The following is a 194,437-nucleotide window of genomic DNA, read 5'->3' as shown; positions in this document are numbered from 1 at the left end:
GTGTGCTCTTGTCCTCAAACTTCATTGCAAAGATCACACCGCGCTCTTCGGCGCTCAGCTGTTTATAGTTCTTTCCCATGCAACATATCCTAACCGGAAGTGTTGCGCTTGCATCTTGAGACCGCCCCTACTTTTCTTTGCCGCGGCAAAGAAAAGTAGGTGCCGCCCCGCACAGGGGCGACGCTTGAAGCAGGCAAGACAAAACGCGGATGCCAGCGACAACGAGAGCAGACCACTCCAGCATCGCGCAGACAAACCAAAAACCGAACCTTTACCCCCCTGCATGCCGCGCAGCGGCCATCACCTCCCGCTTGGTATCGAGAATATGCCGCTCGATCAGAGCAACAACCTCCTCGACATCACGCCGCTTGCACGCATCCACAATCTCATAGTGATCGCGCTGCACATCGCCCTTCTCCGTATCAAGCGACATCCTCAGATGCGGATACCGGTTCGTCGTACTCAAACAGTACTCCTCGATCATCTTCCGCAACCGCGCATTATTCGCCGGCGCGCACAGCGCAAGATGGAACTGCCGGTTGCATTCCGCCCACTCGGCGGGTGACGTCGCATCGTCATACGAAGCAAGGATGCGCTTCATCGCGTCGATATCCGCAGCGACCATGTTCGGCACCGCGAGCTTCGCCGCGTACGTCTCCAGCGCAGCGCGAATGTCGAGCAACTCGCAGATCTCCGTGGTCGACATCGCAATCACTACCGCGCCGCGATTCACCTGATAGCTGACGAGACCCTCCGCCTCCAGTTGCCGCAATGCCTCTCGCACGGGAATCCGGCTCGCGCCGAACCGCTCGGCAAGGTTCTCCTGGCGCAACTGCGCGCCGGGCGGCAACACGCCGCGCAGGATGTCGTCGCGCAACTGGTCGCGGATGGTCTGGGGCAGCGAACGCGTGTCCGCCTTGGCCTGCTCTGTGGTCATAAGTCAAAAAGGCCGGTCGCGCGCCGGCCGACGAAAAAGGTTGTCGTCAGAATTGTGGGCTGCTAGGATTGGATCCAATATTTATAAATTGGATCCAATCTGGGTCGCTAGGTATACGTTTTATCTTAACCAGAGGTCAGCATGGCAGTCGTCGCAGCGCCGAAAAATGAACCGATATTAGCCTATTCGCCCGACTCGCCAGAACGGGCGGCGCTTGCCGCCGCGCTCGCGGAGCAGTCGGCTCAGTCTGTACACGTGCCTGTCGTCGCCGGCGGCAGGCGCATCGAGGGCGGTCAGGCGCGGCCGCTCGTCAGCCCGCACGAGCATCGGCGGGTGCTGGCGCAGGTGCATCAGGCCAGCGCGGACGACGTCGCCGCCGCGATCCGTGCCGCGTCGGATGCGCAGCGCGACTGGGCGCACTGGTCGTTCGAAGACCGCGCCGCTGTGTTCCTGAAGGCCGCCGATCTCCTGAGCGGCCCATGGCGCGCGAAGCTGAACGCCGCGACCATGCTCGGCCAGAGCAAGACCGTGTATCAGGCGGAAATCGACTCGGCATGCGAGTTGATCGACTTCCTGCGCTGGAACGTCGCGTTTGCGCGCAGCGTGCAGGAGATGCAGCCCGTTTCGCCGGACGGTGTGCGCAATGCGCTCGACTACCGGCCGCTCGAAGGCTTCGTCTATGCAGTGACGCCGTTCAACTTCACGGCAATCGGCGGCAACCTCGCGTGCGCGCCCGCGCTGATGGGCAATAGCGTGCTCTGGAAGCCGGCGGCGACGGCCGCACTCAGCAACTACTACGTGCTGCAATTGCTGGAGGAAGCCGGTCTGCCGCCAGGCGTGATCAACTTCCTGCCGGGCGATGCATCGACGGTGTCTTCCGTTGTGCTCGCGTCGGATCAGTTCGCGGGCCTGCACTTCACCGGCTCGACGGGTGTGTTCGACGGCCTGTGGCGCGCGGCGTCGGAGCGGCTCGCCACGTATCGCAACTATCCGCGGCTGGTCGGGGAAACAGGCGGCAAGGACTTCGTGCTCGCGCATCCGTCGGCAGATGTCCCTGCGCTCGCCACCGCGCTGTTGCGCGGCGCGTTCGAGTATCAAGGGCAAAAGTGCAGTGCGGCGTCGCGTGCCTATATCCCTGCGTCGCTGTGGCCTGCCGTCAAGGAACAGTTGCTCGACCAGATTGCGAGCATCGCGATGGGCGACGTGAGCGACTTTTCCACCTTCATGGGCGCGGTGATCGACCGCAACGCATTCGACCGCATCGCGGGACACATTGGCCGCGCGCTCGACTCGAACGATGCACACGTGATCGCAGGCGGCCGTTGCGACGATCGCATCGGCTATTTCATCGAGCCTACCGTGATTCAGGTCGACGATCCGCACTACGTGACGATGCGCGAAGAAATCTTCGGACCCGTGCTGTCCGTCTATGTGTATCGCGACGAAGCATGGGCCGACGTGCTGAAACTCGTCGATGAAACGAGTCCGTATGCGTTGACGGGCGCCGTGTTCGCACAGGACCGCGCAGCCATCGTCGAGGCCAGCCGCGCGCTGCGCTTCGCGGCGGGCAACTTCTATGTGAACGACAAGCCGACGGGCGCCGTCGTCGGCCAGCAGCCGTTTGGCGGTGCGCGTCGCAGCGGCACGAACGACAAGGCGGGCTCCGCGCTGAACCTGCTGCGCTGGGTGTCGCCGCGCACCGTCAAGGAAACGTGGGTGCCGCCCACCCGCTACCGCTACGCGCATATGGCCTAGCGCCAGACGACTTCAACCGTAGCACCCCTTGCGGGACGAACGCCGCGCGATACGCGCGCGGCGCGGACCGTCCTGCGCCTATTAAAACGTGAGGAGAAAGACCAGATGTCCCAACGCATCGACGCAGTCAGCCGCACACGCCTTAACCCCCGCCGCAGCGCACTTGCCATCGGCGCGGCCGCACTCGCACTGTGGGGCGCCTCGGCGCTCGCGCAGGACGCGCAGGAAGTGAAGATCGGTTTCGCCGCGCCGCTGACGGGCGGCCAGGCGCACTATGGCGCGGACTTCCGCAGCGGCGTGCAGCTTGCGATCGAAGACGTCAACGCGACGAATCCTGTGATCGGCGGGAAACCTGTCAAGTTCGTGCTCGACGCCGCCGACGACCAGGCCGACCCGCGTCAGGGCACGACGGTCGCACAAAAGCTCGTCGATGACGGCGTGGTCGCCGTGCTCGGACACTTCAACTCGGGCACCAGCATTCCCGCTGCACCGATCTACGCACGCGCGGGCATTCCTGAACTCGCGACGGCGACGGCGCCCGCCTTCACGCGCCAGAATCTGCCGACCACATTCCGCCTCGTCACCTCCGACTCACAGCAAGGCAGCGTGCTCGGCGCCTACGTGGTGAAGGATCTGAAGCTGCGCAAGATCGCGATCGTCGATGACCGCACTGCTTACGGCCAGGGCGTTGCCGAAGAATTCGCGAAGGCTGCCAAGGCTGCGGGCGCAACCATCGTCACGCAGGAATTCACCAACGACAAGGCGGTCGATTTCCGCTCGATCCTCACGCACATCAAGTCATCGGATGCCGATGCGATCTTCTACGGCGGCGCCGATACGCAAGCCGCGCCGATGCTCAAGCAGATGCGCTCGCTCGCGATGAAGGCGACCTTGATCGGACCGGACATGATTCATTCGGATGAACTGCTGAAGATTGCGGGTGCTTCGGCGGAAGGTGCGCTGGCGTCGTCGGGTGGCAGTCCGCTTGAACAGATGCCTGGCGGCAAGTCGTATGTCGAGCGATACAAGAAGCGCTTCAACAAGGATGTCGAGTTGTATTCGCCGTATGCGTATGACGGCGCGATGGCTGTGTTTGCTGCGATGAAGAAGGCGGATTCGACCGATCCGAAGCAATATCTGAGTGCGTTGAAGGCGACTAATGCGAAAGGCGTGACGACGAATGAACTTGCTTATGACCAGTATGGTGATCTGAAGTATGGCGGGGTGACTGTTTATAAGGTCGTTAATGGGAAGTGGGTGCCGTTGCAGACTGTTGGAACCAGGTAAGCGCTTGCGCAGCGCGGGCGGTTTTTGGTTTGGTCTCGCGTTGCCCCTTTGGCGGGGCGGCAGTTGGTTTGGCTTGTCTTGCGACGCTGGTGTGGTTTGGTTTTGTTGTCGCTTTTGCTGGCATCCGCGTTTTGTTTTGCCTCCTTCAAGCGTCGCCCCTGTGCGGGGCAGCACCTACTTTTCTTTGCCGCGGCAAAGAAAAGTAGGCAAAAGAAAGCCGCTGAACACCGCTAGTTCTTGTTTCCGCCTGAGGGCCCCCGACGGGTCCTCTCCTTCATGCGGCGCCGCTCTTCTCGACGCCCGTTGCCAACGCTCTTATTGAGCGCCTCACCCGCTTCACACTCCCGCGTCACCACATACGCGATCAAATCGCTCCCGTTCTATAGCGGCAAACTGTGTGTCGGCTTTCGCGCCGTACGCGCTTCACTCCGGACTGAAAAACACGATCGGTGTCGTAGGGGCGCTGAGGTGTGAAGCACTACGACCTACACACAGTTTGCCACCTGGGCGGCCGTAACCAATCGCTACCGTTCACTGTGCTACGGGTGCTTGAAGTGGGTGAGGCGCCAGTTCAAAGCACTGGCAACGGGCGGTGACTGAGAAGTTGCCATGTGAAGGAGAGGAACCGTTGGGGGCCCTCAGGCAGTGGTCAAGAACGGGCGGTGTTAGCCCGCTTTCTTTGCTTACTTTCTTTGCGGCGGCAAAGAAAGTAAGTGCCGCCCCGCACAGGGGCGACGCATGAAGCAGGCAAAACAAACCGCGGACGCCAGCGACAACAAAAGCAAACCACACTATCGTCGCAAGACAAGACAAAACCAAACCAAACCAAACCTCATTGAACCCCAGTCGCCCTCAACCCCGCATTCAACCGCCGCCGATACATCGAATTCCGCGTCGCCAGCCAATAGTAGAGGGGCGAAGTCAGCAAAAGCCCGATCACCCATGAAAGATCCGCCCCATCCAGATAGCTGGGCACAGGACCGGCATACATCGGCGTATTCATGAACGGAATCTGCACCGCAATCCCGACAGCGTAAGCAATCAGCGCTTGCGGATTAAAGCGTCCATAGACCCCGCCGTCAGCGTGAAAGATCGACTCGATATCGTACTTCCCTTTATGGATGACATAAAAATCGATCAGATTGATAGCCGTCCACGGCACGAGCACAACGAGCAGCGCAAGCACGAGATCAACCAGATTGCCCACGAAGTTCGTCGATGCACCAATCGCCGCGTAGCAGCAAGCTGCCAGAATGACGACCGAGAACACTGCACGCGTCTTGGCAGTGGGAATCCAGCGATACGCAAAAGTCTGCACTGAAGTAATCGTCGCAAGCACCGCCCCATAAAGATTCAGCGCGTTATGGCTAATCACGCTAAGCAGAAACAGCACGAGCATCGGCAAACCAAGCGGCCCTGTCGCGAGCTTGACAGCATCCATTGCATCGACACCCGGCGGCACCGCCAGCACGGCTACTGCGCCAAATACAAAGGCAAGCGTCGAGCCAATCGTGCAACCCAGATAGGTCGCCCAGAATGTCGACGCGACACTGACGTTCTCCGGCAGGTAGCGCGAATAGTCCGACACATACGGCGCAAATGCGATCTGCCAGAGAGCAGACAGCGAAACCGTCGCGAGCCATCCAGCAATATTGAAACCGCCACGCGTCAGAAAGTCCGCCGTCGATACATGCGTGAGGATATAACCGAAGCCAACAAAGATACCGATGCCCAGCACCCACGTCCCGATACGATTCAGGATGTGAATGAAGCGATACCCGATGATGCCAATCAGCCCCGATCCCAGCGCACCAATCACAATGCCCACCGGAACCGGCACGCTCGACTCAATGCCGTGCAACGATTTCCCCGCCAGCACGATATTCGAAGCGAAGAAGCCCACATACATCACGCCTGCAATCACCGTAACGAGCAGCGCGCCCCACGATCCGAATTGCGCGCGGCTCTGGATCATCTGCGGAATGCCCATCTGCGGGCCTTGCGCGGAGTGCAGCGCCATCAGCACGCCACCTACCGCCTGCCCCACGACGATCGCGACAATGCCCCACAACAGGTTCAAATGAAATAGCTGGACGCCAAGCGCGCCCGTCACGATCGGCAACGGCGCGATATTGCCGCCGAACCACAGCGTGAACAGATCGCGCACCTTGCCGTGCCGGTCTTCAGGCGGCACGTAGCCGATCGTGTGTTGTTCGATCAATTGCGAAGCTTTGCCATTCGTGGTCGCCACGTTGCTGTCTCCTGTCTCGCGCAGCAATGCTGCGATATTCAGCGGCTCAGGCGTTGCCCGAGCGCGCGCGTTGCTTGTGTCCGTGCATTCGAATCACGCACCGGACTTCATTGAAAGGTGATCCGCCAGTCGCGACAACATCGCGTCGCAGCCTTCGAGCTGCTCGATGGTCACGAATTCATCCGGCTTGTGTCCCTGATCCATGCTGCCCGGTCCGCAGACCACGGCGGGAATGCCAGCCTGATTGAAGAGTCCGCCTTCGGTGCCGAACGCTACCGTGCCGAATTCGCGTGAACCGCACAACGATGCGAGCAATTGCGCCGCGTCGCTTTCGGGCGATGTCGCAAGTCCTGGATACGCCGATAGCGATTCGAGGCGTATATCGGTCTCGGCATTCACTGCACGCATCTTCGGCAGCAGTTGTTGTTGCGCGTAAGCCTGCAGTTCGTTGACGACATGCGTCGCGTCGTAGCCCGGCAACGCACGTACTTCGAAATCGAACTCGCATTCGGCGGGCACGATGTTGAGTGCGCGGCCACCTTTGATCACGCCCGTCTGCACCGTCGAATAGGGCGGATCGAATCGTTCATCGTGATGCTCAGGCAACGAGAGCTGTTCGCCGATCACTTCCAGATGATTGATCAGACGCGCCGCATATTGAATCGCGTTGACGCCATAAGGCGCATACGCAGAATGACACGGCGCGCCTTTCACCTGGCAGCGCATTGCCAGCTTGCCTTTATGACCGAGCACCGGCTTCAATTCAGTCGGCTCGCCGATCAGGCAAACCGCGGGCTTGTGCGCGCGTTTCGCGAGCTCCGCGAGCATCGGCCGCACGCCGAGACATCCCACTTCTTCGTCATACGAGAACGCGAGATGCACGGGCACTTTCAGATCACGCGCGACAAACGCAGGCACTGCCGCCAGCACCGATGCGATATAGCCTTTCATGTCGGCCGTACCGCGCCCATACAGACGCCCTTCTTTCTCGCTCAGACGGAACGGCTCGACTGTCCATGGTTGTCCGTCGACAGGCACGACATCCGTATGCCCCGACAACACGATGCCGCCATCGACACCAGGTCCGATCGTCGCGAACAGATTCGCCTTCGTGCGCTCTGCGTTGTAGAACAGTTCACTTCGAACGCCCAGATCGCCGAGGTAATGGCGAATGAAATCGATCATCTCCAGATTGGAGTCGCGGCTCACGGTGGGAAACGCAATCAGCCGTTCGAGCAGCGCGCGGCTCGATCTGTCACTCATCGCCCGGCACTCCATAGCTCGGCGCAGCTGTCGGGTTCAGCGCACGGGTCACGTAGTCCTGCATTTGCGGCTTGTACGCTTGCCACAGGCCATCGAGCTTGCCGATAGGATCGTCGTCAGCCCAATCGACACGCAGATCGACGATCGGCCAGCTCAGATCGCTGACGACCTTCAGCGCTGCCGAATGCACCGGGCCCGCTTCGCCGCCCGCCGCGATAGCCGCATGCATGGCCGCGAGCAGACGATCGGCAAGCATGCCCTTCGTGCTTTCGAATGCAGGCGCCATCGCCTCAATCACATGAACGCCCGAAAGCATGTTCCCCGCCGCAACGCACTGCGCGCCCGCAACCGCGTGATACGTACCCAACGCTTCCTTGCCGCTGAAAAACGCAGTGCGTCCGCGCGCATCGATCACCGTCACCTGTCGATACTCGCTCCACTCGTTCGCACTGAGCGCGCGATCAAGCGCCGCAGACGGCTCGAGCAACGTGTTCTCAAGCAGATCGAGAATCTGCGGACCGAGCGCGGGCAGCGTCACATTTTGCGTCGCCACTGCACCTACGCCCGCGCGCAGCCATGGGCAACGCGCGCCGACTGCAATGCTAGAAGAACTGATTGCAATGCCGAGTTGCCCCGTTTCAGTACATCGTCCGACGATAGAAAATGTCATGCTCCGCTCCTCAGGCCTGAGCCGGCGTCCAACCATCCGGAATGACGGCAATCACGTCGATTTCCATCAGCCACGTCGGCTGTCCGAGTGCCACCACGACGAGACCCGTCGAAATCGGGAACACACCCTTGAGCCATTTGCCGACTTCCTGATACACCGGTTCGCGATACCGCACGTCCGTCAGAAAGGTCGTCGTCTTGACGATGTGCGACATGTCGCTGCCCGCTTCTTCCAGCAACTGCTTGACGTTCTTCATCGCCTGCTCGGCCTGCGCGCGCGGATCGCCGAGACCGACGAGCTTCCCGTCGAAATCGGTCCCAACCTGCCCGCGCACATAGACGGTATTGCCGGCACGCACGGCCTGGCAGAGATCGTTGTCGAGCGTCTGGTTCGGATACGTGTCCTTCGTGTTGAACATGCGGATGCGGGTATGCGTCGGTTGGCTCATCAATGCACCTTGATACGAATGAAATGGAATGGGTTCGCGCGCGTTTTCAGCTCAGATCGAGTTCACTGACCTTGTGTACGTCTGTCGCGCTGTCGACTTTCGGCTGTTCAGTGTGGCTATCCGGCGCGTCGTAATACGCGAGATATTTGCGCTGTGTAGCAATGTGATCGGCAATATGCTTCGCGTCGTGCCACACGCCCCAGATGAATGCAGAGCCGCGCCGCGACAGCCACGGAAGCCCGAGGAAATAGACGCCCGGTTCTTTCGACACACCACGTTGATGTTTCGGTTTGCCCTTCTCGTCGAAGGCATCGACTTGAAGCCAGCCGAAATCGACGGCATAGCCCGTTGCCCAGATGATCGACGTGACGCCGGCCTTGGCCAGATCGAGTTCGAGAATCGGGTTGATCACGCAATCGGGGTCTGCGGGAATCACACGCGCTTCCGGTTCTTCCGGCAGATCGAGACCATTGCGGGCCGCGTAGGCATCCGCTGCATCGAGCAGCGACAGATAGTTTTCGTCACCGCGCGCGATGTTTTCCGCGAGATCGGAGTCGAACGTGACGACCGTGTCATCGAACGCTTTCGTCAGGCCGACGAGCGTCACGCCCTGATGCGCAAGTCGGCGAAAATCCACCGTGTGTCCGCCGCGCGCGCCGCTGACTGCAATCGTCACGTGTTCCTTGCCGGGGCGCATCACTTCGGCATCCCATTCGCCGAGCACGCCAAGCCACCAGCAGAAGTCACGCCCGCGATATCCGCGCGGCGGACGATCATGCGGTCCAACCGACAGATACACCTGCCTGCCCGCGCGCTGCAATTCATCCGCGATCTGTACGCCCGACGAACCCGCTCCGACGACCAGCACGCCGCCTTCGGGTAATTGCTGAGGGTTGTGATAGTCGGCGGAGTGAATCTGCGTGAGGCGCTCTGATTTCGGCGCCACGGCGGGGATCAAAGGGCGCTGGAACGGTCCCGTCGCAACGACCACACGGTTCGCTTCGTACGTGCCGTCCGACGTCTCGACGGTGAAACCCTGGCGGCCCGCATTGCGCACCACCTTCCTGACTTCGACGCCCGTGCGGATCGGTGCATCGAACTTCTTCGCATACTCGACGAAGTACTCGGCTACCTGATCCTTCGACGCAAAGCCGTCAGGATTGACATCGGCAAACTCGAGATTGGGGAAACGGTCGTGCCACGCGGGACCATTGGCAACGAGCGAATCCCAACGGCCCGTGCGCCACCGCTCGGCGATGCGCGCGCGTTCCAGCACGATATGCGGCACGCCGGTTTTGCTCAGATGTTCGCTCATCGCGACGCCGGCCTGACCGGCGCCGACCACGAGCGTGTCGATTGACGTTGTTTTCATTGCCATGGCTAAGTCCTTCTGAAAGGCGATTTGATCCGAGCCGTCATGGCCTTGCATTCAATGAATGCAAACCACTCGGCGCGCTGCGCCGTGAATCAGCTGTCGTGGTCCAGAATCTACGCGCGCCCTCCGAATCTGAAAAATATATTTAAAAAATGCATCGCATCGGATTTACCTATGCAGCGATTTTTGAACGCCTCACAATGGTGCTCACGAACGCCCGAATATGGAGCATTGCCGATGGAAAGCCATCCCCTGCGTTACTCGCTGCGTCAGTTGCGTTACTTCGTCGTCACGGCGGAAGCGCTGTCGTTCACGGCCGCCGCGCGGCGTCTGCATATTTCCCAGCCATCCATTTCGACGGCGCTCGCGGACCTCGAATCATCGTTCGGCGTGCAGCTTTTCATCCGTCATCACGCAAGCGGACTGTCGCTGACGCAGGCGGGCCGCGATCTGCTTGGACAGGCGCGCAATCTGCTGAAGATTGCGGAAGAATTGCAGACGTCCGCCAAGGAAATGGACGGCGGCATGACGGGTTCGATTGCGCTCGGCTGCCTCGTCTCGCTTGCGCCGCCGTTGATGCCGCGGCTCATCAGCCGCTTTGCCAGCGAGCATGCGGGCATTTCGTTTCGAACCGTCGAAGCGCATCAGGACGGTCTGTTAAGCGGCCTGCACGACGGTTCGCTCGACATAGCTTTGACCTATAGCCTCGATCTGAGCGAGGACATCGTCTTCACGCCGCTGCTGTCATTACCGCCGTATGTGATCCTGCCGACCTCTCACCGGCTTGCACGCGCGCGCAAAGTGTCGCTGGCGGATCTGCTGCACGAGCCTTATGTGATGCTGGATTTGCCGCATAGCCGCGAGTATTTCGCGGCGCTGTTCGATACCGTCGGCAGCCGCCCCGTACCGGCATTCCGCTCGTCGCAACCGGAAGTCGTACGCGGCATGGTGGCCAATGGACTCGGCTACAGCATCCTCAACTTTCCGCTCAAATCGAACCGCACCGTCGACGGCGAAGACTTCGTCGTGAAGCGCTTCAAGGACAACGTCAACGCGACCACGCTCGGCATCGCGCAATCGCGCACGATGCGGCCACGGCAAGTCGTGCAACGGTTCGCGTCGTATTGCGAGACCTATATCCGGCGGCTGCATCTGGACTCTTGAACACGGTTTAAAACGTGCGTCAAAAGCACCTCATGGCAGTGTGTCGGCTGTATAGGTAAAACCTTTGTTTTGCATCCAAAAACAATATTTTGGCTGGGAATTTGGCTTGATAGATTGATGTCCATGTCGAGCGCAATGCCGCGCAATCCAGCGTAGGCGCGCTCTCGCAAGCTCGATACAAGGAGGGCGGCATGGCAAACCCGGCCAGGACGATCACAGTGCAAGCGCTTGTCGATGAACTGCAGACCGGTTGCGAACGGCCATTCAGCGACGCGCACGCAATGCCGCCCGGCGTCTACACGTCCCCCGAGTTTCTTGCGCTGGAAGAGCGCGACATCTTTGCGCGCGAATGGCAGTGCGTCGGCCGCGCGAGCACGCTTAAAGAGGCCGGCGACTATCTGACTACACGTATCGGCGATCAGCCTGTCGTCGTGTTGCGCGACGAACAGATGCAGCTAAAGGCGATGTCGAATGTGTGCCTGCATCGCATGTCGGTGCTGCTCGAAGGGCGCGGCAATGTGCGCCGCATCGTGTGTCCGTATCACGCGTGGAATTACTCGCTCGATGGCGCGCTGAAGGGCGCGCCACTGATGGATCGTCAGGAAGGCTTCTGCAAGGAAAGCTATCGTCTGCCTGCCATTCGGTGTGAGGAATGGCAAGGCTGGATCTACGTGACGCTCGATGAGCATGCCCTGCCCGTTCACAAGCGGCTTGCCGAATTGAGCGAACTGATCGGCGCATACGGCATGACGGACTACATCGAAACTTTCTATGAAGAACACGTGTGGGACACGAACTGGAAGATCCTCGCGGAAAACTTCATGGAGAGCTATCACCTGCCGATGCTGCATCGCGCGACGGTAGGCCCGCATTCGCGGCTCGAAGAAATGGAATGTCCGCCGGGACTTCCCGCCTTCAACTATCACTGGATCACGAAGGAAGCTTCTTTGCCGATCGGCAATGCGCATCCCGACAACACGCGTCTCACGGGTCACTGGCGCAAGACGACGGCGTTGCTCGCGATCTATCCGACGCATCTCGTGACGCTGACGCCCGGCTACTTCTGGTATCTCGTGCTGCAACCGGAAGGCGTGGGCCGCGTCCATATCCGCTTCGGCGGCGGCCTCGCGCCTGAGTTCATCGCCGATCCACAAGCGCACGAGTACATGGCGACGCTCAAAAAGCTGCTCGACGATGTGAACGCGGAAGACCGGCGCGGCGTAGAAGCCGTGTTTCGCGGCGTGCATGCGCCGCTTGCGAAGCCCGGCAATCTGAGTCATCTCGAACGCCCCAATTACGACTTCGCGCGCTATCTCGCCGCGAAGATCGGCACGCACTGATTTCGACGCAACACCGACAGGACGCAAGCACGATGTCAAACCCTTCCTACATATCATTTTCGGGCGTGAGCAAATCGTATGACGGCGCGCATTACGTCGTCGACGATCTGAACCTCGACGTGCGCAAGGGCGAATTCCTGTCGCTGCTCGGACCGTCCGGGTCAGGCAAGACCACGACGCTGATGATGCTCGCCGGTTTCGAAACGCCCACGCAAGGCGAGATTCGTCTCGATGGTAAACGGCTCGACGACAAGCCGCCGCATCAGCGCGACATCGGCATGGTGTTCCAGAACTACGCGCTCTTTCCGCATCTGACGATTGCCGAGAACGTGGCGTTTCCGCTTTCTGTTCGTCACGTGAGCCGTGCCGAACAGAAGACGCGTGTGAAGCGCGCGCTCGAGATGATCGAGTTGCCGCATCTGGCGAACCGGCGTCCTTCGCAACTCTCCGGTGGACAGCAGCAGCGTGTCGCGCTGGCGCGCGCACTGGTGTTCGAGCCGAGTGTCGTGCTGATGGACGAACCGCTCGGCGCACTCGACAAGCGTCTGCGCGAGACGATGCAATACGAAATCATGCGGCTGCATCGCGAACTGTCACTGACCATCGTCTATGTGACGCACGATCAGGCGGAAGCGCTGACCATGTCGGACCGCGTTGCCGTGTTTTCCGATGGTCGCATCCAGCAGGCAGCGACGCCCAGCGAACTCTATGAGAATGCGCAAAACGCGTTCGTTGCGAACTTCGTCGGCGAGAACAATGGACTGACGGGCCGCGTGGTGAACGTGAGCGGCGATCAGGCCACGCTTGCACTCGCCGACGGCAGCATCATCCGTGGCCGTTGCGAAAGCGGCTTGCGTGAAGGCGATGACGCGATGCTCGCGCTGCGCCCCGAGCGCGCGCATATCCCGAGCGCGGAAGGCACGCAGATCGATGCGGATAGCAACGTCGTGCAGGCGCGTGTCGAAGAACTCGTGTACTGCGGCGATCATCATCGCGTGCATCTGAAGCTCGGCTCGCGCGACAGCATCGTCGTCAAGGTGCCGAATACGCAGCGCCATGCGCTGCCTGCATCGGGCGACATGGTCGAAGTGGCATGGCGCCACGACGACTGCAAGATTCTCGCAGCAACCGCCAGCGCGCAGCGTAATGCGCCCGCCAATTACTCAACGCCGTCCCTGTCACCTTCCATTATTACAACCGCACCCGCAGGAGCCAACTGACATGCGCACTCATCTCAAGGCACAACTTGCCGCCCTTTCCGTATTTGCTTTCGCGACTGCCAGTACGTGGGCCGCAGAAACGCTTTCCGTCGTGACCTTCGGCGGCGCTTATGAAGCCGCTGCAAAGAAGGCTTATTTCGAGCCGTTCACGCAGGCAACGGGCGTGGGCTTCTCGACGGAATCGTACGACGGCGGCCTCGCCAAGCTCTCCGCAATGGAACAGGCGAAGAACACGACGTGGGATCTGATCGACCTCGAAACCAACGATGCCATCACCGCCTGCGACGAAGGTCTCTTGCAGAAGTTCGACAAGAAGACGCTCGGCAAGACGAGCGATTTCATTCCCGGTTCGATCAGCGATTGCGCGGTTGCGAGCATGGTGTGGTCGACCGTCTTTGCCTACGATGCGAGCAAGCTGAAGACAGCGCCGACTACCGTCGCCGACTTCTTCGATCTGCAGAAATTCCCGGGCAAGCGCGGTCTGCGCAAGTCGCCGAAGGTGTCGATGGAATGGGCACTGATTGCCGACGGTGTCGATCCGAAAGATGTCTACAAGGTACTCGCCACGCCCGCTGGCGTCGATCGCGCGTTCAAGAAGCTCGATACGATCAAGAAGAACATCGTCTGGTGGGAATCGGGCGCGCAGGCGCCGCAGCTGCTGGCTGACGGTGCGGTGGTGATGACACAAGCCTACAACGGCCGTATCGACGATGCCGCGAAGAAGGACAACAAGCCCTTCAAGGCCGTCTGGGACGCGCAGGTCTATGACTTCGACTGGTGGGGCATCCCGACCGGCGCGAAGCACGCGGACGCAGCGGCGAAGTTCATCGTCTCGGCCTCGCAGCCGAAGGCGTACGCGGATCTGTCGAAGTACATCGCCTATGCGCCGCCGCGCAAGGACGCAATCGCACTCGTCGACAAGCAACGTCTGAGCGATCTGCCGACTTCGCCGCAGAACTTCAAGCGTGCATTGCAGATCAACGCGAACTTCTGGGCCGACAACGCAGACCAGATCAACAAGCGTTTCCAGACCTGGCTGACGCAGTAAAGCATTGTTTAAACCGAGCAAAGAGAGCCCGACGTGAATCCAAGCATGCCCGTATCGGCCCAAGCCACGGCTTCGGGCTCTCCGTCGAGAGCCGGCGGCCGCGCGTCTTTCCAGAAGGCGCGCCGCCGCGCATCGACTCAGGCGCTGCTGCTCGCGCTGCCGTTGATCCTGTTCCTGCTGTCAACGTTCATCGCACCGATCGCATTGCTGCTCGCCCGCAGCGTGCAGAATCACGAAGTGCCTGACAGCATGCCTGCGCTCACGCGGGCCCTCAATGCGTGGGATGGACGCGGCGTACCGGACGAGCATACATTCGCCCTGCTCGCGGCCGGACTGAAATCCGCACAGGCAAGCGGACAACTGGGCACGGTTGCGCGCCGTTTGAACTTCGCGCAGCCGGAGTTCCGCAGTCTGTTGATGCGCACCGCGCGCAACATTCCCGCCGACGCGCCATCCGCATGGAAACCCGCACTCGTCGATCTCGACGAGCGCTGGAATTCCCCTGAAACATGGCGCCTGCTGAAACGCGCCGCCGCATCGCCGACACCGGACTATCTGCTCGCCGCCGTCGATGCGCAAGTCACGCCGCAAGGCTCAATCGAGTCCCTGCCTGCCAATGCATCCGTCTACCGGCAAGCGTTTTTGCGCACGATCTCGATCAGCGCAACGGTCACGCTGCTTTGCCTGCTGCTCGGCTATCCCGTCGCGTGGATGCTCGCCAATCTGCCCGACAAAAGCAGCAACCGTCTGATGCTGCTCGTGATCGTGCCGTTCTGGACATCGCTGCTGGTGCGCACGACGGCGTGGTACGTGCTGCTGCAACCGGGTGGTGTCATCAACAGTCTGCTGATGGGACTCGGCCTCGCTTCGCATCCGTTGCCGCTCATTTTCAATCGCACGGGTGTGCTGATCGGCATGACGCATGTGCTGCTGCCTTACATGATTCTCGCGATCTATTCGGTGATGAAGAGCGTGTCGCCCATCTATGTGCGCGCAGCGCAATCGCTCGGCGCCCATCCGTTCACGGCATTCGTGCGCGTGTATGTGCCGCAAACGCTGCCAGGTGTCGGTGCAGGCTGCTTCCTCGTGTTCGTGCTCGCGCTTGGTTACTACATCACGCCCGCGCTGCTCGGCGGCGCCGGTGACGAGATGATCAGCCAGCTCATCGCGATGCAGACGAATACGCAGCTCAACTGGGGACTTGCAGGCGCGCTCTCGGCGTATCTGGTGATCTTCACTGCGATCTTCTATTTTCTGTTCAACCGCATCGTCGGCATCGACCGTTTGCGCTTCGGTTGAGTCACACGTGCACGACGACGAGGAACCGACATGCAAAACCAACGGAAGAAAGTACTGACCGAGCGCATCGCGGGACATTGGGTACGCGCGCACACAGCCATCGTGCTGTTCTTTCTGATCGCGCCGATTCTCGCGATCATTCCGCTCTCGTTCAATTCAGGCTCGTACTTCTCGTACCCGTTGCAAGGCTTTTCGCTGCGCTGGTACGAGCAGGCACTCACGAGTTCCGACTGGCAGCGCGCGTTGCTGAACAGTCTGGGCATCGGCGCGGCATCGACGCTGATCGCAACCTGCCTGGGCACGCTCGCCGCGCTCGGCTTGAGCCGTACGCAATTTCCGCTGCGCTCGCTCATCATGCCGATCATCATTTCCCCGATGATCGTGCCCATCGTCGTCGTTGCGGCCGGGTTCTATCTGATCTTTGCGCCGCTGGGCCTTGTTAACTCGTATCCGGGCGTCGTGCTGGCGCATGCGGCGCTCGGCACGCCGTTCGTGGTGATCACCGTGACGGCATCGCTGCTGTCGTTCGATCAAAGCCTGCTGCGTGCCGCATCGGGTCTTGGCGCAAAGCCGTGGGTCGCATTCAGGCGCGTCACCTTGCCGCTGATCACGCCCGCCGTTGCGACGGGCAGCGTGTTCGCGTTCGCGACCTCATTCGATGAAGTGATCGTGATCCTGTTCATCGGCGGACCGGATCAGACCACAGTGCCGCGCCAGATGTGGAGCGGCATCCGCGATTCGATCGATCCGTCTATCCTCGCCGTCGCGACGATGCTGATCGTTTTCGCTGTGCTGCTGTTCGCAAGCATCAACTGGCTGCGCGGCCGTGCTGCGGCCGCGAGCCGGGCTTTGGCCTGAGACTTTACCGCTGCCCGGGCGTGATGCCGGGCAGCGCAGCCAGCGCACGCGTCCAGATCTGGCGCGTGCGCGTCCACACCAGTTCGCGCCAGTCGGTGTCGGCGGGCATGAACGATTCGAACAGCGCGCGGCTGATTGCGCGGCCACGCACATCGAACGGATCGCCGTAGAGATGCAGCCAGTGGTCGTCACGCAAGGCGGTATGCATCGGCGCTTCGGGATACGTGCCGCATTCGATCACCAGTTGCATCAGATGCGTATCGGGCAGTGCGTCCAGCATTGCTTGCGACGTGTAGCCTGTGGCACGCGCGACCACGCCCGTCTCGCTCGCGGCTGCATCGGCATGCGTGATCAGCGTATAGAGCCACGGGCCAAAGAGACGCTGCGCATCCGGGAGCGCCGGATACGCGGACTGCGTGATCGACATCAGCATCGGATGACCGAATGCGCCTGCGCCCGTGTGCAGATCGAACGCAATCGCGACCTGAGCCGGTTTGAGAAAACGTGCTGCGATGTCGCGCAGCGTGCGGTTCGACCACGTAGCCTGCTGCCCGCCGTAGAAAAGCCCGTCCGCATGACGATACTGGCCCGCGCCGACAATCGACTGCACGCCCGACCAGCCTAATGCCTCGATCTGCTTCGCCAGCAGCGCATCGGCATGTTGACGTTGAGGGCCGTCGATGTCGCGACACGCGTAGATTTCATGTAGCTCTTCATAACGCGGATTCGCAGGCGGCCCGGCCGTGAAGTCGATAAAGTTGCGATTCAGGTCGATGTTGTCTTCGTTCACGCGCCTGACCCACGCTGTGCCCCACGGATTAATCAGATGAACCATCAACACGGCGACATCGTCCGGCAACGTCTGCGTTCCAAGTTCGCGCAGCCATGCTGACTGACACGTCGAGCCGTAATAGCCTTCCACGCCATGCGTGCCCGACAGCGTCATCAGCACGCGCGAAGCATCCGGCTTGCCGAGCCACGCGACGTCGGTCGCGAGCGCTTCGCCCTTCGGTCCTTTCAGAGGATGGGCATACGACGTCACGGTGGCACCGGCCGACTTCGCGGCGGAGAGAAACTGATTGCGCTGCGTGTCGAAATCGGGTTCGACGGGAAAGCTGATCGTCATAAAGCCTCTGGATGAATCAAACGTTTTCTGCTGCTTCGGAAAGCGCCAACGTAACGCATCCTGCGGGCTTTGCGCAACACAACAATACGGTGCCTTCCAATGGAGGCTCCAGCGGTTCTTCCGTGTACGCCACGTCGCCGTCGATCAAACCCGTCACGCAGGTATTGCAGATGCCCGTCCGGCAACTGAATGCGGGCGCGTAGCCGTGCTTTTCCGCGAAATCGAGCAGCGACGCGCAAGCGGGATCCCATGCGACGGGTTCGGTTCGCGGATGAAAACGGACAGTCGAACGTGACGCGGCGCGGTCTGGCTTCGCTGCTTGCACGATTGCGGCCTTCCCTGACGCTGCAGGCACAGGCTCTTCCTCGAGTACCGTCGCAGGCCCGAAGAACTCGTAATGAATGCGTTCACGTGCAATGCCAAGGCTGCGCAGGAGCCGCCAGTTTGTCTGCATGAATGCGGGTGGACCGCATAAATAGACTTCGTAATCGTCGAGTGGCAACAGGCTCTGCAACGTGTCTTTTGAAATCAGCCCTTCACTGTCGAAATGCTTTAACTCGCGATCTTCAACCGACGGAAGCCGGTAACAGAAGTGCACCTGGACGTGCGGATGCGCGGCAGCCATGGCACGGACCTCATCACGGAACGCATGCACGGCGCCGTTTTCACAGGCGTGAATGAAATGCACCCGCCGTTCTTGCCCGCCGTCCATCGCACGCAAGCGATGCAACATGCTGACGAGCGGCGTCAACCCGACTCCGCCGCTCATCAGCACAACGGGCCGTTCGATGTCGTTGCCGCACACGAATGCGCCCGACGGTCCCGCCAGTTCCAGTTCGTCGCCGGCATGAACGCACGCGTGCAACCAGGAAGAGCCGCGTCCCTCGGGCACATCGTCGCCGCCAGGCTCGCGCTTGACGGAGATTCGCCAGCGCGTGGTATCGGCCGGATCGCCCGACAGGCTGTACGTACGCAACAACCGCTCGCCGGATGGCAACGGCAGGCGCAGCGTCACGAACTGCCCTGCAACGAACGGCGGCAGCGCTGCGTTATCGGCGGGTACGAGTTCGAACGACACAATTGACGCGCTTTCCTGCGTGCGCCGCACTACGCGAAAGCGCCTGAATCTCGAAGGTGCATCCGGCACAGTCGGCAATGTCGTGTCGGCGGCAACATTCATGTCAGTGCTCCGCGCGCTGGCGGCTGACCACATACACAGGCGCGGGTGCAACGTTAGTCTGCTGTTCGCGTTCGATCATCTGCGCGAGTGCGCGCCTGAAACGCAGCGGTCCTGCATCGATTGCCAGATCGATGTTCGGCGTGCGGGCGTTTTGCATTCCGCGATGAACAGCCGTCAACACGACGCGATCTTCTTCGAACGCGTGGCGCACGTCTTCATCGAATTGCCGCGACACCTGCTCGTCATTCGGTGCGAAGTTACGCGTCTGGAACCAGTAGTAACGCGTGTGCGACTCGTCGACGGGCGTCATGAAGTTGTACGAGTTCATCAGGAACACGTCGGGATGGAGCGGCGCATCATCGGCGCCCGTTCCTGCCGGCGTAAAAATGGCCTTGATGATCGCGTGCGACGGAAAGCGCACTTCATAGTGCTGCTTGCGGTCGCATCGCCCTTCGAAGCTGACGAACTGCGCGTAGAACGGCGCCACGTCTACATCCCGCATCCAGCGGGAAACCGTCACACCACGTGCAGCAACCTCGGTCTTCAGCGGCTCAGCCTCACACGCTGCATTGCCAAACGACGACGGATGCACCCACGCAACATGCGACGGATCGAGCAGATTGTCGGTGACGTACAGATAGTGGCAATCCACCGTCATCGCATCGCCGCGATTCACGCCCCAGTTGGGATCGCCCCATTCGTCGATCTGCACGATATTGTCGGCGTCCGCGTGTTCGGCATCACCCATCCAGATCCACAGCAAGCCATAGCGCTCCGCCAGCGGATAGCTGCGCACCTTCGCACCGGGCGGAATGCGCGCGCTGCCGGGCGCGCGCACGCATGCACCTTCGCAGTCGAACGTGAGGCCGTGATAACCGCATTCGACCTGATCGCCGATCAGCCTTCCCATTGACAGAGGCAGCTTGCGATGCGGACATGCATCTTCGAGCGCGACGGGCACGCCATCTTCGCGCCGATACAGCACGACAGGCTCGCCGAGGATCGTCACGGGCATGAGTGTGTGCGTCACTTCCGCGTCCCACGCAGCGACGTACCATGCATTCCTCAGAAACATTGCGCGGCCTCCGTTATCCAGTTTCGTTGCCGGACAGAATAAAAAGCCAAAACATAAAAGAACAGATGTCAAACTCTGGCTGTTCGTTTAGAGTTTCTAAACCGTCGAACCTATCCTCACTCACACAATGACGACGAACAGCTTTCCTCCATTGCGCGCGCTGCAGGTGTTCGAAGCGGTGGGCCGATGTGGCGGCGTGACGGAGGCGGCGAAGCGCCTCGGCATTTCGGCGGGCGCAGTCAGCCAGCAGATCAAGCTGCTCGAAGACACACTCGGACTGCATCTCACGGAGAAGGACGGCAAGCGGCTGCGCCTCACGACCATCGGGCGCCAGTATCACGAGAGTTGCGCGGCTGCGTTTGAAAGCCTGCGTGTCGCGCATGCGGAGATAGAGCGTGCGAAGAACACGCGCAATCTCAGCGTCAGCGCATTGCCGTCGCTGCTATCGAAATGGCTTGCGCCGCGCATGCTCGAATGGCAAAGCCAGCACGCGGGTCTGAGCGTATATCTCGACGGCACGCACACGGAGCCGTCGCCGGATGGATACGACATCGACTTTCGCATCAGCTATGGCGAGCGTATAGTGAACGTCGACAATTCCGTCGAACTGTTCCGCGACTACGTCGTACCTGTTTGCAGCCCGCGACTGCTTGCGACGGGCGCACCGCTCTCGACGCCCGCGGAGCTTTTGAGCTATCCATTGATATCGGTGGACTGGCGGCCCAAGTTCGCGTCGCCGCCGTCGTGGGGCGAGTGGTTCATTGCCAACGATGTCGATTGCAGTGAACTGAACGAGAACCGCCAGGTGTTTTCGCTATCGAGCGTCGCGATACAGGCGGCAATCGACGGCTATGGCTTCGTGCTCGCGCAAAGCTCGATGGTCTGCGACGACCTGGCCGCAGGCCGGCTCGTCATGCCGTTTGCGCTGGGACTGTCACTACCGTGGCCGTATTTCCTGACGTGGAAACCGAACGCATTCGACAGACCACATTGCCGCAGCTTCCACCGGTGGCTAGTGATGCGCGGCAAGGAACAACAACAAATCAACGACAGCATGCTGAGCGCAAAGGCGTAAAAAGGCGCGCTGAAATGCGAGCGAAGCACCACGACCTACACACAGTTTGCCACCTGGGCGGCATTAACCATTCGCTGCCGCACGCGGTGCCACGGGTGATTGAAGTGGGTGAGGCGCAGGTTCGAGGCGTTGGCAACGGGCCTCGAACGGAGTGATTGCCGCGTGAAGGATAAGAACTGTTGGGGGCCCTCAGGCGGAAACAAGGGCTGGCGGTGTTAGCGGCTTTCTTTTGCCTACTTTTCTTTGCCGCGGCAAAGAAAAGTAGGTGCCGCCCCGCACAGGGGCAACGCATGAAGAACCGATAACAACTCGCGGATGCCAGCAAAGACAAAAACAAAAGCAAACCAAACCAGCGTCGCAAGACAAAACCAACCTTCAACCCATTCGCCACACCACAGGAAACAAAGGATGCTCCATCACCGCGCCGTCAGGCAACTGAGCATCAAGCCCAGGAAAATCAGGTGAAGTACGCCAACGACGCGGCGCATGCCGAACATCATCCCCGATGAACCGAACCGAAAACGCACGCCGCCGCGTGTTACCGCTGACACCGCCTGAAGCATGCAAGGTCAGCATATTGAAGCACACCATATCGCCCGGCTCGAGCGCCCATCCAACAATCGGATACGCCGCCCGATCGGCCTCGATATCCGGAAGATCCGCGAGACTACCTTCAGGAAACCATTTCGCCTGATTGTCCATAAAGGTACGCGGCATCAGCCATGGCCCAAGATGCGAACCAGCCACAAACTCCAGCGTCGATTCACGCGTAACAGGATCGACAGGAATCCACATACTGACGTTCTGCGAACCTTCGATGTTGTAGTACGGCTGATCCTGATGCCACGGCGTGCGCTGCCGCGTATTCGGCTCCTTGACGAGCAGATGGTCGTGATACAGCCGCACGCTCTCACCGCCGATCAATGCGCCCGCAGCAGCCGGTGCCGCCGACTCGTAAATAAAGCGCCGATACGCATCGTTGTCTTGCCAGTTGCAGAAGTCTTCGAAGAACCAGCCGGGATCGTCGGGACGGCTCGCGACCTTTGCGCGCGGACTCGGCTGCGCAAGATTGCGTTCGATACCTTCGCGCAGCAGTGCAATTTCATCGGCGGTGAAAATATTGCGGATACACACTGCGCCATCGCGGCGAAAGTCTGCGATCAGTTCCGGCGTCACCGCGCGTTCGAGGCGCGCGTCGATCTCTTGCAGCATGGTGTCTCCATATAAGGCGCGATCGAATCGCTTTAGCCGTTCAGTATGTCGAAATCGAAGTAGCGGCGTTCGATCTTCTGATAGGTTCCGTCCTTGATCATATCGGCAATTGCCTGATTGATCATCTCGCGCAATTGCGCATCGTCCTTGCGAAGACCGATGGCTGCGCCCTTGCCCAGCGTCTTGGGGTCATTCACGGGCGCGCCGAGGAATGCATAGCCCTTGCCTTGCGCCGTCTTCAGAAAACCCTCGTTACCGGAGATCATATCCGTCAGCGTCGCATCGAGGCGTCCCGAGCGCAGATCCGTGTAGACCAGTTCCTGATTCGCGTACGACACGACATTGATGCCGGCAGGCGCCCAATATGCCTTCGCGTAGGCCTCTTGCGTCGAGCCCTGCGCGACGCCCACGTTCTTGCCCTTCAGCGATTCAACGGTCGGGTGCAGGCTGGCGCCTGCGCGTCCGATCAGGCCGCTCGGCGTGTTGAACAGGGTCGTAGAGAATGCAACCTGTGTTTCGCGTTTCGGCGTGATCGACAAGGCGGACAGGATCGCGTCGAACTTGCGTCCCTGCAGCGCGGGAATGATGCCGTCGAATGCCGTTTCGACCCACACGCATTTCGCGTGCAGGCGCCGGCAGATCTCATTGCCAAGATCGATCTCGAAGCCGACGAGCTTGCCGTCAGGTGCCTTCGATTCGAACGGCGCGTAAGTCGGATCGACGCCGAACTTCAACTCCGTCAGTTCCTTTGCGTGCACAGACAATGCGGCGAGCAAGAGTGCAAGACAAACCAGCGGCTTCTTCATGAGCAACCCCGTTCCAGACAGCAACCGTTGAGAAAACGGACAGTCCGCTTGTCCGTCGATTACGGATGAGCATAGGAACTCAAAAAAACGAAGAATAGAGGCCCACAGATCGCAGATGATTTAGATTTTCTAAAGTCTGGATCGGGACACATTCAAGGCGAAGCGAACATATCGACCAACTGGTCGCGCAGCCAGCGGTGCGCCGGCACCGTCTCGTTGCGTTGATGCCAGAACAGGCTGATGACACGCTCCGGTGCTTCGAGCGGTGCGCGCACGCTGACGAGATCGCCCGCCATCGCACCGCGCTCGCACAGATCGCGCGGCAATACGGCGATCAGATCGCTCGAGCGAATGATCTCGCAGGCCACCGTGTAATGGTTGACCGTCGCGACCACATTGCGCTTCAGGCCACGCGACGCAAGATAGATATCGAACGAAGGCTGCGTCTGTCCCGCTAGGCTGATGTCGACATGACGTGCGTTCAGAAAGCGTTTGCTCGTCATCCGGCCGGGCGCGGCGAGCGGATGGCCGCGCCGCATCACGCACGCGTACTCTACCGTCCACAAAGAACGCGAACGGATGTGCGCAGGCGGCAGTGTCTCGTTCACATACACGCCGATCAGGCAATCGACGCGGTTGCCTTCGAGCAGCGCAGGCGCGTCGAGCAGGATGTTCGGCACCGTGTGCCATTGCAGACGCGGCGCACTTTCTCCAAACCGCTCGATAAGGCGCGGCATCACGATACCCGCCACGTAGTCCGACATCGACAGACTGAAGCTGGCCTCGGCACTGCCGGGAGTAAACGTTTCTTCATCGAGCGCCGCGCGAATGCGGCTCAACGAATCGCCGACCGGGCCCCACAGTGCCATCGCCCGTTGCGTCGGCGTGACCCCCGCGCCGTTGCGGATGAAAAGCGGATCGTCGAACGCTTCGCGCAAGCGGCTCAGCGCGTTGCTGACAGCGGGCTGCGTGAGCGACAGCTTGCTCGCGGCACGCGTCACGGCGCCCTCCGTCATCAGGGCTTCGAATACCTTCAGCAGATTCAGATCGAGTGACCGGAAGCTCATGACCGTTCATTCACCGTATCAATGTACGGGATCAAGAATATAAATATTTATGACGTTCGACAAGCCATAGAATCGGCCTCACATCAAGGTTCATGGGCCGCAAGCCGAGCCGCCGGACCTTCTGAATGTCGAGATTCATCGAGACTCGAGGAGCGCAACGTGTCAAATGTTTCCGCACGCATCGAGCGTCTGCCGTTTGGACGCTTTCACGGGCATCTGCTGTTGATGGGCGGTCTTGGCTACGCATTCGACGCGATGGACGCCGCCGCCGTCGCCTTCGTCCTGCCCGTACTGCGTCACGACTGGAGCCTGTCCAGCGTGCAGACGGGCGTGCTGGGCAGCGGTAACTTCATCGGCTTTTTCTTCGGCGCGCTGCTCGCGGGCACGCTCGGCGATCTGATCGGCCGCCGCAAGGTGATGATGACGGCGCTGCTAATCTATTGCGCGGCGTCCGTCGTCAGCGCGATGACCGATTCGTGGCCGACCTTTCTGGCCTCGCGCATCATCGCCGGAATGGGAACGGGCGCGGAGAGCGCGATCATCGCGCCGTACCTGGCCGAATTCGTCGCCAAGCGGTATCGCGGCATTTTTACGGGCGCCCTGGCGGGGTTCTTTTCGTTCGGCTTCGTCGCCGCCGCGTTGCTCGGCTACTTCATCGTGCCTGCGTCGAACAACGGCTGGCGCATCGTGCTGCTCATTACCGCAGTGCCGATCCTGATGCTGCTGTGGTGGCGCCGTTCGCTGCCTGAGTCGCCGCGCTGGCTGGAAAGCCGTGGACGCACGGATGAAGCGAACCGCGTTCTCGATAGCATCGAAGCGAGCTTCGCGGCGCGCGGCATTGCACTGCCCGATCCGGAACGCGTCGGCCCGAGCGCCGCGCCGCTGGCGCAAACCGGCACGCTGGCCGCGAATTTTCGCGCACTGTGGATGGGCCGTCAGGCGCGCATCACGACGATGACGTGGCTGATGTGGCTGTCCATCACCTTCAGCTACTACGCGTTCTTCACGTGGATTCCGGGCCTGCTCGTGCAGCACGGCATGAGCATCATGCGCAGCTTCGGCTATTCGGTTGCGATGTATGTCGCGCAGGTGCCGGGTTATTTCAGCGCGTCGTGGTTCAACGAGCGCATCGGCCGGCAGGCAACGATCGCCACCTACATGCTGCTCGGCTGCGTGTGCGCGTTGGGCATGGCGTTCGCCCGCACGAACGAGGAAATCATGGCCGCGGGCATCGGGCTGTCGTTCTTCATGAACGGCACGTATGCCGGCGTGTACGCATACACGGCAGAGGTCTTTCCCACAGCGGTGCGCACGACGGGCGCGGGCACGGCATCGGCGATTGGACGCATCGGCGCAATCGTGTCGCCGATTCTCGTCGGCTACCTGTATCCGAACTTCGGATTCGCGGGCGTGTTCGGTGTGACGACGGTCGTGTTGCTGCTCGGCGCGATCGCCGTCGTCGTGATGGGCGTGCCCACACGCGGACGCTCGCTCGAAGATATCGCTGCGGGAGAAGCAGCATGAACGCGCCCTACGAACCGGCACTGGAAGCGTTTGTCGCGCTGGCTCACGCGCATGCGGAAGAAGACCAGCCGTCGGCGCTCTATCACGCGCTCGACAAGGTACTCGCCGATACCATCGGCCATACGCTCTTCACGATCCTGCGTTACGACGACGCGACGAACGAATCGGCGCGTATCTACAGCAACAAACCGGCCGAGTATCCGACGGCCGCGAAGAAGGCACTGTCGGGCGGAAACTGGGCCGACATCGTGCTGACGCGCGGCGAAGCGTTTATCGGCAAGACGCGGGACGATCTGCGCGCCGTGTTCGCGGATCACGAACTGATTGCATCGCTTGGTTGCGAGAGCGTGCTGAACGTGCCCGTGCGCTGGAAAGGACGCACGCTGGCGTCGCTGAATCTGTTGCATACGCGCGCCTGGTATCGCGACGATCACGTCCCGCTCGCGCAGTCGCTCGCGCAATACGCCCTGCCAGCGCTGCTCGACGAAGCCTGAAAACGGCCAGCAGCGGATCGCATCATTGAACGAACCTTTTGGGGAAACGCGTGGACAGCATTCTTTTCACCAACGCAGGATTGCTCGATGTCGAGCGCGGCGAAGTGCGCGAAGCACATCACGTGCTCGTCGAAAACGGTCTGATCAAGGAAGTGTCCGATAGGCCGTTGAAAAGCACCGCCGCGCGCGAAATCGATTTGCGCGGCAAAACGCTGATGCCGGGTTTGATCGACTTGCATGTGCACGTCGTGGCCGTGCAACTGAATCTTTCTCAGCAAGTGCATATGCCGAACGTGCTCGTCACGCTGCGCTCGGTGCCGATCATGCGCGACATGCTGCGGCGTGGCTTCACCACCGTGCGCGATGCGGGCGGCGCGGGTTATCCGCACAAACAGGCAGTCGAAAGCGGGCTGGCCGTCGGACCGCGCCTGTTCGTCGCGGGACGCGCGCTTAGCCAGACGGGCGGACACGGCGACATGCGCGCGCGTTCTGATTACCTCGGCAACAGCGCGCCTTGCGGCTGCTGTGTGCGGGTCGGCGCGCTGGCGCGCGTCGCCGATGGCGTCGATGAAGTGCGCCGCGCAGCGCGCGAAGAATTGCAGATGGGCGCGGACCATCTGAAGATCATGGCGTCGGGCGGTGTCGCATCGCCGACCGATCCCGTCGGCGCATACGGCTATGCGGAAGACGAAGTACGGGCAATCGTCGAAGAAGCGCGGGCGCGTCATACCTACGTGATGGCGCATGCGTACACGGCCGATGCGATTGCGCGCGTCGTGCGTTGGGGCGTGCGCACGATCGAGCATGGCAACCTGATCGATGCGCCGACCGCGAAACTGATGGCCGAAATGGGCGCGTACGTCGTGCCGACGCTCATCACCTACGAAGCGCTGGCTTCCGAAGGCGCGCAGTATGGTCTGGGCGAAGAAAGCGTGGCGAAGATCGCCGATGTGCGCGAAGCGGGATTGCGCTCGCTCGAAATCTATCGCGATGCGGGCGTGAAGATGGGTTACGGCTCCGATCTGCTGGGGCCTTCGCAGCGCTTGCAGAGCGAAGAATTCCGCATTCGCGCGGAAGTGCTGGGCAACGCGGCAACGCTTGCCAGCGCGACCACGACGGCGGCCGAAGTACTCGGCCTGCCGGACAAGCTCGGACGCATCGCGTCGGGCGCATGGGCGGATCTGATCGTTGTCGACGGCAATCCGTTGCGCGATATCTCGTGTCTGCTGGGTCAGGGAGAACGCATTCCGCTCGTGATGAAAGGCGGTGCGATCCAGTTCGAGGAGTTGTGAGCGGGCTGGGCCGAAACGGCCCGACCCGAGCGAACGGGTCGCGGCCTTGCAGAACCTGAACCTGAGAGCGTCCGGTCGATGCCCGGACAGGCTCTCACTTGCGCCCGGCAAGTGAGAGCCTTCGTGTTTACTGCCCGCCTTCGCGGATGGTCAGCGCGTTCTTGACCGACGTGACGCCAGAAACACCCTTCGCGATCGACGTCGCCTTGTCGACCTGCGTCGGATCGGTGACGCCGCCCGCGAGCGTGACCGCGCCGCCCGGCTTCACCAGCACATTGATGCCCGAGGTGTCGATGCCGCCTTTCGACAGCGCGGACTGCACTTTCCTGCTCAGTGCGCGATCCGCCTTTCTAACAGCTTTCTTCGATGTCGTTTGCGGTGCGGAAGCCGCCGTCCCGCTGTCCTGCGCCCATACGGTGACGGAGGCGAAAACGGTCAATGCAGCGCCAGCCAGCTTGAGTGTTCTGATTACGTTCATTACATCTCCTGTTGTCGAAGGGAACCCCGCCATATGATGCCTGCCATCGTGGGAAGCTGCAGATCAGGTCCTAAAAAAATAAAAAGGCGTGGCTTTTTTAAAGACTTGTTGATAATCATTCTCATTCACGATAGGATCGGCGCCCTTGCATAACCATTAAGCCGCGCTTCAAAAAGCCTTACCGCGTTCACACGCAGCCGGCGCCATTCCTGATCAATGCGTATTCGGAAACCTACTCCCTGCGCGGCCTTGCCGCGCCGGCTGGGCCTCGTTTTGCCCTTCGCCTTGCTGATGAGTGCCGCGGCCCACGCCGCAACGGGCACCGACACCACCGATGCCGCGGCCGAGCCGGCGCCCAGCGCCAGCGAGCTGCCCGCCGTCGCCGTTCACAGTGCGGCGATCGCCGATCCGACTGTCGGCTACCAGCCGCGCTCCAGCTCGATTGCCGGCGATGGCGAACGCAAGCTGATCGACATTCCGCAGTCCGTGCAGGTGGTCAGTTCCACCGTGATGCAGGACCAGCAGGCGCGCAGTCTCGACGACGTGCTCGGCAACATCAGCGGCGTCACGCAGACCAACACGCTGGGCGGCACGCGCGATGCGTTCATCAAGCGCGGGTTCGGCTCGAACGACGACGGCTCGATTCTCGTCGACGGCATCCGTTCGCCGTTCCTGCACAACTATCTGGCCAATATCGATCGCGTCGAGGTGTTGAAAGGGCCGGCGTCGCTGCTGTACGGTATCCAGGAACCGGGCGGCGTGATCAATCTCGTCACGCTCAAACCGGAAGACACGTTCAGCGGTTCGGTGTCCGGCACCTGGACCAGCCGTCGCGGCAGCGGCACCAGCTTCGATCTCACGGGACCGATCGGCACGCCCGGCCAGGTCGCGGGCGGCACGCTGGCGTTTCGTATCGACGGCGAATACAACACGTCGCAATACTGGCGCACGTTCGGCCGTCAGCGCGACGCGATGATCGCGCCGTCGCTGTCGTGGCACGACGCCGACACCAGCATCGATCTGAGCTATCAATACACCGATTACACGACGCCTTTCGATCGCGGCACGGTGCTCGTCAACGGTCATCTCGACGATGCGCTGCGCTACACGCGCTATGAAGAACCGTGGGCGCAAAGCAGCGGCGAGCAGGAAGCGTTTCGTGCGCGCGTCGAGCACCGGCTCAACGACACATGGCGTTTGCGCGCAACCTATGGCTGGAGCCGCGACACCTACAACCAGTATCTGACGCGCGCGACGGCGTTCAACAGCACCACGGGCATCATGACGCGTTCGTCGGATGCAAATCTTGGCCGCAACGATTCGGACGAAGTCGCCACCTTCGGCGCGCTCGGAAATCTGAAGCTCGCGGGCATGCAGCACGAGGTGTATTTCGGCGGCGAATACGAACGTCAGCGCGAATTCCGCGGCGACACGATTCGCGGCAAAGGCGTGACGGGATTCGATCTGTTCGATCCCGTGTACGGCACGCTCGCGAGCGGCGGAACGGCGAGCGCCACGCAAAGCGATAGTCTGTCCAAGGTCCACAGTTACTCGCTGATCGCGCAGGACACCGTGCATCTGACCGACCGACTGATCGCATCGGCCGGTTTGCGCTGGGAAGACTGGCAGCAGTTGTCGGGCGTCGGGCGTCCGTTCGTCGTGCAGGACAACTCGCATGGTCATGTGTGGTTGCCGCAGTTCGGGCTTGTGTACAAGCTGACGCCGCAATTGTCCGCGTATGCGAACTTCAGCAAATCGTTCGTGCCGAACGTCGCCACCGAAGTCGCCGAGCCACTCGCGCCGGAGACCGGCCGCGTGATCGAAGCGGGTCTGAAGTTCGATGTGAATCCGGGTATCACCGGCACGCTCGCCGTCTATCAGATCGACAAGCGCAACGTGGCCGTTACCGTCGGCGATCTGACTTCGACGATCGGCAGCGCCCGTTCGCGCGGCGTCGAACTCGACGTGGCAGGACGCGTGACGCGGCATCTGAGTCTGATCGGCAGCTATGCGTACACGGATGCCGTCGATCGCGACGACAACACCTTCCTCGTCAATGCAGCGCGCCATATGGGCAGTCTGTTCGCCGTGTACGACACGACGCTGCCGTATCTGCCGGGACAATGGCGCTTCGGCGGCGGTGCGCGTCTGGTCGGCGCGCGGCCCGGCGATAGCGCGAACAGCTTCTCGTTGCCGGGCTACGTGGTCGCGGATCTGTTCGCCGCTTACGAAACAAAGATCGGCAAAATTCCGACGCGTATCCAGCTCAATGTGAAGAACGTGTTCGACAAAACGTACTATCCGTCGAGCAACAGCAATCTGATCATTGCGGTCGGCGAGCCGCGCCTGGTGATGTTGAAGACGACGTTTTCGTTCTAACCCCGATATAGGGCATCGCACCTTCATAAGCGTCGCCGCGACATGAAGGTGCGAACATATACACGATATCCAATCGCTTATAAGGCCCGTATTACAAGGCTTCGCACGCGCACCGCACTGCCCGCTCGATTGACGCGCGAAATATCGACACGTATACATCGTTAAAGCAAAGCAACGATGGCGGTCTGCATGTCCAAACGTGTTATTGATTCACATCTTCTGAAGATTCTTCATACGCTCATTACGGAATCGAGCGTGTCGCGCACAGCCATTCTTCTCGGTCAATCGCAGCCGACCATCAGCGTCGCGTTGCGCAGGCTGCGCGCCATTACGGGCGACCCATTGCTGGTCAGAAGCGGCAGCCGCATGGTGCCGACCAGTCACGCGATGACGCTCGTCGAGCCGCTCAGCCAGGCGCTTGCTGGCATTACGGCCGTGCTGAATCCCGCCAGTACATTCGATCCCGCCACGACACGCCGCACGTTTCGTATCGGCTCGCCGGACTATCTGGACGTGTTCTTTCTTCCCGCTATCGTCGATGCGTTTAAACACGAAGCGCCCGGCGCGCGTATCGAGTTCCAGCATCTGATGAATGTGGATGGCGGTTACGAACACGCGCTGGAAAGCGGCACGCTCGATCTGGTTGTCGGCAACTGGAGCAAGCCGCCCGAGCAGCTTCATTTGCAGCCTTTGTGCAAGGACGATCTGGTCTGTCTGATGCGCGAGCAGCATCCCGTCAAGCCCGGCAAGCTGACGCGAGACGTGTATCAGGAAGCGGATCATCTCGGCGTGACCACGCATCAGGCAACGGGACTTGGCACGATAGACAGCGAACTCGCGCGCGGCGGGCTCTCCAGAACCGTCACGACGACAATGCCTTACTTCGGCATGGCGCCCTACGTACTGATGCGATCGAACCTTTTGTTCACGACGACACGCGCGCTCGCCACGCACTTTTGCAGCCTGCTTCCGCTGCGTATCGAGCCGATTCCGTGCGAACCGCAAGCGCTGACCTATTACCAGTTGTGGCATGACCGCACGCATCGAAGCGCAGCCGCTGCGTGGTTGCGTCGCCTCGTTGCCGGCGTTGCAAAGAGCCTTGCGCCGCAAAGCTCGCAACCGCTGCGTTGAAACGCAAAAAGCCGCGAGCAAAGCGCTCGCGGCGATAAACGGCCCTCACCCAGCTCTCGACGACAGGAAGTGCATCGCGAGCAGGCGGACCGCAACAGGAGTCGGTCAGCGAGAAGCTGCCTGTTGAAGGGTGCGCCCGTCAGGCGCCCCGTTTATGGCCCACGGAATGACGCGCCGTTATGCTTCGCTCGCCATTGCTTTCAGCAGCGCGGCCTTCTCCGTCGTCGCCGCATCGAGCAATGCGAAACCTCTCACGCGGCCCGTATGCGGGTCTTCATAAAGCGCACGCGTCGCGTGAGGCGCATCGCCGATACCGGTCTCGGTCTTCCAGTGACCGTGACCATCGGGCGTCACGACGACGGCAGGCACGGCAGGCGTCTTGATGACGACGGGCATCACAGGAAAATCCACGCGTGTGAGATTGCCGCTCAAACACTGCGCCAATGCGCGTGCCGCGTGCATGATCGGCAATACATAGGGCCGCACACGGCCTTCGATCGCCGCGCAATCGCCCAGCGCGTAGATGTCGGGCGCGCTGGTGCGGCACCATGCATCGGTCACGATGCCGTCTGCGACGTCGAGTCCGGCGTCTCTAGCAAGCGTCGTTCGCGAAGCGAGTCCGATTGCCGACACGACGATATCGGCGTCCAGCTGCGACCCGTCCGATAGCAACAGCCGATAGCCCTGCTCGTGACGCGCAACCGAGCACACACTCACACCAAGCCGAAGATCAATGCGCGCAGCCTTCAATGCAAGGCCGAAAACCTTTCCCGCTTCCGGCGGCAACAGTCGCGAAAGCGGCGCATCGGCGGGATCGATCAGACTGACTGCGTGGCCCGCGCTGACGAGATCATTGGCGAACTCACAGCCGATCAGCCCTGCGCCCAGCATCGCGACCGAGTGGCAATCGCGAAGCCGCTCGCGAAAGCGCTCGTAGTCGGCGAGATCGTTCACCGAGAGCACATCGTTCGCGCCGTCGCCGTCCATCGGCACACGTCGTGCATCCGCGCCTGTTGCCAGCACGAGCGCACGATAGCGCAGCACCTGTCCATCGTCGAGAACGATCGAATGTTCATCCGGCACGATTCGCTGCACATGACGATGCGTCAGGATATCCGCGCGCAGTTGCGCTGCCATCGCTTGCGCATCGAAGCTCGCCAACTGGGCGGGCGCTTTCTTCAACGCCAGAGCATTCGACAACGCAGGCTTCGAATAAAAGCGACCATCGTCGCGGCTGATCAATACGAGCGGCGTATCCGCATCGAGCTTGCGCCACTCTCGCGCTACCGTGTAACCCGCGAGTCCCGTGCCGATGATCACCACGGGATCGGAAGATGTCTGCAACGTTTCTTGCGCGCTCATACCGGCACCACCTGCATGTCGAAATCATGCTTGCCCGTCGCACAGTCCGGACATACCCAGTCTTCGGGCACATCTTCCCAGCGCGTGCCGGGCGCGATGCCTTCATGCGGCAAACCCTCAGCTTCGTCGTAGCGAAATCCGCAGATCACGCATTCCCAGATCTTCATTGCGTCTCTCCTGCGTTGCGCTCAACGAACGTACTTCTGGCCGAGTCCGATCTCGCCCAGTGCGCGCCGATACGCACCCGACGAGCGATCGGCAAGAACCGGCGCTTCGAGCGCGCGGTCGATCGGCAACTCTTCCGGGCACTGCAACTCGACGATCGCGCGGTCTTCCTCGAATACCTGGCGATTGAATTCGTAGACGTCTTCGAGCGGCAGATCATGATCGAAGTTGCGCGCAATCGGCACGAACAGACGCGTCAATTTTGCGGAGACGGGGCTTGCCGCATTGAGAATCGCAAGACGGCCCTGCTCGGGAAAGTGCACAGTGAGACGCGCAAAGAACGGCACATCCACTTCGAACACGCGGCGCCACGGGAAACCTTCCGGCGCGCGATGCTGCATCGACTTGGGAAAATTGCTGACCGTGCTGATGTATTCCGCGCGCAAGCCATTCTCGCGACGCTCAACCGAGTACTGCGGCACGACGGGATTGCGGCGATCGGCGAAACTGTCGTGATGGATCCACGCAAAATGCGCGACATCGATAAAGCCTTCCGTCTGCCTGCCGGCCGACGCGCGAATGTCGATGGACGGCGGCAGGATCTGTTGAAACCCTTCCGTATTCCACGCAGGAAAATCGGGCAACGGTTCTTCGCCGCCGCCAAGCGACACCCACACCAGTCCATACGCTTCCTGCGCGGCGTAGTTCGTCAGGCACAGACGCTCGGGAATCGGGCCATCGGGTTGCGAAGGAATATGCGTGCATTTCCCGCTCGCCGCATATTCGAGCCCGTGATACGGGCATACGAGCTGATCGTTGATCACCCAGCCCTGGCTGAGCGGCGCGCCGCGATGCGGACACACATCGCGTGCCGCGATGATCTGACCGTTCGCGCGAAAGATCACGAGTTTCTCGTCGAGCAGCGTGACGCCGAGCGGCTTGTCTTTCACGTCGTGCGCGAATGCAACGGGATGCCAGTAGCGGCTGAGAATTTCCCAGTCGTGCGCATCGAGCGTGCAGTTGCGAGGCATGACGGGCGACTGCGCCCGGACCAGAGGCGTAATGTGGGTGGAAGGCATGCGTGTCTCCAAGGGGAACATATCGATTCGTCGACGCGGCGCAAGCTGCGTAGTGCGTGGGGCGTGCTGCATGCGCCTCACCGCGTGGAAACAACGATATCGATTCGCGAGCGGCCTTCCCATCGCCCGGTCGCCATGAAGTCTATGTTCGTGCCGGCATGGATCGTTAGGCGTGTTCCATGTTCCTGCACTCCGCGCTCAGTTGCTCGATAAACGCCTGCTGCATCGGCGTGCCGAGCCAGTCGGTTCTGAGCGTGTAGCCGACTACGCGGCTTTCTTCCGGCGTCTCGAGTTCCAGCGCCACCATTTCGCTGCCTGGATACGCCTCACGAATCTGCGAGCGCGATAACAGCGTGATGCAATCGCTTTCCACCAGCATCGCCATCATCATCGCGAGCGAACTGGTCTCGACAACGAGCGGCGGCTTGCCGGGCAGGCGCGCGAGAATCGAATCGATCACCGCGCGCCGCGGCACGTTGCGCTGCGGTACCACCCAGTCGAACGAAGCAAGGTCGCGTGCGGCAATGCGCGCTTTACCCGCGAGCCGATGCCCCTTTCTGACCGCCACCACATACGGGTCCGCAAACAGCTCGATCTCCTGCTCCGATCCCGTCAGGCGCGGCTCACGCAGCGCGCCGATGATCACATCGATATTGCCAAAGCGCAGCTCCCGCAACAGTTGCGAATGCGAGCCCTCGTCCACGGTCACCTTGGCGTTGGGATACTCACGCCGCAACCGCTCGATCGCGCGCGCGACCAGACGCGGCGCCAGCATCGGCAGCACGCCGAGCGAGATCTTGCCCGTCAACTGTCCGCGCGCGTGAGCCAGATCTTCGCGAGCCTGCGCGATTTCATACAGCGCGAGACTCAGGCAGCGCGCAAGCTCGACGCCCGCCGCATTCGCCGACACGCTGTGTACGCGCCGCCGGTAAAGCGTTGCGCCCACCGTCTGCTCGATCTGGCGCGCCGCGCGATGCACGGCCGGTTGCGAGATGCCGAGTTGTAGCGCGGCCTCGGCAGCCGATCCGCAATGCGCAATCGCGATATGGCAGCGCACCTGCGAATCCGTGAAATGGCGGCAAATCGTACCGACGTTCGCGCGCGGCCCGTCCCCGCCGGTCAGATCGGCCACCGCACGCTCCATCTGATCGAGCATGCGCCGCACGCGCCTGTGCAGGAGCACGCCCTCTGCCGTCAGTTCACTGCCGCCGTAGCCGCGCTCGAACAGCGCGCCGCCAAAGCTCGCTTCGAGCTTGCTGATGGCGAGACTGACAGCCGGTTGGGTGCGCCCGGCCCGCGCCGCCGCAAGACCGATCCCGCCCGTCTCGCAGACGGCATCGAACAGAAACAGGCGCCGCAAACGCGCCAGATCGTCGTCCTTCTCCAGACCTTCAAGGGTCGACATAAGCGATCGGCATACGCTGTGGAAAACCCCTAGCTTAACCAAAATTTATGTCAGAGGGTGCAGTTCATATTGCGGGATGCGTTTCGACTCCGCTTACAGTTATGTCAATCCGATCAAGATGTTTTCAGCCAGGAGTCAGTTCATGTCTGTCGTTGTCGACACACACACCCACGCAATTTCCCCGGATAAACAGCGTTATCCGCTCGCGCCTGTCGGCGGTCATCAATCGGAATGGTCGGCGAAGCGGCCTGTCAGCTTTGAAGGGCTACTCGCTGCCATGGATGACGCAGGCATTGGCCGCGCCGTCGTCGTGCAGGCATCGACGGTATATGGCAACGACAATAGTTATGTGGTCGAGGCGGTGCGCAATCATCCGGACCGCTTCGCCGGCGTGTTCTCGATCGACGTACTGGCCGCCGACGCCGTCTCGCAGATGCAGCGCTGGCTGGACGCGGGCCTGAGCGGCCTGCGCCTCTTCACGACGGGCAGCACGATGCCGGGCCAGGCGGGCTGGCTGGACGACGAGCGTTCGTTCCCCGTCTGGGAATACGCGCAGAAGCATGATGTGTCGATCTGTCTGCAGATGACAGCGCAAGGCATTCCCGCGCTGCTGAACATGCTCGCGCGCTTTCCGGACATCCGCGTGCTGCTCGATCACCTGGCGCGCCCGGAGCTTGCTGGCGGCCCGCCCTACGAAGCGGCCGCGCCGCTCTTCAGCCTCGCTGCGCATCGCGGCGTGTATCTGAAGCTGACCAATCGCACCATTGCCGAAGCATCGCGCGGCGCATCGACGCCTGCGGCGTTCTTCCCGCGCGTGCTCGACGCATTCGGCGCGGATCGCATTGCATGGGGCTCCAACTTCCCGGCCGCCGAAGGCTCGCTGCCGCAACTGCTCGCCGATGCGCGCGAAAGTCTCGCGACGCTGCCCGCCGACGCACGCAACGCGATCTTCGGCGATACGGCGCGCGCGCTCTATCCCGTGCTGGCCTCGTGAGCACCGGGCAACAGAAAAACTGGAGACGTGAGCAACATGGCTACCCAACCGCTGCGCCTGAAAACCGCGCTGAAAACCTATCCGCACACACGCGCGCTGAAATCGGGCGAATTGACCGACCCCGCCGTCGAACTGGTGTTCGAGGACATCGAGCCGATCCATCGCGCCTTCGCGCCGATGGCGCGCACTCAGGCATTCGACGTCAGCGAACTGGCGATCGTCACGTATCTGCAGGCGAAAGCGTACGGCAAGCCGGTCGTGCTGCTGCCCGCAGTCGTCGCCGGGCGCTTCCAGCAAAAGTGCATTATTTATAATGCGCAACGTGGAGCGTTGAAGGTCGGCGATCTCGAAGGCAAGCGCATTGGCGTGCGCGCCTATTCGCAGACCACGGGCATGTGGGTGCGGGCGATCCTCGCGCAAACGTATGACGTACCCATCGACAGGATCGACTGGGTCACGTTCGAAGGCGCGCATCTGGAGGAATACGAAGAGCCGTCCTTCGTGCGTCGCGCAGCGCCGGGCCAGCAGCTATTGCCGATGCTGCGCGCAGGAGAACTCGACGCGGCGATTCTCGGCAACGACCTGCCGGACGAACCGGGCCTGCTGCCGCTGATCGACAACGCTGCGGCGGCGGATCGCGAATGGTACGACGTGCATCACTACGTTCCGATCAATCATGTGGTCGTCGTGAAGAAGTCGCTGGTCGACGAGCATCCCGACGCCGTGCGCGCCGTCTACGATCTGTTGGGGCGTGGGAAGCAGTCCGCAGCGAACGCAAAGGACACGGGCAAGCCCGATCCGTTGCTGTTCGGTATCGATGCGTTGCGCGGTCCGCTCGAAGAAACGCTCTCGTTCTGCGAGCGCCAGCAACTGTTGCCGCGCAAGCTGAGTGTCGACGAGATTTTTGCCGACTGCATCGACGTGCTCGGCGACGCCGCCCGCTAATGCGGCAGACACGGCATTAACCATTCCAAGCGAAGACGAATTCGCCGCTGTCCAGAAGGAGACATCATGAGCTTGCCCGGCAAGGCCGCATCCAAACCCCGGGGACGCCAGCCGTTCTATCGCGATCTGTCTTTCCAGGTGCTCGCCGGCATGGCGCTCGGCGTCGCTGTCGGCTACGGGTTCCCGAAGCTCGGCATCAACCTGCAGCCGGTGGGCGACGCGTTTATCCGCGTGATCCAGATGCTGATCGGGCCCATCATCTTCTGCACCGTGTGCAGCGGCATTGCCGGTGTGAACGACTTCAAGAAAGTGGGCCGCGTCGCCATCAAGGCGCTGTTCTACTTCGAAGTAGTGACGTCGCTGGCACTCGTGATCGGACTCGTTGTGATCAACGTGCTGAAGCCCGGCGTCGGCATGAACGTGGACATGAGCACCGTGCATTCGTCGGCGGTCGATGCGTATGTCGCAAAAGCCCATCATGTCGTCACCACGAGCGAGTTCCTGCTGAACGTGATTCCGCATACGGCAATCAGTGCGTTTGCGGGCGGCGATGTGTTGCAGGTGTTGTTCTTTTCCGTGCTGTTTGCGTTCGGTCTCGCGGCAATCGGCGAGCGTGCGCGTCCGGCAATGGATCTGATCGATTCGGTATCGAGCGCGCTCTTCTGGATCATCGGCCTGACGATGAAGATCGCCCCGCTCGCGGCGTTCGGTGCGATCGCGTTCACGGTGAGCAAGTTCGGCTTCGGCACGCTGATCTCGCTCGGCAAGCTGATTCTCGAGTTCTATCTGACGTGTGCCCTTTTCATCGTGCTGATTCTCTGGCCGATTGCGAAGGTGAACGGCTTCAGCCTGTTGCGACTGATGCGCTACATCGGCGCTGAACTGCTGCTCGTGATCGGCACGAGTTCGTCGGAGACGGTGTTCCCGCAACTGATCGACAAACTTGAACGGCTCGGTTGCGAAAAGTCGGTCGTGGGCCTCGTCTTGCCAACTGCGTACACGTTCAATCATGACGGCACATGCCTCTATTTCGCCGCTGCCGCCGTGTTTCTCGCGCAGGCCACTAACACGCCAATGACGTGGCACGACCAGCTGGTTCTGCTCGCAGTATTGCTGTTGACTTCGAAGGGCGCAGCGGGCGTCTCCGGCGCTGCGATTGCCGTACTCGCTGCGACGCTGGCTGCATCGAACACGATTCCCGTCGAATCGATCGCACTGATTCTCGGCATTCACAAAGCGCTGTCGAGTGCCTTCGTGTTCACGAACATCGTCGGCAATAGTGTCGCGACGATCGTGGTCGCGAACTGGGAGAAGGCGCTGAATCGCACGGCGCTGCGTAACGAGCTCAAAACGGGATTCAAGCCAATAGAAACGCCAATTGGCGCGCTGAAGCAGTCGGGAGGCAGTTCAGCCGGAAATTGATGTCGCGGGACGGAAACAATTTCATTCCGTCCCAAAGCAAAGTATTTAAGTTGAGCACCACACATAATAATTAGACATACGAATTAAATAGATGTAGCAGCACGACAAAACATCATAAAACAGGAGACAGTTGTGAAAGGAAAGTGGACGAACCGCATTGGTCTGGGACTTGGCGTATCGACGGCACTCGGCTTTCTCGCCGCCATGCCCGCGCATGCGCAGTCGAGCGTGCAGCTCTTTGGCACCGTGGATGGCGGCATACGGCATCAGACCAATGCAGCGGCGGGTGGTGGATCGGTAACGACAATGAATTCAAACGGCTATTACAGTTCCAACAAGCTCGATTTCCGTGCACGGGAAGATCTCGGCGGCGGCTGGAATGCGCACTTTCTGCTCGAAAGCGGCTTCAATCTGGGTAACGGCCAGTTCGACAATACGACGGGCCTGATATTCAACCGGCAATCGTTCGTCGGTATCGGGCACAAGCAATACGGTTCGCTCGATCTCGGCCGGCAATACACGATCGCGCACGACATCATCAGCTTCTACGATCCGTACGGCTTTCACTTCACACCGATCATTCCATTGACGGTTGCCTCCGACGGCACACGCAACAATAACGACGTCAAGTACAAGAACACCTTCGGCCCCGTGCTCGTCGAGGTCGACAATTCCTTCGGCGGTGTCGCGGGCGACTTCAGCAGCGGCGCCGCACGCGCCGTCGGCATCAACTATACGAGCGGGCCAATCGGCATCGGTGGCCTGTATGGCCATCGCAATCTGCTGAACGGCAAGACCTATGTCGGCGACAGCTATTACATGGTCGGCGCCAGCTATCAACTCGGCCCGGTGCGCTTTTCGGGCGGTTTCATGTCCGAAGATCAGCAGAACCAGGGCGCGCCGCATATGGTCACCAATAACGGCTTCGGCGGCATTGCCTGGACGATGACGCCGTACCTCGTGTTTCGCGGCGCGTATTACCAGACCCAGGTGTCGACGGATAAATCGGGGCGACGCGGCATGTCCGTGCTGTCGCTCGGTTATCTGCTGTCCAAGCGCACCACCGTTTATGCAGAAGCCGATTACACGTCGTACCGGCATGCCGTTGTCAGCACGCTGAACCCGGCTGGCGCGTCGAGCCAGACAGCGGTCACAGTCGGTATCGACCATCTGTTCTAGAACTGGCGCAAGCACGCCGCAGCACTTCACGCAGGAGCACGCACTTGATCATCGACATACACGGTCACTATACGACCGCCCCTAAAACGCTCGAAACCTGGCGCAACCGTCAGATTGCCGCGATTGGCAATCCGGTGGAAATGCCGAAGGTATCGGAACTGCGCATCAGCGACGACGAACTGCGCGAGTCGATCGAAACCAACCAGTTGCGCCTGATGCGCGAGCGCGGCCTCGATCTCACCGTCTTCAGTCCGCGCGCGAGTTTCATGGCGCATCACATCGGCGACTTCGAGGTGTCGAGCACATGGGCGGCGATCTGCAACGAGTTGTGTTACCGCGTGAGTCAGCTCTTTCCGCAACATTTCATTCCCGCTGCGATGTTGCCGCAGAGTCCGGGTGTCGATATCGCGACATGCATTCCTGAACTCGTGAAATGCGTCGAGCAATACGGCAACGTGGCCATCAATCTGAACCCCGATCCGTCGGGCGGTCACTGGACGAGCCCGCCGCTTTCGGATCGCGCGTGGTATCCGGTCTACGAGAAGATGGTCGAATACGACATTCCTGCGATGATCCACGTCAGCACGAGTTGCAATGCGTGCTTTCACACAACCGGCGCGCATTACCTGAATGCCGATACGACGGCTTTCATGCAGTGCCTGACGTCCGATCTTTTCCGCGACTTTCCGTCCCTGCGTTTCGTCATTCCTCATGGCGGCGGCGCCGTGCCGTATCACTGGGGACGCTTCCGCGGTCTCGCGCAGGAAATGAAGAAGCCGCCGTTGCAGGAACATCTGCTAGACAACATCTTTTTCGACACCTGTGTCTATCACCAGCCCGGCATCGATCTGCTGACACGCGTGATACCCGTCGACAACATCCTGTTCGCAAGCGAGATGATTGGTGCAGTGCGCGGCCTGGACCCACAAACAGGCCATTATTTCGACGACACGAAACGCTATGTCGAAGCCGCCGATATCGAGCCGGAACATCGCGACAAGATCTACGAAGGCAATGCGCGCCGCGTCTACCCGCGCCTGCATGCTGCGCTTCAGGCACAGGGAAGGTGAACATGATGTATGAACTCGGAGTCGTTTATCGCAACATCGCGCGTGCGGATAGCCACGTCGTACAGGCACTCGGCGCGCTCGGCAGCGCAACCGTTCATGAAGCGATGCACCGCACGGGACTGCTGCAACCTTATATGCGTCCCATCTACGCTGGTGCACACGCATGCGGAACGGCCGTCACGGTCCTCCTGCACCCGGGCGACAACTGGATGCTGCATGTCGCCGCGGAACAGATCCAGCCTGGCGATATCGTCGTGGCAGCCGTCACGGCCGAATGCACGGATGGTTATTTCGGCGATCTGCTCGCGACCAGCTTCAAGGCGCGCGGTGCCAGCGCGCTGATTATCGATGCCGGGGTACGCGACGTGAGCGTGCTCGCGGAGATGGCCTTCCCGGTCTGGAGCAAGGCGGTCTCCGCCAAGGGCACGGTCAAGGCGACACTCGGCTCGGTCAACATCCCCGTCATTTGCGCGGGCGCGCTCGTCACTCCCGGCGATGTGATCGTCGCGGATCAGGATGGTGTGGTGGTCGTGCCTTCCGCGAAGGCGCACGCGACGCTCGACATTGCCAGCGCCCGCGAATCGAACGAAACGCAAAAGCGCGAACGGCTTGCTTCGGGCGTTCTGGGCCTCGACATGTATGGCATGCGCGAGCCGCTGGCGAAGCTCGGCTTGCGTTATATCGACTGAGATAGCGGTTGAAATGCGCGCGGCCTATGCCGCGCACCGCCCCGCGACGAGTATTGCCGCAACGGCAAGCATGATTCACCCGATCCCAACTGGCGATCGGGTGAAACAGGCCTGGAAATATCAGTGCAACGTGTTGATGCTACTGACGAACTCGTCATCGTCTTCATTGGACGACGCCTGCTCGAGGATCGCGCACCGGAAGTCCAGTTTGACGCGAAGAATGGCTGATTCGATACGTGCATCGCCGCGATGGGCACTCAGGCGGGTATTGATCGCCTCCTCGACGGCGAGAATGGCCTGCTCGATACTTTCCGGATCGTCGCTATCGAACCCGACCTCAACCTCGATGCTCTCCAGCAGGTTCAATGCTGTTGCAATGTCCTCGGAAGCGACGAATAGCGTCTCGGCGTTTTCTCTCATGTACCCCCCCGTTGGGTTATCCAGAGTCTTCAGACAGGTGCGAGTTGCATGGCTATCGTTGCACATCCAACGCAACTCTGCCGGGCGACGAACACAAGTGTTGGGTTCAAAACAACGGAAGGCTTGCCGTACGGTTTGAAGCGAATAGAATTGAAGGTTCCAGCTTGATCCAATCCATGCCGGCCGGCAGCGTGGTACTACCGATACCGGTATGACATGACCACTGCCACGCGCACCGGGTTCGACGTAGGATCGTATGCACTCGCATCTGCTACGCCCCGCGCATGGAAAGAACCATGGACCAAGCCGTCAAAAAGACCGATCCCACACCTCCTGACACGGAATCGTTTGCGCACTGGCGCCGCAACCTGTTCGTCTGCGTCTGCGGCTCCTTCACGACCATCGTGGCGATGACCTTGCTGCTGCCCATCTTGCCGCTCTACGTCGAGCAGCTCGGTGTCAGCGATCCCGCCGCGATCGTCCAGTGGTCCGGCATCGCGTTCGGCGCGACGTTCTTCACGGCGGCACTGACGGCACCGCTCTGGGGCAAGCTGGCCGACCGTTACGGCCGCAAGCTCATGCTCGTGCGCGCGAGCCTCGGCATGGCAATCGTCATGTCGCTGATGGGATCGGCGCACAACGTCTGGGGACTCGTGGGCCTGAGGCTGCTCACGGGTCTGCTCGGCGGCTACGCGTCCGGTTCGATGGTCCTCGTCGCCACCCAAACGCCGAAAGCACGTTGCGGCTGGGCGCTCGGCGTGCTCTCCTCCGGCATCATGGCGGGCAACGTGGCGGGGCCGCTGATCGGCGGCACACTGCCTTCGCTGATCGGCATCCGCGCGACGTTTCATGCCGCGGCGGCCGTGATCTTCCTGACCTTCCTCGCCACGGTCTTTTTCATCAAGCGCGATCCGCCGGCCGCTGCCCGCTCTTCCGCGCACGACGGCTGGAGCGCGATTGCCGACGTGCGGCCCGTGTTCGCGATGCTGGTCACCGGCATGCTGCTGATGCTGGCCAACATGTCGATCGAACCGATCATTACCGTTTATGTCGCGCAACTCGTGCCTGCGCACAGCGTCGCCTTCATATCGGGTGTCGTGATGTCCGGCGCGGCGCTCGGCAGCATTCTGTCCGCATCGCGGCTCGGCAAGCTGGCCGACGGTATCGGGCATTGGAAAGTCATTATCGCGAGCCTCGCCGCGTGCGCCGTGCTGCTCGTGCCTCAGGCATTCGTTACACAGGGCTGGCAGCTGATCGTGCTTCGCTTCCTGATGGGACTTGCGCTCGGCGGCCTGTTGCCGTGCATCGCGAGTGTGATTCGCCATTCGGTTCCGCCGCGCATGGCGGGCGTCATGCTCGGCTATTCCACGTCGTCACAATACGCGGGGCAGGTGATCGGGCCGCTGCTGGGTGGCTTCGTCGGAGGTCATGTCGGCATGCGCTCCGTATTCCTTGCCACGGCGCTGCTGATGGCCGCAGGTGCGATCGGCAATAACGTGGTGCGCACACGGGCCAAGGCGCCGCGGGCGGGCGCTGTGAGTGAGTCGACTCATAGTTGAGGATCGACGTCAGATGGCGTGTCACCGCGTGAGCGGAAGCGAACGCGAAAGCACATGCGATTCTCATCGCTAAATCCGGTAACCGTTACCGAACATTCTTACGCCTCCTTTCACGAAACAGGGCTTTACGAAACGCACGTAAAGTTTTGGGCGTAAACCGCCGATAAGTCAGTAAACGGTTGATATTTTCCGCGTGTCCGACGGCTATCAATCGCCTCGCCGGCACTCGATCACGCTTTTGTGAACTGAGCTTGCCTGATCGGCTCAAGTAACAGAAACCCAGTCATGAATGACATCGACATATCCGTCGCCATGATCGGACTCGATGAGAACAGGCGTCTCATCGTCACCGCGTGCAATCACCCGTTCTTCCAGTTGACGCGTGGGCCGGTCGCCGATGCGCCGACGTTTCCACTTCCATTCGACGCAGTGGTGGCGGATTCCGCGCCGCGCCAGTTTCGCGAGGCCTTGCTTGCGTGCTTTGAATCCGGCCAGACGCAGGCGCCGCAGCACACCCACGACTTCCGCGAAGGCAGCGTCTGGTGGCGCCTTACGCTTAAACCGGTGAGACAGGCGAGCGGAAGCGTGAGCGCAGTGCTTGTGACCGGCGTCGACATGAACGCGAGGATGAGCCTGACACGGGAGCCGGACGTCAATGTCTCGCGATATCGCGCCCTTGTCGACCTGGCTTACGACGCGATCGTGACCATGGACGAGCAACACAACATCACATTGTTCAATCGCGCAGCGGAGAATCTCTTTGGCTATTCATCGGCCGAGATAATCGGACGGCCCATCGTCACGCTTTTGCCTGAAAAATTTCGCGCCGGGCATCCGCGGAAAGTAACGCAGTTCGCGGACTCGTATCAGCCGACACTCCGTCACGCGACGCCCCCACGTATGGATGAAACCAACAGTGTGTACGGGCAGCATCGCGACGGCTCGATCATTCCGGTCGAAATCGCCGTCTCGAAGATCAGCCTGGACGGCGGGATTGAATTCATGGCGGTGGTTCGCGATATCACCGATCGTGCGCGGCTGATGGATCTGCTGAAAAAACAGGCCACCACTGACGCACTCACAGGTTTGCCGAATCGCCGCGAGTTTCTGCAATACATAGAGACGCTGCTCGGCAGTACCGAAGTTTTTTCCGTGTTTATTCTCGACATTGATTTCTTCAAGGACATCAACGATCAGCACGGACACGATGCCGGAGATGAAGTCTTATGCGCGCTCGCAAAGGTGGGCGCGTCAATGACGAATCAACCGTGTCTCTTTGCCCGATGGGGCGGTGAGGAATTTGTCGCCGCCCTGCCCGGAGCCGACGCCCGTCTCGCGCATCGCATTGCGGATGAACTGCGCCAGCGTTACGAACGGGAAGAGTTCGAGCACGTGTGGCGCTTCGCGCCCATTCCGTTCACAGTGAGTATCGGCGTGGTCACGCGCGACGCAACCGAGGTCGATGTCGACACGTTGATGAAGCGCGCAGATCGCGCGCTATATCGCGCCAAGAAATCCGGCCGCAATCGTGTAGAGGCTGGATAGCTTCATTTCCTCTACCTTCACCCGAAGCGCACGCACTTCAGCCCTTCACCAATCCTCCGTCGACAACCAGGTTCTGCCCCGTCACCGCGCGTGCCCACGGCGAGAGGAAAAACAGTACTGCGTCGGCGAATTCAGCGGGTGTGGTGACGCGGCGCAGCGGTGTGAATCCCGCGACCATGTCGAACACGGCTTCGGGCGTCGCGCTGCTGGCATCGGTGGTGCGCAGCAGGCCGCCCGAGACCATGTTCACCGTAATGCCATCCGGTCCGAGATCGTTCGAAGCCGTTCTCGTTAGCGCAAGCAAGGCTGCTTTTGCTGCCGTGTAATCGTGGTAAGGCACAACAGGGTTCTGAAACAGATTGGTGCCGACATTCACGATGCGGCCAAAGCCAGCGGCGCGCATCGCGGGCAAGGCGGCCTGAATCGTGTTCAGCGCGCCCTTGAGCGCACCCTCGATCTGCTGCTGAAAACGCGCCCATTCGATATCGCCGAGCTTCGGACGCGCGTCGCCGTCGAAACTGAAATCGGCGAGTGCGTTGTTCACGACCGCATTCACCGGCCGGCCACTTTTCGCGCGAGCCTCGTCAAACAGACGCGCGACCGACGCCGGATCGGTGATATCGGCCTGGACCGCGACGACGCGCGGCCCGAGCCGCTCGACGAGCGCGTTCGCCTGTGTTTCGCTGCGCCGATAGTTAATGACGACGCCAGCGCCTTCGCGTGCGAGCGCTTCCGTGATCGCCGCACCCAGCCCGCGTGCGCCACCCGTCACGAGTACGTTTTGTTCAGATAGCAGCATGGATTTCTCCGTGGTTCGATTTGAATTCGTCGGCGCATTATGCCGCAGTGACTGCGCGAGACCGCCCTTCACCACGCTGCTCAGGTGAGTTTTCGCGAACGGAGCGATCTGAATATGTCACTTGTCGCTCCGTTTGTGGCTACTTACGATCGTTTTGACTAGTCGCGGTGGGACTGCCCGGCATTGCCGACGCGGACCCGGTTTTCTCTCTATCGGCGGATGCCCACATGTTCGACCCCAATAAAAGCAGGCGTGCCAGCCTTGCGGTATTCGTGCTGCTCTACCTCGGCTATTGCCTCTCGTACATCGATCGCTCGGCGATCGCGCTGTCGCTCGTTGCCATCGGCAAGGAGTTCCATGTCGGCTCTGCGGCGCTCGGCGTCGTCATGAGCACGTTCTATATCAGCTACGCGGCCATGCAGATTCCAGGCGGCTGGATCGCGGACCGCTGGGGCAGCAAGAAGGTCATCGTCGTATCGGTCGCGTTCTGGTCCGTGTTCACGTTGATGACGGGTCTCGCCTGGTCGCTTGCATCGCTGATCGCGATCCGCTTCATCTTCGGTCTCGGCGAAGGCGGCTATCCCGGCGCGGCGGTGAAAGGCGTTACCGAATCGTGTGCACGTGCGGACCGCCCGAAGATGTCGGCGCTCCTGATGTCCTCGAACTATGTCGGCAGCTTCATTGCACCGCTTGCCATCGCGCCGCTCATCCTTTATTTCGGCTGGCGTCATGCTTTCGTCGTCGCTGGTGCGGTGGGTCTCGTATTCGCGCTGTTCTATCTGATCGCGGTGAAGGACACGCATCAGAAGCGCGATTCGGCCGGCCGCTCCGCGCGCATCGATGGCGCGGCAACACGCGCGCTGCTGAAGATGCCGCTGATGTGGAAGATTCTGCTCACCTGGTTCGGCATGGGCATCGTCAACAAGGGACTCGATGCGTGGATGCCTGCGTATCTGCTGACCGAACGTCATCTCGACCTCAAGGCAGTCGGCATGCTCACGCCGCTGCCGTTCGTGGCGGCGAGCATATCGACAGCGCTGGGCGGGTGGATTCTCACGCGCTGGTTCGATGGCCGCGAAAAATGGCTGATGGCTGTGTGCTGTGCGATCTCCGGCTTCTTTCTCTACGAGATGTACACCGCGCAAACGGTGACGGGCGTAATCGCGTATCAATCGATCGTCTACTTCTTCAAGTCGTTCGTGTTCGCGGGTGTGTTCGCGCTTCCGGCCAAATTCCTGCCGCAAAAGCTCATCGGCACGGGTGCAGGGATGGTCAATTTCGGCGGACAGGTAGCAGGATTCGTCGCGCCCGCCGTCATTGGTCTGCTGGTGTCGATCACGGGCAACTACGATGCGGTATTCGGCTTCCTGATCGTGGCGACAGCGTTCGCGCTCGTCACCAGTCTGTCGATACGTCTGTCGCCCGAGGCGCATGCACGCCTTGGCGCCGCCGAGGAGGCCTGATCGCCTGAGCGCGTTACCAGCCGGACAGGCGCTATGATGGAGGGCCTCGCGTCCTCCCGTCGATCCATCATGAGCGCCCGCATTCTTCAGGAAGCCGCTGTCCGTTACTTCCTCGAAGTCGTCAACACCGGTTCCATTGCCGATGCCGCCAACCGGCTGAACGTCGTGCCATCCGCCGTGAGCCGGCAGATCGCGCGACTCGAGGGCGAACTCGGCGCGCAGCTATTCGTGCGGCAATCGCGCGGCATGGTGCCGAGCAAAGCGGGCGAAATGCTCGCCGCGTATGCGCGTCGCTCGCAACTCGACGCCGAACAGATTTCACTCGAAATCGATGCGCTTCGCGGCGAAGCGGAACGCACGATCCGTATCGCCTGCACAGAAGGATTCGCCGCGACCTTCCTGCCGCGCGCGATGGCGGACTTCCGTCGCACGGTCGCGCCCGCATCGTTCGAAGTCGTCGTCGACACGGCCGCCGATGTCACGCAGCGCGTACGCGAAGCCGAATGTGATATCGGCCTCACGTTCAGCTTCGGTCCGGCGAAGGACATTCAGGTCGTGTTCTCCGCGCCTTCGCCCGTGTTCGCGATCGTCGCCTCATCGCATCCGCTCGCGCAGTCAACGCAGGTTTCGTTTCGCGAACTGCTTGCGTATCCGCTCGCATTGCCGGGTGTGCATTCGACACTGCACAAGCTGATCGATATCTATTGCAGCCGCGAAGGCGTCGCGTGCAAGAGCGTGCTGCGCAGCGCGACGCTCGAAACGCTGCTCGGGTTCACGCTCGTAAGCGATGCCGTGACGTTCAGCGGCGAACTCTTCGTGCGCCCGCGTCTGGCATCAGGCGAACTCGTCGCCTTGCCCGTGCCGGAACTCGCCACCGGCGAGCGCACCATCGAAATCCAGACGCTCGCGCGACGCGCGTTGCCACCTCTGCTGCAATCGTTTGTCGAACGGCTGAGCGGCGAACTTTCACCGCCCGCGCGCGTTGAGCAAAAGTGATGTGACCGTTCGATAAACATCACTAGCGATCGTTTTTCGCGTCGTCTACATTGAGCGGACTCTTGCGTTGCCGCTTAAAGGACTGCCCGATGAACGACCGTTACGAACTCACACGACACAGTGCCGTTGCATTGCGCGCGCTATTGCAGGCGCGCGAAATCTCCGCCGTCGAATTGCTGGAAGCCTGCATCGCGCGGATCGAGGCACTCAATCCGTATGTCAACGCCATCACCGCGACGAGCTTCGAACGCGCGCGCATCGAAGCCCGTGCTGCCGATATCGCGCTCGCTCGCGGTGACGCCGTCGGTGCGTTGCACGGCTTGCCCATCGGTATCAAGGATCTGGAAGAGACGGAAGGCCTGCTGACCACGTATGGCTCGCCGATCTATCGCGCGAACGTGCCCGCCCACGACAACACGCTGGTGCGTCGTCTGCGCGGCGCCGGTGCGATCGTGGTCGGCAAGACCAACGTGCCGGAAATGGGTGCGGGCGCGAACAGCTTCAACCCCGTGTGGGGCGCGACGGGCAATCCGTTCGATCCGCGTCTGAATGCGGGCGGCTCGTCGGGTGGCTCGGCGGCGGCGCTCGCGCTCGACATGGTGCCGCTCGCCAGCGGCTCCGACACCGGCGGCTCGCTGCGCATTCCCGCGGCGAAGTGCGGCGTGGTCGGATTGCGCACCTCGCCGGGACTCGTGCCGAGCGATCGCAAACCGCTCGGCTGGACGCCGATTGCCGTGGTCGGGCCAATGGGACGCACCGTCGAAGACACATGGCTGCAACTCGCGGCAAGCGTTGGCCAGTCGAACAGCGACCCGCTCGGCTATCCGTTCGCGATGAATCCGACGATGGAAGGCCGCGCGCTCACGAACCTGTCGAAACTGCGTATCGGTTACACGGAAGATTTCGGCGTGTGCGAAGTGGACGACGATATCCGCGCCGTGTTCCGCCGCAAGATTGAATTTCTGCGCCGCGAGGTGGCCGTATGTGAACCGGTCGAAGTGGACTTCGACGGCGCCCATCGCTGCTTCGACGTACTGCGTGCGGAAGCCTTCGTCGCTGGCCTGCAAAAGGCGTATGAGGCCAATCCCGATTCACTCGGCCCAAATCCGCGCGCGAACTACGAAATGGGTATCGGCCTCGGTCTCGCGGATTGCGTGCGTGCGCACAGCGACCAGACGCGCCTGTTCCGCCGTTTCCAGACGCTGTTCGACCGTTACGACGTGATTCTTTCGCCGACGACGCCCGTCTCGCCATTCCCGTGGACGCAGCCGTATCTGAAGTCGGTGAATGGCGTCGAACTGGAGAACTACTATCGCTGGCTGTCGCTCACGTACGTGGTGACGCTTGCGACGAATCCGGCACTGTCGCTGCCGTGCGGTGTCGATCATCGGGGCATGCCGTTCGGCTTGCAGATGATCGGCGCGTTCCGTGGCGATCTCGCGCTGCTCGATGCGGCGCGCGCATTTGAAACGCTGTTCGCGTCGTCAGACGAAACGCGCCGCCCGATTCCCGATGCCGCGACATTGCGCGCATCGGACGTCGACCTGAAGTCCATCGTCACGCATCCGCCCGTGCTCGATGCCGTGTCGTCTTCCTCTGCTTCCGCTTCCGCAGTCTGACCCGAACATGATCGATTCCATTTACGGCAAGCCGCTCGATACGTGGCTGCAAGACTTCCCGCTCCTGCGTGAGCTGATGGCGCTTGAGCCTGTCGAGTGGTTCAATCCGTCAATCGCGCCGCTGGCCGACGCTCTGCACGATATTCCACTCGACGCATCGCATGTCGCCGATGCGAGCGCGCGTCTGCAACGCTTCGCGCCGCTGCTCGCGCAAGCCTTCGCCGATGTGCGCGAGGCAGGCGGCATCATCGAGTCGCCGTTGACGGAAGTGCCCGCGTTCGCGCAGGCATTGAGCCAGCGTTACGACGTCGAGGCGCCCCGCCGCCTGCTGCTGAAACAGGACAGCCATCTGCCGATCTCCGGTTCGATCAAGGCGCGCGGCGGCATCTATGAAGTGCTGTTTCAAGCCGAGCAACTCGCCATGCGCCACGGGTTGCTCAAGGAAGGCGACGATTATCGTGTGCTCGCTGGCGACGCATGCCGCGCGCTCTTTCGCGAGCACAGCATCGCGGTGGGATCGACGGGCAATCTCGGCATGTCGATCGGCATTGCGAGCGCGACGCTCGGCTTCACGACGACCGTGCACATGTCCGCCGACGCGCGCCAGTGGAAGAAGGACCGTTTGCGCGCGCATGGCGTGACGGTTGTGGAGTATGCGGGCGACTATGGCGAAGCGATCGAAAGCGGGCGGCGTCTCGCGTCGAACGATCCGATGTGCCACTTCGTCGACGATGAAAACTCGACGACGCTCTTCCTCGGCTATGCGGTGGCGGGCGAGCGCCTGAAGCAGCAACTCGATGCGGCAAATGTGCGTGTGGATGCAGCGCATCCGCTCTTCGTCTATCTGCCGTGCGGCGTGGGCGGCGGACCTGGCGGCGTCGCGTTCGGGCTGAAGCTCGCGTTCGGCGATGCGGCGCATTGCGTGTTTGCGGAGCCGATCCACTCGCCCTGCATGTTGATGGGCGTGATGACGGGACTGCACGAACAGCTCGCGGTCCAGGACTTCGGCATCGACAATGTGACGGCGGCCGACGGACTCGCGGTCGGGCGTCCGTCCGGTTTCGTGGGCCGCGCGATGCAGCGGATGATCGACGGCTATTACACCGTCGAAGACGAGGAAATTTACGCGTTGCTCGCGCTGATGGACGCAACGGAGGGCATCCGGCTGGAGCCGTCTGCGCTCGCGGGCGCGCCGGGCTTCGCGCGTGTATCGAACGAGCAGCAGGGTTATCGCACTCGCCTGAAGCTGGACGAAGCGGCCATGCGAAACGCGACACACATCATCTGGGCAACGGGCGGCGGCATGGTCCCGGAAGCGGAAATGCGTGCCTATCTCGAGACTGGACGCAACGCACTCGCTGTCGCCTGATTGCGGCCTTGGCGAGAGCCAGATCGGGGCGCTGATGCGCGATCTGCGGACCGCGCGCCCCGTCATGCCATTGCCGCGATTTCGGACGCGCATGTCCGAAGTGTTGGGAACGCCGGAATATTGATGTCCAGTGTCGAGCGCTCCAGAATCGGGCAACGCTCGACTCTCGCCGCTTGAGGCATCGCATGAATTCCGCAGACACATCCTCGTCCCTTCCCGCCCCCGTGTACTGGCTGGCGCTCGGCGCCTTCGCGATCGGCACGGAAGGCTTCATGATCTCGCCGCTTCTGCCCGGACTCGCGAGCGACCTTTCCGTATCGATCGAAACAGCCGGGCAACTGGTGACAGTATTCGCGCTCGCCTACGGCCTCAGCTCCCCCGTTCTGACGGCATTGAGCGGCGGCATGAACCGGCGCAAGCTGCTGCTTGCCAGCATGGTCGCTTTCGCGCTTTCCAATCTGCTCGCCTTTGCCGCACCGTCCTTCTGGGCGCTGATGGGCGCACGGGTATTGCTGGCGCTGTCCGCCGGTCTGTACGTACCTGGCGCGAACGCGCTGGCGAGCGTCATCGTGCCGCCTAACCGTCGCGGGCGCGCCATCGCGGTGGTGAACGGCGGCATTACCGTCGCGATTGCGCTCGGCGTTCCGCTTGGCGCGGTTATCGGCCATGCGCTCGGCTGGCGCATGACTTTCGCGGGTGTCGCAGGCCTCGCGGCGCTTGCGACAGCAGGTCTGCTTATCGGTCTGCCGCACGATATCGGCGCCAGCGTTCCCGTTGCATCGCTGCGCGAGCGCATCGCGGTGGCGCGCCAACCGGTCGTGCTCGCGACGCTGCTCACGACGACGCTCTGGGCCATGGGCGCCTACACCGTCTACACCTATCTCTCGCCCTTCCTCGCCGGCGTCGCGGGACTGGCGGGCGCACAGATTGGCATGGTGATGTTCATGTGGGGACTGGCGGCTGCCATTGGCGTCGTCACGGGCGGTGCAGCAAACGATCGCCTGGGGCCGCTCGCCGTCATCGTTCCCACCATCGCGCTGTCCGGCCTCGCCTTCGCCACCCTGTCGATCAGCGCGCGTCTGCTGTCTCCCGCCAGCGCGCTCGTGCCGGTGATCGCGGCTATCGCGCTGTGGGGCGTCGCTCACTGGGCGTTTTATCCGGCGCAGCAGGCACGGCTGATCGATATCGCCGGCGTGAAGGTCGCGTCGATCGTGCTGTCGCTCAACGCATCGTTCATGTACATCGGCTTCTCGATGGGTGCTGCACTCGGTGCGCTTACCATGGCGCATGCCAGTGTCCGTAGCCTCGGATGGGTTGCCGCACTGTGTGAACTGGCCGCGTTGTTGCTGACCGCCGCGATCAACGCACGGCCTCTTGCAGCGAACGTGCCGTGCGCTGTCGAACGCGACGTCGCTTCGCGGTGACGGGACGCGCTATCGGATTGCATGGCGTAAACGATGCCAAAGTTGTCGTTTGCGCCAGTACCGGCAAATAACCTCCGACACTAGACTCATCTCCGTTGTACGTCACCACGATCATTCACCGGAGAGGTCTTCATGAAAGTGTTTGCCATTGGTTCGATCAGCCAGCCGTTCACGCCTGAACAACGCCAGCGCATCATGCCGAAAGAGGTTCCCGATACACTCAAGCTCTATCTCGACGGCACCATCGAGCAGTTCTGGTTCCGTGCTCACGAGAGCACACCCGGCGTCATTTTTCTGATGAACGTCGAATCGGTCGATCACGCAAAAGCCGCTGTCGATGCTTTGCCGCTCACGGCCGAAGGCCTGATGACCTTCGAGTTGATGCCCGTCGGACCGCTCGCTCCGCTCGGCCTGCTGCTTCAGTAAGCGTACATGTGTCGCCGCCGGGCATGCGGCGGCGACACGACATCATCGCGCGGCGTCGCTATCCGGCGAGAAACGTTGCGCGTACTCTCGCGGGCTCACGCCCATGCGCCGCGTAAAAGCCTTTCTCAGCACGTCGCTGCTGCCGTAGCCGCATCGGCGCGCTATTTCGTCTATCGATCTTTCGCCGAGTTCCAGCGCACGGCGAACGGCTTCGAGCCGGACATCCTCGACATACCTTGCAGGCGTTGTTTTCAGTTCGCGCTGGAACATGCGTATCAAGGTTCTGACGCTCGTCGATGCTTTATCCGCCAGCATTTCCGTCGTCAGATTTGCATGCAGGTGCTCGTTGATCCAGTGGCACAGATCGTCCATGCTCGAGCCCGACGTGCGCTGCGATTGAAGCGCGACACTGAATTGGGCCTGCCCGCCGGGACGTCGCAGGAACAGCACCAGGTTCTTCGCGATCTCCAGCGCGACGTCGTTGCCCTGGTCTTCGCCGACGAGCGCAAGTGCGAGATCGATTCCCGCCGACACACCCGCCGACGTGTACAGGTTGCCGTCCTTGACCCAGATCGGAACGGGGTCGACCTGTACGTCGGGATAACGCTCGGCAAGCCGCTGCGTCATCCGCCAGTGCGTCGTGGCCTTGCGGCCATTGAGCAGCCCCGCTTCGGCCAGCGCAAACGCGCCGACACAGATCGAACACACGCGGCGCGCTGTTTGCGAACGCTTTCGTATCCACGCTATCGCGCTCTTGTCGAAACGCTCCGTCGATCCAAAGCCGGTGGTCACGATCAGCGTGTCGATCGGCCTGTTTGCGCGACGCTCCGTTTCAAGCGTTCTGTGGCCCTTGAGTCCGATGCCTGACTCGCTTTCCAGCGTGACATCGGGCCCCGCGCAAACCAGTTCGATCGAGTAGGGAGCGGGCCTTTCCCCACACGCCAGATTCGCAGCGGCGAAAACTTCCACGGGGCCGATTACGTCGAGCGCGTCGACAGGCGGCAAGCCGAGAATGACGACACGCCTTTGCTTCATGGCCGGAATCGACCCCGCTGCTTTGCCCGATCCCTTCATAGCAAGCTCCCATCACAAACCGTGATTTTCATTTTGGCACAAATCGTCCAAAAACAGTCATTTGTGACACGCGGCGAATTTCTACACTGATGCTCAATTCATCCCCTGTCTGCGGAGATCGCATGAGCACCCTTGTTAACATCGGAGGAATCACCGCGCCTGATTCCGGGTTCACCCGTCAGGCCCGTTCCGTGGTCGAACGGGTCCATTCACCTGCGCTTCTAAACCACGTCCACCGCACGTGGTGGTTTGCCGAATTTCTCGGTCGCACACGCGGTTTGAAATACGACCGCGAGGTCGTGTATCTGGCGGCCCTGTTTCATGATCTGGGTCTGACCGACGAATTCTCCGCCGACCAGCGCTTCGAAGTGGATGGCGCGGATGCTGCGAGCGGGATTCTGCTCGCGCACGGCTACCCCGAGTCGAAAGCCGAACTCGTGTGGGATGCGATCGCGCTGCATTCGAGCGCAGGCATCGCCGATCGCAAGCAGCCGGAAATCGCGCTGATCTATATGGGCGCCCACGTTGACGTCTTCGGAATGCGGCTGGACGAGATCACGCCCGCTCTCGTCGACGACACGCTCGCCCTTTATCCGCGCATCGGGTTCAAGGCCGCCTTTACCGAAGCCCTGGCTGAAGTGGTCAGGAAGAAGCCATACACGGCGCCCGGCACAGGTCTCGCCGATATCGGACGTCGGCACGTGCATGGCTTCGAATGCGCAAATGTCTGCGACCTGATCAACCACGCGCCGTTCGAAAGTTGAAACGCAGTGTTGCAGCAAAGACCCCGTTGACTCTTTTTTAGATGATGACTATCATCCAAAACATGCAGTCACGGAGCGCAACAGTCATGAGGAAGTCCAGGGTTGAAACAGCCGACACACGCCGGCGCATCGTCGAGGTGGCGGCCCGCGAATTCAGGGCCAACGGGATCCAGGCAACCGGACTCGCCGACCTGATGTCGGAGGCGGGACTCTCGCATGGCGGCTTTTACCGGCATTTCGACTCCAAAGATCAACTGGTGGCGCAAGCGTGCGAAGAAGGACTGACGGCGATCATCGGCAGGCTTGAGACCGCCGCGAACGAATGCGAGGGCAAGGACGGTTTCAAGGCCATTGTCGATGCGTACGTATCACCGTCGCACCGCGACGCGCCCGAGGACGGTTGCCCGCTCGCCGCCATGGGCAGCGAGCTGGCTCGCGCGGATGAACAGACGCGCGCCGCAGCATCACGCGGTTTCGCCGGGCTCGTCGACGTATTGGCGAAGCGCAGCGGACGGCGACGGCATGAAGCGGCAAGATCGGAAGCGGTCTTTGCGTTATCGGCGATGATCGGCGCCATCACGATGGCGCGCATCGTCGAAGACCCTGACGCGGCCGCGTCGATCCTGCAGGACGTCCGGCAGCACCTCAAAGCGCTGTAGCACGACAGACAAGGTTTGAATTGCAACGTCCATATGCACATAAAAATGTGCATATGCACTTATAAGATATCGAAGTGAATTCACAGTCGCGGCGATATCGAGTTGTTCCCCTGCACTCTCGAAGAGTGCTCACACCGTTAGATTGGAGAGTTCATCATGCAACAACGCAAATACCTCATTACAGGCGCAACGGGTAAAACGGGTGCTCATACCGTTCGTCATCTTCTGCAGGATGGTCACGCCGTGCGAGCGTTCGTGCACCGCGAAGATGAGCGCAGTGAAGCGCTGCGCAAACAGGGCGCCGAAATCGTGGTCGGCGAGTTGCTCGAACATGACGACGTGATCCGCGCGATGGACGGCGTGACGGGTGCATATCTCTGCTATCCCGTGCGCCCGGGTTTCATTCAGGCCACTGCATACTTTGCGGATGCAGCACGTCGTGCGGGCGTCGAAGTGGTCGTCGAGATGTCGCAGATCTCGGCACGCGAAGATTCGAAGAGTCATGCCGCACGCGATCACTGGATTGCGGAACGCGTGGTCGACTGGTCCGGTGTGCCGGCTGTGCATATTCGCCCGACGTTCTTCTCGGAATGGATGGTCTTTCCGTGGGTGCGCGATCAGATCGTGCAGGAAGGCAAGATCACGTTGCCGTATGGCGATGGACGTCACGCACCGATTGCAGGCGAGGATCAGGCCCGGCTGATCGCAGCCGTTCTTGCGAATCCGTCTGAGCATATCGGCAAGACGTATCCGCTGTTTGGACCCGTCGAACTCAACCAGCAGCAGATTGCCGATGAAATCGGCGAAGTGCTCGGCCGCAAGATCACCTACAGCCCCTCGACGCTCGAACAATACCGCACGCATCTCGAGCAATACCAGTTGCCGGAATTCATGATCCAGCACTTTCTCGCAATCGCTATCGATTACCAGAACGGCATTTTCTCGGGCAAAGACGGCGTGATCCGCGAAATCACGGGGCAAGCGCCTCAAACCGTCGGCGAATTCATCAAAGCGCATCGTCACGTTTTCGAGCAGTAACGCGCAATGGACACCCGTCACCCAGCAGAGGAGTACTCGCGATGAAACTCACCGGCAACACCATCTTCATTACGGGCGCAACCTCCGGCATTGGCCGGGGACTCGCCGAGGCATTTCACAAGAACGGAAACAAGGTAATCATCGGCGGCCGCCGGAAAGCATTGCTGGATGAAGTGACGAAGGTCAATCCCGGCATGGATTCCGTTGAAATCGACGTGACCGACGCTGCACAAATCAAGAGCGTGGCCGAACAGCTGATTCAGAAGTATCCGTCATTGAACGTGCTCATCAACAATGCAGGCATCATGCCGTTTGATGATGTAACGGGTCCGTTCGACGACGCGCAAGCGGTCCATCTCGTGAATACGAATCTGCTCGGCCCTGCACGGATCAGCGGCGCGTTCATCGAGCATCTGAAGACACAGCCCGACGCTTATATCATCAACAACAGTTCGGTTGTCGCTTACATTCCGATGGCCATGACCGCGCTGTATTCGGCGACGAAAGCCGCGATTCACTCGTACTCGCTGTCGCAGCGCTTCGCGTTGCGCGACACGTCCGTGCGGGTTCTGGAAATCGCGCCGCCGTGGGTCGATACCGATCTCGTCTACAAGAGCGGCGATTCGCGCGCGATGCAACTGGAACCGTTCATTGCAGAGACATTTGCGCTGCTCGAGCATGCGACCACGGAAGTCGTGGTCGACGCTGCCAAGCAGTTGCGAAACAGCGCCGGGCCGGGCGAGCATGACATCGTCAACTACTTCAACCAGATGTTGATCGACAATCCGCTTCCTATGCCCTGATTGCCCGCTATGCATTCGCTTCCAGCAACTGGAGATGGCGCGCTTGCGTCGCGTCATCTATTGGAAACATGCACTCCAGTCGCAGTTCCTGCGCGGCGATGTTTTGCGGCGCGCCCACGCTCGTGACCATCGAGAAGTAACGAAGCACATCGACACCACTGACGAACCCGATTGGAATGACAGGCATCGCCGGCGAAGCCGACAGAAGATGCGCCGTCTTCCAGTCGCGTGGCACATCGGGATAGGCGAGCAGTTCATCGATCAGACGCGCGGTGCCGTCATCGATCACCCTGCCCACCGATTCACGATGCACCCGCTGCAACAGGCTCCGTGCGACGTTGTCCCAATCGGCGACGTAAGGACGTATCCCTTGCGGATCGAACATCAGATGCAACATATTGCGCGGGCCCTGGCGCGATGTCATATCGAAGAAGCAGTTGAAAAAACGCGGCGCGGCGTCGTTGGTCATCAGCACGTTCCAGTGCCGGTCCATCACGATGGCCGGAAACGGTTCGTGCTGGCGAACGACCCGCTCCAGCGCACGAATGACGCCATGCATCTCCTGCGCATTCCACGGCGCCTCCGAGTACATGGGTGCGTATCCGGCCGCGAGCAGCAGCGCATTGCGTTCACGCAGCGGCACGTCGAGCGCCTGGGCAAGCGTCAACAATGTCTCGCGGCCCGGCACGCTGCGCCCGCTTTCGATAAAGCTGATCTGCCGCTGCGAAATACCTGCGTCGAGCGACAGATCGAGCTGGCTCACGCCACGCGCGTCACGCCAGTATCGAAGCAGATTGCCCAGTTCGCCCGACGGCGCTTTCGGATCGTGGCTTCTGACGTTCATCGGATTTCCTCTGATCGAGGCGAGTCACTATAGCGAACTCAGACTTTGCCTGCACGCCACGCGAATGCGTCGAATTGCGCTTCGAGTTCCGGTTCCGTCACGCTGCTCGTGTAGTTCGTGATGGTCGACGCAGCAACGACTGCAATGACTTCGAGCAACTGCTCGGCGCTGAATCCGGCCTCGACGAAACGCTGCTGGTCCGACGCGTCAAGACGCCCACGTTTCTCGATCAGCGTGCGCGCCAGCGTGGAAAGCGCGGCGAGTTGCGCATCCGAAGGCACGCCACCGTAACGGATCGCATCGACATCGGCGGATGATACGCCTTGCTTCAATGCGAGCGCGCTATGAAACGCGACAGGCCATTCGCTGGCGTTCGCGACTGCGTTGGTCAAGAGTAGTGTCTGAATCTGCGGCTCGGTCAGACTGCTCGCGTGCACGCGCTCGAACAATCCGATGAACCCATTGGTCAGCACCGGCGACAACGCCATCTTTGCGGCGATGTTCGGGATCAGCCCGAATGTCTGCTGAAGTTGTCGCAACACGGGCTGCGATTGCAGCGGTGCCGATTCGAGCGTGTGAGTGGGATAGCGGGACATGGCCTCTCCTTGGTCGAAAGCGTCATCCGATTGATGACGCGACAGCCGAAGAGTAGATCCCGCGCAACGTCTGGCCAATTACATCGCGTGTAATCGATTTGCCGTATTCACGCGCAGTGAGATCACTCCGTCACGCCGAGCAGATGCTCGATATGTTTTTCAACGCGCGCACGCGCTTCCGTGACGGCCTGATCCGTAGTCCGCGAAACCAGCGGGAAGTCGAGACCGTTTCCTTTGAAAGCACCCGCATAGTGCACCCACGACCTGTAGGCAAAGACACCCGAGTCGCGCCGCACGAGATTGATCGTGACGTCATACGTCCTCTGCATGCCCGCCGACCGCGTATACGGAAACTTATGGATTTCCGATTGAATCATGACTGCGCTCCTCTGCTCCAGATGCCTGAATCCCGCTTCGTTCGCTTTCCGCAAACGGTTCGACGCGAAGCGGCGTGTGTCTTGCGGACATCAGCTTTGCCGGATGTTGCAGGGCGGCAGCGGCATGGGTTCATCGTCGACGAATGCTGTGCCGCAGCGCACCGCAAATGCGAAGGCGGACTCGCGGTTCGCAAAGTGGCCGAGATTGCCGAGCGACGTCGCATCGCCATCCTCCTCAAGAATCGAAACGCGCGCGACGAAGGTATTGCCGCTCCTTGCTACGGACGGTTGTATCGCTACACCGTGGTGATAGAAGTGCATAACGTCTCCTTTGGCCAGTTATCGAAACTTCACGACCGACACAGCGCACTCATGCTTTCCGAGTGACTTCCGGCGTAGTGTAAGGCATTTGTCAGGAATGGCCAAGGTGTCAATCGGACAGGCAGTCGGGCGTTTTGCCGCATGCCTGTTTAAAGAAAAACTCACACCACCGGCATAGGAGGGCATCCATTTTGCCCTTGAATTGGGCAGCATCGCGTGTCGATGCACCAGTCTGGTTTGTCCTCAATTTTTCCCGTCGCTAACAGACACAAAAATGCTGCGCCACGAAAAATGTTGGGCGATACTAGGCGCGCCGCTTCGCCTCATCGCGGGATCTTCAATCTGGACCACCGCAGCGGGCTTGATTTTTTGTTGTGATCGAGCGCCGCAGTCAGCTATGAGGAAACTGAATGGACAATTGCACTGTATGCACAAGTCTTCAGGGGCGTCCCGCCGAAATCGTCCGCACGGACGGCATGACGCTCATCGGCATTGGTGAATGCGAAGGCGTGACTGCAATCGAACATTACCGTTGCGAGCAATGCGGCACGGTGATGATGCGTCAGTTGTGCGGCTGTTCATCCGAACAGGTGTGGACAGCGCTCGCGTAGCGTGTGCAAGGCGGCAACAGCGCTTCGCTCAGGCATGCACCCCGGTGTATTCACTGACCTTGTCGAGATCGGACAGATGCTCGCGCGGTATTTCATCGCCGATCTGTCCGCGACGGATCACCAGCACGCGCTGCGATACCGCGGCGATGAAATCGAGGTTCTGCTCAACGAGTACGATCGTCAGGCCGCGCTTTTCGCGCAGTGAAACGAGCGTCTCGGCAATCTCTTCGATGATCGACGGCTGAATGCCTTCCGTCGGCTCGTCGAGCAGCAGCATCGACGGCTCTCCGGCGAGTGCGCGCGCCAGTGCAAGCAGTTGCTGTTCACCGCCTGAGAGCGCGCCGCCCGCCCGATCGAGCAAAGGCTGTAGACGCGGGAAATCCTCCAGCAGCGCATCAATGGCCTCTTCTGGTTTGCGTCCTGTCTTCACGAGGCCGAGCCGCAAATTGTCGTAAGCGGATAACGCCGGGAAAATCTCGCGCCCTTGCGGCACGTAGGCCATGCCGCGTTTCGCACGAGCGTGCGGTGGCAATGTCGTCACGTCATCGCCGTCGAAGCGGATCGCGCCCGCCGTCGCGGGCAACGCGCCGATCAGCGTGCGCAGCAACGTGGTCTTGCCCATGCCGTTGTGCCCGAGTATGCCGATCGCTTCACCGCTTCGCACCGACAGCGCCACGTCATACAGGACGGGAATCGCGCCATAACCCGCACACAAGCCTTTTGCTTCGAGCATCGCGCGTCCCCTCAATGCGGTTTCTTGCCGAGATAGATCTGCTGGATGAAGGGATCGCTCATGATGCGCTCGGGCGCATCCTCGCGAATGATCGCGCCTTGATGCAGCACGGTGACCTTCTTCGCGATACGCCTGATGAAACTCATGTCATGCTCCACCACGACGAGCGCGTGACGCCGGTTGATCTCCAGAATCAGTTCAGCCGTACGAGCCACTTCCGTATCGCTCATACCGGCAGCGGGTTCATCGAGCAGTATTAGCGGCGGATCCGCTGCGATAACGACCGCCAGTTCCACCCATTGACGTTCACCGTGTGCAAGCAAGCCGGTAATCGCATCGCGATGAGAAAGCATGCCGACACGCTCCAGCACGTCGCGCGTCACGCGTTCGGTCTGCATCGGTGTATTCACGCGACGCGCCGCCAGCCACACGTTGTCCCACACTGAGAGGCCGTTAAAAAGGCTCGGCACCTGCGTCTTGATGCCGATGCCAAGACGCGCAGGCTCATGCGGCTGCATCGACGTGATGTCCTTGCCGCGAAACAGGATCTCGCCCGATGTCGGCTTGACCTGCCCCGTGAGAAGCTTGAAAAACGTACTCTTGCCCGCGCCGTTTGGACCGATCACGCAACGCAACTCCGCTTCGGCAAGCGTGAAATCGACATCACGGGTTGCATGAACGCCGCCGAAACGAACATTCAGCTTGCGTGTTTCGAGTAGCGGCGCCGTCATGCGGCCTCCTTGCGAGAGGCATTGGCCGAGTCGCCATGCGAGACGCGACGTGCGTCGTCGGATAAGCGGTGTTTGCGTCTGGATGCGCCCGAAAGCATCAGCCCGAGCTGGCCGATACCCGGCACGATGCCTTTCGGCACCATCAGCACGAAGACGATGAGAATCGCGCCGAGCACAAGATTGGAATTGATGGTCTGTTGCGTGCCGATCTGCGTCGTGAGCCACTGGATCGCCACGCAGCCGATCACAGGCCCGACGAGCGTGCCGAGTCCGCCTACAATCACCCATATGATGATCTGCGCCGATTGCGCGAGGCCGAACACGGTTGGGCTGGTAAATGCACCCCAGTTTGCGAAGAGACATCCCGACAACCCCGCGATGGCGGCACCAAGCACGAACGTGAAGAGCTTGTAGACGCGAGAGTCGTAACCGAGCAATAGCAGACGTTGTTCGTTCTCTTTGCTCGCGACGATGACGCGCCCGACTTTCAATGCGAGCAACACGCGCAATAGCAAATAGACGATCAGCAACGCGCCAAGCGACAACTCAAATAAGCCACGCGGGCTGATCACATCGTCGATATTGCCCGGCGTATTGAGTGGCGCGATATTCGGAATACCGTTAAACCCGCCCAGTGGCGCATTGCCGATCTTCCATTCCGGCCCGGCCGTGGAATTGACCACATTGAAAAGGATCAGCGTCACCGTAAGTGTAATGACGCCCATATACACATCCGACAATCGTCCATAGAAGATCAGATAGCCGAGCACGGCCGAAAACGCGGCAGGCACCACAATAGAGAGAACAAAAGGCACAGTACTGTCGCCCATATTCGACACGGCAATCGCATACGTGTACGCGCCGAGTCCGAAGAACGCCGATTGCCCGAAACACAGAATCCCGCCGAATCCCCACACGAATCCGAGACTCAGCGCGAGTATCGCCATGACCGCATACACGGTTGCCTGCACGAGCGCGAAGTCGTCCAGCACGCGCGGCAACACGAGCAGCATCGCGATACCCGCGGCCAGCGACAGTGCCGCACTTTTCCATGAGCGCGAGAAACGCGCGAGCGCGTCGGCAACGGGAATCGTGCGGTTCGCCTTGAGTGGCGTCATCACAATGCTCCCTTGAAAAAGCGGCCGGTGATACCGCGCGGCAGCAACCGCAGCATCACGATCGCACCGACCAGTAGCGCAACTTCACCGAACACGGGTGTCGAAGCGAACGTGGCGATCTGGTTGATCGCGCCGAACAGCATCGACGAACTGACCAGTCCCGCGACGATGGCCGGCCCGCCGCCGATCACAGTGATAAACGCCTTCGCGATGAATGCGCCGCCCATCGTCGGCACCACGCCCGTCATCGGTGCGAGTAACGCGCCTGCGAGCCCGGACAACGCCGCACCGATCGCAAACGTCGCCGAATACACGCGACCAGGCGCGATGCCCAGCGCGTCCGCCATTTGCGGATTCTGCATCGTGCCGCGCGCGATCAAACCTAGCGACGTGTGCAGCAACACCCAGCGCAGCGCAAAGCCAAGTACTATCGCGACCGCAATGACCACGAGCGTGTAACTGCTGACCGAATAACCGCCGATCGCGAAGTTGCCGAGCGGCGCGGAAATGCCCGCCGTGGTGTTGCCCGCAATCGACGTCACGATACCGATCAGCAGCAGCGACAATCCCCACGTTGCGAGCATCGTATCGATCATGCGGCCATACAGACGTCGAATGAAAATCCGCTCCAGCACGACGCCGATCAGCGCAACGACGAGCGGCGCAACCACGAGAATCGCCACCCACAGGTTCACGCCGAAGCGGATCGCCTCGATGGCTGCATACGCGCCGAGCATCATGAATTCGCCGTGCGCGAGATTGATGACCTTCATCATGCCGAAGATGACCGCAAGCCCAGACGAAATCACGACAAGACTCGCTATGGCGTACAGCACCTGAATCAGGACGATCGCAGCAAGATCCATCGCAGTTCCTCGTTGTAAAGACACGCGCTGCGCGTCTCAAAGCTTGATCACGTATTGCTGGTTGTCGCGCGGATTCTTGATGAGATTGCACACCGCGCTCGTATCGACAGGCGGCTGGTTCTGGAACGTCTGCACGATATCGAGCTTGTGATTCTTCACCTGCGCGATGCTCACGTTGAGTACGCAGTGATGTGTAGCGGGATCGACCGATACCTTGCCGCTCGGTGCGTCGATGCTGATGCCCGACTCCAGCGCCTCGATCACCTTCATACGATCCAGCGTGCCCGCCTTCTTCACACCTTGCGCCCAGAGGTTGAAACCCTGATAGGTTCCCATCGCCAGCTCGGTAATGTTCGGGTAATTCGCGCCGAAGCGTTTGTGAAAGCGATCCTTGAATGCCTTGTTCACCGGGTTATCCAGGTTCTCGAAGTAGTTGTACGAGACGAGAAAGCCGTCGCACTCTTCGGGCGAAAGAACAATCTGTTCATTGCCGCCTGCAAACGTGGTGGACGCCAGCGGAATCTTCTTGTGCAAGCCCGCTGCCGCCCATTGCCGGTAAAACGACATATGCGATCCACCAACTAGCGCCGACACGAGCATGTCCGGTTTCGCCGCCTCGATCTTCGAGATCGTCGAGCCGAAATTGGTGACATCGAGCGGAAAGAAGTCGATCGATACCACCGATCCGCCGTTGTCCTGCACGAACTTCTTCACCCACTGCGATGTGATCTGGCCGTAGTTGTAGTCGGCGGCAACCACGTACACTTTCTTGCCCCATTGCTTCATTGCGTAAGGCACCAGCTTGGCAACCGTCTGCCCCGGCGTCACACCCGTGCAGAACGTATTGCGATCGCACACGCCGCCTTCGTATTGCGTGTTGTAGAAATAGAGTGTGCGGTAACGGTCCAGAACGGGCCGCATGACTTCACGCGATGCAGACGTGATGCCGCCGTGCACCACCGCAACCTTGTCCTTCAACGCCGACTGCTGCGCGAATTGCGTATAGAGTTGCATGCTCGATTGCGGATCGTAATTGAGCAGCTTGATCTGCTTGCCGAGCAAGCCACCCTGCGCATTCCATTCTTCAACGGCGATCGTCAGGCAGTCCGCCATCGGCTTGCCATAGATGTCGAGTCCGCCCGATAGATCAGTGATGCCGCCGACGAGAATCTCGTCGGCAGCTTCCGCGATAAAGGGAAACGAGCCCGCCACGCCAGCCGCAACAGATGCCGCAGACGATTTCAGAAACGAACGTCGGTCCATAGAGGGGTTCCGAAAAGAGACTGCCGAAAGAGACACCAGGGAAAGAGCAAAAAGGTCAGAGCTTCATCCAGTCGACAGACTGTTCGAACGCATAGGCGCCGCGATAAATAGTCGCTTCGTCCCAGTGTTTGCCGATCAGCATCATGCCCACGGGCAAGCCATCCACCGTGCCGCATGGCACGCTCATCGCGGGGTGACCGGTGCAATCGAATGGACAGGTATTCGGCAGCATTTCAAACGCGCGTGTAACGATTTCCTCGACACTCGCGCCGGACTGCGGCAAAGGCGTCGCCGTCAGCGGCAGCGTGGGCATTAACAGAAGATCGTAGTCGGCGAATGCGGCGTCGTAAGCGGCTGTGAGTTGACGCGACAGGTTCTGCGCCTTCGCATAGAAATGACCGCGATAGTGGCGAATAAAGTACTCGCCCAGCACCATCGTGATCTTCAGCGTTTCCGAGAGTTCGTCGGCGCGCTCGTGCCAGCCGGCGTGATAATCGACCATGCCCGTCACGTAGAGGCCCTTCCAGTTGAAGCCGTGACCGTTGTCCTTCATCATCTGCTGCGTCGCGCCTTCAGCGGCGATCGGCAACCAGATCGACGGGCCGATGCGATGCATCGGAATCGATACCTCACTGACCTTCGCGCCCAGTTCGGCAAAATGATTAGCCGCCGCGCGCACCTTCGCATCCGATTGCTCCAGCGATTGGGGCCATCCAAAACCTTCCTTGACGACGCCGATTCTCAGTCCACGCACGCCTTCTTTCATCAGGTCCGAATAGGGCTTCGCGGTTTGAGCCGCATACTGTCGCGGATCCAGGCCGTCGGGTCCGGCGAGTACTTCGAGCATCAATGCGTTGTCGGTGACATTGGCCGTCATCGGGCCCGTATGGTCGATCGTCAGTTCGATCGGCATCACGCCCGTGTAGGGCACGAGTCCATGCGTCGGCTTCATGCCATAGATGCCGCAATACGAGGCGGGCATGCGGATCGATCCACCCTGATCGCCGCCAATGGCAAGATCGACTTCACCTGCGGCCACGAGCGCCGCACTGCCCGACGACGATCCACCTGCCGAATAGCCCATTTTGCGCGGATTGTGAACAGGTGCAGGTGCACTCGTATGCGAGCCTCCAGAAAAACAGAAGTACTCGCAGGTCGCCTTGCCGACGATCGTTGCGCCCGCATCGAGCAGACGCGTGACGATGGTTGCATCGACATCGGGCACATAGCCTTCGAGCGTCGACGCACCGTTCATCATCGGCACACCCGCGAGGCATACGTTGTCCTTCAGCGCGACCGTCTTGCCTGCAAGCTTTCCCGTCTGTGCGCCCTTCACTTCCGCCTTCACATACCACGCGCCGTAGCGGTTTTCTTCCGCCGAGGGACGATAACCGGGCGTGCGCGGATAAGTCACGCGCGGCACGTAGTCGGGCATGGCGTCGATGACGTCGTACGCATCGAAATTGGGCTGCAACAGCGTGTGATAGGCGGCAAGCTGTTCTTCGGACAGATGCATGCCGAGACTGGTGGCGACTTCGTCAAGCTGGGCGGGCGTGGGACGTTTCACTGCCATGGCTTTCCTCACTCGAACGGATGCGTGACGGATTGCAGCCTGCTGTCGTGCCTTCATGCAGGCGCGTGGAGATGACCGGGACGTATCGGCGTGCCGGGTCCTGATCTTCGAACCATGGTATGGACACATATTTTCCACGTCAACAATTTATTTTCCGTGGAAAGTAAATTGATAAAGCCAGACGTGCGGTCAATAGCATGCCGATCAAAGCGGCGAGATCACCTCGAAATGATGGCCATCCGCGCGCGCGAGATAAATCGGCACGCGGTTCACGCGTCCGCCTGCGTACGCGGCGTCGCGAGCGCTTCGATAAGAAAGCGGCGCAATGCCGAGTTGCGCGAGCCCTGCTTCGCGAGGCAGATCGCGGCGCTGTGCATCGTCGAATAGCGCGGCGAGAAAATGAATGCCTTCGTAAGTGGACTGGCCGAAGGTGTCGAGCGTCGGCGCCCGGGCGCCGTATCGTCCGCGATAGCGTTCCTTGAACGCAAGATTCGCATCCGTGCGCAGCGAGGCAAAATAGCCCGAGGCCACGTACAGGTCGGCCGTATTGCGAGCACCGATGCCCAGCAGTTCGTTCTCGCCGAGCGCGCACGACAGGCGCACGACGCTCGACGCAAGTCCTGCTTCACCGAATGCGCGATTGAAGTCGATGGTGTCCTGACCGATCAGCGAGAGCAGAATCGCGTCCGCGCGCCGCTTGCGGATCGCGTCGAGCACCTCGCCGTAATCCCCCGTGCCGAACGGTACATACATGTCGCCGACCACCTGCGCGCCCGTTTCGGTGACAAAGCGATGTGCGAGACGATGCGTCGCGTGCGGCCACACGTAATCGTTGCCGACGAAGAACCAGCGCTTCGGATGGCGTTGCATGCTGAGCCACTGGATCGCAGGCTGCAGTTGCCGGCGCGTCGTCTCGCCAATTGCGAATACGCCGGGCGTGCGCTCGCCGCCTTCATAGAGCGGCGTGTAGATAAACGGAATATGGCCGCCGACGGCTTTGAGCAGATCATGGCGGACGGCACTGGTGTGCATGCCGACGAGCGCATCGATGGCACCGTCGTCGATGAGACCGCTCAGCGCGGATTCGAGTTCTCGTGCATCATCGGCCGCATTGACGGTTAGAAGACGGCACGGGCGGCCGGTGATGCCCGATGCGGCATTCAGTTCGTCCACGGCGAGCTGAGCCGCGGCGAGCGCGCAAGGCCCCCAGAGCCCGGCCGCGCCACCGAGCGGCACGCACAACGCGATTGTCAAATCCTGCCTGTCGCGGCAGAAACGGGAGCGCTGCTTCATCAACGGTCGACGCGGCGGTTTCGAACGATTCAGAATGCACCGGCGGATGGCGTGCGCGCACCATCACGCACCGGCGCCAAGGGACACTTGCACCGATACTTTCCGTAGAAAATTTATTTGCGTAAGATTCTGCTATCCGTGTTCCATCAAGCATCTACCATGCCGGAAACAGACCTCTCCTCCTACCTCGCCTTTCTCATCGCGTCCGCGCACCGGCAAATGAAAGCCGGGCTCGCGCAACTGACAGCCGAAGAAGGCGTGAACGAAGACCACTGGCGGATTCTCCACGCCGTCTCGGACGAAGCTGGCCACCCGATGAGCGAACTCGCCGCTCAGGTGCTGCTCAACCTGCCGGCCTTGACGAAGAACATCGACAAGCTCGTGAGCCGTGGTCTCGTACAGCGTTCCGCCGACGACTACGATAGCCGCAAGGTGCTGATCTTCATCACCGACCGTGGCATCAAGCTACTCGCCCGCCTGCAGCCGGGCGTAGACGCGCATCATGCCGCCATCGAAGAAGCGCTCGGCAGCCGCAACGCAAAGCAGTTGAAGCGGCTGCTCGAACGGTTTATCGAGGAAACGGGACCACGGTAACGTGTTTCGTCATCATCAAAGCTGAACGCCGCGCGTGAGCGCACCATCCACCACGAAGTTCGCGCCGCTCACAAAGCTTGCTGCAGGACTCGCGATAAACGCCACGGCATTCGCGATTTCCTGCGGCTTCGCCATGCGTCCCGTCGGGTTCAATGCAAGCGCCCGCGCGAACAACGCCGGATCGTTATGCTCGATCCAGTCCCACACGCCACCTTCGAAATACACGTTGCCCGGCGAAACCGTGTTCGCACGAATGCCTTTCGAAGCGAGCTGATTCGCGAGTCCCTGCATGTAGTGAACGAGCGCCGCCTTGAATACGCCATACGGGCCGGCGGCAAAATCGATCTCGCGCCCCGACACGCTCGATATCGCGACGATCGATGCCGCCTTGCTCGCTTCCAGCGAAGGCATTGCCGCATCCACGAGATTGACGGTGCCAAGCAGATCGGTCTCGAACTCTTTGCGCCACGATTCGAGATCGTTGCCGATGGCGAGCGCGCTGACGTTGGCCACCACGATGTCCAGCCCGCCCCAGTTCTGCGCGACATCTTGCACCCACGCCTTGAGCGCGGGACCGTCCGATACATCCACCGCAGCGCCAGTCGCGCGCGCGCCGCTGAGCTTTGCAAGCTCGCTGGCCGTCGCCGTCACGCTCGCTTCGTCGCGTGCGCAGATGGCCACGTCGGCGCCTTCCTGCGCGAGCGTGCGAGCAATGGCGAGACCAATTCCCTTGGTCCCGCCCGTCACGATTGCCTTCAGTCCCTTCAGTTGCAAGTCCATGTTGGTCGCCCCTTTTGAACCTACGGTTGAACTCAGTCCTCGCTTCGCACATCGCCAGGTGTGATCGCGCGCCTGATCTGCAACACTTCGCCCGCCTGGATCACCGAATGACAGATGTCGTCGATCGATACGCGCTTCTCCATCGCCTGTGCGCGCAGCATGTCGTAAGCCTCGTTCTCGTTCACGCTGTGCATCGTCATCAGAATGCCCTTTGCTTCCTGCAAGTGGCGGCTGTCGAGCAGCTTCTGTTCCAGCTTCGCGATCCGTTGCAGATGCTGCCGCGAGCGGCGCGAGTGATACAGCGCCATCACCACGGTCGACAGCAAACCCGATGCGCGAATCGGCGTCGTCACAATGCCGTCCGAACCCATCTTGATCGCCTGATCGATGAAGGTCGGGTTTTCATAGGCGACGACGCAGATCACGGGCGGCGCATCCGGCCCGGACCATTCATCTTTCGGCGCGCGTTCCTCGGGCAGCAGCGCGCGAAACACCAGGTCCGTTCTGTCGGGCAGCGTATCGAGCGGCGGCCAGCAACGCTCGACATGAAAACCCATGCGCCTGAGATGGTTCGTGAGCGTCTGGCCGTCGTCGTCGTCGGGATGAAACACGACCACCCGTGCATGACGCTCCAGAATCGAACCGGTGAGGCTGCGTTGGCCTCTGCTCATGGGCGCGCTCACGTCAGTAGTCCCGTGTGCTCAGTTTCGTGACCCAGTCCCCGAGCGTCTGTCGCGTCATGTACGGGTCCGGCCCAACGGCGAACTTCGATTCGCGCAGCACCGTGAACTGGCCATCCGCATTCGCGCGGCCAATGCGCGGATACAGTGCCATGTGATGATTGACGGGATCGATGCGGACACGGCCTTGCGGGGCCGCAAATTCGGAGCCGAGCAGATGCGGCATGATCGTGCCGATATCGTCCGAGCCGGCGCGCGCAAACGCTTCAGCGTACATGTGCATCTGATAGTACGCGGCCTCCCAGTTCATGTCGGTGGGTGTATCCACACCGAAGCGCGCCTGATGCTGCCGCACTGCGCGGATGTTCTCCGGCGTATCGATGCTCTGAAAATAAGGCGCTGCCGTGTAATGTCCCGCGGCGATGCCGCGTTCCATCGCATGAATCTCGGTCTCCGACGTATTGAGGCTGCCGATCGGCATGCGCGCCGGATCGAAGCCCGCATGCGCGTACGCTTCGTAAAGGTACGGCACCGTCGCACCGATCACCGTGCAGAAGATCCAGTCAGGCGACTTGCGCTTGATATCCGCGACGACCTGCGCAAACTGCTCGCGCTCCGCATCGAGCGGCAAATAACGCTCGCCGAGTATCGCTCCTTCAGGATGCTGCAGTAGCAGTTCCTGCATCGTGCGGTTGCATTCGTACGGGTACACGTAACGCGAGCCAACAAAGTACACGCGCGCACCAAATGTCTGCGTCATGAAGTCGGCGAGTTGCACGCCATTCTGGTTCGGCGACGCACCGCTATAGATGATGTTGTCCGAGTATTCGAAGCCCTCGTATTGCTGCGAATAGATCAGCAGCCGGTTGTGTTTCTCGACGACGGGCAGCATCGCCTTGCGGCTGGTCGACGTATAGCCGCCAAAGATCACGTTCACACCGTCTTTCACGATCAGCCGCTCGGCCAGTTCGCGAAACACGGCAGGATCGGAGCCAGGGTCATAGTGAACGGCAAGCAGCTCGCGCCCGTCGATGCCGCCGCGCGCGTTGATTTCGTCCATCGCAAGGCACGCGCCGCGCCATTGGGACTGTTCCAGAAGCGCTGTCGAGCCGCTGGTGGAGCAAAGCAAACCGACTCTGATGGGATCCGACAATGCCATTTCGTGACACGCTCTCCGGGAGGTTGCGTGCGGGACAGTGCCCGCACGGCAGATCGTCTTACTTCAGGTAGCGCTTCGCGACCATTGCGCCGACCGTGTATTTTGGATCGACAAAATTGCCGAGCCGCACTTTACCGACCTGGCTCAGCATCATATACGCGTCCCACTTGTCGAAGCCGTATTCGGCCGCCATCCACAGTACCAGTTCGCGATACGCGATACGTGTCGCGTCTTCGAGCGGCCGCGCGCTGCCGATGCTCATCAGCGCGTCCTCGTTTTCCAGGCGCGGCCAGTCGATCTTCCAGTGCTTGATCAGATCGACGCGTACCGTGGTCGTGCTTTGATATTCGACGGCCGTACCGCACACTTCACCGTCGCCCTGACACGCATGCGCGTCGCCGATAAAGAGCCTTCCGCCTGGCGAACGCACGGGCAGATACGTGATGCTGCCCGGCCCCATGTCGGGGACGTCCATGTTACCGCCATGCGAATCGGGCGTGAGCGAATTGATCGAATCGATTTCGGGCGAAAGACTCAGCGTGCCGATATGCGGCTTGTACGGCAGCGTATTGCGCTTGCTCCAGTACACATTCTCTTCATCGATCTTGATCTTGCGCACGATCTCCGGCAACGGTTCATTGAGCAGCGCCGTGTAATCGGTGCCCGTCAATCCGCCGAAGTTCGGAATCATGCAGCAGAAGCCATGCGGATCGTCACCGCGCGGCGACATCGTTTCGATGTGCACCGCAATCACGTCGCCCTTCTCCGCGCCCTCGATCATGATCGGACCGTTCTGCGGATTCAGGAACGGCACCGTCAACACCTGCGAAGGCTTATCGGTTTCCTCCTTGATCTTGCCTTCGAACGCATCGCGCGTTTCCACCACTACGCGATCGCCGGGCTTGATGTGCAAAACCGGCTGTGAGTACGGCCCGATCGTGTAGTGAAAAGTCTTCTGCAATTCCTCGGTCAGATGATGCTCCACCGGCTCTCGGTCCGCGCCGACGCCGCGTTTCATCATGATCGATTCTTCTAGCCATTTCATGTTCTGTCTCCGTCACAGTGCCAGGTACTGGCGAATCAGTTGTTCATCCCCGAGTTGCGCCGGGCTCAATGTATCGACGATACGGCCTTTGTCCATCACGCAGCAGCGCGTGGCGATGCGCTCGACCATGCCCATGTCCTGTTCGACCAGCACCACGCCGATGCCCGTTTCACGCGCAATCTGCATCAACGTCTCGCCGATCAGATCGACGATGGAAGGCTGAATGCCTTCGGATGGTTCATCGAGCAGCAGAACCTGCGGCGAGCTGATGAGCGCACGCGCAATCGCGAGTTGCTGCTGTTCGCCGCCGCTCATCGTCCCCGCCTTCTGTTGATAGCGTGTCTTGAGAATCGGGAAGTAGCCGACCACCTTGTCGCGCATCAGCGCGGCCTTCTCGCGGTTTGCCTGCGCGCCGACCTGAAGGTTCTCCGCGACGGTCAGCGCACCGAAGATTTCTCGTCCTTGCGGCACGTAGCCGATGCCTTTGCGTGCGCGCGAATACGGCTTTTCATCGCCGATAGACGTACCGTCGAGCACGATGCTGCCCGCGTCGAGTTTGACGAGACCAATGAGCGTGCGCATCAGCGTTGTCTTGCCGACACCGTTACGTCCGATCAACGCCAGCACTTCGCCGCGTCCAATGCCGAACGACACACCATTGAGCACACGTCCGCCGCCATAACCCGATGCGACATCCTTGACTTCGAGTAGCGCGCTCATGCCTTCTTCCCCAGATAGACTTCCGCGACATCGTCGCGGGCGAGGATTTCATCCAGCGGTCCATCGGCGAGCAGTCGACCGCCATGCAGCACCGTCACGCGCGTCGCGATCTGCTTGACGAAGGTCATGTCGTGCTCGACTACCATCATTGTCAGGCCGGATGTGGACAGCCGCTTGATGAGTTCGCCCGTTGCGTGCGTTTCTTCTACTGACATGCCTGCAACGGGCTCATCGAGAAACAGCAACTTCGGTCGCAGCGAGACGGCCATCGCGATCTCGAGCCATTGCTTCTTGCCGTGCGACAGATTGCGCGCAAGCACATGTTCTTCACGTTGCAGCAGAAAGCGCTGCAAAAGCTCGTCGATACTTCCAGGCCGGTCGTCCTTCGCGCGATGCAGCGACAGTTGCAGATGCTGCCGCACGCTCAGATCAGGGAACACGCCCGGTATCTGGAACTTGATGCTCATGCCCATGCGGATGCGTTCGTGCGGCAGCACATGGCTCATGTCTTCGCCAAGAAAATGCACGCTGCCTTCGGAAGGCCGATGCTCGCCCGTAATGAGCTTGAAGAATGTGCTCTTGCCCGCACCGTTCGGCCCAATCACGCAGCGGATTTCGCCCGCATCGATGCGGAAGTCGATACCGTTGATCACATGCACGCCGCCGAAGTGCTTCTTGAGCGCGCGCGTTTCGAGCAGCACGGTCACGATTTGCCCTCCTCTTGCTTGAGCGTTTCGTCGAAACAGGGGCGGCCATGATTGCGCTCGCGCTCGAACCGCCGCAGCTGTTTCGCCGCGAACGGCAGCAAGCCTTCAGGCGCTGCGAGCACGATGATGAGCAGGATCGCGCCCATCAGGATCAGCGCGTACTGACTGCCATACACGGCAAGACTCTGCGACAGCCACACCAGCAACGCCGTGCCGATGATCGCGCCGCCAATGCTCGTTCTGCCCGACGTCGCGACCCAGATCACAGGCATCGCCGCGGCGGTGAGGCCCATCGTCGATGGCGTGATGTACGAGCCCCAGATCGTGTAGAGCGCGCCCGACAACCCGCCTAGCGTACATCCAAGCACGAAAACCAGCAGTTGATGGCGCCGGATATCGACACCGAGCATTTCAGCGCGCTGCGGGTTCTCGCGGATCGCGATCAGCGTGAGACCGAACGGACCATCGAGCAATCTGCGCATGAACGCGTAGACGGCAATCAGCAGAACCAGCACCAGATAATAGAAACTCGTGTTCTCCAGCGTGAGCGGTCCGCCCGGCCAGGGAATCGTTAATGGTGACATGCCGCCCATGCCGTTGTAGCCGTTCAGGCGCGCTTCGCCGATCGCCCATTGCGGCCCGGCCGTCTGCGCCATGAAGGTTTCGAGCACAAGTGTCACCGACAAGGTCACGATGCCGATGAACACGCCCTTGATGCGCCCGAAGAAAATCATGTAGCCGATCAGCGCCGCGACGATCACGCTGATTACGAGACCCGCGCCGAGACCGAGCCAGGAATCGAACCAGTTATCCGCGAAGTTCAGCGTGAAGATGCCGTAGCTATAGCCGGCAAGACCGAAAAATGCCGTCTGGCCGAACGACAGGATGCCGCCATAACCCCACATTGCCGCGAGCCCGACAGCGCTGAAGGCCCATAGAAGACAGTAGGCAAGGTTGCCGCTCGTGGTCGCATCGACGAAGAGGGGCAGGCACAGCGCCACGATCCATGGCGCGCACTGCAACGCGCGCGATGCCGGTTGTAATTGCTTCATGCTTCCCCCCGGCGCAAGCGCGTGAACAGATTGCCGAGCCCTTGCGGCATCAGCCTGATCACGACGATCACTGTCACAAGCAGGCCAATCTGCCCGAACAGCTGACCATACGATGCCGTGAGCGCCGTCTGGATGATCGCAAGCACGCCGGCAGCAGGCGTCGTTCCCGCAATCACATTCGCGCCGCCCACCACCACCGAAACGAACGCTTGCACGATGAAGTTGCTGCCCATCGTCGGCACGGCTGTCATCGTCGGTGCGTAGAGTGCGCCTGTGAGTCCCGCGAGACCCGCACCCAGCGCGAACGTCAGCGTATAGAGCCGGTCCGTGCGCAAACCAAGACATTGCGCGATGCTGGCGTTCTGGATCGTCGCGCGTGCACAGACGCCGTAATTCGTCTTGAAGAACAGCAGATACAGCGCGAACAGAATGCACAGCGCGATCACAGGCAATACCGCGCGATACGTCGAAAACGAATAGTCGCCGAGCGAGAATGACCCGAACGGAGTGCCGATGCCTTCGAGCGACGGACCGGCAACGAGCAGCATCGTCTGCTGGACGATCAGGCTGATGGCCCATGTCGCCACGACGGAATCGAACAGTCTGTCGTAGAGATGGCGTATCACCAGTTGCTCGATCACGACGCCCGCAACGGCAGCAGCAAACGCGCCCAGCAGCATCGCGAACGGCAGCGGCACGCCATGTTTCGCGGCGATGATCGTCACATACGCACCGCACATGATGAACTCGCCATGCGCGAGATTGATGACGCCCATCATGCCGAAGATCACTGCAAGGCCGAGGGCGGCCAGCACGAGATACGCGAAGCTGTCGCCGAACTGATAGACCAGCGAGTAAAGAACCGACAAGGTGGCCATGCTTGCTCCACTTTCAGTGAACGGGCGCGCTTCGCTACGACCGGGCGCGCCCGTTCGGATCACGACTTCTTCGGCAGATTCGACGGCGTGTACTGACGATGATCCGGCTTGTTCGGCAGGTCGCAGCCCACCTTGCCGAGCCAGTACGGCTGCACGTCGTCCCAGACCTTCGGGATCTCGACGGAGTGATCGTCCTTCACGTGCACGAGGAAAATCGTGTGGCTCGCGTGATGGCTCTTCGGGTCGATACAGACCTTGCCCTGCGCGCCTTCCGTGCAAATGCCGCCGCTCTCCAGCGCCTTGCGCACGGCGTCCTGGTTGGTGGATTTCGCTTTCTCTGCGGCGGCCTTGTACAGATAGATCGCGTCGTACGCGTTCGCTGCTTCCTGATTGATGTACGGCTCGTTCGGGAACTTCGCATGAAAGCGTTTCTTGAAGTCGTTGCTCGCGGGCGTGTCGACTTCCTCGACATAATTCGCCGTCACGTACATGTCCTTCAATGCAGGCGGTTTGAAGCGCTTGTGCTCATACGCCTGGCCGACATTCACGGAACTCGCCATCGGCAGATTCAGATGCGCGGAAGCCTGCTGCTCGTAGTACGACGCCTGATTCGCGCCGACCAGCAGCGTCACAACGAAATCGGGCTTGGCTTTCTGAATGTTCTGAATGGTCTGCCCGAATTGGGACACCGACAGCGGAATGAATTCCTCGCCGACCATCGTGCCGCCATTTTCCTTGACGATATTGCGCACCCATTCGGCGGAGATCTGGCCGAAGTTGTAGTCGGCGGCGATGGTGTACACCTTCTTGCCGAACTTCTGCATCATCCACGGGATCAGCGTCGAGAACTGCTGCTCGGGCACGGCACCTGTGACGAAGGTATTGGTGTCGCACACACCGCCTTCGTATTGATTGTCGTACCAGTAGAGCTGATGCGCGCGATCCATGATCGGGCGGATCGCTTCACGCGATGCGCTGGAAAACGCGCCGAATACGACATCCGGTTTGTCCGTTTGCACCAGCCGGCGTGCGAGTTCCTGGAACTTGGTGTTATCGGACTGCGTGTCGTACGCGATGAGCTTGATCGGACGGCCAAGTATGCCGCCCTTCGCATTGATTTCATCGACGGCGAGTTCCGTCGCGTGAATCTTCGGGATGGTCGCGAGCGCAAAATTGCCCGATGCGTCTTCGAGCAGGCCGATTTTCACGGGATCGGCGGCATTCGCTGCTAGCGACGTGACTGCAAGTCCTGCAATGAAGGCCAGACGCATCCAGCCCGACGGCTTTAGCAACATGCGGATTCTCCAGAAGTAGTCTCGAACTTCGCGAAAAAATGGACAAAAAAAAGCCCCCTGACGAACGCACTGTTCGTCAGGGGGCTTCTGTGCCGGATCCTCCGGCGGACATCTTTGTCAGGCCGCGAGGAATGGATGGAGTCTAAAGCGCCGAATTTTCCGTTGTCAACGGTAATCAAAAATCCGCTGCCCCGATAAGAAGCATCGGGCGGGCTGCTTAACTGTGTTCGCCGAGCGTCAAACCATGCTGTCCTTTGTACGCAGCGACCGGCGGTGTCGACCAGCCTTCGAGCACTGCCGGCGCAAGCCGATAGATTTCGATGCCCAGCGGTCGGCACACTTCGAGCGGGTCTCGCGCATCCGGTCCCCACATCGGCAGCGAAAGATCGCCGCCGGGGCAAGTGGATAGCGCGCACAACAAATCGATCTCCGCGAAGAACTCCAGATAGTCGCCCTTCTTCGCCGGGCATGCCTTCATGAAGTACTTGTCTTCGAGATTGAGACCCGTGCATTGAAACACGTTGAGCACGTCATGCACGTCGTACTCGGTCAGACCATACGGCGCGACCGCACGCGTGAGATTCGAATGGCAATGGAAGTGGAAATCTTCGCCCGTCAGCATGCGGTTTACGTACGGATCGCAGCGTGTGCCAAGCAGATCGTGCACGCGGCCGCCGTGTTCATCGATGCCATAGTCCGCGAGCGTGTCGTCGGTGATCGTCACCATCGGGCGCAGGAACGGCAGTGTCGACCAGATGCGGTCGAACGTGCTCACGTGCGCAGCCTGCAACTGGCGCGTGCGCGACGCCCACATCCGCTCGCGTGGATTGTGCAGATTCCACATGTTGAAGTCCGCCACCTGCGGCCCTTCTATCGTCACGATACGGAAGACGTGTCCCGCAGGCACGGTCCACGCCTGCCCCGAACGGATCGGAACCACGATCGATTCGATCAGTTCGCGGCTATCGCGCTCTTCCGCAATGCGTCGATAGAAAGCCTTGTCGACGTCGAGCGCCGAGCCCTTGGTCGATTGATAGGCGGCGGGGTAGTTCAACATGAGTCGCTCCTTGATGATGCGGCCGGCGTGTCCACGCTCTCGTGGCGCCATTCGATACGGCCGGCCGCGAGATGGTCTACAGATAGTCGAGCATTGCGTGCTCGGACTCGGTCAGATAGTCGGCAAGCGCCGCTTGCGCCTTGTCCAGATTGCCGCGTTCGATCAGCGCGAAAATCTTCTGATCCTTCATGACCCACGGCTTCTGAAAACGCTTCTCGTCGGGTGCGGATGCAAACACCAGACGTAGCTGCGCGAGGATCGTCGTAAAGAACGCGTCGAACAATGCGCTATCCAGCAGGCGCACGATATGCCTGTGAAACAGCAGGCTATACGTGCCGACGGCGCGCCAGTCTTCGCGTTCGACAGCTTCCTGCGCGCAGCGGATCGCTTCGCGCATCAACGCGAGATCGTCGTCTTCTATCGGTGCTTCGCGCGCCAGCGCCTGCAGTTCGAGTGTGCGCCGCACACGGTAGATGTCGCGCACGTCGTGACGCGTAAGCGTGCGCACGATCACGCCGCGATGCCGGTAATGCACGGCGAGCCCTTCACGGCACAACAGCCGCAATGCTTCGCGCAACGTGTTGCGCGACACATCGTGCAGTTGCGTCAGATCGTTTTCGACCAGCGCCGTGCCGGGCAGCAGCTTGCCTTCGATGATCTCGTCGCGAATCGTCGTCAGGATACGGTCGGTCACGGACTGATCGGCCTCGGCAGCGGGCGAGGCCGGCTTGGATTCGGCGGACGTGCGTACTGTTGTCATTCGTTAGCTCAGGCGATATGAACGTCTTGTAGAAAACTGGCGATGCGCGAAGTCTTCTGCTTCGCCAGTTCCAGTGGAGGACCATCGCTGAGTATCGTACCGCCTTCCATGAAAATCACGCGATCGGAGATACGGAACGCGAATTTGATTTCGTGCGTGACGATGATCATCGTCATGCCGTCGCGCGCCAGCTGCTCGATCACTTTCAGCACTTCCTGCACGAGTTCGGGGTCGAGCGCCGAAGTCGGCTCGTCGAACAGCACGATGGAAGGCTGCATCGCAAGCGCACGCGCAATCGCCACACGCTGCTGCTGTCCGCCCGACAACTGGTGCGGATACTTGTGCGCATGCGCTGCCATGCCAACCTTTGCAAGAATGCGCATGCCGGATTCGTCGAGTTCGCTGCCCTTCAGACGGTTGTGATAACGCGGCGCGAGCGTCACGTTTTGCAGCACTGTCTTGTGCGGAAACAGATTGAAGCTCTGGAACACCATGCCGATGTCGAGAATGCCGCGCATGTAATCGCTGTGCCGCGCATTGCCATGGCCGCGATGCGCCGCGTGCAGGAACGCATTGCCATGCAGCCGCACGACGCCATCGTCGAGTGTTTCGAGACCGTTCAGCGTGCGGATCAGCGACGTCTTGCCCGACCCGGACGGTCCGATGATCGACACGACTTCGCCCGCTTTCACGGTCAGGTCGATACCCTTGAGCACTTCATGCTGCCCATAGCGCTTGCGAATACCGACGGCTTCCAGCGCGCGCCCATCACCGCGTGCTGCGGCAGTCGACACGGCGCTATCCGATGCATCCGCTTGCACAGCAACGTCGATCATCACCGCATGCTTGCGGCGCGTCACATCGAGCCGCTTTTCGAGCATCTTCAGCAGATGGCCGAACACCGTGACGATCAGCACGTAATAGAACGACACGGCGAGCATCGTCTCCAGCACCTTGAAGTTCTGCGTGTAGAGCCGCTCGCCCACCAGCAGAATCTCCGCCAGCGAGATCACCGACACCAGCGAAGTCAGCTTGACGATCGTGATGTACTCGTTGATCAACGAAGGCAGCGCAACGCGAAATGCCTGCGGCAGCACGATCAGACGTTGCAGCCCGACAAAGCCGATACCAAGCGCGCGGCCCGCTTCGAGTTGTCCCTTGTTAAGCCCAAGCAGCCCGCCACGATGAATCTCCGCGATATACGCGCTTTCGCTGATCGACAGCGCGATCAGCCCGGCCCAAAACGGATCGGACAGCACGCCGCCCGACCACGGCAACACTTGCGGCAGGTTGTAGACGAAGATCAGCAGCACCAGCAGCGGCAAGCTGCGAAAGAGCCAGATATACGCGCCGCAAGCCGCGCGCAACGGCATCATCGTCGATTGCTTGCCGAGCGCCAGCGCGAAGCCGGCGACGATACCGATCAGCCACGTCGCCACACTCAGTTCGACGACGAGCCATGCAGCCTTCCAGAATGCGGCGTCGACGAGTAGCGACGCCGCGTAGTGCCAATCGAACAACATGGTGTTCCCCTTCCCGTTCGCCGCGATGCAAGGCGCGCGTGGCAATGACAATGCGAAGACGCTGGGTTACTTCTGCGCGCTTCCCAGCGCGAGCGCGATATCGCTGCCGGTCGGCTCGGCGACGTTGTATTGCTTGAGCAGCGCCGCGTACTCGCCCGACGTTTTCATCGATGCCAACGCCGTCTTCAGTTGCGACAGCAACGCGTCGTTGCCCTTCTTCACGCCAAGACCGATCACCACGGGATACAGCTGCGCCGTCGATGTAATCGCCACGCGGCCGCCGAGTTTGTCCGCCGTCATCTGCGCGACGGCGGAATCTTCGAATTGCGCATCGACGGCATGCGACAGCACCGCTTGCGCCGCTTCCGGCGAAGTCTCGAACTCGCGCACATCGATTGCGCCGCGACCGGCCGGCGCGCAGACCTTACTGGATACATCGTTGAGCTTCGGAATCCACGATGCGCCCTTGATCGAACTCACGCGCTTGCCGCACAGGTCTTCCGGCGTCTTCGGCGCGAAACCCGTGCCGCTCAGTGCGAGCAGCGATCCGCCCGTCTTCAGATACGGCAGAAAGTCGATCTGCTTCGCGCGCTCGGGCGTCACGTACAGCGCCGACGCAATCACGTCGAAGCGGTTCGCATTGACGCCGAGAATCAGATTCGCGAAACGCGTGTCGACAAACGACGGCTTGAGCTTCAGATGCGTGGCGAGCTTGCCCATGAAAGCGGGATCGAAGCCGGCGGGCGCGCCGTTGTCGAGAAAGTCGTATGGCGGATACGTCAGGTCCGCGCCGATCTGCAGACGCTCGGGCGTAACAGTGCCGGCCGCAGCGGCGAGATCCGCGTGCGTCGCGGCAAATAGCGGCGCGATCGCGGCGGCGATTTTGATCATGCGCGACAGGCCCGAGAGGGCCGACTTCGGGAAAAGGTGGGCTTTCATTAGGTCTCGCTCGTCGGGGTGGTCGGTTAAATTGTTCAACAATGTACAAACTATTGTTGAACAATAAAACGAATGCAAGCGTTTTTTCTATGCGCGATGTTTGTGCAGATACCCACATACGAATCCGCGCCGATACGGAAAAATTATCGAGTGAGCGCGTCGTCGACATATCGCCTATAGAACGGACGGCATCGCGCAACGCGCCGAGGTGGCGTCGATCACCTGGCGGTCAATCAGAAGAACGCACGGCGCCTGCCTTCGCGCGGGACGGGGAGACGGGATATGGGCATCGATGACAAGCGGCCGTTGACGTCGCGCGAGCCACTCGACATCGCGAACGACGACGCGGCGCAGCAGGACACGCCGGAGCAGCCGCTCGATGAGCGCGCTTCGACCAGCCCTGCTACGCCCGAAGCGGACGATGCGGCGGATGTGTCGCATGCGCCTGAAAAACCCTCGAAACGGTCGAAGCGGAAAGCGGATGTCACCCGTCCCCTGACTCTCGTGCGCGTGCAATCGAGGCCAAAGCAACTCGGTTCCGTCAGCGAAGGTGGCACGCCCGACTGGAGTCTCAGCGCAGGTGTGGCGACCGTTCTGTTCGGCTTCGTGATCGCGTTCGGGACGTATGCGACGCTGACGCAGCGGGAAGCGGTGCAAAGCCGGCTGCGTCATTTCGTGAGCGCGGACAAGCCGCATGTGGAGAAGCAAGAGCATGCTCCGGCGGTGCCCAGCCAGCCTGCGGTGGACATTGCGCAGGTGCCGCCCGCGCCGGTCGATAACCCGCCGGTTTCTGTTGCGGTACCCGAGACAGCGGCGCTAGCCACGCCTGCCAGCGATGTCGCGAGCCCGAGCACGACGATTGCCCGGAACGCGCCCGCTCAGCCGCCTGTAGCACGGCCGAATGCGAATCCATCGCCCGCGCTGCCGAAGGCCGTTGCCAGACGCGCCGAAGCAACGACAACGACAACGACCACGGCCACGACAGCAACTACGGCAGCACCCGTCCGCGAGGCGCCGAAAACGACGGCGCTAGCTTCGACCGCGACCGCGAATGCGAAAACGCCGGCCACCACGACTACGGCACAAGTCCGCACTGCGCCAGCCGCGCAGAAGGATCGACAGCCCAATCCGAAGGTGGCCAAAAACACGTCCTGCGGCTCGCTCAAGTCTTGCGACGAAGTCGCTGCCCGTGACGAACGCGCGCCGCGCGAGCCGCTCGCGCCGCGACCGCCGGCAAGGAGCGCGCCGACAACTGCCGTGATACGTGAAGCCGCCGTGGCCGTGCCGCCCGCGCCAGCGGCCCAGATCGCGCTAGCGCCAGCCCAGGCCGAAGCGCAGACGGAAACGGCGAACTCTTTCCGCCTGTCCGTCAACAAGGACCTCTTCCGGCAGCATTAACGCTTCCTGTCTACGCACCGCGTTCGTCGCTATCCCGGAGCGACCGCCGTCGCGCGCTCCGCTCGACGCCGGACGTTCCACCCATCCCGATCCGGAATGAGCCCTATCCCGTTCAGCCAGTTCCCGCGCTGATCTGGAATGGATACATTGCACCTCAACGCAATCGCGAGAGCTTCGAATCCCCGACGCTGCCCCCTCATTCAAGGAAAGATCATGGCCAGCCTGTTCAAACCCATCCGGATCGGTGCATACGCACTTTCACATCGCGTCGTGCTCGCGCCGATGACCCGTCTGCGCACCATCCAGCCCGACGACATCCCCAGCCCGATGATGGCCGACTTCTACGGACAGCGCGCGTCGGAAGGCGGGCTGGAAATCGTCGAAGCCGCGAGCGTCTCGGTGCAGGCACGCTCGTATCTCGGCGCAGCGAGTATCTATCACGACGGCCAGATGGACGGCTGGCGGTCCATTACGGAAGCCGTGCACGCAAAAGGCGGACTCGTGTTCCTGCAACTGATTCATGGCGGCCGTCAGAGTCACGTCGAGATGACGGGCGGCGGTGACCCGGTCGCGCCTTCCGTCGTGCCGTTCGACGGCGTCGCGCTGACGAAGGACGGCTTCGTTCCGGCGTCGCCGCATCGCGCGCTCGGCATCGAGGAGATTCCCGCTATCGTCGAGGACTTCCGCGCCGCCGCGCAGCGAGCGAAGGACGCAGGCTTCGACGGCGTCGAACTGCACGCGGCGAACGGCTATCTCGTCGATCAGTTCATCCAGGACGGCACCAACCAGCGCACGGATGCATACGGCGGCCCGCTCGAAAACCGCGTGCGCTTTCTGCGCGAAACGCTCGAAGCATTGATCTCCGTGTGGGGCGCGGACCGCGTCGGCGTGCGCATCTCGCCGTCGGGAGAATGGGGCGGCGTTTCCGACAGCGACCCTGAAGTCACGTTCAGCTACGTGGCGCGAGTGCTCGATTCGTACGGCATCGCCTATCTGCACGTGATCGAACCGCGCGTCAAAGGCGACGACACGCTGCATCACGATCATCCGGCCGTCGCGACGACGTATCTGCGCGAACATTTCTCGGGGCCGATCATCGCTGCGGGCGGGTTCGATCGCGAGAGCGCGCACGCGATCGTCGAATCAGGCGATGCCGATCTCGTCGCGTTTGGCCGGCACTTCTCGTCGAACCCGGATCTGCCGTATCGGCTGAAGCACGACCTGCCGCTCACGCCGTATGTGCGCGCAGCGTTCTGGGGCGGCACGGAAGCGGACTACTCGGACTTCCTCACGTATGAAGCGTCGCAAGGGCTGGAAAACGTGCGACAGACCGAAACTGAAAACGCCTGAACCGTCTCACATCGTTGATGCCGTCGACGCTATCGGTTCGCTCGCCATACGAGCCATCATGCGTTCGAAACCGATACGTCACGCGGCCCGAGATCCGTCGCTAATCAGCCGTTCCGGCGCGAACTCGGGCGCGAGACATTCTTCGACAAACGCAGTGAACTGACGCGCCTTGCTGCTGGCTTGCCGTCCCGTCGGATAAACGGCGGACAAGGGCACAGCCGGCAGCATCCAGTCATCCATCACGGACACGACAGCGCCCGATTTCAGTTCGGGCCAGAACGCCCATTCCGATGCGACCGCAAGTCCCATATCCGCGAAGACCGCCGCACGTAGACCTTCAGTCGCGGAGATTCTGACGCGGCCCTGCAATTGCACGGACAACTCCGCCGAGTCACGGCGAAAGGTCCAGTCCTCGCCGCCGCCGGTATCCCGCGTATAGACGACGGCACGATGGGCAAGCAGCTCGGCGGGTGCGCCGGGCATGCCGTGCCGTTCGAAGTAAGCGGGCGTCGCGAGCACACGCCGGCGCGCGATGGCTATGCGCCGCGCCGTCATGTTCGAGTCCGCCAGTTCGCCCATGCGCAAGGCCACGTCGATGCCCTCTTCGACGAGATCGATATTGCGATCGTCGAGCACGAGTTCGAGATCGAGGTCGGGATGCTGTTCGAGAAACGCGGGCAGGCGCGGCACGATGTGCAGCCGCGCAAAGCAGACGGCCGCCGACACCCGCAGCTTGCCGGTCAGTCCCGCCGCCGTGCCTCGCGCGGCAAGCACGGCTTCGTCCGCTTCTTCGACGGCGCGCCGGGCGCGCTGGTAAAAGTTCTGGCCGGCTTCCGTCGGCGTGAGCGCGCGCGTCGAGCGCAGCAGCAGCTTCACGCCGAGCCATTCCTCGAGCTGCGCGACCGCTTTCGATGCAGCCGGCTGGCCGATATCGAAGTGTCGCGCCGCCGCCGAGAACGAGCCTGTATCGACGACGCGGATGAAGATTTCGATCGCCGCAAGGCGGTCCATTCGCTGACTCCTGTCGCGTGCAACGCGTGGCCGGGCGACACCCGGCAGATTCCGCAAATATATGACAACCGTTCCAACAGGTTCCAGCGAGATGACACGCGCATCGCAAAGCCCGCTTCGCCGTTGCGCGCGCTCAGTGCACGTCCACCAGTTCGTCTGCTCGCGACAGGAACAGCTTCAGCACCGGCGACGCGTTCGACCGACTGTAGCCGATTGCGAGATCGACGGTGGGCGCAACGCCCTCGAGCGGGCGACTGACCACCGACCACGGCAGCAGATTGTTGGCGTACTCCGGCATCAGCGAAAGCCCGCGCGTCGAAGCGACGAGCGACATGGCCATCGCGAGATTGTCGACGCCATGCTCGGACTTCGGATCGAGCCCGTGCTCCTTCAGATAGCGCGCAACCACGTCGTGCAGCACGCGCGCCTTGTTCGACGCCATGATGAAGGTCTCGCCTTGCAGGTCCGAAGGATGGATCGCCTGCTTCGCGGTCAGCGGATGATCGCTCGGCATCAGCACGATCAGCTTCTCGCGGTAAACGACGCGGTAGTCCAGATCAAGGCCCGGCTCGCAACGCACGAATGCGAGATCGAGCTTGCCGCGCGCGACTGCGTCGGCGAGATCGGGCGAATAGCCGCTCGACACCGTCACATCGATATTCAACAGTTCGTCGCGCAACACCTGCATCGCGCGCGGCAACCACGTCATTTCCTGCCCCGTCAGAAAACCGAGCGCGAACACCTGTTTGGCGGGATGCGACGCGCGGCGCGCGGCTTCGATGGCGGCATCGACCTGCGCGAGCGCGAGGCGCGCGTGATCGAGGAACGCCTTGCCGGATGGCGTCAGTTCGACGCCGCGCGCGCTGCGGCTGAACAGTTCCGCGCCGACCTCGTCTTCGAGATCGCGAATCTGGCGGCTCAACGAAGGCTGCGACGTGAAAAGCCGCTGCTCGGCGGCAACCGTGAGGCTGCCCGTTTCGGCGACGGCAACGAAATACCGCAGATGACGTAACTCCATGCTTTCCCCTGATTCACGCTCATGCGAGGCATGCCTATTGAGCATGCCCGCAAGCCTACAAAGTCTTTTTCCTTTGTGCAAGCGAACGCTAGATTAGCTTCCAGCACGCACATCGCGCAAACAGGAAGCCGGCGCGACAGTTCGACAGCCATGCCTGCATGTTATCGCCAACAGTCTCACCGATTCGTCAGAACGGAGCTACGCCATGAACGATCTTGCTGGAAAAACAGCGCTTGTCACGGGCGCATCGCGCGGCATCGGCCGCGCCACCGCGCTCGCGCTCGGACGCGCCGGCGCACAGGTGCTCGTGCACTACAGCAGCAATGACGCGGCCGCCGATTCGACCGTCGCCGCAATCATCGCGAGCGGCGGGCGCGCACAAAAGATCGCCGCCGATCTGCGCGCCGCCCGCGGTCCGCATCTGCTCGCCGAGCGCGTGCGCGCGATTGTCGGCGGAAGGCTGGACGTGCTCGTCGCGAACGCAGGCATCGCAAAGGCCGCGAGCATCGAAGAGACGACACTCGCCGACTTCGACGATCTCGTTGCCGTCAACGTGCGCGCGCCATTCTTCCTCGTCCAGCAACTCCTGCCGATGCTGTGCAAGGGCAGCAGTGTCGTGCTGCTGTCGTCACTGGCTGCGCGTGCGTCCGTTGGCGAACTGGCCGCGTATGCCGCGACCAAGGGCGCGATCGATACGCTCGTGCGGCATCTGGCGCTGACGCTAGGCGCGCGCGGCGTGCGGGTGAATGCGATCGCACCGGGCGTGGTCGCCACCGACATGTCGAGCTTTGCAAGCACCGAAGAAGGCGCTGCTTACACGTTGAGTCTGCAAGCGTTGAAGCGCGTCGCGCAGCCCGACGACATCGCACATGCCGTGACGTTTCTGGCATCCGCGAAGGCAGGCTGGATAACAGGCGACACGCTGCGCGTGGACGGCGGATCGAAACTCTAGACATTGCAGGAAAAGCGCAACGTATCCTGGCTATAACTATTAATAAGGCATCCAAAATGACTGACAAGAATTTGAAGTTGTTCTCCCCGACCAATATCGGTCCGCTGAACCTTTCGCATCGAATCGTCCATGCACCCATGACGCGCCTGCGCTCCGACGCCGACGACAGCCCGAGCGCCATGATGGTCGAATACTACCGGCAGCGCGCGTCGCAAGGCGGCCTGCTGATTACGGAAAGCGCGCATCCTTCGTACGACAGCCGCGGCTATCTCGGCGCGCCGGGCATCTATACCGACGCGCACACCGAAGCCTGGAAAAAGATCACCGACGCCGTGCATGCGCAAGGCGCGCGAATTTTCATGCAAATTGCGCACGACGGCCGCCAGTCGCACGTCGATCTGAGCTGGGGCAATGCGCCTATCGCGCCATCCGTCGTGCCGTACGAAACCGTCGTGTTCACGCAGAACGGCTGGGTGCCGAATTCGCCGCATCGCGCACTGGAGACTGACGAAATCCCCACTATCGTCGAATCGTTCCGGCTCGCGGCCAAGCGGGCGAAAGCAGCGGGCTTCGATGGTGTCGAGTTGCACAACGCGAACGGCTATCTCGCCGACACGTTCCTGCAGGACGGCACCAACAGGCGCACCGACGCCTATGGCGGCACGATCGAAAAACGCGCGCGCTTTTCGCTCGAACTGGTCGAGGCGTTCGCTTCCGTATGGGGTGCCGATCGCGTCGGCGTGCGCGTGTCGCCAAGCGGCCGCTGGGGCGCGATTTCCGACAGCAACCCCGAAGCGACTTTCGGTTACCTGGCCGAGCGCCTGAATGCCTACGACCTTGCCTATCTGCACGTAATCGAGCCGCGCGTGATGGGCACGGAAACGCTTGTCGAAGGTCAGCCGCCTGTCGCGTCTTCGTTTTTGCGCAAGATTTTCAACGGCCCGATCATCGCCGCGGGCGGTTTCGACCGTGCGGGCGCAGAACAGATCCTGCAACGCGGCGACGCCGATCTCGTCGCATTCGGCCGCTGGTTCTCGTCGAATCCCGATCTGCCCGAGCGGCTTCGTCATGACCTGCCGCTGACGCCGTATCAGCGCGACGCCTTCTGGGGCGGCGACGAACGCGCATACATCGACTTCCCCGCTTACGACGAAGCGCGCGATGACGTTGCCGCTGAAGCGTCGAGCGATCAAGCCATCTGATTCAAGGAGCACCGACATGTCGACCAGCAACACACCAACCCCGACGAAGACCGTGAAGATTCCCGGCCCCGATCATCCGATTACGATCGAGCGCAATCCGTCGCGCGTCGTCGTCACGGTCGCGGGGCGCGTCATCGCGGACACGCGCGAAGCGCTGACGTTGCGTGAAGCGCACTATCCGCCCGTGTTTTATATCCCGAGAAAAGATGTCGATATGGCACAACTCGAACGCACCCAGCATTCGACGTACTGCCCATACAAAGGCGACGCCGCATACTTCTCGATCCCGTCGGGCGGCGAGCGCAGCGTCAATGCCATCTGGACGTACGAGTCGACGTATGCCGCTGTCGAACCGATTCGCGAGCATCTCGCGTTTTACCCGGACCGTGTCGATTCGATCGAAGAACTCGGATAAGGAATCGGTACGAGCGGACGGACGGCTCAATCGCCATTCCATGCCCCTGCGATATCATGGTGGACCTCGGGAGGGCCCACATGGATACATCCTGAGTCAACTGAATGACGCTGGCCATTCACGAATCAGGATGTGACAACCGATATGCGAGACACGCCATACATCAGAGGCCGTTTGCTGATCGTCGCGGCATTCGTGTTCCCCGCGTTCATGTTCATCAACGGCTGCAAGTCGACGCAGACCCAGGCCGTGTCAACGCCGGGGAATATCTCCACTGGCGATGCCGAACTTGCCGCCAGGGTGAAGCAGGCGCTCGTAGCGGACCCGGAGCTAAGGCCGCTGCCGGTGAGCATCGCGACCTATCGGGGCGTCGTGCAGCTCTCGGGTTACGTGGATTCAGAGGCACAAATTCAGAAAGCCCTGGCCATGACCCGCGCTGTGGCGGGGGTGCAATCCGTGAGCAACGATCTGCACGTCAAGCCTCAATGATCTGTTTGACACGTGACGCAGAAGAAGAGCGCGCGAACGCCTGACCCTTTCCACCGCTCACGCGAATGTGCCACGAGGGTGAACCGTCCCTGAACGGTTAATCCATGCAGGGTTCATTCCTTGCGACGCCACGATTCCCCATCGACGACGACACGAGAGGCCGGACTAACGCACCGTCCGGCGCGATGACACGTGCGCGATCGAGCGACCGACGCGACGTTCGAACATGGACCTGAACAGTCGTCGAACTGCCCATCCCATGCTTTTCAAGCATGCCTCACAGCCTACAAAGTCTTTTTCCTCAATCGGCGTGGCGTCTACATTACTCCACAAGACGGCGCGATACGAAATGCAGACGACCCCGACCAGCAAAGTCACTCAGGCTCGCCCCATACGTTTCAGCTATATCTCGCCGCGCTCGACCGCCACGTATCGACAAAGGACATTGCCATGACCCGCCACACTCACCAGACCGCCCCGACCCAGTTCGTCGAAGCCAACGGCATCCGTTTCGCGTATCGCCGCTTCGGCAATGCGAACGGCGTGCCGCTCGTGATGAACATTCACTTCACGGGCACGATGGACCACTGGGATCCCGCCGTCACCGACGGCCTCGCGCAAAACCGCGAAGTGATCCTGTTCAACAACGCCGGCATTTCCAGCAGTTCGGGCGCCGTGCCGGAGTCGATCGAAGAAATGGCAGCCAATGCCGCGGCATTCATCGAAGCGCTCGGACTGGCACAGGTCGACGTGCTCGGCTTTTCAATGGGCGGCCTGATCGCGCAGCAACTCGCCATCGCGAAGCCGCAGCTGGTGCGCAAGGTGATCCTCGTAGGTACGGGTCCGCGCAGCGGCGAAGGCATGGAGACACTCACGCCGGAAGCGCAGGAAATCTTCGGTGCATCGTATGCGCACCCCGATGACCTGTGGCTGCGCGTGCACTTCGCGCCGTCCGAAGCGAGCCAGGCAGCCGGACGCGGTTTCGTCGAACGCTTTCGTCTGCGCACCGAAAACCGCGACCCGGAAGCCAACGACAAGGTGGCGCCCGCACAGCTCGCCGCACTCGCGAAATGGGGCGCGCCGCGCGCAAACCCGTACGACTACCTCGACACGCTGAAGCAGCCGACGCTCGTCGTCAACGGCGACAACGACGTGATCATCTACTCGATCAACTCGTGGATCCTGCAGCAGCACATTCCGAACGCGCAACTGGTCATCTATCCGGACGCCAACCACGGTTCGCTGTACCAGTACCCGCAGCGCTTCGTCGCGCACGTCCACCAGTTTCTCTCCGAAGCCGACGCTTCGCTCGCGTAAAGCACGCTTTCAACCGATATCCAGCGGAATCACATCATGACTAACCTGACAGGCAAGACCGCCCTCGTGACGGGCGCATCCCGCGGCATCGGCCGTGCCATGGCCATCGCGATGGCACGCGCAGGTGCGCGCGTGCTGGTCCACTACAGCAGCGCGGAACAGGCCGCCGACGACGTCGTCGAGACGATTCGTGCGGCAGGCGGACAGGCCGACAAGGTCGCCGCCGATCTGCGCAATGCAAACGGTCCGCACGAACTGGCGAAGCGCGTGCGGTCGCTGATAGGCGAGCGTCTCGATGTGCTCGTGGCCAACGCGGGCATTTCGAAGGCCGCGCCGATCGAAGAAACCACCGTCGAGGACTTCGACAATCTGTTCGCCGTCAACGTGCGCGCACCGTTCTTCCTCGTGCAGCAACTGTTGCCCGTGCTCGGCGACGGAAGCAGTGTCGTGCTGCTGTCGTCGCTCGCGGCGCGCGCGTCCGTCAACAATCTGTCCGCATATGCGGCCACCAAAGGCGCGGTCGATACGCTCGTGCGCCACTTCGCATCCGCGCTCGGCGAACGCGGCATTCGCGTCAATGCGATCGCGCCGGGCGTCGTCGAAACGGATATGTCGAACTTCGCGAAGACGGATGCCGGCCGCGATTTCACGCTGGGCATGCAGGCGCTCAAGCGCGTTGCGCAGCCCGACGATATCGCGGGCGCCGCCGTGTTCCTCGCTTCGGACGACGCGCGCTGGGTGACGGGCGACACATTGCGCGTCGACGGAGGATCGAAGCTCTGAACTAGCAGGCTCGCAGGCTGCCGCTCAGGAGTGGTTGCCGCGAGCCTCGCGCTAATCAGAATAGAAGCCCGAACCCACGAGGCCCGGAACGCCGTCGATCGTCACTGCCTTCACGTAGGTCCATTTGTGTGACGGCTGGGTCTGCCCTGGTCTCAGGAACATGTAGTCGACCCAGCCCGACCCTTTCGTTCTGGCCGTCTCGATCATGGCGTCGTGAAACGCCTTTCCGTTCGAATCTTTCTGCCCGCTGACGTTAGTCCCCTCGCGGGCTGGGAACGCCGGATTCAACAAGACGTTTGCCTTCAGGTCGTAGACGAAGACGTAGGTGTCCCCGTGCAGCCATTCGCTGCCTTTGACCCTGAACTCCGCGAACGCAGCCTTGCCTTTACCGTCGATCAACGCCGCAGCCTTGCCGACCAGCGCTTCGGTTTGCCTGGTCGTCTCCGACGCCGGAGGAAATGACTGGGGAAATGCAGGCGACACGAGGAACCACAATCCGCCCAGCAACAGGACACTTGTAAAGAGAGCCTTGCAGTTCATCGCGCGATCTCCCGCCTGTGAATGACGTGCCGCACCCGCTTCGTATGCAGAAGACTAGTGCACGAAGCGCAGCCTGGTAGACTCGTTTTCCCGCATCGAATGGGTGGATTGCAATTTCAAGCCGATGCCGCTCGTGGGGCGCCTCAGCAAGCGGTCAACCACGCCGCGCAGCCGCCCGATACTGTCGCACGATCCTGACAAAGTTCAGCACGGCGGGTGACTTCTCGCGTTGCCGATGTATCAGCGCGATGCCCGTCGCCAGCGGCTTACCCTGAAGCTCGTGATACGACACACCTTCGACCTGCACCTGCCGCATCGAAGACGGCACGACAGCAACGCCGAACCCTGCAGAAACCAGATTGGCCGCCGATGAAATCTGCGGCGATTCCATGCTGATCGAAGGCGCAAAACCGGCTGCATGACAGGCGCCGATAATCGAATCGTAAAGATTCGGGCCGATCGCACGCGGAAAGATGATGAACGGATCGCTGGCCAGATCCGCGAGATCGACGCGCCGCCGCCGGCTCAACCGATGGCCGTCGGGCAACACGGCAAGCATGTCTTCATCCACGAGCATTTCGACCACGAGATCGCGGCAATGCAACGGCATGCGCACAAGCGCCGCGTCGATCTGACGGCCGCCGACCTTGTCGAGCAAGGCGACGCTATTGCTCTCCTCACAACTGACCGCGACGCGCTCATACGTGTGGCGAAACTGCTGCATCGTCGACGCGACGGCGGGATGAAACACCGTCGAGCCGGCAAACCCCAGCGACAGCCGGCCGGTCTCGCCGCGCCCCGCATTTTGTGCTTCGACGAGCGCCTGTTGCGCGTCGTCGATAATGCGCTGCGCGCTTTCACGCAGCAGGCGCCCCGCTTCCGTCAACTCGACCCGGCGCGGATGGCGGATAAAAAGCGCGGTGCCGATCTCGCGCTCCAGCTTCAGGATCTGCTGGCTCAACGGCGGCTGTGCGATGCCGAGATGCGCCGCCGCTTCCGTGAAATGCAGATGTTCGGCAACCGCAAGAAAGTAACGCAGCTGGCGCAGTTCCATATCTTTTTCGTCTTCATTTAGCGGCTTTGAGATATTGGACTAATAGCACACCGGACTCTAAGCTTCCACCCATTCGATGCACAACGGCGCCACACCCGCCATGACACGCGTCAAACCCGATATTGCCCGGAGAGCACCATGACAGCCGTTTCCGCACCAGGCCTCGTCACCACCGCCCCATCCGCACAGACCTTGCTGGCGAGTCTGCGCCAGATCGTCGGCAAACAGCAGGTGCTGACGGACGCCGCCCGAACGCGTCGTTACCGCACCGGTTTTCGCTTTGGCGAAGGCAATGCGCTGGCCGTCGTGCGGCCCGGCACGCTGGTCGAACAGTGGAAAGTGCTCGAAGCCTGCATTGCCGCCAACGTGATCGTGATCACGCAGGCGTCGAATACGGGCCTCACGGGTGGTTCGACGCCGGATGGCAACGACTACGACCGCGACGTCGTGATCGTCAGCACTGTGCGGATGAAGAAGGTGCATGTGATCGATGAAGGGCGGCAGGTGATTTGCCTGCCGGGCGCAACGCTCGATCAACTGGAACAAACCTTGAAGCCGCTTGGCCGCGAACCGCATTCTGTGATCGGATCGAGTTGCATCGGCGCATCCGTTTTCGGCGGCGTGTGCAACAACTCGGGAGGCGCGCTGGTGCGGCGCGGCCCGGCCTACACGGAAATGGCCGTGTTCGCGCAAGTCGATGCAGCCGGCAAGCTGAATCTCGTGAATCATCTGGGCGTCGAACTGGGCAGCAGCGCGCCCGTCGATATGCTCGAGCGTCTCGAACGGCGTGCGTTCACGGACGCCAACATCCGGCACGACGCGGGCGCTGCCTCGGATCAACACTACGCGAACCACGTGCGTGACATCGACGCCGACACGCCCGCGCGTTTCAATGCCGATCCGCAGCGCCTTCACGAAGCGTCCGGTTCGGCCGGCAAGCTGATGGTGTTTGCGGTGCGGCTCGACACATTTCCCGTCGAGAAGAACGCGAAGGTGTTCTATATCGGCACTAACGAGCCCGATGAACTCACCGAAATCCGCCGTCACGCGTTGCAGTCGTTCACGCAGGTGCCGATCTCCGGCGAATACCTGCATCGCGACGCATTCGACGTTGCCGAGAAGTACGGCAAGGACAGCTTTCTCGCGATTCACTACCTGGGCACTTCACGCATTCCCGCATTGTTTGCATTGAAGAGCCGCTTCGATGCGTTGTTCAACCGGTTCAGCTTTCTTCCGTCTCACTTCACGGACCGAGTCTTGCAAGCCGCCAGCCGCCTCTTTCCGAGCCATCTGCCGCAGCGGATGAAAACATTCCGCGATCGGTACGAGCATCATCTGATGCTGAAAGTGTCCGCGGAAAACGCCGACGAAACCCGTGAATATCTTTCAGGGTTTTTCTCGAAGGCGTCGGGAAGCTATTTCGAATGTACCGACGATGAAGGCAACAAGGCCTTTCTGCATCGCTTCGCGGCGGCAGGTGCAGCCGTTCGCTATCGCGCAGTGCATGCGAAGGAAGTGGAGGACATCGTCGCGCTCGACATCGCGCTACGCCGCAACGATCGCGACTGGGTCGAAACGCTGCCCGCCGATATCGAAGACACGATCGGAATCAAACTGTATTACGGCCACTTTCTGTGTCACGTCTTTCACCAGGACTATATCGTGAAGAAGGGGCACGACTGTCTCGACGTCGAACATCGGATGTGGACCTTGCTGGATCGGCGCGGCGCAGAGTACCCCGCCGAGCACAACGTTGGCCACCTTTACCATGCAAAACCCGCGCTCGCGGAGTTCTACGAGAAGCTCGATCCGTGCAACTGCTTCAATCCCGGCATTGGACAGACTTCGCGATTCTTCAGGTATCGCGAAGCAGCAAACTGACATCCTCATTGTTCTTGTTTCGCGAAGTATGAATTGACCCACCGGGGGATTCTGTCCAGCACAAGGCGTGACTACACTTCGTCGTCAAGTGATCTGCATGCGCGGCAATCGTCGCACGTTGCAAACGTCGACGATACACCGTGATACCGGATGCGGCACTGCACGCACCGTCTCTTCCTTTCACGATAGTCTCTTTGAACATGGACAGACTTCAGGCAATGACGACGTTCGTGACCGTCGTCGAAACAGAAGGCTTCGCTTCTGCAGCACGCAAGCTCAAAATCTCGCCGTCTGTTATCAGCCGCCTGATCAATGAACTCGAAGCACATCTCGGCGTACGCCTGTTGAATCGCACAACGCGGATCGTCAGGATGACCGACGCAGGGGAGAAATTCTTCGATGATTGTCGTAGCATCCTCGCGAAAGTGGCGGCAGCGGAACTGGCTGCGGTCGGCGCACACAACACGCCGCGCGGCCAACTGACGGTGACGGCGCCCGTCGTCTTCGGCAAGACCTATGTCACGCCCATCGTTCAGGAATATTTGACGCGCTATCCGGCTGTGAACGTGAGTTGCTGGTTTATGGATCGAACTGTGAACCTCGTCGACGAAGGTGTCGATGTCGCGATTCGTATCGGGGAATTGCCCGATTCTTCACTTCAGGCCGTCGCGATCGGCAAAGTGCGCAGCGTACTCTGCGCCTCTCCCGCTTATCTGGAGGCACACGGCGAACCGCGGTCTCCCAGTGACCTCATGTCTCACGTTGCGATCCAGTCGACGCCTTCAACGCCGTCTCCTCAGTGGCGCTTTCGCGTGGACGGAAAGCCTGTAGCCGTGCCAATCCAGCCGCGTCTGATCACCACGACGAACGACTCCGCGATGACAGCGGCGATGTCGGGAATCGGTATCGTGTGCCTGCTGTCGTGTCAGATTTCATCCGAGCTGGCAGAAGGACGGCTCCGCATCGTACTGCCGGAATATGAGCTCGCGACACTCCCTGTGCACGTGTTGCATCGCGAGGGCAGACATGCCAATCGGAAAGTGCGCGCATTCCTCGACCTCGCAATCGAAACCTTCAGGGCGAAGGCTTCCCTGTGGCGCGCATAGCAGACCAACACTGAGGTCGACGCCGCACGTGATGCGGCGTTGTAGTTCTACTCGTTTAACCAGAGGGACGATTGGACCGCACGGCAAACGTGCGGTCTCCCATGTTGCCTTTTTCAATCCGCGCGCCGGCGTTGGGAATTCAAGAAGTCCGCGGCTGAAACGACTTTCGCGTATCCGAAACTCAGCGCTGCCATGAATGCCGCATGCACCTGCACTGACGGTACATTTACGCCGTTGAATTCGAGCGCGTGCGTCGCGCAGGCATCGTGGATCACCGTCGTGCTGTAGCCAAAATCCACGGCAGCACGGGTCACTGCGTCGATGCACATGTGGCTCATATTTCCAACTGCCACGACCGTGTCGATACCTTGAGCATCGAGAACCTTCTTCAGATCCGTCTCGCGAAACGGATTCATATGGTGTTTGACGATCACGAGTTCGCCAGGCAGATTCGCGGTCTTCGGATGGAGTTGAGCACCGTCGGTATCCGGCACGAAGAACGCTGCATCCTTTGACAGCGTTTCATGGCGGATATGCACGATCAGATCGCCGTTCGCTCTTGCTGAATCGATGATCTTGCGTGCGTTGTCCGCGGCGGAATCGACACCGTCGAGTATCCACTTTCCTCCTGCAAAGTAATCGTTCTGAATATCGACCACTATCAGTGCTTGTTTCGTCATGTTTCCACTACCTCGAACGGTAAAAATTTTTGGTAACTGCAACGAACGCAATACTGACCGATTCATCGCGTGGCCGGAATGACCCGAATAAAGAATGCACCGTTCGCGTAACGAGATGAATGAGCCGGCTATGTCGAAGATGCCTGCCGTTCATAGGCCACGCGAGCGTTCTCGATACGAGAATGGTCTTTTCTGGTCTGGCTCGTTTCTGGAAATCCGGTGATCGCACATACTCCGCAGCATCAATCACGAACCGCGTGATTACGAGTATCACTAGCGAGATTTCCATGACTATTGCAGCGAGCAACAACGTTACCGACATCGACTTTTACTATTGGCCCACGCCCAATGGTCAGAAAGTTGCCATCTTCCTCGAGGAATCCGGCGTGACTTACCAGGTGCATCCCGTCGATATCGGCAAAGGGATGCAGTTCACCAGCGACTTCGAAAAGATTTCGCCGAACAACCGCATGCCCGCCATCGTGGACCGTCAACTCGATGCATCGGTTTTCGAATCCGGCGCCATTCTGTTGCATCTCGCCGAGAAGACCGGTCAGTTCATTCCTTCCACGCCGAAGGATCGCATCGAAGTCCTGCAGTGGCTGTTCTGGCAAGTGGGCGGCCTCGGGCCGATTCTGGGGCAAACGGTCTTCTTCCGTACGTATGCATCGGAACAACTTCCATTGGCAATCGATCGCTTCACGAAGGAAGCGAAGCGCCTCTACGGCGTTCTGAACAAACGACTGGACGATCGTGAGTACATCGCAGGTGAATACTCGATTGCGGATATGGCGATCTATCCTTGGGCGGCACAACACGCCGCGCAGGGAATCGCGATGGATGACTTTCCGAATGTCGCGCGTTGGCTCGCGCGCGTCGCCGAACGGCCTGCCGTCAAACGCGCGTATGCGCTGGGTGAAACTGTACGTCCCGCTCAGCTCACAGATGAGCATCGCACGAAGTTATACGCACAGCAGAAGTCAACGGCCTGAGCCATTACTGACGAGACGTATGACACGTTCTATTACGTCGTTTTATCAATCATCAATTTCGCAATGCTGATCTTATTTAAATTCAACTCAAAGGAACTGAAGATGCTTTCAATGAATAACGTCAAGCGGATGGCGATTGCTGCCGCGATCATGGCCACGATCCCCGCGCTCGCCAACGCGGCCGGAGCAAACCCGGACCTCTACGCCGACAGCTCGAAAGTCGTTCCGGTTACCGAGCTGAAGTTCTATCAGGACAAGGAAGGCCTGACGATCGCCAATGGTTGGGGCGATCCGGCCAACGGCGCCCACAGCAACTACATCAAGATGCCGGGTGGCACAGCCAGCGGCGTGCACACGCACACCTCCTCCTACTATGGCGTCGTCATTGCCGGCGTCGTTGCCAATGAACCTCCGGGCACGAAGCAGGATCACCCGTTGCCACCAGGCTCGTACTGGTACCAGAAGGGTGGCGAGCAGCATGTCACGAAGTGCATTTCGCAGACCGAGTGCATCTTCTTCGTGACATCGAAGGGTGCGTTTGATTATTTGCCCGTCAAATGAATTGACGCCAGTCGACCTGAAAGGGCACGGACGTAAGGACGCCGTTGCACTGGAGCTTGAGCATCCCGCTCACTTCGTCGCAAGCATGCCTGCCAGGCATGCCGTCCAGCCTGGAAAGTCTTTTTCAGCGCCGCTCAAGAAGCCTAAAGTTGGCTCCGTCATGCTCACCGAGCAGCGCGACACAAACGAAGTGTCGTGAACGTATCTGACAGGAGCCTCAAATGAACCAACCCGTCGTTCTGATTACAGGTGCCCTGACGGGCATCGGCCGCGCAACCGCATTTGCATTCGCACGTGCAGGCGCGCGCCTCGTCGTGTCGGGCCGCCGCGCCGCGGAAGGCGCTGCGCTCGAAGCCGAACTCCGCGAAGCCGGCACAGATGCTCACTTCGTCAAGGCGGATGTGCGCCACGATGAAGAAGTCCGCAATCTCGTCGATCAGACCGTGGCCCGCTACGGCAGGCTGGATGTCGCCGTCAACAATGCGGGTACTGAAGGCCGCCCTGGCCCGATCGTCGGGCAGACGGCGGACAGTTACGCCGACACGTTCGACACCAACGTCCTCGGCACGCTGCTCAGTCTCAAGCATGAACTGCGCGTGATGACGGCGCAGCGAGCGGGCAGCATCATCAATATCTCGTCGACTTACGGACATGAAGGCGCGGCGTTCGCGTCTGTGTACGCGGGCAGCAAGCACGCCGTCGAAGGCATCACGAAATCGGCCGCGCTCGAGGTCGCATCGACAGGTGTACGCGTGAATGCCGTCGCGCCCGGACCCACCGATACGGGCATGCTCGACCGTTTCACCAGCACGCCGGAAAACAAGGCGGCGCTCGCCGCCAGGGTGCCACTCGCGCGCATCGGCAAGCCGGATGACATTGCGGCAGCCGTCCTTTACCTCGCTGCCGAAGGCGCCGCGTTCGTCACCGGGCAGATCCTGACCGTCGACGGCGGCAAGACTGCTGGCTGACTCTGCACGCCAAAGCTCGCCCTCATTCGTGATGACTCGAGGGCGAGACAGAAACTCATTATCGAACTGGACTAGAACATGAGCACCGATCTCACGCTATTCGAATCGAAAGCCTCGCCGAATTCTCGCCGGGTGCGTATTTTTCTCGCCGAAAAAGGCATCGAGCTAACGACTAAAGCCGTCGACCTTGGTGCGAAAGAGCAATTTTCCGACGCCTTTATCGCAATCAATCCGCGTCGTCAGGTTCCCGCGCTCGTTCTGCAAGACGGCACGGCAATTGGCGAAGTACCGGCTATCTGGCGATACGTTGAAGAAGCGTATCCCGGCAAGGCCGCTCTGCTCGGCACGACACCACAACAGAAAGCGCTGATCGCGATGTGGGAACGACGCGCAGAACTCGATGGATTCGCGGCCGTGATGGAAGGCGTGCGAAACGCGGTGCCTGGCCTGAAGGGGCGCGCGCTGTCGGGTCCACATGCTTATGAGCAGATTCCTGAGATCGTCGAGCGTAGCAAGCTGCGCGTGGCCAACTTCTTCGCGGACTTCAACGATCGTCTGAAGCAGGTTCCGTTCGTCGCAGGCGATGCATTCTCTGCAGCCGATATCACCACCCTGGTGACAATCGATTTCGCCGCGGGCGGCATGAAGCTCTCTATTCCGGCGGAATTCGACGCACTGCACGCGTGGTACGAGAAAGTGTCGGCGCGTCCATCCGCGAAAGCCTGACGTACTGCGCACTCGCGTGGTGGTAGCGCGCAGCGATGGATTCGCGCGCTGCCACCACGTTTAATTTCGAAAGCACCAGATCGCCGACAACCGGCATACTTGCATCTTTTGCTGCGGGCACAGGCCGCCCGCCATGCACGGGTCAATCTGGAGCCCACTTTCGAATGCGTGCTACCCCGGTCATTCCGTTCGCCCACAACAAAACCAATCCCGGCGCGTTCATCGGCGCCGCGCCCGCGTTTCGGCAACTGGTCCGGCTGATCGATCGCGTCGCGCCAACCGATCACCCTTTGCTCATTTTCGGACCGACAGGTTCCGGTAAAGAACTCGTCGCGCGCCGCGTGCATATGCGCAGTTCGCGTCACGACGAGCCGTTCGTCGACGTCAATTGCGGCGCGATTCCCGAGCATCTGGTGGAGTCGGAACTGTTCGGACATGTGAAGGGCGCGTTCACGGGCGCAGCGGAGAACCGTCAGGGACTATTCCAGCAGGTCGGCAAAGGCACCCTGCTGCTCGATGAAATTGGCGAGTTGCCGCTCGCGCTTCAGCCCAAACTGTTGCGCGTACTCGAAACGCGCACCTTCCGTCCGATTGGCTCGTCGACCAACCTGCGTTTCGAAGGGCGCGTCGTCGCGGCAACGCACCGCGATCTGCGCGAACTGTCGCGCGAAGGACGTTTTCGCGAAGACCTGTTTTACCGGCTCGCGGTGTTCGTGCTGGCCGTGCCGGGGCTCGAACAGCGCGTCGAAGATATCCCGGCGCTCGTCGAGCATTTCGCTTCGCAACAGGCGCGCATTCTGGAGTTCTCACCCGCGGCCCTGCGTCGGCTCAGCCAGCATGCGTGGCCCGGTCATATCCGGCAGTTGCGCAATCTGATCAGCCAGTTGAGCGTGCTGGCCGAAAGCACTCTCGTCGACGTCGACACGCTCGAACCGTTTCTCGCCAGCGAAGCCGGCGGCCCCATTTCGCGCGCGAATCTCGCCGACATGCTGTTGCAGCTCGACGGCCGCGACAAGCTCGCCGCTGCCGAAGACCTGCTGATCGACCGCGCGCTCGAACGCACGGCGGGCAACAAGAGCGCCGCCGCCACGCTGCTCGGCGTGGGCCGCAAGACTATCGAGCGCCGGCTGAAATCGCGCGAAGAACATCATCGCGAAGCCCGCAAGTGCCTCGAACACGCAACCGCGCTGATCGAGGAATCGCATTTCGCCGAGGCCATTCCGCCGCTGCGCCGCTGTCTCGACGTGCTGCAGGCGAGCCACGAACAGGACGCGGTGCGCCGCCTGCAATTCGATGCGTACCGGCTGCTCGGCATGAGCCTGCGCAGCGTGCACGGCTGGCTCTACGCCGAAGCGACAGCGTGTTACGCGGCTGCACTATCGATCGGCGAAGGCATCTGCGATCCGACGGAAATCGCCGCGATCCAGTTCGGCGTCTGGACGACGCAACTGACGACATTGCAGCTGAAGCAGGCGCGCGCGACAGCGCAAGACATGCTTCAGCGCGCACAGAACAGCCGCGACCGCGTGTCGCTCGATGAAGCGCACGTAGCGATGACCAACACGCTGTTCTGGCTCGGCGACAGCGAGGAAGCGCTCGCCTGTCTCGCGCGCGGCGAACTGCTCGGCGTGGCGCGCAACGACATGCGCACCGGCTCGCAGGGCATCGATCTCGCGAGCCTTGCACTGACCTTCGAAGGGCTCGCCGCCTATCAGGCCGGCGCCTTCGGACAAGCGCGCCGTGCGATGGAAATGCTGATCCAGCGCTCCTCCGAACCGGGTTCGCACGCACTGGCGCATGCCGTCAATCTGCAGGGCGCGTCGTGGCTCGCGTGTCTGTTCGATGACGCGGAGCGGCTCGGCCATCTGGCGAGCGAACTCGAATCGGTATCGATCGCGAACGGCTTCGCGTTCTATCGCGGCATCGGCCAGATTCTGCGCGCGTGTCATCTCAGCGCGCGCGGTCATTCGGACGAAGCGGAAACCGTCATGCTCGACGGCTTCGACAATCACGTGGTCTGCAACGGCGGTGCGCTGTTCTATTCGTTCAAGGCGTGGCAGCACGGCGAACTGCTGCTGCGCGCCGGGCGCGCGCAAACCTGCGAGGCGATGCTGGCCGCGGCCGTCGATGAAACGCTGGCCCGCCAGGAGCGCGTCTATCTCGGCGAGCTGCTGGTCACGCGGGCGCGCGCGCAGTGGGCGCTCGGCGACCTGACGTCGGCGGAACAGGGACTGCGCGCGGCGCTGTCGACGGCGCTCGCGTTCGGTTCCGTGCCCGCGCGGGCGGACGCCGCGCGTTACCTCGCGGAACTGCTTCGCTCGACGGGCAGGCTCGGCGAAGCGATCGATACGCTCGAGCGCGGCCTGCGTGCGTTGCCGACGGATTCGACCAGCCGGGTTGCCAGCGCCGCCGCGCTGCTTGCCGAACTGCGGCACGCACTTTCTCACGACAATGCATAGCGCATAGTTTTCGCCGCTGCGTTTTCGCCGCGCCGCCGCTGTGGACGAAATGGACGTATCGGCTTAGCTCTCCACGGCAAATGGACGAAATCGTCCAACACGCAAAAAACGAGCGGCCGAAACCGTCCAGCTTCCCGGTCGCCCGCGTGGGGGTTTTCCCGCTGCGATGGGGTTTGCCCGTGTGGCATAACGCTTGCTCAAAGGGTCCGTCTGATCGGGCAATCCGCCCTTTACCCCATTGAGAGGCCGTGCTGTTGTTGTTGTAGACGTCGGTGGCGACCGATCGCTTCCCCAGAGAAGCACGGCGCTCGCCTCCGGAACCGCGGATCTCGTCAGGCTACGGGCCAGTTGAACGAGACTCCCCCGCTCGCAAACAAGGCAAGCGGCTGCAAAGCTCAAAAAAGCTTCCGGATACGCTCCGGCAAAGAACAATCCCGCATGGACCACTGCGTTATCTCCTTTGACGTCGCCTGCCTGTCGCGAGGTCCGACCGTCGACTCATCCGCCGAATCGCATACAGCCATGGTCAACCAGGTGCGGCGCTATGTTCACGCGCATCTCTGCGACGACGAACTGTCTCCCGAACGCGTGCTCAGCGCGCTGCAGCTTCCACGCTCGACGCTGTATCGCCAGTTCCAGTGCGAAGGCGGCCTTGGCGCGTACATTCGCGACCTGAGGCTGCGCCACGCCGCCGACGATCTCATCCGCTATCCGCACGCGCTGGTGCTCGAGATTGCCTTCGGTGTCGGCTTCAAGAGCGCGTCCGTTTTCACGCGGGCGTTCCGGCGCGCATATGGCATGGCGCCGCAGGAATATCGCGCGCTGGCCGGGAAGTGAAGCGGTTCAGGCTTGCGCGCTGTCGCCATCCACAGGCGACTGCAGCATCTGCGCGCAGACCTTGAGAACATCGCGCCAGCACACGATGCCGACCGGCTTGAACGCGCCGTCGACGATCGGAATACACGAGATCGGGTTCTCCAGGAACAGCCGGATCGCCTCGCTCACCTCGGCGTCCGGGCGCAGCGTGACCGGCTTGCGGCTCATGATCTGATGCACACGCCGGCTCAGCGTGCCGAGGTCGCGCTGCGTCTCCACCACGCTGTCGATAAACGGACTCAACGCGCGCAACAGATCGCGGTCCGACACCACGCCTTGCAGTTCCCGGTCCTCGACGACAAGCAGGTGATGAAACCCGGATTGCTCGAATATGTCCTTGACGGTTTCAAGCGTGTCGTCGAAACCGACCGTGACGACGCGCTTCGTCATCAACTCTTCTACTTTCATCGTTGCACTCTCTGTTTTCCTGGAAGACGGGAGCCGACTGCCAATGGTTGCGCAATCCCGCACTACGTTTAACGGCAGCGCAAATGGAAACTCCAGTCACGGGGCCCAGAATTGGGGCGTTCCTTCATGCAGAAGGAATGCGCGGCCGCCGCTAGCGGCCATTCCCAAGGAGCAATGCATGTTGACTCGCGAAGCCATCCCTCAAGTTCTGTCGCGCACTTCCGAACTGCTGTCGGGCGATACGCTGGTGGGATCTCCCCAGAAAACTTTTCACCATGTCATCGACATTTATCTCAAGGACTCCAATGCCTTCATGAACACTTATTTCGCCCGCTACTTCGAGTGGCAGGGCGTGTGCCGGGAACGCTGGTTCCACGAGTGCATCCACAATAATCTGCTTGCCGCCGGGGGTACGTTTGTCACGAAGCGCGCACATCAGGAGTACGTGCAGGAGACGTTCCCGTTCCAGCGCGTCGACTGCTACCTGAATACGTTTCAGGTCCGGCAATGCTCGGCGTATCTGCTGTTCCGCTTTAGCGTGGAAGGACGTCCCGTGTCGCACGGCTACCAGCAGATTCTTTTCGCCGGAATGGACAAGCGGATCCGGCGTTTCCCTGAAGGAATCATCGAGCGGGTCAAGGAATATGAAGTGATCCTGCCGCCCGTTACCAACTAATTGATTCCACCTTGCCCGGCGCGCGAGCGTCGGGCTCTTGCCGGCGGATCGCGCAATGCGCGGTCCGCCGCCGAACCCGGTTCCGGCAAACGGAGCGTAAAGGTGGTCAGCACGCCCGGCGTCGACGCGCATGAGATCGTGCCGCCGAATGCGTCGCACACGCGCCGGCAGAACTCCAGCCCCATGCCGCCGCCATGTCCATGCGGCTTGGTCGAATAGAACGGGTCGAAGATGTGCGGCATCACATCGGCCGCAATGCCTGGCCCGGTATCGTTGAAATGAATCACGCAAAAGCCGCCGTCGCGCCCGGCGCTAATCGTGATCGTGCCCGAGCCGCTGGATTCGATCGCGAACAGCGCGTTCTTCAGCAGGTTGAAGATGACGAAAACAAACAGCGAATCCGTGCCGGAGAAGCGTAACTGCGAATCGATAGGCAGCACGGACACGCGCCCGCGCTCGCCAGGATGAAACGGATAACGGTCCAGCGCCGAATCGACGCAATGACGGATGGATTGCGGCGCGAAGCTGCGGCGATCGAGCCGGTCCAGCGTGAACGACGCCAGTGACATTTCCACCACGGTGCTCGTGCTGTCGATCTGACGGCGAATCGCGCGCGTGAGTGTGGGCAGCCGCTCGGATTGCCCAGGATACAGGCCGTTGACGAGCAACTGATGGCGCACGGCCAGCTGATAGCCTCGCAGCAGTTCCGGCAGGGCGTGACCGAGTTCATCGGCGTGCATGCCGATGACTTCGAGCGGCATCGCGACTTCTTGCGCGACCGTCGCAGCCAGAAAGTATTGCCGCATCAAGCCGTGCCGGACGATGGTGATCGCGAGAATGCCCAGGCTGATCGCGATGAAGATCACGCCTGGCGGATAGAACACGTAACCGTAATTGACGGCGTAGTCGCCCGCCGCGAGCGAATAGAGACACAGGCTGACAAGGCACAGACCCAGCAGACGGCGCCGGTGACGGGCGCGCGCCTGACGACGCGACATGATCAGCAGCCAGCCGCTGCGGGCGGCGAGCAACGCGGTCTGCATCACGTGCACCGGGTGGAGCCGCCCTGCTCTCGGATAATCGCCAAAGAAATGATTGCCGTAGCCGGCGACCACTTCGTCGCCCGTCACGAGCAGCACCGCAAGGATCACGCACAACGCGTACGACGCCATCAGTAGCGGCCGCTCGTCGCGCCGCTCGACCAGTTCGGTCACGAAGTGATAGAAGGTGGTCGGCAGGAAGAGGATGAAGAAGTAGCCCGCCTTGACCAGTATGCCTGCCGCTTCGGGGCTCGTCGTCTGGAACAGGAACGCCCACGTGCCCTGCCACGCGAAGGTCGTCATGCACATCAGGGCGAATGGCGTCGACAGACGCGTCACGCCTTCAGTCAGCAGGACGTACACGCCGAAGCCCAGGAACAGCGCCGAAACGAACGCCGGCAAGGTCGAATACATGGTGTCTTATGTGTGTGTCGCCGCTGATTGTTCCTCGGCAGGCTGGACGGGTCGAATTGCATGAACATCGGGCGACGGATAGACAACGTTTGCCCGAAACTCGTCAAGCACCTCGCGCTCCCCATCAGCACAGCGGCGTTGTTGTTCTTCAAATGCACTGGCAACGGAGTTCGCACCAGACCGCCGGGCACTGCTCGCTGTTGCGGCTCGCGCTGAACGCCCGGCGGTGCCACGATTCTAGCGCAACATTAAATCTGTCCAGTGGCGGTTCAACAGGGCGCCTCCGAATACCGGAAAGCCGTTGCGCCGCGTGTCAGGGAGAAACGGGATCGAGGCGCGTCTTGCGCACCGTCGGCTGCCATCTGAAAGGGATAGGCCGCGTTACTTGCTCAGCTTGCGGTAGAGATCGTTGGCGCGCGACAGGTGCGCGTGCATGGCTTCGGCGGCGGCATCGCCGTCATGTTTCGCAATCGCGTCGACGATGCGTTGATGTTCCGCCAGGGTCAGTTCTTCTGCGCCGGGCGCGCGCACGAGCGGGCGATAGTACTCGCCCGCCCAGCGAAACAGCGATTCGACGATCGACGGAAAGATGGGATTGCCGCTGATACTTGCGATCTCGCGGTGAAAGGCCATGTCGCGCTCGATGAACTCTTCGAGATTGATCATCGACGCCCGATGCTGCGCGACGCTCAGTTGAAGCCGCGCGACGTCTTCTTCCGTTGCGCGCTCGGCGGCCATGCGCGCGGTGCCGGTTTCGAGAAAGACGCGCGCGTGCTTCAGATGCTCGAGCATCTCCGGGTCGGTGCGCAGCAGATGCATTGCGCCGCTTGCGATCTGGCCGATCAGCCGGTCGGCTGTCGGCACGACGACACGCGCGCGCTCGCCGTGTACGATCTCGACGATGCCCGAGCGTTCGAGCGTCTGCAGCGCTTCGCGCACCGCCGGTCGCCCGACGCCGTAGATTTCCATCAGTTCCCGCTCCGACGGCAACTGCGCGCCGGGCGCGATTTCGCCCGAGCGGATGCGCTCCATCAGACGGTCCACCACTTCCTGATACAGCTTCCGACGCGGGATGATCTCGCCCATTACAGTTCAGCGACTAGATTCTGGTGTAATGACAATACCATAGACCGATCGTTTCGCGCGAGGGACCGCTCGCCGGACCGGTGTCGTGTCGATGCTGCGCGCGGCGCTCAGCCCACCTCGCGCCCCTCCTTGACCAGACCGAAGAACGACGCGCCGCCGATCTGCCCGCCCTTCAGCACGATCTCCAGTCCGTCGCGCCGCGCCGATGTCGACCACGCGCGGCACAACGGTGCGCCGGGCGCGAGGCCGGCTGCGACGCTCAATGCATCGATGCCCAGCGTGCTCGCCACTTCACCCGAGCTGTCGCCTCCCGCGACGACTACACGCGATAACGGCACACGCTCCAGCAGACGCCGCATCACTTCCGCCAACGCGCCGCCGACGTTGCGCGCCGCTTGCTGACGCGTCAAGCCTGCGTCGCGTGCGATCGCATCGAAGCCGATCACGTCGGCGTCATCGGGTCCTTCCGCGCTGTGCACGATGGCGCTCGTGCCACGGCGAATTGCACCGGCAGCAGCACCGACCGCGCGCTCGATTTCGTCGCCGCCCGAATGCGAATCGAGCGCGCGACGCAGATCGAGACGCTCGACATGAAACCCATGCGCACGCGCCCACGCGATCTGCGATGCCGTGACAGGCGAGCAACTGCCGCTCACCGCAGCGATCGCATCGACGGGTTGCGCGACAGGCAGCGACGGCGTCGCCGGTAGCCAGCCGCGCGAGCGCCAGTACGCGGCCAGCGCATATTGCAGCCCGGACGACGACGCGCTGAACACGCCCTCGCCACGCCTTTCCCAGACGAGCCGCCCCGCTTCGACGAGCGTCGCTTCATCGAGCACGTCGATCAGCACGACGGGTTTGTCGTCCGCGCTGAGCGCATCGACACGTTCAGCGCCCGTGCCGTCGCGCAGTTGCAGCATGTCGATCAGCTCGATACGGCGTGACGTCTGCCGCCCGAGATGCACACGCAGATCCGCTTCGTCCATCGGCGTGACGGGATGACGCGACATCGTCGGATGACGGTCGAGCCGATAGCCCGTGCCGTTCACGGCGGCAAACAGATTGCCGAACATCTGATAGCGCTTCAGCCTCGGCGCGCCGATCACCATTGGCGACCAGCGCGCGCGCATCACGTTCACGCCGATATCGATGGCCGCGCCAATCGAGCCGACTTCCGGCGATGAATCGAATGTCGAGCACACCTTGTATTGCAGGATCGGCGCGCCGAATGCCGCGAGACTCGCGAATGCGGACGGCAACACGTCGCGCATCCATGCCGGATCGCGTCCGCGCGACGAACCCGCCAGCCCGATGCAGCGCGCGTCCGGAAAACGCGCGAGCAGATCGGGCGTCGGCGTATCGAGACACAGCACCGTCGGCACGCCCGCTGCCGTCATCGCCTCCATGGCATCCGTCGAGCCCGTGAAGTCGTCGCCGTAATAGGCGAGCAGCGGCCCCGCTGGAAGTGCCGTTTGCGCGGAATCCGACATAGGCGTGCTCACTTCCAGAAACCGAGTGCGGCGCGCAGCGCCGGATTGCGCTCCGCGTGTTTTTCGAGCGGCACGCCTTCGATGGCCGCGACCCATGCTTCGCGCAGCGCTTCGACACCCGCCGCGACGCCCTGCGGATGACCGAAGATGCCGCCGCCTGCCGTATGGATGAGATCGGCGCGGCCGAGCGCAGCGTAGGTATCGGCGGCTTGCAGGCCTGTCTGTCCCGAACTGAAGACTGGCATCGCCGTCATCGGCGCATCGGGCATCACGGGCGCGAGCACTGCGCGCGCCGCCGCGATCACGCTGTCGTCAGGCTCGCTGAACTTGTTGCGCAAGCCGTTCACGTGCAGATGATCCGCGCCCGCGAGACGCCAGATCATCTGCCACGGCGCGTAATCCCAGCCAAGCTCGGGACTGCGCGACAGATAACCCCAGCCCGCGCGATGCGCATGAATGGGCAGTTGCGCGTGCTTGCGCAACTCGTGCATACCGACCAGACCAATCGAGTTCAGCACCGCCATCACGCACGTGCCGCCTTGCGCGAGCACGAGATCATGCCGCTGACGCATCTGGTCGAGATCGCCCGTCACGTTGAACGCGACCATCGCCTTCTTGCCGGTGCGATCGGCGTGTTCGTTGACCACGCGCATCACCGCCTTCACGCGTTCGTCGAACGGGCAATGCGAGCCGTCGGCCTGCAGCTCGTCGTCCTTGATGAAGTCGATGCCGCCTTCCACCAGTTCGCGCACCTGCTGCGCGGTTTCCTCCGGCGACAGCCCGACGCTCGGCTTGATGATCGTGCCGATCAGCGGCCCATGCGTGACGCCGCTCAGCTTGCGCGTGCCGTCGATGCCGAATGCCGGGCCCGGATACGCCGCCGCGAATGAAGACGGCAACGTCAGACCCGTGAGCTTCAAACCCGACACCTGCCGAAGCTCGAACAGATTGCCCGCAATGGTCGACATCAGATTCGGCAGCGACGGCCCGAAATTCTCGATCGGCCACGACAGTTCGAGCGTGCAGCGCGTGTACACAGCGGATTTCATGCCGCCCGGCAGGCTCGGTGTATCGACGGTTTCGAGTACGTCCAGCCGCTCGACGCGCGCGCCCGAACGCGCCTTCAGTTCGGGCGTCTCGCCGGGCAGCGCGACGAAGGTGCCGCTCGACTGTTCGCCGGCGATGACGTCGGCGGCCCGGCGCGGATCGTCGCCCGTTTCGAGCCAGTAAGTAGCGTGAATGCGTTCGCTCACGATGCAGTCCTGTTCAAAGTCCAAAGAAAACCGCGCGTCAGGTAATGCGGCGGATGCTTTCCGCAATCTCTTCACGCTCGAACACGCCCTTCCAGTCGTCGCGCATCAGGCGCGGCTTGCCGAATTCGATTGCCTTGTTGCATGCATCCGAGAACGCGCCAGGGATCTCGTTGAAGATCACCGCGCTCAGGATGTTCATGTGGCCGAGCAGAAAATCGCGCGCGGCCTGGGCAGGCACGCCACGCTTGATGGTTTCATCCATCGCTTCGCGCATCACGTACAGCAGCGTCGCGCAGATCGTTTCGGACAGACCCGGCTCCAGCAGCGCCATCTGTTCGACAGTCAGACGGTACGAACGCAGGATCGGCTGATAGATCGTCTTCGCGACGTCTTCGCCCAGATCGAACGCGGATTCGGGGCCTTGCATCAGCGCGCTCGTGATCGACTGCTTCGCATACGCGCCGCCGAAGAAGTCGCGGCGCGCTTTCGGATCGTCGTCGTTGTTGAAGATGATCGGATGGCACGGATGCGCGACGAAGTACGTCAAATCCGCCCTCTCGGGCAGATGGCCGGCGAACGGCGCGGCGGCATCGAGCGTCATCACCATCGTGCCCGCTGGCAGCTTCGGCGCGATCTCGTGACTGAGCTTGCCGATCAGCGTATCGGGTACGGCGAGGATCACGACCTGCGCGCCGTCGATGGCGGCATCCACCGATACGCAATCCACGTTCAGTTCGTCCTTCAGGCGCTTGCGGCCCGCTTCGCTCACTTCGACGTGCGCGACGCGATAGTCCGACTTCAGCAGGTTGCTCGAAAGACGGAAGCCCATCTTTCCGCCGGCGCCGAACAGTGCGATTTTCTCTTTCATCGTCCTCTCTCCTTGCAGGGGTACGTCAAGTTCATGAATCGTGGTTGAAGCTCAGCTCGCGCGCGGGTCCAGCGCGACGGCTGCGTGTTCGTCCTGCTCGCGCGGGCGGCGCTCGCTGCAGAACGCGAATGCGAGCACGGCGCTCATCAGCATGACAATGCCGACGACGAACATCGGCGCGTGATACGAGCCCGTCGCGTCCTTCAGCGCGCCCGTCACATACGGCGCAACGAAGCCCGCCAGATTGCCGACCGTGTTGATCAGCGCGATGCCCGCGGCAGCCGCCGCACCCGACAGAAAGCGCGCGGGCAGCGCCCAGAAGTTCGGCAACGCGGAGAAAATCGCGCAGGCCGTGATGGTGATGACCGCGATGCTCGTCGACGGCGATTTCATGAAGAGCGCGAGCGGAATGCTGAGTGCGCCGACCAGCGCCGGAATGCCGATATGCCACGCGCGCACACCGTGCTTCGTCGCGTTGCGGCTCCACAGGAACAGCACGATTGCGGCGGGCAGATAGGGAATCGCAGTGATGAGCCCTTTCTGGAACACGTTGAAGTGCGAGCCGAACTGCGTCTCGAAGCCGCCGATGATGGTCGGCAGGAAAAAAGCCAGCGCGTAGAGGCCGTAAATCAGGCCGAAGTACATCAGCGAGAACATCCAGACGCGGCCGCTGGTCAGCGCGGCACCTGCGTTGTGGCGATGCTGCGTCGAACCGGCTGCGCGCTGGCGCTGCTCGGCTTCGAGCTCGGCGGTAAGCCACGCCTGCTCATCGGACGTGAGCCAGCGCGCCTGCGAAGGCCGGTCGCTCAGATAGAACCACGCAACGATGCCAACGACGATCGCCGGCACCGCAACGCCGAGGAACATCACGCGCCAGCCTGCCAGCCCGAACAGGCCATGCGCTTCGATCAGCAGCGCGGCGAACGGCGCGCCGATCACGATCGTCAGCGGCTGCGCGAGATAGAACAGCGCGAGGATGTGGCTGCGGTGGCGCTGCGGCACCCACATGCTCAGGAACAGGATCGCGCCGGGAAAGAAGCCCGCTTCGGCGACGCCCAGCAGAAAGCGCAGTCCATACAGCCCCGGCACGCTGCTCACCCACGTGAACAGCAACGCGACGATGCCCCACGTCACCATGATCCGCGCGAGCCAGCGGCGCGCGCCGAACTTGTGAAGCGCGAGATTGCTCGGCACTTCGAGAAAGATGTAGCCGATGAAGAACACACCCGCCGCGAAGCCGAACTGCGCCGCGTCGAGCCCGAGATCCTTCGTCATGCCGTTCGGTCCGGCGAACGAGATCGCCGTGCGATCGAGGAAGTTGATGAAGAACATCAGCGCGACGAACGGCACGAGGCGCAGCGAAACCTTGCGGATGGTCGAGCGCTCTAGCTGGCTCGGGCTTGCCTGAGCGGCGGGCGTGGCAGTGGGCATTGCGTCTCCTTCGATAGGTCTCGCGACTCTGCGCCTCCGCACAGATCACTCATGTGCTGTGCTGGTGTGATGAGTAGACCATCAAGATTAAAAAGGCGGCACTGGGTTTACTACCAACAGGTTTCAGCAGTTCATTGGCGCGTCGGTGCGCTTTCTCTGATTACGGGCGTGAAGCGGTCTCGTGCGTGGCCGTCGTCGCGATCAGGCAGGCAAACGGGCGTAGCGTGAAGGGTTCACCTGACTGCATGGTGTATGTGCTGCGAGCCAGTTGTTCATCGATCGTCAACGCATTTAGCCGGCCGGACGGCACGTTGAGCAGATCGAGCCGCGCGGTACGCGTCGAACTGCTCAGATTCGCGACGATGAGATGAACGTGGCCCTGCGCGTCACGCGCCGCCAGGCACGCAATCTCACGCGAATTCGCGCCCGCGCATGTGAGCCGCGTCGCGCCCGCCATGCGGGCCAGCGCCCGCGCCACGTCGAACATTGGATAGCGACGCAGGCCGCCGGTTACATCGGCGAGTCCGCGCGCGCCGGTCAGTGCGCCAAGTGTCAGCGTGTCGACGCGCGCGCCTGCCAGCGCGGCTGCGTAACCGGCCAGCCATGCGCTGCCGAAGAGCGCTTGCTGGCGCGGATCGCAGCCGGCCATGGCGATGCGCTCCCCGTGTGGATTCGGCATCACGCGTGAACCATACGGGTTCTGCCGCATGCCGATCGATATCGGACCGATCGCATACCGCTGCGCGCCGATCAGCGCGCGGCATGAGCGCGTGATGTGCGGGATGGCTTCGAGCGTCTGCATCACGCTGGCGTCGTCGGCGGCGTGGACGATCGGACAGGTCGCGTGCGTCGTCCAGTCGACCAGTTCAAGCGGAGGACGCTTGCGGTTGAGTTCGGTGAAATAGCTGAGCATGCCGCCGCCAATGCGCAAGCCGGGAAACGCGCGACGCGCTTCGCGATAGACCTCGTCGAGCGCGGGACACGGCGGGCTCACGCTGCCCGGCGGATTCGACTGCCGATGCACCGACGGACTCACGACAATGCCCGTCAGTTCCAGGCTCGACGCCGCGACCAGTGACGCAAGCGCATCGAGTTCCGCAGGCGGCGTATCGGCGCCGGGCAACGCGTATTCGAGCACGCATTCGATGCCGCTTCGACGTTGCAACGCCGCGTAGCGTTCGAGTTCGTGCAGGCCGTGTCCTGCTGACGGGTCGAAGCTGAGCGTGAGTTGCTGGGGCGCGAGTTCGGTCAGCAACGCGAGATGATCGAGCGCGATGTCCGCTTCGCCCGCAGCGATGGCGATGCCGAGCGCGGGCATTGTTTCGTCGGCGCGTTCGTTCAGATCGATGTCGAGCGTTTGCAGTTCAGGTTTGACCGCGGTTCGCGCCTCGGTCTTTACAAATGCCCGCTCATCGACATCCAGCATCACCGTCTGCGTCGTTGTTGCGCCTGCGTCCAGCGTGAAAGGCCACGGCAATGCCAGCGGCCGCGAATAGGTCTTGAACGATGCATCCGACCAGTTGCGCTGGTCTTCCATCTCGAACACATCGCCCGTGAATGCGCAGCGCACGGTATGCCCGCACGGCATGTCGTGCTCGATAGAACAGATGTCCTTGAACGGCTGCCACGGATCGATCAGCGCCGGAAACGCCGCATTGTCGCGCGTGCCGTCGCTGTGTTCGACGCGTGCCGGCGCGCCCGCGACGCCGTCTATCGGATGCAGCACGCAGAAGCCGCAACGCGCCGTGAGAAACGCATCGTGCGCCGTCACTGTTGCGCTGAATGTCAGCGCGCCGCCACTCGCACAATCTATCGACAAAGCGTAGCTCAATGCATGTCCATCTGGATTCGTACAGTGCGCCCGGTACGCAACGCGAAACCCGTTTTGCGTCTGGTCGATCTCGATGCCGCTCAGCACAGGACGACACGTTCCCCAATCCTTGTCGCGCACCAGAAACGCCACCGCGCGTATCACTTCGACATCGCGATAACGGATATCGTGCAACGCACCGTCGATCAGCAGCGCGGACCACGGCCCAGCCTGCAGGCGCTGCGCCTGATCGACGGGCTGGCTCGTGCCGTAGTAAAGCTTCGCGAGATCCGCGTTCATCGCGCAACCTGCCGGCGCAAAGGCGCGCGCTCCAGTTCGCCTGGTTCGACGCTGCGCCCTTCGCCCGCTGACAGATAGGTCGCTTCGACGAGCGCAAGCGTGCGCAGATTGTCGCGACCGCTTGTGGCGGGTTCACGCCCGCTGCGCAGGCAATCGATCCAGTGCGACTGGATATTCAGCACACTGCCCTGGATCGCTTCCCACGGCGCGCTGGCCCAGGACAGCGCGGGCGGCCTCGCATCGCGCAGTTCGGTGCCGGCATCGGTGTGAATCTGAAGCTGGTAATCGGCCATTAGCCGCAACGTGCCCGCGGAACCGTCGATTTCGATCAGCGTCTGCGGAAACAGCTCGCGCGGCAGTCGCGTCGCGTAGCTGCAATCGACGATGCTGTTCACCCCGCTCTCGTGAACCAGCATGATCGTCGCGACGTCTTCGCCCTTGATCGCCGGATTCACGCGCGATGTCGCCGCCGCTACGCGCGTCGCGTCGCCGAACAGAAAACGCGCGATATCGAGTACATGTATCCCCAGGTCTTCGACGATGAAGCGCTCGCCTTGCGCCAGGTACGGCTGCCCGCTGAACACATCGAAAGCCGAACGGAACGACACACGGCCCCAGAACGGCCTGCCGATCGCGCCCGCCTGCAACGCCGCGCCGACAGCCTGAATCGCGCTTTGCCAGCGAAAGTTCTCGTGCACCATCAACGGCACGTTCGCCTTGTCGCACGCGGCGACCATCGCGCGTGCGTCGTCGAGCGTGCGCGCGAACGGTTTCTGGCAGATCGTCGCGACGCCCGCATGGGCGGCCAGTTCGACCAGCGCGCGATGACTCGCGACCGTCGTCGCGATATCGACGAAATCCAGCCGTTCGGCGCGCAGCATCGCGGCGGCATCGGTATAAAGTCGCTCGATGCCGAACTCGCGGCCCGCCGCATGCAGGCGCGTTTCATCCGCATCGCACAGCGCGACGATGTTCGCGCCTGCGATATCACGCCACGCATGCAGATGGTTCCGCGCGAAGAACCCGCAACCGATCAGCGCGCCATTGAACGAATCGCGATTTTGCAAACCCGATGCGCTCATCGTTCACGCTCCCGTTGCAGCCTGTTTCTGCAACGCGAAGCGTTGCTGCACGCGCCGCTGGATCTGATCGACCACCACGGCCGCGACGATCACAACACCCTTGATGACCGTTTGCCAGAACGCGCTGACGCCCATCATCACGAGCCCGTCGGACAGAATGCCGATCACGAAAGCACCGATGATCGTGCCGCCGATCTTGCCGCGCCCTCCTGACATCGACGTGCCGCCCAGCACGGCCGCTGCGATCGCGTTGAGTTCGAAGGTCTCGCCGCTCATCGGATGCGACGCGACCAGTTCCGACGAAATGATCAGCCCGACAATCGCCGCGCACAGCCCCGAAAACATATAGACGAACATCTTCACGCGATTCACGCGCACGCCGGACAGCTGCGCCGCGCGCTCGTTGCTGCCGATCGCGTATATCTGCCGCCCGAGTGGCGTGCGCCCCGCGATATACGCGGCAATCACGCCAACCACGACCAGCAGCCAGATCGTCAACGGAATGCCGAGGATCGCGGCGCTGCCGAGCACGGGGAAACCCGTCGTGCCGTAATCGGGATTGCCGGTGAGGTTCGGGAACGTCTCGCCGCCCGACGACAGCAGCGCCGCACCGCGCGCGATATACAAGGTGCCGAGTGTCGCGATGAATGGCGCGACGTTCAGACGCGTAATCAGCAGCCCGTTGATCGCGCCGACAGCCACGCCCGTCAGCAGCGCGACCACGATCGTTTCCGGCACGCTCAGATACAGCGTGTATTCGTCGCCGAGCGGAATGCCATGCAGGATCAAGCCGCCCGCCACCATGCCCGACAGGCCGACAATCGACCCGACGGACAGATCGATGCCGCCCGCGACGATCACGAACGTCATGCCGATGGCGAGAAACGCGTTCAGCGCGACGTGCCGCGACATGATCAGCAGGTTTTCGATGCTCAGAAAGTTGTGCGCCGCGAACGAGAAAAAGATCGCAACGGCAAACAGCGCGATGAACGTGCGCAGCTTGAGCAGCAGCAGAAGCGGTGCCTCGCCAATGCTCGCGCCCGGCGCTTCGCCCTTGATAGCCATCGTCATGAATAGTCTCCAGTGTGTTGCTGGATCTGCGTTGAAACGTGCCGCGTCAGGCGGCCGCGCGTTGTTCCGTTGCCGCCGTGCGATGCCCGATTGCGGAAGCCGCGACGAGCGCATCCTGGGTCGCTTCGGATGCGTCGAATTCGGCCGTCACGCGTCCGTTCGACATCACCAGAATGCGGTCGGACAGCGCCATCACTTCTTCAAGATCTGAGGTCACGAACAGAATGCCGAGCCCCTTCACGGCGAGATCGCGCATCACCTTGAAGATGTCCGCTTTCGCGCCGACGTCGATGCCGCGGCTCGGTTCGTCCATCAGCAGCACTTTCGGCGTGGTCATCAGCGCCCGCGCGATGACCACCTTCTGCTGGTTGCCGCCCGACAGCGAACTCACGGGGAGGCGCCAGTCGGCGACCTTGATCGCGAGATCGCGGATGTATTGCGTGATCGAGCGCTGCTCGCGCTGCGTGCTGATATGGAATGCGCGCGCGAACTCGCCGAGGCTGGAGATCGTCATGTTGTCGCCGATCGACAGAATGGGCAGCAATGCATCGGCCTTGCGGTCTTCGGGAATCAGCGCGAGACCTTGCGCGACGCGGCGGGCGATCGGCTTGCCGGCGAGCGGCTTGCCGTCCAGGACAATCTCGCCCGTCGCATGCGGATGACAACCGAGAATGCACTCGAACAATTCCGACCGCCCCGCGCCCATCAAACCGTAAATGCCGACGATCTCGCCCGCATGCAGCGACAGCGACACATGATCGACCAGCAAGCCGCTGCCCTTGCGCGGCAGCGACACGTCGCGCACCGTCAGCACTTCAGCGCCGCGCGCGTGGCCGACCGGACGCGAGAAATCCTTCGTGTCGCGGCCCACCATCTGACGCACGATCCACGGCACGTCCACCTGCGCCATGGGCTGATTTCCGGTGATGCGGCCATCGCGCAGCACGGTGATGTAATCGCCGATGCGGATCAGTTCTTCGAGACGGTGCGAGATATAGACAATCGCAACGCCGTGCGCCTTCAGGTCCGCGATCACCTGAAACAGCACGTCCACTTCGGCTGCGCTCAACGCGGAAGTGGGTTCGTCGAGGATCAGCACGCGCGCGTCGTGCGCGAGCGCCTTTGCGATTTCGACCAACTGTTGCTGGCCGATGCGCAAGTCTTCGACAAGCGTATCCGGGCTCACATCCAGTTCCAGCCGCTTCAGCAGTTCGCGCACCTTGCGCCGCTGCGCGTCGGCATCGATGTCGATGCCCGCGCGCGTGATCTCATGCGCGATGAAGACGTTCTCGGCGATCGTCAGGTTCGGGAAAAGATTGAGTTCCTGAAACACGATGCCGATGCCATGCCGCAATGCGTCCGCGCTGCTCGTCAGTTCGACAGGCTTGCCGTCGAGCAACAGGCGCCCCGTGCTCGGCTGTTCCGCGCCGGCGATGATCTTCATCAAGGTCGACTTGCCCGCGCCGTTCTCGCCGACCAGCACGTTCACCGCTGCGCGCCGCACGGCGAAGTTGACTTCCTTCAATGCAACCGTGCCTGGATAGACCTTCGTCACGCCTTCGACGTGAAGAATCACGTCGTCCACTTCGCCTGCCACGCTCATGACTTGCCTCCGAGCGACAGCGCTAGTGGCACGACTTCAGGCTGATCCGCCGACGAATCGTACGAGAACGCGCCCGTCACCGTGACCGCCTTGCCCTTGAGCGCATCGCGCGGAAACGGCTTCATCACATGCGTGGCCGCGTAGCTGTTCAGCGCGGTGCCGAACTGCGCGTATTCGATCTGATTGCGAAAGCTCGTGAAGGAGATGAAATCGAGCGTGTCGCGCAGCGTCGTACCGAGCACGGTCGGACCGATATCGACGATCACATCGGCTTTACCGTCGCCATCGATATCGATGCCTACCGTGCCCTGGCTCGACGCCGTATCGACATCGACGATGGTGCCGTGCACTTTCGTCGGGAAATTCCACGGCGCGCCGTCATCCTTGCCGCGATAGCCGTATTTCTTGCCTGCTGCGTCCGGGTCGGCCTTGATCGCGTCGCGCAGGGTCGCGTAATCGGTCGCGCGCTTTTCGACATCTGGCACGATCTTCGTGCTCCACATCGACGCGACCATCGCGTTCGGATCGTAGCCCGCCGACGCGTACGCATCGCGTGAATTCTTCGACGTCTGCGCGTCGTGTTTGACCAGCTTGCAGCCTTGCAACGCCCCGCTCGCGGCAATGACGACGATCGCCGCGTACATGCAACTTCTCATGGATGACCTCTCGGTACGCCGGATGAGAATCACCGGGGATGCGCGTAAGTGGCATCCCCGTCGAGCGAAGCAATGACTCAGCGAAGCGCGAACATGTCGAGCTTGCCGGCGTTCGCTTTCGTGATCAGCGAGCAGTTGATCAGCTGCTTTTCAGGCTTGCCCGTCGCGCCTGTCTTCATGTACTTGTCGGCCTGATCGACGGCTTCCGTGGCGGCCTGCGCGGCGGGTTGCAGCACGGTTGCGCGGATGTCGTTGCGCATGATCGCGTCGCGCACATCGTTGCTGCCGTCGAAGCCGACCACGATTACATCGGCGCGCTTCGCTGCCTTCAACGCAGCCGATGCGCCCATCGCCATCGTGTCGTTGCCCGCAATCACGCCCTTGATATCGGGGTGGCTTTGCAGGATCGTTTCCATCACGCGATACGCTTCCGTCTGGCTCCAGTTAGCCGACTGCCGCTCGACCATCTTCATGTTCGGAAACTGGTCGATCACATCGTGATAGCCCTTCGAGCGGATGCCGGCATTGATATCCGCCTCGCGTCCCACCAGTTCGACATAGTTGCCCTTCTCGCCGAGCGCCTTCACGAACGCGCGCCCGCCAAGCTGCGCGCCCTGATAGTTGTTCGACACGATCTGCGATACGGCGATACCGGTCGCGTTGATCTCGCGATCGATCAGGAACGACGGGATGCCCGCCGCCTTGGCTTTCTTGACAGCGGCGATCGATGCCTCGGAGCCCGCGTTGTCGAGAATGATCGCTTTCGCGCCGCGCGCGATGGCGGTATCGACGAGATTCGATTGCTTGTTCGCGTCGTCGTCGTGGACGAGCACGATGGTGTCGTAGCCGAGCGCCTTCGCACGCGCGTTCGCGGTATCGGCTTCGGCCTTGAAGAACGGGTTGTCGTGTGAGGGAGTAATGATGGCGATCAGATTCGCCGCCTGCGCGGCGCCGCTCGCGACCGCCATGGTGGTCAACGCGAGCGCGAGCCACCGCTTCGATGCTTTCATCGTCTTGTCTCCAGTCTGGTTAAACGCCTGTGCACTGCCTAAAACCAGTCGACGGTCGATTTTGTCGTTACAGTCTACTCATCACTTGTGCCGTCATGATGTCATCATACCAGTGGAATTACGCTCGACAAGGCCGAATTGCGCCAGGGTTTTCGCCTAGCGCTCGAGCGTGTGTGACGGGATCCCGGGTGACGGGAAAGGTGTCGGAAGGCCGGGCAGGCCTTTACGGCAGGCCGTTACGGCAATAACTGGCGAAGCCCGGACGATCGGCGAGGCATTCGAAGTAGTCGCTGACGGCCGGGAACTGCGGATGATCGAACGGCGTGCTGAACCAGCGGTTCACCGACAAACCCACGGGAATGTCGGCAAGCGAAAACTGCTTTCCGGCGACGAACGCGCCTGTCGCGCGCAGCTGCCCGTCGAGGATGCGCATGTTCGCCGTCCAGCTCGCGATCGAGTTCGCGATCTCATCCGCCGATTGATGCGCCGCCGATTTCCTGACCAACCCGAGAAACGCGTAGCTCCACGACCGGTTCAGGTCCGTTGCCTGCCAGTCCATCCATTGATCGACACGCGCACGTTCGAGCGGACCGGCAGGATAGAGATGCATGCCGTCATAACGGGAAGCCAGATAGCGGATGATCGAGTTCGACTCCCACAGAACGATGTCCGCGTCCCGGATGACGGGCACGAGTCCGTTTGGATTCAGCGCGAGAAATTCAGGCGTTTGCGTGGATCTGAAGCCAGCGCCCCAGTCCTCCCGTTCGAAAGGAAGGTTGAGTTCGGCGCAAGTCCACAATACTTTGCGGACGTTGATCGAGGACGCCTTTCCAAGTATTTCGAGCATGTGAGTGCGATGGCTGTTTGAACCCACGCAGTCTAGGCCTCGTCCGCTATCTGGCTCAATGTACAGTTGGACGACACTGCCCGTTCAAGTGTCCCTGCGACCGCACATCAACGGATCTTCAGCGCAAGCTCGGTGCCGCGCTTGATCGGCAGCGTGATCGAAATGAAGCCGTTATCCGGATCGCGGATGTACTCGAGAAAATCCGCTTCGGCATTGTCATTCAGGATATATCCGCCAACCCGCAGCTGCGGCGCGATCAGTTCGACCACCGTGCGCGCGAGCGACGGCCCTTCATCCAGCGGCCACCCGTCGATCAACGCGAAGTCGATCGGGCCGCCCCCATCGCGCAGTGTTTGCCGCGCATCGCCGACGCGGATATCCGCATATTGCGCGAGCCCCGCTTCCGCGAGGTTCTGACGCGCGATCTCCGCCTTCGAAGGCACGAGTTCCGAACCGATCACCAGCCCGCCACCGTTGTCGCGCATCGCGGCCGCGAAGTACAGCGCAGACATGCCGATCGACGTGGCGAAATCAACGACGCGTGTCGCGCGCATACCGCGACAAAGCACGTAAATCAGCTCGCCCTGATCCGGATGAATCGAAAAGCCGTAGTCCGCAAAGGCTTGCGGATCATTGCCCGACGGTCCGCCGAACGCGCTGCGATCGGGAAAGCGCCGCGATGCATTCAAGCGGTCCAGCACCTGGTTGACGCGTTCATCCCGGATCGGACTGACAGCCGACGAGGACACAGGAATTTCTCTCATGAAGCGGCTCCTTGGCGGGTTGCATAAGGCAATGCGCATGCGCTGCGCACACAGGTGACTGGCTCCGATTGTCCGGCTTCGTTCCCCTCGTCCCACTTACTGATACTTACTGAACGCTATCAGCCGATCCCCTTGCCTGAGCCGTGACATTCATCCCCCAACCCGCGCTCTGACGCCCGTTCCAGCCTGCAAAAGGAAACGACCGGACAATTCCGCGCGATCTCCCGTCTTCACAACCTGTAATACATCGAAAAAAACACAACCAACACGGTTAATGCGAATCATTCTTATTCCAGGATAACATTCGACCCGCTTTCGGTTTGGCAACAAACATCCAACATCGAACCAACACGGGGAATGTAATGCGTTTCAAACGATGTCTCGTCAAATACGTCGTACCGGCTGTCATTGCCAAAACATGCGGAGGCTATGCAAGCCTCGCGCTTGCTGACCAGACCACTGCCGATCCGGCGTCGCAACAGAACGAGACCACCGAAAAGCCCAGTGCGGCAAGGCGCGATGAAGCGCTCAAGGCTGTCAGCGTCACAGCCAACCGGCTCGGCACGGCCGACCTGAATCGAACGGCCGCCACTGTATCAGTGATCACCGCCGACGACATCGACGACAACAACGCGAAAGACGTCAAGGACGCGCTCAAGTATGAACCGGGCGTCGAAGTGCGTCGCCAGGCGTATCGGCCGTCGGGTATTACCGGGTCGTCGGGTCGCGCGGGCAATGAAGGGATCAACATCCGCGGTCTGGAAGGCAACCAGGTGTTGCTGCTCGAAGACGGCGTGCCGCTGCCGCAGTCGTACGCGTTCGGCTCGGGCTCGGCGGGACGCGCGGATTATCTGAACACGGACCTGTATCAGCGCATCGAAGTGCTGCGCGGCCCGACTTCGGCACTCTATGGCAGCGACGGCCTGACGGGTGCCGTCAATTTCGTCACCAAAGATCCTTCCGATCTGCTGTCCGTCTACAACAAGCCGACATACTTCTCGCTCAAGTCCGGCTATGACTCGACCGACCGCAGTTGGGGTTCGACGGCGATGGCCGCGTTCGGCGGCGAGATGGTACAAGGCATGATCGCGTTGAGCGGACGCCACGGCCACGAGACCGACAACATGGGCACGAGCAACACGCTGGGTTCGTCGCGCTCGACGCCCGATCCGCTGACGTACAACAACCGCAGCGCGCTCGGCAAGCTGGTCATCAAGCCGACGAGCCGCGACACGTTCAAGCTCACTGCGGAAACGCTCAACAACCAGAACTCCAGCGACGGCCTGTCGCAACTGAACGGCGCCTACACGTGGAGCGGCTACACGGCGAACCGCTACTACACGGAAAACGAGGTGACGAGCAACCGCGTCCAGCTCGATTACGATCACCACGACGTCACCAACCCGTGGTTCCAGCAGCTTCACGCAGCGCTCTACTATCGCAATGCCGCGACACGGCAGACGCTCGATATCGACGGCACCAACTCGGCGGGTGCATCGGCTAGCCGCACGCGGATCAACAACTATGGCGACAACATCGTCGGCGGCAATGTTGTAGCGGATAGCGCGTTCAAAACGGGCATTCTCCAGCATCGCCTGACGTATGGTTTCGACGCGAGCGTGTCGCACTACAGCACGTCGAGTTCCGCAGGCTCCGAATGGACATCGACCGACGGCTATCCCGAAGCCTTCCCGAAGACGACGCAAACCAACCTCGGCATCTTCGCGCAGGACGAAATCCGCTGGAACAAGCTGAGCATCGTGCCTGGCGTGCGCTTCGACTACTACAAGATGACGCCGCATCCCGATGCGACGTACGAAACGGCAAGCGCCGGGTCGACCGAGCCGACTACGACGTCGAGCGGCAATGCCGTCTCGCCGCGTCTCGCGCTGCTGTATGAAGTCACGCCCGCCTTCGTGCCGTACGTGCAGTACGCGCATGGATTCCGCGCGCCGTCTGCGTATCAGGTCAACAGCTACTACAACCCGGTCGGTTCGTATGGCCTCTACTACCAGCAGGTCGGCAATCCGAACCTGAAGCCTGAAACGAGCAATTCGATCGAAGCCGGTTTGCGCGGCAAGTTCGGCGTCGGTCATGGCTCGGTCAACTACAGCACGGCTGCATTTGCCGGCCGCTACAAGAACTTCATCGATACGAAGGTGGTCGGCGGCAGCATGACGTCGGCAACCGATCCGTACACGGTGCAATACGTGAACTACTCGAAGGCATCGATTCACGGCGTCGAGGCGAAAGCTGACTGGATCGTCAACGACAGCCTCGAAGTGAAGGGCGGCATGGCGTGGATCAAGGGCACGGAAACCAGGGACGGCACGACCACGGGTCTCGATACCGTCCCGCCGCTTGCGGTGGTGCTCGGCGTGAACTACACGCATGGCGAGCGCTGGTTCCTCGGCGCGGACATGATCTACAACTCGCGCAAGGACAAGTCCGACATGTCGAGCTCGAGCTATTACTCGACGCCCTCGTACACCATCTTCGATCTTCACGCGGGCTACAAGATCACGAAGCATGTGAGCGTTACGGCGGGCATCGACAACCTGTTTAACCGCAAGTACTGGATCTGGAACGACGTGCGCGGTCTCGCCGACAGCGACGGCTACGCGAAGATCAGCGCGCTCACTGCGCCGGGCCGCAACTTCAACGTCGGTATGAAGATCGACTTCTGAGCATGACGACACTGCAACACACGCACGAACAGGAACACACCATGCAAGCATCACAGCAACGCTATACGACCGACGCCGCTTCGCTCGACGCACTTCGACAGGACTTCCTTCATATCCGCAAAACGCAGAAACTGCGTCAACGTGAAGCCGCCGCCGCGCTCGGCGTGAGCGAAGGCGAAGCGCTGGCGGCGTTTGTCGGCGAAGAGGTCGTGCGACTCGACGAGCGCTTTATCGAACTGTTCGAATCGATGCCGTCGCTAGGCTCCGTCATGATCCTGACGCGCAACGAAGCGGCCGTGCACGAGAAGGACGGTCCGTTCGAAAAGATGAGCCATGAAGGCACGACAGGACTCGCGCTTGGCAGCGCGATCGATCTGCGGATGTTCTACGGCAAGTGGGCTTCGGCATTCGCAGTGAGCGAACCGCTCGAGCATGGCATGCGTCACAGCATCCAGGTTTTCGATGCGCAGGGCCGCGCGGTGACGAAGATCTATCTGCGCAAGCACAGCGATCACGCTGCATTCGAAGCGCTCGTCGAGCGTCATAAGGCTGCTGTGCAGACGGCGGGGTTGATCGTCGCGCCGGCGCAGCCGTCCGCGCCCGCCACGCCCGACGAACAGATCGACGCCGAAGGCTTCCGCCATGCATGGACGGCGATGACGGACACGCATCAGTTCTTCCCGCTGCTGCGCCGCTTCAATGTCGGACGCACACAGGCGCTGCGGCTCGCGCCGCAAGATTACGCGTGGCGCGTCGGCAAGGATTCGATCGAAACGCTGCTGACGTCCGCGGCTAAAACGGCGCTGCCGATCATGGTGTTCGTCGGCAATGGCGGCATGATCCAGATTCATACGGGTGCCGTATCGACAATCCGTACGATGGGCCCGTGGCTCAACGTGCTCGACCCGGACTTCAACCTGCATCTGCGCACGGATCTGATCGACAGTATCTGGGTCGTGCGCAAGCCGACCAGCGACGGCATCGTCACGTCCGTCGAACTGTACGACGCGCAAGGCGAGAACATCGCGCTGCTGTTCGGCGCCCGCAAACCGGGCAACCCGGAATTGCCGGCGTGGCGCGCGCTTGTCGACAAACTCGCACGTGACGAAAGCACCAACGCGATCGCGGGAGCATGCGAAGCATGAGCGACCAACGCTTCAATGCACAGCGACGCAAACTGATGGCAGGTGTCGGTGCACTGACGCTCGCGTCGTTCGCGGGCGCAGCGCGGTCCGCTGAAACCCGTCTCGCGGGAAACCGCGCGCAACGAGTAATCGTGGTCGGTGGGGCGATTGGCGAGATCGTCTATATGCTCGGCAAGTCGAATGTGCTCGTTGCGACTGACACGACGTGCACCTTCCCGTCGCAGGCGCTGGCCTTGCCGAAGGTCGGTTATCAGCGCACGCTTTCCGCCGAAGGACTGCTCTCTTTCCAGCCGACGCTGATTCTCGCATCGGCGGAAGCCGGGCCGCCATCCGCACTGGATCAGGCGAGCAAAATGGGCGTGCAGCTCGTCAGCTTTGCGGAATCGCATGACGTCGCGTCCGTGCGCACCAAGATTCTCGGCACGGCGCGCGCGCTCGATGCAGCCGACGCCGGGCAGAACCTGCTCGCGCGCTTCGACAGCCAGTGGGCGCAGACGACGCAAAGCATTGCCCGCGCCCAGCGCAAACCGTTGCGCGTGTTGTTCCTGCTCAATCCCGGCGGCAATCAGCCGATGGTCGCAGGCCAACACACGGCCGCCGATGCGATGCTGACGTATGCGGGCGCAACCAATGCGATCGCGGACTTCGCCGGTTACCGTGCATTGTCGGCAGAAGCACTCGCGGCCTGTCAGCCCGACGTCGTGCTGACGACCGACGACACCTTGCAGGCAGCAGGCGGAAAGCAGAACCTGCTGGCGGGTGCGGGTTTTCCGCTGACACCTGCTGGCCAGAACGGCCGCGTCGTTTCGCTCGATACGCTGTTCCTGCTGGGGTTCGGTCCGCGTCTGCCCGATGCTGTGGACCAACTGCATCGGCGCTTGTTCACTTCCTGATCCACACCGCCCACGCTTGCGTGGGCGGTGTCTCGCATTCATGTCACAACATATCGACGGGCATCTTCAGCGTGCCCATGAACAGCGTCGCTTGATCGCTGCATTGCGTTACGTGAAGCCGCATATCGTGGGATATGCCGGCTTCGCCGTGCTATTTCTCGTGCTCGCGGCATCCGTGATCGCGGCACTTTGCTTCGGCGCGTATCCGATCTCGCCTTCGACGCTCTTCGATAGCATGTCCACATCGACGCCCACTGCGGCAAACCGCGCCGTCGCCGTGCTCGTGCAATTGCGCGCGCCGCGAGTCGCGCTCGCCGTGCTGGTCGGCGCGGGCTTCGGCGCGGTTGGCAGCGCATTGCAGGCGCTGTTCCGCAATCCACTTGCCGATCCCGGATTGATCGGTGTGTCGAGTGGCGCGGCGCTCGGTGCGTCGTTGATGATCGTCTGCGGATCGGCGCTGTTTGTGCATTCCGGTGCGCGCGCCGACGAGGCCATCGCGTGCGCGGCATTCATCGGCGCGATGGCCGTCACCGTGCTCGTCTACCGCCTCGGTTCGTCGCAAGGGCGCGTGCAGCTTTCCATTCTGCTGCTGTCGGGCATTGCGGCCAACGCGCTGGCGGGCGCGATCATCGGCATGCTGAGCTATGTCGCCTCCGATGCGCAGCTTCGCTCGCTCACCTTCTGGAGCCTCGGCAGCCTCGGGTCCGCGCAATGGCGCACGCTCGGCGCGATTGCGCCGTTCGTAATCTGCGGCATCGCGCTGATCGCGATGAATACGCAGGCGCTCAACCTCATGCAGCTCGGCGAAAGCGAGGCGCACTATCTCGGCGTGCGCGTGCGCCGCGTGAAGCGAATCACGCTGCTCGCCGCCGCGCTCGTGGTCGGCGCGCTCGTTTCCTGCACGGGGCAGATCGGCTTTATCGGTCTGGTTGCGCCGCATTGCGTGAGGCTCGCGTGCGGTCCCGATCAAAAGCGTGTGCTGCCAGGCTCGGCGCTGCTTGGCGCGATCCTGACCGTGCTCGCCGATCTCGCTGCGCGCACCATCGCGGCGCCGGCCGAATTACCGCTCGGCATTCTCACCGCGATGATCGGTGCGCCATTTTTTCTGCTGCTGATCGTGCGACAACGTCGTTTGCTCGGCGACTAGGCACGCGCTCGCGCCACGGAACACACACATCATGCTGTCGATAAAGAACCTGCAGATCATTCTGCGTGGGCGAACCATTCTTCGCGACGTGTCGCTGTCCGTCCGGGCCGGCGAATTCGTCGTCGTGCTTGGTCGTAACGGTGCAGGAAAAAGTACGTTGCTAAAGGCGCTTGCGGGCGATTTCGCATTGCAATGCATGGCGAACGCAGCCACTCCCGCAGACGTGAAAATCAACGGCGAATACGTCGATGAAATGGATCCGAAGCGGCTCGCACGTTTGCGTGCGGTCTATTCGCAAAGTGTCGCGAACAACTATCCGCTTCGCGCTGCGCAACTCGTGCGGCTGGGGCGCTATCCGCATGCGAACGGCGCGAACCCGGAACGTCCGCAATCCGTCGACGATGCAGTCCACCGCGCACTCGCGCTCGCGGGCGCCGCGCATCTGGCAGAACGTGACGTGACGACGTTATCCGGCGGCGAATATGCGCGCGTGCAGTTCGCTCGCGCGCTCGCGCAAGTCTCGCCTTCCGTCGACGAAACAACCGCACGCTATCTGTTGCTAGACGAACCCACGGCCGCACTGGATCTCGTGCATCAACACAACCTCTTTGCAACCGTCGCACGACTCACGCGCGAATGGCGTCTCGGCGCGCTCGCGATTTCACACGATTGCACGCTCGCTGCCCGCTACGCCGACCGCATCGTCCTGCTGGCCAATGGCGAGATCATCGCAACGGGCACGCCGGCCGCTGTCATGCGCCCCGACCTTCTGGAGCAGTGCTACGGCGTGAGCGTGTGCATCACCCGCGACCCGGAACATGGTGGCGTGCTGGTCGTCCCGCACGAAACGTAAGTGAGACGTGCCGCGCGTCAGAACGAAAAAAAGGGATTCAGAAGGTTACCCTTCTGAATCCCTTCATAGCGGTCAGCTAAAAGTCTTTACTGACCCGTGTAGCCAACCGGCACGGTCGAATTGTTCTTCGCGAGCGTGGCGTTGTTCGACACGATGTACTGCGGCACTTCCGTCAGCGTCAGCGTAACCTGGCCGTTCGAATACGGGAGCGTCGTCACGTTGCCGTAGCCGTCGATCTTCGTCACGTTACCCGACGTGCCTGCGTTGTCCACCTGCAGCGAATAGCTCGTCGAATACGTCGTGCTGTACACGCCATTGACCGGCCACTGGCTGTTGTTGTGCGTCCATGCAGCCGTCACGACCTTGCCGTTGTTCAGTTGCTGGAAGTCGTACACGAACGTGCCCGAAGGCGTGCCCTTCACGCGGCCCAGCGTATTCGTACCGTCGAGCACGCGCGTCATCGTTGCAAACGCCATGGCTTCCGGCTTCGGCGACAGGTTCGATGCACCGAACGCACCCTGTGCATTGTTCAGGTCGAAGAACGAACCGTAGCCGACTTCACCCGGATAGTCCGGACCGTAGAACAGCGTCGTCAGTTGCGCACCGCCGCCCAGCACGATGATGTGCGAGCGCACACCCACCGCCGCATGCGCGAACAGCTGGTTCTGCGACGGCACGGTCGGGCCATATGCCAGACCCGGGTCGTAGCTGGTGCCTGCTTCCGTGAAGAACAGCTTCATGTTCGGCTTGCCGTTCTGCATCACCTGACGCAGCTGGATCATCTGATTGTCGAGCGCGTTGGCCTGGTTCGCGGCACTCGGGTCCGAGTCGTACTGCTCAGGCGGATGCGCCGGGTACGTACCCGCATTCCAGTAGCCGTGCGTCGACACTGCATCGATGTAATTCCACAGGCCGAGCGCGCCGAACTTCTGCAGATAGCCCGTCGTACAGGTACCGCAGTTCGCTGCGAACGGATTGCCCGTGCCCATCACGACAGCATTCGGATCGGTCGAGTGAATGCCTTCGTAGGCGGCCTTGTACATCGCGACGAAGTTCGCATCGCTATCGGCCCAGCCGAGGCTCGGCTCCCACGTCACCTGATAGTAGTTCTTCTGCTGGTTCGGGTAGTTCGCTGCGCGGATCAGGTTCGTGTCCGTGCCGACCTTCGCCATGAAACTCTGATACTCGTTCAGATCCTTCGGTGCGTAGTAGCTGTCGGTGAACTGGCCCGTCTTCGAGTTCCATGCCGGAATGCCGTCCAGACGGATGATGCGCATCTGGTCAGGATTGGCCTTGTAGAACGGATCGAGGTCGCTCACGTTCGGCGTGTACGTGTTCGGGCCGTTCGGCTCCATCTGCGACTGCTGACGGTCGTCGATCGTCCACGTGATGCCCAGTGCGTGCAGCGCCGCGATGTTGCCGTTGAAACCTTGCATGCCGAAGCGGTGCTGGTCCTGGTGCGCATACGTGACCGTGCCGAGCGCCGAGCTCAGGTTCGGCAGCACGCCGAACGTCGCGATGCCCGTCGGACGCGTGCCGCTGTGCGGCAGCGTGCCGCCGCTTGCGCGCAGCGTGGCCGTGATTGCGCCATAGCCCGACCACGTCGACTTGCACGACATGGTGTTGGTCTGCACGCCGGCGCTAACTGCGAAGCTGCCTTGCGTCTTGATCGCACCCGTCGAATCCGCGATCGACCAGACCACCGTGTCTGCATTCGGCGCGTTCGTCGTGACCGTGACGTTGAATGCCGTGTTGTTTTGGAACACACGCAGGCCATCGGTGGTCGGCGTGTCGGCCGTGATCAGGCCGTTTGCCGTACCGCCAGCCTTTTGCGTCGGCGTACCGCACGAAATTGCCGAGGCGCCGGAGGGTGACGGCGTAGCAGCGGGCGACGGTGCGGGGGCCGGCGTCGGCGTGGGAGTCGGCGTGGGAGTCGGCGTCGGTGTGGGAGTCGGCGTCGGCGTCGGCGTCGGCGTCGGGGTGGGAGTCGGCGTAGGCGTCGGAGTCGGGGTCGGTGTGGGAGTCGGCGTCGGCGTCGAGGCTACAGCGCGCACCCAGCAAGCCTTTCCATAACCGAATGCCGGATCCGTATTCGAAACTGCGCCCACATAGCAGCCAACGCCGTTGGTAAACGTGCGCGGCGCCGTCAGCATCACGGACGGCGCATTCGGCGGCACAGCGCCAAACACGACAGAGCCCGTTCCGAGGAACGAACAGTTGCCGTTTTCCTTGCCGCACAGCGTGTACGACTGGCCAGAGACAGTGATCGTCGATGCCTGGGCGTAAGCCTGCTCTGCACCAAACGACGCGAGTACGGTTGCCGACGCAACCCCCAATACTTTCCAATAACTCATCATTGTTCGTTGATCCCGCTGAAATCTGTTATCCCCGAGGCCCAGCAAGATCGTTGACGGATCGTCTCGCTGTGACGTTATCGAATGAAAAGAACCGGCATCGGCTATTTATTACGGATTACTTACTGTCATGTCCGCGTATGAGCAGGACACGCACTCATGCAATCTCGCATGCGATTACCGGGAACGTGCAGGGACACCGCGCTGCCGCGGACAGTGATCCCCGTACGCATCTGATGTCAGAACCAGATGGCTTGTCGTGTGAGTCGAGTTGATCCCTTCCGATGAGGAATCCTTATCTCCCGCTCGTCCATCGCACGTTTTTTTCAGGCAGCAGTACGCCACCGCGAACCTTTCGGTTCGACGAAAGCAATGCACCTCTACGTGGACCAGGCGCGCTCAAAGCACAGCCTTCCCGCGGTTAATCATCAACGCAGGAACAGCAAGCACGCGCCTGAACAGGACTAAAACGGCCGCTCGCTATGCGCAAGCGATATCGGTAGTAAATACTGCTACTCGACCCCGACCAAGTATTAATTACAGAAACTTTCAAGGCAGACGAATTATAAACGTTTCATTCGTGTAACGTTGTCCGCCAAAAAGGCAAAAGGTAAAATAATCGGTAATTCGCGGAAGATTTCGAGATATGGTTTCGCCCGGAAGTATCGACCAGGGAAGATTCACCCGCGATCGCCCGGAAAAAGTAAATTCATGATCGATATGGTTATTTTTTCGGTTTTTCGTAATACAAATAACTCATTTATGCCTTTCACTTATTAGTGCCCGATAATAGGGAAAACCACTAATCGGTAGTTATCAGCAATATCGGTCGATATTATGAAAATTCGCGCATTTGATTGGCGCGATATGTATTAGGGGCGAGACCAAATTCCTTCCGGAATTCGCGTCCGAGATGCGAGGCATCCGAGAAACCGCAGGTCGCGGCAATCTCCGCCACTGTCCGTTCCGAACTCGTCAGAAACCACGCTGCCGTTTTGAGCCGCATCCGCCGCGCGTAAGTCAGCGGCGAGTCGCCCGTTTGCGATTTGAATAGCCGTTGCAAATGGCGCGCCGACATATCGACCCGCTCAGCGAGTTCGTCGAGACTCAATGGCCGCCCAATGTGCTGCTGCATCAGATGCACTGCACGTTTTACGCGTGGATGCGTGAACGGTTCGGTGCCGGGTGGATGCGGCTGCGGTGCGCTCGCGCGCTGCGCATCTTCGACCAGCAGAATGCGCAGCGCCTTCTGAACGATGGCGGCATCGATGTGCCGTTGCAAGATCGCGGCCGCCACATCGATCGACGCACGGCCGCCCGAGCATGTGATGCGGCGCCCGTCGATCACATAGAGCCGATCCGCCACGAGCAGTGTCTCGTCGACGGATGGAAAACGCCCCACGTAGTCCCAGTAGTGAAACCAGCTGACACAGATGCGATAGCCGTTCATCACGCCCGCGCGTGTGAGCGCGAACGCGCCGGTGCAGATACCCACGAGCGTGGCCGATGCGGCCGCCGCATCGCGAATGAAACGCAGCGTCGCATCGCTGACATTGGGCCCCGCGTGCAGCAGTCCGCCTATCACGACGATGTAATCGAACTGCCCTGCTTCATCGAAGGTTTGCCACGGCTGGATCTGAATGCCGCAACTGGCCCGGATAGGCGTCAGCGTCTCGCCCACTATGGTCCATGCGCAACGCACCGGCTTGCTGAAGTCGCCGTCATCGCTTGCCAGCCGTAGCAGATCCACGAAACCAGAGAACGCCGTCAGCGTGAAGTTCGGCAATAGCACGATGCCGAAGCGTACGCGCGACGCATCACGCTTGCGGGCGGCATCGTTCAGAAACGCGGGCGTGGTGATGGCGCTGCACATGATCGCTTATTCGTCGGCGAGCGGTGCATGCGAGGTCTCGCGGCTGCCGATCATCGCGATCAGCGCCACGCCCGCTGCTCCGACCAGATACCACGCCGGCGCGAGCTTGCTGCCCGTCACGCCGATCAGCCATGTCGCAACGAGCGGCGCCGTCCCGCCGAAGATCGCATTCGCCGCGTTGAAGCAGAATGCAAAGCCGCTATAGCGCACGCGCGTCGGGAAGATTTCGGCGAGGAAGCACGGCAGCGTGCCGTCGTTCATCGTCAGCAACGCGCCGAAGGCGATCTGGATCGCGACGACCATCATGAAGCCCGCGCCTGCCAGCCCCTTGAAGAGCGGCACCGTCAACACGGCAAACAGGATCGACGCGCCGATCAGCATCGACTTGCGTCCAATGCGATCCGACAGCGAGCCCATCAAGAACACCAGCGCAATATAGGCAGTGAGAGAAATGGTCGCCGCGATGAACGATGCGGTCTCGTCCATGCCCAGTTCGGTGGACAGATACGTCGGCATGTAGCTCAGCACCAGATAGAACGCAACGGCATTCAGGCAGGTCACGCCGAACGCGATCAGCATCTTCATCCGATGCTTGCCCAGCAGTTCGGCGATCGGTGCGCGCGCAACATGTTGATCGTGCTCCAGCGCCTTGAAACGCGGCGTATCTTCGAGTTTCAGCCGGATGTAACGGCCGATCAGACCAAACGGCGCTGCAAGCAGAAACGGCAGACGCCAGCCGAACGAATGCAGTTGTTCGCTGCTCAGCAGCGCATGCATTGCCGCGATGAGCAGCGAGCCGAACAGCAGGCCCGCCGCCGTGCTCGCCGGCACGATGCTCGTATAAAAGCCACGCCGGTTAGCCGGTGCGTATTCCGCGAGAAAGGCCGACGCGCCCGCGTATTCGCCCGAAGCCGAAAAGCCCTGCACCACGCGTACGAGCAAAAGCAGAACGGGCGCCAGCATGCCGACTTGCGCGTACGTGGGCAGCAACGCGATCAGGAAGGTCGACAGCGACATGATCAGAATCGACAGCGACAACGATGTTCTGCGGCCGATCTTGTCGCCGAAGTGTCCCCACACGATCCCGCCAACCGGCCGCACGATGAACGAAATCGCAAACACGCCATAAGCCGCCAGCAGCCCGGTGGTCGCATCTGTTTTCGGAAAGAACACGACGGCGATGATGGTCGCAAGATAACCGTACGACGCGTAATCGAACCACTCCACAAAGTTGCCGATAAAGCTCGCGCAGGCGGCACGCTTGAGCAGTTTCGGGTCGACGCTCGCGTCGCTATTGGCCGCCGCGCCAGAAGACGCGATGACGCCGGATGCGGATTCACCCGACAAGGTTCTTCTCGTGTTCATAGACTCTCTCCAGACAGGAAGGTTTGAGTGCATGGTAGAAGTCCATAAACATCGAAGATTTCCGATCCCGTCACGACACTTTCTGTTTTCGACATCGCGGGTATACCTTAGCGACGCGCGATTTCATGCCTTAAAACAGGAACCGGAACGGCGTAAACGCAAAAAAGCCCGCTGTATCCGCTAGCGTCATGTGACGCAGCGAATACAACGGGCAACCTCGGACGATATGAATCAGATCGAGCTGGAGTGCACGTCGCCTTGCAGGCGATCGTTAGACGATGAAGTGTGGAAAAGCGGATGTCGGCGCGCAAGCAGGTAGTACGCAATACCGCCCGTCAGCAGGGAGAACTCGAAACTCAGATCACCCCAGCCGAGATAGTCGCGCATCAACGGGCTCGCGTAAGTCGGCGAGTTAGAGAATACGATCGAAGCAATGATGCCCAACATCCACGCAATCATGCCTGGCCAGAAGATGCCGCCCGTGTACCAGTACGCGCCGCTGCCCCACTTCATCCAGTCGTCGGCGCGATAGCGGCCGCCGCGCATGAAGTAATCGACGACAACGATCGCGGCCCAGGGTGCAGTCCAGAACACCATGTAGTTCAGAAAGACCTGGTACATGTCGAAGAACTGGCCGTAGAACACGGTAACGACACGGAACGTCAGCGTGAACAGCGCGATGATCGCAAGCGACGTAATGCGGTTGATTGGAATGCGCAGCGCAAGCAACCCGAGACCTGCCGTATAACCATTCGGCACATTGGCCGCAATCCCGCCCAGAATGATCGCGAACAGCAAAGGCACGATAAACCACGTCGGCAGGAAGCGCGACAACTGACTGACGGGATCGTCGCCAAGCGAACCGCCGAGCGCCGTGGCGAACAGCACGCCGATCACTTCGCAGAACATCAGCGCAACGAACTGGCCACCGCCTGCCGCAAGCACGATCTTTTTCCAGCTGGTCTCCGCAGGGAAATAGCGGCTGTAGTCCGATGCAAAGTTCGCCCAGCCAATCGGGTACGAGAACACGATACCCATTGCGATCAGCCATGTACTGAACGAGCCGCCACCATGATTGACCTGTGAAGCAAGAGCGAGACTCGAATGCGGCAATACAAATGCTGCGAGCCCTGCGAAAAGCACTGCGAGAACCACGGCAATCCATTTTTCCGCCGCGATGATGGTCGCGTGACCGAAGATCGCCAATATGATCTCCGCGGCGAGAATGATTGCAAGCGATACCCAGACCACTGCATGGCTATGAAAACCGCCCATTTTCAACAGTGTTTCGAGTGCCTGCGTGGCGACTACGGAGTTGATCGAGAACCAGCTCAACGCCGATATCAAACTCACTGCCTTTGGTAGAAATGAACCGAGCTGACCGAAAGAACTTCGCGACGTCATGATGCCGGACGTCCCCGTTTTCGGCCCCATGATTGTTGTCAGGCCGAGCACGAAACAGCCGAACAGGTTGCCCACCAGAATGGCCAGCAGTGCCTGCCACAACGACAGGCCTTGTGACAGCGCCAGTGCGCCCGTGACCACGACTACATAGTTCGTATTGGCGCCGATCCACATCTTGAAGAGTTCGGCGGGTGTGCCATGCCGGTCCTCACGGGGAATCGGATCGATTGCATGCTGCTCGATGCTCCACGCCTTGTCGGCGTCCACTTCGTGTCGCGAGTGACTGCTCTGATGCGTGCTCATGGCTTTCCCCTCGGTTCTCAGGCTTGCGATGCTTTCGCACGCGCTTGCCAGGCTTCGCCCAGTGCCTGCGACATGCCTTCCACGCAGACGTCGAACAGCAATTTGCCCTTCTCCGCCGTGGCGGCGGCTGCAGAAGAAAGACAACCCGATGCGGGCGTCCATTCCGGTATCGTCGGGAACACGTCATAAGGCGGAAACGTTGCCGCTGCGTGCGTGGGCACTTTCGACAGATCGACCAGATGTGGATGCAGATGCAGCATCAGCGACGTCTCCAGTACGCCGCCGTGCTCGACGGCCCAGCCGGGGAACCCTTCCGGATAAATGCGCGCGATTGTCTCTTCGGTCACGAAGTCCCAGTACGACAGCAACACGACCTGAAGATCGTGAATACCTTCCCAGCGCAATTCCCGCAACGCCAGATCGATCCCTTCGACAGCGAACATCGAGTTTTCGAAGTGGCCGTTGATCAGACAGACCTTGCGCGCGCCGTGGCGGGAGAATTCCTTGAGGATGTCCTTGATCGTCGACGACAGCGTGTGGCCGTCGAGACTCGTCGTGCCGCACAGATGATTACCGCCGCCGCTCTTTTGCTGCGACTTGTAGCCATATGCAATGGCCGGCGCGACGAGCGCATCGATGTTCTGCGCGACAGCAACGCCAATTGCGGTCGGCAGCAACACATCCGGGTTCATCGACATATGCGGGCCATGCTGTTCGAGCGCGCCGAGGGGTATCAGCACCGGCCAGCCATCGCCGATACGGCGCGCGTAGTCCGGCGCCGCAAGCTCTCCTATTACTACGCTTTGCTTCATTTGATTCTCCTCGTCTTCGTAATCATTCTGGTCGCTACACGTCGATATGCCCCGGCCACGCGCTCAAAGCCCGCGATACACCGGCAGCCGCGCACACATCTGCGCCACCTGCTCACGTACGCGGGCCTCGGTCTGCGCATCGCCCAGACGATCCAGCACATCGCACACGAGCGACGCCGTCAGCTTCGCATCGTCTTCGTCGAAGCCGCGCGTCGTAATGGCCGGTGTGCCGATGCGAATGCCGCTCGTCACGAATGGCGATTGCGGATCGTTCGGTACCGCGTTCTTGTTGACGGTGATATGCGCACGGCCGAGTGCGGCATCTGCGTCCTTTCCCGTGATGCCCTTGTCGGCCAGGTCCACGAGAAACAGATGATCGTCCGTGCCGCCCGATACCACCTTATAACCGCGTTCGATGAAAACCCCTACCATCGCGCGCGCATTTGCGAGCGTCCGCCTCTGATAGATGGTGAAATCTGCCCCGAGCGCTTCGCGGAACGCGACGGCCTTGGCGGCGATCACATGCATCAACGGTCCGCCTTGCGTGCCCGGAAAGACCATCGCATTGAGCTTCTTTTCGATCGCTTCGTTCGCGCGCGCGAGTATCAGGCCGCCGCGCGGACCGCGCAGCGTCTTGTGCGTGGTCGTTGTCACGACATCCGCGAACGGAATCGGGTTCGGATAGAGGCCGGCAGCAACGAGTCCCGCAACGTGCGCCATATCGACGAAAAGCAACGCGCCGATACGATCCGCGATCTCACGAAAACGTGCGAAGTCCAGCACGCGCGAATACGCGGAGAAGCCCGCCACGATCATTTTCGGCTGATGCTCAAGCGCAAGCCGTTCGACTTCGTCGTAATCGATCAGACCCGTCTGCGCATTGATTCCGTACTGCACAGCATTGAACACCTTGCCCGAGAACGACACTTTCGCGCCGTGCGTCAGATGACCGCCATGCGCGAGGCTCATACCGAGAATCTTGTCGCCCGGCGCGAGCAGCGCAAGATACACGGCCGCATTGGCCTGCGATCCGCTATGCGGCTGCACGTTTGCATACGCAGCGCCAAAAAGCTGCTTCGCCCGTTCGATAGCGAGCGATTCGACCACATCGACATGCTCGCAGCCGCCGTAATAGCGCTTGCCGGGATACCCTTCCGCGTACTTGTTGGTGAGCACCGAACCCTGCGCTTCGAGCACACGCGGACTCGCATAGTTTTCCGATGCGATCAGCTCAATATGATCTTCCTGCCGTTGCTTCTCACCTTGCATTGCGGCTGACAGCTCGGGATCAAAACCCGCGATCGTCTGTTCCTTCGAAAACATGAATCAAGCCTCCTCGGCACATTGGATTACCTGCGGCTTTCGCCGCAGGCCTTCAAACACGAGCCGTCAAGCTCCGATGATGTTGTGCTCCGGTCCGTACGGGAAGCCGGTGATATTCGTCGCGTTCTTTTCGCCGATCACGAGAATGTCGTGCTCGCGGTAGCCGCCCGCGCCCGGCATTCCTTCCGGCAGCATGATCATTGGTTCCATCGACACAACCATGTTCGGCTCCAGCACCGTCTCGATGTCCTCGCGCAACTCGAGACCCGCTTCGCGGCCGTAGTAGTGCGACAACACGCCAAACGAGTGGCCGTAGCCGAAGGTGCGGTACTTCAGCAAACCATACTCGGCGTAGATCTTGTTCAGTTCATTCGCGATATCGCAGCAACGCGCACCCGGCTTGATAAGCTTGAGCCCTGCTTCGTGCACTTCGACGTTGACCTTCCACAGACGCAGATGCTCGTCCGAACAGTGGTCGAAGAACATCGTGCGTTCGAGTGCCGTGTAGTAGCCGGCAATCATCGAAAAGCAGTTCAGGCTCAGGATGTCGCCCTTTTGCACCTTGCGCGTCGTCACAGGGTTGTGCGCGCCGTCGGTGTTGATGCCGGACTGGAACCACGTCCACGTATCCATCAGTTCCGAATCGGGAAAGCGTCGCGCGATCTCGCGCACCATCGCTTGCGTCGAGGCGAGCGCCACTTCGTGCTCAGGCACGCCTTCGTGCACGGCTGCCGCGAGTGCCGCGCCGCCCACGTCGCACACGTTCGCGCCGTGCTTGATGACTTCGATTTCTTCCGCCGATTTGATCATGCGCATGCGCATCGTCTGCGCGCTGATATCGACGAATTCGACGGACGGCAGCGCCGCCTTCAGCTTGCTCAGCACTTCGACCGGCACCTGGTCGAATTCGACGCCCACGCGGCCCTTGTTGTCGATCTCGCCCTGCACCGCGCGGAAGAAGTTGTCGCGCTGCCAGTCGGTATAGACCACGTTGTAGTCACCAACCGTGCGACGCCACGGTTGACCGCCGTCGATATTCGCTGAAATCGACACGACTTTCCTTGCCGTCACGACCAGCCCATATTTGCGGCCGAATGAGCAGTAGAGAAAATCCGCGTAGTAGTTGATGTTGTGATATGACGTGAAGAGTACGGCGTCGATGTTTTCGCGCGCCATCAGCTCGCGCAGGCGGCCTTGACGGCCAGCATATTCGGCATCGGAGAAGGTGTGCTTCACTTTCTCGCCGTTCTCGATACGGATCAGGTTCTCCAGTTTCATGCGTTCGACTCCTCGTGATAAATCCAGTGGAAGTGAGCGAATGTTATGAGCCTGAGGGTTTCGAATATTTTTATATGCGACGTCTGACTTTCTATTTTCGACATCGAGGGTTAACCACCATCAGCCTGTCAGGAAAGGCTCAGAGCGCCATCTGGTAGCGCCGGCGGTCGGCCATCGGCGAGATGTTGAACTGCGCCTTATAGCGGGTCGAAAAGTGCGTGAGCGACGCGAAGCCGGTGCGCGCGCATACCTCTTCCAGGGGCTTCGCAGTGCGGTAAAGCAACTGTCTCGCACGCAACAGGCGAATCTCCAGATACGCCTGCGCGGGCGTCTTGCCGAGCCGCTCCTGGAACCAGCGTTCGAGTTGCCGCTGCGAGACATCGAGAAAGGAGGCGATTTCAGCAACCGTCAGCGTCTCCTCGACGTTGCTCTCCATCACCTGTAACGCCTCGTCCAGTTTCTCGTGTTCCGGGCCGATGTAACGGCGCAACGATGTGACCTGACGCTGTTCGTGCGTGCGCCGCTCGGCGACGAGCAGTTCGAGCACGCGTGCGGCGAGCGAATGACTGCCGGGCGGCATGCCGAGCAGATGCACCATCAGATCGAGCGGTGCGACGCCGCCACTGCAGGTATAACGGTCGCGATCGACTTCATAGAGCCGGTTGGACACCGTCAGCTTGGGGAATTGCTCGAGCAGCACGTCCTGGTCTTCCCAGTGAATCGTGCATCGATATCCATTCAGAAGACCCGCGCGCGCGAGAAAGTAGCTGCCCGTATCAAGCCCGCCGAGCGCTATGCCCTGGCGGGCCTGCAAGCGCAGCCAGTCCATCACGCCGCCAATTCCCTTGCGCGGAATCGGATTGGGACCCACCACGAACACCGCGTCGAATTTGCCCGCTTCCGCCATCGACGTATCGGGCATCACACGAATTCCGTCGCTCGACGACACGTACTCCGCGCCCTCGCCGATCAGCTGGTACTCGTACACTTTTCGTTCGACGAGCATGTTCGCGATCCGCAGCGGATCCACGGCTGTGCCCAACGCAATCAGCGAAAAGTTCTCCAGCAGCAGAAAGCCGTAGCGCGTAACGCGCAGATCATGCAAGCCTGCGTCGATACGATTGTCTGGGCGAGGCGGATTCGGTGACGACATGGCCGGCCATCGCGGGCGTAGTGGAAACCGGCATCATAACGTCACTCGCGCCGCTTTTTGTTCTCTTTCGGCGGCGTCACGCCGGCGCCCCGCCATGAATTGCCGCGAGCACTTCGCGAGTGAATCGCGGGTCATCCAGTTTCAGATCCGCCGACAGACGCGCTGTCACTTCCTGCATCAACCAGCCGTTGCCATCGGGATCGCTGAACGACGCATAGGATGCGTAGCTCTTTCTGTCCGGATTGAGGCTGCTTTCCACGCACTTCCCATCGGCATGATGGAACACACCGCCCACGTCGTGAAACGGCTGGCTCACCTCGATGCCACGCCGCATCAGTTCGTTTCTTGCAGCTTCGAGATCCGACACGACGAGGTGAAGCCCGCGAATGGAACCCGGTGCAGCGGGCGTCATGTTCTTGCCGAACATGATCGAGCATCCGGAACCGGGCGGCGTGAACTGGATCACGCGATAGTCGCCCTCGCTGGATGTAAAGTCGAGATCGAGCCGCCATCCCAGCTCGCCATAAAATCGCTTCGCGCGATCAACGTCCGAAACGGGAATGACGACGATTTCCAGCTTCATGTCGAAACTGATGCTCATGGCTTGCTCCGTGGACACAGTGAAGTCGATGAGCGCAAATAGCGCGCTACCGGAATGCAATGTAGTCGCGAGAGCAGCGAAATGTCGCTCATACCATGGTATTAGCGCATACCATGGCGTGAGCGTTCGATACCATCGTATGATTGAGCGCGAGTCATACCTCGACACCCCTCGTGGAGATCATTGAAGCGGCAACGAAATTGCGGGTGTACGGATGCGTCGGTGTATCGAGTACATCAGACGTTTCACCCGTTTCGACGATATGCCCCGATTTCATCACGACCACGCGATGCGCCATCGCGCGAATCACAGCCAGGTCGTGCGTGATGAACAGATAACTCAGGCTGCGGTTCTTCTGCAGATTCGCGAGGAGACTCAATACCTGCTTTTGAATCGACACATCCAGTGCGCTCGTCGGTTCGTCGAGAATGAGTATCTCCGGTTCGACAGCCAGCGCACGCGCAATCGCAATGCGCTGCCGCTGCCCGCCCGAGAACTCCTGCGGATAGCGCAACATCACATCCCAAGGCATGCCGACTTCCTGCAACAGCGCCGCGACGCGCTCGCGGCGCGCATGCGTATCCAGCTCCGGACGATGCACGCGCAAGCCTTCGCCGATGATCTGCTCGACCGTCATGCGAGGAGACAGCGAGCCGAACGGATCCTGAAACACGACTTGCAGCTTTGCGTATAGCGACTTGCGCGAAGACGTCGTGCGCAACGTCGACAAGGGCAAGCCGTCGATATGCACGCTGCCCGCTGCGGGCGTTTGCAGGCCGAGCAGTGTCGCGGCGAGCGTCGACTTACCCGAACCCGATTCGCCGACCACACCCAGGGTCTCGCCATGCCGTAGCGAAAGATCGATACCATGCAATGCGCGAAAGGCGCTCCGTTTGAACAGGCCGCTCGCCGTGTAATCGACGGAGAGCCCTTGCACTTCCATCACACGTTTTGCATTCGACGCCACCGGCTCGACCTGCCGTTGCGGCTCGCTCGCCAGCAACCGTTGCGTATAAGGATGACGCGGCGCGTCGAACAGTTGTTCCGTTGAGCCGCTTTCGACGAGCACGCCCTTTTCCATCACCGCGACGCGCTGCGCAAAGTGCCGTACGAGGTTCAGGTCATGCGTGATCAGCAGCACAGCCATGCCATGCTGCGCGGCTTCCTGTTCCTGCAGTTCGATCAGCAGATCGACGATCTGACGGCGCACCGTCACGTCGAGTGCGGTGGTCGGTTCATCGGCTAACAACAGACGTGGCTTGCAGGCGAGCGCCATCGCGATCATCGCGCGTTGGCGCTGGCCGCCCGATAGCTGATGCGGGTAGCTGTCGATGCGCCTTTCCGGTTCTGGAATACCCGTGCGGGCCAGCAGTTCGATGCCGCGCGCCCGCGCCGCGTTGGCGCGCAATCCTTCATGCAGGCGCAGGCTTTCGGCAATCTGCTGACCGATGGTAAAGAGCGGATTCAGCGCAGTCATCGGTTCCTGAAAGACCATCGCGACATCCGCGCCGCGTATGCCGCGCATCTGCTGTTCTGTCTTCTCCAGCAGATCTTCGCCATCCAGCATGATGCGTCCGCTCGTCTTCGCCTGCTCGACGAGCCTTAAAACGGATAACGCCGTCACGCTCTTGCCCGAACCTGACTCGCCCACTAGCGCCACGCGCTCACCCGCCGCCACACTCAGGCTGAGTTCATCGACGACGAGCTTTTCGCTTTGCTCGCCAAACCGAACCGACAGACGATCGATTTCCAATAGCGGCTTTGCCATCATCGTGCTCCACCGAATGCAGAGCCGCGAGTGCGCGTGTCCATTGCATTGCGCAACGCATCGCCCATGAAGGTCAACAACAGCAACGTAATGACGAGTGCCGCAAATGCGGAAACGGAAATCCACCACGCGTCGAGATTGTTTTTCCCTTCTTGCAGCAGTTCACCAAGACTTGGCATCGGCGGCGGAACACCGAGGCCGAGAAAGTCGAGACTCGTCAACGAGAGAATGGCCGCGCTCATACGGAAAGGAAGAAACGTAATGACAGGCGTGAGACTGTTCGGCAGAACATGGCGCCAGATGATCTGCGCATTCGACAATCCCATCGTACGTGCAGCACGAACATAGTCGAGCGAACGGTTGCGCAGGAACTCCGCGCGCACGTAATCGGACAACACGAGCCAGCCGAACATCGACAATAGAATGAAAAGCAGCCACAAGCTCGGTTCGAAAATCGATGCAAATATGATCAACAGGTAAAGATCCGGCATCGAACTCCAGATTTCTATTAACCGCTGGCCAATCAGATCGACCTTGCCGCCATAGAAACCCTGCACGGCACCGATCAATACGCCGAATGCGACACCCGAAACGGTCAGCGCCAGCGCCATCAACACCGACAGGCGAAAGCCGTAAAGAAGACGGGACAGCACATCGCGGCCGTATTGATCGGTACCGAGCCAGTTATCCGCATTTGGCGGCGCAGGGTACGGACGCGTAGCGAAATAGTCGATCGTGTCGTAGCGGTAATGATTCGGCGCATAGACGGCGAAGTTGCCATTCGACTGAATACGGCTGCGAATGAATGGGTCGAGATAATTCGCCCTGGTCGTGAAGTCGCCACCGAATAGCGTCTCCGGATAATCCTTCGCGATTGGAAAGTAATAATGCCCTTCGTAGCGCACGAGAAGCGGTCTGTCGTTCGCGACGACATCGCTGAGCAGGCTCAGCGCAAACAGACTCGCAAAGATGATCGCGCTACAGAAGCCCAGCCGCTGGCTTCTGAACCGTCGCCACACGCGCCGCCATGGCGACGGCGACACCGGCAGCGCGGCGACTGCGCTTCTAGCGCTCGGCGCGGTTGAACTGGATGCGGGGGTCGACAAGGACATAGCACACGTCAGCAATAAGCTTGGTCAGCAGACCAATCAGGGTGAACAGGAACAGCGAGCCGAGCACGACGGGATAGTCGCGGCGGATCACGGAGTCGTATGAAAGCTGGCCCATCCCGTCGAGTGAGAACAGCGTTTCGATCAGCAGGTTGCCGTTCAGGAATGCACCGACGAATGCGGCAGGCAGTCCCGTCAGCAACGGAATCGCGGCATTGCGCAGCACGTGTCTGAACAGCACGTCGCGTTGCGGCACGCCTTTGGCTTTGGCGGTCAACACATATTGACGGCCGATCTCTTCGAGAAAGGTGTTCTTGGTCAGAATCGTGACGACCGCGAAGTTGCCGACCACGGCGGCGGTCACGGGCAACACGATATGCCACAGATAATCGAGTACTTTTCCGAATGCACTGAGTTCGTCGAAGTTGTCCGAAGTCAGGCCGCGCATCGGGAAGACCTGCCATAACGTGCCGCCGCCGAACAGCATCAACAGCAGCACGCCGAATACGAAGCCGGGTATCGCGTAACCGGCCAGCACCGCAACACTCGTGACCGTATCGAAGCGCGACCCGTTGCGCACCGCCTTCGCGATGCCAAGCGGCAAGGAGATTAGATAAGTGAGCAATACCGTCCACAAACCGAGCGTGATCGACACAGGCAGCTTCGAGCGGATCACGCCCCATACGCTTTGATGGTGATAGTAAGACTGGCCGAGGTCGAAGGTCGCGTAGTCCTTCAGCATCGTCAGATAACGCGTGAGCGGCGGCTTGTCGAAGCCGAATTGCTTCTTGATCTGCTCGATCTGCTGCGGGTCCACGCCCTGACTGCCGTGATAACCGCCGCCACCGCCACCACCTTCGCCGCCAGCCCGCGCGCCATGGCGCAGTTGCGTCATGATCTGCTCGACAGGACCGCCGGGCACGAACTGCGTGACGACGAAAGTCAACGTCACCACGCCAATGAGCGTCGGCACCATCAACGCGAGCCGTTTCAGGATATACGTCAGCACGGTCTGCTCCTCAATGCGGGTTCGCGGACGCCACGCTTGCCGGCGACGGCTTGCGGTACCAGTAACTGATCACCCAGTCTTCCGCCTGATACGTGTAAGGCACGACATCCGGAAAACCCATCGACGTGCGATACGCAATGCGCGAAGCGGGCGAATAGTACTCAGGAATCTGATAGCAGTCGGCAATCAGCACGCGGTCTAACGCATGCGTTGCCGTTTGCAACTCATCCAGTGACTTCGCACGCAATACCGCGCGTATCAGTCCATCGACGGCAGCCGAACGCACACCCGGATAATTCTCGGAGCCGCTTTGCGACGCCGATGCGGTGCCGAAACGATGCTCCAGTTCGACGCCTGGAATCGTCACAGTCGGATAGATGAAAGTGGTCATGTCGAATTCGAAGTTATCGAGCCGCTTCTGGTACAGCGCGCTGTCGATCTCACGCAAGTGCGCGTCGATACCGAGTGTCTGCAGATTGCGCATGAACGGCAGAATCACGCGGTCCATGCCCGGCTGATCGTCGATGATCTCGATGGTCATCGGCATGCCGTTTGCGTCTCGCAGCTGGCCGTCGTGCACATGCCAGCCCGCTTCGGCGAGCAGGTCACGCGCCTGTCGCAGGTTGTCGCGCAACGTATGCGGCGGCAGCGTGTCCGGCTGGTTCTGCATCGGCGCGAACACGCTCGCAGGCAGCTGCGCGCGGTAAGGCTCCAGCAACGCCAGTTCCTTCTCCGAAGGCAGGCCGCTCGCCGCGAACGGACTGTCCTGGAAGTAGCTGTTCAAGCGCCGGTACTGGCCGTAGAACATCATCCGGTTCATCCAGTCGTAATCGAACGCGTACGACAGTGCCTTGCGTACACGCGGATCACGAAACATCGCCTTGCGCGTGTTGAACATCATGCCTTGCATCTGCGCGCCGTGATCCGGAAACAGTTGACGCGTGAGTTGCCCGTTATCGAAGTTCTTGCCGATGTACTTGCGCGCCCATTGGGTCGAACTGTATTCGACCTGTACATCCGTGTCGCCCGCCTTGAACGATTCGAGCTGCGTGTAGTGATCCAGGTAAAGCTTGAAAGTGATTCGCTCGAACCGGTACATGCCGCGCCGTGATGGCAGATCGGCGGCCCAATATGCAGGGTTGCGGCGATAGGTAATCTGCTTGTCGTTCTTGCGCTGCTCGATCAGATACGGACCGCTTGCAATGGGCGGAACGTTCGTCAATTGATCGAATGCGGTGCGTTTTCCATCGGCCTGTGCGGCCCATTTTGGCGAGAAAACGGGAATGTCACCCGCAATCAGCGGCGCCGCGCGGTCCGCATGTTTGAAGTCGAAGCGCACGTGAGAAGCATCGACAACCGTCGCACTTTTGATCAGCGCAAACTGCGAATTGAATAGCGGCGACACGGACGAACTGCTCAATGTATCGAATGAGTATTTGACGTCGGCTGCTGTAATAGCGTCGCCATTCGAAAAGCGCGCGCGCGGATCGATATGAAACGTCGCGGCCAATCCGTCCGGTGCGACGTCTACATCGTCGGCAATCAGCGGATATTCGGAAGCGAGTTCATCCCAACTGCGCTGCATCAGCGTATCGAACATCAGACGCTGAATATCCGGCGCGGGCGAGCCTCGCACGAGAAACGGATTGAGCGAGTCGTAACTCTGCGCTTCGTTGTAGTTCTGGAAATTGAGCGTGCCGTTGGCCGGCGCGTCGGGATTTGCATAGTCGAAATGCGTGAATCCCGCCGGGTATTTCGGCTCATCGTATTGCGCGATCGACGGCCTTGCTTGCGCGGGCATCGCATGCAGCACCATGCAAGATGCAAGCGCTAGCGCGCAAACGTGAAAATTCAGCGTAAGTCTCATCATCAGCGTGGGTGAATACGCGCGCGGGCTCGTAACCCGCGCGCGCTGCATCGAACGGGCGCGTTGGCGGCGGGTAGCCGCTTCTGCGCGTCGACTGTCTCTCAGGTCAGGCCATCGAGACCATTGGATGGGTCAATCGTCGTCCGATGCCGTCGTCTTGAACGAAAACTCCACTTCGCCGACATACGGCTCCGCGTTCTTTTCGCACTTGTACGCGCGGCCAGCCGCGATTACCGCTTCGTTGAAGACCGAAGTCGGCGGTGTGACGCGCACGATCTTCACGTCCCCGACACTGCCGTCCGCGTTGATTGCCAGATGCGCAATGACGTTCGCGGAGATGCCCTGCTCGAGCGCGCGACGCGGAATCTGCGGCTGCACCGACTGGCAATGCCCGCGTCCGTCGACCACGCCATGCAGCGCAGGCGGCGCAACGGGTGCCGCACCTGTTGCCGCCGTAGCGGGTGCAGGCGAGGCGGACGGCGGTGCGGTTGCGAGCGCAGGCGCATTCGCTGCCGGGTTCGCCGCAGCCGGTATATTCGCTTCCTTCGGCGCAGGAGACGGCTTCGCGGGCGGCGGCTTCGGCACGGGTAACGGCTTGGGCTGCACCTGCTTCGGCACGGTCTTTTGCGGCTCGGGCGCGGGCGGCGGTTCGAGCTTCTTCACTTCGGGCGGCGGTGGCGGCGGAGGCGGAGCAATCTGCACGCGCATTTCTTTTGGCGCAGGCGGCGGGTCCTGCTGAAACTTCACGTGCGACAGCCCGACAACCAGTAGCAGTTCGATCAGCAGCGCAGCGCCGATCGCAAGCCGCATCGGTATGCGGCCGTGATGCGACGGCGTCGACGATGCCCACAATGCGCCATTGAGCCGCCGTTGCGGTTCTTTCATGTCGATTGCCGGTGAACTCATGTCGTCGGATTCGTGGCGAGCGCGACCGAACTGATGCCCGCCGCGCGCACCAGGTCCATCACCTTCACGATGTTCTTGTAGCTCGTTCCCTCATCGCCCGCAATGGCAACGTCCACCTTCTTCGCGTCGTGCACGAGACCTTCAAGACGTGTAGTCAGTTCGGCAGGCGTGACCTGTTTCGCGTCGAGATACAGTTCGTCGTTCTTCGTCACGCCAATCGATACTTTCACGGTCTGCTGCAACTGCTCGGCCGTGCTCGATTGCGGCAGATCGAGCTTGATGCCCGCGCCCTGGATCATCTTCAGCGTCGCGAGCATGAAGAAGACCAGCAGGAACATCATGATGTCGATCATCGGAATGATCTCGATGCGCGCTTTTTCTTCACCGCCAAGATAGTGGCTGCGATGGTTTCGCATGGTGTTTCTCCTTTACGGCAGTAGCGGGCGCGTCATGCTGCGAACCGCGAAACGAGCAGCGACTTGATCAGATCGAACTGATTCACCGTCATACGGATGCGCTTGTTGAAGTAGTTCAGGAAGATCACGCAGATGATCGCGATGGTCAGGCCGCAAGCGGTGGCCGTCAGTGCGTGGCCGATACCGCCCGTCACGCCATTCGGATTGGCCGTGCCGCTCGTGCCGAGCACGTTGAACGATTCCACCATGCCGATGATCGTGCCCAGCAGGCCAAGCAGCGGTCCGAGTGTCACGGCCGTGTCGAGAATCCACAGGTTGCGGTCGAGGCGCGGCAGCTGAAACATGATCGTCTCTTCGATCTCACGCTCGACGACGGCTTCCGTCTTGCCCTTCGCCTTCATCGCCGTCTTCACGAGTTCGCCCTGCACCGTCGCGCTGTAGTGCTGGGCGACTTTTGCGGCGTCGTCCGGTTTCGCGGGATCGACGAGCTTCAGGTCGTGTTCGAGCGTCTTGCCGGCCTGCACTGCGCGCGAGAAGAACACGAAGCGCTCGATGATGATGGCGATGCCGAGCAGGAAGATAAAGGCAAGAAGGGGAATCAGACCCATCGACTGGATCGAGTAGTTAATGAGCGTATTCAGCACTGCGGACTCCGGTTAGTACGAGCGAACAGCCGTTGCATGACGGCGTGGGTTTCAGTGGACCTGCGGCTTCGTGGGCCGCGGTGAAAAAAAGCGCGCCCACCAATGCAAAGGCCGTACCAGGTTGCCGGATACGCAGTGCATGCGCCAATGCCTGCAACTGCGTCAACCACGCGCCAGGCCCTGATTTCAAGGCATTACCGGATTTCACCGAGAAAACATAACCATTTCCACGCCATCGATCTCGCGCGTGCGTATAACGCATCAAATAAAACCGCAACACTCTGACTTAGACCTAGTTCGCGTAATTCACATGCCCCATCAAACTTTGTTTAGTCGCGCATTTGGTGCATGACGGATTCCCATGTGAATAAACAGTGCATTTACTCAATTTGAATTAGACAAGTTATTTACGTTTTCATTAACGCAACTAGAAGCGCTTCCATGTTCTTGCATCCAATGCAATGTTTGTTGATATACGCGGGATACAGCGTCACGGTCATGCAAACAAAGTTTGATGAACATCGTTTTATGCATTAAAACGGATGCCCCGTTTTAGTTACTAAACAGATTTAAAGCTCAATGTAATAATTCGCACCGGTTTGAAAATCACGCCTTGTGTTAGTGCTTTTCACGCACTGTAAACGCTAATAGAAGAATGGCTCTAAAAGCCATTTCCATGCGTTCGCAATCCTTCCATTGTGTTACTCGCGCGAAACTCGTTTTAATAATTTTTATAGACGTTTCGGATTCCCATCTAACTTTGTTTTTTACGAATTCAATCAATCCTTTGCGCGCGAATTAATTCGTATCGGGCCGTTCGATGCACTTCCTTTTCCGCAGATGTGGCATGCGTTTCGCTTTCGGCTGCGCTCGCTTTGAACCAGAGCGCGACCGACACGATCGGCGATGCGCCCTGGACGGGACGTGCGACATGACGCCAGGACGCGTCAGCAGCGAGGACCTTGCTGACCAGGTCGCACGACTGCACGCAGCGACTCGCGTGAGTGCAGATCGTTCAACAAGTAGTCGTCTCATCGACAAGAAGGAGCGCAAGTGAAACAGAAGAGACTGGTCTCGGCGATCAGAAGAATCATCGGAGCCGAGCTGGTGCTGACGGCGGCATTCATCCCGCTCGCACATGCACAGAGCCAACCCGATAGCGCAGCCGCGCCCACAGCGGCCAGCGCACCGGCCGTCAGCAAACTCGAGAAGGTCGAGGTCACAGGGTCGTTGATCCGCACGTCGGACAAGGTCGGCAACATCGAAGTCCAGACCATCACGCCGAAGGAAATCGAAGCGAGCGGCTACACGACCGTGGCCGATTTCCTGCGCGGCACGTCGGCGAACTCCGCGAGCAGCTGGTCGCAAAGCACGATGAACGGCACCGCGCCAGGCGGCGCAGGTATCGCATTGCGCGGGCTGAGCGAGAAGTACACGCTGGTGCTGGTCGATGGACAGCGCGTCGCCAACTACGCGCAGGCCGTGAACTTCACCGACACGTTCTTCGACGTGAATTCGATCCCGCTGAACATGGTCGATCACATCGAAATCGTGAAGACGGGTGCCGTTTCCGAGTACGGCTCCGATGCAATCGCAGGCGTGGTGAACATCATCACGAAGAAAAACTTCCAGGGCCTGCAGATCGACGGTCAACTGGGCAAGGCCCAGCATCCGGGCGACGGTCAGGGCAGCTTCAGCGTGCTGGCCGGCTTCGGCGATCTGAATGCAGACCGCTTCAACGTCACGGCCGCAGCGAGCTACTACCGCGACAGCGGCTCGACGCTCGCCGATCGCGACATGACGAAGAACCAGGATTTCACGCAGTATCCCGGTGGCCTTGCTGCGCCGCTCGGTCCGAACCAGCAGTCGTACTGGGGCTTGCCCGACGGCTCGACGCAGGCACTCAGCCCCTGCCCGCCCGGCAGCAGCGCGGCGAACACGCAAGGCGCATCGTGTACGTACAACACGGCTGGCGCGACGTCGCTGATCCCATCCACAACGCGCCTCAATGCCAACGTGCGCGGCACGTTCAAGATCGACGACAACACGCAGGCCTTCGCCGACTTCTGGGCGAGCCGCAACGAAACCGTGCAGCTGATGGGCCCGGCATCGATTTCGTCGACCACCAACGTGTTCAACCCCGCGACAGGTTCCGTCGCACCGCTGCCGCGCACGGTCGCTGGTTCGAATCCGTTCAACCCGTTCGGCGTCGATACGCCGATCAACCTCACGTTCCCGAACAACGTGGCATCGGCGGATACGGTGTCGACGTTCTGGAAGGCGTCGACGGGTATCAAGGGCTCGTTCACCACGCCGAAGTTCGGCGACTGGGACTGGTCGGCAGAGTACGGCCACTCGCAGAGTACTGTCGATACGCACTACTCGAATTCGCTGAACGTGGCGGGCGTCGAGAACATTCTCGGCAACGGCGTCTATAACTTCGCGAATCCCGCTTCGACGCCGAATGGACTGAACGGCGTGTTCCAGGACGACTATCAGCAGGCAATCTCGAAGCTCGATAGCGTGACGGCGAAGACATCGACGGGCAATCTGTTCACGCTGCCGACGGGCAATGTCGGACTCGGCTTCGGCACTGAGTTCCGTCACGAAAGCTCGACGATCAATCCGCGCACGTATGCGTCGGAAGGCATCGCCGCGCCGGCGAACGTGCAGAGCGTGGACGGTTCGCGCAACGTGGCGGCCGTGTTCTACCAGATCGAGATTCCGATCATCCGCAACCTGACCTTCACGCAGGCGGGCCGCTACGATCACTACAGCGACTTCGGCGGTGCGTTCTCGCCGAGCTTTGCGTTGCGTTTCCAGCCGGTGCAGATGTTCACGACGTATGCATCGTATAGCCGCGGCTTCCGCGCGCCGACGCTGGTCGAGAACTCGCAGGCCACGTATCTCGCGCACCAGAATCTCGTCGATCCGAACGACCCGAGCGGCGCGCCGACCAAGCACTTCACGACCGAGCAGATCAACGGCAACCCCGATCTGCAACCGGAGCACACGAAGAACTACAACATCGGCTTCCAGCTTTCGCCGGATACGTCGACGGATATCGGCGCTTCGTTCTACAAGATTCACATCGACGGCGTGATCGGCACCAACGATCCCAACGCGCTGTTGCAGCAGAACGATCCGTCCGTCGTCGTGCGTAACGCCGATGGCACGATCCGTTATATCGCGCAGCAGTTCGTGAATCTCGGCTCGCTCGATACCGACGGATTCGACATGAACTTCCGCAAGTCGGTCGGCACGAAGTACGGCACGTTCACGCTGTCGGGCGACTGGGCTTATGTGTGGCACTTCAAGCTGAACAGCCCGGGCAGCCCGACGCAGGACTTCGCGGGTAACAACCTCGCGCTGCTGCAGCCGTTCGGCGCGAGTAACCCGCGCTGGAAGGGCAATACGAGCCTGAGCTGGGATTACCGCAAGTTCACGACCACGCTGACATGGCAATACACGGGTCCGTACACGAATGCTGTCGCTGCCGAATTCGGCGATGGCGGCACGCTGTCGGTCGCGTCGTATAGCCAGTTCAACCTGATGGCTTCGTATCGCGGCTTCAAGCACTGGACGATCTATGGCGGCATCACGAACCTGTTCGACAAGAAGCCGCCGTTCGACGTCGAATGGCAGGCCGTGCCCGATATCACGGGTTATGACCAGTCGCTGTACACCGATCTCGGCCGCTTCTTCCAGGTGGGCGCGACGTACCGGTTCTGATTCACGCTTCACCGTGTGATGAAGGGGTCCCCCGGTCGCGGGGGACGTTTTTGTTGTTGCTGTTGTTGCAATTCCATCCCTTTTTTCAAAGGGTTTTGTCGGCGGTGCGATGCGCGCACCGTCGCTTTTTTGCGTTTTTCTGGTTTTGGTTTTGCTTTGTTTTGGTTTTTCTTGGTTTGTCTTGCGACGCCTGGTTTAGTCTTTTTTTTTGGGGCTTTCGCTGGCATCCGCGAAGCGCCTACGCGGCGCAGGCGTTGCCCCTGTGCGGGGCGGCACTTACTTTCTTTGCCGCCGCAAAGAAAGTAAGCAAAGAAAGCGGGCTAACACCGCCCGTTTTTGACCACTGCCTGAGGGCCCCCAACGGTTCCTCCGCTTCACACGGCGTTCTGCCATTCACCGCCCGTTGCCAGCGCTTCTAACAATCGCCTCACCCACTTCAATCACCCGTAGCGCAACCAGCGGCAGCGATTGGTTACGGCCGCCCAGGTGGCAAACTGTGTGTAGGTCGTAGTGCTCCACACCTCAGCGCTCTTACGACACCGATCGTGTTTTTCAGTCCGGAGTGAAGCGCATAGGCCGCGATAGCCTACACACAGTTCACCACCATAGAACGTGGGAGATTTGATCGCGTGTGTGGCGACGCGGGAGCATGAAGCGGGTGAGGCGCCTGTTCAAAGCGTTGGCAACGGGCAGTGAATGGCAGATCGCCGTGTGAAGCGGAGGACCCGTTGGGGGCCCTCAGGCGGAAACAAGGATTAGCGGTGTTCAGCGGCTTTCTTTTGCCTACTTTTCTTTGCCGCGGCAAAGAAAAGTAGGTGCCGCCCCCACAGGGGCGACGCTTGAAGAACCACTGACATCACGCGGATGCCGGCAAAAACACAAGCAAACCACCCCAGCGTCGCAGACAAATCAAAACCCGGTCAACACCAGTTTCCCGATCGCCCGCCCCTCCTCCAGCATCTGATGCGCGCGCCGCAAATTCGCGGCATTGATCTTGCCAACATTCTCACCGACGGTAGTCCGCAACACCCCAGCATCGATCAGTCGGGCGACCTCGGTCAGCAGCTTATGCTGCTCGATCATATCGGGCGTCCCGAACATCGACCGCGTGAACATGAACTCCCAATGAAACGCGGCGCTCTTCGCCTTGAGCATTTCAACAGGAACAGGCTTCGCATTCTCGACAATCGTCGCAATCCCGCCCTGCGGCGCAATCACAGCAGCTGCGGCCGGAAAATGCCGGTCGGTATCGTTGAACATCAACACATAATCGACCTGCTCGAAGCCAATCTCTTTCAACTGCGCAGGCATATCGCCAAAGTGATCGACGATATGATCCGCGCCCAGCTCCTTCGCCCATTTCGCCGATTCGGGCCGCGACGCCGTCGCAATCACCGTCAGCTTCGCCAGTTGCTTCGCAAGCTGAATGCCGATCGACCCGACGCCGCCCGCGCCACCAATGATCAGCACCGACTTGCCCGCGTCCGCGCCCTGCGGCGATACACCCAGACGGTCGAACAACGCCTCCCACGCCGTAATCGCCGTGAGCGGCAGCGCTGCAGCATGCGTGAAATCGAGCGTCGCCGGCTTGCGACCAACAATGCGCTCATCGACGAGATGAAACTCGCTGTTCGCGCCCGGCCGCGTAATGCTGCCCGCATAGAACACCGGGTCGCCCACCTTGAACAGGGTCACGTCCGGGCCGACGGCTTCGACCGTGCCCGCCGCATCCCAACCGAGCACGCGCGGCGTCTTTTCGACCGTGTCCTTCGGCGCGCGCACCTTGGTATCCACTGGATTCACAGAAATCGCCTCGACCTTCACGAGAATGTCGTGTCCCGTCGGTTGCGGCTTGTCGAGTTCGATGTCGATCAACGATTCGGGATTGTCGATAGGGAGATAACGGGTCAGGCCAACGGCTTTCATGACGGCTCCTTGGATTCGTGCAACGTTTCAGAGATTTTTGCTGCGATCGCGTGGGCTCATTCGAAGCACCGCGCCGTTCGCGTTGACTGAACTGTAGGAAATTCTTTACGCTGTGAAAACCAACGTAATGAATGAAACATTTTCAGGAATTTCCGAATAATCGATGGAAACACAATTCCCAACGGCATCCGACGAACGCGACCGCCTCGATCTGCTCGACGTCGCGCTGTTCGTGCGCGCCGCGTTGCTCGCCAATGTGTCGGCGGCCGGGCGCGAGTTCGGGCTGTCGCCCGCTGTCGCTAGCGCGCGCATCGCGAGCCTCGAACGGCTGCTCGGCGCGCGTCTGCTGCACCGCACGACGCGCCGCGTGAGCCTCACGCAGGAAGGTGAAGTCTTCATGACGCGCGCCGAAACCCTGCTCGACGCGGCGGCCGCCGCGCGCGCATCGGTCGGGCGCGGCCAGGCTGAACCTCAGGGAAGACTGCGCGTGTCGATGCCGTCGTCGTTCGGACGGCAGCATGTCTCGCCCGTCATCGCGGAATTTTTGCGCCGCTATCCGGGCGTGAGCGTCGATCTGCGGCTCACCGACACGATCGTCGATCTGGTCGATGCAGGCGTCGATGTCGGTATCCGGGTGGGTGCCTTGAAGGATTCGACACTGGTCGCGCGTCGGCTCGCGGTGAACCGGCGCGTGATCTGCTGCGCGCCGTCGTACCTCGCCGAACGCGGCGCGCCGCATCATCCGTCCGATCTCGCGCAGCACGAGTGCGTGATCCTCGCCGATCAGCGCGACTGGTCCTTCATCACGCCGGCGGGACCGTTGAACGTGCGCGTCGGCGGGCGGCTCGCGACGGACAATGGCGAAGTGATTCGCGATGCCTTGCTGGCGGGCTTCGGCATCGCGCTGAAATCGACGTGGGATGTCGCGCCCTATCTGCGCAGCGGCGAACTGGTGACCGTGCTCGACTCGTATCCGCTCGCGGAAACGGTCGCGATCTGGGCGGTGTATCCGTCGCGCGCGTTCGTGCCGCCGAAGACAGTCGCCTTCATCGACTTCCTCGCCGCGCATTTCGGCGATCCGCCGTATTGGGATATCGACGGACGTCGAACGCGCGCGTGAATCCCGCTAGCGTGTATCCGGAGTTTCAGCGGCGCTTGCCTGCGCCATCTGAATTCTCGTTGGCGTGCGCGTCGTTCTGCGTGCGCTCCTGATAGTCGTCGCCGCCACGCCGGTCGGTGTCTTCGAGTCCGCGCTCCAGATCGCGATGCGCCTGCTTGCCGACGCGCCGCGGTTCATTGTCATGCTGTGCATCCGCGCTCTGATCCGATTCGTGCGGCAGCGGCGCGGCCTGTTCGTTGAACGGGCGCTTCGGCACATTCGACTGGTCGTTGCCTTCGGGGCGCGTGGCCTGCTCTTCGTGGTCGTCGCCTGTTGCATGCTGTTGCGATGTCTTCATGATGCTCTCCCTGTTGATGCACGCGGCACTCAGCCGTTCCCGGCCGTATCGAGTCGGCGCCGCATCGCGGCCGTGATGCGCTGCTTCGTCTTCGCATAGCCGGCCCACGGATCGTTTTTCAGCGCATCGAGCCGTTCGTGCAGATTCGCGATGGTCCATTGATCGCCCGCTGTCGTCGCGGGCACCTCGTCCCACGCGAGCGGCACCGATACACCCAGCCCCGGCCGCGCGCGCAGCGAATACGCGCAGACGGTGCTCGACCCGCGGTTGTTGCGCAGATAGTCGACGAAGATCTTGCCCTTGCGGTTCTGCGGGCCCATCTTCGCGGCGAAGTGTTTCGGCAGTGCGGTCGCCATGTGCTGCGCGACGGCCTGCGAGAACGCCTTCACGTCGTCCCAGCCAAGCTGCTTCGCGATCGGCACGACGACGTGCAAACCCTTGCCGCCGCTCGTCTTGCAGAACGATTCGAGTCCAAGTTCTTCGAGCAGCGCACGCGTGAGTTGCGCGGCTTCGATCATCCGCTTCCAGCCGAGCGCAGGATCCGGATCGAGATCGAACACCATGCGATCCGGTTTTTCTATATTCGCGGCCACCGCATTCCACGTGTGCAGCTCGATCGTGCCCATCTGCGCGGCGCCGACGAGCGCCGCTTCGCTTTCTATCGTCAGCAGCGGCGGATGATCCGCGTCCAGCCCCGGATGCTGCGTGATATTCGGTATCGCAAGCTTCTGGCTGTGCTTCTGAAAAAACAGCTCGCCGCCGATATCCTCCGGCGCCCGCACAAGAGAAACGGGACGGTCCTTCAGAAACGGCAGCATCCACGACGCCACCGCTGCGTAGTACTCGGCAAGCTCGATCTTGCGCGTGCCGGTGCTCTTGTCGATCACGCGGTCCGGGTGCGAGATGCGCACGCCCGCAACTGTCGCGCTTGCTGTCTTGCTGGCGGATTTCGTTGCAGCCGTGGCTGACGATTTCGCAGCACGCTTCGTGGCCGTCTGCGGTTCGGCATCCGTCGCCTTCGACGCCCGCTTTTTCGCCGTCGATGTCTTCGCCTTCGGTCCGTTGATGTCTTCCGTGATCTGCTGCACGTCGCCTCCCTTGCGCGGCGCTTCGTGGACGATCTGCTTCGCGGGCTTGTCATTGCGCAAGCCGATGAACGACGCCTGCCGCACGACGCCGTCGCTCGTCCATTCCGCGAAATTGCATTCAGCGACGAGTTCCGGCTTCACCCAATGCACGGGCGTGCGGCTTCGTTCGCGCGGCGCATCCGCGAACGGCATCGTCGCCGCTTCGCGTGCGTCCAGTTCCTTCTTGATCGCGCGCAGTCTGGCCGCGTCGAAACCCGTGCCGACGCGACCTGCGTATTGCAGCTTGCCTTTCGTGTCGTACACGCCGAGCAGCAGTGCGCCGAACGCCTCGCGGCTGCCCGCCGGTTCCGTGTATCCGCCGATCACGAATTCCTGCCGGCGCCTGCACTTGAGCTTGACCCACGCCGGCGAGCGCCCCGACACATAACGACTGCCGCGCCGCTTGCCGATGATGCCTTCGAGCTGCATGTCGCAGGCGCTCTTCAGCAGTTGATCGGCATCGAAACCGAAGTCGGCGGAAAAGCGCAGCGTCTCGTCGTCGACGGTTTCGAGCAGCGCGAGCAGGAGCGCGCGACGTTGCTCGAGCGGCACGTCGCGCAGGTCATAGCCGTTCAGATAAGGCAGATCGAACAGATAAAGCGTGATGTCCTGCGGACGCTGCGTATCGAAGGCGTTTTGCAGCGCCTGGAAACTCGGCGCGCCATTGCTGTCTAGCACGACGGCTTCGCCGTCGAGCCACGCGCTGTCCACGCCGATACGCGCAAGCGCCTTGACCTGCTGCGCGAACTTCGCGGTCCAGTCATTGCCGGCACGCGTGAAAATTTTCACGGGATCTTTCGCGTGGTGATCGATGCGCGCCAGCACGCGATAGCCGTCGAACTTGATCTCGTACAGCCAATCGTCGCTGGCGGGCGCGCTTTCGACGAGCGTCGCCAGTTGCGGCTTGAGTGTGGCGGACAGCTTCGCCTCAACAGCGCCTTCTATCGACGGATGCGAGGCCAGTTCTCGCAGCGATTCGGCGTTGCGCGTTGCGACGATGTCGGGACGGTCGGCCGGTGTGCCTTTGCGCTTGCGCGATGCCGTCGCCGTCGCCGCCTTGATCGATGCGTTGGCGCGTTCTTCGTTGCTCTTCGTCTTGCTCGCAGCCGCTTTGCCGGCGCCATTGCCGCCACGCGCGCCGGGCGCATCGGACAGCACGCTGCCCTGCCGCGCTTCGAGCACATCGAAATCGGCTTCGCTGCGCGCCTCACCGTCGCGCTCCTTGATCAGCAGCCACTGCTCCTTGTCGCCGCTGCCGCGCATGTGGCTGCGCACGAGTGTCCAGCCGCCATGCAGCTTCTCGCCATTCAGATGGAACTTGAGCTTGCCTGCCTCATATGCATCGCGCGCGCCCGCTTCCCCGCCCGTGGGTTCCCACGTGCCGCGATCCCAGACGATCACCGATCCCGCACCATAGTTGCCTTCGGGAATGTGGCCTTCGAACGAGCCGTATTCGAGCGGGTGATCTTCGACTTGCACGGCGAGCCGCTTGACGGTCGGATCGAGGCTCGGGCCTTTGGGCACGGCCCACGATTTGAGCGTGCCGTCCAGTTCGAGCCGGAAGTCGTAATGCAGACGTCGCGCGTCGTGCTCCTGGATCACGAACGACAGATCGTGGTGCTTCGCGGTCTTTCCTGCAGATCCGTTCGTGCTTTTCGTACTCTTCGTACCTTTCGCGCGCGCGGCGACGCCAGACGGCTCCGGCGTTTCATTGAAGCGGCGCTTGCGCTGATAGGTGTCGAGCTTGGCGGTCATGATTGGACAGGGATGGCGGGGGCATCGTCAGCAAGCGAGCCGCTCAGGCCGCGCGGCGCTTGCGAGCCGCTGTGCCTGTCGATTTGCGCGCAGTCGTGGCCGCCGTCCGTCGCGTGGTCTTTTTCGCGGCCGTGCGTGGCCTGGCGGGTGCTTTTTCTTCATCGGCATCGTCGTTTGCCGATGCACGCGCGGCCCGCTTGCCTTTGCCTCCAAGACTACGCTTGAGCAGATCGGACAAATCGAGAATATCCGCCGACCGACGCGTTTCGCGCGGCGTTTCGATATCCATCACCTCTTCCGTCTTGCCCGCCTTCACCTTCCGGTCGACCAGCGCAAGAATGTCATCGCGGAACGTGTCCTTGTACGCGGACGGGTCCCACGTATCGCTCATATCGGCGACCAGCTTTTTCGCCATATCGAGTTCGCGCGCGGTGACACCTGTCTTTTTCGCGCTTTCGTCGGGTACCTTGAATTCGTCGAACGGACGCACTTCGTCGGCCCAGCGCAGCGTGTTGAGTGCGAGCATCGGCCCGACGGGAATCAGCGCGGCCAGATGCTGCTTGTTGTGCATCACGACATTCGCGACGCCGATCTTGCCCGTCGCCTTCATCGCCTCGCGCAGCAACGCGTAGACCTTGTCGCCCTTGCGATCGGGCGTCAGGTAATACGGCGTGTCGAGATAGAGAAACGGAATCTCGGCTGCGTCGACGAATGCGAGAATGTCGACCGTCTGCGTCGACTCGGGATTGGCCGCGCGAATCTCCTCATCGCTCAGCACGACGTAGCGGTCCTTCTCGTACTCGTAGCCGCGCACGATGTTCTCGCGCGCCACTTCCTTGCCGGTGCGCTTATTGATCTGCCGATAACCGATGGGATCGACCGTGCGCCGGTCGAGCAGGTTGAAGCCGACTTTCTCCGATCTGGTCGCCGGATAGAGTTGCACCGGCACATGAACAAGACCGAAGCTGATCGCACCTTTCCAGATCATATGAGCCATTGCGCACTCCCGGGAGTTGAACTCCACTCGAAGCAGCAAGCGTGCCCAGCGCCGCGACGGGATGCCTACGCACGCCGGCCGTGCCCCTGCGATCCCTACACACTGTAAGTCTTGCCTGCGCGCAGAAAAAGCTACGGACGCCGGACTGTCGTCATCCGTGTGTCCGCTTGCGCCGCACGCGCCTCATTCGACCGCGCACGGCACCGCTGCAAACCCGCGAAAACGCACGCGTCCGCCGCGCGTCGGCTCGCCGCTGATCCGGTATGACGGAAAGCGCCGCACGAAACGTCCGATCGCGATCCGCGCTTCGAGCCGTGCAAGCGACAGGCCCGCGCATTGATGAATGCCGAAGCCGAACGCGAGATGCCGGTTCGGCGCTCGGCGGATATCAAAGCGGTCCGGATTCGCGAATTGTTCGGGATCGCGATTCGCCGCGCCGATACACAGCGTCACAGGCGTGCCCGCCGCGACCACCACACTGCCGATTTCCGTATCGCGCATCGTCATGCGGTTGCCGAGCTGGTTCGAGCTTTCGAAGCGCAAACATTCTTCGACGGCGCTCTCGATCAGATCGGGCTCGCGCAGCAGCGCATCGCGCTCGTCCGTCCAGACGCTCAGCGTAACGAGGCCGTTGCCGATCAGATTGGTCGTCGTCTCGTGGCCGGCATTCAGAATGAAAATGCAGTTCTGCAGCAGTTCGATTTCCGACAACTGCTCGCCGCCCTCGCCCTGTTCGCCCTGGATCAGACGCGTCAGCACATCGTGTTGCGGATCGCCGGGGGCCGCGCGGCGTCGTGCGACGAGGTCCTTCAGATACGCGACGAATTCCGTCACCGCGCTGTTTCCGCGTTCGTGTTGCGCGGGAGTCAGCGACGGCTCGAGCGCACCGAGAATCGCAAGCGACCAGTCGCGCAACGGCTCGCGCTCGTCGTGCGGCACGTCGAGCAGATTGCCGATCACTTCGACGGGAATCGCTGCCGCGAAATCGCCGATCAGATCGATCTCGCCGCGCGCCGCGGCATCGTCGAGCAGGACGTCGACGAGACGCACGAGACCGTCTTCCATCGCGGCGATCGCGCGCGCCGTCAGTGCGCCTGCGATCAGCTTGCGCACGCGGGTATGCAGCGGCGGATCGTTGAATACGAGACTCGTCGTGTGATGCTCGAAGAGCGGCGTCGCGCCGTATTTGGGCGCGAACTCCACTTTTTTGTCGGAACTGAAGGTCTTTGGATCGCGATAGACGGCCTGCACATCGCGATAGCGGGTGAGAAAGAGCGAGCCGTCCGGCATCCGCTTGATGGGTTCGTGCGTGCGCAGCGCGTGATAGACGGGATACGGGTCCGCGTGAAACGACGCGTCGAGGTGCCGCAAGTCGAAATGGCGGGCGATGTCCGCGTCGGTGGATGAATGCATGGGCGTCTCCGTCTGTTGTCTTCGCCGCGCATGCGGCTGACTGTTTCGAGCCGCCAGTATGAACCATGCCGGCGCGTCCCAGGCGCGCCGGCGTCGAACGAATCGGACCTAGTTCAACGGAAACGGCACGAACGCCTGACTGCAATCGACAGGCGCGACGCTCGCAGGCGTTGCACGCGCAATCGACACGCCATTGGCCGGTTGCAACGGCAACGATGTGCCACCCGCGCCGATCGAGAATTGCGCATCCGCCACGCTCATCGGTGCGAGCGGCGCCACATCGGCAGTCACATTGTTCAGCGAGATCAGCAACGGGTTCACGACAGCGGGAGCCGGCAGGCCCACCGTCCCCGCCGACCAACCCGCGCCGAGCAGGACGGCACTGGCCGAATTGAAGCCCTGGAACGTGTAGCTGGACGCGTTGACGATACGCACGCCATCGAGCGAGATGCCTTGCAGGTTCGGATACAGTCCGCCGTTTTTCGTGGGGCTGTAGTACGGCGAGAAGATCAGCGCTTGTGGCGTGAGCGAAGCCGTCTGCGCGGCCGTGCGGATGCACACGTTCGCATAGCGGATGTTCGAGATCAGCCCGCCGCGGCTCCAGTCGGACTTGATGCGCAAACCGTTGTCCGCGCCGTCGATGGTCAGGTCGTACACGCTCACGTTGCTGACGCTCGGGTACACGCCGCCGACGGGCGTGACGTCGGCGTTCGTTGCGCCGTTGTCCGTTCCCGCCGTCTCGCTGCCGATCGACATGCCGTGCCCTTCGTAGAAATGGCTGTGCGCGACGGTGATGTTGTACGTGCGGCCATTGACGGGCGCCGTGCCGCCCTTGATCGCGATGTTGTCGTCGCCTGTGCGGATCGACGTGTAGGCGATCAGGACGTTGCTCACATCGCCGGCCAGCTTGCCCGGGTTGCCCGGATTGCTCGTGATCACGCCGGAACTGGCGGGATCGATGCCGTCGGTGTTCTTGGCGTTGAGCGTGCTGTACGCCGCGCCCTTGTAGTTGGTCATCGCCTCGTACGCAGCTGTCGGCGTATAGATCTTGACGCCCCACGCAGTGAAACCTTCGACGCCGCTCGGCACGACGTGAAACTTCGGCGCGTTCTGCAGCGTCACGCGATACAGCATGAAGTTGCGCCCGTTGCTGATCTGGATCAAACGCGGATTGTTCTGCGCCTTGTTCTGCACGACGTTCGCCTCCCAGCCGATGTCCCACCAGCTCATCGCGGAACCGTCCGCCCGCTTGAGCAGGTTCGGATCGTTCGGCACGCTGCTGACGAGCTGGCTTCCGCCGCGTCCGTCGATCGTGCCGTCGCCGACCACCGCGCTGTTGCTGGTTTTGCTGGCATTGATCAGCGCGTTGCAGCCGTTGTCGCTCGCGGTGATCAGGCCGCAACTCGCTGTGCCTCTGGTCTTGTCGAACTGGCGCGGATCGCGCGATGCGAACAGCGTCACGCCCTGATCGATCCACAACGTCACGCCGCTCGGCAGGTTGAGCGCGCCGGCCAGAAATGCGTTCGCGCCGGCCGAGCCTTTCACGAGGCGCACGGCCTTGTTGCTGGCCAGCCCCGTGCTCGCGGCATTCGTGCAGGCCGTGAGCGCGGTCTGGATGCGCGTGGTGTCGGGCGCCGTATCGGCCGCGTCCGCGCTGTCGGGGAGCAGGCCGTTCGGCTGCGCTGTGAGCGTGGCGGGCAAGGTGGCGCAGATCTGCGCGTCGGACGGCAAGGTGGGCTCGGGCGGGAGCGCGCTGTCGAAGGTCGTCGTGCCGACCTGGAAGCCTGCTGCGACCACATCCGATGCGCCGCTGGCAGGCTCGGCGGCGGACGCCGGCTGGGCGGGTGTTGCCGCTGCCTCAGATGCACCGTCAGATGACGCTGCCCCGCTCCCTTGATTGTTCTGGGTGGCGCCCGACGCATCCGCTTGTGTCTGACTCGAACCGCCGCATGCGCCGAGCATCAGCGTGGCGACGAGTGTGGCGAAGCAGCTTGCTCGCTTAAGTCTGACTCTTGCAACCGACAGTGAAATGTCTCTGTGTGTCTGTGTTTCCATTGATCGCTCTGCTTTCCTGGTTGGATTTCCTGTTCACGCATGCGAACCGTCCGATCGTTCCGACAGACGCTTTGCATTTGCCTGTCATCTGACAAGACCTGCGATTCGATACAACGTTGTCAAACAACTCATGGAAATATTAGCGATCCGAATCAATTTATGACCACGTGGATATCACCGATGGCGTGACAATCACTTTGGTAGTACGAACTATTTGAGATAGACGTCGACCACGCCTTCATGCCCTGCCCTTCAGCCGCGTCGGGGCGCCGAGGCGAAACCGTTACAATAGGCGGTTTCCCGTGCCGTCTTGCTCCCCACTTCTCGCGTCGACATGAATCTCGTTATCCAAAGCCTCACGCCTATTGCCGTCGAACACCACAAGCCGCTCGTCGCGCTGGCGCGCGGCTCGAACCTTGCCGTGATCGATCCGTACGCGGTGCGCATCGAGAACGCCGAGCCCGCGCAGCGCCCTGATCTCGACGTCTACTGCGGCACGCATGCGCTCGACTACGCTTTCGTCGAAGCGGGTCGCCGGCTGACGGATTTCGGGCTCGTCGCGATGGACATGGATTCGACGCTGATTACGATCGAGTGCATCGACGAAATCGCGGATTTCTGCGGGTTGAAGGCGGAAGTGGCGGCGATCACGGAAGCGTCGATGCGAGGCGAAATCAAGGATTTCAACGAGAGCCTGACGCGCCGCGTCGCACTGCTCAAGGGCCTCGATGCGAGCGCGCTTGAAAAGGTTTATGAGCAACGGTTGCAACTGTCGCCGGGTGCCGAAAAGATGCTGGCGGGCGCGAAGGCTGCGGGCATGAAGACGCTGCTGGTGTCGGGCGGGTTCACGTTCTTCACGGAGAAGCTGCAGGCGCGTCTGGGACTGGATTTCACGCGCGCGAATACGCTGGAAATAGTCGATGGCAAGCTGACGGGACGTGTGCTGGGTGAGATCGTCAACGCTGACGTGAAAGCGCGTACGCTGCGCGAGGTGTGCGACAAGCTGGGCATCGAGCCGGCTCGTGCGATTGCGATGGGCGATGGTTCTAACGACCTGAAGATGATGGCAGTCGCGGGGATTTCTGTTGCGTTTCGGGCGAAGCCTGTTGTGAGGGAAGCCGCGAGTGTTGGTTTTAATTTTGTTGGGTTGGATGGGTTGTTGCGGTTGTTCTGATTTGCTTTTTGCTTTTTGCTTTTTGCTTTTTGCTTTTTGCTTTTTGCTTTTTGCTTTTCGCTTTTCGCTTTTTCGCTTTTCGCTTTTTCGCCGGCATCCGCGTGGCGCCTTCGTGCTTCACGCGTCGCCCCTGTGCGGGGCGGCACTTACTTTCTTTGCCGCCGCAAAGAAAGTAAGCAAAGAAAGCGGGCTAACACCACCCGTGCTTGACCACCGCCTGAGGGCCCCCAACCGTTCCTCCACTTCACACGGCGTTCCGCCATTCAGTGCCCGTTGCCAACGCTTTAAATGGGCGCCTCACCCACTTCACTCACCCGTAGCGCAGCCAGCGGCAGCGAATGATTGCGGCCGCCCAGGTGGCAAACTGTGTGTAGGTCGTAGTACTCCACGCCTCAGCGCTCTTACGACACCGATCGTGTTTTTCAGTCCGGAGTGGAGCACATACGCCGGGACGGCCTACACACAGTTTGCCGCTTTAGAACGTGGACGATTTGATCGCGTGTGTGGCGACGCGGGCGTGTGAAGCGGGTGCGGTGCCTAGCCGAAGCGTTGGCAGCGGGCATCGAGAAGGGAGATGCCGCGGACAGGACGGGACCGTTGGGGGCCCGTGGGCAAGAACAAGGGCTAGCGGTGTTCAGCGGCTTTCTTTTGCCTACTTTTCTTTGCCGCGGCAAAGAAAAGTAGGTGCCGCCCCGCACAGGGGCGACGCGTGAAGCACCGATAACAAAACGCGGACGCCAGCGACACAACTAGCAAACCACACCAAGCGTCGCAAAGACAAAAAAAATCTCACCCCAACGCTACAAGACACCGCTCAACATCCGCCCGCAAATCCGCCTCATCCTCGAGCCCGACATAAAACCGCACCAAGGTGCCACGATGCGGCCACTGTGCCTCCGTACGCATCGACGCAACGTCATACGGCATAGCAAGGCTCTGCGCCCCACCCCAGCTCCAACCAAGCGAAAACAGTTCGAGCGACTCACAGAACGTATCGATCTGCTCCGGCGTATAACGCGCATCGAACACAACCGAAAACAACCCGCCCGCGCCCGTGAAATCGCGCAGATAAAACTCATGCCCCGGGCAATCAGGCAACGCCGGATGCAACACGGCCGCGATTTCCGGACGCGTCTTCAGCCACTTCGCAAGTTCGAGCCCACTCCTGTCATGCTGCTCGAAACGCACTTTCATCGACGGCAGGCTGCGCAGGATCAGCGAGCAATCGTCCGACGACACGCCAATACCCATCCGCATGCGCGCAAGCTTCAGCTTGAGATGCAGTTCGCGATCGACGGTAATCGTCGCGCCCATCAGCACGTCGCTGCCGCCCGACTGATACTTCGTCAACGCCTGCATCGAAATATCGACGCCGTGATCAAACGGCCGGAATGCGAGGCCCGCCGACCAGGTGTTGTCGATGGCCGTCACGACGCCGCGCGCGCGGGCAACGGCCGTAATTGCAGGAATATCGGCCACTTCCATCGTCACCGAACCAGGCGCTTCGAGCCAGATCAGTTTGGTGTTCGGCTGGATCAGGTCGGCAATGCCCGCGCCGATCATCGGATCGTAGTAGCGCGCCGTGATGCCGAAGTCCTTCGCGAGCCACTCGGCGTGATCGCGATTGGGCGAATAGACGTTGTCGGGAATCAACACATCGTCGCCCGATTTGACTAGGCCGAAGTACACGTTCGAGATCGACGACAGCCCCGACGGCTGCAGCAGCGCATGGTTGCCGCCTTCGAGCGCGGCAAGACGCTGCGCGAGCGCGATCGAGGTCGGCGTCGCGTGCAGGCCGTAGCGCCATTGCGCGTCGTTGCGCCAGTCGAGCGCGCGCATCGCCGCGAGGTCGGGAAAGACCACCGTCGACGCACGCGCGACGGGCACCGAGAACGATTCCCAGCCAGGCGTAAGCTGATCGGTCGGCTGGACGATGCGAGTCTGCAAGCCGTGTTTCGGAGTCTTTTTTGTCATGGTCAGGGAAAGTTGAATTCGTCAGTAATGCGCGCGACGCCTTGGCGTCAAGCTATTCGCCAATCGTCAGATTGCTCACGCCGTTGACGGGCTGGCCGCCGGTGCGCGGCTGCGCCGGCTGTTGCGCCGGCTGTTGCGCCGGTTTCTGAGCTTGAGCAGGCGCGGCTGCGGGCGCTTTCTGGCCTGCCGCGAGCGGCCGCAACGAGAACTCGAGCGGATTGGAATCGTCGACGTTCATCCGCTCGCCTTCGAGCGAGCCATCGGCTGCGATTTTGCCGACCCAATTGCCCGTGATATGCGTGCCGTCGTTCGATTCTTCGACTTCGAGCGTGTCGCCGTCGCGGTCGCCCGCGATCAGGATCACTTCGCCCGTGTCGGCAAACTGATATTCGCCGTGCACGCCGGACGGGTCGTCGGTTTTCGCGCCCAGGCGCAGCACGATCTGACGCTTGCCGAGCGTGCCCGCGTATTGCGGAAATTTCGCGAATTCGGGACTGGGCTTGAGCGGCAACTGGATCGCCGGCGGCGCCGCGAGTGCCTTGACGGCGTCGCTTTCCGCGTGCGTCGCGACGGGCAACACCGCCATCACGGCCAGTGTTGCCGCTGCGAGCATCGCGTGCCACGACGCTCGGTGTTTCGAGCTTGTTTCCTGCATCCGTTATTTCCTTTCAACCGGCTTGATAGCGTCCCATCAGCGCCCAATGCGCGTTCGACGCTTCGCGAACCGCTTCGACCGGTTATACCGCAAGTTCGTTCAGAGGCAGGACGGCGAGCGTGCCGTCCTGCCTCGCGAGCCGATCAGATCCGCTCGAAAATCGCCGCAATGCCCTGCCCGCCGCCAATGCACATCGTCACGAGCGCATAGCGCCCGCCGATACGCTGCAGCTCGTACAGCGCCTTCACGGTGATCAGCGCGCCTGTCGCACCGATCGGGTGACCGAGCGAAATGCCCGAGCCGTTCGGGTTCACCTTCGCGGGATCGAGGCCGAGTTCCTTGCTGACGGCGCACGCCTGCGCAGCGAATGCCTCATTGGCCTCGATCACATCGAGATCGCCGACCTTCAGTCCTGCACGCTCCAGCACCTTTTGCGTTGCAGGCACGGGACCGATGCCCATGTAATTCGGATCGACGCCCGCATGCGCGTAGGCCACCAGCCGGCCAAGCGGCTTCGCGCCGCGCTTCTCGGCGACGCTGCGCTCCATCAGCACGACAGCCGCCGCCGCGTCGTTGATGCCCGATGCGTTGCCCGCCGTCACCGAGCCGTTCTCCTTCGCGAATACGGGCTTCAGTTTCGAAAAGTCGTCGGCCGTCGCGTTCATGCGGACGTGCTCGTCCGTGTCGAAGACGGTGTCGCCCTTCTTCGACGCGATCGTGATCGGGAGAATCTGTTCCTTGAAGTAGCCGGCTTCGATCGCCTTAGCGGCGCGGCGATGCGATTCGAGCGCGAGCGCGTCCTGCGCATCGCGCGAGATCTCGTATTTTTTCGCGACGTTTTCGGCAGTCACGCCCATGTGGATCGTCTGGAATGGGTCGTGCAGCGCGCCGAGCATCATGTCGACGATGCTCGCGTTGCCCATGCGCTGACCGAAGCGCGCCGACGGCATGATGTACGGCGCGCGGCTCATGCTTTCCGCGCCACCGCCGATCGCGATGTCCGCGTCGCCGAGCAGTACGCTCTGCGCGGCCGAAACGATCGCCTGCAGGCCCGAACCGCACAGCCGGTTCACGGTCAGCGCGGGCGCGTGCTGCGCGACGCCGCCGTTGAGCGCTGCCACGCGCGCGAGATACATGTCCTTCGGCTCGGTGTGGATCACATTGCCGAACACGACGTGACCAACGTCTTCGCCGCCGACGTTCGCACGCGACAATGCTTCGCGTACGACGCGCGCGCCGAGATCCGTCGGTGCGAAGTCTTTCAGGCTGCCGCCGAAGTCGCCGATTGCCGTGCGTACGCCGCTTACTACCACCACTTCACGTTGCATCGCTGCCTCCTCCTGTTGTCTCAGATAAATGTCGCACGCGGCATCGAACACCGCGCGCGACCTTGTCCTGCTGAACTCGCTCGAGCCGCACGACCGTTCTAAATGTGCCCGATGTTATTGTGCAGCGCAACAGTTTGTTGGTGTGAATGCGTCGTGTCAGGCGCCCATAGTCCGTTCGACCGTCGCGCGGTCGGGGATTGGCGCGACGGCGCCAAAGCCTTGTGTGGACAGCGCCGCGGCGACATTCGCGTAGCGCGCCGCCTGAAACGGATCGTCGCCCGCCACGATGCGCGCAATGAACGCGCCGCCGAAGCAGTCGCCCGCGCCCGTTGCATCGACGGCGTTGACGACGTGGCCCGGCACCACACGGCGTTCGTCGGGCGTCGCGATATACGAGCCTTCCTTGCCGAGCTTCAGCGCGACGACGCGCGGACCTTGCGCGAGCAGGAAATCGACGATGTCGTCGCGTTCGGTCAGCCCTGTCAGTTCGGTGACGTCGTCCCAGCTCGGCAGGCAGATGTCGGTCTGGCGGATCGCTTCGAGCATCACCGCACGCGCCCGCGCGAGCGGCCACAGTTTCAGGCGCAGGTTCGTGTCGAAGCTCACCAGCGTGTCGTTCGCGCGCGCGTGCGCGATCGCGGCAAACGCGGCATCGCAGGCGCTCACGCTGATCGCGAGACTGATGCCCGACAGATGGATGACACTGGCAGCGGCGATCGCATCGAGCGGCAGGTCACGCGGCGCGTAGCGGCTCGCGGCGGAACCCGCACGCAGATAATCGAACTGATGGCCGGACGGACCGTGCGACACGAAATACACGCCCGTCGGCGCCTGATCGTCGACGCGCACGGACGATGTATCGACCTGTTCGCTCTGCCACAGATCGAGCAGCAGACGCCCGAACTGGTCATTGCCGACAGCCGACACGAAGCCCGTCGACGCACCCTGCCGCGAAGCCGCAAAGCAGAAGTTCGATGTGTCGCCACCGAAGCCCTGCAGATACGTCGGCTGGCCTTTTTCGGACTGGTTGAATTCGACCATCGCCTCGCCGAGCGCGAGGATGGCAGGCGTGCTCTGCGACATCGCTTAGACCTCGCCCCACAGATCGTGGCCGTCGGCGCCCGTGATCTTCACCGACACGAAATCGCCAACCTTATAACGCTTCGACGCCTTCGTCGTGGGCGCAATGTAGACTACGCCGTCGATTTCCGGCGCATCCGCAGCCGTCCGGCCAATGCCGCCATCCGGATTGATTTCGTCGACCAAAACCTTCAGCGTCTTGCCGACCTTGCGCGCGATGCGCTTCGCCGACACTTCTTCGGCCACTTCCATGAAGCGCGCGCGGCGTTCCTCGCGCACTTCGTCGGGCAGCGCGCCGTCGAGTTCATTGGCCGTCGCACCTTCGACAGGCGAATACGCGAAGCAACCGACGCGGTCCAGTTCCGCCTCGCGGATAAAGTCGAGCAGCGTTTCGAACTGCTCTTCCGTCTCGCCGGGGAAGCCCGCGATAAACGTGCTGCGGATGGTCAGATCCGGGCAGATCTCGCGCCAGGCGCGCACGCGTTCCATCACCTTCTCGGCGTTCGCGGGGCGCTTCATGCGCTTGAGCACTTCGGGATGCGCGTGCTGGAACGGCACGTCGAGATACGGCAGCACGTGACCCTTGAGCGGGCCTTCCGCCATCATCGGAATCACTTCGTCGACACTCGGATACGGGTAGACGTAATGCAGACGCACCCAGGCGCCATACTGCGCGGCGAGTTCGCCGAGCGCGCCGACGAGGTCCGTCATGCGCGTCTTGATCGGCTTGCCGTTCCAGAAACCTGTGCGGTATTTGACGTCGACGCCGTAAGCGCTCGTGTCCTGCGAGATCACCAGCAGTTCCTTCACGCCCGACTTGAACAGGTTTTCCGCTTCGAGCATCACTTCGGCGACGGGACGCGACACCAGGTCGCCGCGCATCGACGGGATGATGCAGAACGTACAGCGGTGATTGCAGCCTTCGGAAATCTTCAGATATGCATAGTGACGTGGCGTCAGCTTGACGCCGGCGGCGGGCACGAGATCGACGAACGGATCGTGCGGCTTCGGCAGATGGCTGTGCACGGCCTGCATCACTTCGCCTACGGCGTGCGGGCCGGTGACGGCTAGCACCTTCGGATGCACTTCTTCGATCAGGTTCGAGCCGCTCGCGCTCTGTTTCGCGCCGAGGCAGCCGGTGACGATCACCTTGCCGTTCTCGTTCAGCGCTTCGCCGATGGCATCGAGGCTTTCCTGCACGGCTTCGTCGATGAAGCCGCAGGTGTTGACGACCACAAGATCCGCGCCGTCATAGGTGCCGGAGATCTGGTAACCCTCCGCACGCAGCTGCGTGATGATCTGTTCGGAGTCGACGAGCGCTTTGGGGCATCCGAGTGAAACGAAGCCAACCTTCGGAATCGAAGCGGTCGGCGCGGCGGGGGTCGAAGTCTGCGACATAGAGAATGGTCCGGCGAGAGCGATGAGTGACGCGATAAACGAGGGCTTGGGCGTGCAGCCCAAACGCCGGAATCGCGGCAAACGTGGGTGCACCGTGCGGCGGCTTTCTCGTGGCGAGGGCCGTCGCGAAATGGGGCCATGTGGATCTTGTGGGATACGGTTGGGCCCTGCGCAAGCAACCTGGGATTATACCGTGGGTGAGCTGGACCAGGTTTGAACGCGAGACCGGCACGCACAGGCTATGGAGAGGGTTTGCGGGAGTGCATGGAAACCGCAGTCTGCCCGACTCGCTATCGGGCAGACCCTGTGGAAACAGCAGGCAGGCTTCGGAGACGGCAATCGCCCCTACTTCTTCTCCGGTTCCGGATTCCCCTGCGGCGCAGGCTGCGTAAACGGGAACGTGCTGAACATCGTCTTCGCCTGGTTCTGCATCTGCTCCTGCATCTGCACGAACATGTTCTTCGACTGCTCGATATAGCTCGTCATCATCCCCTGCATCATCGGGGCTTGCATGTTCATGAACTGCGACCAGACTTCCGGATTCATCGACTTGCCCTCGTACAGGCCCTTCGACTGATCGGCAAGCTTGTTCTGGATATCGATGAACGCCTGGATGTTCTTTTCCAGGTACGTGCCCATCATGCCCTGCATCGCGTGTCCGTAAAAACGGATGATCTGCGACAGCATGATCGAAGAGAACATCGGCAGGCCGCCGCTTTCTTCTTCGAGAATGATCTGAAGCAGGATGCTGCGCGTCAGGTCTTCGTTGCTCTTGGCATCGATGACCTTGAAATCCTCCTGATCCAGCACGAGCTGCTTCACATCAGTCAACGTGATGTAAGTGCTGGTCTCTGTATCGTACAGTCGACGGTTCGGATATTTCTTAATGAGTCGTTCGGCTGTTTTCTTTGTAGTAGTGGTCATGTAACGCCTTTGAGCGCGAATGAAGCGCAGAAACGGCGTCCTGTCGAACGCACAGCAAAACGCTGCGCGTACAAGACGCCGCCAGAAACATCTGAACCATGCAACGTCCTGCTTCGTTCAAGCCACCACGAACCAGGACGTCCACGGATCAGCCCATATGCAGGCCGCCGTTCAGCGAGAAGTCAGCCCCCGTCGAGAAGCCCGACTCATCCGACGCCAGCCATGCAACGATCGACCCGATTTCATCCGGCGTGCCGAGACGGCGCACCGGAATCGTCGCGACGATCTTTTCCAGCACGTCGGCGCGGATCGATTTCACCATGTCCGTGCCGATGTAGCCCGGCGACACGGTATTGACCGTCACGCCTTTGGTGGCCACTTCCTGCGCGAGCGCCATCGTGAAACCGTGGATCCCCGCCTTCGCGGTCGAATAGTTCGTTTGACCGAACTGGCCTTTCTGGCCGTTCACCGACGAAATATTGATCACGCGGCCCCAGCCACGCTCGACCATCCCGTCGATCACCTGCTTCGTCACGTTGAAAAGGCTGGTCAGGTTCGTGTCGATCACGGCCGTCCAGTCTTCGTGCGTCATCTTGCGGAACACGACGTCGCGCGTGATGCCCGCATTGTTGACCAGCACGTCGATCTCGCCGCACTCGGCCTTGACCTTGTCGAACGCGGCCTTGGTCGACTCCCAGTCGCCCACGTTGCCTTCCGACGCCACGAAGTCGAAGCCCAGCGCTTTCTGGTCTTCGAGCCACTTCACGCGGCGCGGCGAATTCGGGCCGCAGCCCGCGATCACCTTGAAGCCATCCTTGAGAAGACGCTGGCAAATGCTCGTGCCGATGCCACCCATGCCGCCCGTTACGTACGCAATTCGTTGTGACATAAAACACACTCCATTATCGTTTTACGAGACGCCAGCCGCCTCGTGCTTCGCCTTCCAATGTCCGATGCGCCTGGCGCGCGATCCACCGTGCGAAAAGCATCGAACCGCGCCACGCGAAACGTCGCCCTCGGCGACGCCCGCTCGCGTGGCGGCCTCCTTGTGAAACGCCCGCTTACGGACGCTCGAGCGCGAGCGCCACGCCCATGCCGCCGCCGATACACAGCGACGCCAGACCCTTCTTCGCGTCGCGCTTCTGCATTTCGTGCAGCAGCGTCACGAGAATACGGCAGCCGGATGCGCCGATCGGGTGGCCGATTGCGATCGCGCCGCCGTTCACGTTGATCTTCGACTGATCCCAGCCCATCTGCTTGTGCACGGCCAGCGCCTGCGCGGCGAACGCCTCGTTGATTTCCATCAGGTCGAGATCGTTCACGCTCCAGCCGGCGCGCTCCAGACACCGGCGCGATGCCGGCACCGGGCCCATTCCCATCACCTTCGGATCGACGCCCGCATTTGCATACGCCTTGATGCGCGCGAGCGGCGTGAGACCGAGCGCTTCAGCCTTCTTCGCCGACATCACGACCACGGCCGCCGCACCGTCGTTCAGACCGGAAGCGTTGGCCGCCGTCACCGTGCCTTCCTTCGAGAAGGCCGGCTTCAGACCCGCCAGCGATTCAGCCGTGACACCGTGGCGCACGAATTCATCGGTGGCAAACGACAGCGGATCGCCCTTGCGTTGCGGAATCTGGATCGGCACGATTTCATCATCGAAGCGACCGGCCTTCTGTGCGGCTTCCGCCTTATTCTGCGAAAGCGCGGCGAACTTGTCCTGGTCTTCGCGCGTGATGCCGTATTCCTTCGCGACGTTCTCAGCCGTCACGCCCATGTGGTACTGGTTGTACACGTCCCACAGGCCGTCGACGATCATCGTGTCGATCAGCTTGGCATCGCCCATGCGGAAGCCGTCGCGCGAGCCCGGCAGCACGTGCGGCGCGGCGCTCATGTTTTCCTGGCCACCCGCGATGACGATGTCGGCGTCGCCCGCGATGATCGCGTTGGCAGCCAGCATCACGGCCTTCAGGCCCGAGCCGCACACCTTGTTGATGGTCATGCCGGGCACGGCCATCGGCAGGCCTGCCTTGATCAGCGACTGGCGTGCCGGGTTCTGGCCCGAGCCTGCCGCCAGCACCTGACCCATGATGACTTCGCTCACCTGCTCGGGCTTCACGCCCGAACGTTCCAGCACGGCGCGGATCACCGTAGCGCCCAGCTCAGGTGCAGCAATCTTGGCCAGCGACCCACCGAATTTGCCGACAGCCGTACGGGCTGCCGATACGATCACTACGTCAGTCATTTGCGTTTCCTTTGGGGCTGCGGCGACATGCTCCACAGTAGCCCGTCAAGTTGTTAATCCGGTCAAGTCAGCGTTAATGCGGTACAGCGTCTGTCTCACTCCATCCGTCATCACTCGTTATGCGGTGGACGGCGGTCGCTCATTGCCCTTCGACGGCAACCGCTCGCCAATGTTTCGGCTCCCGAACGATCACTTTCCGCTCATTGGCTAACTATTCGCGTTCCTGCACGTAGCGGCCAGGCGCCGGCTCGATCACCGGGAATTCCGCCGAGCCGGCCTGTGCAGCCGGCTTCACCTTCTTGCCGCCGAACTGGTCGAGCCAGCTCGTCCATTCGGGCCACCAGCTGCCGGGCGTTTCCGTTGCGCTCTCGAGCCATTCGTCGGGCGTTTCTGGCAGCGTCTTGTCTTCGCCCGCCACCGACCAGTAACTGCGTTTCTTCTTCGCCGGCGGATTGATCACGCCGGCAATATGGCCCGACGCGCCGAGCACGAACTTGCGCGGGCCCGTCAGCAACGGCACCGACGCATAGGCCGTTTCCCACGGCACGATGTGATCTTCGCGCGAACCGTAAATGAACGTCGGCACGTCGATACGCGACAGGTCCACCTTCTCGCCGCACGTAGTCAACGCGCCCGGTTCGCGCAGCTTGTTCTCGAGGTACGTGTTGCGCAGATACCAGCAGTACATCGGACCGGGCAGGCTCGTCGAATCGCTGTTCCAGTACAGCAGATCGAACGGCATCGGCGTGCGGCCCTTCAGGTAGTTGTCGACGACGTAGTTCCACACGAGATCGTTCGGACGCAGGAACGAGAACGTGTTGGCGAACTCGAGGCCGCGCATCAGGCCAGGCGGCGTGCCGTTCTTGCCGCCGATGGTCTGCTCGCGCATCTGCACATGGGCTTCGTCGACGAAGATGTCGAGCACGCCCGTGTCGCCGAAGTCGAGCATGGCCGTGAGCAGCGTCATCGACGCCGCAGGATGCTCGCCGCGCGCCGCGGCTACGGACAGCGCCGTTGCGAGCAGCGTGCCGCCGATACAGAAGCCCAGCGTATTGATCTGCTCGCGCCCGCTGATCTTGCGCGTCGTTTCGATCGCGGCCAGCACGCCGTCGCCGATATAGTCGTCCCACGACTTGTCGGCGATCGACTGATCCGCGCTACGCCACGAAATCAGGAACACCTGGTGACCTGACTCGAGCGCGTGCGCAACCAGCGAGTTCTCCGGCTGAAGATCGAGGATGTAGTACTTGTTGATGCAAGGCGGCACGATCAGCAGCGGCCGCTCGTGCACGGTGGCCGTGCGCGGCTTGTACTGGATCAGCTGCATCAACGGGTTTTCGAACACGACGGAGCCTTCCGTCATCGCGAGATTCTTGCCGACGCCGAAACGCGATTCGTCCGTCTGCGAGATCTTGCCGCGCTGCATGTCGGCGAGCAGATTCATCACGCCTTGGCGCAGGCTCTCGCCATTGCTTTCGAGCAGCGTCTTTTGCGCTTCGGGATTCAGCGCGAAGAAGTTGCTCGGCGAGGCGGCCGCCGTCCATTGCTGCACGGCGAAGCGGATGCGTTCGCGGGTCTTCTGGTCGGTTTCGATGGCATCGACCAGTTCCTGCAGATAACGCGCGTTCAGCAAATACCACGCAGCCGTGTACGTGTAGACGGGCGTCGTCTTCCACGCATCCGAACTGAAGCGCCGGTCCTTGAGTTCGATGCCCGACGCTGCCTGCGTTGCCTGTTGCAGCAACTGCATCGCTTCGCGCGAATAGTCGGACTGCAACTGCTGAAGGCGGGTCGACGGAATCGATGCGCTCGGCATCTTTAGCCCGGCGAGCTGCTGCGTGAACTGTTGCGCAAACTGAGGATTGAAGGCTTGCCCGAAGAATGCGTTGAACGGCTGCCCTTCAGACTGACCATTGGGTTGAGCTTGCGTTTGCGCAAACTGTTTGGCCAGTTGTTCGAAGAAGGGATTCGCAAACGGCAGCGAGCCGGCCTGCGCCGTCGCCGCTTTCGCGAAGTCGGGCATGGGCGGAACACTAAAAGGATTGCCGCTTGCTGCAGCCGGTGCGCCTAGCGAACGCCATGCGTTCATCCAGGCATCGAACCATTGTTGCACCCCTGCCGCATTCGCTTGCTGCTGCGTGCGGTCCGATGAGGTGTCCGTGCGAGAAGAAGTCGAGGAAGTTTGAGATGCCGCCATGCCTGCTTTTAACCGAAAAGTCCTCGCGGACGGGTTGAGAGGCAGGTACTCGCGCGGGAGGCGCGAGTGGATCGCGACCGCGTTACGCCCTTGCCCAGTGGAGAACATTCTTGCGCCCCATCGCAAGGCATGTCAATGCTTGTTCCCGATTTTGCCGCAGTGCGATAATTTTTTCATCATCGTTTTCCCGATGTATATCAAATGCGTTCATCGACGGAAGTACGATCGTGCTGTGCAATGCAAAACGAGCCCGCTATAACGGGCTCGTCTGGGTCATTGCACAAGGCGTGGAAAGCTTATGCACTGCGCAACCGCGTAGGTCTTCTTATGTTTATGCAGTGCAACATAAGACCGCTTAAGAGTCCATTTGAGATCATGTCACGCGCAGCAAATTGCCTTTGCGCAGCGGCACTTACGGGCCTGGGTCAGTGGTCTTCGAGCCAGATCAGCGCGGCCATCCGGCCCGTCTCCCGATCACGCCGATATGAGTAAAAACGCTCGCGTTCGGTGAACGTGCAATGATCGCCGCCAACCACGTTCGTCACGCCGATCTGCGCAAGACGCAAACGCGCGAGTTGAGCCAGATCCGCGAGGTACTTGCCGGCGTTCTGCGGATGCTCGACAAAGGCGCTGGCGACCTCATCGCGTTGTGCGCCGCCGACACCCTTCATGAAGGCGTCACGCACGTCTGGTCCGACCTCGAATGCCTGCGGACCGATGCACGGGCCCAGATAGGCATGCAACACTGACATGTCAGTGCCCGCGAGCGACGCAACACGCTGCGCCGTGTTTTCGACGACACCCGATGCCAGGCCTCGCCAGCCCGCATGCGCGGCACCCACGGCCCGGCCTTGCGGGTCGCACAGCAGAACGGGCATGCAATCGGCGATCATCACCACGCATACCGTGCCCGTCCGGTCGGTCACGCTAGCGTCGGCTGGCAAGAGCGGCTCGCCACGTCGCGCAGCGGCCAGTACATCGTCGGCATTGACGACGGTTGCGCCATGAACCTGCGAGAGCCAGGCGGCTTCGTCGTGCGCCGTCAGCTTCATCAGCCGTGCGCGGTTGGCCTCGACATGCTCGGGCTCGTCGCCCGACTTCCTGCCGAGATTCAGCCCACCCGGCCCATCGACGCCATCGCGCCATGTGCCGAACGGCGGCAGGCTCACGCCGCCGTTGCGCGTCGTAACGAGCGCGTGCACGCGCGGCGACACGGACCACTCGGGGCGCAGCACATCGTTGAGGCTCAGCTCAGGGCTCAATGCAGGCAGCGTCATGCGCGATCGTCCTCGTCATAGGATGCGTCGTCATCGATATCGTCTTCTTCGTCGTAGCCGGATTCGAGCGCGGCTTCGTTATCGTCGAAGTCATCGTATTCGTCGTAGTCTTCGTCGTACGCGTCTTCGTGCTCGCGGCCAAGACCCAGTGCTTCGGACAGTTCAGCGATGTCCTCAGGCAAGTCGGCGCGCCATTGCATCGTGCGCCCAGTCTGCGGGTGAACCAGCGCGAGCCGCCATGCATGCAGCGCCTGGCGCGCGAAGCCGCCCGGCAGCGGCGCCACGGAGCGCTTGCCACGCGCGCGCCCATACACCGGATCGCCCAGCAGCGGATGACCGATATGTGCACAATGCACGCGAATCTGATGCGTGCGCCCCGTTTCCAGATCGCAGTGGATCGCCGACACGGGCTGTCGCTCCCAGATCGTCGAATCGATCCGCCGGAAGTGCGTGCGTGACGGCTTGCCCGACGCGCCCTTCACCACGGCCATGCGGGTGCGCTCGCGCGGATCGCGGCCGATCGGCGCGTCGATCGTGCCTTCTTCCGGCATGTTGCCCCAGACGAGCGCGAGATAGCGGCGCTTCACGGTGCGCGCCTGAAGCTGGCGCACGAGATCCGTTTGCGCTTCGAGCGTACGCGCGACAACCATCAGCCCCGACGTTTCCTTGTCCAGCCGATGCACGATGCCCGCGCGCGGCAGACCCGCAGCCGCTTCGCCATAGCGATGCAGCAGGCCGTTGAGCACCGTGCCGCTCCAGTTGCCCGCGGCGGGATGCACGACGAGGCCCGCCGGCTTGTTGATCACCACGAGCGTATCGTCTTCATAGACGATATCGAGCGGCACGGGTTCCGGCGTGAACGCGAGCTGCTCGGGCAGCAGATCGGGCACGAGTTCGATCGACGCGCCAAGCGGCACGGGCTGACGGATCTTCGCCGGCTGCCCATCGACTCGCACGCGCTGCGCCTCGATCCAGCTCTGCAGCCGGCTGCGTGAAAACTCCGGAAAGACTTTGGCAAGAACCTTGTCGAGACGGTCGCCGGCGAGCTCGGGCGGCACCGTGACGACCCGCGGGGTTTCGTCCGCGCGCCGCGCCTGGACTGGCTCAGCGGCAGATGACGATGGCGCAGCCGAGGTGTCGTCGACGAGATCGTCGTTGACGGTTTCCGGGGCCGGGTCACCTGCAGATGCGTCGGCGGGGTCGGCGCTTGGGCTATAATCTTTGTTGCTCTTCCGCGCGCCCTGACCGGGGCGCGGACTATTAGAACGGGTCATCGAGACTGGGTCACCTGGACGTAAAGCTAGACTGGAAAATGCGAGCCTTGAACATCATTACTCAAACTGTTCGAAAGACGGTGGCCCAAAAGCTGGCCAGGAAAGCAGCCCTTTATGGCGCTTCCGTGGCAGCCGTTACGCTGGTGGCAGCCTGTCACGGTCTGCCTGAGAAGACCGACGAGACGGCCACGTGGACCAACAATAAATTATATACGGAGGCGCAGGACGCCTTGAGCGGCGGGGACTTCGGCAAGTGCGCGAAATACTTCGAAGCGCTCGAAGGCCGCGATCCGTTCGGCCACTTCGCGCAGCAGGCGCAGATCAACGTCGCGTACTGCAACTGGAAGGACAGCGAAACGGACGCCGCCGACCAGGCCGTCAACCGCTTCATCCAGCTTCACCCCGATCACCCGGACATCCCTTACGCGTACTACCTGAAGGGCATGATCCACTTCAACGACGATCTCGGCCTGTTCGGCCGGTTCTCGGGCCAGGATATGAGCGAGCGCGACCCGAAGTCGCTGCGCGAGTCGTATGACGCGTTCAAGGTCGTGGTCGACAAGTATCCGCAGAGCAAGTACGCGCCGGACGCGGCGCAGCGCATGCGCTATATCGTGAACGCGCTGGCGTCGCACGAAGTGCACGCGGCCGACTACTACTATCGCCGCGGCGCCTATGTGGCCGCCATCAACCGCGCGCAGCTTGCGATCAAGGAATACAAGAACGCGCCGGCGATCGAAGACGCGCTGCACATCATGATGCTGTCGTATCAGAAGCTCGATCAGCCGCAACTCGCGGAAGACACGAAGCGCATTCTGGCCGGCACCTTCCCGGATAGCCCGTACATCACGGGTCATGCGCGTCCGGGCAAGGAAAAGTCGTGGTGGCAGTTCTGAGCTGCCGCAGATGCGTGAACGGCTAGACAGCGCCTGATATAAAAAACGCCACGGTACGTACCGTGGCGTTTTTGTTTGTGGCGTCCGTCCGCGTGATGCGGACGGCTCAGCAGCGGCCTAGTCGCGCTCGAACAGCGCAATCGACTCCACATGCGACGTGTGCGGGAACATGTTCACCACACCTGCGCCCTTGAGCCGGTAGCCCGCCTCGTGCACCAGCAGGCCCGCGTCGCGCGCGAGGGTCGCCGGGTTGCACGACACATAGACGATCCGCTTCGGCAACGGCCCTTCGCCGCTCTGCGCGATGTCCGCCAGCGCCTTCGATACGGCCAGCGCCCCTTCGCGCGGCGGATCGATCAGGTACTTGTCGAAGTGACCGAGCGCGCGGATGTCGTCGGCGGTGACTTCGAACAGATTACGCGACGCAAACGACGTATGACCGTCGACGCCGTTTTCCTTCGCGTTGTCGAGCGCGCGCGAGGTCAGCACCTCGCTACCTTCGATGCCGACCACTTCGCGCGAAATCCGCGCGAGCGGCAGCGTGAAGTTGCCGATACCGCAGAACAGGTCGAGCACGCGGTCGGTCTTTGCGGGCGCGAGCAGGCGCAGCGCGCGGCCGACCAGCACGCGGTTGATCTGGTGATTGACCTGCGTGAAGTCGGTCGGACGGAACGGCATGCGGATGCCGAACTCCGGCAGCGTGTAGTCGAGCTGGCGGTCGAGCGGATAGAACGGATACACGGTATCCGGGCCCTTCGGCTGCAGCCAGAACTGGACGTTGTGCTGATCGGCGAAATCACGCAGCAACTGTTCATCGGCAGCGTTGAGCGGCTCGAGGATGCGCAGCACCAGCGCCGTCACCGACGAGCCGACGGCCAGCTCGATCTGCGGCATGCGGTCGCGAATCGAAAGCGCTTCCACCATGTGGCGCAGCGGCACCAGCATGTCGGACACGTGCGGCGGCAGCACTTCGCAGCTGGTCATGTCGGCGACGTAGCTGCTCTTTTTTTCGTGGAAGCCGACCAGCACGCCGCCCTTCTTCGCCACATGCCGCACGGTGAGGCGCGCGCGATAGCGATAGCCCCACGACGGGCCGTGAATCGGCCGGAACACGGTTTCCGGGCGCAGCTTCGACAGATGCATCAGATTGTCTTCGAGCACGCGGCCCTTGACGGCCACCTGCGCGCGCACATCGAGATGCTGCATCGAACAACCGCCGCAGATGCCAAAAAACTTGCACTGCGGACGGGTACGTATCACGCTCTCTTTGAGGATATCGACGACCTGCGCCTGTTCGAAGCTCGGCTTCTTGCGGTAGCTCGAATAGGTGACGCGTTCGCCGGGCAGCGCGCCTTCGACAAAGATGACCTTGCCGGGCGAGCCGTCTTCCGTGACGGTGCGGCCGACGCCGCGCGCTTCCATGTCGAGCGAGTCGATATCGAGTTCGGGCGCCGCGAACGGGCCAGCGGCAGCGTCTTCGCGCGCCTTCCGGCTCTTTCTTGACGAGCGCGTTTTACCAATGTGGGGGACAGTTTCGGACACCTGCGACTTCCTGACAGACTGTGTAAAAGTGGGACCAAACACGAGATTGTAGACGAACGACACACACCGACGGAGATTTGACGATGCGACTGATCAGCTGGAATGTCCAGTGGGGACGCAGTGCGCACGGCGACGTGAACCTGTCGCGCACGATCGACGAAGCGCGGCGCCTCGCCGATTTCGACGTGTTGTGCATGCAGGAAGTCACGCGCGGCTTCTCGGTGTTGCCTGGCCATCCCGGCGACGACCAGTTCGCCGAACTCGCCGATGCCCTACCCGGTTTCACCGTACTGGAGGCAATCGGCGCAGATCTGCCCGCCTTGAAACTCGATGCGCCTGCCGCGCCGCGCCGGCAGTTCGGCAATGCGCTCGCGACGCGCCTTCCCGTCGAACGCGTGATCCGTCATTCGCTACCCTGGCCGGCCGATCCCGATTCGCCGTCGATGCAGCGTGTCGCGCTCGAGGCCGTGCTACGCGCGCCGGGCGGACCGGTGCGGGCGATCGTCACGCATCTGGAGTTTTATTCTGGGCGGCAGCGGATTGCGCAGGTCGAGCGGCTGCGGCAGTTGCAGCAGGAGGCCGCTGCGCATGCGGCGAATCCGGCGCCTGCCGAGAATGCGATCGGACCTTTTGCTGATACCGGACGGCCGGTTAGTGCCATTGTGTGCGGCGATTTCAATAGTGCGTATGGGAGTGATGCGTATCGGCGGATGCTTGAGCCGCTCAGCGGAAGTCCTTCGTTTATCGATGCCTGGACGGCGCTGCATCCGGGGCGGACGCCGCCCATGACGGCAGGTGTTTATGACAAGGTGCAGTGGGCCGATGGGCCGTTGACGTGTGATTTTGTATTCGTTACCGAGGATTTACGGTCTCGTTTACGGAGTTGCGAGATCGATGGTGTGACCAGGGCTTCGGATCATCAGCCTGTTGTTGTTGAGATTGATTGACGTTTTTTTGTCTTTGCGACGCTTTTGTGTTGGTTTGCTTGTGTTCGCGCTGGCATCCGCGTTTTGTCTTGCCTGCTTCAAGCGTTGCCCCTGTGCGGGGCGGCACTTACTTTCTTTGCCGCCGCAAAGAAAGTAAGCAAAGAAAGCGGGCTAACACCGCCAATTCTTGACCACCGCCTGAGGGCCCTCAACGGTTCCTCCACTTCACACGGAAACCTGCCATTTGCGGCCCGTTGCCAACGCCTTGCATACGCGCCTCACCCACTTCAATTACCCGTAGCGCAGCGAGCGGCAGCGAATGGTTACGGCCGCCCAGGTGGCAAACTGTGTGTAGGTCGTAGTGCCTCACACGTCAGCGAACCTACGACACCGATCGTGCTTTTCAGTCTGGAGTGATGCGTGTACGCCGCGACAGCCTACACACAGTTTGCCGCTATGGAACGTGGGAAATTTGATCGCGCGTGTGGCGACGCGGGATTGTGAAGCGGGTGAGGCGCTCGATAAGAGCGTTGGCAGCGGGCATCGAGAAAAATGCTGTCGCGGACAGGACGGGGCTGTTGGGGCCCGTGGGCAAGAACAAAGAACTGGCGGTGTTCAGCGGCTTTCTTTTGCCTACTTTTCTTTGCCGCGGCAAAGAAAAGTAGGTGCTGCCCCGCACAGGGGCGACGCGTGAATCAGTAAGTCATAACGCGGATGCCAGCGACAACACAAGCAAACCACCCCAGCGTCGCAAGACAAACCAAAAGCAACAAAGAGGCAACGCCCGAAGAACCGAAAACAAAACGCGAATGCCAGCAAAACCCCAGGCAAACCCCAAAAAAACCATCAATTCTCAAACGCAGCCAGATACTCAGCCCAGTGCGTCGCCGGCTCCTGCGCCAGGGAGTTCTTCACAAACGCAATCTCATCCGCGTACTCCTCCGGAGAAAACCCTCCACGCATCAACTGAAACCGGCAATACAGCAGATAAGTATTAACGACATCCGTCTCACAGTAATTACGAATCTCATCGATCCGCCCGGCCTGGAAGGCATGCCACACCTGCCCGCCATCCATCCCAAGCTTGCCGGGAAACCCGCACAATTTGGCAAGCGCATCGAGCGGCGCATTCGCCCTCGCCTGATACATGGCGAGCACGTCCATCAGATCGGTATGCCGCGAGTGATACCGGCTGATGTAGTTGTTCCACTTGAACTCGCGATCGTCCTCGCCGAGATCCCAATACTGTTTCGCGCGAATCCCATTCACAAGCGCCCGGTAGTGCAACACGGGCAGATCGAACCCGCCGCCATTCCACGACACTAACTGCGGCGTATATTTCTCGATCGTTCGATAAAACGACTGCACGAGCGAAGCCTCGCCATCGGCAGGCGTGCCGAGCGAACGCACGCGAAAACCGTTGTTGTCTCGGAACACACAGGAGATGGCAGCCACGCGCTGCAAATGATGCGGCAGAAAATCGCTGCCGGTCTTCTCGCGCCGCGCCGCAAACGCGTGCTCGGCCACTTCTTCGTCAGACATCGTTGCGGGAAGACTTTCAAGCCGGCGAATGCCGGCGACATCGGGAATCGTCTCGATGTCGAATACCAGAATGGGTGTCATCAGTTTCTAGAGAACGGCGTCCTTGCGTACGCCATTGGATGCAAAGAAGCGCTTCAGTCGCACCAGCGCCTCTTGCTGGATCTGGCGCACACGCTCACGCGTGAGGCCCATTTCGTCGGCGAGTTCTTCGAGCGTGGCCGGTTCGATGTGATTCAGGCCAAAGCGGCGCTCGATCACATGCCGATGCTTATCCGACAGCCGTGCCAGCCACGCGCGCGTCAACGTCTCCAGCTCGCGGTGCTGTACCTCGGCATCGGGCGACTGGCTCTGATCGTCGGACAGCAGATCGAGCAGGCTGCTCGCCGGGTCGAGATCGAGCGGCGCGTCGAGCGAGGCCGTATGCTCGTTCAGCGCGAGGATGTCGGTCACTTCGTCCGTGGTCTTGCCCGTCAGATACGCAATGTCGTCGATACTCGCGTCGCGGCGCTCGGCCGCTTCGCCCGAATTCATCGAGTTTTTTTCGAGGTGGCGCTTGGCGCGCAGCACCTGGTTCAACTCGCGGATCACGTGCACCGGCAGCCGCACCGTGCGCGCCTGATTCATGATCGCGCGCTCGATGCTCTGGCGGATCCACCACGTGGCATACGTCGAGAAACGGAAGCCGCGCGTCGGATCGAACTTTTCGATGGCATGCATCAGGCCGAGGTTGCCCTCTTCGATCAGATCGAGCAGCGGCACGCCGCGATTCAGATAGCCCTTCGCGATGCTGACCACGAGCCGCAGATTGCGCTCGATCATCACCTGACGCGCTTCGAACTCGCCCGCCTTCGCGAGACGCGAGTAACGCTGCTCTTCCTCGACGGTGAGCAGCGGCTTCACGCTGATCCGGTTCAGGTAGTGCTGAATCGTGTCAGCCGTGAGTTCGGCCTGCAAAAGCGCACGGAAATCGTCGGCGTCCGGCGCGGAATCGTTTGCGCTTTCACGCGAATCGGACTCGTCGTCGGAACCCGACGACCGGTCCTCGGCGTCGTTGCCGTTGTCGAGGTCGTCGACGGTCTCGTCTTCGACCTCCGAAGCGCCAGCGTCGTCCACCGAAACGGGCGTGGCACGGCTCACGGACTCAGTCTCTGCTTGCGACGGGCGGCGCTTCGATTTCGGCATGGTCGTATCGCTTGGCTTATTGCGGCGGCAAATACTTCATTGGATCGACAGGCTTACCCTGCCGGCGAACTTCGAAATGCAACATCACGCGGTCCGAATCACTGTTGCCCATTTCGGCGATCTTCTGACCTTTGGTCACCGCGTCACCCTCTTTTACCATCAAAGCACGGTTATGTGCATACGCTGTGAGATACGTGGCGTCATGTTTGATGATAATGAGATTGCCGTAACCGCGCAGCCCATTTCCTGCATAAACCACGCGACCATCAGCGGAAGCCTTTACCGGCTCACCTGCCGAGCCGCCGATGTTCACGCCTTTGTTCTTCGAATCGTCAAAGCCGTTCAACAATGGTCCGCGCACGGGCCACGCAAACGTCACGTTGCCGTTCGCCGCCGTCGCGTCGCTTGCGGCGGGCGGCGTGACAGCGGGTGCAGCCGATGCGCCCGGCGCCGCACCGTAAATGGGCGGCTGGTTGGCCGGGCCCGCCGACGGTGCGGGTTGCACGCCCGCAATCGGCGCACTCTGCACCGCGCCACCGCCGATCGGCGCCGTCGCCACACCCGGCGCGCCAGCCACGAGCGGCGCACCGTTTGCGCCCGGCGGCGCCACGCGCAGCAACTGGTCGACTTCGATCTGATTCGGGTTCGTCAGGTTGTTCCACGAAGCGATGTCGCGATAGTTTTGACCGTTTTCGAGCGCGATCCTATACAACGTGTCGCCCGGCTTCACTCGGTAGTAGCCCGGAGGCGGCGGGCCGAGCGGCACGGCCGGCTGCGCGGCGGATGCGGCTCCCGTCTGCGAGACGGTGCCAAGGGTGCCGGAGCGATCGACGACAGGCGCCTGATCGAGCCGCGTCGCACATGCGGCCAGGACGGACAGCATGGCCACGCAAACGCTGCGCTGAGCGACGGACAACGGGACATTCAGGCTGGTTCTTTGCATCGCGCGAAACATACTCATCGGGTTCAAATCACTCCGGATTTTAAGGGGACAAAGAAAACGCGATCAAGCCGCGATTCGCGCCATTGCGCGGGCCCCGTGCGCTCGACGAGCGTAAGAACCTGCGACTGTCCGTCCTGCGATCCGACGGGCGCCACGAGCCGCGCGCCAATGGCAAGCTGCTCGAGCAGCGCCTGCGGCACATCGAGCCCGGCCGCCGCGATCACGATGGCGTCGAACGGCGCAGCCGCGGGCAAACCGATGCGTCCGTCGCCGTAATGCAGACGGATGTTCGGAATGCGCAGCGGACGCAGGTTCGTCTTGGCGCGTTCGTAAAGCGGTTTGATGCGTTCAATCGAATACACGTCGCGCGCGACCTGGCTTAGCACCGCGGCCTGATAGCCGCAGCCCGTGCCGATCTCCAGCACATTGCCGAGCGTGCGGCCCTGCGCGGCCAGTTCGATCATCCGCGCGACCACGGAAGGCTTCGAGATGGTCTGGTGATGGCCGATCGGCAGCGCCGCATCTTCGTAAGCCTGCGTGGCGAGGCCCGGGTCCACGAACATGTGACGCGGCACCATCGACATCGCGTCGAGCACGCGCGGGTCCGTAATGCCGTTTGCCCGCAGCCTTTCGACCATGCGCTCGCGCACGCGTTCTGAGTTCAGCGTGTTCGCGCTCGTCAGCGCCACGTTAGGCGCGCCCGTGCGTTCGAACGACGCCGTCACGGGACGCGGCAACTGGTTACGCGCGCCGTCGTTGCGGATCGTGGTTGCGCTTTTCGTATTGACGATTACGGACGGGCTTTTTGTAACGGCAGACGCGCGTGTGGACGACGCAGGCTTCGCGTTCGAATTGAACGGACTTGCCGTGCTTTTCGAGCCAGCCGTCGTCCGTGCATTGACCGTGCTGCTCGCGCCGGTGCGGGCGCGGCCCGACTGTGCGTTCGCATTCGGCACGGCCGGCTTGGCGGCCGCCGTCTTCAACGCGGGTTTAGGCGCGGACGGCTTGGCCGCTTTCGCGCCGCGGGCGTCGTTTGCACGCGCGTCGGCCCGGCGCGGCTCGCGCACCAGGTCTTCGAGTCCAAGCGGAAAGCGCTTTGCGCGCTCGCCGGTCATGAAGTGCCGCTCCCGGCGCGTAGCCAGTCGCGCGCCGCGGGCAGCATGGCCGTATCGGTCAGGTCGAGTTGCAGCGGCGTGATCGACACGAAGCCGTTCGCCACTGCGTGGAAATCGGTGCCTTCGCTCGCGTCGCGCGCGGAACCCGACGGCCCGATCCAGTAGATCGGTTCGCCGCGCGGGTTGGTCTGGCGGATCACCGGCTGCGACGGATGCCGCTTGCCGAGACGCGTGATGCGCCAGTCGCGCAACTGCGCGTAAGGCAGGTTCGGAATGTTGACGTTCAGCAACGGATGGCCGGGCAACGGCTGCTCGAGATAGTGCTTGACGATTTCCGCGGCAACGCGCGTCGCGTCCTCGAGATGCACCCAGTCCTTGTCGACGAGCGAAAACGCAATGGCCGGCACGTTGAACATGATGCCTTCCGTCGCCGCGGCAACGGTGCCGGAATACAACGTGTCCTCGCCCATGTTCTGGCCGTTGTTGATACCGGACACGACCAGATCGGGAATGTGATCGAGCATGCCCGTCAATGCGATATGCACGGAGTCGGTCGGCGTGCCGTTCACGTAGTAGAAACCGTTCGCCGAGCGCAGCACCGACAGCGGACGCGAAAGCGTCAGCGAATTGGACGCGCCGCTGCAATTCTGTTCGGGAGCCATCACGGTGACATCGGCGAACGGCTTGAGCGCTTCGTAAAGCGCAGCAAGGCCTGGCGCCAGATAACCGTCGTCATTGCTGAGTAGGATTCGCATGCGGCGATTGTAACCGAGGAAACAAGGCACGCGAACGACACACAGGCCTCATGCATGCTTATGCTTTCACGCATCGCGGCGCGTGCCATCCGGTGCAATGAAAGCGCACGGTCGTTCGTGGTTGTTTTACACTGCTTCGCTGCATGGATTCATCACGATGATGTGTGCTGGCTTCGGTGTATTGATTCGCTCGCTGCCTTCATGCGACACGTGCATGGCGATGTGCACGAAACAGCCACGCCGCCGCAAGCACGCTTATGAATCGTGCATGAATTTGCCAGACCCGCACCGCACACTGACCGATGGGAGACACGATGCGCGCAATCCGCTGCACCCAGTATGGCCCGCCTGAAACCCTGAGCATCGAGGAATTGCCCGATCTCGTGCCGCAAGCCGGCCAGATCGTGATCGACGTGAAAGCGGCGAGCGTCAACTTCCCCGACGTGCTGATCATCCAGAACAAATACCAGTTCAAGCCGCCCCTGCCCTTCACGCCCGGCGCCGAAGTCGCGGGCATCGTCCGCGCGGTCGGCGATGGCGTCACTCATTTGCGGCCTGGCATGCGCGTGGTCGCGTACACGCAGCAAGGCGGTTTCGCCGAGCAGGCTGTCGCCGACGCCAGCGCCTGCGTGCCGCTGCCCGACGACGCCGATCTCGAAACGGCTGCCGTGTTCACGCTCGCGTACGGCACATCGCATCACGCCGTCGTCGACCGCGCGGCATTGAAAGCGGGCGAAACGATGCTCGTGCTCGGCGCGGCAGGCGGCGTTGGTCTCGCTGCCGTCGAAATCGGCAAGGCGCTCGGCGCGCGCGTGATCGCGGCCGCATCGAGCGACGAAAAGCTCGCCACCTGCGTCGCGCACGGTGCGCACGCAACCATCAACTACGCGACGGAAGACCTGCGCGAGCGCGTCAAGGCGCTGACGGACGGCAACGGTCCCGATGTCATTTACGATCCCGTCGGCGGCAGTTATGCGGAGCCCGCGTTTCGCAGCATCGGCTGGCGCGGCCGTTATCTCGTCGTCGGTTTTGCGAACGGAGAAATTCCGAAGCTGCCGCTCAATCTCGCGCTACTGAAAGGCGCGAGCATCGTCGGCGTGTTCTGGGGCGATTTCGCGCGGCGCGAGCCGCAGCGCAATGCTGCCGCTTTTCAGGAAATGCTCGGCTGGATTCGCGCCGGCAAGCTCAAGCCGCTCGTGTCGGCGCGCTATCCGCTCGAAGACACGGCGCGCGCGCTCAACGACATGGCACAGCGGCGCGTGCTCGGCAAGATCGTGATCACGCCGTAAGCGTTGCGTGCGCGCGACTTCCAATGAAAACGGCGCGTGGACCTTTCGGGTCACGCGCCGTTTTCATATCGGAACATCGGACGATCAGACTTTTTCCGTCTCGCCGCTCTTCGGCTGCCATTTCATCAGGCGCTTCTCCAGCATGCCGACGATGGCATCGAGTATCAGCGCGAAAGCCGTCAGCACGAGAATGCCGGCAAACACGGTGTTGATATCGAAGGTGCCTTCCGCCTGCAGGATCAGATAGCCGACGCCGCGCGCCGAGCCGAGATACTCGCCGACCACCGAACCGACGAATGCCAGCCCCACCGACGTATGCAGGCTCGAAAACACCCAGCTCATCGCGCTCGGCAGATAGACGGCGCGCAGTAACTGCTTGCGGTTCGCGCCGAGCATGCGCGCGTTCGCGAGCACGACGGGGCTCACTTCCTTCACGCCCTGATAGACGTTGAAGAAGACGATAAAGAACACGAGCGTCACGCCGAGCGCGACCTTCGACCAGATGCCAAGCCCGAACCACACACCGAAGATCGGCGCGAGAATCACGCGCGGCATGGAGTTGGCGGCCTTGATGTACGGATCGAACAGTGCGCTGGCCAACGGCGACAGCGCGAGCCACAAACCGACACCGAGCCCCAGCACCGTGCCGAGCGCGAACGCAAGGACCGTCTCGATCAGCGTGATCCACAGATGCAGATAGATTTCACCAGACGCGAACCACTCCCAGATCCGCACCAGCACTTTCTGCGGCTCGCCGAAGAAGAACGCGGCCTTGTTGGCGTCGTCGAAATAGAACGCGGGCAGCAGCGTCGGGCTCGTCAGCACGTACCAGAGCACGAAGCACAATACGAGCAGCAGCCATTGCCAGATCACGAGATTCGAGCGATTCGGGCGCAATGCTTTCCACATGTCAGTTGCCCTCCTGCGCGACGGTCAGTTGCTGCTGATAGCCTTTGAGCACTTCATCGCGCAGCACGCTCCAGATCTGCGCATGCAGCTCGACGAAGCGCGGATGCGAGCGCACTTCGGCGACATCGCGCGGACGCGGCAAATCGATCGTGAATTCGCCGATGGGATGCGTGCCCGGCCCCGCCGACAGCACGACGACACGGTCCGACATCGCGATCGCCTCGTCCAGATCGTGCGTAATGAACAGCACGGCTTTGCGCTTCGCCGCCCACAGATCGAGCAGCTCGTTTTCCATCAGCTGGCGCGTCTGGATATCGAGCGCGGAAAACGGCTCGTCCATCAGGATGATGTCGGGGTCGAGAATCAGCGTCTGCGCCATCGCGACCCGCTTTCGCATGCCACCCGACAACTGATGCGGATAACGGTCCCCGAAGCCGCCGAGGCCCACGCGCTTCAACCATTCGTCGGCGCGTGCGTGGGCTTCGTCACGCGGCACGTCGTGAAATTGCAGGCCCGCGAGCACGTTGTCGAGCGCCGAGCGCCACGGCATCAGCGCGTCCGCCTGGAACATGTAGCCTGCGCGTTTGTTGATGCCGGATAGCTTTTCTCCGAACACCGTGACCGACCCCGACGACGGCTCCAGCAGCCCCGCGCCGACATTCAGCAGCGTGGACTTGCCGCAGCCCGTCGGCCCGACCACCGAGACGAACTCGCCCGGCGCGATGCGCAACGTCGTGTCCTTGACAGCGGTGTAGCGTTGCCCGCGCTTCTCGCGCGAGGCAAACGTGCAGGTGATGTTTTCGAGTGCCAGGGCGGCAACGGTCATCGTTCGGCTCGCTTGTTCTGATTCTGTTCGCAGTTAGGCTGTCTGGTGATTCAGGGCGCTTCAGGCCGCTTCAGGCCTTCACCGTCGCGAGCGCCTTCTTCACGAAGTCGTTCGTCCAGGTTTTCGACAGATCGATCGGCTTGCCCTTCACCGTTTCGTCGAATGCCTGCAGCGTCTTGAGCGAGGTCGCGGGACCGTCGGCGGGCATCAGGCCATCGGGCGACATCGCCTCCTTGACGTGCTGCCACGCGTCCAGATACAAAGCGCGGTCGCCGAGCAGGTACGACTCGGGCACCGTGTTGATCAACTCCGCGCCCGTCGCCGTCTGCAGCCACTTGAGCGCGCGCACCATCGCGTTGGTCAGCGCCTGCGTCGTGTTGGGATTCTTGCTGATGAAGGTTTGCGACGCGTACAGACAGCCAGCCGGCATATTGCCGCCGAAGACCGTGCGCGTATCGCTGAGCGTGCGCGTATCCGACACGACGCGAATCTCGCCCGAGCGTTCGAGCTTCGTCATCACCGGGTCGAGATTGGCGAGCGCGTCGATCTGGCCGGACTGCAGCGCGGCGATCGCACCCGCACCGGCGCCCACGCCAATGAACGACACATCCTTCGCCGTCAGTCCGGCTTTGGCCAGCACGAAACTCGCCATGATCGACGTCGACGAACCCGGCGCCGTCACGCCAATTTTCTTGCCTTTCAGATCGGCGATCGTCTTGTAGTTCGCCATCGTCTTCTTCGACACGGCCAGCACGATCTGCGGCGCGCGTCCTTGCAGCACGAACTCGCGGAAATACTGGTTCTTCGCCTGCAGCAGCAGCGTATGTTCGAACGCGCCCGACACGACGTCCGCGCTGCCGCCGACAGCCGCCTTCAACGCCTGCGAGCCGCCCGCGAAGTCGGAAATTTCGACTTCGAGCCCTTCGTCCTTGAAGAAATTGCGGCGCTCGGCGATGGTGAGCGGCAGATAGTAAAAGAGGTTCTTGCCACCGACGGCAATTGCCACTTTCGACGTCTCCAGCTTGCTTTGCCCGAACGCGAGCGGCGAGCCGACGATGGACGCGCCTGCAAGCGCGGCGCTGCCTGCGAGGAAGCTTCTTCGTTGCATGGTCCTGTCTCCGTTTTTTGTTCTGTTGCGGGCCGGGTTATGCCCGTCTGTCTGCCCGTCTTCACGCGCTAACGCCGCGTTGACCCGATGGCCGGCTACACGATCTGTTGCGCGTGCAACCTTGCAATGTGGTCCGCATCATAACCCAGCGTTTGCAGAACTTCATCGGTATGTTCACCCAGTTCCGGGCCGAGCCAGCGCGTCTCGCCGGGCGTTTCCGAGAGCTTCGGCGTCACGTTCGGCAGCGCGATATCGCGGCCGTCCTGCCACTTGAAGGTCTGGATCATCTGGCGCGCGACGTATTGCGGATCGGTGAACATGTCGGCGACGCTGTAGATGCGGCCGACGGGCACGTCGGCGGCGTTCAGCACGTCGAGCGCTTCGTCGATCGTGCGTGTAGCGAGCCACGCGGCGATTGCGCCGTCGATTTCCTGCGTGCGCGGCACGCGGCCGTCGTTATGCGTGAGCGCTGGATCGTTCGCGAGGTCTTCGCGGTCGATCGCGATCATCAGCCGCTTGAAAATCGGATCGCTGTTGCCGCCGATCACGATGCTGCCGTCGCGGCACGGATAGGTATTCGACGGCACGATGCCCGGCAGCGACGCACCCGTGCGCTCGCGCACCATGCCGTACACGCCGTATTCGGGCACCACGCTTTCCATCATGTTGAACACGGCTTCGTACAGCGCGACATCGACCACCTGCCCTTTGCCGCCGTTTGCTGTGCGGTGATGCAGCGCCATCAGCGCGCCGATCACGCCGTGCAGCGCCGCGATCGAATCGCCGATCGAAATGCCGATGCGCGGCGGTGGCAAGTCCGGATAACCGGTGATATGGCGCAGCCCGCCCATCGATTCCGCAATCGCGCCGAAGCCCGGACGGTCGCGATACGGGCCGGTCTGGCCGTAGCCCGACAGACGCACCATCACGAGACCGGGGTTTTCCGCCGACAGCACGTCGTAACCGAGGCCAAGCTTTTCGAGCAGCCCCGGCCGGAAATTCTCGACGACGATATCGGCTTCCTTCGCGAGCTTGCGGACGATTTCCTTGCCTTCGTCGGCCTTCAGGTTGATCGTCACCGACTTTTTATTGCGGGCCTGCACGGCCCACCACAGCGACGTGCCGCCCACTTCGGGATAGAGCTTGCGCCATTTGCGCAGCGGATCGCCGCCCTTCGGATCTTCGATCTTGATCACGTCCGCGCCGAACTCGCCGAGAAAGCGCGCGGCGAACGGGCCCGCGATCAGTGTGCCGAGTTCGAGCACCTTGACGCCCGCGAGCGGGCCTTTGGGTTTGTCCGTCGACGTTTGCGTTGAAGTGGATGCGCTCATGTGTCTCCTGATCTTCTTTGTGCTGGCCGGGCGCGTCGTGCGGTCGCGCTTTCTTGTGCGCTTCGGTGCTTCAGCGTGGCGCTACATCGAACGCCGGTCGAGCATCGCGCGCGCGATCGTGCCGGCATCGACGTATTCGAGTTCGCCGCCAACGGGCACGCCGCGCGCAAGCCGCGTGACGGACAGGCCGCGTGCCTTCAGCGTCTGGCCAAGATAATGCGCGGTCGCCTCGCCTTCGTTCGTGAAGTTGGTGGCGAGCACCACTTCCTTCACGACGCCGTCGGTGGCGCGTTTCACAAGGCGATCGAAGTGGATTTCCTTCGGGCCGATGCCGTCGAGCGGACTGAGCCGCCCCATCAGCACGAAATACAGGCCGTGCCAGGTCATCGTCTGTTCGAGCATGATCTGGTCGGCGGGCGTTTCGACCACGCACAGCAAGGTCGGGTCACGCTCGGTGTCGAGGCAGACTTCGCAGATCTGCGCTTCCGTGAAGGTGTTGCACTTCTCGCAGTGCTGCAGATGCTCGGTGGCGAACAGCAGCGAGCGGCCGAGTTTTTCGGCGCCGTCCCGATCGTGCTGCATCAGGTGATACGCCATGCGCTGCGCGGACTTCGGACCGACGCCGGGCAGCGCGCGCAGCGCTTCGACGAGCGCCGACAAGGCGGAAGGTTGTTTCATGCTGGTACGGCGACGTCGATCGTGAGGGGTTGAATCGCGAGTGTGTTCAGGCGCGTGATGTTCAGACGCGAGAAGCCGCGCCATTCGTCGATGAACGGCGAACGCGCGGTCATGCTGTCATGCGCCGCGCGTGACACGCTGCGCGATTTAGAACGGCAGCTTGAAGCCCGGCGGCAACGGCAGGCCGGACGTCATGCCACCCATCTTTTCCTGCGCGGTGGCTTCTGCCTTGCGCACGGCATCGTTGAAGGCAGCGGCAACGAGGTCTTCGAGCATGTCCTTGTCGTCGGCGAGCAGGCTCGGATCGATCGATACGCGGCGCACGTCGTTCTTGCAGGTCATCGTCACCTTGACGAGACCAGCGCCCGACTGCCCCTCGACTTCGATCAGCGCGAGTTGCTCCTGCATCTTCTTCATGTTCTCTTGCATCTGCTGGGCTTGCTTCATCAGCCCGGCGAGTTGGCCTTTCATCATGGACTTGCTCCTTCGTAATAGTTGATTCGGTTGGGCGCGCGGGAGTCGCGACAGGCGCGATGACTGCGCGCGCGGACAATCAGTGGGCGGCTGCGCTCTGGCCGCCTTCGGCGCCCGGCGTGAGCGGACGCACCGAGCCCGGCACGATCCTCGCACCGAACTCGCGGATCAGCGACTGCACGAACGGATCGGCGCCGATTTCGCGCTCGGCTTCCTGCTGGCGCCTGGCGCGGTCGATCGAATCGAGCACGGCGGCCGTGCGTTTCACGGGACCGACTTCGACCTGCACGTCAATTTCGCTGCCGATGCGCTCGGCGAGCGCGGCCTTGAGTTTCGCGATCTGCGCGGGCTCGGCGTACAACTGGACGGCAACGTTCAGTTTCAGCGTCTTCCCTTCGACCGCCATCAGCTCGCTGTTGAACGCGAGCTGGTATGAGATGCCTTTCAACGGCAGCGTCACGGCGAGCGCGGGCCAGTCGCCGTCGAAGCCGATCGCGTCGAGCGGCACGGCGGGCGGCAGCGTGCGGATATCGACGACGGGCGCGGCCGCAGGCGCTGCGGCCTGCGCATTGCCACGGCCGACGACCATGTCGTCCGGGCCGCTGTCGAAGACGGGAATGAAATTGTCGTCCGAAGACACGTAGAACGCATCGTCCGATGAGGCCGGCATGTAGTCGTCCGGCGGAATGTCTTCCCACGGCGGGACCGACGCGCCGCCTTGCGGCTGTGCGGCACGCGGCGTCTGGGCGCGCGCGGCGGTTTCCTGTTGTGCAGCCGCAGCAGCGCGGCGCGCTGGATCAGGCGTCGGCACGCCCACGGCGAGATCGGAAGAGCGTCGGGTAGGGAAAGAGGGTACCGTGGCGTGGTCAAGTCTCGGGGCTTGGTGTGTTCAACAAACAAA

173 protein-coding genes and 1 pseudogene are annotated in these 194,437 nt (G+C 61.5%); 63 read left to right on the top strand and 111 right to left on the bottom strand.

The window, feature by feature from the left end; translation table 11 throughout:
- Positions 1-271 precede the first annotated feature (271 nt).
- Positions 272-937, bottom strand: a complete 666-nt coding sequence (locus G3O01_RS25340) for a GntR family transcriptional regulator (protein ID WP_205809200.1) — start codon at positions 935-937, stop codon at positions 272-274.
- 141 nt (positions 938-1,078) lie between these two features.
- On the opposite strand from G3O01_RS25340, the gene pruA reads away from it, so the two are divergent.
- A complete protein-coding gene (gene pruA / locus G3O01_RS25335) occupies positions 1,079-2,692 on the top strand; it encodes an L-glutamate gamma-semialdehyde dehydrogenase (RefSeq protein ID WP_205809198.1) in 1,614 nt (537 codons plus the stop codon).
- Positions 2,693-2,797: 105 nt separating this feature from the next.
- Entirely contained in the window at positions 2,798-3,979 is a 1,182-nt protein-coding gene (locus tag G3O01_RS25330; RefSeq protein ID WP_205809196.1) for a branched-chain amino acid ABC transporter substrate-binding protein, read from the top strand.
- 832 nt (positions 3,980-4,811) lie between these two features.
- On the opposite strand, the gene G3O01_RS25325 is transcribed toward G3O01_RS25330, so the two are convergent.
- The 5 genes from G3O01_RS25325 to G3O01_RS25305 form a co-directional block, all read right to left on the bottom strand.
- Positions 4,812-6,230, bottom strand: a complete 1,419-nt coding sequence (locus G3O01_RS25325) for a cytosine permease (protein ID WP_205809194.1) — start codon at positions 6,228-6,230, stop codon at positions 4,812-4,814.
- A 93-nt stretch (positions 6,231-6,323) separates the two neighbouring features.
- Complete coding sequence (argE, locus tag G3O01_RS25320; protein WP_205809193.1) at positions 6,324-7,493, bottom strand: acetylornithine deacetylase; 1,170 nt, start codon at positions 7,491-7,493, stop codon at positions 6,324-6,326.
- Entirely contained in the window at positions 7,486-8,163 is a 678-nt protein-coding gene (locus tag G3O01_RS25315; protein WP_205809191.1) for a DUF1028 domain-containing protein, read from the bottom strand. The genes argE and G3O01_RS25315 overlap by 8 nt, the downstream gene beginning before the upstream one ends.
- Before the next feature lie 10 nt (positions 8,164-8,173).
- Positions 8,174-8,611 carry a RidA family protein gene (locus tag G3O01_RS25310; protein WP_205809189.1) on the bottom strand — a complete coding sequence of 146 codons (438 nt, stop codon included), beginning with the start codon at positions 8,609-8,611 and terminating at the stop codon, positions 8,174-8,176.
- Positions 8,612-8,657: 46 nt separating this feature from the next.
- On the bottom strand, positions 8,658-9,989 hold the full coding sequence (locus G3O01_RS25305; RefSeq protein WP_205809187.1) for an NAD(P)/FAD-dependent oxidoreductase: 1,332 nt from the start codon (positions 9,987-9,989) through the stop codon (positions 8,658-8,660).
- A 234-nt stretch (positions 9,990-10,223) separates the two neighbouring features.
- On the opposite strand from G3O01_RS25305, the gene G3O01_RS25300 reads away from it, so the two are divergent.
- From G3O01_RS25300 to G3O01_RS25275, 6 genes are all read left to right on the top strand, one after another.
- The gene (locus G3O01_RS25300; RefSeq protein ID WP_205809185.1) at positions 10,224-11,150 is read left to right on the top strand and encodes a LysR family transcriptional regulator; all 927 of its coding nucleotides are present in this window, start codon (positions 10,224-10,226) and stop codon (positions 11,148-11,150) included.
- A gap of 191 nt (positions 11,151-11,341) precedes the next feature.
- Positions 11,342-12,490 (top strand): SRPBCC family protein, encoded by a 1,149-nt coding sequence (locus tag G3O01_RS25295; RefSeq protein WP_205809183.1) that lies wholly within the window; start codon positions 11,342-11,344, stop codon positions 12,488-12,490.
- 32 nt (positions 12,491-12,522) lie between these two features.
- Complete coding sequence (locus tag G3O01_RS25290) at positions 12,523-13,710, top strand: ABC transporter ATP-binding protein (protein ID WP_205809174.1); 1,188 nt, start codon at positions 12,523-12,525, stop codon at positions 13,708-13,710.
- Position 13,711: 1 nt separating this feature from the next.
- The gene (locus G3O01_RS25285) at positions 13,712-14,758 is read left to right on the top strand and encodes an ABC transporter substrate-binding protein (RefSeq protein ID WP_205809172.1); all 1,047 of its coding nucleotides are present in this window, start codon (positions 13,712-13,714) and stop codon (positions 14,756-14,758) included.
- Between the two features lie 45 nt (positions 14,759-14,803).
- Positions 14,804-16,057: an ABC transporter permease gene (locus G3O01_RS25280; protein WP_205809217.1), complete on the top strand. Its 1,254-nt coding sequence runs from the start codon at positions 14,804-14,806 to the stop codon at positions 16,055-16,057.
- 30 nt (positions 16,058-16,087) lie between these two features.
- Positions 16,088-16,915, top strand: a complete 828-nt coding sequence (locus tag G3O01_RS25275) for an ABC transporter permease (RefSeq protein WP_205809170.1) — start codon at positions 16,088-16,090, stop codon at positions 16,913-16,915.
- 4 nt (positions 16,916-16,919) lie between these two features.
- Here the strand turns inward: G3O01_RS25275 and G3O01_RS25270 are convergent, their stop codons facing one another.
- The 3 genes from G3O01_RS25270 to G3O01_RS25260 are packed head-to-tail and all read right to left on the bottom strand — an operon-like array spanning position 16,920 to position 20,296.
- Positions 16,920-18,041: a DUF2817 domain-containing protein gene (locus G3O01_RS25270; RefSeq protein ID WP_205809168.1), complete on the bottom strand. Its 1,122-nt coding sequence runs from the start codon at positions 18,039-18,041 to the stop codon at positions 16,920-16,922.
- A gap of 16 nt (positions 18,042-18,057) precedes the next feature.
- Complete coding sequence (locus tag G3O01_RS25265) at positions 18,058-19,221, bottom strand: 2Fe-2S iron-sulfur cluster-binding protein (protein ID WP_205809167.1); 1,164 nt, start codon at positions 19,219-19,221, stop codon at positions 18,058-18,060.
- Position 19,222: 1 nt separating this feature from the next.
- The gene (locus G3O01_RS25260; protein ID WP_205809165.1) at positions 19,223-20,296 is read right to left on the bottom strand and encodes an aromatic ring-hydroxylating dioxygenase subunit alpha; all 1,074 of its coding nucleotides are present in this window, start codon (positions 20,294-20,296) and stop codon (positions 19,223-19,225) included.
- 127 nt (positions 20,297-20,423) lie between these two features.
- Here G3O01_RS25260 and G3O01_RS25255 point away from each other — a divergent pair, with 127 nt between their 5' ends.
- Positions 20,424-21,371 (top strand): LysR substrate-binding domain-containing protein, encoded by a 948-nt coding sequence (locus G3O01_RS25255; protein WP_205809163.1) that lies wholly within the window; start codon positions 20,424-20,426, stop codon positions 21,369-21,371.
- A 375-nt stretch (positions 21,372-21,746) separates the two neighbouring features.
- Here G3O01_RS25255 and G3O01_RS25250 read toward each other — a convergent pair whose 3' ends face one another.
- The 3 genes from G3O01_RS25250 to G3O01_RS25240 all read right to left on the bottom strand — a co-directional run bounded on the left by G3O01_RS25250 (position 21,747) and on the right by G3O01_RS25240 (position 24,456).
- Positions 21,747-22,583 (bottom strand): phytanoyl-CoA dioxygenase family protein, encoded by an 837-nt coding sequence (locus G3O01_RS25250; RefSeq protein ID WP_205809162.1) that lies wholly within the window; start codon positions 22,581-22,583, stop codon positions 21,747-21,749.
- A 32-nt stretch (positions 22,584-22,615) separates the two neighbouring features.
- Positions 22,616-23,389: an ABC transporter substrate-binding protein gene (locus tag G3O01_RS25245; protein ID WP_205809159.1), complete on the bottom strand. Its 774-nt coding sequence runs from the start codon at positions 23,387-23,389 to the stop codon at positions 22,616-22,618.
- A gap of 152 nt (positions 23,390-23,541) precedes the next feature.
- Positions 23,542-24,456, bottom strand: a complete 915-nt coding sequence (locus G3O01_RS25240) for a LysR family transcriptional regulator (RefSeq protein ID WP_205809158.1) — start codon at positions 24,454-24,456, stop codon at positions 23,542-23,544.
- 159 nt (positions 24,457-24,615) lie between these two features.
- Between G3O01_RS25240 and G3O01_RS25235 the strand changes: the two genes are divergently transcribed.
- Genes G3O01_RS25235 through G3O01_RS25225 form a run of 3 tightly spaced genes read left to right on the top strand, consistent with a single transcriptional unit; the run spans position 24,616 to position 27,766 of the window.
- Complete coding sequence (locus G3O01_RS25235; protein WP_205809156.1) at positions 24,616-25,980, top strand: MFS transporter; 1,365 nt, start codon at positions 24,616-24,618, stop codon at positions 25,978-25,980.
- A complete protein-coding gene (locus G3O01_RS25230) occupies positions 25,977-26,474 on the top strand; it encodes a GAF domain-containing protein (RefSeq protein WP_205809154.1) in 498 nt (165 codons plus the stop codon). Before G3O01_RS25235 ends, G3O01_RS25230 begins: the two co-directional genes overlap by 4 nt.
- A gap of 50 nt (positions 26,475-26,524) precedes the next feature.
- Entirely contained in the window at positions 26,525-27,766 is a 1,242-nt protein-coding gene (locus G3O01_RS25225) for an amidohydrolase family protein (protein WP_205809145.1), read from the top strand.
- 127 nt (positions 27,767-27,893) lie between these two features.
- Here the strand turns inward: G3O01_RS25225 and G3O01_RS25220 are convergent, their stop codons facing one another.
- Entirely contained in the window at positions 27,894-28,244 is a 351-nt protein-coding gene (locus G3O01_RS25220) for a BON domain-containing protein (RefSeq protein WP_205809143.1), read from the bottom strand.
- A gap of 291 nt (positions 28,245-28,535) precedes the next feature.
- Between G3O01_RS25220 and G3O01_RS25215 the strand changes: the two genes are divergently transcribed.
- Both G3O01_RS25215 and G3O01_RS25210 read left to right on the top strand, forming a co-directional pair.
- Positions 28,536-30,623, top strand: a complete 2,088-nt coding sequence (locus tag G3O01_RS25215; protein WP_241024250.1) for a TonB-dependent siderophore receptor — start codon at positions 28,536-28,538, stop codon at positions 30,621-30,623.
- A gap of 189 nt (positions 30,624-30,812) precedes the next feature.
- Complete coding sequence (locus G3O01_RS25210; RefSeq protein ID WP_205809140.1) at positions 30,813-31,754, top strand: LysR substrate-binding domain-containing protein; 942 nt, start codon at positions 30,813-30,815, stop codon at positions 31,752-31,754.
- A 177-nt stretch (positions 31,755-31,931) separates the two neighbouring features.
- On the opposite strand, the gene G3O01_RS25205 is transcribed toward G3O01_RS25210, so the two are convergent.
- The 4 genes from G3O01_RS25205 to G3O01_RS25190 form a co-directional block, all read right to left on the bottom strand.
- Positions 31,932-33,116, bottom strand: coding sequence for an FAD-dependent oxidoreductase (locus G3O01_RS25205; protein WP_205809133.1), 1,185 nt, complete (start codon positions 33,114-33,116; stop codon positions 31,932-31,934).
- A complete protein-coding gene (locus tag G3O01_RS25200) occupies positions 33,113-33,283 on the bottom strand; it encodes a rubredoxin (protein ID WP_205809131.1) in 171 nt (56 codons plus the stop codon). Before G3O01_RS25200 ends, G3O01_RS25205 begins: the two co-directional genes overlap by 4 nt.
- A gap of 21 nt (positions 33,284-33,304) precedes the next feature.
- Positions 33,305-34,360 (bottom strand): aromatic ring-hydroxylating dioxygenase subunit alpha, encoded by a 1,056-nt coding sequence (locus tag G3O01_RS25195; RefSeq protein WP_205809129.1) that lies wholly within the window; start codon positions 34,358-34,360, stop codon positions 33,305-33,307.
- 166 nt (positions 34,361-34,526) lie between these two features.
- Positions 34,527-35,765, bottom strand: a complete 1,239-nt coding sequence (locus G3O01_RS25190; RefSeq protein WP_205809127.1) for a LysR substrate-binding domain-containing protein — start codon at positions 35,763-35,765, stop codon at positions 34,527-34,529.
- A 142-nt stretch (positions 35,766-35,907) separates the two neighbouring features.
- Between G3O01_RS25190 and G3O01_RS25185 the strand changes: the two genes are divergently transcribed.
- The 6 genes from G3O01_RS25185 to ligK all read left to right on the top strand — a co-directional run bounded on the left by G3O01_RS25185 (position 35,908) and on the right by ligK (position 42,064).
- Positions 35,908-36,759: an amidohydrolase family protein gene (locus G3O01_RS25185; RefSeq protein WP_205809125.1), complete on the top strand. Its 852-nt coding sequence runs from the start codon at positions 35,908-35,910 to the stop codon at positions 36,757-36,759.
- Between the two features lie 36 nt (positions 36,760-36,795).
- Positions 36,796-37,704, top strand: coding sequence for a hypothetical protein (locus G3O01_RS25180; RefSeq protein WP_205809123.1), 909 nt, complete (start codon positions 36,796-36,798; stop codon positions 37,702-37,704).
- 66 nt (positions 37,705-37,770) lie between these two features.
- Entirely contained in the window at positions 37,771-39,126 is a 1,356-nt protein-coding gene (gene dctA, locus G3O01_RS25175) for a C4-dicarboxylate transporter DctA (protein ID WP_205809120.1), read from the top strand.
- Between the two features lie 132 nt (positions 39,127-39,258).
- Positions 39,259-40,305, top strand: a complete 1,047-nt coding sequence (locus G3O01_RS25170) for a porin (RefSeq protein WP_205809118.1) — start codon at positions 39,259-39,261, stop codon at positions 40,303-40,305.
- A gap of 44 nt (positions 40,306-40,349) precedes the next feature.
- Complete coding sequence (locus G3O01_RS25165; RefSeq protein ID WP_205809116.1) at positions 40,350-41,375, top strand: amidohydrolase family protein; 1,026 nt, start codon at positions 40,350-40,352, stop codon at positions 41,373-41,375.
- A 5-nt stretch (positions 41,376-41,380) separates the two neighbouring features.
- Positions 41,381-42,064 (top strand): 4-carboxy-4-hydroxy-2-oxoadipate aldolase/oxaloacetate decarboxylase, encoded by a 684-nt coding sequence (ligK, locus tag G3O01_RS25160; protein ID WP_205809215.1) that lies wholly within the window; start codon positions 41,381-41,383, stop codon positions 42,062-42,064.
- 120 nt (positions 42,065-42,184) lie between these two features.
- Here the strand turns inward: ligK and G3O01_RS25155 are convergent, their stop codons facing one another.
- Positions 42,185-42,484, bottom strand: a complete 300-nt coding sequence (locus G3O01_RS25155; RefSeq protein ID WP_205809114.1) for a hypothetical protein — start codon at positions 42,482-42,484, stop codon at positions 42,185-42,187.
- Positions 42,485-42,780: 296 nt separating this feature from the next.
- On the opposite strand from G3O01_RS25155, the gene G3O01_RS25150 reads away from it, so the two are divergent.
- A complete protein-coding gene (locus G3O01_RS25150) occupies positions 42,781-44,043 on the top strand; it encodes an MFS transporter (RefSeq protein WP_241024249.1) in 1,263 nt (420 codons plus the stop codon).
- 285 nt (positions 44,044-44,328) lie between these two features.
- Complete coding sequence (locus tag G3O01_RS25145) at positions 44,329-45,588, top strand: sensor domain-containing diguanylate cyclase (RefSeq protein WP_205809110.1); 1,260 nt, start codon at positions 44,329-44,331, stop codon at positions 45,586-45,588.
- A gap of 37 nt (positions 45,589-45,625) precedes the next feature.
- Here the strand turns inward: G3O01_RS25145 and G3O01_RS25140 are convergent, their stop codons facing one another.
- Positions 45,626-46,387 (bottom strand): 3-oxoacyl-ACP reductase, encoded by a 762-nt coding sequence (locus G3O01_RS25140; RefSeq protein ID WP_205809098.1) that lies wholly within the window; start codon positions 46,385-46,387, stop codon positions 45,626-45,628.
- 227 nt (positions 46,388-46,614) lie between these two features.
- On the opposite strand from G3O01_RS25140, the gene G3O01_RS25135 reads away from it, so the two are divergent.
- The 6 genes from G3O01_RS25135 to G3O01_RS25110 all read left to right on the top strand — a co-directional run bounded on the left by G3O01_RS25135 (position 46,615) and on the right by G3O01_RS25110 (position 53,684).
- On the top strand, positions 46,615-47,850 hold the full coding sequence (locus G3O01_RS25135) for an MFS transporter (protein WP_205809096.1): 1,236 nt from the start codon (positions 46,615-46,617) through the stop codon (positions 47,848-47,850).
- A 69-nt stretch (positions 47,851-47,919) separates the two neighbouring features.
- On the top strand, positions 47,920-48,846 hold the full coding sequence (locus G3O01_RS25130) for a LysR family transcriptional regulator (protein ID WP_241024248.1): 927 nt from the start codon (positions 47,920-47,922) through the stop codon (positions 48,844-48,846).
- A gap of 89 nt (positions 48,847-48,935) precedes the next feature.
- On the top strand, positions 48,936-50,465 hold the full coding sequence (locus G3O01_RS25125; protein ID WP_205809092.1) for an amidase family protein: 1,530 nt from the start codon (positions 48,936-48,938) through the stop codon (positions 50,463-50,465).
- Between the two features lie 7 nt (positions 50,466-50,472).
- Entirely contained in the window at positions 50,473-51,834 is a 1,362-nt protein-coding gene (gene dsdA, locus G3O01_RS25120) for a D-serine ammonia-lyase (protein WP_205809090.1), read from the top strand.
- 185 nt (positions 51,835-52,019) lie between these two features.
- Positions 52,020-53,258 carry an MFS transporter gene (locus tag G3O01_RS25115; RefSeq protein ID WP_205809088.1) on the top strand — a complete coding sequence of 413 codons (1,239 nt, stop codon included), beginning with the start codon at positions 52,020-52,022 and terminating at the stop codon, positions 53,256-53,258.
- Positions 53,259-53,390: 132 nt separating this feature from the next.
- Positions 53,391-53,684: a hypothetical protein gene (locus G3O01_RS25110; RefSeq protein ID WP_205809086.1), complete on the top strand. Its 294-nt coding sequence runs from the start codon at positions 53,391-53,393 to the stop codon at positions 53,682-53,684.
- Positions 53,685-53,726: 42 nt separating this feature from the next.
- Here the strand turns inward: G3O01_RS25110 and G3O01_RS25105 are convergent, their stop codons facing one another.
- The gene (locus tag G3O01_RS25105) at positions 53,727-54,719 is read right to left on the bottom strand and encodes a helix-turn-helix domain-containing protein (RefSeq protein ID WP_241024247.1); all 993 of its coding nucleotides are present in this window, start codon (positions 54,717-54,719) and stop codon (positions 53,727-53,729) included.
- A gap of 161 nt (positions 54,720-54,880) precedes the next feature.
- Here G3O01_RS25105 and G3O01_RS25100 point away from each other — a divergent pair, with 161 nt between their 5' ends.
- The 4 genes from G3O01_RS25100 (at position 54,881) to G3O01_RS25085 (ending at position 58,022) form a co-directional block, all read left to right on the top strand.
- Positions 54,881-55,522 (top strand): HD domain-containing protein, encoded by a 642-nt coding sequence (locus G3O01_RS25100; protein ID WP_205809082.1) that lies wholly within the window; start codon positions 54,881-54,883, stop codon positions 55,520-55,522.
- A gap of 86 nt (positions 55,523-55,608) precedes the next feature.
- Positions 55,609-56,181, top strand: a complete 573-nt coding sequence (locus tag G3O01_RS25095; RefSeq protein ID WP_205809080.1) for a TetR/AcrR family transcriptional regulator — start codon at positions 55,609-55,611, stop codon at positions 56,179-56,181.
- Positions 56,182-56,337: 156 nt separating this feature from the next.
- Positions 56,338-57,219 carry an NAD(P)H-binding protein gene (locus G3O01_RS25090; protein ID WP_205809078.1) on the top strand — a complete coding sequence of 294 codons (882 nt, stop codon included), beginning with the start codon at positions 56,338-56,340 and terminating at the stop codon, positions 57,217-57,219.
- A 41-nt stretch (positions 57,220-57,260) separates the two neighbouring features.
- The gene (locus tag G3O01_RS25085; RefSeq protein WP_205809066.1) at positions 57,261-58,022 is read left to right on the top strand and encodes an SDR family NAD(P)-dependent oxidoreductase; all 762 of its coding nucleotides are present in this window, start codon (positions 57,261-57,263) and stop codon (positions 58,020-58,022) included.
- Positions 58,023-58,029: 7 nt separating this feature from the next.
- Here the strand turns inward: G3O01_RS25085 and G3O01_RS25080 are convergent, their stop codons facing one another.
- The 4 genes from G3O01_RS25080 to G3O01_RS25065 all read right to left on the bottom strand — a co-directional run bounded on the left by G3O01_RS25080 (position 58,030) and on the right by G3O01_RS25065 (position 60,160).
- On the bottom strand, positions 58,030-58,866 hold the full coding sequence (locus tag G3O01_RS25080; protein WP_205809064.1) for a helix-turn-helix transcriptional regulator: 837 nt from the start codon (positions 58,864-58,866) through the stop codon (positions 58,030-58,032).
- A gap of 38 nt (positions 58,867-58,904) precedes the next feature.
- A complete protein-coding gene (locus tag G3O01_RS25075; protein WP_205809062.1) occupies positions 58,905-59,462 on the bottom strand; it encodes a carboxymuconolactone decarboxylase family protein in 558 nt (185 codons plus the stop codon).
- Positions 59,463-59,584: 122 nt separating this feature from the next.
- Complete coding sequence (locus G3O01_RS25070; protein WP_205809060.1) at positions 59,585-59,839, bottom strand: hypothetical protein; 255 nt, start codon at positions 59,837-59,839, stop codon at positions 59,585-59,587.
- 90 nt (positions 59,840-59,929) lie between these two features.
- Positions 59,930-60,160 carry a hypothetical protein gene (locus G3O01_RS25065; RefSeq protein ID WP_205809059.1) on the bottom strand — a complete coding sequence of 77 codons (231 nt, stop codon included), beginning with the start codon at positions 60,158-60,160 and terminating at the stop codon, positions 59,930-59,932.
- Between the two features lie 410 nt (positions 60,161-60,570).
- On the opposite strand from G3O01_RS25065, the gene G3O01_RS25060 reads away from it, so the two are divergent.
- Positions 60,571-60,771, top strand: a complete 201-nt coding sequence (locus G3O01_RS25060) for a hypothetical protein (RefSeq protein WP_205809057.1) — start codon at positions 60,571-60,573, stop codon at positions 60,769-60,771.
- Positions 60,772-60,799: 28 nt separating this feature from the next.
- Here the strand turns inward: G3O01_RS25060 and G3O01_RS25055 are convergent, their stop codons facing one another.
- From G3O01_RS25055 to G3O01_RS25025, 7 genes are all read right to left on the bottom strand, one after another.
- On the bottom strand, positions 60,800-61,504 hold the full coding sequence (locus tag G3O01_RS25055; protein ID WP_205809055.1) for an ATP-binding cassette domain-containing protein: 705 nt from the start codon (positions 61,502-61,504) through the stop codon (positions 60,800-60,802).
- Between the two features lie 11 nt (positions 61,505-61,515).
- Complete coding sequence (locus G3O01_RS25050; protein ID WP_205809046.1) at positions 61,516-62,235, bottom strand: ABC transporter ATP-binding protein; 720 nt, start codon at positions 62,233-62,235, stop codon at positions 61,516-61,518.
- On the bottom strand, positions 62,232-63,353 hold the full coding sequence (locus G3O01_RS25045; RefSeq protein WP_205809044.1) for a branched-chain amino acid ABC transporter permease: 1,122 nt from the start codon (positions 63,351-63,353) through the stop codon (positions 62,232-62,234). The genes G3O01_RS25050 and G3O01_RS25045 overlap by 4 nt, the downstream gene beginning before the upstream one ends.
- Positions 63,353-64,219 carry a branched-chain amino acid ABC transporter permease gene (locus G3O01_RS25040; protein WP_205809042.1) on the bottom strand — a complete coding sequence of 289 codons (867 nt, stop codon included), beginning with the start codon at positions 64,217-64,219 and terminating at the stop codon, positions 63,353-63,355. Before G3O01_RS25040 ends, G3O01_RS25045 begins: the two co-directional genes overlap by 1 nt.
- 36 nt (positions 64,220-64,255) lie before the next feature.
- Entirely contained in the window at positions 64,256-65,482 is a 1,227-nt protein-coding gene (locus G3O01_RS25035) for an ABC transporter substrate-binding protein (RefSeq protein ID WP_205809040.1), read from the bottom strand.
- A 55-nt stretch (positions 65,483-65,537) separates the two neighbouring features.
- Positions 65,538-67,055, bottom strand: coding sequence for an amidase (locus G3O01_RS25030; RefSeq protein ID WP_205809037.1), 1,518 nt, complete (start codon positions 67,053-67,055; stop codon positions 65,538-65,540).
- 204 nt (positions 67,056-67,259) lie between these two features.
- On the bottom strand, positions 67,260-68,348 hold the full coding sequence (locus tag G3O01_RS25025; RefSeq protein ID WP_241024246.1) for a substrate-binding domain-containing protein: 1,089 nt from the start codon (positions 68,346-68,348) through the stop codon (positions 67,260-67,262).
- A 159-nt stretch (positions 68,349-68,507) separates the two neighbouring features.
- On the opposite strand from G3O01_RS25025, the gene G3O01_RS25020 reads away from it, so the two are divergent.
- On the top strand, positions 68,508-68,942 hold the full coding sequence (locus G3O01_RS25020; RefSeq protein ID WP_205809035.1) for a MarR family transcriptional regulator: 435 nt from the start codon (positions 68,508-68,510) through the stop codon (positions 68,940-68,942).
- 15 nt (positions 68,943-68,957) lie between these two features.
- Here the strand turns inward: G3O01_RS25020 and G3O01_RS25015 are convergent, their stop codons facing one another.
- The 13 genes from G3O01_RS25015 to G3O01_RS24955 all read right to left on the bottom strand — a co-directional run bounded on the left by G3O01_RS25015 (position 68,958) and on the right by G3O01_RS24955 (position 81,537).
- Entirely contained in the window at positions 68,958-69,722 is a 765-nt protein-coding gene (locus G3O01_RS25015; protein ID WP_205809033.1) for an SDR family NAD(P)-dependent oxidoreductase, read from the bottom strand.
- Positions 69,723-69,754: 32 nt separating this feature from the next.
- Entirely contained in the window at positions 69,755-70,405 is a 651-nt protein-coding gene (locus G3O01_RS25010) for an ANTAR domain-containing protein (protein ID WP_205809031.1), read from the bottom strand.
- Between the two features lies 1 nt (position 70,406).
- Entirely contained in the window at positions 70,407-71,561 is a 1,155-nt protein-coding gene (locus tag G3O01_RS25005) for a transporter substrate-binding domain-containing protein (protein WP_205809029.1), read from the bottom strand.
- Positions 71,562-71,619: 58 nt separating this feature from the next.
- Positions 71,620-72,606: an acetamidase/formamidase family protein gene (locus G3O01_RS25000; protein ID WP_205809027.1), complete on the bottom strand. Its 987-nt coding sequence runs from the start codon at positions 72,604-72,606 to the stop codon at positions 71,620-71,622.
- Positions 72,607-72,618: 12 nt separating this feature from the next.
- The gene (locus tag G3O01_RS24995) at positions 72,619-73,326 is read right to left on the bottom strand and encodes an ABC transporter ATP-binding protein (RefSeq protein ID WP_205809025.1); all 708 of its coding nucleotides are present in this window, start codon (positions 73,324-73,326) and stop codon (positions 72,619-72,621) included.
- A complete protein-coding gene (locus tag G3O01_RS24990; RefSeq protein ID WP_205809023.1) occupies positions 73,323-74,033 on the bottom strand; it encodes an ABC transporter ATP-binding protein in 711 nt (236 codons plus the stop codon). The genes G3O01_RS24995 and G3O01_RS24990 overlap by 4 nt, the downstream gene beginning before the upstream one ends.
- Entirely contained in the window at positions 74,030-75,085 is a 1,056-nt protein-coding gene (locus tag G3O01_RS24985; RefSeq protein WP_205809021.1) for an ABC transporter permease, read from the bottom strand. Before G3O01_RS24985 ends, G3O01_RS24990 begins: the two co-directional genes overlap by 4 nt.
- Positions 75,082-75,963, bottom strand: a complete 882-nt coding sequence (locus G3O01_RS24980; protein ID WP_205809019.1) for a branched-chain amino acid ABC transporter permease — start codon at positions 75,961-75,963, stop codon at positions 75,082-75,084. Before G3O01_RS24980 ends, G3O01_RS24985 begins: the two co-directional genes overlap by 4 nt.
- A 59-nt stretch (positions 75,964-76,022) precedes the next feature.
- Positions 76,023-77,258: an urea ABC transporter substrate-binding protein gene (locus G3O01_RS24975; protein ID WP_205809017.1), complete on the bottom strand. Its 1,236-nt coding sequence runs from the start codon at positions 77,256-77,258 to the stop codon at positions 76,023-76,025.
- A gap of 217 nt (positions 77,259-77,475) precedes the next feature.
- A complete protein-coding gene (locus G3O01_RS24970; RefSeq protein ID WP_205809015.1) occupies positions 77,476-78,315 on the bottom strand; it encodes a DUF1989 domain-containing protein in 840 nt (279 codons plus the stop codon).
- A gap of 76 nt (positions 78,316-78,391) precedes the next feature.
- Positions 78,392-79,075 (bottom strand): GntR family transcriptional regulator, encoded by a 684-nt coding sequence (locus tag G3O01_RS24965; RefSeq protein ID WP_205809013.1) that lies wholly within the window; start codon positions 79,073-79,075, stop codon positions 78,392-78,394.
- 8 nt (positions 79,076-79,083) lie between these two features.
- Positions 79,084-80,598: an amino acid ABC transporter permease/ATP-binding protein gene (locus tag G3O01_RS24960; protein WP_205809011.1), complete on the bottom strand. Its 1,515-nt coding sequence runs from the start codon at positions 80,596-80,598 to the stop codon at positions 79,084-79,086.
- 66 nt (positions 80,599-80,664) lie between these two features.
- Entirely contained in the window at positions 80,665-81,537 is an 873-nt protein-coding gene (locus G3O01_RS24955; protein WP_205809009.1) for a transporter substrate-binding domain-containing protein, read from the bottom strand.
- A gap of 282 nt (positions 81,538-81,819) precedes the next feature.
- On the opposite strand from G3O01_RS24955, the gene G3O01_RS24950 reads away from it, so the two are divergent.
- Both G3O01_RS24950 and G3O01_RS24945 read left to right on the top strand, forming a co-directional pair.
- On the top strand, positions 81,820-82,935 hold the full coding sequence (locus G3O01_RS24950) for a hypothetical protein (RefSeq protein ID WP_205809007.1): 1,116 nt from the start codon (positions 81,820-81,822) through the stop codon (positions 82,933-82,935).
- 213 nt (positions 82,936-83,148) lie between these two features.
- Positions 83,149-84,285, top strand: a complete 1,137-nt coding sequence (locus tag G3O01_RS24945) for an alkene reductase (RefSeq protein WP_205809005.1) — start codon at positions 83,149-83,151, stop codon at positions 84,283-84,285.
- A 78-nt stretch (positions 84,286-84,363) separates the two neighbouring features.
- Here G3O01_RS24945 and G3O01_RS24940 read toward each other — a convergent pair whose 3' ends face one another.
- Both G3O01_RS24940 and G3O01_RS24935 read right to left on the bottom strand, forming a co-directional pair.
- Positions 84,364-85,296 carry a LysR family transcriptional regulator gene (locus G3O01_RS24940; RefSeq protein ID WP_205809003.1) on the bottom strand — a complete coding sequence of 311 codons (933 nt, stop codon included), beginning with the start codon at positions 85,294-85,296 and terminating at the stop codon, positions 84,364-84,366.
- A 133-nt stretch (positions 85,297-85,429) separates the two neighbouring features.
- Positions 85,430-86,314 (bottom strand): LysR family transcriptional regulator, encoded by an 885-nt coding sequence (locus G3O01_RS24935; RefSeq protein ID WP_205809001.1) that lies wholly within the window; start codon positions 86,312-86,314, stop codon positions 85,430-85,432.
- 205 nt (positions 86,315-86,519) lie between these two features.
- On the opposite strand from G3O01_RS24935, the gene G3O01_RS24930 reads away from it, so the two are divergent.
- From G3O01_RS24930 to G3O01_RS24905, 6 genes are all read left to right on the top strand, one after another.
- Positions 86,520-87,266, top strand: coding sequence for an SDR family oxidoreductase (locus G3O01_RS24930; RefSeq protein ID WP_205808999.1), 747 nt, complete (start codon positions 86,520-86,522; stop codon positions 87,264-87,266).
- A gap of 56 nt (positions 87,267-87,322) precedes the next feature.
- A complete protein-coding gene (locus G3O01_RS24925; protein WP_205808997.1) occupies positions 87,323-88,468 on the top strand; it encodes an alkene reductase in 1,146 nt (381 codons plus the stop codon).
- A gap of 16 nt (positions 88,469-88,484) precedes the next feature.
- Positions 88,485-88,883, top strand: a complete 399-nt coding sequence (locus G3O01_RS24920; protein WP_205808995.1) for a DUF427 domain-containing protein — start codon at positions 88,485-88,487, stop codon at positions 88,881-88,883.
- A gap of 144 nt (positions 88,884-89,027) precedes the next feature.
- A complete protein-coding gene (locus tag G3O01_RS24915; RefSeq protein ID WP_205809210.1) occupies positions 89,028-89,372 on the top strand; it encodes a BON domain-containing protein in 345 nt (114 codons plus the stop codon).
- A gap of 450 nt (positions 89,373-89,822) precedes the next feature.
- A complete protein-coding gene (locus tag G3O01_RS24910) occupies positions 89,823-90,689 on the top strand; it encodes an alpha/beta hydrolase (protein WP_205808993.1) in 867 nt (288 codons plus the stop codon).
- Positions 90,690-90,725: 36 nt separating this feature from the next.
- Positions 90,726-91,472 carry an SDR family oxidoreductase gene (locus tag G3O01_RS24905; RefSeq protein WP_205808991.1) on the top strand — a complete coding sequence of 249 codons (747 nt, stop codon included), beginning with the start codon at positions 90,726-90,728 and terminating at the stop codon, positions 91,470-91,472.
- Between the two features lie 51 nt (positions 91,473-91,523).
- Here the strand turns inward: G3O01_RS24905 and G3O01_RS24900 are convergent, their stop codons facing one another.
- Positions 91,524-92,012 carry a cache domain-containing protein gene (locus tag G3O01_RS24900; protein ID WP_205808989.1) on the bottom strand — a complete coding sequence of 163 codons (489 nt, stop codon included), beginning with the start codon at positions 92,010-92,012 and terminating at the stop codon, positions 91,524-91,526.
- Between the two features lie 154 nt (positions 92,013-92,166).
- Positions 92,167-93,066, bottom strand: coding sequence for a LysR family transcriptional regulator (locus tag G3O01_RS24895; RefSeq protein ID WP_205808987.1), 900 nt, complete (start codon positions 93,064-93,066; stop codon positions 92,167-92,169).
- 138 nt (positions 93,067-93,204) lie between these two features.
- Here G3O01_RS24895 and dld point away from each other — a divergent pair, with 138 nt between their 5' ends.
- Positions 93,205-94,947, top strand: a complete 1,743-nt coding sequence (gene dld, locus G3O01_RS24890) for a D-lactate dehydrogenase (protein ID WP_205808985.1) — start codon at positions 93,205-93,207, stop codon at positions 94,945-94,947.
- Positions 94,948-95,147: 200 nt separating this feature from the next.
- The gene (locus G3O01_RS24885; RefSeq protein ID WP_205808983.1) at positions 95,148-96,053 is read left to right on the top strand and encodes a LysR family transcriptional regulator; all 906 of its coding nucleotides are present in this window, start codon (positions 95,148-95,150) and stop codon (positions 96,051-96,053) included.
- A 113-nt stretch (positions 96,054-96,166) separates the two neighbouring features.
- On the opposite strand, the gene G3O01_RS24880 is transcribed toward G3O01_RS24885, so the two are convergent.
- On the bottom strand, positions 96,167-96,784 hold the full coding sequence (locus G3O01_RS24880) for a cysteine hydrolase family protein (RefSeq protein ID WP_241024244.1): 618 nt from the start codon (positions 96,782-96,784) through the stop codon (positions 96,167-96,169).
- A gap of 236 nt (positions 96,785-97,020) precedes the next feature.
- On the opposite strand from G3O01_RS24880, the gene G3O01_RS24875 reads away from it, so the two are divergent.
- The 6 genes from G3O01_RS24875 (at position 97,021) to G3O01_RS24850 (ending at position 103,276) form a co-directional block, all read left to right on the top strand.
- Positions 97,021-97,725, top strand: a complete 705-nt coding sequence (locus G3O01_RS24875; protein ID WP_205808981.1) for a glutathione binding-like protein — start codon at positions 97,021-97,023, stop codon at positions 97,723-97,725.
- Positions 97,726-97,788: 63 nt separating this feature from the next.
- A complete protein-coding gene (locus G3O01_RS24870) occupies positions 97,789-98,286 on the top strand; it encodes a DUF4437 domain-containing protein (RefSeq protein ID WP_241024243.1) in 498 nt (165 codons plus the stop codon).
- A gap of 221 nt (positions 98,287-98,507) precedes the next feature.
- Positions 98,508-99,254, top strand: a complete 747-nt coding sequence (locus tag G3O01_RS24865) for a glucose 1-dehydrogenase (protein WP_205808980.1) — start codon at positions 98,508-98,510, stop codon at positions 99,252-99,254.
- Between the two features lie 78 nt (positions 99,255-99,332).
- Positions 99,333-99,980 carry a glutathione S-transferase gene (locus G3O01_RS24860; RefSeq protein WP_205808978.1) on the top strand — a complete coding sequence of 216 codons (648 nt, stop codon included), beginning with the start codon at positions 99,333-99,335 and terminating at the stop codon, positions 99,978-99,980.
- Positions 99,981-100,144: 164 nt separating this feature from the next.
- A complete protein-coding gene (locus G3O01_RS24855; protein WP_205808976.1) occupies positions 100,145-102,439 on the top strand; it encodes a sigma 54-interacting transcriptional regulator in 2,295 nt (764 codons plus the stop codon).
- A 438-nt stretch (positions 102,440-102,877) separates the two neighbouring features.
- Complete coding sequence (locus G3O01_RS24850) at positions 102,878-103,276, top strand: helix-turn-helix transcriptional regulator (RefSeq protein ID WP_205808959.1); 399 nt, start codon at positions 102,878-102,880, stop codon at positions 103,274-103,276.
- A gap of 6 nt (positions 103,277-103,282) precedes the next feature.
- Here the strand turns inward: G3O01_RS24850 and G3O01_RS24845 are convergent, their stop codons facing one another.
- Positions 103,283-103,723: a CBS domain-containing protein gene (locus tag G3O01_RS24845; protein ID WP_205808957.1), complete on the bottom strand. Its 441-nt coding sequence runs from the start codon at positions 103,721-103,723 to the stop codon at positions 103,283-103,285.
- 178 nt (positions 103,724-103,901) lie between these two features.
- Between G3O01_RS24845 and G3O01_RS24840 the strand changes: the two genes are divergently transcribed.
- Entirely contained in the window at positions 103,902-104,399 is a 498-nt protein-coding gene (locus G3O01_RS24840) for a thioesterase family protein (protein WP_205808955.1), read from the top strand.
- Here G3O01_RS24840 and G3O01_RS24835 read toward each other — a convergent pair.
- The 14 genes from G3O01_RS24835 to G3O01_RS24770 form a co-directional block, all read right to left on the bottom strand.
- Entirely contained in the window at positions 104,396-105,853 is a 1,458-nt protein-coding gene (locus tag G3O01_RS24835) for a sensor histidine kinase (protein WP_205808953.1), read from the bottom strand. The two genes, G3O01_RS24840 and G3O01_RS24835, sit on opposite strands and share 4 nt — an antisense overlap.
- 381 nt (positions 105,854-106,234) lie before the next feature.
- Positions 106,235-106,939, bottom strand: a complete 705-nt coding sequence (locus G3O01_RS24830; protein WP_205808950.1) for a transcriptional regulator NanR — start codon at positions 106,937-106,939, stop codon at positions 106,235-106,237.
- Between the two features lie 107 nt (positions 106,940-107,046).
- Positions 107,047-108,429, bottom strand: coding sequence for a 3-oxo-isoapionate kinase OiaK (oiaK, locus tag G3O01_RS24825; RefSeq protein WP_205808948.1), 1,383 nt, complete (start codon positions 108,427-108,429; stop codon positions 107,047-107,049).
- Between the two features lie 8 nt (positions 108,430-108,437).
- Entirely contained in the window at positions 108,438-109,682 is a 1,245-nt protein-coding gene (locus G3O01_RS24820) for a ribulose-bisphosphate carboxylase large subunit family protein (RefSeq protein WP_205808946.1), read from the bottom strand.
- 37 nt (positions 109,683-109,719) lie between these two features.
- Positions 109,720-110,550 carry a phosphogluconate dehydrogenase C-terminal domain-containing protein gene (locus G3O01_RS24815; protein WP_205808944.1) on the bottom strand — a complete coding sequence of 277 codons (831 nt, stop codon included), beginning with the start codon at positions 110,548-110,550 and terminating at the stop codon, positions 109,720-109,722.
- Between the two features lie 51 nt (positions 110,551-110,601).
- A complete protein-coding gene (locus G3O01_RS24810; protein ID WP_205808942.1) occupies positions 110,602-111,981 on the bottom strand; it encodes an MFS transporter in 1,380 nt (459 codons plus the stop codon).
- 160 nt (positions 111,982-112,141) lie between these two features.
- Positions 112,142-114,091, bottom strand: coding sequence for a hypothetical protein (locus G3O01_RS24805; protein WP_205808941.1), 1,950 nt, complete (start codon positions 114,089-114,091; stop codon positions 112,142-112,144).
- Positions 114,088-115,173: a Gfo/Idh/MocA family oxidoreductase gene (locus tag G3O01_RS24800; protein ID WP_205808939.1), complete on the bottom strand. Its 1,086-nt coding sequence runs from the start codon at positions 115,171-115,173 to the stop codon at positions 114,088-114,090. The genes G3O01_RS24805 and G3O01_RS24800 overlap by 4 nt, the downstream gene beginning before the upstream one ends.
- A gap of 3 nt (positions 115,174-115,176) precedes the next feature.
- A complete protein-coding gene (locus G3O01_RS24795) occupies positions 115,177-116,244 on the bottom strand; it encodes an ABC transporter permease (RefSeq protein ID WP_205808930.1) in 1,068 nt (355 codons plus the stop codon).
- A 46-nt stretch (positions 116,245-116,290) separates the two neighbouring features.
- Positions 116,291-117,847, bottom strand: coding sequence for a sugar ABC transporter ATP-binding protein (locus tag G3O01_RS24790; protein WP_205808929.1), 1,557 nt, complete (start codon positions 117,845-117,847; stop codon positions 116,291-116,293).
- Positions 117,844-118,503 (bottom strand): DUF2291 domain-containing protein, encoded by a 660-nt coding sequence (locus G3O01_RS24785; RefSeq protein WP_205808927.1) that lies wholly within the window; start codon positions 118,501-118,503, stop codon positions 117,844-117,846. Before G3O01_RS24785 ends, G3O01_RS24790 begins: the two co-directional genes overlap by 4 nt.
- 77 nt (positions 118,504-118,580) lie before the next feature.
- Positions 118,581-119,513, bottom strand: coding sequence for a D-ribose ABC transporter substrate-binding protein (locus G3O01_RS24780; RefSeq protein ID WP_205808925.1), 933 nt, complete (start codon positions 119,511-119,513; stop codon positions 118,581-118,583).
- Between the two features lie 223 nt (positions 119,514-119,736).
- Positions 119,737-120,360, bottom strand: a complete 624-nt coding sequence (locus tag G3O01_RS24775) for a glutathione S-transferase (RefSeq protein ID WP_205808923.1) — start codon at positions 120,358-120,360, stop codon at positions 119,737-119,739.
- Between the two features lie 107 nt (positions 120,361-120,467).
- Positions 120,468-121,124, bottom strand: coding sequence for a class I SAM-dependent methyltransferase (locus tag G3O01_RS24770; protein ID WP_205808921.1), 657 nt, complete (start codon positions 121,122-121,124; stop codon positions 120,468-120,470).
- Positions 121,125-121,486: 362 nt separating this feature from the next.
- On the opposite strand from G3O01_RS24770, the gene G3O01_RS24765 reads away from it, so the two are divergent.
- Genes G3O01_RS24765 through G3O01_RS24745 form a run of 5 tightly spaced genes read left to right on the top strand, consistent with a single transcriptional unit; the run spans position 121,487 to position 127,849 of the window.
- A complete protein-coding gene (locus G3O01_RS24765; RefSeq protein WP_205808920.1) occupies positions 121,487-123,811 on the top strand; it encodes a TonB-dependent hemoglobin/transferrin/lactoferrin family receptor in 2,325 nt (774 codons plus the stop codon).
- A 41-nt stretch (positions 123,812-123,852) separates the two neighbouring features.
- Positions 123,853-124,956: a ChuX/HutX family heme-like substrate-binding protein gene (locus G3O01_RS24760; protein ID WP_205808918.1), complete on the top strand. Its 1,104-nt coding sequence runs from the start codon at positions 123,853-123,855 to the stop codon at positions 124,954-124,956.
- The gene (locus G3O01_RS24755; protein WP_205808916.1) at positions 124,953-125,849 is read left to right on the top strand and encodes an ABC transporter substrate-binding protein; all 897 of its coding nucleotides are present in this window, start codon (positions 124,953-124,955) and stop codon (positions 125,847-125,849) included. Before G3O01_RS24760 ends, G3O01_RS24755 begins: the two co-directional genes overlap by 4 nt.
- Positions 125,850-125,889: 40 nt before the next feature.
- The gene (locus G3O01_RS24750) at positions 125,890-126,996 is read left to right on the top strand and encodes an iron ABC transporter permease (RefSeq protein WP_205808914.1); all 1,107 of its coding nucleotides are present in this window, start codon (positions 125,890-125,892) and stop codon (positions 126,994-126,996) included.
- A gap of 31 nt (positions 126,997-127,027) precedes the next feature.
- Positions 127,028-127,849, top strand: a complete 822-nt coding sequence (locus G3O01_RS24745; RefSeq protein ID WP_205808912.1) for an ATP-binding cassette domain-containing protein — start codon at positions 127,028-127,030, stop codon at positions 127,847-127,849.
- An 86-nt stretch (positions 127,850-127,935) separates the two neighbouring features.
- Here the strand turns inward: G3O01_RS24745 and G3O01_RS24740 are convergent, their stop codons facing one another.
- The 16 genes from G3O01_RS24740 to G3O01_RS24665 form a co-directional block, all read right to left on the bottom strand.
- On the bottom strand, positions 127,936-130,206 hold the full coding sequence (locus G3O01_RS24740) for a hypothetical protein (protein ID WP_205808901.1): 2,271 nt from the start codon (positions 130,204-130,206) through the stop codon (positions 127,936-127,938).
- A gap of 832 nt (positions 130,207-131,038) precedes the next feature.
- Positions 131,039-132,076, bottom strand: a complete 1,038-nt coding sequence (locus G3O01_RS24735) for a GlxA family transcriptional regulator (protein ID WP_205808899.1) — start codon at positions 132,074-132,076, stop codon at positions 131,039-131,041.
- A 6-nt stretch (positions 132,077-132,082) separates the two neighbouring features.
- Positions 132,083-133,441, bottom strand: a complete 1,359-nt coding sequence (locus G3O01_RS24730) for an MFS transporter (protein ID WP_241024240.1) — start codon at positions 133,439-133,441, stop codon at positions 132,083-132,085.
- A 231-nt stretch (positions 133,442-133,672) separates the two neighbouring features.
- Positions 133,673-135,148, bottom strand: coding sequence for a cytosine permease (locus G3O01_RS24725; protein ID WP_205808897.1), 1,476 nt, complete (start codon positions 135,146-135,148; stop codon positions 133,673-133,675).
- A gap of 17 nt (positions 135,149-135,165) precedes the next feature.
- Complete coding sequence (locus tag G3O01_RS24720; protein ID WP_205808895.1) at positions 135,166-135,960, bottom strand: creatininase; 795 nt, start codon at positions 135,958-135,960, stop codon at positions 135,166-135,168.
- Between the two features lie 63 nt (positions 135,961-136,023).
- Positions 136,024-137,283, bottom strand: a complete 1,260-nt coding sequence (gene glyA, locus G3O01_RS24715) for a serine hydroxymethyltransferase (RefSeq protein WP_205808894.1) — start codon at positions 137,281-137,283, stop codon at positions 136,024-136,026.
- Between the two features lie 66 nt (positions 137,284-137,349).
- On the bottom strand, positions 137,350-138,561 hold the full coding sequence (locus G3O01_RS24710; RefSeq protein WP_205808893.1) for a M24 family metallopeptidase: 1,212 nt from the start codon (positions 138,559-138,561) through the stop codon (positions 137,350-137,352).
- A 139-nt stretch (positions 138,562-138,700) separates the two neighbouring features.
- Complete coding sequence (locus G3O01_RS24705; protein ID WP_205808889.1) at positions 138,701-139,714, bottom strand: GlxA family transcriptional regulator; 1,014 nt, start codon at positions 139,712-139,714, stop codon at positions 138,701-138,703.
- 76 nt (positions 139,715-139,790) lie between these two features.
- Positions 139,791-140,315, bottom strand: a complete 525-nt coding sequence (locus G3O01_RS24700) for a VOC family protein (protein WP_205808887.1) — start codon at positions 140,313-140,315, stop codon at positions 139,791-139,793.
- 154 nt (positions 140,316-140,469) lie between these two features.
- The gene (locus G3O01_RS24695; protein ID WP_205809203.1) at positions 140,470-142,083 is read right to left on the bottom strand and encodes a dipeptide ABC transporter ATP-binding protein; all 1,614 of its coding nucleotides are present in this window, start codon (positions 142,081-142,083) and stop codon (positions 140,470-140,472) included.
- Entirely contained in the window at positions 142,083-143,195 is a 1,113-nt protein-coding gene (locus G3O01_RS24690) for an ABC transporter permease (protein ID WP_205808885.1), read from the bottom strand. The genes G3O01_RS24695 and G3O01_RS24690 overlap by 1 nt, the downstream gene beginning before the upstream one ends.
- Positions 143,149-144,201: an ABC transporter permease subunit gene (locus G3O01_RS24685; RefSeq protein ID WP_205808884.1), complete on the bottom strand. Its 1,053-nt coding sequence runs from the start codon at positions 144,199-144,201 to the stop codon at positions 143,149-143,151. Before G3O01_RS24685 ends, G3O01_RS24690 begins: the two co-directional genes overlap by 47 nt.
- Positions 144,202-144,211: 10 nt before the next feature.
- Positions 144,212-146,002, bottom strand: a complete 1,791-nt coding sequence (locus G3O01_RS24680; RefSeq protein ID WP_241024239.1) for an extracellular solute-binding protein — start codon at positions 146,000-146,002, stop codon at positions 144,212-144,214.
- A 198-nt stretch (positions 146,003-146,200) separates the two neighbouring features.
- A complete protein-coding gene (locus G3O01_RS24675; RefSeq protein ID WP_205808880.1) occupies positions 146,201-146,974 on the bottom strand; it encodes an energy transducer TonB in 774 nt (257 codons plus the stop codon).
- Positions 146,971-147,390, bottom strand: a complete 420-nt coding sequence (locus tag G3O01_RS24670; RefSeq protein ID WP_205808878.1) for a biopolymer transporter ExbD — start codon at positions 147,388-147,390, stop codon at positions 146,971-146,973. Before G3O01_RS24670 ends, G3O01_RS24675 begins: the two co-directional genes overlap by 4 nt.
- Before the next feature lie 32 nt (positions 147,391-147,422).
- Positions 147,423-148,034, bottom strand: coding sequence for a MotA/TolQ/ExbB proton channel family protein (locus G3O01_RS24665; protein WP_205808868.1), 612 nt, complete (start codon positions 148,032-148,034; stop codon positions 147,423-147,425).
- 1,053 nt (positions 148,035-149,087) lie between these two features.
- On the opposite strand from G3O01_RS24665, the gene G3O01_RS24660 reads away from it, so the two are divergent.
- Positions 149,088-151,766: a TonB-dependent receptor gene (locus tag G3O01_RS24660; protein WP_205808866.1), complete on the top strand. Its 2,679-nt coding sequence runs from the start codon at positions 149,088-149,090 to the stop codon at positions 151,764-151,766.
- An 8-nt stretch (positions 151,767-151,774) separates the two neighbouring features.
- Here G3O01_RS24660 and G3O01_RS24655 read toward each other — a convergent pair whose 3' ends face one another.
- Both G3O01_RS24655 and G3O01_RS24650 read right to left on the bottom strand, forming a co-directional pair.
- Positions 151,775-151,993, bottom strand: a complete 219-nt coding sequence (locus G3O01_RS24655) for a hypothetical protein (RefSeq protein WP_205808864.1) — start codon at positions 151,991-151,993, stop codon at positions 151,775-151,777.
- Positions 151,994-152,675: 682 nt separating this feature from the next.
- Positions 152,676-153,692, bottom strand: a complete 1,017-nt coding sequence (locus tag G3O01_RS24650; protein ID WP_205808862.1) for a zinc-binding alcohol dehydrogenase family protein — start codon at positions 153,690-153,692, stop codon at positions 152,676-152,678.
- Positions 153,693-153,855: 163 nt separating this feature from the next.
- Here G3O01_RS24650 and G3O01_RS24645 point away from each other — a divergent pair, with 163 nt between their 5' ends.
- Positions 153,856-154,812 carry a LysR family transcriptional regulator gene (locus tag G3O01_RS24645; protein WP_205808860.1) on the top strand — a complete coding sequence of 319 codons (957 nt, stop codon included), beginning with the start codon at positions 153,856-153,858 and terminating at the stop codon, positions 154,810-154,812.
- 25 nt (positions 154,813-154,837) lie between these two features.
- Here the strand turns inward: G3O01_RS24645 and G3O01_RS24640 are convergent, their stop codons facing one another.
- The 5 genes from G3O01_RS24640 to G3O01_RS24620 all read right to left on the bottom strand — a co-directional run bounded on the left by G3O01_RS24640 (position 154,838) and on the right by G3O01_RS24620 (position 162,496).
- Complete coding sequence (locus G3O01_RS24640) at positions 154,838-155,149, bottom strand: hypothetical protein (protein WP_205808858.1); 312 nt, start codon at positions 155,147-155,149, stop codon at positions 154,838-154,840.
- 29 nt (positions 155,150-155,178) lie between these two features.
- A complete protein-coding gene (gene ligD / locus G3O01_RS24635; RefSeq protein ID WP_205808856.1) occupies positions 155,179-158,031 on the bottom strand; it encodes a DNA ligase D in 2,853 nt (950 codons plus the stop codon).
- 43 nt (positions 158,032-158,074) lie between these two features.
- On the bottom strand, positions 158,075-159,028 hold the full coding sequence (locus G3O01_RS24630; RefSeq protein WP_205808854.1) for a Ku protein: 954 nt from the start codon (positions 159,026-159,028) through the stop codon (positions 158,075-158,077).
- 183 nt (positions 159,029-159,211) lie between these two features.
- Positions 159,212-160,441 (bottom strand): cytochrome P450, encoded by a 1,230-nt coding sequence (locus tag G3O01_RS24625; RefSeq protein WP_205808844.1) that lies wholly within the window; start codon positions 160,439-160,441, stop codon positions 159,212-159,214.
- A gap of 108 nt (positions 160,442-160,549) precedes the next feature.
- Positions 160,550-162,496: a glycosyl hydrolase family 28 protein gene (locus tag G3O01_RS24620; protein ID WP_205808843.1), complete on the bottom strand. Its 1,947-nt coding sequence runs from the start codon at positions 162,494-162,496 to the stop codon at positions 160,550-160,552.
- Between the two features lie 334 nt (positions 162,497-162,830).
- Between G3O01_RS24620 and serB the strand changes: the two genes are divergently transcribed.
- Positions 162,831-163,670, top strand: coding sequence for a phosphoserine phosphatase SerB (gene serB, locus G3O01_RS24615; RefSeq protein WP_205808841.1), 840 nt, complete (start codon positions 162,831-162,833; stop codon positions 163,668-163,670).
- 789 nt (positions 163,671-164,459) lie between these two features.
- On the opposite strand, the gene G3O01_RS24610 is transcribed toward serB, so the two are convergent.
- From G3O01_RS24610 to G3O01_RS24560, 11 genes are all read right to left on the bottom strand, one after another.
- Positions 164,460-165,644 carry a cystathionine beta-lyase gene (locus tag G3O01_RS24610; RefSeq protein WP_205808832.1) on the bottom strand — a complete coding sequence of 395 codons (1,185 nt, stop codon included), beginning with the start codon at positions 165,642-165,644 and terminating at the stop codon, positions 164,460-164,462.
- 52 nt (positions 165,645-165,696) lie between these two features.
- A complete protein-coding gene (locus G3O01_RS24605) occupies positions 165,697-166,257 on the bottom strand; it encodes a hypothetical protein (RefSeq protein WP_241024252.1) in 561 nt (186 codons plus the stop codon).
- Positions 166,258-166,442: 185 nt separating this feature from the next.
- Positions 166,443-167,627: a beta-ketothiolase BktB gene (gene bktB, locus G3O01_RS24600; RefSeq protein WP_205808828.1), complete on the bottom strand. Its 1,185-nt coding sequence runs from the start codon at positions 167,625-167,627 to the stop codon at positions 166,443-166,445.
- Between the two features lie 156 nt (positions 167,628-167,783).
- Positions 167,784-168,710: a sugar kinase gene (locus G3O01_RS24595; RefSeq protein WP_205808826.1), complete on the bottom strand. Its 927-nt coding sequence runs from the start codon at positions 168,708-168,710 to the stop codon at positions 167,784-167,786.
- Between the two features lie 3 nt (positions 168,711-168,713).
- Complete coding sequence (gene rimO, locus G3O01_RS24590; protein WP_205808825.1) at positions 168,714-170,105, bottom strand: 30S ribosomal protein S12 methylthiotransferase RimO; 1,392 nt, start codon at positions 170,103-170,105, stop codon at positions 168,714-168,716.
- Between the two features lie 345 nt (positions 170,106-170,450).
- Positions 170,451-171,029: a polyhydroxyalkanoate synthesis repressor PhaR gene (gene phaR / locus G3O01_RS24585; RefSeq protein ID WP_205808823.1), complete on the bottom strand. Its 579-nt coding sequence runs from the start codon at positions 171,027-171,029 to the stop codon at positions 170,451-170,453.
- Between the two features lie 148 nt (positions 171,030-171,177).
- Complete coding sequence (locus G3O01_RS24580; RefSeq protein WP_109482765.1) at positions 171,178-171,918, bottom strand: 3-ketoacyl-ACP reductase; 741 nt, start codon at positions 171,916-171,918, stop codon at positions 171,178-171,180.
- 172 nt (positions 171,919-172,090) lie between these two features.
- Positions 172,091-173,272, bottom strand: coding sequence for an acetyl-CoA C-acetyltransferase (locus tag G3O01_RS24575; protein WP_205808821.1), 1,182 nt, complete (start codon positions 173,270-173,272; stop codon positions 172,091-172,093).
- A gap of 211 nt (positions 173,273-173,483) precedes the next feature.
- The gene (gene phaC, locus G3O01_RS24570; RefSeq protein ID WP_205809201.1) at positions 173,484-175,385 is read right to left on the bottom strand and encodes a class I poly(R)-hydroxyalkanoic acid synthase; all 1,902 of its coding nucleotides are present in this window, start codon (positions 175,383-175,385) and stop codon (positions 173,484-173,486) included.
- 509 nt (positions 175,386-175,894) lie between these two features.
- Positions 175,895-176,746, bottom strand: coding sequence for a peptidoglycan editing factor PgeF (gene pgeF / locus G3O01_RS24565; protein ID WP_205808819.1), 852 nt, complete (start codon positions 176,744-176,746; stop codon positions 175,895-175,897).
- Positions 176,743-178,020: an RluA family pseudouridine synthase gene (locus tag G3O01_RS24560; RefSeq protein WP_205808817.1), complete on the bottom strand. Its 1,278-nt coding sequence runs from the start codon at positions 178,018-178,020 to the stop codon at positions 176,743-176,745. Before G3O01_RS24560 ends, pgeF begins: the two co-directional genes overlap by 4 nt.
- A 38-nt stretch (positions 178,021-178,058) precedes the next feature.
- Between G3O01_RS24560 and G3O01_RS24555 the strand changes: the two genes are divergently transcribed.
- On the top strand, positions 178,059-178,916 hold the full coding sequence (locus G3O01_RS24555) for an outer membrane protein assembly factor BamD (protein ID WP_205808815.1): 858 nt from the start codon (positions 178,059-178,061) through the stop codon (positions 178,914-178,916).
- A 117-nt stretch (positions 178,917-179,033) separates the two neighbouring features.
- Here G3O01_RS24555 and rlmD read toward each other — a convergent pair whose 3' ends face one another.
- On the bottom strand, positions 179,034-180,458 hold the full coding sequence (gene rlmD / locus G3O01_RS24550) for a 23S rRNA (uracil(1939)-C(5))-methyltransferase RlmD (protein ID WP_205808813.1): 1,425 nt from the start codon (positions 180,456-180,458) through the stop codon (positions 179,034-179,036).
- A gap of 83 nt (positions 180,459-180,541) precedes the next feature.
- Here rlmD and G3O01_RS24545 point away from each other — a divergent pair, with 83 nt between their 5' ends.
- Together G3O01_RS24545 and G3O01_RS45590 are read left to right on the top strand one after the other, a co-directional pair.
- Positions 180,542-181,405 (top strand): endonuclease/exonuclease/phosphatase family protein, encoded by an 864-nt coding sequence (locus tag G3O01_RS24545; protein ID WP_205808802.1) that lies wholly within the window; start codon positions 180,542-180,544, stop codon positions 181,403-181,405.
- Between the two features lie 509 nt (positions 181,406-181,914).
- A complete protein-coding gene (locus G3O01_RS45590; protein WP_277403053.1) occupies positions 181,915-182,049 on the top strand; it encodes a hypothetical protein in 135 nt (44 codons plus the stop codon).
- Between the two features lie 181 nt (positions 182,050-182,230).
- Here G3O01_RS45590 and G3O01_RS24540 read toward each other — a convergent pair whose 3' ends face one another.
- Genes G3O01_RS24540 through surE form a run of 5 tightly spaced genes read right to left on the bottom strand, consistent with a single transcriptional unit; the run spans position 182,231 to position 186,921 of the window.
- The gene (locus G3O01_RS24540) at positions 182,231-183,007 is read right to left on the bottom strand and encodes a 3'-5' exonuclease (RefSeq protein WP_205808794.1); all 777 of its coding nucleotides are present in this window, start codon (positions 183,005-183,007) and stop codon (positions 182,231-182,233) included.
- A 6-nt stretch (positions 183,008-183,013) separates the two neighbouring features.
- Positions 183,014-184,108 (bottom strand): RNA polymerase sigma factor RpoS, encoded by a 1,095-nt coding sequence (gene rpoS / locus G3O01_RS24535; RefSeq protein WP_205808792.1) that lies wholly within the window; start codon positions 184,106-184,108, stop codon positions 183,014-183,016.
- Between the two features lie 16 nt (positions 184,109-184,124).
- Complete coding sequence (locus G3O01_RS24530) at positions 184,125-185,069, bottom strand: peptidoglycan DD-metalloendopeptidase family protein (protein WP_205808790.1); 945 nt, start codon at positions 185,067-185,069, stop codon at positions 184,125-184,127.
- 5 nt (positions 185,070-185,074) lie between these two features.
- On the bottom strand, positions 185,075-186,166 hold the full coding sequence (locus tag G3O01_RS24525; protein WP_205808788.1) for a protein-L-isoaspartate(D-aspartate) O-methyltransferase: 1,092 nt from the start codon (positions 186,164-186,166) through the stop codon (positions 185,075-185,077).
- On the bottom strand, positions 186,163-186,921 hold the full coding sequence (gene surE / locus G3O01_RS24520) for a 5'/3'-nucleotidase SurE (RefSeq protein WP_205808786.1): 759 nt from the start codon (positions 186,919-186,921) through the stop codon (positions 186,163-186,165). The genes G3O01_RS24525 and surE overlap by 4 nt, the downstream gene beginning before the upstream one ends.
- Positions 186,922-187,235: 314 nt before the next feature.
- Between surE and G3O01_RS24515 the strand changes: the two genes are divergently transcribed.
- Entirely contained in the window at positions 187,236-188,210 is a 975-nt protein-coding gene (locus tag G3O01_RS24515) for an NADPH:quinone oxidoreductase family protein (RefSeq protein ID WP_205808776.1), read from the top strand.
- Between the two features lie 84 nt (positions 188,211-188,294).
- Here G3O01_RS24515 and G3O01_RS24510 read toward each other — a convergent pair whose 3' ends face one another.
- From G3O01_RS24510 to G3O01_RS24480, 7 genes and pseudogenes are all read right to left on the bottom strand, one after another.
- The gene (locus G3O01_RS24510) at positions 188,295-189,119 is read right to left on the bottom strand and encodes an ABC transporter permease (RefSeq protein WP_205808774.1); all 825 of its coding nucleotides are present in this window, start codon (positions 189,117-189,119) and stop codon (positions 188,295-188,297) included.
- A gap of 1 nt (position 189,120) precedes the next feature.
- Positions 189,121-189,945: an ABC transporter ATP-binding protein gene (locus tag G3O01_RS24505; RefSeq protein ID WP_205808772.1), complete on the bottom strand. Its 825-nt coding sequence runs from the start codon at positions 189,943-189,945 to the stop codon at positions 189,121-189,123.
- A gap of 70 nt (positions 189,946-190,015) precedes the next feature.
- Positions 190,016-191,053 carry an ABC transporter substrate-binding protein gene (locus tag G3O01_RS24500; RefSeq protein WP_205808770.1) on the bottom strand — a complete coding sequence of 346 codons (1,038 nt, stop codon included), beginning with the start codon at positions 191,051-191,053 and terminating at the stop codon, positions 190,016-190,018.
- A 95-nt stretch (positions 191,054-191,148) separates the two neighbouring features.
- Positions 191,149-192,384, bottom strand: a complete 1,236-nt coding sequence (locus G3O01_RS24495; RefSeq protein WP_205808759.1) for a CaiB/BaiF CoA-transferase family protein — start codon at positions 192,382-192,384, stop codon at positions 191,149-191,151.
- An 81-nt stretch (positions 192,385-192,465) separates the two neighbouring features.
- Positions 192,466-193,062, bottom strand: a complete 597-nt coding sequence (recR, locus tag G3O01_RS24490; protein ID WP_205808758.1) for a recombination mediator RecR — start codon at positions 193,060-193,062, stop codon at positions 192,466-192,468.
- A 147-nt stretch (positions 193,063-193,209) separates the two neighbouring features.
- Positions 193,210-193,536: a YbaB/EbfC family nucleoid-associated protein gene (locus tag G3O01_RS24485; RefSeq protein WP_007182071.1), complete on the bottom strand. Its 327-nt coding sequence runs from the start codon at positions 193,534-193,536 to the stop codon at positions 193,210-193,212.
- Positions 193,537-193,615: 79 nt separating this feature from the next.
- Positions 193,616-194,389 (bottom strand): annotated as a pseudogene (locus tag G3O01_RS24480) (DNA polymerase III subunit gamma/tau C-terminal domain-containing protein); the annotation flags it as partial.
- Positions 194,390-194,437: the final 48 nt, after the last annotated feature.

Origin of the sequence: Burkholderia sp. Ac-20365 (assembly GCF_017104715.1) — a bacterium.
Classification (GTDB): Bacteria; Pseudomonadota; Gammaproteobacteria; order Burkholderiales; family Burkholderiaceae; genus Paraburkholderia.
Note: the sequence above shows the minus strand (reverse complement) of the source record. Positions and strands in the feature narration are given on the sequence as shown.

Coding starts and splice junctions, on each gene's coding strand:
- G3O01_RS25340 (WP_205809200.1), bottom strand. CDS start 937: ATGACCACAGAGCAGGCCAAGGCGGACACGCGTTCGCTGCCCCAGACC.
- pruA (WP_205809198.1), top strand. CDS start 1,079: ATGGCAGTCGTCGCAGCGCCGAAAAATGAACCGATATTAGCCTATTCG.
- G3O01_RS25330 (WP_205809196.1), top strand. CDS start 2,798: ATGTCCCAACGCATCGACGCAGTCAGCCGCACACGCCTTAACCCCCGC.
- argE (WP_205809193.1), bottom strand. CDS start 7,493: ATGAGTGACAGATCGAGCCGCGCGCTGCTCGAACGGCTGATTGCGTTT.
- G3O01_RS25315 (WP_205809191.1), bottom strand. CDS start 8,163: ATGACATTTTCTATCGTCGGACGATGTACTGAAACGGGGCAACTCGGC.
- G3O01_RS25310 (WP_205809189.1), bottom strand. CDS start 8,611: ATGAGCCAACCGACGCATACCCGCATCCGCATGTTCAACACGAAGGAC.
- G3O01_RS25305 (WP_205809187.1), bottom strand. CDS start 9,989: ATGGCAATGAAAACAACGTCAATCGACACGCTCGTGGTCGGCGCCGGT.
- G3O01_RS25300 (WP_205809185.1), top strand. CDS start 10,224: ATGGAAAGCCATCCCCTGCGTTACTCGCTGCGTCAGTTGCGTTACTTC.
- G3O01_RS25295 (WP_205809183.1), top strand. CDS start 11,342: ATGGCAAACCCGGCCAGGACGATCACAGTGCAAGCGCTTGTCGATGAA.
- G3O01_RS25290 (WP_205809174.1), top strand. CDS start 12,523: ATGTCAAACCCTTCCTACATATCATTTTCGGGCGTGAGCAAATCGTAT.
- G3O01_RS25285 (WP_205809172.1), top strand. CDS start 13,712: ATGCGCACTCATCTCAAGGCACAACTTGCCGCCCTTTCCGTATTTGCT.
- G3O01_RS25280 (WP_205809217.1), top strand. CDS start 14,804: ATGCCCGTATCGGCCCAAGCCACGGCTTCGGGCTCTCCGTCGAGAGCC.
- G3O01_RS25275 (WP_205809170.1), top strand. CDS start 16,088: ATGCAAAACCAACGGAAGAAAGTACTGACCGAGCGCATCGCGGGACAT.
- G3O01_RS25270 (WP_205809168.1), bottom strand. CDS start 18,041: ATGACGATCAGCTTTCCCGTCGAACCCGATTTCGACACGCAGCGCAAT.
- G3O01_RS25265 (WP_205809167.1), bottom strand. CDS start 19,221: ATGAATGTTGCCGCCGACACGACATTGCCGACTGTGCCGGATGCACCT.
- G3O01_RS25260 (WP_205809165.1), bottom strand. CDS start 20,296: ATGTTTCTGAGGAATGCATGGTACGTCGCTGCGTGGGACGCGGAAGTG.
- G3O01_RS25255 (WP_205809163.1), top strand. CDS start 20,424: ATGACGACGAACAGCTTTCCTCCATTGCGCGCGCTGCAGGTGTTCGAA.
- G3O01_RS25250 (WP_205809162.1), bottom strand. CDS start 22,583: ATGCTGCAAGAGATCGACGCGCGCCTCGAACGCGCGGTGACGCCGGAA.
- G3O01_RS25245 (WP_205809159.1), bottom strand. CDS start 23,389: ATGAAGAAGCCGCTGGTTTGTCTTGCACTCTTGCTCGCCGCATTGTCT.
- G3O01_RS25240 (WP_205809158.1), bottom strand. CDS start 24,456: ATGAGCTTCCGGTCACTCGATCTGAATCTGCTGAAGGTATTCGAAGCC.
- G3O01_RS25230 (WP_205809154.1), top strand. CDS start 25,977: ATGAACGCGCCCTACGAACCGGCACTGGAAGCGTTTGTCGCGCTGGCT.
- G3O01_RS25220 (WP_205809143.1), bottom strand. CDS start 28,244: ATGAACGTAATCAGAACACTCAAGCTGGCTGGCGCTGCATTGACCGTT.
- G3O01_RS25215 (WP_241024250.1), top strand. CDS start 28,536: ATGAGTGCCGCGGCCCACGCCGCAACGGGCACCGACACCACCGATGCC.
- G3O01_RS25210 (WP_205809140.1), top strand. CDS start 30,813: ATGTCCAAACGTGTTATTGATTCACATCTTCTGAAGATTCTTCATACG.
- G3O01_RS25205 (WP_205809133.1), bottom strand. CDS start 33,116: ATGAGCGCGCAAGAAACGTTGCAGACATCTTCCGATCCCGTGGTGATC.
- G3O01_RS25200 (WP_205809131.1), bottom strand. CDS start 33,283: ATGAAGATCTGGGAATGCGTGATCTGCGGATTTCGCTACGACGAAGCT.
- G3O01_RS25195 (WP_205809129.1), bottom strand. CDS start 34,360: ATGCCTTCCACCCACATTACGCCTCTGGTCCGGGCGCAGTCGCCCGTC.
- G3O01_RS25190 (WP_205809127.1), bottom strand. CDS start 35,765: ATGTCGACCCTTGAAGGTCTGGAGAAGGACGACGATCTGGCGCGTTTG.
- G3O01_RS25185 (WP_205809125.1), top strand. CDS start 35,908: ATGTCTGTCGTTGTCGACACACACACCCACGCAATTTCCCCGGATAAA.
- G3O01_RS25180 (WP_205809123.1), top strand. CDS start 36,796: ATGGCTACCCAACCGCTGCGCCTGAAAACCGCGCTGAAAACCTATCCG.
- dctA (WP_205809120.1), top strand. CDS start 37,771: ATGAGCTTGCCCGGCAAGGCCGCATCCAAACCCCGGGGACGCCAGCCG.
- ligK (WP_205809215.1), top strand. CDS start 41,381: ATGTATGAACTCGGAGTCGTTTATCGCAACATCGCGCGTGCGGATAGC.
- G3O01_RS25155 (WP_205809114.1), bottom strand. CDS start 42,484: ATGAGAGAAAACGCCGAGACGCTATTCGTCGCTTCCGAGGACATTGCA.
- G3O01_RS25150 (WP_241024249.1), top strand. CDS start 42,781: ATGGACCAAGCCGTCAAAAAGACCGATCCCACACCTCCTGACACGGAA.
- G3O01_RS25145 (WP_205809110.1), top strand. CDS start 44,329: ATGAATGACATCGACATATCCGTCGCCATGATCGGACTCGATGAGAAC.
- G3O01_RS25140 (WP_205809098.1), bottom strand. CDS start 46,387: ATGCTGCTATCTGAACAAAACGTACTCGTGACGGGTGGCGCACGCGGG.
- G3O01_RS25135 (WP_205809096.1), top strand. CDS start 46,615: ATGTTCGACCCCAATAAAAGCAGGCGTGCCAGCCTTGCGGTATTCGTG.
- G3O01_RS25130 (WP_241024248.1), top strand. CDS start 47,920: ATGAGCGCCCGCATTCTTCAGGAAGCCGCTGTCCGTTACTTCCTCGAA.
- G3O01_RS25125 (WP_205809092.1), top strand. CDS start 48,936: ATGAACGACCGTTACGAACTCACACGACACAGTGCCGTTGCATTGCGC.
- dsdA (WP_205809090.1), top strand. CDS start 50,473: ATGATCGATTCCATTTACGGCAAGCCGCTCGATACGTGGCTGCAAGAC.
- G3O01_RS25115 (WP_205809088.1), top strand. CDS start 52,020: ATGAATTCCGCAGACACATCCTCGTCCCTTCCCGCCCCCGTGTACTGG.
- G3O01_RS25110 (WP_205809086.1), top strand. CDS start 53,391: ATGAAAGTGTTTGCCATTGGTTCGATCAGCCAGCCGTTCACGCCTGAA.
- G3O01_RS25105 (WP_241024247.1), bottom strand. CDS start 54,719: ATGAAGCAAAGGCGTGTCGTCATTCTCGGCTTGCCGCCTGTCGACGCG.
- G3O01_RS25100 (WP_205809082.1), top strand. CDS start 54,881: ATGAGCACCCTTGTTAACATCGGAGGAATCACCGCGCCTGATTCCGGG.
- G3O01_RS25095 (WP_205809080.1), top strand. CDS start 55,609: ATGAGGAAGTCCAGGGTTGAAACAGCCGACACACGCCGGCGCATCGTC.
- G3O01_RS25090 (WP_205809078.1), top strand. CDS start 56,338: ATGCAACAACGCAAATACCTCATTACAGGCGCAACGGGTAAAACGGGT.
- G3O01_RS25085 (WP_205809066.1), top strand. CDS start 57,261: ATGAAACTCACCGGCAACACCATCTTCATTACGGGCGCAACCTCCGGC.
- G3O01_RS25080 (WP_205809064.1), bottom strand. CDS start 58,866: ATGAACGTCAGAAGCCACGATCCGAAAGCGCCGTCGGGCGAACTGGGC.
- G3O01_RS25075 (WP_205809062.1), bottom strand. CDS start 59,462: ATGTCCCGCTATCCCACTCACACGCTCGAATCGGCACCGCTGCAATCG.
- G3O01_RS25070 (WP_205809060.1), bottom strand. CDS start 59,839: ATGATTCAATCGGAAATCCATAAGTTTCCGTATACGCGGTCGGCGGGC.
- G3O01_RS25065 (WP_205809059.1), bottom strand. CDS start 60,160: ATGCACTTCTATCACCACGGTGTAGCGATACAACCGTCCGTAGCAAGG.
- G3O01_RS25060 (WP_205809057.1), top strand. CDS start 60,571: ATGGACAATTGCACTGTATGCACAAGTCTTCAGGGGCGTCCCGCCGAA.
- G3O01_RS25055 (WP_205809055.1), bottom strand. CDS start 61,504: ATGCTCGAAGCAAAAGGCTTGTGTGCGGGTTATGGCGCGATTCCCGTC.
- G3O01_RS25050 (WP_205809046.1), bottom strand. CDS start 62,235: ATGACGGCGCCGCTACTCGAAACACGCAAGCTGAATGTTCGTTTCGGC.
- G3O01_RS25045 (WP_205809044.1), bottom strand. CDS start 63,353: ATGACGCCACTCAAGGCGAACCGCACGATTCCCGTTGCCGACGCGCTC.
- G3O01_RS25040 (WP_205809042.1), bottom strand. CDS start 64,219: ATGGATCTTGCTGCGATCGTCCTGATTCAGGTGCTGTACGCCATAGCG.
- G3O01_RS25035 (WP_205809040.1), bottom strand. CDS start 65,482: ATGGACCGACGTTCGTTTCTGAAATCGTCTGCGGCATCTGTTGCGGCT.
- G3O01_RS25030 (WP_205809037.1), bottom strand. CDS start 67,055: ATGGCAGTGAAACGTCCCACGCCCGCCCAGCTTGACGAAGTCGCCACC.
- G3O01_RS25025 (WP_241024246.1), bottom strand. CDS start 68,348: ATGAAGCAGCGCTCCCGTTTCTGCCGCGACAGGCAGGATTTGACAATC.
- G3O01_RS25020 (WP_205809035.1), top strand. CDS start 68,508: ATGCCGGAAACAGACCTCTCCTCCTACCTCGCCTTTCTCATCGCGTCC.
- G3O01_RS25015 (WP_205809033.1), bottom strand. CDS start 69,722: ATGGACTTGCAACTGAAGGGACTGAAGGCAATCGTGACGGGCGGGACC.
- G3O01_RS25005 (WP_205809029.1), bottom strand. CDS start 71,561: ATGGCATTGTCGGATCCCATCAGAGTCGGTTTGCTTTGCTCCACCAGC.
- G3O01_RS25000 (WP_205809027.1), bottom strand. CDS start 72,606: ATGAAATGGCTAGAAGAATCGATCATGATGAAACGCGGCGTCGGCGCG.
- G3O01_RS24995 (WP_205809025.1), bottom strand. CDS start 73,326: ATGAGCGCGCTACTCGAAGTCAAGGATGTCGCATCGGGTTATGGCGGC.
- G3O01_RS24985 (WP_205809021.1), bottom strand. CDS start 75,085: ATGAAGCAATTACAACCGGCATCGCGCGCGTTGCAGTGCGCGCCATGG.
- G3O01_RS24980 (WP_205809019.1), bottom strand. CDS start 75,963: ATGGCCACCTTGTCGGTTCTTTACTCGCTGGTCTATCAGTTCGGCGAC.
- G3O01_RS24975 (WP_205809017.1), bottom strand. CDS start 77,258: ATGTTGCTAAAGCCGTCGGGCTGGATGCGTCTGGCCTTCATTGCAGGA.
- G3O01_RS24970 (WP_205809015.1), bottom strand. CDS start 78,315: ATGTTGAACTACCCCGCCGCCTATCAATCGACCAAGGGCTCGGCGCTC.
- G3O01_RS24965 (WP_205809013.1), bottom strand. CDS start 79,075: ATGACAACAGTACGCACGTCCGCCGAATCCAAGCCGGCCTCGCCCGCT.
- G3O01_RS24960 (WP_205809011.1), bottom strand. CDS start 80,598: ATGTTGTTCGATTGGCACTACGCGGCGTCGCTACTCGTCGACGCCGCA.
- G3O01_RS24955 (WP_205809009.1), bottom strand. CDS start 81,537: ATGAAAGCCCACCTTTTCCCGAAGTCGGCCCTCTCGGGCCTGTCGCGC.
- G3O01_RS24950 (WP_205809007.1), top strand. CDS start 81,820: ATGGGCATCGATGACAAGCGGCCGTTGACGTCGCGCGAGCCACTCGAC.
- G3O01_RS24945 (WP_205809005.1), top strand. CDS start 83,149: ATGGCCAGCCTGTTCAAACCCATCCGGATCGGTGCATACGCACTTTCA.
- G3O01_RS24940 (WP_205809003.1), bottom strand. CDS start 85,296: ATGGACCGCCTTGCGGCGATCGAAATCTTCATCCGCGTCGTCGATACA.
- G3O01_RS24935 (WP_205809001.1), bottom strand. CDS start 86,314: ATGGAGTTACGTCATCTGCGGTATTTCGTTGCCGTCGCCGAAACGGGC.
- G3O01_RS24930 (WP_205808999.1), top strand. CDS start 86,520: ATGAACGATCTTGCTGGAAAAACAGCGCTTGTCACGGGCGCATCGCGC.
- G3O01_RS24925 (WP_205808997.1), top strand. CDS start 87,323: ATGACTGACAAGAATTTGAAGTTGTTCTCCCCGACCAATATCGGTCCG.
- G3O01_RS24920 (WP_205808995.1), top strand. CDS start 88,485: ATGTCGACCAGCAACACACCAACCCCGACGAAGACCGTGAAGATTCCC.
- G3O01_RS24915 (WP_205809210.1), top strand. CDS start 89,028: ATGCGAGACACGCCATACATCAGAGGCCGTTTGCTGATCGTCGCGGCA.
- G3O01_RS24910 (WP_205808993.1), top strand. CDS start 89,823: ATGACCCGCCACACTCACCAGACCGCCCCGACCCAGTTCGTCGAAGCC.
- G3O01_RS24905 (WP_205808991.1), top strand. CDS start 90,726: ATGACTAACCTGACAGGCAAGACCGCCCTCGTGACGGGCGCATCCCGC.
- G3O01_RS24900 (WP_205808989.1), bottom strand. CDS start 92,012: ATGAACTGCAAGGCTCTCTTTACAAGTGTCCTGTTGCTGGGCGGATTG.
- G3O01_RS24895 (WP_205808987.1), bottom strand. CDS start 93,066: ATGGAACTGCGCCAGCTGCGTTACTTTCTTGCGGTTGCCGAACATCTG.
- dld (WP_205808985.1), top strand. CDS start 93,205: ATGACAGCCGTTTCCGCACCAGGCCTCGTCACCACCGCCCCATCCGCA.
- G3O01_RS24885 (WP_205808983.1), top strand. CDS start 95,148: ATGGACAGACTTCAGGCAATGACGACGTTCGTGACCGTCGTCGAAACA.
- G3O01_RS24875 (WP_205808981.1), top strand. CDS start 97,021: ATGACTATTGCAGCGAGCAACAACGTTACCGACATCGACTTTTACTAT.
- G3O01_RS24870 (WP_241024243.1), top strand. CDS start 97,789: ATGCTGATCTTATTTAAATTCAACTCAAAGGAACTGAAGATGCTTTCA.
- G3O01_RS24865 (WP_205808980.1), top strand. CDS start 98,508: ATGAACCAACCCGTCGTTCTGATTACAGGTGCCCTGACGGGCATCGGC.
- G3O01_RS24860 (WP_205808978.1), top strand. CDS start 99,333: ATGAGCACCGATCTCACGCTATTCGAATCGAAAGCCTCGCCGAATTCT.
- G3O01_RS24855 (WP_205808976.1), top strand. CDS start 100,145: ATGCGTGCTACCCCGGTCATTCCGTTCGCCCACAACAAAACCAATCCC.
- G3O01_RS24850 (WP_205808959.1), top strand. CDS start 102,878: ATGGACCACTGCGTTATCTCCTTTGACGTCGCCTGCCTGTCGCGAGGT.
- G3O01_RS24845 (WP_205808957.1), bottom strand. CDS start 103,723: ATGAAAGTAGAAGAGTTGATGACGAAGCGCGTCGTCACGGTCGGTTTC.
- G3O01_RS24840 (WP_205808955.1), top strand. CDS start 103,902: ATGTTGACTCGCGAAGCCATCCCTCAAGTTCTGTCGCGCACTTCCGAA.
- G3O01_RS24835 (WP_205808953.1), bottom strand. CDS start 105,853: ATGTATTCGACCTTGCCGGCGTTCGTTTCGGCGCTGTTCCTGGGCTTC.
- G3O01_RS24830 (WP_205808950.1), bottom strand. CDS start 106,939: ATGGGCGAGATCATCCCGCGTCGGAAGCTGTATCAGGAAGTGGTGGAC.
- oiaK (WP_205808948.1), bottom strand. CDS start 108,429: ATGTCGGATTCCGCGCAAACGGCACTTCCAGCGGGGCCGCTGCTCGCC.
- G3O01_RS24815 (WP_205808944.1), bottom strand. CDS start 110,550: ATGAAAGAGAAAATCGCACTGTTCGGCGCCGGCGGAAAGATGGGCTTC.
- G3O01_RS24810 (WP_205808942.1), bottom strand. CDS start 111,981: ATGCCCACTGCCACGCCCGCCGCTCAGGCAAGCCCGAGCCAGCTAGAG.
- G3O01_RS24805 (WP_205808941.1), bottom strand. CDS start 114,091: ATGAACGCGGATCTCGCGAAGCTTTACTACGGCACGAGCCAGCCCGTC.
- G3O01_RS24800 (WP_205808939.1), bottom strand. CDS start 115,173: ATGAGCGCATCGGGTTTGCAAAATCGCGATTCGTTCAATGGCGCGCTG.
- G3O01_RS24795 (WP_205808930.1), bottom strand. CDS start 116,244: ATGACGATGGCTATCAAGGGCGAAGCGCCGGGCGCGAGCATTGGCGAG.
- G3O01_RS24790 (WP_205808929.1), bottom strand. CDS start 117,847: ATGAGCGTGGCAGGCGAAGTGGACGACGTGATTCTTCACGTCGAAGGC.
- G3O01_RS24785 (WP_205808927.1), bottom strand. CDS start 118,503: ATGAGAAGTTGCATGTACGCGGCGATCGTCGTCATTGCCGCGAGCGGG.
- G3O01_RS24780 (WP_205808925.1), bottom strand. CDS start 119,513: ATGAAAGCATCGAAGCGGTGGCTCGCGCTCGCGTTGACCACCATGGCG.
- G3O01_RS24775 (WP_205808923.1), bottom strand. CDS start 120,360: ATGCTCGAAATACTTGGAAAGGCGTCCTCGATCAACGTCCGCAAAGTA.
- G3O01_RS24770 (WP_205808921.1), bottom strand. CDS start 121,124: ATGAGAGAAATTCCTGTGTCCTCGTCGGCTGTCAGTCCGATCCGGGAT.
- G3O01_RS24765 (WP_205808920.1), top strand. CDS start 121,487: ATGCGTTTCAAACGATGTCTCGTCAAATACGTCGTACCGGCTGTCATT.
- G3O01_RS24760 (WP_205808918.1), top strand. CDS start 123,853: ATGCAAGCATCACAGCAACGCTATACGACCGACGCCGCTTCGCTCGAC.
- G3O01_RS24755 (WP_205808916.1), top strand. CDS start 124,953: ATGAGCGACCAACGCTTCAATGCACAGCGACGCAAACTGATGGCAGGT.
- G3O01_RS24750 (WP_205808914.1), top strand. CDS start 125,890: ATGTCACAACATATCGACGGGCATCTTCAGCGTGCCCATGAACAGCGT.
- G3O01_RS24745 (WP_205808912.1), top strand. CDS start 127,028: ATGCTGTCGATAAAGAACCTGCAGATCATTCTGCGTGGGCGAACCATT.
- G3O01_RS24740 (WP_205808901.1), bottom strand. CDS start 130,206: ATGATGAGTTATTGGAAAGTATTGGGGGTTGCGTCGGCAACCGTACTC.
- G3O01_RS24735 (WP_205808899.1), bottom strand. CDS start 132,076: ATGTGCAGCGCCATCACCACGCCCGCGTTTCTGAACGATGCCGCCCGC.
- G3O01_RS24730 (WP_241024240.1), bottom strand. CDS start 133,441: ATGAACACGAGAAGAACCTTGTCGGGTGAATCCGCATCCGGCGTCATC.
- G3O01_RS24725 (WP_205808897.1), bottom strand. CDS start 135,148: ATGAGCACGCATCAGAGCAGTCACTCGCGACACGAAGTGGACGCCGAC.
- G3O01_RS24720 (WP_205808895.1), bottom strand. CDS start 135,960: ATGAAGCAAAGCGTAGTAATAGGAGAGCTTGCGGCGCCGGACTACGCG.
- glyA (WP_205808894.1), bottom strand. CDS start 137,283: ATGTTTTCGAAGGAACAGACGATCGCGGGTTTTGATCCCGAGCTGTCA.
- G3O01_RS24710 (WP_205808893.1), bottom strand. CDS start 138,561: ATGAAACTGGAGAACCTGATCCGTATCGAGAACGGCGAGAAAGTGAAG.
- G3O01_RS24705 (WP_205808889.1), bottom strand. CDS start 139,714: ATGTCGTCACCGAATCCGCCTCGCCCAGACAATCGTATCGACGCAGGC.
- G3O01_RS24700 (WP_205808887.1), bottom strand. CDS start 140,315: ATGAGCATCAGTTTCGACATGAAGCTGGAAATCGTCGTCATTCCCGTT.
- G3O01_RS24695 (WP_205809203.1), bottom strand. CDS start 142,083: ATGGCAAAGCCGCTATTGGAAATCGATCGTCTGTCGGTTCGGTTTGGC.
- G3O01_RS24690 (WP_205808885.1), bottom strand. CDS start 143,195: ATGTCCTTGTCGACCCCCGCATCCAGTTCAACCGCGCCGAGCGCTAGA.
- G3O01_RS24680 (WP_241024239.1), bottom strand. CDS start 146,002: ATGCCCGCGCAAGCAAGGCCGTCGATCGCGCAATACGATGAGCCGAAA.
- G3O01_RS24675 (WP_205808880.1), bottom strand. CDS start 146,974: ATGAGTTCACCGGCAATCGACATGAAAGAACCGCAACGGCGGCTCAAT.
- G3O01_RS24670 (WP_205808878.1), bottom strand. CDS start 147,390: ATGCGAAACCATCGCAGCCACTATCTTGGCGGTGAAGAAAAAGCGCGC.
- G3O01_RS24655 (WP_205808864.1), bottom strand. CDS start 151,993: ATGCCAGCGAAAGCCCCAAAAAAAAAGACTAAACCAGGCGTCGCAAGA.
- G3O01_RS24650 (WP_205808862.1), bottom strand. CDS start 153,692: ATGAAAGCCGTTGGCCTGACCCGTTATCTCCCTATCGACAATCCCGAA.
- G3O01_RS24645 (WP_205808860.1), top strand. CDS start 153,856: ATGGAAACACAATTCCCAACGGCATCCGACGAACGCGACCGCCTCGAT.
- G3O01_RS24640 (WP_205808858.1), bottom strand. CDS start 155,149: ATGAAGACATCGCAACAGCATGCAACAGGCGACGACCACGAAGAGCAG.
- ligD (WP_205808856.1), bottom strand. CDS start 158,031: ATGACCGCCAAGCTCGACACCTATCAGCGCAAGCGCCGCTTCAATGAA.
- G3O01_RS24630 (WP_205808854.1), bottom strand. CDS start 159,028: ATGGCTCATATGATCTGGAAAGGTGCGATCAGCTTCGGTCTTGTTCAT.
- G3O01_RS24625 (WP_205808844.1), bottom strand. CDS start 160,441: ATGCATTCATCCACCGACGCGGACATCGCCCGCCATTTCGACTTGCGG.
- G3O01_RS24620 (WP_205808843.1), bottom strand. CDS start 162,496: ATGGAAACACAGACACACAGAGACATTTCACTGTCGGTTGCAAGAGTC.
- serB (WP_205808841.1), top strand. CDS start 162,831: ATGAATCTCGTTATCCAAAGCCTCACGCCTATTGCCGTCGAACACCAC.
- G3O01_RS24610 (WP_205808832.1), bottom strand. CDS start 165,644: ATGACAAAAAAGACTCCGAAACACGGCTTGCAGACTCGCATCGTCCAG.
- G3O01_RS24605 (WP_241024252.1), bottom strand. CDS start 166,257: ATGCTCGCAGCGGCAACACTGGCCGTGATGGCGGTGTTGCCCGTCGCG.
- bktB (WP_205808828.1), bottom strand. CDS start 167,627: ATGCAACGTGAAGTGGTGGTAGTAAGCGGCGTACGCACGGCAATCGGC.
- G3O01_RS24595 (WP_205808826.1), bottom strand. CDS start 168,710: ATGTCGCAGAGCACGCCTGCCATCCTCGCGCTCGGCGAGGCGATGGTC.
- rimO (WP_205808825.1), bottom strand. CDS start 170,105: ATGTCGCAGACTTCGACCCCCGCCGCGCCGACCGCTTCGATTCCGAAG.
- phaR (WP_205808823.1), bottom strand. CDS start 171,029: ATGACCACTACTACAAAGAAAACAGCCGAACGACTCATTAAGAAATAT.
- G3O01_RS24580 (WP_109482765.1), bottom strand. CDS start 171,918: ATGTCACAACGAATTGCGTACGTAACGGGCGGCATGGGTGGCATCGGC.
- G3O01_RS24575 (WP_205808821.1), bottom strand. CDS start 173,272: ATGACTGACGTAGTGATCGTATCGGCAGCCCGTACGGCTGTCGGCAAA.
- pgeF (WP_205808819.1), bottom strand. CDS start 176,746: ATGACGCTGCCTGCATTGAGCCCTGAGCTGAGCCTCAACGATGTGCTG.
- G3O01_RS24560 (WP_205808817.1), bottom strand. CDS start 178,020: ATGACCCGTTCTAATAGTCCGCGCCCCGGTCAGGGCGCGCGGAAGAGC.
- G3O01_RS24555 (WP_205808815.1), top strand. CDS start 178,059: ATGCGAGCCTTGAACATCATTACTCAAACTGTTCGAAAGACGGTGGCC.
- G3O01_RS24545 (WP_205808802.1), top strand. CDS start 180,542: ATGCGACTGATCAGCTGGAATGTCCAGTGGGGACGCAGTGCGCACGGC.
- G3O01_RS24540 (WP_205808794.1), bottom strand. CDS start 183,007: ATGACACCCATTCTGGTATTCGACATCGAGACGATTCCCGATGTCGCC.
- rpoS (WP_205808792.1), bottom strand. CDS start 184,108: ATGCCGAAATCGAAGCGCCGCCCGTCGCAAGCAGAGACTGAGTCCGTG.
- G3O01_RS24530 (WP_205808790.1), bottom strand. CDS start 185,069: ATGAGTATGTTTCGCGCGATGCAAAGAACCAGCCTGAATGTCCCGTTG.
- G3O01_RS24525 (WP_205808788.1), bottom strand. CDS start 186,166: ATGACCGGCGAGCGCGCAAAGCGCTTTCCGCTTGGACTCGAAGACCTG.
- surE (WP_205808786.1), bottom strand. CDS start 186,921: ATGCGAATCCTACTCAGCAATGACGACGGTTATCTGGCGCCAGGCCTT.
- G3O01_RS24515 (WP_205808776.1), top strand. CDS start 187,236: ATGCGCGCAATCCGCTGCACCCAGTATGGCCCGCCTGAAACCCTGAGC.
- G3O01_RS24510 (WP_205808774.1), bottom strand. CDS start 189,119: ATGTGGAAAGCATTGCGCCCGAATCGCTCGAATCTCGTGATCTGGCAA.
- G3O01_RS24505 (WP_205808772.1), bottom strand. CDS start 189,945: ATGACCGTTGCCGCCCTGGCACTCGAAAACATCACCTGCACGTTTGCC.
- G3O01_RS24500 (WP_205808770.1), bottom strand. CDS start 191,053: ATGCAACGAAGAAGCTTCCTCGCAGGCAGCGCCGCGCTTGCAGGCGCG.
- G3O01_RS24495 (WP_205808759.1), bottom strand. CDS start 192,384: ATGAGCGCATCCACTTCAACGCAAACGTCGACGGACAAACCCAAAGGC.
- recR (WP_205808758.1), bottom strand. CDS start 193,062: ATGAAACAACCTTCCGCCTTGTCGGCGCTCGTCGAAGCGCTGCGCGCG.
- G3O01_RS24485 (WP_007182071.1), bottom strand. CDS start 193,536: ATGATGAAAGGCCAACTCGCCGGGCTGATGAAGCAAGCCCAGCAGATG.